This is a genomic window from Candidatus Thiodiazotropha sp. CDECU1, from assembly GCF_963455295.1.
Lineage (GTDB): Bacteria > Pseudomonadota > Gammaproteobacteria > Chromatiales > Chromatiaceae > Thiodiazotropha.
This window is the reverse complement of sequence record NZ_OY734020.1, coordinates 576351-807036: the sequence shown is the minus strand read 5'-3', so window position 1 is coordinate 807036 and position 230686 is coordinate 576351. Positions and strand designations below refer to the sequence as shown.

Here is a 230686-nt window from a genome sequence, read left to right as displayed (position 1 = left end):
GTCGGCAGCCAGCTGGAAGCAGCGTATCGCCTGGCCAGATAGATCAATATAGCCATCGAATCCCAGATGATCAGATCACCATCCATCAGTACCGGCACCTGTCCGCGGGGATTGATCTGCTTGAACTCATCAGTCAACGACTCACCCTTTATCAGATCGATATCGATGCGCTCATATTCGAGGCCAAGCATGGAGAGAAACAAGCGTACCTTGTAACAGTTACCTGATCTGGGGTAGTTGTAGAGTTTCAGAATAGCCATGGTCGAGAACCTGTTATTGATTAGCCACGAAGTTATAGTACAAACAAGAGAGAAGGATTAACGTATAAATATAGAGGTTCTCAATCGAACCACATAACCTCTAAACACCAGATCCAAGGTGCAAGGCGCAGTGCTAGCTACTTGATCAAACTCTGGCTACAACGATGAATCAACGGATCCACACCGAACATCACGAAGCCCTGGCCAAGCTGCTGTCAGCCGGGGAGAGGCGACTGATGTTGTTCGGACCACCAGGCATCGGCAAAACCACACTGGCGGCATCCCTGGCGGATCGACTGAGCAAGGTCGGCAGGGAGGTCCATTGTCTAGCAGCCGACCCGGGAATGCCGGCATTCGGCCCCCCCGGCGCTGTCAACCTTGGCGTGTGGCAGCAGGGTGAATGGAAGTTGGAGACCTATCAAGCCCTCTGCAGCCTTGATGCTGCCCGTTTCCGACTACCGCTGATTGAGGCGGTCGGCAGGTTGGCGAGGCAACCCGGTCAGAGCACCCTGCTGATTGATCCACCCGGGGTGGTACGGGGCGTTGCTGGGTCAGAGCTACTGACATCGATTGTCGCAGCAGCAGGCGTAGACCTGGTTGTGGTATTGGTTCGCGAGGGGCAGGCCCTGCCCCTCCAGCAGGAGCTGGAGGCACTGGGGGCCGATGTCGTCAGGATAGACGCCTCACCTTTGGCCAGGCGGCCGGGCAAAAACAGCCGCGACCGTGAGCGAACCCGCTTATGGGATAGCTATCTGGCCAACGCAACGGTGCGCGAGGTCGCATTGGCTCGTGTCAACAGGCTCGGCACACCACCCCGCAAGGCGCCTGAAGCCTGGACAGGAAAACAGGTCGCCTTTTTGATTGAGGGTACCAGTATCAGTATGGGCGAGATCATCGGCATGGAGGGGAATTCCCTACAGCTGCGGCTGCCAGCGGAGCAGAGGCTGTCGTCGCAGATGCTGGTACGCGATGCCGTCCGCGATGCATCCGGCCTGCTGGTAACCAGCAAACGCTTTGCCGAGAGCGTGGTGCGCTACCTGCCCCCTTCCGATCTGGTACCGGATTACCCGCAGCTACAGGAGGGTGGATTTCGTCCCATGGTACAGACCGGCAGCGCCTCTGCAGTGTTGATGAACGGTGTCTTCGGCGATCCCCAACTCCATCTCCGTCTGGCTCATCAGCGCCGCAGCCTGCTGTTCGATCTCGGCGACGGCGCACGGCTACCGGGGCGGGTGGCGCACCAGGTCAGCGACGTTTTCATCAGTCACTCCCATATGGACCACATCTGCGGCTTTCTCTGGCTGCTGCGTTCACGCATCGGAGAAAGGGAGAACTGTCGGCTCTACGGACCACCGGGGCTGGCTGAACAGATTGAACACCTTATCAACGGCATCCATTGGGACCGCATCGGGGATCGGGGACCCAGGTTCGAGGTTTCGGAACTGCATGCTAATCACCTAAGACGCTTTTTGTTACAGGCGGGTAAACCGGGCCTCAAAGCGCGTGGCATGATGCCGGTCGAGGAGGGAATTGTGCTGGATGAAGATGCGTTTCGCGTACGTGCCGTCGCCCTCGATCACGGCATCCCCGTTATCGCCTATGCCTTCGAGCCGGTGCTGCAGATCAACATTCGCAAGGAACGGCTGCATGCGCGTGGCCTGGAAGCCGGTCCCTGGCTTACCGAGTTGAAACAGCGGATTTTAACACGACAGATGGACAGCCACCTCTCCCTGCCGGACGGACAGTGTGAAACAGTTAGGCGGCTGGCCGAGGAGCTCACGCTGATCACGCCCGGCAGTAAAATCGTCTATGCAACCGACCTGGCAGACACAACCGGCAACCGCGATCGACTCGTTGCGCTTGCCAATGGCGCACATACTCTGTTCTGCGAATCGCCATTCATGCAAAAGGATGCCTCTCAGGCGCAACGCACCGGCCATCTGACTACCACTGCCTGCGCCGAAATCGCCACTCGGGCCTGTGTAAGCCACCTGATCCCTTTCCATTTCTCACGCAGATACGAGGATGCGCCATGGCAGGTGTATGACGAAATCGCGGCGGACTGTTCCCACTTGGTTATACCGAGTAGTCCGACAGGATCGAGGTAGTATCGTTAGCCGGTCAACCAGGAGTGTGCAGTATCTAGATCGGTAAATAAACGAACGTTGTAACCGGCATTTAAAAAAACAGTCTCCATGAAATCGTGAGACCTGTCACCAGGATCCGTCAATATTACCGATTTGGTATCTTTCGGGAAGCTAATATCCGCCATCTCCCGATAGGCGAATTCATAGTTGTAAATTACGGATTCGATATTCGGCGCACCCCGGAGATCGAACAAATAGTATTTAATATTGTTTCGCTCCCCCAATTTCACAGCATCTCTCCCACTCCGACACCCCAATTCATTGGTCATGGGTTTTTTAACGTCTACGATGATGTATTGACCGTTCGGTGAAACCGAAACTATGTACCCCGTTGCAGAATCTATTGAACTCGTCATACGATCTTGTTAAAAAAATTTTGGATGCGGAAAGCCCGTCCAATGATAGCTTAAATCGCTATTACATCACCACATTCCCATTAAGGTAATATTGTCGGCAATGTCAAGCTGATCCTTAGCTATCTACTCTTTGGCCTGGTTAAAATCCAGTACACGAAACTACCAGAACCAGCTTGAATGTGGGGGGTAATTACCAGTCTTTTTCACTTCTCAGCGGATTCAGGTTTAAGCATGAGTGCAAAGGGAATGGCGAAAGGCCCGAACGCCGCACCCAGAATCGCCCACAATACTGGATTGGCTCCGCGTGACTTGGCTATCTGGTGACATATGAATATGCTGGCGATGTTGAGTGCCAGCAAGAGGTAGATAATCACACTCATTCCCTGCTTTCAGCTCTAACAAAATGGTAGTAGGAAAACTGTTGTTCACTGCTGGTAGGTGTGATGTGCAACTCGTCTCTGTGTGCCACTAACTCATACCCTTCACCCAGTTCAGCCGCTATTTTCAATGCGTCATATTGCACGATATCCAAACCACTGCACTTCTCGGGACCACCGATCGCAAATGCCGCAATAATGAGATGGCCACCGGGGCGCAGCGACAGATTCAACGCCTTGATATATCTCACTCGATCCGATTTATCCGTTAAAAAATGAAAAACAGCGCGATCATGCCATAGAGAAAAAGTGTGCGGCGGAATGAATTCAGTGATATCAGCCTCATACCACTCAATACCTTCAGCCAAGCCACCCAATCTCTGTTTGGCAAAAGCAAGCGCATGCCCGGAGATATCCAACACCGCCAGATTGCTAAACCCCTCTCTGCAGAGGTAGTCCACAAGCAGAGATGCGCCACCGCCGACATCGATTAGCGCCTCTTCCCGTTCAATCCCGCTACGATGAATAAGCTGCAGTGAAAGTTTCGGCTCGGACTGATGCCAACTCACATCTGTTGGCGCTTTTTCCCGGTAGAGATTCTGCCAGTGCGCTTTTTTATCAACCACGCTAACGATACCCCCCCATGAAAGCTGTCAAGCCTGTCTTTTAACGCGAAATAGAGGATGTCACGCTGTAACTCACTGTTGCGAACAAACCCGTGACAGGAGAAACAACCCTAATGCAATATTAGGCTATTGTGTGGGATTGACCGATCCGTGCCTTGAGAACAATCAATATCGAAACGACTCCATCACTTTGTATCCCATCTCCAGCTTCCACCCCCAGGAGTAGTTTCGCAGATCATACACGGCCGCCTGCTCCGCTTCGGCGGCAGAGCGAGGACTGTAGCCGCAACCATAGCTGGTGCGGGAGCGTCCGGTGAGTGTGGTGTAGCTGGTCTTGACGATCACCATATGGGCGTGACGCATGCCACTACTCGCCTGAGCGTGTACGTCCTGGCCCTTCTTTCGGTAACCTTGTTCGAGCAGCTTCTGTTTTGCCTTGTAGATGGCGGATTCGACGCTCTCATTCGCAGAGGCCACCCATTCGATGGCGAGGGAGTCGCCGAGACGCTTGGCGATGACGCAACTGGCGCCTGCCGCGGCTTCACCACTCCATAGCAGCGTCATCACGGCAAGCAGGAGCAGCAGCCTGGCGCCCCGCTCAAACCCCGGTCTGCATCGATTCCAGTATTTCCCAACGCTCATAGGCCTGATCCAGTTCCTGTTGCACCTCGGACATCTGTAGCTGTAGTTCTCCAACCCGATCTCCCTGAGTGCGATAGAGGTCCGGGTCAGCCAACCGGGTCTGTAAATCATCCAGCTGCAGCTCAAGCGCCTCGATCCTCTGCGGCAGCGCATCCAGTTCCCGCTGGTCCTTGTAACTCAGCTTCTCACTCTTCTTTTTCGGCCTCTGGGGAGCAGACTTGACCGCCGGTTTGTCCTTCGCCCTCGACCCTGTTGATTGTCCGGCTCGGGCATAGGCCTCCCAGTCGCTGTAGCCACCGACAAATTCCGCCACCCTGCCATCACCCTCAAGCACCAGGCAACTGGTCACCGCATTGTCGAGAAATTCCCGATCGTGACTCACCAGCAGCAGGGTGCCCGGGTAGTCGGCAAGCAGCTCCTCAAGCAGCTCCAGTGTCTCCACATCAAGATCGTTGGTGGGCTCGTCGAGCACCAGGATATTGGCCGGCTTGGTGAACAGTTTTGCCAGCAACAGCCGATTGCGTTCACCACCGGAGAGCGCCTTCACCGGGCTCCTCGCTCTTTCCGGGGTGAACAGGAAGTCCTGCAGGTAGCCGATGATATGTTTGTTCTTCCCGCCCACCTCCACCTTGTCGCTGCCACCCCCCACATTGTCCTGTACCGAGCTCTCCTCATTGAGCTGACTGCGGAGCTGATCGAAATAGGCCACCTGCAGCTGGGTACCGAGCTTGACCCTGCCCGAGTCGGGTTGCAGATGCCCCAGCAGCAGATTCAACAAGGTGGTCTTGCCTGAGCCATTGGGACCAATGATGCCAACCCTGTCACCGCGTAGGATGGTGGTGGAAAAATCCTCTACTATGGATTGCCTCTCCCACGCATAGCTGATCCTCTCAACCTCCGCCACCAGCTTGCCTGAGCGCTCTCCCGCATCGAGCTGCATCGCTACTTTTCCAGTCTGATCCCTTCGCTTGCCGCGCTCTGCCCGCAACGCCTTGAGGGCACGCACCCGACCCTCATTCCGGGTCCTGCGCGCCTTGATACCCTTGCGGATCCATATCTCTTCCTCGGCAAGCTTTTTGTCAAAACGTTGATTGGCCTGTGCTTCCGCGTTGAGCATCTCCTGCTTTCGCCGCAGGTAGTTTGCATAATCACCTGGCCAGTCAGTCAACCTGCCCCGGTCCAGTTCCAGAATACGGGTCGCCACTCGCCGCAGGAATGCCCGGTCGTGGGTAACCAGGAGAATCGCACCGGGATAACCGAGCAGAAACTCCTCCATCCATTTTATGGCAGCTATATCCAGGTGATTGGTGGGTTCATCAAGCAGCAGCAACTCCGGTTCCGTCACCAGGGCCTGTGCCAGCAGGACACGACGCTTCATGCCACCCGATAGGGCGCTGAACTCCGCATCCACATCGAGACCGATCTTGGATATGATCGTTTCCACCCGCTGTTCCAGTTGCCAGCCGTCAGCGACTTCAAGCTCGTGCTGTGCCTGGGACAGTGATTGTAATAACCGCTCATCACCACTTAGCGCGAGCTGATGACTGATCTTGTGGTATGTCTTGAGCTTGTCCGACAGATGACCAACCCCATCCGCTACCACATCGAAGACACTGCCTTGGATAGCATCCGGGACCTCCTGAATCAGGTGCGCAATCCTTGTTCCATCACTCACCTGGCGCTCCCCGTCATCCGCAGCGACACTACCTAGAATCACCCTCATCAAGGTCGACTTCCCGGCCCCGTTGCGGCCGAGCAATGCAATCCTCTCCCCCTTCTCGATGTTCAGGTCGATGCCATCCAGTAACGGTAGGTCACCATAACTGAGCTGTAGCTTGCGCAGGGTTATCAATGGCATGGAAGTTGACGCTCGTCATTCATTTGAAATCACCAATCTTCTATTCTCGCGTCTCGGTTGCTATTTGATAAATCTATACAGAGGCAATTGGATTGATGTTAACAGGCCCTAGATGTTAAAACCTCTTGTTAGGGCCTGTTAACACTAATCCAACAGGCCCTAGCTGATCACCACCATGTTTTTCTATCGGAACGCTCATCGCGATCGCTAAATTGATGACAGGGTACCTAGATGAGCCATACCGATCCAGCAACAGCTGGATCATGGACCGGCGATCAAATCATTTTCACGATGCGGTCCAAGCAACGGGAGACACTGACCTATGAAGACGAAGATTCTGCTGAAAGAGGCAGATATGCCAACCCATTGGTATAACATCGTGGCCGACATGCCCAATCCACCGGCACCGATCCTTGCTCCCGATGGCTCCCCTGTGACTCCCGATGCCCTCAGCACTATTTTTCCAGATGCCATTATCGAGCAGGAGGTGAGTGCAGAACGCTGGATCCCGATACCGGAAGAGGTACGCGAGGTACTTCGTCTGTGGCGGCCATCACCCCTGTATCGCGCGGAACGCCTGGAGATGGCGCTCAAGACCCCTGCCAAGATCTATTTCAAGAATGAAGCGGTGAGCCCGGCGGGTTCACACAAGCCGAATACCGCGGTTGCCCAGGCCTATTACAACAAGCTACAGGGGATCAAACGACTCGCCACCGAAACAGGGGCGGGACAATGGGGTTGCTCCCTGGCCCTCGCCGGACAGCTCTTCGACCTGGAAGTACGGGTCTATATGGTGAATGTCAGTTATCAGCAGAAGCCCTATCGCCGCTCAATGATGCAAACATGGGGCGCGGAGGTCTTCCCAAGCCCCACCGACATGACCCAGTCGGGACGCCATATCCTGGAACAGGACCCCGACTCACCCGGTTCCCTGGGTATCGCCATCTCCGAAGCGGTAGAAGAAGCTGCCGGCAGACCGGACACCAACTATGCCCTGGGTTCGGTACTCAATCATGTACTGCTGCACCAGACCATTATCGGTGAGGAAGCGAAAAAACAGCTCGAGCTGGTGGGGGATTATCCCGATGCAATCTACGCCCCCTGCGGCGGCGGATCCAACTTCGGCGGCATCGCCTTCCCGTTCTTTGCCGACAAGGCTGCAGGCAAGGAGATCGATCTGGTTGCGGTGGAACCCACCTCCTGTCCGACCCTGACCAAAGGTATTTACGCCTATGATTTCGGTGATACGGAGGGCCTCACGCCACTGACCAAGATGTACACCCTTGGCCACGACTTCATGCCCCCGGGCATACATGCCGGCGGGCTGCGTTATCACGGCGATTCGGCACTCGTCAGTCAACTCTACTCTGAGGGTCTTTTAAGCGCCCTGGCCATACCCCAGCTGGAGACCTTTCAAGCCGGTGAACTGTTCGCAAAAACCCAAGGCATCATACCCGCACCCGAGTCTTGCCATGCGATTGCCGCAGTGGTCCGGGAGGCAAGACGTTGCACGGAATCAGGTGAAGCGAAAACCCTGCTCTTCAACCTGTCAGGGCATGGACATTTTGATATGAGTTCGTATGACCGCTACTTCAAAGGGGAATTGGAAGACTACGACTACCCGGATGAGGCGATTCAGGAATCACTCAAGCATCTACCGCAAGTGGGGTAAGCCGACTCTCTCTGGGCCGTCATACCTGTTGTGATTCCCAGGCCATACGCAATCGATTCAGATCGTGGCATGCCTGATCCCAGTTCAGGTCATCTCCGGAATGCTGCAGCTTCTCTATCAACTGATGAATACCGGTAATCAGGGGCTGCAGGCTTTCCCGTTCCAACTGCTTGTTGCTCTTTCGCTGTACATTCTCGATACGACTGTTGACAACCTCCACCAGCAGTTTGAGATTGTCCCGCCAACGCTGGTAGCGAGTATCGTCATGCACAGGCATATTGCGCACCAACACGGAGATGGCCTTGGCATTGAATAGGGTACGGTGGCCAAAATCGACAATTTTGTCGTTTTCGTAGAGGCTCTCCATCATCTCCTGGTCCAGCACGCCAACCTCACCCGCATGAGAAAAGTAGTGCCCACTCTCAACCAGCCTTACAATCACCCTTAATCCGAAGCGATCAAATGCATCCAGCAAACGCTCGCCCAGGGTGCGCAAATCATCGCAATCGAGGCTGTTATCAATAAACTCGGCAAGCAGATTCAGCTCGGTACAGGCTGCCAGGGAGACTTCCATCTCTTCCTGGGCCAATATGGCCCGCTCCCGAGCGGATTCAAGATCGTGACGGTTATTCAGGGCAATACGAATCTTTGCCAGCAGCTCATCCACATTATAGGGTTTGGCGACATAATCATCAGCGCCGGCACGATATCCGGCGAGGCGTTCGCTGAGACGGGACAGGGCAGAGACAAAGATAATAGGGATCATGGATGTGGCAGGATCAGCCTTCACCTTGCGACATACAGTGAGTCCATCCATCAATGGCATATCCACATCCAGCAGAATAAGATCCGGTGGATGCTGTGCTATCCGCTCAAGACAGGTCTGGCCGTCGGCCGCCAATGAGACCTGATAGTCATAACGCAGTATCTGTTCAAGACTTGTCAGGTTTTCCGGTTGGTCGTCGACCACCAGAATATGCTGTGCTGAAGCCATTTCCTGTTCGTCTGTCATCGCCCTCCTCCATGTACAAACTCCCGTTTTTATTGCAAGAATTTCAAGTTCAAACTGTATTGGTCACAAGTGTAATGAGAAACAGCGTGGCTGGAATCCATATCTTGTCATAAATGCACGCACAACCCCAGCACTATAGGAATCCTGGAGTACGCCCGGACCAGATAAACAGCGATAGATTACCGGGTATAATCAATACCCTGGATTTACTGTTTGGCTGGCAAACAGCCACCTGCCGTGAACAGCTATCCTCACCCCACCCGATCTGGTATTGTTGACTGAACTACCCTGTTAATCAACGATTGGATGGGGGATAATGGTTCATCCGGATTGGACACACACTGCAATGGTAAAAAATGTCTCTTTCAAGGAAGCCAGGGATGGTGTGGCTGACTGTTTGAAGTGCTCCCTGCGTGAGTCTGTCCTGTTTGCCAATCTAGAAGAGAAGGATTTTGAGAAGCTACACGATCCTATCGATCAGTACACGCTCCCGGTAGGCTCAACCCTCTACCACACAGGCGACAGGGGCGAGCGTATGTATACGGTACGTTCAGGCATCCTGAAGCTTGTCCAGTACCTGCCGGATGGCAGCCAGCGCATCGTCCGCCTGATCCGTTCCACCGACATTACCGGCCTGGAGTGTATCGTCGGTGAAACTTATCAGCATGACGCGGTTGTGCTTCAGGAAACAGAGGTCTGCGCCCTACCGGTTCGGGTGGTGGAAAGCCTCAGCAAGGAAAATCCAGCCCTGCATAAGGAGCTGCTCAATCGCTGGCAGCGCGCCCTGAAGGAGGCCGACGCCTGGTTGACCGAACTCTCCACAGGTTCCGCCAAACAGCGCGTGGCCCGTCTGCTGTTACGCCTGGTAAAGGATACTCAGATGAGTGAATGCAGCCTGTTTGCCCGGGAGGACATGGGTGCCATGCTGGGTATCACCACCGAGACCGCAAGCCGCACAATCGCCGAATTCAAACGCCAGAGCCTGCTGATCGAAACTAGCGTCAATCAATTTCTCCTGGATATCCCGAATCTGCAGCGAATCGCCGAAGATTGACCATTTTCAATGCCAACCGCCCGGCACTCGCCTATCCTCCTTCCTGATTTAGACGGCAACCTAATTCATCGAGCAGGGGAGAGGCATTTTGAAACAGGTGGTCAAGGAGATCGCAATTCCGATCTTCAGCATTGAGATGGAATTTTCGGAATGCATATACGATACAATCGAAGAGATTGTCGCCTATCTTATTGAGCAGGTGAAGGCACATAAGGCGGCGCAGTACATTGCCACATTCGATCACCTGAAACATACCAGCGAATTGCCGGAGGGCATCATCGCTGATGATATTATCGCCGCCTACAATGTGGTCTTCTGTTTTGGCTTCAGTCTGCAGGATGCAGAACAGCTGGCGACACGGCCCCGTTCACTCGGCGTCTGCCAAACAGACCAGGGTATCACAATCTCTTTCATGGAAGCCCCAATGCCGGTTGCGAATGCACTCATGGAGCAGTGGACCAGATCCCTGCTGCGGGATGAGCGCCAGCATTCACAACTCTCTAACTATCCAGGTCATCAGAAAGATGCACAGTTGCACTCTTGAGAACCGCTGACACCCACCATTGAGCTAGGGCCTGTTAACAGGCCCTAAGCCCCAAGCCTTGCAATTAGTTATCTTGGAGAGAGGCGGTTACATCTCCATCTCCAGATCGTCGATGATGCTGTCTATACCAGTCTGTGCACACTCTTCATCAGTCTCTCCCGACGGCGCACCACTGACTCCGACAGCCCCAAGCAGTTGCCCCCCTGCTTGAACAGGCAATCCACCGGCAGACATGACCAAACCGTCAATCCGGCCAATGGGGCTATCGGCGCGGCTCTTCAATGCGGATGTGGCCGCATTGAAATTAGCTGCCGTGAAGGCCTTCATGCGGCTTATCGGCACCGTGATCTGGGCAGCGATAGTGTCGCGCATGACAGCCTGCACTATACCGTCACGGTCGACCACGGTGACGCCGATCTGAATACCCTTTTTACGGCATGCCTCTATGGCACCCAAGGCGATTCTGTTTGCCGACTCCAGGGTAAGGCGCTTGACACTTACACTGGGTGCTGCCTCATCCGCCATCGCACCCATGGAGATGCTGAAAAACAGGCTTATGGCTATTGTCAGTTGCTTCATTTTATCCTCCGCTATGATTATTTTGTTATCGATCCTATCCCATGAATCTCGAGTTTAGCAATAGCCGCTGATTTGTCCTCTGGCAACTATTAAGTAGCTATGCCCCTCGGTCAGTAGTGGCGTTTGACATAGTTATCCACCAACTGCATGAACTGTCCGGCGATATCGTCGCCTTTCAGTGTCACCACCTTTTCACCATCCACGAATACAGGCGCCGACGGCGACTCGCCGGTTCCCGGCAGGCTGATGCCGATATTGGCCTGTTTACTTTCACCAGGCCCATTCACCACACACCCCATCACGGCCACGGACATTGCCTCTACCCCCGGATGCCCCTTACGCCATTCAGGCATCATCCTACGTAGATGGTTCTGCACATCCTTGGCAAGCTGCTGGAAATAGGAGCTGGTTGTGCGACCGCATCCCGGACAGGCGACTACCATTGGTGTGAATGCCCTGATACCCATCGATTGCAGCAGCTCCTGGGCGACAATCACCTCCTGGGTTCTGGCCCCACCGGGTTCGGGTGTCAGTGATATCCGAATAGTGTCGCCAATGCCCTCCTGCAGCAGCACTGCAAGGGCGGCAGTCGAGGCGACTATACCCTTGGAACCCATGCCCGCCTCGGTCAGGCCCAGGTGGAGTGCATAGTCACACTCAGATGCCAATGTTCGGTAGACTGCAATCAAGTCCTGAACACCGCTCATTTTACACGAGAGCACGATCCGATCCGCCGCAAGCCCCACCTCCTCGGCACGTTGAGCGCTCTCCAGGGCCGAGACCACCATCACTTTGTGGACCATCTCGACACTGTCGAGGGGCTGTTCCGCACGGGTGTTCTCGTCCATCAGGCGCGCCACCAAGCCCTTGTCCAGACTGCCCCAGTTGACACCGATGCGCACCGGTTTGCCGTGCTGACAGGCGGTTTCGATCATACTGGCGAACTGGCTGTCGCGTTTCTCGCCACTGCCCACATTACCTGGATTGATACGGTATTTGGCCAATGCCTCAGCGCATGCTGGATGATCCTTGAGCAGGCGATGACCGTTGAAGTGGAAATCACCGATCAGCGGCACCCCTATGCCCTGCTGCTCCAGGCGCTCACGAATCACCGGAACCGCCCTGGCCGAAGCCTCATTGTTGACTGTCAGGCGTACCAGTTCCGAACCCGCCTGGGCCAACGCCTTGATCTGCTCGACACTGGCATCGATGTCCGCCGTATCGGTATTGGTCATCGATTGCACCACCACCGGTTTGGCGGAGCCTATCATCACGTTACCCACCTGCACACCGCGGGTAACGCGTCTGTTGATTTGCACTTTTTTTGCCTCGCATCTTGCTGCCGAGTACGCAGCATATCAAAACTGCGCACCTCATATTAACCGATCCACTAGTCCATGATGCCTGAGACATCCCCCCGCATAACCCCAATATGACAACGGTTAGCAGCGACCTGTATAGATGTTGAGCACGGCTTATTGGCTATGTGAAAAATGCACAGCCCGGCAGTTCAGTCAGATGCCGCCAAACAGGCCCTGACAAAAAAGCCCGGTCTTGGACCGGGCTTTCTGGGTCAGCTTTCACATAGACCTATTTCAGTTTGCCTATACCCAGCATCTTGAGGATATATTTCTCATAGATCGGTTCTGAAGTCCCCTTCTTCATCTTGCGGATGAAATACTTTTCGAAGGCGATTTTGGCCATGTGCACCCACTTGCCCTTCTTGAACCAGGCCACGTTACGGGGCGGAATCTGCGGCAGTGCAACAAAGGCAGCACCGGTATCACCCATGTCTGCGAGACAGACCGCATTCCATGTGGCAAGGGTGGTCCCCTCTTTACCCGCCAGTTCGTCTGCGATGTTGTGCACGATAGCCGTGACCATCGATTCGATCATATAACCTGTTTTAGGCGCCCCTGTCGGCACCGCAGTCGCCTCTACAGGGGGGATGGCGATACACACACCGGCACCGAATATATTCGGATACTTCGGATTTCGCTGGTGATCGTCCACAAATACAAAGCCGCGTGGGTTACACAACCCTTCCACCTCGGCTACCGCATCGACGCCCTTGAATGCAGGCAGCATCATTGAAAAAGTGAAATCCAGTTCGTGCTCCTTTAATTTATGCCCTGAATCGTCATACTCTTCAACGAACATCTTGCCCTGCTCAATCTTGATCACTTTGGCGTTGGTGATCCAGTTGATATGGTGGTTGCGAAATTCGCTCTCGAGAAACCCTTTTGAATCCCCTACACCCCCCAGGCCCAGGTGCCCGATATAGGGTTCGGATGTAACAAAGGTCATCGGCACCCTGTCCCGCATCTTACGCTTGCGCATATCCGAATCCATGATGAATGCGAATTCATAGGCGGGACCGAAACAGCTGGCGAAGGGCATTGCGCCAATTATCACTTGGCCGGGATTGTCCAGCAGTGCCTGGTAGGCACCATAGGCCTTTTCTGCATGATCCACTGTGCAGATGGATTCAGTGAAACCCTCTGGGCCGGAACCCTCCACCTCCTCGAAAGCCAGCCTGGGGCCGGTTGCGATAACGAGGTAGTCGTAGTTGACGGTATCGCCCCCATCAAGGGTCACTTGATTCGCCTCAGGATCAATTTTATCGACCCGTTTGGCGATAAAGTTGATGCCCTTGCGCTCCAGGTGGGGGCGTATATCGAAGGTGATGTGGGATCGATCCCGCCAACCAACCGCCAGCCAGGGGTTGGATGGAACGAACTGGAAGTACTCCCGTTCGTTGATCATGGTGACCTCGTGTTCGCGCCCCAGCTCCATGCGTAATTCATAGGCACAAGGCATTCCTCCTGTGCCAGCACCCATAATGACGATATGCGCCATCTAACATTACCTCCATCCTCTCCGAAATTATTAAGTTGCGGTCGAGCCAAGAGAGGAAGCAGAACCGCCTTTTAAGAGGGCTAAGTCTATACCCAACCCACTGAAATTTAAAATTATTTAAGTATTTTATAATGAGCTAATGCAAACCGATTCTCTGACCGTCCATTAAACCGATAGTTGGAACCAGCCAGATATCTCATGCTGAGATGCGATAGAAATCCGACCGCTCAAGTCGGGCAGCTGCTGCTGAACCAGCTCGGTAACCAGCGCCGGGGAGTTATTTTTCTCACTCAAATGGGATGCCACCAGATGTTGCAAACGGGAGGTTTGCAGCCGCTTCAACAGCTCCACCGCCTGGTGATTGCTCAAATGCCCATGGGATCCCCCGACTCTTGCCCGCAGGCTGGGTGGATAGGGGCCATTCGCCAACATCTGCGGGTCGTGATTGAACTCGAGAACCAGGCTGTCGCAGGCCTGCAGAATAGCGGCGATATGGGGTGTGACATAGCCGGTATCGGTGAGCAGGCCCAGGGTGTTGTCGCCGGCACGAAACAGAAACTGGCAGGGCTCTCTGGAGTCATGGGGTACCGGATAGGGGGCCACGGCCAGGTCGCCAATGGTCCACCACCCGCCGTGGCAGTCTATCTGATGCAGGCTGGGTAACTTACCGTAATTGGCAGCATGAAAGGTTCCTGGTGTCATCCATACCTGAAGACCATAGCGTCTCGCCATGGCACCGAGCCCCCTGACATGGTCAGTATGCTCATGGGTGACGAGAATCCCGGTCAGGGTGTCCGCCCCAATACCCAGATCCCTCAGACGACGCTCGATTTCACGGGCAGGGAACCCGCAATCCACCAGTATTCTCACTGCTGCGGTCTCGATAATCAGGGCGTTGCCCTGACTACCACTGCCGAGGAGAGCAAAACGTAGCGACACGCGTCAGCGAATCTGCTCGTGTATCATAGTGAGGATTCGTCCAGCCGCATTGATCTCCGCTTCGCTACCATCCTGGTTTTTAATCAATACCTGGGTCCCCTGATCAAGTTCCAGGAGTTTGACCTGGTATTGACTCTCCTTGTCGATACTGTCTTCATCATCCCGCCAGAATGCGAATCTGGAAAAGAAGCCCTTCTCTTCCTGGCTTGCTCCCGATAACTCGCTGTAACGGACGAAATAGATACCGGAAGAGCGATCCCTGTCCTCCACAGCAAACCCGACCCGGTCGAGGGCAACCCCGGTCAATCGCCATGCCCGGGCAAAGCCTTCATTAATCCAGAGTTCTGAGCGTTCACCGGTTTTGATCAACTGGGAGCGTTGTTGCCTCGTCTCATCCTTGGCCAGGGCCACTTCCGCCTTTTCACTCGCCACCCCGAGATAGACCATGATACTGCGCAGCATGGCGGCCTCGATACCTGGATCGTTGGGTCGCGGGGTCCAATAGGTTGTATCGGCGTTACCACTCACATCCTCCTTCAGCTTCTCCTCCATGCCCCGGTGAGTCAGATAGAGTTCGGTGGTTCCGGACTCAAGCCCTTTTTCCAGACGTACCCGGAACTGATCACGGGTAGCTGAAGAGTAGATGCTGCCAAGGGTCTTGCGAAAAAACTCGGTGATTACACCCTGCTTGATATCGGCCCGGCTCTCCAGCCAGTCGGTTCTCATGATACCGATGGTTGGATCCTGCTCCACCAACAGGAGTCCGTTACTGCGCCAAAACTCAATGATCTTGGACCATACGGCCTGGGGTTGTGCATTGATCACAAGCCAGCGCTGATCACCGTCACGTTCAACCCGTATATTGTCGAATTCCGGCAACACCTTATCTGTCTCGGGCAGAGCTGGACGATTGTCGCTACCTCGCTTGTTGGCATACTCTTCATAGGAGGCGCTTCCGGCACCAGGAATCGCCATTGCATCCTGGATTGAGGAACGGGTGAGATCAGGTGGTATCTCGAGATCGTCAACCGTCTCCTTCTGGGAACGGTAAACCCTCTCAGAGTCCGAAAAGTAGCCGCCACCGGAGCTGCATCCTACAAGGGTTAAGGAAATATAAGTGATCAACAGTAAAGCGAAAGTTGATTGCATATCTAAGAATATCGCCAGCTAATTATGTGTTGCCTATGACAATGGAAAGCAGTGATAAGTTTGCTAAAACATCACTAAACATTGACAGAGATGTAACTAAGTCTTTCAGGATTGTGTAGCCGTAACTGAGTACCCACCTGGATAACGCTCACAGTATATCGGCCTGCCGCATCGCTTGCTCGACCTCATCCTCAGCCGCGGGGGTCAGCCAGGTCAATGGCAATCGGATTCCACGCTGTGCCAGACCCAGTTTCATCATTACCCACTTCACCGGGATGGGACTGGATTCCACGAATAGGGCGCTGTGCAGACCGGCCAGCCTGGCATCGATCGCCCGTGCCTCTTCGGTCCGTCCCGCCAGTGCGGCAACACTCATTTCGTGCATCAGACGCGGTGCCGCATTCGCGGTCACTGAGATGACTCCGTGACCACCCTGCAACAGGAATTCACAGCCTGTGGCATCATCGCCACTATAGAACTGAAATGAGTCATCACACAGCTCACGCAGCCGTTGCAGGCGGGATAGATCCCCTGTTGCTTCCTTGACGCCGATGATATTCGGCACCTGAGCCAATCTAGCGATAGTCTCAGGCAGCATGTCGCAGGCGGTACGCCCCGGTACATTGTAGAGGATCTGGGGAATATCCACCGCCTCGGCAATCGCCTTGTGATGCTGGAATAGTCCCTCTTGGGTGGGCTTGTTGTAATAGGGGGTCACCAGCAGGCAGGCATCCGCGCCACCCTGTTTGGCGCATTCGGTCAGAGAGACCGCTTCACGGGTCGAATTGGCACCAGTACCTGCAATCACAGGCAATCTGCCAGCCGCGTAGTCGACCACCCGCCGAATTACATCACAATGCTCCTCTTCGTCCAGAGTGGCTGACTCGCCGGTCGTGCCGACTGCGACAATCGCGTCACTACCTTGCTGGATATGAAACTCTACCAGCGCGCGTAAAGCGGCATCGTCCAGGCTGCCGTCCTCCACCATGGGAGTGATCATTGCTACCATACTGCCCTGAAACATCGCCCCACACCCCGATTCATTGGATAATCGGCAATGGTATCCTGTGGCTTGTGATAATGACAAGTAGCATGAATAAACAACCCCCAGATTGCCTGAAAAATATCGCTAGACGCGGATAACAGATGTTACACTCTACCTGAAATCCACATAATCACTCGACAACAAGCAATTTTTATGTCCACGCCAAAGAATTACCTGGTCATCTCAGCACTTGGAAAGGATCAGCCTGGGATTGTCAAAGCCCTATCGAGAAAGATACTTGATGAAGGGTGTAATATCACTGACAGTAGAATGACGGTATTGGGGGGTGAATTCGCAATCCTGCTGTTGATTGAAGGACCCTGGAACACCCTGGCCAAGCTTGAATCCGCCGTTCCTGAGCTCCAGGAGGATCTGGCGCTCACCATCATCTGTAAGCGTACGGAAGGCAAGGTTCGCAGCAACAACCTCCTGCCCTATATGGTCGAAGTCGTCTCTATGGACCATCCTGGCATCGTCAATCAGCTGGCTGAATTCTTCTCTGAACGGGATATCAATATCGAGGATATGGTGACAACCAGCTATTCAGCGGCCCATACCGGTACCCCTATGTTTTCTGTGCATATGAGCGTCGGCATACCCTCTGACATTCACATTGCGGCTCTGCGGGAAGAGTTCATGGACTATTGCGATGGTTTGAATCTGGATGCCGTCATCGAACCCATCAAAGGCTGAGGAGGAAACGACGAATCATGCCCGCCATCACCATCGGAAAGCCCGTACCCGATATTGAGCTAGCTGCCACCGGTGACAAGAAAATCAGCCTCACCGACCTTCATGGCAAACCCATAGTGCTCTATTTCTATCCTAAAGCAAGCACCCCAGGTTGTACCCAGGAGGGACTGGATTTCAAGGCGGCGATTGCAAAATTCAGACGTCAGTCCGCAATCATCCTAGGGGTCTCTAGGGACAGCCTTAAAGCCCAGGAAAATTTCAAGCAAAAACAGGGCTTTCCTTTTGATTTGCTCGCAGATAAAGAGGAGAAACTTTGTCATGCTTTCGACGTCATAAAAATGAAATCCATGTATGGGAAACAGGTACGTGGTATTGAACGCAGTACTTTTCTGATCGACGAAAGCGGGCATCTGCGCTGGGAGTGGCGCAAGGTAAAAGTCAAGGGACATGTAGAAGAAGTGCTGGAAACCCTGAAGGCGATGCGAGCCGGAAAACTTGTCTGAATTCATTCGCTCCTGTGCTCTATCAACGCTATCCCCCTTGTAAAATAAACAACTGAGTATGTCTGAAAAACGATCCAATAATACCCGTCTTTTTGTCCTCGATACCAATGTGCTGATGCACGATCCTTCAGCCCTATTCCGCTTCAAGGAGCACGATATCTACCTGCCGATGGTGGTATTGGAGGAGCTGGATAAGGGCAAAAAGGGCATGTCAGAGGTCGCCAGGAATGTGCGTCAAACCAGCCGCTTCCTCGACGAGCTGATGAGCAATGTCCCTCAATCCGCCATTTGCGATGGTATACCTCTCAACACACTGCAGTTGAATGGCGGTATCGAAGCCCTGAGTGGCCACCTGTTTTTCCAGACCAAGCCGCTCAGCGGCGACCTGCCATCGGCCCTGCCGGGCAATACCCCGGACAATACCATCCTCGCCACCGCTCTCAGCCTGCAGTCGGAATATCCCAACCGGCAGATCATTCTGGTATCGAAGGATATCAATCTGCGGATCAAGGCAGCCGTGGTGGGCATCCATGCAGAGGACTACTCCAATGACAAGGTCCTGGAGGACGTAAATCTCCTCTACAGCGGCATAGAGAGCCTGCCTGAGGCCTTCTGGGAGCAACATACCAAGGAGCTTGAATCCTGGCAGGAGGAGGGTCGCACCTTCTATCGTGTCGTCGGACCCGATACAGAGATCTGGCATCCAAGCCAATGCCTGCATCTGCCTGGCGATGATGGACTGCAGGCGATTGTCAGGAAGAAGGAGGAGAATAGTGCCACCATTGAGCTGGTGGAGGACTACACCAATCCCAAGCACGCCGTGTGGGGCATCACAGCACGCAACCAGGAGCAGAATTTTGCCCTGAATCTGTTGCTTGACCCTGATCTCGATTTCGTTTCGTTACTTGGCACGGCCGGCACCGGTAAGACCCTGCTCACCCTGGCCGCCGGCCTGGTGCAGACACTGGATCTCAACCTATACCGGGAAATCATCATGACCCGGGTCACGGTACCGGTTGGAGAGGATATCGGCTTTCTGCCTGGTACTGAAGAGGAGAAGATGACACCCTGGATGGGGGCGTTAATGGATAATCTTGAGGTACTCACCCAGACGGAGGGCGGCGAGTGGGGACGGGCCGCTACCGAAGACCTGCTGCGCAGCCGAATCCGCATCCATTCTCTCAACTTCATGCGGGGACGCACCTTTCTCAACAAGTACATCATTCTTGATGAGGCCCAGAACCTGACCCCAAAACAGATGAAAACACTGGTCACCCGAGCCGGACCCGGCACCAAGATCGTCTGTCTTGGGAATGTGGCGCAGATCGATACTCCCTATTTGACGGAGACCACCTCGGGCCTGACCTACGCCGTCGATCGCTTCAAGAACTGGCCACATAGCGGCCATATCACGCTACAGAGAGGCGAAAGGTCACGTCTTGCGGACTATGCATCAGAGAATCTCTAAGCCAGTAATGCTGTAGACATCACATCGATCCATGCCCAAATTTGCGGATTTCCAGCTTGACATGGTGGGGCAGGGCCCCACCCTACAGGATGATAAAGGCCGTAGGGTGGGGCCCTGCCCCACCAATCTGGTTTGAATTCAAGATCGACTATGCATGCCATACCCAGGCATTAGTGGATGCTGCCTCGATCGACGATGGTTTTCAGTTCTGTAACGGTTCGACGATATACATCTGCTGCTTGATTGTAGTTATCCACCAGACCGGAGGTATCATTTTGACGCCCCTTGAACTCCAGTTCCCGGGCCAGTATGGATAGTTCCATAGCACCAACATTGGCGCTGCTGGACTTGAGTGGGTGGGCTGATTTCACCAGGGCGTCCATGTCACGATCCTTGACCGCGTCGCGGATGCCGTGCATGAGTCCAGGAGCACTCTTCAGGTAGCTCTCGAGTACGGAAACAAATTCATCTTCCATAATCTCATACAGCTCTTCCAAAACGCTGCGATCTATCATGCCACTAGCTGGCATACCACTCTCTCCTGTACTCTGTAAATCTTCACTCGATGCATCGACTGAAGCAACCAAGACATCATCACCACCGCTGACCTGTTCCATCACCAAACTCTCTTCACCCTGGCTGATCATCTCCTCCATGGGCAGCCACTGACGCAACATATTCTCAAGCTGAGCCGGTTTCACTGGCTTGGAGAGATAGTCATCCATGCCCACCGCCAAACACCTTTCCCGGTCCCCAGCCATGGCATTCGCAGTCATGGCGATCACTGGGGTACGCATCAGTCCTTGGGTTGTCTCTCTGTCCCTGATCGCCTCAGTCGCCTCATAACCGTCCATGCGTGGCATCTGACAATCCATCAACACCACATCGAACTGCTCCTGATGCATGGCATCCATCGCTTCCACACCATCATTTGCCGTTATCGGCGAAAGCCCTGCCTTCTCCAGCATTTTCTTCACTACCGCCTGGTTGACCGGATTGTCCTCTACCACCAGCACCCGACCGGCCAGTCGAGTGTGCTGGATTGTCGCCTCTCGATCCTCTGCCCTTTCACTCCCCGTTGACTGACTCACCGATTTACCCTGTTTGTCGAGCCAATTTAAGTGATCGTCAGGCAACCTGGGAATCGGGATCTCTTCGGGTGTGGTTGATGCTGCAGAGATCTGCTCCACGTCAAATATTCTATATAGCCGCTGTTTGACCTCCTTGCTCATACCACCGCCACTTATGCACTCGATTTCCAGTCCCTCTAGGGTTTCGATACTCTCCTCCGGCACGTTGATTGCGAGCACATTGACATCTCTCATATGCGCAATCTCACGCGCGGAACTGACAACCTGAAGCAGATTGATACTGGAGAATCCAGCATCTATCACAATCAACTCATAGCGCCAGCTGGCACCGAGATTGGCTGATGTTTTCAGCTTGGAGAGTGCATCGTACTGGTCATCGGTCTGCTCCAGTAGCATCCCCAATTCCTTCAACGAGTTAGCCAGTACTGCGGTTTCCTGATTGGTCTTCGCTGCCAGCAACAGGGTGCGGATGTCATGCAGATTCCGCCGGCTGGATGGAATCTCCTGGAGTGATTTTCTCATCGGCAGAACAAACCAGAAATAGGATCCCTTTCCTATTTGCGACTTCACCCCAATCCGGCCACCCATGAGTTCGGTCAAACGCTTACAAATAACCAGACCCAATCCAGTGCCGCCATGCTTGCGTGTGGTTGATGCGTCGGCCTGAGAAAAGGGTTCGAAAAGTCGCTCTACCTGTTCATCCGACATGCCTATGCCGGTATCCCTGACGGCAAACAGCAATTCCACCTCTGTGCGCGTCGACTGACGGGTGGCAACCTCCACTGTGACATCGCCTCGCTCGGTAAATTTGACTGCATTACTGACCAGGTTGGTGAGAATCTGACGCAGGCGGATGGGATCTCCGCGTACCACCCTCGGGACATCCCTGGCAATATTATGGCTCAGTTTCAAACTACGGCGATCAGCGGCATTTTTCATCAACGAGGTCACCTGACTGACAACCTCATTCAATGTGATATCGATAAACTCCAGATCCAGCTTGCCCGCCTCTATCTTGGAGAAATCGAGAATATCGTTGATGATACTGAGCAATACCTGGGAAGAGTTGAGCGCAGTGGCGACAAACTGCTTCTGCTCAGTGTCCAGCCTTGTCTCCAAAAGCATATCAAGAATCGGCAGAATACCGTTCAGCGGGGTCCTGATTTCATGGCTCATGGTGGCCAAAAACTCTGACTTCGCCAGATTCGCACTCTCTGCAGCCTCTTTAGCCAAAAAGAGCTCCTGCTCTACCGACTGCCGCTGATCATTCTCAACAACCAGACGACTTCGCATTTCACTCAACTCGGTCTCGGACGCGACCATCCGTTCATGCAGCAATACACGGTTTGCGGCAAGCAGCAGGAAGCCCTGTTGGTAGACCATCATCCAGGCCGACAAAATCAACAACGCCAAGGCATAGGCAATCATGCCAATCAGAAACTCATTGGAGATAAGATCCTCATTCCCAGAAATACTCAGAACCACCAGCGCAGTGGCGGTCAAGACGAAAATGACGCTAAAAAAGGTATCGATTGTCAGGAGTAACGCAGTGAGGAGAAAAATTGTCCCTATCAACACCAGGTCAATGACCAGGTAGTCGGTATCCATGGGGTAGGTCAACAAATGGATAAGTGCGGCGGCCCACAACAGGCCGAGCATAAATATGCCTGGCAACAGTGCATAACGCCACATCTGGATTCGTTCCAGAGAACTTCGCCGGACAATGACAGTCAATACCGTTTGTGCTATCAGTACCGCAGCAAGCAGACCCGCCCAGATCACTCCCAGCTGGTTTTCCCAAGCCTTATTAAGATATAAAAAGATCAGTCCGGCAATAAGATTGGCAACAATAAGCGTGGTGCCGTTTGCATATAACAACCGCACTCGCTCTTTTTTTATCTTAATCGCTTCTTCGTTTGGATCTGTCATGCCCGATTGCCCGGGTTATTAAACCCCCACCGTTTGTACATAAATTAGCATATTAACCCTGGTCAAGTGTAGCAAAGTCCGGTATTTATTTTTCACCCAGTTGTTTCTGTTGTGACACCGATTGTAGTAGAGTCGAATCACTTCTCTGACAGTTTGAGCGGGAGCTCGCTCAGCGACCCAACCTATATTCGCCGTGATAACCGACCCAACAACCATTGCAGAACTAACCAAACAGTTTCACTTCTTACGCTGTGCCGAAGCCGATTTCGTCCAGCAGTTCTTTAACGCCACCAAAATCATCCATTTGGCAGCAGATCAACCAATATGCCAGCAAGGCATGCAGTGCAGCCACCTGGCACTGGTGATCGAAGGTAGCGCCAGGGTCTATAAAATTGGTGAGAATGGACGGGAAATCACGCTCTACCGGATAGGCCCGGGTGAGAGTTGCATCCTTACAGCGTCCTGTATCATGAGCCAAAAACCCTTCCCCGCCTTTGCCGTCAGCGAACAACCGATACAGGCACTGATGGTATCCACTGCCGATGTGGTGCGCTGGTCAAATCATGAGCCGGCATGGAGAGACTACCTTTTCAAGCTCATCAGTGACCGCCTCAGCGATGTGATCAGTGTCGTCGAGGAGGTTGCATTCCGACGGGTCGATCGCAGGCTTGCCGGGTATCTGCTGCAACATACCACTGATGACAGCGACCGCATACAGGTCACGCATCAATCGATCGCTTCAGATCTGGGCACTTCCCGTGAAGTGGTCAGTCGAATATTAAAGGACTTTGAGCAACAGGGTTTTATTTCCATCACCCGTGGCGCAATAACCCTGGAGGATCGACATGCTCTAAACAGTAAAAGCAGCGAGTGACGACACAAGTTGCATCCAGCTATGTGACTTAGTCACATACTATTCAGTTACCGCCAAGTATGCTCGATCCTCAATGGCGCCGGGATGCCTAGAGAACATCCAGCCAAGACAGGCGTATCTCTATTATCACTTTTCAATTAAGGAGCGGATCATGACAAAAAATGTCGGTAGTATCGAACGTATAATCCGGATTATCGCGGGCCTGGCGATTCTTGCCTGGGGATTTCTTTTGAGTGACCCGATCAACTGGTGGGGTGCCATCGGTGCCGTCCCCCTTGTCACCGGTCTGGTCTCTTTTTGCCCCCTGTGGACAGTGTTTGGTATCAACACCAACAAGAGTGCCTGATACAAGCGCAATCCAGCGCTCCGTCAATCTTGTAGCCTCAACACCAGGTTGACGGCGCGCTAACCCTCTTCAACACCCACATCCTCGATCCGCTTCGGCCAAGCCACCAGCACCGCCTGTACCAACGTGGCCAGGGGGATTGCGAAAAAGACACCCCAAAAGCCCCAGAAACCGCCAAATACCAGAATGGCCACGATGATAGCAACCGGGTGCAGGTTGACCACCTCGGAAAACAGCAGCGGTACCAGCACGTTGCCATCCAATGCCTGGATGATGAAATAGGCTACGGCCAGCCATGCGAAGTCACTACCCCACCCCCATTGAAACCAGGCGATGAAGAGCACGGGGATGGTAACCACAGCCGCCCCGATATAGGGAATGATAACCGACAGCCCAACCATCATCGAAAGCAGCAGAGCATAGTTCAATCCAAGCAATTTGAAGGTGACAAAACTGACCACCCATATAATGACAATCTCCCAAAACTTGCCTCTGACATAGTTGGCAATCTGCTTGTCCACATCCTTCCAGACCGTACCGGCAAAGCGTCGATGTCTGGGGAGATACCTGACAAACCAACCGACGATCAACTGCTTGTCCTTCAAGAAGAAGAACACCAGCAGCGGCATCAGAATCAGATACACAATCAAGGTGATCACACCAACGACTGAGGCGAGGGACCAGGTCACTGCCTGTTGTGCGAATGAGGCTATCTCGTTGCGGATCTGTTGGATCAGTTGGTCGACCTGCTCCTGTGGAATCAGGTCCGGATAACGTTCCGGCAGTTGCATCAACGCCTGTTGTCCCATGGATATCATGATCGGCAACTGTTGTAGAAAATCTGTGACCTGGTTGGATAACAGCGGCAACAGCCCAAACAGCACCAGGGTGACAAATAGCAGGAACAGGACAAAGACTATCAGTACCGATGGGAATCTCGGCCATGAGCGTCTCTCCAGTTGGGAAATAACACCTTCCAATAGATAGGCAATAACGATGCTCGCCAGCACCGGGGCGAGCATATCCCCCATGGTGATGACAATCCCAAAAAAAAGCAGCAGAAAAAGCGTCAGGAAGACGATTTGTGGATCGGAAAAGTAACGTTTGAACCAGTTTGTTACAACCTGCATAGGGCTACCTATTGGGGGGCACCGTGTTAGCGATCATCCAGATAGTTTTGGTAGTGCCGGGCAAACAGGGCCTCCAACTCATCAATGACCAGTTTGGCCTCTCGTCCCTGTAACATGTGGGCCATCATCAGTGACGAAGTTTCATCAAGCAGCAACTCTCTTTCGAGCATAAAATAACTCTCAGACAGACGCTTGATTGCCTTCACAACAGACTCCTCCTGAGGCCGTTCGATCTGCTTTGGCTCATGAGTCTTCTCGACTTCGGGGGCACTTTCCAGACCCACCTGGCTCGCTAAGAAAGCAGCAAAAGAGAGCAGCGTCTGTCGCTGTTGCGGGTCCAGCCGATCGAAGAGATTCAGTAACTGCTGCTGATCAGCTGCCAGTTTCTGTTGTTTTGGAACAAATTGCACAATGACTCCGCCATCTGCATCTTCACTGGGAAGAGCAAACTGTCAAGATAACAGGGCTACTACAGATTCTCCTCTGGGTGATCTTCACAATAACCCCTGGCAAAGTCGAGCAACTCCTCCATGGCACGCAGTCGGAATTTCTGCTTTTGATGGACAAATGAGAAGGGGCGTTCCAGCTTCGGCACCAGATTGATCGCACGCAAGGTATCCAGCTTCAGTTCTTTCTGGATGGTGGCGCGAGAGACCACAGAGACACCCATCCCCGCCTCGACTGCCCCCTTCACCGCTTCAGGGCTGCCAAGTTCCATGGAGATATTCAATGCAGCGTCGCAAGAGTTGTTGTCCAGATACTCGTTGATCACTTCGCGAGTACCAGATCCCTCTTCGCGGCAGATAAAGGGGTACTCGAGAAGGCGCCTGATCTCTACCGATTCCAGGTTGGCCAGGTCGTGATTAGGTGGCACGATCGCAACCAAATGATCCTCGCGGCACATCTCCACCACAAGATTCTTATTTCCAACCGGCGCCTCGACAACACCCAGATCGATGGTATTGTTCTCGACCATTGAAACTATGCCTTCCGAATTGGAGACCCGCAAATGGATGGTGACCTCCGGGTAGCGAGCACCAAAGTCACCCAGCAAGGCAGGCAGCATATATTCGGCGATTGTTGTACTGGCCCCAATCGTCAGCGCACCCCGGATCTCACCCGTCATCTCACGTACAGAGTTTTCCATGTCCGCATAGAGATCGAAAATCCGATCGGCATACTCATAAACCCGATCACCTGCCTCGGTCAGACTGATGCGGTTGTGGGTGCGGTCAAACAGACGGGTATTGAAATACTCCTCCAATTGACGCACCTGAAAGGTCACTGCCGGTTGTGTCATGTGCAATGTTTCAGCCGCCTTGGTGAAGCTTAAGAGTCGCGCAACCGTATGAAAAACTTGTAATCTTCGATCCGCCATTGTATTTATAGGTCCAATCAACCAGTCTTTGTTCTAGATAAACTCAATTTATACCATAACTCATGATGCTATGGGAGTTGTTAACGCAAACTGGTAGTCGAGGCGACATAGGATGCAGCAAGTCTGGAAAGGCGCTTGTGATGAAAATCATGGCTATAAATCATGGTAATTCGTTTAAAAATCCTCTAGCCTCACTAGGACGGACCCATTGTGACTTCAATGGGGGTTCAATATGACAATGAATAGAGCCTGGTCCTGGATATTATATTAGGCGTATGGGGACAGGCTCAGAATAAACGAGAACCACGGCGGAGGAAATATGCGGACACACGTCAACAAGACCTATCAACACACTCTACTGGCGCTGGCTTGCGGCGCTGCCATGTTGCCCCTTAGTCAGACAGTCCAGGCGTCGGGCTTTGCAGTCCCCGAGTTGAACATCACCGGCCTTGCCCTCTCCAATGCTCTGGTTGCAAATCCCGATTCTCTGTCAGCCATAGCCTACAATCCTGCCGCCATGGCATTTCATGAAGGCATGGCTATCGAACTTGGCCTGTTGTTGGTGGAGCCCGACCTAAGTGTCAATACAGGTTCCGGCACAGTGGACAGCGAGGCAAACGACCCTGTGGCAATCCCAGCGTTTACTGCCTTTACCCAGCTCAATGAAACCTGGTCACTGGGTCTATCCGTGAATGCCCCTTTTGGCTTGGAGACCGAATGGCCTGCTGGCACCTACGACAGCCAGTATCCACCGGCGGCAACCATCCCGACTCAAAGTAAACTTGAGATAGTCGCGTTTTCTCCAAGTGTTGCCTATAGAATAAATGAGAAAGCTAGTGTTTCGGGTGGTGTCGACTACTACTGGATGCGCGAAGTCATATTCAACGGCGACATCAATGCGGGCATGCCTGGTTCCAATCCGGGCGCCGATCTCGAGGGTGATGGTCGTGGTGTGGGCTTCAATCTGGGCTTCATGGTCGACCAAGGGGCATGGAGTTTTGGGGGCAGCTACCACTCTGAGGCGAATATTCCGGTCGAGGGAAGAGTCGATCTGCCCGCGGGCGCACTGCCCTCCTTCCTTTCCAACAGGGTCGATGCCGAACTGAGACTGCCCTGGCGTCTGCAGGTAGGGGTAAGACATCAAGCGATGAATAAGCTTGCCATCGAGTTCGACGTCACTCGAACAGGCTGGAGTTCATTCGATAAACTGGTTGTGGATCAGGACCAATTGGGTACCAATATCGTCACCAGTATCAACAATTGGGAAGACGCCAACGCCTATCGGGTAGGCATCAGCTACGACCTCACCCAGGCAACCCAGCTGCGCATCGGATATACCTTCGATGAAACACCTCAGGATGATCAGTATTTCAGCCCGCGCATACCTGATGCGGACCGCCAGCTCTTCAGCCTGGGAGTGGGTCACACCCTGAGCAACGGCTGGACCATTGATGCCGGCTACATGTATGTCAAGTTTGATGACAGAAGCTTGGATATCGATCCTTCATTCGTTCACGCAGCGCCCAACGAGAGTGAAACCAACGGCACCAGCGCCGTCAATGGCGACTATGAGTCGAGCGTTCACCTGTTAGGCATCGGCGTCAAGAAGCGCTTCATGTAAACAGACGCTATTTTAATCAACAACCGAGCCCCGAGTACCCACTCGGGGTTTTTTTTGCCCCTTTCCACAGATCGCAGCAAGATCAGAATATAGTCCGCGAATGAACACTAATAAACGCAAATATGGTGTTTCAGTATTTGAGTGAGAGGACATCACACTGCACGAATGTACCTCACCTCCCAATGGCACCCTGTGTAACACCATTGGTTAGGGTCCGTTTTACAACACACAGTCATGATCTAACAAAATTTGCGTTCATTTGCGGACTAAATAAATCATTAGCGGTTTGTTAACCTATTTTTTCCACCCGACTGGTTTTTTATCACCCCAAAAAAAAAACGCCGCCCTTGTGGGGCGGCGTCGTGACTGCGTTTTACAACGGGTTAGATGTAAAGGCAGATATCACTGGTACCGGCAAATTCAAAGAAGCGGGCGGCACCCGCATATTCGATACCGTCTATGAATTCACTGGTGTTCATTTCAAACAGATCCACCGTCATTTGACAGGCTATCAGTTTGACCTCGGCTTCCTGGCAAAGCTCGCGCAACTCGGCGAGATCAGCCACCCCTTTGGAGGCCATCTTTTTCTTCATCATGCCGGTCATCATGCCCTGCATGCCCGGTAGAGCCAGACCCAGAACCGGAAACCATTTGTCCATACCCATGGGCATTGGCATGCCGGGATTACCCAGCGGGGTCACTTCCAGATCAAGGTTCTTTTTCAGAAGCTGCAGACCGTAGAAGGTGAAAAATATCTCTGTATCATAGCCAAGGGCAGCCGCAGTCGAAGCAAGAATGAAGGGAGGATAGGCCCAATCAAGGGAGCCTTTAGTAGCAATTATGGCTAACTTTTTTTCGTCTGACATTGTGTTGTCTCCTGAAAAACTCCAATCAGGCCTTCTTGATCAGAAATTCAAATTTACCACCGACCTCTTTCGACTCCATCAGCTCATTGCCGGTCTGGTTGGCGAATGCCTCGAAGTCCTTTACTGAACCAGGATCGGTCGCAATGATGTGCAACACTTTGCCGGATTCCATACCATTCAGGGTTTTCTTAGCACGCAGGATAGGCAGTGGGCAATTGAGCCCGCTTGCATCCAGTTCTTGATCAAAATCTGCCATGGTATGACCTCCAGCTATTATCTATTTGGTTATGTTTGCCGTAAAAAACAGACGGACCTTTATATGTCATGCGTCTGACAAACGCAAGTCAATGGACGATCCGAATGCCGCTTAATAGAGGGCTATCGTTGATTGCCTCTGTCGTTAACTAACTGGCCAATCTGGCAGCCAGTTGAAAGCCTGAGCGTGCCCAGGCCAATATGCCACCACGCAGGTTGATTGCGTTGTCAAATCCCTGCTGCGCCAGATAGGCACATGCATGATAGGAACGCGCACCACTGTGGCAATAGAGAATGATCGCCTTATCCTTTGGCAACTCACTGATTTTCATGGGTATTAGATGCATGGGCAGATGTTCTGCGTCTGGCAGCCCCCCCTGAGCGACTTCACCCGCGCTACGAATGTCGAGCAGGAGGAAATCATCCCCCTCATTGATACGGGACTGAAGATCATGGGCATCTATTTCCTTTATCATCACTTACCATTTCGCCTTTATAAAACATACAACAGGGTTAATTAGTATATTAATGTGTTTAAATATTGCAAGCTATATTAGCCCAATCAAGCTTAAATTATTCAGGGAGGGTGAGTCATGATAGAGTCAAGCTCCATCCCACCCACATCGATTATAAATTTGTTACCTGGTTGATTTTATTATGGAATTTTTTCCTATCTTCCTCGACTTAAAGAACCGTCCATGCCTGGTAGTGGGTGGTGGTGCCATCGCTGAGAGAAAAACCGCGCTACTGCTGAAATCGGGGGCGGATGTCACCCTGGTATCCCCAGACCTGTGCCACAATCTCACCACTTGGCGCGATATGGGGCGCTATACACACCTGGAAAGACGCTTCCAGGATGAAGATTTGACCGGTCATCACCTGGCCATCGCAGCCACCAACGATCCCAGGGTAAATCGCCGCATAGCCGAGATTGCGGGAGATCTTCGCATACCGGTCAATGTGGTGGATCAGCCGGAACTCTGCAGTTTTATCGTACCCTCCATCATCGATCGTTCGCCGGTGGTCGCGGCAGTTTCCACAGGCGGTGCTTCGCCCGTACTGGCGCGCCTGATCCGCTCCCGTCTCGAGTCCTTGATACCCGCCGGTTATGGTCGCCTGGCAAAGCTCTGCAGCCGTTTTCGGCAACGGGTAAAAGGGCGTTTTACAGACCCCACTGAGAGACGCCTGTTCTGGGATCGGGTACTCGAAGGGGGGGTTGCTGAACGGGTTTTTTCCGGCCATGACGAGGAAGCGGATCAGTTGATGGAGAAGGTCCTGAATACCCCGGTTACGGGCGACAGGATGGGAGAGGTCTATCTGGTGGGCGCCGGCCCGGGCGATCCGGACTTGCTGACCTTCCGCGCCCTGCGGCTCATGCAGCAGGCCGATGTGGTCATCTATGATCGTCTGGTGGCCAAACCGATTCTGGATATGACCCGGCATGATGCAGAGCATATCTATGTGGGTAAAGAGCGGGATAAACACACCATGCGTCAGGAGGAGATCAATCAATTGCTGGCAAAACTTGCCAAGCAGGGAAAACGTGTCTTACGTTTGAAGGGGGGTGATCCCTTCATCTTCGGACGCGGCGGAGAAGAGATCGACACACTGGCTGCCGAGGGTGTCCCCTTTCAAGTGATACCGGGTATCACAGCCGCCGCCGGCTGCGCCTCCTACGCCGGCATACCCTTGACTCACAGAGACTATGCCCAGTCGGTAACCTTTGTCACAGGTCATCTCAAGGATGGCAGCATGAACTTGAACTGGAAGATGCTGGCGCAACCGAATCAGACCATTGTTTTCTATATGGGCCTGGTCGGTCTGCCTGTCATCTGCCGAGAACTGCAGCATCACGGCGTCGGCGGGGATATGCCGATTGCACTGATTCAACAGGGTACGACACATATGCAAAGGGTGTTCACGGGTACCCTGGAGACAATTCTGGATATTGTGGAACAGGAACGCCCGAAACCACCAACCCTGATCATCGTTGGCCATGTGGTGGAACTGCAGGAGAAACTGGCATGGTATGAAGCGCCACTCCACTCCGAACAGGGGGCCACTTCACCCATCGATTTCTAAAGAGTTTTGAGTTATGAGTTTTTAGTTCTTAGTTGAAGTGTTCGCTTCGCTCACTCAAAACTCCTAACCCTGCTGCTTTGGTCTGAGCTGGTCTTCCCGCAGCTTGGGGGTGAAATAGTCATCCGCTTCCTCGATTTCCACCACCTTCCCATCCTTGTCCACCAGGGGTTGCTCATAGTCGTTCCAGCCCCGAAGTCCGGTTTTCAGGGAGACAACATTGGTATAACCGATCACGTGCAGGGAAAAGGCGGCGAGGACACTACGATAGCCGGAGCGGCAGACAACCACAATTTCTCGCTGCCGGGCATTCACCAGTTGCGGAATGGTCTCCTCGTAGTCCCATTCACAGGCTGATTCGAGAATACCGCGAGGTACGGTAATAGAATCCTCGATATGCATCGCATCATATTCATAGGGTTCACGCACATCGACGATCATCAGCTCGGGGTTGGCTTGCCTCCGCTCTTCCAGATCCCAGGGCATTATCTCTTTGACATCAGTGAGACTGTCACTAATTAAATTTAAGAAGTTTTTCATCAATCTTGTACTGAGTTGCTGCTACTCGTGTAGACAACTGTTAGGTATTTCAGATCCGCTATCGATTGTTTCGCATCATTGAAATGCAGGGGACAGTTAAACCCATTTTCAGTTTTTTTGCCCTGACAAATGTCGTGGATGAAAGTTATCAAGTCATCATCAAAGTTGCCCCCGAGAGCAGAGATTCTGTTCTACCGCGATCACTGCGGCTTCAACCCTGGAATGAACCTCCAGCTTGCGCAGGATCGCCTTCACATGCAGTTTTACCGTACCATCTGAAATCCCCAGATTACGGGCGATCACCTTGTTGCTCTGGCCGTCGGCCAAATGACACAGAATCTCCCGTTCCCGCGGTGTCAGATCATCCAGTGAGGAGGTCGGAGGTGAGCTGCTTTGGCTTTCCCCTTGTACCGCCTTCGCCAGGATACCGGTCAACTCATTTGCCACCACTGTCTGTCCCTGTTTAATCTGCTGTAGCGCATCGATCAACTCGTTGGGCTCCATGTCCTTAAGCAGATAACCCTGGGCACCATTTTGCAGGGCTTCAATTACATCTGACTCTTCGCGACTGGTTGTCAGCATACTGATTGGCATCTCCGGGTAGTGCTTACGCAGCACACTCAATACCTCTGTGCCGGTCATGTCCGGCATACGCATATCGAGCAGCACCACGTCGGGACGCTCGGTCGCCACGGTCTCTATGCCCTTCAGGCAATCACCAATGGCGATTACATCGATGCCACGACGTTCCAACAGCTCCTGCAAGCCAATACGGAACAGGGCGTGGTCATCTATCAGTAATACCCGCATCTTGTTTCACCTCTGTAGACTTGCTTCACTTTTCTCATTGCGGATCACCAACTCCACCCGGGTACCCTCACCGGGTTCACTCTCTATGGATAACTCACCACCGACTCGCCTGGCTCGCTCCTCCATAATCGACAGTCCGATATGTTCTCCAGGATTACCCTGAGGCACCGCGCCCTCGAAACCCACACCGTCGTCCTCCACCAGGATTAAATAACTACCCGGACTGCGACAGCGTAACAAGACGCGGATTGTGTGGGCTTTGGCGTGTTTACGGATGTTAGCCAGTGCTTCCTGTACAATCCGTAACGCCTGCATCTCCTGGCTGGTATCCAAATCGGTTTTAATACAATCGGGTTGAAAAAAGGCGGGTATCCCGGTCTCCTGATTGAAGCGTTCAACCAATTTGCTCAGGGCCGGCACCAAACCCCGTTGATCGAAGGGTGCACGGAAGCTGTTAATCAACTCCCTCAGCTCATCATGCGCTTCATCCAAACCGTTGTGAATTCTTTTCGCTTCCTGGATTGCCTTCTCGGAGACCGGATCGCTTTGCATGGTCTCTTCCAGCATCCGCACTTGAAAGCGTAAGCTGGCGAGGGTTTGCGCCAACGAGTCATGCAGTTCATGGGCCAATGAGGTCCGTTCTTCCACGATCGACAAACGCCGTGCTTCGGAATCAGAGCGCTGCTTGGCGACCGCCATACCCAGATGGCTGCCAATGGTATTCAGGATATCGAGCACATCCTCCCGACCATCATAGATACCGGGTTTATCCACATACAGATGATAGAATCCAAGCACATCACCGTGGTACCACATGGGCACCGAAACCCGCTCCACCTGATCCGTACTGAACATGGGCCGCTTATTCCGTTGCGTACAGATGCCCGCATCCTGACTACAGAGAATATCACCAGGCGACAGGGCGATGCCGCACTGACAGAGTTTAATCGGCAACATCTCCTGTTCATTGTAGAGTCTACCCTGCAGATCGATACAACCTACCTGGCGCACCCTGTCATCCGGCAGTACCAGATGTACTGTCGCTGAACGGGCGCTTACCATGCGCTTGAACACTCCCATGTACTCCAGTAACAGCTCGTCCAGATTTTCCGATTGATTGATACCTGCCGCCACATCATAGAGTACCTGCAAGGAGGTGGTCTTCTGTGCCAGGCGCGAGGTTTGGCGGGCCACTCGAACCTCCATATCCTCGTAGATATCGGTAAGCTCCTCACTGAGACTATCGATGTCCCGGGCCATACCGCTGAGGACGCCTGTCTGTTCATGACCCTTGCTGGCAACCGGTTCCCCCTGACAGACCTGGTTCACGATCTGTTCCAATGACGCCAGTGGACGCAATAACTGACTGCGCAGACGTACCAGCACCAGACCCAGGGAAAAGAGCGTTGTCACAATGCTTATCAGCAACAATAGGTATAGGGATGAAGTTTCCTGCTGATAGATGGACAGCACCAATACCATCACCAGACTCACCACCACGCTGCCACCCAAGATCAATATGGGCAGGAGCAGATTTCCGGTAAACAGGATTCTCAGGCTTGGCCAGTGCTTCGAATCGATCCAGCCCTCGATCCAGGCCATTTGATCTTGCGAACGATCCCCCTCCCCGGCATGCGTAGGGGCTTTATTCATCGACAGTTGTTTCTCTTCCACTTGCATAGACAGACTCTATCACGAACCTGTAAATGGGGTCAGTTTGGACCACCGGATTAGTTCATCACCTCATTCAGTCGGACCACACGCCAGGCAAACAGTGCTTCACCCAATGCTTTTCCCTCCAATCCGGAGTTGAGCAGCTCCTCCGGCAAGGGCAATTCCAGGAGATCAGCTGAAAACTCCAAATGGGGCAAGAGAGCTTCTAAACGCCGCGGCCACAATCCCTGAGCGGCCGCCACAAAACGGCGAAAGCGCAGTGGCTGTTGCTTTGGCTTGAGTGTCATCACGAATTGCATGATCGATTCAGCCTGTGCACCATCAGTGGAGAATGGATGGAAATGCAACAGATCGAGCAACAGCTGTCGCCCCGCCTTGTCGATACGGTATCTTTGCATCCAATCGTCCGGCTTTGCCAGGTGAGCGACGCTCTCAAACAGAGCCACTCCAGATCGAACTACGGGATCTTCGCTCTGTTTTACAACCCGCCTCAGCGGCGCCATGTAATCGCTCCTGTCCTGTTCTCCATGGGATGAAGCAAGCGTCCCGTCCACCAACTCCGGGATTAACCGCTGCAGCGCTCCACATCGCTGCAGGACTTCAAAAAAACGCCAGGGTTGAGGCGTTGCGAAAGCGCGGCTCATCTCGCGCCAAATACGTTCCGCATTCAAGCTCATCAGCTCCTCGGCGCGCGCCATGGTTTTCATCAGGGCATGGGTCTCGTGTGCCACCCTGAATCCCCAACAACCCAGTTTGGCGGCGAATCGAGCAATCCGCAGCAGCCGCACCGGGTCCTCGGTAAACGCATTTGTGATATGCCGAAGCTTGCCATTGTCCAGGTCATCCCGCCCCCCGCAAACATCGATGAAATCACCACTCTCTGAGATTGCCATGGCATTGATGGTGAGATCCCTGCGCAACAGATCCTGTTCGAGAGTGATATGCGGCCCATACTCGACCTGAAATCCCTTATAACCGGAACCACTCTTCACCTCGGTACGCGCCAAGGCATACTCCTCGCCGGTTTCAGGGTGCAAAAATACCGGGAATTCACTATCGGCGCGTCGATAGCCAGCGGCCAGCATCTCTTCAGGACTCGAACCCACCACTACCCAGTCGCGTTCAGTGACAGGCAGATCCAGCAGTTGATCGCGTACCGCACCACCGACCAGGTAAGTCTTCATCTTCACGCTTCTGAATCCATGGCCGAGACTATTTCCAAGGCCTGTCGCTCTTTTTGCTGCAGTTGCCACATCTGATGATAGAGACCATCAATCTCAAGCAGCTCATGATGTGTGCCCTGCTCCATGATACGCCCCCCTTCCATCACCAGGATACGATCAGCATCCACTACCGTGGAGAGGCGGTGGGCAATCACCAGGGTTGTATGGTGTTTCGCCACTTCTCTCAATGTCTCCTGAATCGCCTGTTCGGTCTTGCTGTCGAGTGACGAGGTCGCTTCATCGAAAACCAGGATACGCGGTCGTTTCAGCATTGCACGCGCGATGGCGACCCGCTGCTTTTCACCACCCGACAGTTTCAATCCCCGCTCGCCTACAACCGTATGGTAGCCATCGGGCAACTGCCCGATGAATTGTGCGATATGCGCGATACGAGCTGCCTCTTCGATCTCCTCGCGGCTGGCATCCGGCCTGCCATAGGCCAGATTATAGAGAATCGTTTCATTGAACAGCACGGTATCCTGCGGCACTATGCCAATCGCCGATCGCAGGCTGTCACGGCTGATCTGACGAATATCCTGGCCATCGATCAGAATACGTCCGGCGGTGACGTCATAAAAACGGAATAGCAGACGTGACAGAGTGGATTTGCCGGCGCCACTGTGGCCAACCACAGCCAGCTTCTCACCGGCGGCTATGTTGAAATCGACTTTATGCAGAATCTCTCTTTCCGGTTGATAGGAGAAATCAACCTGCTCAAAGCGGACCTCCCCATCAACCAGGCGTAACGGCTTGGCATTCTCTACGTCCGTTATCTCAGGCTGCTCCTCCAGGAGCTTGAAGATCAGATCCATATCGGCTAGTGAGTATTTGATCTGGCGATAGACCATGCCAAGAAAATTAAGCGGGATAAAAAGCTGCAGCATAAACGCATTAACCAGCACCAGATCACCGATGGTCATACTCCCCTGCACAACACTGTTCGCCGCTAAAATCATGATCAATGTCACACCGACTGCGGTGATCCCGCCCTGACCGAAATTCAAGAGAGACATTGAGGTCTGACTTTTTACCGCGTTATCCTCCCAGCGCGAGAGTGTTTCATCGAAGCGCTGCAACTCCAGCGGTTCATTACCGAAATATTTCACTGTTTCGTAGTTGATAAGGCTATCGAAGGCCTGACTGTTGGCCTGGGAATCCAAGCGGTTCATGCGGTGCCGAAACTCCATGCGCCACTCGGTGATCGCCAGGGTAAAGGCAACGTAGATGGCAACCGTGCCAAAGGTGACCAGGGTGAAGATGATCTCGTACTGGGTGAGCATGATGATTGCCACCAGACTAAATTCGACCAGCATGGGGATTATGCTGAAAACCATATAATTGATTATCGTACTGACCGAGCGCGTACCCCTTTCCAGGTCCCGGCTGATCGCCCCCGTTTGACGCTGCAGGTGAAAGCGCAGCGAAAGATCATGCAGGTGGGTCAGCACACGGTTGGAAAGATTGCGCATCGCACGATAGCGAACACGCGCGAAGATGGCATCCCTTAACTCGTTGAACATGGAGCTGCTGAGACGCAGCACTCCATATCCAAGCAGCAGGAAAAGGGGTAACACCAGCAGGGTCCGATCACTCTTATCCAGGGTATCGACGATCTCTTTCAGCAGCAGTGGGATACCCACATTGGCGAATTTCGCCAGCACCAGGCAGCCCAGGGCCAACAGGGCCCGGCCACGATACTCCCACAAGAAGGGCAGCATATTGCGCAGATTGTGAATATCACGCCGGTCTTTGTGGACCTGGGGTTGGGTTCGGGTTGAGTGGACCATGCTAATATTGAAAAGAGAGTGGCTTGAATGCGGAATATTATAGGAATTAACGCCAGGATGCGCTTTCACTTGCGGTTTTTCAGGTTTTTAATCCTTACACGCGCTACAGAATCGATTAGAATCAATGCCAACAGGAGCGCCCACAAACACCAGGATCATAGCTCCTCCCGCAACAGATACAGATAGTGGTTATTGATGAGTCAAGATTGCAGTTACAACGAGCTTTACCCCCTGCAGGTGTTGGACGACAGCATGGAACCGGAGTTTCCCGAGAAGTGTATTATCGTCATCGAGCCTTCCGATGTTTGTGCTACAGGCGCCTTCGTAGTGGCCGAAGCCAATGGTGAACGTTGGTTCCGTCAATACCTATCCGAGGGGGAGTCAGGTAAGAGATTGGTCGCCTTGAAATCGGGGTATCCTGATATTGCCCTCAAGGAAGGTGAATTTAAGATTGTTGGTGTTATCGTGCAGCGAAATATCGGACGTAAGGTAAAACACTACCATCCCTATGTACCCAATTGCGTGCCTCCAAAGCCAATCGGCCCGGCCTGAGCTGTGAACAGCAACTCGCATATCAAGAACCCGCAGTACCGCTTGATCGCTACCGCCACAGCGCTCCTATTCCTCTCGCTGACAGGGTGTTCACAATCGTCAACGGAGACTGATCCAAATGACCGGGCTGAGGATGTTGACCAGGCTCACCTGGTAGCCATTGAGATCATCGAGCCACGTGCATTGGGCATAGTCCATGAGCGCACTGGTACCTTAAAACCACGTCAGACTGTGCGTATCTTCAATCAGGAAGAGGGCAGAATAACCCAATTGCCATACTTTGAAGGTGACAATGTGGACCAGGGGGATACCATTGTCACCCTGGACGAGGAGCTGCTGGGATCGGAATTCAAGAAAGCCATCGCCACCGCCAGGCAGATGGGTTTGAACCTCAAGCGTCAGGAAGAGCTGGCGAAACGGATGGCCGTTTCCCAGGAAGACCTCGCCCAAGCGCAAACAGATCTCAGTGTGGCCGAAGCGGAAAAGCGCGTGTTGCAGACCAGGTTGAGTTATACACGTATCCAGGCGCCATTCTCCGGTGTCGTGAGCGAGCGCCTAGTGGAGCCCGGAGACGTAGTTCCCCGCCACACTCATCTGATGACGATTATCAACCCAAAGAGCCTGGTAACCAGCATCCTGGTATCTGATCTGTTACTGCCCCAGTTGCAGCACAACGATCCCGTCACGGTTCGGATCGATGGACTGGGAGAGAAGCCCTTCAATGGCAGAATTCATCGGATCCACCCAGAACTCGACGAAAAAACCCGCATGGGAACAGTTGAAGTGATCCTGGATCCGATACCCGATGGCGCCCGCTCTGGTCAACTCTGCCGGGTCATGCTGCAGTCGGCGAAGCGGGAACGGATTACAATCCCTTTCAATGCACTGCAACGCGACACTCGGGGAGAGTTCGTCTTCAAGCTGGATGCGCAGCAACAAGCACAGCGACTCTCGATAAAGAGCGGCATGCGGATTATCGATAGAATCGAGATTCAGCAAGGTTTGGTGTCGGGTGATCGGATTGTCACCAAGGGCTTTCACGATCTCGAACCCGGCATGAAGGTCGAGCCGGTGAACTGATCCATTGCGCAGTTCCAGAGGGCCCTGCAACGCAACACTTCCAGGAAAACATCTCCTATACTTAATATATCATGTCGGCCTATCGCACAGATTTCACGAGCCATGCGGTCTTGAGCATAAAAGTATTGGAGGGAGGAACCATGAATATCGATCTCGCGGATGTCACCCTACACGTGGATGAAACCCTGGATAGTGATGGCCTGGCCCAGCTGGAAGAGGCATTTCGCGCCCGGGACGGTGTTGTTTCGGTACATATCGATCCCAAGCGGGCCCATCTGTTCTTGATCGAGTACAATCCCGAACTGGTCAACAGTCAGGACCTGTTGGCAATAACCCACTTTCAAGGACTGCATGCCGAACTGATCGGGCTCTGACTGGCTCGGCTGATCTCAGCGCAGGATGCTTCGCATGGCCCGATTACGGTGCTCACCGGAAACGGGCCTTTACAGGCTCTGCCACCTGTCGGCGGCATTTATTCAATACCCTTGGCTGCAGACATATAAGTGGAAGAATAGATTCCGGCTTAGTGCATAATAACGTATATTCTCACCCCAAGGGCCGTACCACTGAACAATCACCACGCTCCACCGATGCGCCAAATCAAAAAAACTATCGGAGTTTGAGGAATGCAAAGAGTTACCATCGTCGGCAGCGGTTTTGCCGCACTCACCGCCATCAAGACACTGAGATCCAGGGATAAATCGATTGACATTACTGTTGTCAGCCCCAAGCCGGAATTTCACTATCTGCCTGGTTCGATCTGGATCCCATCGGGATTGCGTAAACCTGAGGATCTCATAATCCAACTGGACTCGTTCTTTCAGCGCATGCGGGTCAACCATCACCCTGCAGAAGCCACCGGCCTCAGCGATGATGGGAGGATATTGAAAACCACCGAGGGCGAGATAGAAAACGATGGGCTTATCATCGCTTCAGGAGGCCGTTTCATTAAAAAACTGCCCGGCATCGAAAACGCCATAACCCCCTGTGAAGGCATTTCAGCCACAACCAGAATCCGCGACCGGCTCAGAGAGCTGGATAGTGGTGTCATCGCCATCGGATTTTCCGGCAATCCCAAAGAACCAAGCGCAATGCGCGGCGGACCGATGTTCGAATTTCTATTTGGTATCGATCGTCAATTGAGGCTCGAAGGACGGCGTGAAAATTTCAAGCTCATATTCTTCACCCCAGCGGAAAAACCTGGACAACGACTTGGACCCAAAGCGGTCAAGGGATTGATCCAAGAGATGGAAAAGCGCGATATCGAAACCCATCTCGGGCAAAAAATGGTGAAGTTCACGGCCACAAGCATTGTCATGGAGAATCACAGCTTCGCTGCTGATCTCATCCTCTTTATGCCCGGCATGACCGGCAATCAGTGGTTTGACAATACTAAACTGCCCCGTTCACCCGGCGGCCTGATCCAGGCCGATGACCACTGCCGGGTCGAAGGTATGACCAATGTCTATGTGGCCGGCGACTCGGGCAGCTTTCCAGGTCCTGACTGGATGCCCAAACAGGCCCATATGGCAGATCTCCAGGCGGCAGCAGCCACCAAAAACCTGCTCTCGGAACTCAAGGGGGAACCACCCAGTGAGACCTTTAAAGTGGAACTGGTATGTATTGTCGATAGCCAAACCAGCGGCATGCTTGTGGCGCGAACCGAAAAGAGAAACATCGTGATGCCGAACATGGCCATCTTTCACTGGCTGAAACGGTTGTTTGAATGGTGGTATATACGCCAATATCGATAACCCATTTGCTGCTGCTTGCGGTTGATATCCAGCCTACACAACAGGGTGCATGGATCAGCGCCCAATCAATCGATAAACTGATGGAATCAGAATCAGCGTGACTATAGTGGAAAAGGAGAGTCCGGAAATCATTGTCACAGCCAGCGGCTGAAGCATTTCCGAGCCCTCTCCGAGGGCTAATGCTAGTGGCATCATTCCAACAACAGTAGTCAGTGTCGTCATTAGAATCGGTCGCAACCTGATCTGTGCTGCCTGCGTAATAGCCGCACTCTTGTCATGTCCTGCATCTCTTTTCTGGGAGATATATTCAACCATCACGATAGCGTTATTCACCACAATACCTGCCAGCATGATCAGGCCCAGCCACACAGGCATAGAAATTGGCAGTTCCGTCCAGTACAAGCCCAATCCTACCCCGATCAATCCAAACGGCACACACAAGATGATAATTATCGGGTTTCTCAGCGACTCATACTGCACTGACATCACAACCAATACCAGAAAAAGCGCTAAACAGAGCAACAGTACTCCACTGTCTCGACCTTTCTTAATAACCTCCAAGCTGCCGCCATAACTTATGCTATAACCAGATGGCAGATCCATAACTGATACTATATCCCTTACTTCCGATATTGCATCCTGTAAAGACAGATCACCACCCAGCGAGGCGCTAACTTCAGCCATTCTCTGTTGCTGATCGCGTCTGATTATCACATAGGATGGTGACAACTCTATCTTTGCCAGTTCACCAAGGCGTATTGGCACTGAGGGTTCGGTTTGACTGAAAATAACAATTGATTCCAGATCGGCAGGCGTGGCGATATCCGACTCCAGCAAACCCACTCTGACATTTATACTTCGGTCATCTTCCAAATAGTCCGTCACCACGTTACCACTCAGCGCCAAATTGACGATTTCTCCCAAATCATCCACATCTATACCGAAATAGGCTGCCCGTTGACGATCCACCGACACCATGATTTCCTGAGTGATATCATCGCTACTGTTTTCAACACTACGCAGCCCGGCAACCTCTTCAAGCTTGTCTTTCAGCTCTTCAGCAATTTGATTCAAGACAGCCAGATCCGGTCCTTTTACCCTTACACTGAGGTCATCGTCACCCCAGTTGAGCCGGATACCCCGCACACCCTGCACCCGCATGCCCACCCATAAACCAGGAAGCTTGGCTTTTTTAATCTCCTGATTTACACGCTCGACCCAATCATGGCTACTGACTTTTCGACTCTGTGCGGGCTTCAAAATGACTTTGATACTGGCTCGATTGACTGATTCATAGCGAGAACGCCCAAATACAAAACCACCTACCTGAGAATATATGGATTCTGTTTCCGGTTGAGCCCTTATTATCTCTTCGAGTCGATGAACCAAGTCATCCATTCCCTGTAAATTGATACCTCTATCCGCAACCAATCGTATAGTGATGCGTCCCTCATCAATCTGAGGTAGGAAAATTTGTTTTTCAGGCACCAACTTGAGAAATGCAAACAGCAGCAGTAACAGAAAAGTTACGACGGGCAACACCGGCCTTCTCAACAGGGCGGTAACAAATCTTGAATAACCATTCTGCAATTGGCTCATCAGGTTATCGATTGCTTGCCTGAACCGATCTTTAAGGCCGATGCTCAATCTGCCCGCAAGCGCTGGCACCAGTGTTAGCGCAACAATCATTGAAGCCAGGATGGCAGCGGATATAGTAAATATCAATTCACGAAATAGCAGCCCGACAAGACCACCGATAAAGAGAAATGGCAGAACCGCAACCAGGTTGGTCGTTGTGGAAGCGACGATTGCACTATTTACTTCACTCGCCGCATAACTGGAAATTTGTGTAACCTTTTGACTTTCTGTTTTCTCCCGTTGGTGACGATATATGTTCTCCAACATAACAATAGTGCTGTCTACCAACATACCGACACCCAACGCCAATCCACCCAAACTCATAATATTCAAGGTCAAACCGGCGCTCGACATTAGAATGAAGGCAACCAGAATAGCGATCGGTATAGCACAACCAATAATCAACATCCGTCTAAAGCTGCCGAGAAACAGATACACAACAAGCATCGCTAAAATGGCGCCCAGAATTACTGAATCAATAGCATTGTTTAAAGCTCGACGGACAAAACGTGCCTGGTCATCAACAGGGTGAATTTGAATATCCTTAGGTACAAGTACCTGGCTTTCAAGCTCAGCCAGTCTCGCTAAAACATGATCAACCACATCAACACTATTTGCGGTGGGTTGTTTCTGAATCGATAATTTAATCCCCGGAAGCCCATTCAGGCGGATACGCATCCGTTCGTCTTCTGCACCATCTACAACCTGGGCAACTTCCGATAATCGAATCAGTGAAGTGGTATCGTTATCACCCACTCGTCTTAACGGTAGTTGTAAAATATCATCCACCGATTGAAAGCGACCCGCGGTTCTTCCTCCGATTTCACCTTGCTCTGTTCTCAGCATACCTCCCGCGGTTTCCACATTCGATGACTGGAGAGCATCTATGAGATCGGATAGTTGCATACCCAAGCCTGTCAGGCGCTGCTGGTCCGCATAAATATTAATCTCGCGCACCAAGCCGCCGCCCACTTCAACCGCCGCAACACCAGGCAGATTCAGAAATAACTTGCTGAACTCATAGTCCACCCAACTTCGTAGCGCCACTTGATCGCGAAGCGTGGAACTGATAACGAATTCCGCTACGGGCAGTTGTGAGGGATCGTGTTTATAGATAATTGGTGGATCTATCGTCTCAGGTAGAAAACGTTTTGCCCGATCCAGCCGGGTACTGGCATCCTGCAGCGCTTGATCTATATCAGCACCATACTTAAAGGCTAAATGGACCTGGCTACGTCCCTGCTGGGTTGTCGATCCCACATGGATCGCGTCTTCAGTTATCGACAGTTGTTCCTCCAGGTGACGCGTAACCTGATCCTCCATTATCTGAGCAGGCACACCAGAATCCAAGGCCATCACCGCAACAGACGGATAAACAACTTTTGGCAGTAGGTCTACGCTTAAACGAGTCAACGCCATGAGCCCCAACACCATGAATGCCAGGGTTATCATCACCACCCCGATAGGGTGGTGAATTGACCAACTCGCCAGACCTCCGCCAAGGACTTTTTTCATATAAGTATCTTGTCAATCAGCAGCACTTAAGAATAGGCCTTGAAAAACTGTAGCGCAGCACGCCCACTTTTAGTGCCACCTCGCGACATTGCAAATTGTTTTGCCGCCGCATGCAGTGCTTCACGATCTCCCTCATAATCCGGAAAATAGCTGTCCACTATATTTAAGTAACCCTGCCAATTCACCGGGTAGAAGGAGAGCCACAGACCGAACCGGTCCGACAGAGCCAGTTTCTCCTCAGTAGTATCGCCCAAATGAAGATCGTCACCCACCATCCTCGCCTCCTGGTTTTCACTCATGAACTCTGGCAGAAGATGGCGTCGATTGGATGTTGCGTAGATCAGGACATTTTCGGGAGGCGCCTCTATTGAGCCATCCAGGACACTCTTCAGTGCTCGATAGGATGCCTCGCCGATATCAAAGGTTAGATCATCGCAATATACGATAAAGCGGTGGGACGTTCCCCTGATCGAGTCGACGATCTCCGGCAATTCAATCAAATCGGTTCTGTCGATCTGTATCAATCGTAGCCCCTGCTCCCGGAAATGATCGAACACCGCCTTGACGAGTGAAGATTTACCGCTACCCTTGCTTCCCCATAACAATGTATTATTGGCGCCCTGGCCAGCAAGGAAGCGTTGTGTATTCTGCATAAGTTGCAGCTTCTGATCATCGATACCAATCAGCCGATCAAGCCCTACTTGGTCGATATGTTCAACCGCTCGCAAATAGCCTTTGCGCGGACGCCAGATTGCGGCAAATGTTGTGTTCCAATCTATCGTCATGGCTTCCCCCTGTAGCTAGCCACCTATCTCCCTCACTCTGGATCGGTAACCACTACGCAATTGCGACCTCGTGCCTTCGCAGCGTAGAGTGCATCATCGGTACGTCTCAGGCATGCCCCCAGGTTCTCACCATTGAGGTAGCGTGTCACACCGAGACTCGCTGTGACAGAAATTTCGTTTTGTTGATGAACGAAGGATGTGGCGGCCAACTCAACACACAACCGCTGTGCCAGTTTTTTTGCTTCGGCCAGCTCTGTCTCCGGGGTCAAGACCAAAAACTCCTCTCCACCCCAACGCCCAAGCTCATCGGATTCCCGGATACAGCTCTGTAGCTTTTCAACACAATGTTTCAAAACCTGATCACCAACATCATGACCATACTGATCATTGACCTGCTTGAAGTGGTCGATATCCAGTAAAATGGTACAAAAGCTCTTTGAACCCCTGGCCGTTTGCGCCATTACCTGATCCAATCGAATACTGATCGCCCGGCGATTCAAAATCCCGGTTAGGTAATCGGTACGCGAGGTCTGTTCCAACATCCGTTCCACATTTTTGCGCTCGGCAATCTCCTGCATCAGCTTTTGATTGGATTGCAATAATTCCGAGGTACGACTCTCCACCCGTTGTTCCATCTCACTGTGCGCGCTGCGCAGAGAAACCTGATTCTCATCGATCTGCTGCCGCTTGATCTGTAGACGCTTTGACATATGATCGAAGGAGAGTGACAGCTGATCAAGCTCATCACCCTGCGCTACATCGCCCAGGTCATCCTCAATAGGCGCTATAAGCGCAAAACGGGTTGTCAGATCGGTAATGCGTTTGGTGAAATTCATGGACAGCAGGCGGCTGAATATCATTGCCAGTATTACAGATAACGCAAACGAGAGCATACCGGCCAGGCGTATCCTTTCGAACTTGGCCTGCACTTCATCCGCCCGCATATCTATACCCACCAGATAATCATCCTCGCCGCCCTCCAGGGGGGAATAACCCGACAGAAAAAATCCCCATTTATCCTCCGTGATACTCTCATCCACCGAGGGACGCAGAAAACCCTCCATCAGGGCGGGAACATCATGTTCATACTCCTCCCCCGGCAGGGCAGGGTCCTGCAGATCGGAATCGATAACGAAAAAAGCCTTGTTTTCCTTTCTGCGCATTATATAGATAAACGCGAAATCGGGATTCGACTTAACGAACTCACGCAATGCAGCCAGATTTTTTTTAAACGCCGGGTTATTCATATCCGATTCTGAGCGGATCTGATCCAGGTTCTCGGTATCCAAACACTGACTGATCAGTGCAGCGCTGTTCATCAAGCGGGACTGAAGCGCGGTCTTCAGGTTTTCGGCGGCACTGGTATAGAAATAGGTACCCGCGCTACCGGAGACAAGAATGATTGCAGCAAAGTGGCTTAGGAATAGTTTTGTTTGTATGGTTATTCGCATGCCGGGAAACTATGCCGAATTGGCGCTGGTAATTGTTTGTGCATGGGTAGTACGAAAAGCCGTTACACCTCATTCTGAACTATTTTACCTGTGACAGTAAACCAGCAGAGTGTTAATAATTACTAATTTACCTGCAGATTCAATCAAGCTGGTAACCAGCAACTCACTTTATGGGTTTCACTAACCTTTACCTCCTCGGGATAGTTCTCGACGCAATCCACCACCGATTGCGGACAGCGCGGATGGAAATGGCATCCACTTGGTGTTGTCACCGATGAAGAAATCTCACCTGGCAAGCGGATCACATTTCGCTGCTTGTCGGGATCAGGAACAGGCACAGCCGAGAGAAGCGCCCGTGTATAGGGATGTAAAGGCCGCTTGATCACCTCATCGGTGCGGCCTCTTTCGACAATCCTGCCTAGATACATAACTGCTATTTCGTCGGCCATGTAACTCACAACTGAAATATCATGAGAGATAAAAAGATAGGAGAGCTGAAACTCGCCCTGCAATCCTTTCAGCAGATTGAGTATCTGGGCCTGTACAGAGAGGTCCAGGGCGCTGGTTGGCTCGTCGCAGACCAGCAATTTTGGCTTCACCGCCAATGCCCGGGCAACACAGATACGCTGCCGCTGACCCCCGGAAAATTCATGCGGATATCTGCTGGCGGCCGATACGGGTAACCCTACCTGAAGCAACAGTGATTCAACACCCTTGGCTATAGTATTTCTGCTGTAGATACGTTGCGCACGCATTCCCTCAGCGATGATATCTTCCACCCGCATCCTGGGATTCATAGCAGACATGGGATCCTGAAAGATAAGCTGGAGATCGCCGCGGACAGTTCGCAGCTCATGCTGACTCATCCCTGTCAGCTCCCTCTCTTCGAGCAAGACGTTTCCCCCGGTTATTTTAACCAGCTGCAGAATCGCCTTTCCCAACGTGGATTTACCGCAACCCGACTCCCCGACCAGTGCCAACACAGACCCTTTGGCGATATCCAGGTCCACACCGTCCACCGCCCTGAGATGGTCGACCACAGGCTGCAGCAGCCCTTTTCGAATGGGATAGTGCACCTGAAGATTCCGGATCGACAAGAGCGGTCCATTCCCACGCTCGGCTGTGGGGTGGGTCGACACCTGTTCTACCTCACTCACACCTGGTATCAATCCATTATCCCCATACAGATGGCAGCGCACACCCGATCGGTTGTCACCGAATGTCCAGTCAGGGGAGACCTCTTGGCAGATCTGCTGGCGTTGCACGCAACGTTGCTGGAAACGGCATCCAGCGACACTACTGCCCAGGGTCGGCACACTGCCTTCGATCACCGCCAACCTTTCACCAGGGCGCCTGCGCTCGGGCAGGGAAGCAAACAGCATGCGACTGTAGGGATGCATAGGGGCTTGAAAAAATGGACCAACCGCCGCGGTTTCCACCATCTCTCCGGCATACATCACAGCAACCCGATCCGCCATTTCCGCAACCACTCCCAGATCGTGGGTAATCAGCAGTATCGACATTCCCCTATCCTGTTGCAGCTGCTTCAGCAAACCCAGAATCTGCGCCTGCATGGTTACATCGAGGGCGGTGGTTGGCTCATCGGCAATCAGCAGCCTGGGATTTCCCGCCAGCGCCATGGCGATCATCACCCGCTGTTTCATACCGCCGGAGAGTTGATGGGGATAGCGATCCACACACTGCTCCGGCTCGGGAATCAGCACGGCCTGCAACAACTCGATGACACACCGCTTGACCCTATTACCCTTGTGATCACTATGCAGCTTCACTGCTTCCGCTATCTGTCCACCGATGGTCATCAACGGATTGAGAGAGGACATGGGCTCCTGGAATATCATCCCCATCTGACCGCCGCGCAGGCGGCGCATCGATGCTTGATCCTGCCCCACAATGTCGATACCGCTGAATTCGATCCCTCCCCCATCGATAAAAACAGCGGGCGGCAACAAGCGCATCAGGGACAGGGCGGTCATCGACTTACCGCAACCCGACTCACCCAGCAGGGCAAATGTCTCACCCTGCTGAATCTCAAGATCGAGATCCACCACAATGGGAAGCCTGCTGTTGCCACGCTTCAAGGCAAGCCGCAGCGCAGTGATCTTTAGCAACTGTTCAGCCATGGCTCGGCTGGGTAGTGCCCGAGAATATCAAACCGGCACCCGGGGTACCGCTGCTATCAACTGCTGTGTGTATCGATTGCTCGGGCGATTGACAATATCCTCGGTTCTTCCCTGTTCCACAATCTTGCCCTGATACATCACCGCGGTGCGGTCGCTGACATACTCCACCACACCGATATTGTGGGTAATGAACAGCAGGGTAAGCCCGCGCCTGGCGCGCAGCTCCAACAACATGCGCAAGATTTCTGCCTGCACGGAGACATCCAGGGCGCTGGTGATCTCATCACAAACGATGAAAGAGGGGTTGAGAGAGAGGGCCCTTGCAATCCCGATCCGCTGCCGCTGACCGCCGGAAAATTCATGCGGGTAACGCCACAGGGTATCCTCCTCCATCTGTACCTGATCCAACAGCTCTCTTGCTATCTCGATGCGCGCTTCCTGGTTTTCACCGATCCCGTGTACCTTCATCGGTTCGGTCAGGATCGCGGCGATACTGAGACGTGGATTGAGGGAGGATATGGGGTCCTGAAAGATGATCTGCATATGGCGGCGAAACCGCCGCAACTGGGATCGGTTCATCTCGGTAATATCGGTATCATCGAATGCCACCCGACCGGCGGTGGGCTCGGTGAGCCGCAGGATACCCCTGCCCAGTGTGGTCTTGCCACTGCCCGACTCCCCCACCAGTGCCAGGATCTCTCCCCGGGGTATCTGCAGATCGACACCATCCACCGCTCGCACCTGATCCACAACCCGTCGCAGCAGTCCCTTGCGGACCGGAAAATGGATCTCCAGTTGGGAAAGCTCTATCAAGGGAACCTGATCCTGGTGCTGCTCATGGGGCTGATTCCGTGCCAGGTTCTCCGGCAGGGCGGCGATCAGTGCCTGGGTATAGCTATGACCGGGCCGGTGTATGATCTGCTCGGTCACCCCGGTCTCCACCAGTTTGCCCCGTTGCATGACACCGACACGATCGGCGATCTGGGACACCACGCCGAAATCATGGGTGATAAAGAGGATCGCCATCTGGGTGCGTTCCTGCAGGGTCTTCATCAAGCGCAGGATCTCCCGCTGAACCGTGACATCCAATGCGGTGGTGGGTTCATCGGCGATCAACAGATCGGGCTCACAGGCCATGGCCATGGCGATCATCACCCGTTGACGCTGCCCACCGGAGAGCTGGTGGGGATAGCTGTGCACCCGGGTTTCAGGGTCGGGCAGCTGTACCGCTACCAGGGACTCCATAACCTGTTGCCAGGCCTCCCCCTCTGACAGTTCGGGAAAGTGGAGTCTTACCGCCTCGAGGATCTGCTCGCCAATGGTAAACACGGGATTCAGGGAACTCATGGGCTCCTGGAAGATCATGGCGATCTTCCCTCCCCGCACCTGCTGCATTTCGGTCTCGCCCAGACCGGCCAGATCCACCGCTGCTTCACCCTCAGTCTGGAAACGGATCTCCCCCGTATGGCGCTGTAGATTGGATTTTGGCAGCAGTTGCATAATCGAGAGTGCGGTGATCGATTTGCCACTGCCCGACTCCCCAACCAGGCAGAAGGTCTCACCTCTGGTAATTTCAAAGCTGACCTCGTCCACCGCCTTGATGGTTTGATCCTGATGCTTGAACCAGGTATGCAGCTGTTTCACTGAGAGCAACATCAGCCCGATTTACTCAGATAGGGATCGATGGCATCGCGCAGGGATTCACCGATCAGGTTATAGGCGAAAACAGTCAGAAAGATGGCACCCCCAGGAAAGGCCGCCATCCACCAGTTGAAACGGGATGACTGCACCGCCTGATTCAGCATCTCGCCCCAGGAGGGATCGTCCACCAGACCAAGGCCGAGGAAACTCAGGGTGGCCTCGGCGAGGATCGCCGACGCCACCCCAAAACTGGCCGCCACCAAGACCGGCCCCATACCATTGGGCAGCATATGACGAAACAGGATCGAGGGCAGAGGCAGGCCCGCCGCCTCTGCGGCCTGGACAAAGTCCTGCTTGCGCAGACGCAGAAACTCGGCACGCACATAACGGGCATAGCCGGGCCAGCTGGTGATACCGATGATCACCATCATGATATAGAGACTGCGCCCAAAGAAGGCGACAAAGGTCAGCAACAGGAACAGGGTAGGCACGGCCTCGAAAATCTCCACCAGGCGCATCCCGAGGATATCCACCACACCGGAAAAATAACCCATCAGACCACCGATGATGACCCCCAGCAACATGGCGATACCGGTGGCCACGAAGCCGATACCAAGGGCGATCCGGGAGGCATGGACCATGCGGCTGAGCACATCGGCGCCGTTCTGTTCGGTACCGAACCAATGGGCTCGCGACTGCTGCGACAGGGGTGCCTCCAGGCCGGTATCGCCGCGGTCCCTCTGATAGTCCTTCGGCGAGTAGGGGATCGGCGCAAAGACCACCCAATCATACTCCCCGGCGGCATCCGCAACCCGGTACTGTTCATAGATCACCAGTTGCTGGGGCTTGACCCAAAGGTAGGCAAGGAGTGCCGCCACTGCCAATACAGAGAGCATGATGAAAAATTTGCGCAGCACGGTGATGCGCCAGGGATAGAGCAGCAACAGGGTGATGAAAGCCACCAGAAAGAGCACATCCACCGGCTGCAGATAGTTCAGTACCGGACTGGAGATCTCACCCCCGCGACTGAGCAACAGGGGAAAACTGCTGGCCAGGAAGGGGGCGAAGACACCGATGAAGGCGAGAATACCCACCCACAGCAGTCCCAGCCGGGCACCCCAACGCACGAAGGTCTGGCCGAGAATCCTGCGCCAATAGCTCTGGCGCCTCTTCGCCGCCCTACTCATAGCTCACCCGCGGATCGGCCAGGGCATATAAAATATCCGCCAGCAGATAACCCAACAGGGTCAGGCAACCGCCAATCAAGGTGATCGACAACACCAGTTCCCGGTCCCTGGTCTGTACCGCCTCCACCGCCAGCTTGCCCATGCCCTCGATGCTGAAGATACTCTCCACGATAACCGATCCCGCCAGCAGACTCGGCAACAGACTCGCGGCCACGGTGATCAGGGGCAACAGGCTGTTACGGAAAACGTGGCGCCACAGCACCGCCGCTTCAGCGAGCCCCTTGGCCCGGGCGGTGCGTGCATAGTCGGAAAGCAGATTCTCCAGCACCGCGGTCCGGGTCAGTTTGGCAAGACCCGCGAAACCGCCGTAGGAGAGGCAGATCACCGGCAGCGCCAGATGCCACAGCCGATCCAGCAGGAACCCCCGCACCCATCCTCCCTGCATCCAGTAGACCGCCAGCAGAAGCCCCACCAGCAGACCTGTGGAGAGAAAGCCGAGCTGGCGCAACAATCGATAGTCACTGCTTGCCAACCAGGCGGCAAGCAGGGCGAAGACGGCGGGAAAACCTATCCAGAGCGATGGGGAGCGCTGCACCTCGGGTAACTGATAGACCATAGCCACGCCCAACAAACCCCAAATGAGGCCAAATGAAATCTCGCGAAAAGGTCTTGAGGCGATGCGACCCAATGCGAGAAAGAGTGAAATCGCTACGCTGACCACAATGAACAACAGCCCGATATCCCACAGACTCGACCAGTGGGGCATGAACACCTGATCCAGCACCAGTCGATCACTCAATCCGGCGGTCGGAAACCAACGCCAATACTGCTCATTGGCGAAAAAACCGATCATCAGCACACCGGCAAGCATGGTCGGCACCGACCAGAGGGCAAGCATGAACATGCCACTGCTGACATCGAAGGAGCGTCCCCGCTCAACCGCGGCGCGCACCCCCACCAGCAGGGCCAACAGATAGACGATGGGGATACTCAAGACATTCAACAGGATGGTAATCGGCACCCTTTCGGAGAGCAGTTCCGTGACCGGGCGTCCATAGCGAAAACTACGTCCAAGATCGGAACCCTTGGTGAAGGAGAAACCGCTCATCCGGTTCTCTTCGTCGAAGGTAAAACCGATGGGAGAGACGTTGTTCAACCAGCGCAGATATTGCAGATAGGGGGGATCGTCCAGCCCGTAAAGTCGGTTGTAGTAGGCCTCGATCTCCTTTTTCGCCTCCGGGTCCAGGTTCTGCCCCTCCACCAGACTCTGGGCGCTGATGCCGCCGGGTGATGCAGCCATGACCACGAACACCACCAGGGTGATGCCCAGCAGGGTGGGCAACATCAACAGCAGACGTCTTAGCAGGTAGGTCAGCATCTAGCTCATCCAATCGGCCCTAGTGGGTATAACGCTGCTCAACCGCAGGCACATAGTTCTCCAGGGGGACCTGTCCCAGATTGAGGCCGACCTTGGTATTCACCACATTGCGCAGACGCCGGTCGATAAACACCAGACTCTTGCTGCGTCTGAGGAAGGTGTATGGCTGGTCATTGAAGAGATGCTGCTCTGCCTCCCGCCACAGGGGCATGCGCGTCTCCTCATCCACCGTAGCCCTAGCCTCTTCAATAAGGCGATCCAGTTCCGGATTGCTGTAGTTGATGAAATTGTTACCTCCTCCAGGTATTTGACTGGTATGAAACATCTGATAGAGATCGGTCTCAAGGCCGCTGCTCCACCCCAGGGTGATGGCATCGAAATCCCGCTTTTTCATCAGGTCGAGCATCACCGACCATTCAGTGGGCTTGGGCTGCAGCAGAATCCCGGCGCGGGCCAGCATATCCTTCAGAAACAGCACCATCCGCCCCGTATCCTCATTACCCTGAAAATAGACCAGTTCGAATTCAAATGGCTTACCCGCGCTGTCCTCCAGGATGCCGTCTCCATCCCGGTCTGCATAACCGGCCTTGGTGAGCAACTCAACCCCCTTAGCCTGATCGTAGTTGCGCGCCTTAATGGCTTTACTGTGCTGTTTACTGCTGGTACTGAACGGACTCACGGCAACCTCCGCATAGCCGAGATAGATCTCATCGGCAATCCGCTGGCGATCGATCAGGAAGGTCATCGCCTGCCGTACCTCGGCCTGGGCGAAACGGGTCGGCTGGTCATTGCGCAGTTGATTCCAGCCGATATAGGAGTATCCCGCCACCGGGCTCATATACTCCCAATGCTGGGCCTTGCTGTTGATCTGCTTATCTTCGGTCAACTGTTTGTATTCACGTGGGCGTGAGGAGTAGGTATCGATCTCACCGTTGCGAAATGTGGTGAGGCGGGCACTGTCGTTTTCGATAACACGCCAGATGAGGCGGTCGAAGGCCGGATCCACCGGTCCCCAGTAACGGGGATTACGGCGCAACTCAACCCCTCCCTTGTCCGGCGCCCAACCCTTGGGATCTTCCAGACGATAGGGGCCCGAACCCAGCAGCAGCCCCTTTGATTGGTTGAAGCTGTTGGGATCATCGAGATAGGGTTGGTAGAAGTGTTTCGGCAGGATCTCCATACCCCCTGCCAATGAGAGGGCATTGAAGTAGGGTTCGGCAAATTGGAATTTGACCGTCAGCCTGTCTATTGCCTCCACTGATTCGATCTTGGCGTAATAGGCCCTTTCCCGCGGCGCCTGAATCGCCTCGGTCATGATGAACTCAAAGGTAAAGACCACATCCTCCGCCGTCAGGGGGACCCCGTCAGAAAACTGTAACCCTTCTCGAAGCTTGAAGATAAAGGTGAGACCATCCTCGCTGACGCTCCAATCATGTGCCAGCAAGCCCTGCCACTCCAGGGTATCGGGATTCCGGATCAGCAAGGTCTCCAGGATATAACTCTGCACCTGGGATGAGTAGACATCCTGAGAGATGAACGGGGTCAATGATTTCAGGTTGACACCAAAGGCCTGCACCAGCCAGTCACCCTGGCTGTAGTCAGATTGCTGGGTGACTGAATATGACCGTTGAAATGCAGCAGGCACCTGTTGCTGTTGAGACGATCCGGGGTTTTGCGCCAGACTCACACCCTGTTGGATACGTTGATCCAGGCCTCGTACCTGACCTGTTATCTCGCGGATATCACCAGCCTGTTCACGCATCAGCTGTTCCATGCGCGACATCTTCTCCCACTGCCGATCGATCATATACATGACCAGCAAGATGGTGATCAACACCAGCACCAGACCACCGAAATAGAGAATATCCCGACCGTTTAAGCGTCGCTGCATGAATTTACTCCTGTGATCCAGGACAAATGGTTTCAAAAAAAAGGTCTGTTAACCCTAATCCAATAGACCCACAAGAGTCTATTATGCTTTCCCGGGACTTGAAAGAGCATGTAATCCACATCTATTTAAACAATGGAAAAAACCAGATAGATACTCTCATTTAGCCTTCACACCTCACCCGCACTTTCCGCTGATGGTGATTTCCGGTAAGTTACACAGTTTAACTGCGCTGGCGCCGGTCTATTTGGCAGGCTCCGTTAGCATATATCGATGACTCCTGTAAGGAATTGTTCCATGGGCTTTTTACAAAACAAACGCATACTCATTGTCGGCATTGCCAGTAACCGCTCCATCGCCTGGGGTGTTGCCGAGGCCATGCACCGGGAAGGGGCTGAACTGGCGCTTACCTATCAGACGGACAAACTGAAAAAACGCGTCGATGATGCGGCCGAAAAGTTTGGCGCTGATATCGTTATGCCCCTGGATGTCACCAATGACCAACAGATTGCAGATCTATTCGCCACCCTGGAAAAGGAGTGGGGTCATTTGGACGCCATCGTGCATGCGGTCGGTTTCGCACCCCGCGACCATTTGGAAGGTGGTTATCTGGATAATTTGACCCGTGAGGGTTTTGCCCTGGCTCACGATATCAGCTCCTACAGTTTTGCCGCACTCGCCAAGGCGGGGCGTCCATTGATGCAGGGTCGAAACGCCTCCCTGGTCACCATGAGCTACCTGGGCGCGGTGCGCACTGTGCCGAATTACAATGTCATGGGGGTAGCCAAAGCCAGTCTGGAAGCGAGTGTCCGCTATATGGCCGAGTCACTTGGCCCGGAGGGGATCCGGGTAAATGCTGTTTCCGCCGGGCCGATCAGGACCCTGGCAGCATCAGGCATCAAAAACTTCAAGGGCATGCTCGACGAGGTGGAGAAAAGAAATCCATTGCGCCGCAATGTCACCATCGAAGAGGTGGGCAATACCACGGCATTCATCTGTTCCGATCTCGCCTCGGGCATTACCGGTGATGTCATCTATGTGGATTCGGGCTACCACATCCTCGGCATGGCCTGACTCGGAAAGAGACCGATTTTATTCACTCTCGGTGTTCAACAGAATTTCAACATCCGCACGGGACTCCAGATCGTTCAACACCATTTCGTAGTGATCCCTGGCAAGCATTCTGCGCAGGCTGTCCAGCTGTTGCTGGTTGGTCTCAGCGTCGACCACACCCTCTGTGACACCAGTCAGCAGATAGATGGCGAAGTCCCCGCCGGCAAGCTTGGCACTACCTGGAGTTGATCCACCGGCACCCGGCTTGGCAGTACGGAAGAGTGCGCTGGATAGTCCTGGTGGGATTTGCCTGTCATTACGATCGACACTCAATGGTCCGGTGACCGCATAGCTGCCCGCCACATCAGACAAGGCTGAGCCCGCAGTGATTTCAGCCAAACGTTTCTCAGCCTCGGCTTCGGTCTGTTGCTCAGCCTTTTGCTGCTGCAGGGTCTCACTGATCTGATCCTTCACCTCATCCAGAGGCTTTACTGAAGATTCTTGATGATCGAGCACCCGCAGTACCAGGGAGCTGGTTCCATCGATTTCGATCAACTCACTGTTGTTGTTTTCCTTCAGGACATCATCACTATAGGTGGCTGTCCTCACCTTAGGCTTTGCGAATACACCGCTACCCTGCTCACGGGTGATCCAGTCACTCTGCTGTATATCAAGCTCCAACGCGGATGCGGCAGGTTCCAGACTACCAGGATCCTCATAGCTCAGATCCGCAAGTTGTTCGGCCATCTCGAAATAGAGCCGCTCACCCTCGAATTTACGATAGGCCGCCTCCACTTGGGTACGGGCCTCATCGAAGGGTTTGACACTTCCATCCTTGATTCCCGTCAGCTTTATCAGATGAAAGCCGAAACTGGAACGTACAGGCTCGCTCACCTCACCCTCTTCGAGGGCAAAAACAGCAGCCTCGAAGGCGGGATCCATAACACCCTTGCCGAACAAGCCCAGATCACCACCTGTAGCGGCGGAACCCGGATCCTGGGAGTTCTGCTTGGCTAATTCAGCAAAGGATTCACCATTGCTCAGCCTTTCCGCCAAGGCATCGATCTTCGCCTGCGCTTCATCAACCGCATTTTGTTCGGCATCTGCCGCCGCCAGAATCAAGATATGACTGGCCTGACGCTGTTCCGGGAGACCGAACTCGTCCTCATTGTTCTCGTAGTAACCACGCAGAATCTCTTCATTGACGTCTATCGTGCCACCCGCCGTTGTGGCATCCAGCAGAATATACTCAACCTTTACTTTTTCAGGTGAAATGAATGCGCTTTCGTTGGCTTCATAGTAGCTCCTGATTTCATCATCCGAGAGTTCTTCAGTCAGTTTGAAATCACTGGCGGGTAGTACGAAGTAGGAGAATTCACGTTTCTGCTTTACCAACCTTTGACGCTCATCGAGCTCTTCCTGAGTGATAAAACTACCCACTTGAACCGCTTGTGAAAGCTGCTCGGAAACCAATGCACGACGCACACGATCTTCGAAACCGGCGGCAGAGATTCCCTGTAAGCGCAATGCACGCTCATAGGTCTGCTGGTCGTAGCGGCCATCCTTTTGAAAGGTGGGCATACTCAGAATCGTGGACTGAATCATGCTGCTACCGGCACGTAATCCCATCCTGTTGGAAGTCTGCTGTAACAGCTCATCCCTGATCAGACGATTGAGGACCTCTTTGCGAACCCTGGTGTCATCAAACATTTCCGGACGATATCCAGCACCAAGCTGCTCACGCAATTGCTGACGAAAACGCTGAAACTGATTATCCAAAGTCCGTTGTGTAATTTCAGTACCGTTTACCGTCGCTGCAACTGGTTCAGAACCAACTCCCAGATAAGATTGAATTCCCCAAAGCGCGAAAGGGATAGAGATCAATATAACGATCGCCCATGCGATCCAACCCTGTGCTTTATCTCTGATAACCTGAAGCATGACCAGTGACTCGCTTATTTCACCTGCAACAATTTGTTCAGGTGTTTAACATCATAAAAAACAAAAACGGGGTATCTGACAGATACCCCGTTGATGATCAAAATTGGCGGAGCGGACGGGACTCGAACCCGCGACCCCCGGCGTGACAGGCCGGTATTCTAACCAACTGAACTACCGCTCCAAGTTGGTGGGTGCTGCAGGGATCGAACCTGCGACCCTCGCCTTGTAAGGGCGATGCTCTCCCAGCTGAGCTAAGCACCCTGCTAGTGGGGTATGTCGTCAATTAGTTAGAGATACCACACCTGAAGGCGCGCTAGTTTATTGCATCCTTCAATGCTTTACCAGCCTTGAATGACGGGATTCTTGAGGCCTTGATGTTTATTGTCTCGCCGGTTTGCGGATTACGACCTTCACGAGCGGCTCGCTCTTTCACTGAGAAGGTTCCAAATCCTACCAATGAGAGCGTATCACCCGCTTTCATCGCTTTGGTCACTGCGTCAACCATGCCGTCAAGTGCACGCCCAGCGGCGGCTTTGGAAATATCTGCAGATTCCGCCATTGCCTCTATTAGTTCGGCCTTATTCATTAATAATTTTCCCCTGTGATGGTCTTAGCGGATCTACCGCATTTAGACGCGTTATGTAATGGCTCGCTTGGAGCCTGAAACGCCAGAATTTATACCGGCTGCCAGATACCCTGTCAAGCAACGAGGAAGAGGGATTCTTTACAATTGTTGCAGTTGTGACAGAGATAGAGCATCTTGGATCACACTAATGCTTGGTTGGTGCACCTGGTTTCTTGACCTTGTCTCCATCCTGTTTCTCAGCACTTTTAGCCGGCGATGCATCCGCTGACTTTTCCTCTTTCGGTTGCGGCATCTCCTTCAGTGCCACCTGTAACACCTCATCGATCCAGCGGACTGGTCTGATATCGAGATTCTGTTTAATATTCTTCGGTATATCAACAAGATCGCGTTCGTTTTCCTCAGGTATTATGACTGTTGCAATACCTCCTCGATGGGCGGCAAGCAACTTCTCCTTGAGTCCACCAATTGGCAGAACCTCACCCCTGAGAGTGATCTCACCTGTCATCGCCACATCAGCCCTGACAGGAATTTTTGTCAAAGCGGATACCAGACTGGTACACATACCGACACCCGCACTGGGGCCGTCTTTTGGTGTTGCTCCCTCCGGCACATGAATATGAACATCACATTTTTGATGGAAGTCCTCATCCAACGCAAGGGAATCGGCCCGGCTTCTGACCACTGTCATGGCCGCCTGAATAGACTCCTGCATCACCTCGCCCAGTTGGCCGGTGTGGCTGAGTCGCCCCTTACCAGGCATCAATGCCGCCTCTATGCGCAGCAGTTCTCCACCCACTTCCGTCCATGCCAGCCCGGTTACTTGACCAACCTGATCGTGCTCATCCGCCCGACCATAACGGAAACGCTTGACACCCAAGTAATCTTCGAGCTTTTTGGGGGTAACGGTGATCTTGCCTTTTGGTTTCTTCAACAGGATCTCTTTCACCACCTTACGACAGATCTTCGCAATCTCCCGCTCCAGATTTCTCACTCCCGCTTCACGGGTGAAGTAACGGACGATATCGCGTATTGCAGCCTCCCGAATGATCAGCTCATCAGGCTTGAGTCCATTGTTCTCCATCTGTTTGCGCACCAGATAGCGTTCGGCAATGCTCACCTTTTCATCTTCCGTATAACCGGAGAGCCTGATCACTTCCATACGATCGAGTAACGCCGGAGGAATATTCAGGGTATTCGCTGTCGCGACGAACATCACCTCGGAGAGATCGAAATCGACTTCAAGATAGTGGTCATTGAATGTATGGTTCTGTTCCGGATCGAGCACCTCCAACAGAGCCGATGCCGGATCACCCCGGAAATCCATCGCCATCTTGTCGATCTCGTCGAGAAGAAACAGGGGATTACGGGTTTTGACCTTGCTCAGGTTGTTGATGATCTTGCCGGGTAAGGCACCGATATAGGTGCGTCTGTGGCCACGAATCTCTGCCTCGTCCCGCACCCCACCCAAGGCCATACGGGTGAATTTACGATTCGTGGCGCGGGCTATCGATTGACCTAGAGAGGTCTTACCCACACCCGGGGGTCCTACCAGACAGAGGATAGGTCCTTTCAGTTTACGTACCCGTTGCTGTACCGCGAGATACTCAAGAATACGTTCCTTTACCTTTTCCAAACCGTAATGATCTTCGTTCAATACTGCATCAGCCGCACCGATATCATTACGTATCTTTGAGCGTTTCTTCCAGGGCAATCCGACCAGGGTATCTATATAGTTACGCACCACTGTGGCTTCGGCCGACATGGGAGACATCAGCTTGAGCTTGTTCAGCTCATTGGTTGCCTTGTCCTTGGCCTCCTTGGTCATACCTGCGGTGTCGATCTTTTTCGTCAGATCCTCAATCTCGTTAGGCGCATCCTCCATCTCTCCCAGTTCTTTCTGAATCGCCTTCATCTGTTCATTCAGATAGTACTCGCGCTGATTCTTCTCCATCTGCCGCTTCACCCGGCCACGGATGCGCTTTTCCATCTGCAGGATGTCATTTTCACCCTCCATCAGCCCCATCAGATGTTCCAGACGTTCACGTACGTTGGGAATCTCAAGCACATGTTGTTTCTCTTCCAGCTTCAATGACATATGTGCCGCGATGGTATCCGCAAGACGGCTCGGTTCATCAATGCTCGAAAGGGAGGTAAGTACCTCTGGAGGCACCTTCTTGTTGAGTTTGACATACTGATCAAACAGGTTGGTGGCCGAACGCATCAATACTTCACTCTCACGACCCGCCACATCGATGGTATCAGTCAGGGTCTCAAGCCTGGCGGTAAAGAACTCATCGGTATCTACGAATTCGGTGATGCGCGCCCTTTCTCCACCTTCAACGAGCACCTTCACGGTACCATCAGGTAATTTGAGCAGCTGGAGGATATTTGCCAGGGTGCCGATGGCATACATATCCACCACATCCGGATCATCCACATCAGCGCTCTTTTGCGCCGCCAGCAGAATCTGTTTATTACTCTGCATCGCAGAATCCAACGCCTGGATGGATTTTTCACGCCCCACAAACAGAGGGATAACCATATGAGGATAGACAACCACGTCGCGCAGCGGTAAAACCGGAACAACGTTGTTCTGACTGATCGTCTTGGTGGAATCTGTATACTCGTGGCCCATTAAATTATCCTCTATTTGGCATTCTCTCTGCCTAAAAAACCTTCAATCTTTGGTATAACAGTCAGTATTGGGATTTGATACTGGCGGGTAGTGATATGTTCAATCCGTTTCCATATATGCGGATTAACACTATATAAAGGACATATATAAGGGTGGAGGCTAGATGTTTCAAGCCTATTATGCAATGTATATTGCGGAGACAAACCCTTAGATGACGAATATGCCTGCCAGATAGTTTATGAATTCAAGAACATACCCACGTTTATCAGACAATCCAATGGGTTAAACTACTACTTGTGGGAGAGTCTGATAGACAGGCGATGTAGTACTAATCGGATGCGGCAATCTGCTTGTCGCTGTTCTCATAGATCATCAGCGGCTCAGACTCACCTGCGATCACCGCCTCATCCACTACCACCTTTGTCACCTCGTCCATGGAGGGAAGATCATACATGGTATCAAGCAGTACCTGCTCCAAGATGGTACGCAATCCACGGGCCCCGGTCTTGCGTAGCATGGCCTTGCGGGCGATGGCTCGCAGGCCGTCTTCACGGATCTCTAGCTCGCAGCCCTCCATCTCGAACAGACGGCTATATTGCTTGGTCAGGGCGTTCTTCGGCTCGGTGAGAATCTTCACCAGGGAGGCCTCATCCAGCTCTTGCAGGGTGGCCACGACGGGCAGACGACCGACAAACTCGGGAATCAGACCATATTTGATCAGATCCTCGGGTTCCACATCGACGATAATATCGCCGATGGAGCGTGAGTCATCCTTGCTCTTCACCTCTGCGGAAAAGCCGATACCGCCCTTTTCCGAGCGATCCTTGATGACCTTCTCAAGTCCGGCAAAGGCACCGCCTACGATAAACAGGATATTCGAGGTATTGACCTGCAGAAACTCCTGCTGGGGATGCTTACGTCCGCCCTGGGGGGGTACCGAGGCCACCGTACCCTCGATCAGTTTCAGCAGGGCCTGCTGAACACCTTCACCCGAGACATCCCGGGTAATGGAGGGGTTATCGGATTTGCGGGAGATCTTATCGATCTCATCGATGTAGACAATGCCTGTCTGGGCCTTTTCCACATCATAATCACACTTTTGTAACAGCTTTTGGATGATGTTTTCCACATCTTCGCCCACATAGCCCGCCTCGGTAAGCGTTGTCGCATCCGCGATTGTGAAAGGCACATTCAGCAGCCGGGCAAGGGTCTCAGCCAGCAGGGTTTTACCCGATCCGGTGGGGCCGATCAGCAGGATATTGGACTTGGCCAGTTCCACATCACTCTCTTTACCGATGGTATCGAGGCGTTTGTAGTGGTTGTAAACCGCGACCGAAAGCACCTTTTTCGCGCGGTGTTGGCCAATGACATACTGATCGAGGGTCTTTTTGATCTCATGGGGCCTGGGAAGCTTGTTAATACTCTCTTCCCCGGGATCCTGCATCTCTTCACGGATGATATCGTTACAGAGCTCAACACATTCGTCACAGATAAAGACAGAAGGACCGGCGATCAGCTTGCGCACCTCGTGCTGGCTCTTGCCGCAAAAGGAGCAATACAGCAGTTTGCCGTCATCGCCTTTTCCGCTCTTGTCACTGCCCATATCTAAACTCCTCGAACCGAAATCAACCCGCTTCTAACTCAATCATATCTAACTGCGCATAGATCGCAAGGTCAGCGTCACAAAACCCTGACCTGTGTATCAGGCCCAGCATGCCACCGGCAACCACCCTCGGAGACAGGTTATTTAGCCTGCAACACCTTCGCGATTACTCAGTACCGAATCGATCAGGCCATAGGCTACCGAGTCATCGCCACCCATGAAATTATCGCGTTCGGTGTCCTCTCCGATCTTTTCCAGGCTCTGCCCGGTATGTTGGGCCAGAATGGTATTCAAACGCTCCCGCAGCAGCAGAATCTCTTTCGCATGGATCTCTATATCAGTCGCCTGTCCCTGGAAACCACCTAGGGGTTGGTGAATCATCATACGGGAGTTCGGTAGACAATACCGCTTACCCTTGGCCCCTCCCGTCAACAGCAAAGCCCCCATGCTGGCCGCCTGACCAATACACATGGTACTGACATCGGGGCGCACGAACTGCATGGTATCGTAGATCGAGAGTCCTGCCGTAACCGACCCACCGGGTGAATTGATATAGAGGTGGATATCCTTGTCCGGATTCTCTGATTCAAGAAACAGCAGTTGGGCGACAACCAGGTTGGCCATATGGTCTTCCACTGGCCCGACCAGAAAGATAACCCGCTCCTTGAGCAGTCTTGAATAGATATCGAAGGAGCGCTCGCCTCTGGCGGTCTGCTCGATGACAATCGGTACCAGACCAAGACTTTGTGCATCCGGCATGCCTGATGAAAACTGTTCACTCATAGCTGTTTTTTCCTCAGGGTCAACCCTGCTCCGTCAATGCGGCGAATGTGGTCTTATCATCCACAACACCTACCTGATCAATAACCCAGTCGACAACCTGATCTTCCAACACAACATTCTGTACTGAAGCCAATTGCTGCTGATTGCCATAATAGAACTTAACTACCTCTTCCGGCTGCTCATAGCTGGCCGCGTACTCCTCAATTGTTTCGCGTACACGATCATTATCGACCTGAATCTCGTTTTGTTTAATGATCTCACCGATTAACAGGCCCAGGCTCACACGTCTCCTGGCCTGTTCCTCGAACATCTCGGCAGGCAGTTCGAAACTGCCGGCGCCCTGACCCATCTGCTCTCGGGTCTGCTTGCGCAGTGCCTCGACCTCCTCATCGATCAGCGCCTTGGGAATATCGATCTTATTCTGTTCGAAGATAAGATCCATTGCCTGATTCTTTATCCGAGCCTTGATGCGCTGGGAAAGTTCACGTTCCATGTTTTCCTGGATATCCTGTTTCAGCTTGTCCACGCCATCACTGGCGCCAAACTCCTTGGCAAACTCATCATCCAGCTGGGGCAGGACTTCTTCCGCCACCTCACTCACTTCCACCTCGAACGTTACCGGTTTTCCTGCCAGCTCTTCCACCCGGTAATCCTCAGGGAATTTCAGATCAATGGTACGTTTTTCCTCCTTGAGCATGCCCACCAGACCAGTTTCAAAGCCTTCGATCATGCGCTTTGAACCGAGCACCAGGTCCACATTCTCGGCACTGCCGCCTTCAAATGCCTCCCCATCGACCATGCCCTTGAAACTGATTTTCACCTGATCGCCTTCAGCAGCGGCACGATCGACACTGTTCCAGCTAGCCCGCTGCTTACGCAGCTTCTTAATCATATCCTCGATATCCTCTGCGGTAATCTCGGTAACCGGTCGCTTGATCTCTCCCTCGAGCTTGGCCAGTTCAATTTCGGGCATCACTTCCAGGGTGGCCACATAACTGAACAGCCCCTCCTCGGTGCTCTCCTTGGGCTCGATCTTCGGCATCCCTGCAGGATGCAGCTTCTCCTGCTGAATCGCCTCCTGGTAGCTGCTCTCGATCATTTGACCATACACCTCCTGCAGCACCTGCCCACCGTAGTTACGGCGTAATAAATTCATAGGCACCTTTCCAGGACGAAAGCCATCCAACTTGGCGGTCCGACCTATCTGCTTCAGACGCTTGGTGACCTCCACCTCGATCTGCTCTGCCGGCAATTCGACCGTTACGCGTCGCTCTAGCCCTTCACCCGATTCCACCGAAACTTGCATGGTTCTTCTCCTGGCAGCCATATCTGCCATTATCTCTTTGTAAAAAAAGGAAATATCCTGGGAATTGCGCTTGGCAATTAGCAGGAAAAATTGGTGCGAAAGGAGAGACTCGAACTCTCACGGGTTGCCCCACAGGAACCTAAATCCAGCGCGTCTACCAATTCCGCCACTTTCGCTCGCCAGCCTGGACAGGGTAAAAAAACCGCCATTGCCTTGCTGAGAACGGGCCATTATAACGATGAACAACGGAACTCTCCAAGCCAATTACTTGCAAATCCCTCTTCATCCATTTTTCCCAGCTGAAATCACGCCGCCCCGCTAAGGCAAGCTGAGCTCTCGAGCATTCGAGACCCGGAGCGACTAACTATTCACCTCAACCCGATCGACACGCTGAAAACCCCGGGGAAGTTTACCCCCCCGACGCCCACGCTCTCCTTGATAGCCATCCAGGTCTGACGGTTTGAGGACGATGTAACGCTTGCCTGCATGGGCAGTGAGGCTTGCCCCTTGGGGCACCACTGCCAGAGCGATCACAAACTCTTGCCTGGCAGCCACCCGCTTCGCCGCAATACCGATAATCTTGTTGCCTTTGCCCCGGGCCAGCTGGGGCAATTCCGCAACGGGGAACACCAGCATGCGGCCCTCATTGGATATGGCCACGACCCGATCATTGGTATGATCCATTATCAGGGCAGGATGCAGGACCCGAGCCCCCTTCGGCAGTGATAACAGGGCCTTACCCGATTTATTCTTCGCCAACATATCGGAAAGTCTGACACGGAAACCGTAACCCGCATCGGAGGCGAGCAGATACTCCCCATCCGGATCTCCTCCCACAACAGCCCTGAAGGTCGCACCGGTAGCAGGCGACAGACGCCCGGTCAGGGGTTCCCCCTGGCTGCGGGCGGAAGGCAGGGTATGGGCCAGCAGGGAATAGCTACGCCCATTCGAGTCGATAAATACCGCCTGTTGATTACTACGTAAGCGCGCTGCTGCGAGGAAGCTGTCACCTGCTCTATAGTTTAGCGTCGCCGGATCTATCTCATGCCCCTTGGCGGTACGCGCCCAACCCTTTTCGGAAAGCACCACCGTAACCGCCTCACTCGGGGTCAAGTCGGTCTCGGCCAGTGCCTCCGCCGGCTCACGTTCCACAATAGGCGACCGACGTTCATCCCCATACCGCTCCGCATCGGCCTGTAGCTCCTTACGTATCAGGGTACGTAACCGCTGTTTGGAACCAAGGGTCTTTTGCAGGGACTTTCTCTCCTTCTCCAACTCATCCTGCTCAGTACGAATCTTGATCTCTTCCAGTTTGGCCAGATGCCTCAGGCGCAGGTTGAGAATCGCTTCTGCCTGGGCCTCGGAGAGAGAGAATCTTTTGATCAACTCAGCCTTAGGCTCCTCTTCATAGCGAATAATGGCGATCACCTCATCGATATTGAGGTAGGCGATCATCAGGCCCTCGAGGATATGCAGACGTTCCAACACCTGGTCCAATCGGTACTGCAGGCGTCTGCGTACAGTCTCGGTGCGAAACTGCAACCACTCCTTGAGCAGGGTGCGCAGATCCTTGACCGATGGTCGGCCATCGATACCGATCAGGTTCATATTCACCCGGTAGGTGCGCTCCAGATCGGTGGAGGCGAACAGGTGCGACATCACCCGTTCAATGTCGACCCGGTTGGAGCGTGGCACAATCACCAGACGGGTCGGGTTTTCATGATCCGATTCATCCCGCAGATCCTCTACCAGAGGCAGTTTTTTCGCCTGCATCTGGGCGGCAATCTGCTCCAGTATCTTGGCTCCGGAGACCTGATGCGGCAGAGCGGTGATGAGAATGTCGCCATTCTCACGTTCGTAACGCCCTCGCATGCGTATCGAACCACTGCCGCTTTCGTAGATCTTAAGCAATTCATCCGCAGGGGTGATGATCTCCGCTTCGGTGGGATAGTCGGGCCCCTGGATGTGGGTCATCAATTCAGCAACACTGGCCTTTGGCGACTCCAGCAGATGGATGCAGGCACTCACCACCTCGCGCAGATTGTGGGGCGGAATATCGGTTGCCATGCCCACCGCAATACCCGATGTGCCATTAAGGAGTAGATTGGGCACCCTGGCGGGCAGGATCGAGGGCTCCTTGAGGGTGCCATCGAAATTCGCGGTCCAATCCACAGTCCCCTGACCAAGTTCCGAGAGCAACAGTTGGGCATAAGCGGTCAATCGCGATTCGGTATAGCGCATGGCGGCGAACGACTTGGGATCGTCCGAGGAACCCCAGTTGCCCTGGCCATCGATGAGGGGGTAGCGATAGGAGAAACCCTGGGCCATCAAGACCATCGCCTCGTAGCAGGCAGTGTCCCCATGGGGATGGAACTTACCCAGCACGTCACCCACGGTACGGGCCGATTTCTTGAATTTCGCCGTGGCGCTCAGCCCCAACTCCGACATGGCGTAGACGATGCGCCGCTGCACCGGTTTCAATCCATCACCGATGTTGGGCAGGGCGCGATCGAGGATCACGTACATGGCATAGTTGAGATAGGCCTGCTCGGTGAACTGGCTCAGCGGTTGCTGCTCTATCCCCTCAAGGCTTTGATCAATGCTGTCAGTCATAAATAGTCATGCTCTGTCTGGATCCGGATCACTGACCTGGAACGAGGCCAGATCATACGGAAAGCCGTGGTGTTAGGGAATAGCACGATAACGACTATTGGAAGTGGGATACAAAGATCTCAAACAGATATGACAATCAGTTGGAATAGCGCAGGACCAAATAGAACAGTGACGCCGGGAGAATATAGGAGGCACCGGCGAGCAACGACAGTGGAGCTGTCGTGATCGAGCCTGAAATAAGAAAGAGCCCTGCTAGACAGCCACTTGCAACGCCCCAAAGTAGTGATATGAGCAGGCCCCTATGCCACAACCGGCCCGCCATATAGCTTGACCTCAAGAAGTTAATGATTACCCTGAGGATAAACAGCCAGGCCATGAGAGTCAGCAACAGATAGGTCATGCCCGGCCTGTCGCCCAGGATGATCGACAGGTAAAATACCAGCTGGGCGGCCAACATCAGAAAAAACAGTGATCCATAGCCCACATAACGCAGGGGGGAGACCTTCAGTCGGCTCGGCAAATAGGCAAGCAACTGTGGGAAAAGAAAAAAGGGCAGAACACCATATAACAGATTGAAGCTCAGCCACCCATCCGCAACAGACATCCCGTACCGCCAATGCAACAATCCCAGGCATATAGAGATCCCCCCACCCGCCGAAAGCAACCTGATGGGAGAATCAATCAGCCATTGCCAGAGGGGCAACTGCCGGCTGCGATCTATATTGGCGGATGATGGAATAGTGATACACATGTCAGGCGCATCTGATCATCGCTCTGCTCACCCTGCCATGATTTCCATCAATGGGTTCCAGCCACCCAGTCAACACCGACAGGGTGATCAGATTTTAGCCTGGCACGAGAATCGCTTAGACTTCCACTATAAACACAACAAGGGATAAACCATGAGCAACCCATTTGCCACGCCACAAGATGCCGAAGACGCCTACTACGACGCCATAGAGGAGAAGGATCTGCAGGCATTGATGGCGGTCTGGGATGAGAGCGAGGATGTGCTCTGCCTACTGCCGATGATGGCGGCACAAAGAGGCAAGGAAGCGATCAGCAAGGTGTGGGACCCCCTGATGCAGGGCGATATCGGATTGGATATCCAGACCAAGCACCTGGCATGGATCGAAACCCCCGAGCTCGCCATCCACCTGGTTGAGGAGTTGGTGAAAGGACCAGGTCAAACCGAAGCGCAGCCTGTCTATGCCACCAATATCTTTCGTAAAAGCGGACTCGGCTGGAAACTGCTGATGCATCAGAACTCACCCACGCCACCACCTCCCGGGCTGCACATACCGGGCATGGAGATGTAATGGAAAATCACAAGCTGGTGATGCCCCAACATCTCAACCAGTACGGCTATCTGTTTGGCGGCAACCTGCTGCAATGGGTGGATGAAAACGCCTGGATAGCCGCGGTACACGACTATCCCGGACGACGCTTTGCCACCATCGGCATGGACCGGGTTGAGTTTCACCGCAGTGTACGCAAGGGAACCATTCTCCGCTTCGATATTCAGCAGAGCCACAAAGGCGTGACATCAGTGCAATACCTGGCAAATGTCTATGCAAAGGATCCGGATAGCGGCATGGAGGAGAGCGTCTTCAGTACCACAATCACCTATGTCTGCCTGGACGACGAGGGGAAAAAACAACCGATATGATACAAACTCACCGGATTGCGCTTCTTTCAAAAACACCCTTTGTGCTTTGAGTTTTGAGTGATTGTGCCCTAACCAACTCAAAACTAAAAACTCAAAACTCAAAACTCAAAACTCAAAACTCAAAACTCAAAACTCAAAACTCAAAACTCAAAACTCAAAACTCAAAACTCAAAACTTTTATTAAACAATTTGTGTCATTCATCCTCCGAGTCGGGTAGCGCCGCCTTGCGAAACACCGGCAGGTCCGGGCTCTGCTCCTCGTCCAGTTCCACCTTCTCGATCTTATCGAAGCGATTGGTGATCTTGCGCGCCGAGATATTCACATCGCTGACATCCTGGTGTGCCTGCCCGATATGTCGCGCCAGGTTGTCCATACGGTTTTGAAAGCGACCGAAGTCCTTCGACAAGGCACGCAGATGTTCCTGAATGATATGCACCTGTTCCCGGGTGGCCGCGTCCTTGAGCACAGCACGGGCAGTGGTGAGAATCGCCATCATGGTGGTTGGCGATACCAGCCATACCCGCTTACGGAAGGCCTCCTCCACGAGGTCGGGGAAGTGGGCATGGATCTCAGCGAACACCGCCTCCGCCGGAATGAACATCACTGCACCGTCCGAGGTTTCACCGGGGATGATATAGCGGCTGGCGATATCCTCCATATGTTTTTTGATATCGCTGCGGAACTGCCGCTGTGCCTGGCTACGCTCCGACTCGGCCAGCTGATCGTCGAGCATGCGCTGATAGGACTCCAGGGGAAACTTGGCATCGATCGCCACATTGCCGGTGGGATCGGGTAGAAACAGCACACAGTCCGCCCGGCGCCCGTTACTCAGGGTGTGTTGCAGGGCAAAACCCGATTCCGGCATCACATTGCGCACCAGCGCCGACAACTGTACTTCGCCGAAGGCACCCCGGGAACGCTTGTCCGCAAGCACCTCCTGCAGACTCACCACATTGCTGGAGAGTTCGGTGATCTTCTTCTGCGCCTCATCGATACGGGTCAGGTGAGTGAGCACCTGGTTGAAGGTCTCAGTGGTCTTCTCAAAACCCTCGTTGAGGCGCTTCTCCACCTGGCCGCTGATCTCCTTGAGGCGATGATCGGTGGTCTCGGTCAGGCCCTGCACCCTTTTACCCAGGTTGTCTGCATGCTGGGTCAATGCCTCAGCCACCTGTTTGCGTACCTCGCCCATACCGGACTGCAAGGCTTCTTGCTGTTTGCGCATGCTCTCCAGCTGACGTTCATCGAAGGCCTCTCGATGCCGTACCAGGGATTGGGCCAGGGACTCACGCAACTCCCCGAGCTTCTCCTGCTGCTGCAACCTGCCCTCTCCCAGGCCCTCGGTGACCGCTTTTTTCAACCCCTCAAACTGTTCCAGTAAATCAAGCCGCAGTCGCCCCGTACCATCGGAGAGATGCTGCTGCATCTCACCATAGCGTCGCTCCATGCCCTGGTAGATTTTGTCCGAGCGTTCCATCTGGGTCTGCTGCATTCCGTGCAGCAGGCGCTGCTGGGCCAGGGTGCCCCGGGCGATGCGCTCGGTCATCAGATCGCGCAGTTCGCTCTGTTCCCGGGTGTAGTGGCGCTCCTGCTCATGCAGGGAGTCCTGCAACGACTGCTGATGGTGGATGCGGGCCCGCTGTTCACGCTGCTGGGTATCGAGCAGCCGAGCCAACCAATAGAGCACCCAGCCAAGCAGTATCAGACAGACAAATCCAAGGATGAGCAACAACTGCAGCAGGGTTGAAGCTTGGGTAAACCATTCCATGCCAGGGCCTATTAGATCAATATTGACAAGTCCAACTATACCCCATCCAGTGACTCAAAACCTGAGTCCGTGCTTGCATCCAACCGATGCAGAGATTACCTTTGCCGACCTGTCATACGCCATACACCTACTTCAGGATTGATCGCAGATGCGCATACACCTCAAGACCTTGGGTTGTCGTCTCAACGAGGCGGAGATGGAGACCTGGAGCCGTGATTTTCAGGCCCGGGGTCATCGCATGACGCAACAGGTGGAAGAGGCTGATCTGCTGGTAGTCAACACCTGCGCCGTGACCGAAGAGGCAGTCCGAAAATCCCGTAAGCTGCTGAGCCGCAGCAACCGCCTGAATCCTCATGCCCGGTTAGTGGTCAGCGGTTGTTATGCCTCATTGAACCCTGACTCTACCGCTGAGATCGAGGGGGTGGACCTGGTAGTGAACAACCGGGACAAAGAGCGTCTGGTGGAGATCGTCAGCGAAAAACTCGATCTCAGCATTATGCCCCAGAGTGCCATCGAAGGGGATGCGACCGGCCTCCTCTCCCGCGGACGCCAGCGGGCATTCATCAAGGTCCAGGATGGTTGCCGCTATCGTTGCACCTTCTGCATCGTCACCCTGGCCCGGGGCGATGAGCAGAGTCGTCCCGCCGAGGAGATCATCGCCGAGATCAACCATCTGCAAACCCAGGGGATCCAGGAGGCAGTACTCACCGGGGTGCATATCGGGGGTTACGGATCCGACATCGACTCGTCGATAAGCGACTTGATCCGCCGGATTCTGCGGGAAACGGAAATCCCCCGACTGCGCATCGGATCCATCGAACCCTGGGACATACCTGGGGATTTCTGGTCACTGTTCGACAATCCCCGCTTCATGCCCCATCTGCACCTACCACTGCAGAGTGGGTCGGACAGCGTTCTGAGGCGTATGGCCAGGCGCTGTCGTAGCGATGAATATCGGCAACTGGTCAAGCGGGCCAGGGAGCAGGTCCCGGACATCAATATCACCACCGATATCATTGTCGGCTTCCCCGGCGAGAGCGAAGAGGAGTGGCAACAGACCCTCGAATTCGTCGAAGAGACAGGTTTCGGTGATCTGCATATCTTCGCCTATTCCCCTCGCCAGGGCACCAAGGCGGCGAGCCTGCCCGGGGCCCTCAGCCGGGAAGTCAAGCGGCAGCGCAGTCAGGCACTGCATCGATTGGCTGAACAGTTGAAACTGCAAACCTTGCGGCCCTATCTCGGCCGTACTTTGCCAGTATTGATTGAGGCTGGTGACGAGTCTGGCTGGGGAGGCTATACACCCAACTACCTGCGCATAATGGCCAAAGGACCCGCCGGGATCGATTTGAAGAACCGTATCGTCGATGTCTTGATATCTGAAATCGATGCGGAGCGGCAACTCCAGGGGAGGGTCCACAGCATAGAATCAACCCATCACCCTTGCAATCAAGTGACAGAGAAGCAAGTCTGAACGCACACGAAGATGCGTTCAGACTATTGACACAGACTCACCAGTTATAGGTTGTACCCACACCATCAACAGTGATTGTATACGCACTACAGCTGTCGAAACTGGCCGTGGCGAAGGTACCACTCCCTCCATACAGGGTAAGCATGCCGGTACCGGGGACTGCTTCCGTGCAATTGTAGGTGAGCGCCTGGCTGGTGGTCACATCCACCCGTCCATGATCCGGATCATAAAAGGTCATGTCGACATAGTAACCCGAGACATCGTTCCCGCTTACCGAAAGATCTTCAATACGATAGATCCTGTCGTCTATACCTGCGAAATCCGAGGTGATGCTGCAGGAGATGGAGGGGGTCGTTATATTGCTGCAGGCAAGGGTCATGTTGATCGCATGTGATTCACCGATATAGGAGACCGTCACCCGGAATACCATATGCAGACTATCGGCACTGCTACTGGCGTTGAATGTCACCGGACCATTGACCACCAGGGTGCCACCCTCCAAATCACTCATGCCACAGTTGGTGAAGGTTATGCTGCCTTCGGTCTCAGCGTCATTGGTATCCGCGATAGCACTGCCGCCGGCATCGCATATATCCCCTGACAAGTCGGTGGTTCGGGCGGCAGTGGAACTCTCCAGTTGACCTATCCACTGGGCTATCCTTGGGGCCATCTCCATAAGCTTGGAAGTGGCTGAGGCCTGTGGACGCATTGCAACGCCGGATAGGGCATCGGAAGCTACCGCCTGTTGGGTGCCCGAAGCCGCTCCTGTGGCAAGATCCTTGGCATTGGTTGCATCGATTGTGGCTTCTGCAGTGGAGCCCGTATAGGTAGTGGTGCTCGACGAACCGGATCCGTCACTACCGCCACCACCACCGCCGCATCCCTGTAGTAGCAGCACTGAAAAAAGCAGGCAAATCAAACGAATAGATAAGTTATTCATGAAAATAAACCCTTTATCATCTCTCCAAAATAATTCCCACTCATTATATATGGTATTAAGATGCAGTGCCCGAATATTGATCAAAGCGAATCGTCATTTTATGCATGACATCACAATTGGGTCAGGCTCAAAGACTGCTTTCGTCGGCCTCACGCTGCTGCTGGTCCAACCCATTTACGAGATAGGCGAGGGATATTCCCAGTTTGCGGGTCCAACCCAACTCGACCCGCCAGGGTGAACCGGGTAGCTGCCAACGATACCTCAGTTCGCCTTCACCCCTGCGCACGGCACCGATTTTTCCCGCCATGTTGCGCACATAATTCGGCAGATGGCTCATATCCTGAGGATTGCCGTACTTTTTACCCAGGGTGCGCTGAAGCCTTTGCAGGGTGACCTGACTCGAGGGTTCATAGGTCTGCAGTACCTTGTATATCCTGCCTTGATAGGCCATCACATAGATCCGCTCACGACCCTTGGTATAGATGATGCCGCTGCGATCACCGTTAACGATAGGGTCCATCTTGGCTGGACGCTGCTGTAACAGCTGGGCCATGCTCCCCCCCAGGCAGTAGTGCCCAAACACCCGTTTCAGGCAGCCATCGCTACTCTCCTCGGCAGCAAGAACCATGCTAGTGAGGCTGAGTAAGATCACTATCATCCATTGTGGCATCACCATCATCTCCCTACTGTTTTGTTTCAGACGGGACCAGGGAGTCGATGAAAGACCGCATTTCACGGTAGTGACTCCCCTTCCAGTAGATTCGTCCGCACGCATCACAACGCCAAAAGTCAGAATGGTGTTCACGGACTCGCGGTGGCAGCTGTTCCTCGATCCGTTTTTTTTCCACTGCCGCTAATTGACCATTGCACTCCATGCAGCGGCTAAAGGGATTGTACACCCCTTCCAGTTGCAGCCGCTTCACAATCTCCAGCAACTGCCGTTTGGGCTCGGTTGCATGCACAAAACAGCCATGGGTGATGACACGATGCATCAGCAGGCCTCGATCACGGGTCAACAGCACCCGCCTCTGCGCGACTGAATTACGCGCCAGTTCGCTGTCACCGGCGTCATTGAAAAACAGACAATCGAAACCCAAAAGACGTAGGTATCGTGCCAGTTTCCCCAGGTGAGCATCGGCAATGAAACGCAGTGCACGCAGGGGTTTGGGTCGCAGGCGCAGCAGTGGAGTGACATCCATCGACTCAAATACAGGATAGACGCTGATACGGTCACCCGGCTGCAGGAGATAATCAAAAGCCACGGATTCGCCATTCACGAGTATCACCTCAACTTCAGTATGGGGCACACCATGATTTTCGATTAGCTGCTTGATAGGTTGCTTCGGGGTATAACTGCAGGTAAAGCTGCGCTTGCGCAAAGCCTGTGGCAGGAAATCGTTCAGCTCTTCATAGAACCGCAGACTGACCTCTGGCATGGCTCTCACCTGAATCCGGGGACCCAGGAATCAATAATCGAAATCGGCCCAGATGGGGCAGTGATCGGAGGGTTTCTCCATCGACCTGATATCGTAGGCGATACCCACATCGGTACAGCATTCGATCAGCGGCGTCGTGGCCAACACCAGGTCGATGCGAAGCCCTCTTTTGGGTTCCCGCTCGAACCCCCGGCTGCGGTAATCAAACCAGCTGAAAAGGTCACTCACATCAGGCTTCAGGGTACGGAAGCTGTCATGCAGACCCCAAGAATGCAATGCCTTGAGCCATTCACGCTCCTCCGGGAGGAAACTGCACTTACCCGTCTTCAACCATCGCTTGGCATTATCCTCACCTATTCCGATGTCCCTATCCAGGGGCGCCACATTCATATCACCGATCAGCAATAGTGCCTCATTCGGATCATGTGCCTCATTCAGATAGTCGAGCAGATCGGCATAGAAGCGACGTTTGGCAGGAAACTTGACCTCGTGAGAACGGCTCTCCCCCTGGGGAAAGTAGCCATTGATGACAGTCACGGGTTGACCCTTGGGTGAGTCGTAACGGCCGACAATCAATCTGCGCTGGGCGTCCTCCCTATCATGGGGAAAGCCTTTGGCGATGTCGATCGGCTCCGCCTTGGATAGCAGGGCCACGCCATAGTGGGTCTTTTGACCATGGAATCCAGCCTTATAGCCAAGCTTGTCGATCATGGAAAGCGGAAAATCCGCATCCTGCACCTTGGACTCCTGGATACCGATGATATCCGGATCATAGACAGCCTTGAGCTGGCTCAGTTGATGCTCACGTGCACGAATCCCGTTGGTATTGAATGATACGACTTTCATAAGCTATAGGACCTCACCAGTCTCTTTTTCACCCATTTCAAATCCATGCCGATAGGCCTTTCCCCAAGGCAGAAACTCCTGACCGCTAATCAATGATTTATCAGTAGCCACACCAGCGGCAGCCAGCTGGGGCCCGAATCCCGCTGCGCGCATCGCCTCGACCATGCCATCCGCATAACCCCGGTTGTACCAGAGCTGCAGTTCACTATCATTTTCTGTTAATGATGCGGTTTCCGCATACAGATCCTGAATCACCTGCAACAGTCGTTGAAATATATCCTCACTCATCTGGCATGGCGTCTTGTTTGCAACAGGAGGCAAGCCTAACATGGGATCAATATCGTCTCTAGCCGGCTGGAGCGATAGGCCCATAGCCTGCCCGGGGTCCGATCAAGGCAGCGCTAGCCTAGCCTATTCGCGGCTTTTCCCCTGGGCACGTTACGGTTGTATTTGAACCTCACTCTGGCGATCATTGAGACATTGACCATGATCCAGGTAGTAGAGTTAGATGTTGATTACGATCTCCCCCGCCAAGACCCTCGATTACGAGACACCTCCGGTTACCACAACCCATAGCAAACCCGCCTTCCTGAAACAGTCGCGGCAATTGGTCAACAACCTGCGCGACTACTCGGCCTTGGATCTGGCAGAACTGATGAAGCTGAGCATGAAGCTGTCTGAACTCAATTTCGATCGTTTCCATAATTGGAAGACTCCTTTTACTCTGAAGAATGCGAAACAGGCCGCCCTGGCGATGAAAGGGGATGTCTATGCCGGGCTGGATGCGGAAACCCTGGACGAGGCGGGATTCAACTTTGCCCAGCAGCACTTGCGTATCCTCTCCGGATTATATGGTGTCTTAAGACCCCTCGATCTGATGCAGCCCTACCGCCTGGAGATGGGGACCAAGCTGGCCAATGAGCGAGGCAAGGATCTGTATGCCTTCTGGGGAGAACAGATTACCCAGGCACTCAATAAAGACCTCAAGGCCCAGGGCGATGAGGTCCTGGTAAATCTTGCCTCCAATGAGTATTTCAAAGCGATCAAGCCGAAATCTATCAAGGGCCGGATCATCACCCCGCAGTTTAAAGAGAAAAAGAACGGCAGCTATCGCATGATCGGTGTCTTTGCCAAGCGGGCCCGTGGTGAAATGAGCCGCTACATCATCGACAACCAACTGCAGGACCCTAAGGATATACAGGGCTTCAAGAAGGATGGCTACCGTTACAACAAGCGACTCTCGAAGGAAGATCAATGGGTATTCACCCGCGGCTGATCGATGCACACAGCCATTTTGATGATGTCAGCTTCGAGCCTGACCGCGAGCAGGCACTGCAACGGGCACATCAAGCGGGCGTGCTTGAACAGATCATCCCCGCAATCAAGACGGCCTGGTGGCCCAGGATAAAACAACTCTGCCAACAGACCAGCGGCCTCTATCCAAGTTATGGCCTGCATCCGATGTTTATCTCCGATCACCTCGAGGAACACCTGGCGGCGCTAAGGGAATGGTGCGAAAAAGAGCAGCCGGTAGCCATCGGCGAATGCGGCCTTGACTTTTTTATCGATGATCCGCAACCGGAACTGCAGCACTACTATTTTGAACAGCAGCTGAAGATCGCTGCAGAACAGGGATTACCGGTCATCATCCATGCACGAAGATCGGTGGAAGAGGTGATCAAGACCCTGCGCCGCTATCCTGGAATACAAGGTATGCTGCACAGCTTTTCCGGCAGTGAACAGCAGGCACAGCAGCTGATCGAGATGGGATTCTATCTGAGTTTCGGTGGCCCGATCACCTATGACCGGGCGAAACGTCTGCATCGCCTGATCAGATCGCTGCCACTGGACGCTATCCTGCTGGAAACGGATTCACCCGACCAACCCGGGAGCCAACATCGAGGCCAACGCAATGAGCCGGCCTATCTGCCTGAAGTGCTCGCTGCAGTTGCCCGGCTGCGACAGCAGCCACCGGAACAGATTGCAGAACAAACCGCAGACAATACTCGGCGGCTTTTTAGAATTGACTCTTAGGACCTGTTAACACTAATCCAGTGCACACTGTTGTGCCTGGTGCGGCTTGCCGCAACGTATAACTACCAGACAAAAAATGACTCCAGCCCAAACCCCCGCTATCATGTGCCTCAATCTATAGATGACCATATGATCGAAAGAAGGAGGGCAAGGTATGTCTCACAAAGGGATTCTCGTTACCGGCGGTGCTGGCTATATCGGCAGCCACACAGCCCGTCAGTTAGGCGAGGCCGGCGAGAAGCTGGTTACCCTGGACAATCTATCCACCGGGTTTCGTCAAGCCGTACTTCATGGCGAGCTTGTCGAAGGCAATACCGGCGACCCGGAGTTGGTGAGCCGTATATTGAAAGACTACGATATCGATACCGTACTCCATTTCGCTGCCCACACCATCGTACCGGAATCGGTGGAGAATCCTCTCAAGTACTACGCCAACAATACCTGTAATACCAGAAACCTCCTGGCCTGCTGTGCCGAGGCCGGGGTGAAAAATTTCGTTTTTTCATCCACTGCAGCCGTATATGGCACACCCGAGTCGGGTGTTGCCTATGAAGAGGCCCCCACCAATCCAATCAATCCCTACGGCACCTCCAAGCTGATGTCGGAAATGATGCTGCGAGATCTAGCGGCTGCCAGTGACATGCGCTATGTGGCATTACGCTATTTCAATGTTGCAGGTTGCGATCTTGAAAGCCGCATCGGCCAGTCGACACCTAAGGCGACACTATTGACCAAGGTGGCCTGCGAAGCCGCGGTGGGGAAACGTGAAGCGGTGTATATCTTCGGCACCGACTACCCCACCAAAGACGGCACCGGGGTACGCGATTACATTCATGTGGAAGACCTGGCCGACGCCCATGTAAAGGCCCTTGCCTACCTGCGCAAAGGGGGGGAATCGACCACCCTGAACTGCGGATACGGCCATGGTTACTCCGTGCGAGAGTTACTCAAGTCTGTAGAGGATGCCAACGGCGCAGCACTGAATATCATTGAGGCGGAACGACGTGCGGGTGATCCTCCGGAATTAGTCGCCGGTGCGGATAAGGTACGTGAAGTGCTGGGCTGGATGCCCCGCTACGATGACCTGTCGGTTATTGCCAGTTCATCCCTCGCCTGGGAGAAGAAGCAACTGGATTCACCCTGGTCCAATAGCTGACAACGCGCTATCACTGACCATGGAACTGCTGCAAATCCTTCTCCTTGCCACGCTGCAGGGATTGACCGAATTTCTGCCCATTTCAAGCTCAGCACACCTGATCCTGGCACCCGTGGTAACCGGTTACGAGGATCAGGGCCTGGCCTTCGATGTAGCCGTGCACCTGGGCACGCTGGCGGCGGTGGTCGGCTATTTCCGTCACGAGATTATCAGCATAAGCAGTGATTTCTTCCGTTCCTGGTTCAACCCCGCAGCCCGTTCCAGAGAATCGCACCTGGGCTGGATGATCATCATCGCCACCCTGCCAGTCGGCGTGTTCGGCATACTCATGAAATCCCTGGTGGAGACCGATTTGCGCTCCCCCCTGGTGATCGCCATCACCACCATCGGTTTCGGCTTACTGTTACTTCTCGCCGATCGCACCGGCAAGCGTCAGCGGGATGAATATGCAATCCGCTACAAAGATGCATTGGTGATCGGCCTGTTTCAGGCCCTGGCCATCATACCCGGCACCTCCCGCTCCGGCGCCACCATAACCGGCGGACTGTTTCTCGGGCTGACGCGCAAGGCCGCGTCCCGCTTCTCCTTTCTGATCTCGATACCAACCATTCTGATGTCCGGCGGACTGTTGACCCTGGATCTGATCAGCAGCGACACACCCACAGATTGGCTCTCCCTCAGCCTGGGGACAGGGCTCGCCTTCATCACTGCCTATCTCTGCATCCACTACTTCCTTCGCTTTATCGAAACAATGGGCATGTTACCCTTTGTTATCTACCGTTTGATCCTAGGTGGTCTGATCTTGCTGTTCCTGGTCTGATTCAGCACCAGGGTGATGGGCGCGACAGCTAGTGAACCCGGCAACCTTATTCTATAATCGACTATTCTTGATAGAGAGATTGTCACATCCTCAAACTCAATCTGGATAGCTAGTACAACACCACCTGAGCATGGAAGTAGGGTTCAATATGATTAAGAATTTTCTCCTGACAACCTTGTTAAGCCTGATTATCGTGAGCTGCGGTAGTGACAATGAGATCGACATCAATGAATTTGACGTTAGTGTCTCCGTGGACGACCTGGAGGACGGCCGCGCCCCTATCGATCCAGCCATCAACGACGGCAGATTCGACCTGATCTGGAAAGTGGACGATAACGGCGCTTTCGGCTATACAGCCAATTTTTTTCTCAGTGTTAACAGTAATCTCGACACATCCAATGACATTCTGTTCGGATTCGTCGATTGTGACGCCTTCGGATCATGCGATCACGATACCCGCAATGACGAGGAGTGCTATTTCACCAATGACCTGGTGATGTTCTGCGGTGACGAGGATGACACAACCCAATACGACGTTGATGAGATCGTCGACAGCTTACCCATGGATGCCTATATCATCATCGAGGCATGCACCACTTTTGATTGCACTACGGAGGCGCATCGGATACGCCTGCTGTAGCTGTCCTCAAATCCCAATATAACGTTTGCGTTTGGCGGGTTTCACCTTATCCACGGAGACCAGGATCATGCCATCCGTACAACCGGCGAAATCGGGATCCTTGCCGAAATCGAGAAAACAGACACCGCCTGATTCACACAGATCTGTGTACTGTTTGAACAGGGTTGGAATGGTGATGTTGTACAGGGCCAGTTGGTTTTTCAGCTCCTTCAGATCCCCTTCCAAATCATCTCCACTGAATTGTCTCGAGAACTCCTCCTGGCTTGCCCTATCCAGCTGATAGGGAATTTTGGACTCACCCAGGCGACGCTGGCAGCCATAGTAGTGTTTGTAGAATACCACCATCAGATCACGGGCAGCCTTGGGATAGCGTGCACTGATACTCACCGGCCCGAACATATAGTGTATCTCCGGGTGGTGACACAGATAGCTCCCCAGGCCTTGCCAAAGATAATCCAATGCCCGTGATCCCCAATAGCGGGGCTGAACAAAACTCCGCCCCAGCTCTATCGCCTGTTCTGCATAGGGACGGAAGGCCTCGTCAAAATCGAACAGTGATGTGGTGTAGAGCCCCTTCATTCCCTGCTCGTTGATGATTGGCCCCACCTCACCTATGCGGTATGACCCGACCACCTCCAGGTCATTGTCATCCCACAGCACCAGATGTCGATAGTAGGCATCATACTTGTCGATATCACGACGCCTGCCCGTGCCCTCGCCTACCTTGCGAAAACTCAACTCCCGCAGGCGACCTATTTCACGTATCAAGGCGGAGCCAAGTTCCCACTCCATGAGAATGATCTGTTTGCCATCCCGGGTCTCACCCAACAAGCGCCCTTTGGAGAGCTCCTTTTTCAAGGCCTGGCGCGATTCCGGATGGGCAATACTGCGCTCCGTGGTGAAGATACCCGGTTTGCGCTGGGCCACCCGATAGAAGTGTTTGCGCACCATGCGCACCCGCGCCTTGGGGCGGATACCATCCACATTGAGATGGTCTGCCGGCACCAGTTCACCGATGCGGAAACCAATGGTATTGGAACGCTGGCGGAACATCTCGCCCACCAACAGCAGGGCAGCGATCGGTTTGTAGAGCAGGGAGACGGCATAGAACAGGGGGGAGTTCTTGGCATCGATGAAAATCGGCAGCATGGGGGCTTCGCTGCGGCGGATAAACTGAATAAAACCGTTTTTCCAGCGTACGTCGCGCACCCCGTTGGGACGCAGCCTGGAGACCTCCCCGGCAGGAAAGATGATTACCAGCTCTTCCCGATCCAGGGCCTCATAGACCTGTTTGATTCCCTTGCGACTGGATCCGCCACCCATATTATCCACCGGCAGCAGCAGATCACCCAACGGCTCAAGGGCAGAGAGCAGATCGTTGGCCACCACCCGTATATCGGAACGCACCCGGCTGATCATCAGGATCAGGCTGAGGGCGTCGAGGGCTCCCAAGGGATGATTCGCCACCACCACCACGCGGCCGCTGGGGGGAATATTCTCCATGTCCCGGTTCGAGACCAGATAGTCGAGATCGAAGTACTCCAGCACTTTCTCGATAAAATCGAGTCCCCGTAAACCCTGATTCACTTCCAGAAAGCGGTTGATCTCCCGCTCATGGAACAACATCCGTAACAGGGTCAGCATCGGCTTGGCCAAGAGTTGTGGCTTGTTGTCGAAAAAGCCGGGGAAACGCTCGATTAATACCTGCTCGACATTCAGCACTGCTGCGCCTCCTAAACCTGAAAATGTCGGAAGCATAACCAACCGGGATGACGGTGGATTTGCAGCCAGATGAGCAATTGACTGCAGCCAAGTGATAATTCCATGACAAATGCTACCCAGCACACCAGCTCAATCAGGTAAGGTTTGATCGGAATATAGCCTTCCGCTAATTAATGCAAATATTGATCTCAGCGTAGGGTGCGGCTAGCCGCACCATCAGGTACTTTTCAGCATCGCAAAGGCCTATCTAGAATGTTCAACGGTGCGGCAAGCCGCACCCTACGCATTTAAATACCATTTGCGTTCATTTGCGGACTTCTCATTTTTTAATCTCCTTTTCCACCCGCGAACGTTTATTTACCGGGCTGTTGTGCGATAATTCTCGGTTTTCCGCTGACCAGCAGACAGGTTGGAACCTAAAGATGAGCCAGTCACCCCGCAAGATCCTGATCACCAGCGCCCTGCCCTACGCCAATGGGCCGATCCATATCGGCCACCTGGTGGAGTATATCCAGACCGATATCTGGTCACGCTTCCAGAAGATGCGTGGGCACCAATGCCTCTATGTCTGCGCCGACGACGCCCACGGCACGCCGATCATGCTGCGCGCCCGCCAGGAGGGGATCGAACCTGAAACCCTGATTGCCCGGGTGGCGCAAGAGCACCAGGCCGACTTCGCCGATTTCCGCGTCGGCTTCGACAACTACCACTCCACCCACTCACCGGAGAACCAGGTCTGCGCCAACACCATCTACGAACGCAATCGTGACGCCGGCCATATCGCCAAGCGCACCATCACCCAGGCTTACGATCCGGTAGAACACATGTTCCTGCCCGACCGCTTTATCAAGGGCACCTGTCCCAATCCCAAGTGCGGTGCCGACGATCAGTATGGCGATAACTGCGAGGTATGTGGCTCCAGCTACTCACCGGCAGAGCTGATCAACCCGGTCTCCGCCATCTCCGGTGCGGTACCCGAACAGCGTGAGTCAGACCACTACTTCTTCAAGCTGGCCGACTTCGAAACCATGCTCAAGGAGTGGACCGGCGGCGGCCATGTGCAGAACGAGGTCTCCAACAAACTGGACGAGTGGTTCGAGGCAGGCCTGCAGGAGTGGGACATCTCCCGGGATGCCCCCTACTTCGGGTTCGAGATCCCCGACCATCCGGGCAAGTACTTCTACGTCTGGCTCGACGCCCCCATCGGTTATATGGCCAGTTTCCGCAACCTCTGCGACAGGACCGAGGGACTCGACTTCGACGAGTACTGGGCAAAGGGGAGCGATACCGAGCTCTACCACTTCATCGGCAAGGACATCATCTACTTCCACACCCTGTTCTGGCCGGCGATGCTGCACGGTGCGGGCTTCCGCACCCCCAGCGCAGTCTATGCCCACGGCTTTCTCACCGTGGACGGGGCCAAGATGTCCAAGTCCCGGGGTACCTTCATCAAGGCGCGCACCTACCTGGATCATCTCAATCCGGAATACCTGCGCTACTACTTTGCCGCCAAGCTGGGATCAGGTGTGGATGACATCGACCTCAACCTGGAGGACTTCGCCCAGCGGGTCAACAGTGACCTGGTGGGCAAGGTGGTCAACATCGCCAGCCGCTGCGCCGGTTTCATCAGCAAACGCTTCGGCGGCAAGCTGGCAGACCAGGTCAGCGAGCAGACTCTGTTCAACGAGTTTGTCGCTACCGGCGAAACCATTGCCGTACACTACGAGAAGCGGGAGTTCAGCCGCGCCGTACGCGAGATCATGGCCTTGGCCGACCGCGCCAATCAGTACATCGATGAACAGAAACCCTGGGTGGTAGCCAAGGAAGAAGACAAGGAGGCCGAACTGCAGGCCATCTGCAGCGACGGCCTCAACCTCTTCCGCTTGCTGATCGGCTACCTGCGCCCGATCCTGCCAGGCACCGCCGAGATGGCGGAGGCCTTCTTGCAGATCGAACCCCTGTCCTGGGATCAACTGACCACCCCGCTGACCGGCCATACCATCAGCAAATTCAAACCGCTGATGACCCGGGTAGACCCCAAGCATATCGAGGCCATGCTGGAGCATTCCAAAGAGGATCTGGCGGCACAGGCACCGGACAAGCCGGCCAAACCGGCGGCCGATTCACCCTTGGCCAGGGATCCCATCGCCGACACCATCCAGTTCGACGACTTCGCCAAGCTCGACCTGCGCATAGCCCGTATCGCCAAGGCGGAGCATGTGGAAGGGGCGGATAAGCTGCTGCAGCTGACCCTGGATTTGGGTGGCGAGACCCGCAACGTCTTTGCCGGCATCAAGTCGGCCTATGCGCCTGAAGACCTGGAAGGCAAGCTCACCGTGATGGTGGCCAACCTGGCGCCGCGCAAGATGCGCTTTGGCATATCCGAAGGCATGGTGCTGGCGGCCGGACCCGGTGGCAAGGAGCTGTTCATCCTCAATCCCGACGAGGGTGCACAGCCCGGAATGCGAGTGAAGTAGGGATCGAGATTAGTCCTGAACTGATAGTACAATGCCAGTTAAGTTGATAACAAACAAACAGGAGTTGCCTTCCTATCGGGACGCCTGGAATCAACTTGCGGATAAGATGCAGAGCCCATTGCTGAGGTTTGAATGGTTCTACCACGCTGCAATGGAACTACATCCTGAAGAAGAGATAGCTGTTGCGATCTGTGAAGAAGACAATGCAGTAATTGCGATTGCACCGTTAGTGGTAAGTCGTCATAAGGCCGTACCGACCCTTGAGATAATTGGCGCCAAGAATCTCTATGAACCCACAAACTGGCTGTATGAGAGTGCAGATGCAGTAAGACAGGTTGTCGTCAAAGTCATTCAGTTGGGAATGCCAGTAAGTCTTATACGCATGCCTCAGGATTCAGCGGTAAGACAGGCCTTTGATAAAGTACCAGGATACAAAGGCCTGTTCTTTTATCGCCACTCCACCCCAGCAAATTATTTTGAACCTGATCTGACCGAAGAAACAGATGTTCGCGCTGAGTTATCGGCCCTGTTGTCTTCCAGCCGTCGCAACGATTTAAAGCGGACTCGAAAGCAACTGGAGAAAATCGGAACAGTAAACATTGAAGTGATCAATCCGGATACGTCCAATCTGGATCATCACTATCAAAGACTCATGAAAGTGGAACACGCAAGCTGGAAAGGCAAGGAAAACAGTTCACTGTTGGCGAATAAATCAATGCAACGTTTTTTCCAGGACTACTCTCGTGACATGTCAGCCATATCCAAGGTAAGGATTTTCTTCTTGACGGTGGGTGAAGATGATGCCGCCATGTATTTGACCATCCAGCATGCCTCAGCACTCTGGATACTAAAAATCGGGCATGACGAGCGTTTCCATAAAATGTCACCCGGTTTTCAAATGGCCATGGAAACCATCATCTATGCTGCTGAACAAAAGCTGGAACGATATGAATTTCTCGGCTGTGAGGAGAGTTGGCAGTCTATGGTGCCAATCAAACAACATCAACTGGGCACCTATCTGTTTATCCCGGTCAGCGTTAAGGGGTTTATCTATTTCACCAAACTGGTTACGCATCTGATTAAAGGCAAATTACATAGATAGGTCAGCTTAGGCGTTTTCCTTGCGCGCCCCATCTCCTGTTCCACCCATATTCCATATACCTTGCTGCATGTCACAACTAAACATATCACTCTATCAGCCCTTGCTGTAACAGAATGCAGCCAAGACGCACCGCGTTGTTCGACAAAAATCCATAATAGTGCGCCACAACAATTTTCAGTACGAGTTAAGCTATATCCAATGCTGGTTCAGACCAAGGTGAGATCGGGTTTATTCTTTCCCGACCCACATCTTCTGATGTTCAAAGACAATTCTTGTTGCAACGTATAGCCAGATAACCTGAGAAAGTGCTCACCCCTTCGCTGCTTCCAGCGCCTGGCTGATATCGGCAATGATGTCATCCACATGCTCAATCCCGATAGAGAGACGCACCATATCGGCACTCACACCCGCGGTCGCCAACTCCTCTTCGTTGAGCTGACGATGGGTGGTGGATGCAGGATGACAGGCCAGGGACTTGGCGTCGCCGATATTCACCAGACGCAGGATCATCTGCAAGGCGTCGATGAAACGTGCGCCCGCCTCTATGCCCCCCTCGATGCCGAAGCTGAGGATGCCCGAGGCCTGGCCCTTGGTGATCTTCCGGCAGCGCTCGTAGTGGGGGCTCTCCGGCAGGGCGGCATAGTTGACCCACTTCACCTGGGGCTGCTGTTTCAGATACTCCGCCACCTTAAGGCTGTTCTCGCAGTGGCGTTCCATGCGCAGACCGAGGGTCTCCAGGCCCTGCATGATGAGGAAGGCATTGTGAGGCGAGATTGCCGAGCCGGTATTGCGCAGGGGCACCACCCGACAGCGGGCGATATAGGCCGCCTCTCCCAGGGCCTCGGTGTAGACCACCCCGTGGTAGGAGGGATCGGGCTCGTTGAGCATGGGGAAGCGCTCCTTGTTGGCCACCCAGTCGAACTTGCCGGAGTCGACGATGATGCCGCCCACAGAGGTACCGTGGCCGCCGATATATTTGGTCAGGGAGTGGACGATGATGTCGGCCCCATGTTCGAAGGCACGGCAGAGATAGGGGGTCGCCACGGTATTGTCAACGATCAGGGGCACCCCATGGCGGTGGGCGATCTCGGCCAGCCTCTCCAGGTCCACCACGTTACCGGCCGGGTTGCCGATGGATTCACAGAACAGCGCCCGGGTTCTGTCATCGATCAGGCCCTCCAGTTTCTCGTATTCATCGAAGGAGGCCATGCGCACCTCGATGCCCTGCCGCGGGAAGGTGTGGGCAAAGAGGTTGTAGGTGCCACCGTAGAGTTGGCTGGTGCTGACGATATTGTCACCGCTCATGGCGATGCACTGGATGGCATAGGTGATGGCCGCCATCCCCGAGGCCACTGCCAAGGAGCCTATCCCCCCCTCCATCTCGGTCAGGCGTTGCTCCAGCACTGCCGTGGTAGGGTTCATGATCCGGGTGTAGATGTTGCCGGCCACTTTCAGATCGAACAGGTCAGCACCATGTTGCGTATCGTCAAAGGTATATGAGGTGGTCTGATAGATTGGAACCGCAGCTGCCTTGGTGGTGGGTTCCGATGCGTAGCCGGCATGTAGCGCCAATGATTCTAGTTTCATGATTACTCTTCATCCTCAATCTTTGGTAATGGCTTGTTTTTAATCACCCCGGTTGAGCATGGAATTATGCACCCCGGAGAGTGCTTTTTTTTTGAATTTTCTGCCCCTCGCGGGAGTGCTGGCCTGTAATTCGGGCCTGAAACACTAATTTTATTCACCACATTCCGCGCCATTTGCGGCATATCAATGCGGTATATGGCATAGATACGCATAGTAGCGTGAAATTACCCATTACACACGAGTTGTAACGATTCCAACAGCCGCTTATCCTTACGCCATAACGCATTTTTCGGTCTTTTTTATGCAAGAGTACGCCCTAATCCTGATCAGCACCGTGCTGGTGAATAACTTTGTCCTGGTGAAATTTCTGGGATTGTGTCCATTCATGGGCGTTTCGCGCAAGCTGGAAACGGCGACCGGTATGGGCCTGGCCACCACTTTTGTGCTCACGCTCTCCGCCATCTGCTCCTATCTGGTCAACGAGTATCTGCTGATTCCCCTGGGCTTGGAGTTCCTACGCACCATCGCCTTCATCCTGGTAATCGCAGTAGTGGTCCAGTTCACTGAGATGGCCATGCACAAAACCAGTCCCATGCTGTATCAGGTTCTGGGTATCTTCCTACCGCTGATAACCACCAATTGTGCCGTACTTGGAGTGGCCCTGCTCAATACCCAGGAACAACACGGTTTCATCGAATCAGCACTCTACGGATTTGGCGCTGCGGTGGGCTTCTCTCTGGTCCTGGTACTTTTTGCCGGTGTTCGCGAGCGGGTTACCGTCGCGGATGTCCCTGAACCCTTGCAAGGCAACGCAATCGCATTGATTACTGCCGGATTGATGTCCATGGCATTCATGGGCTTCGCGGGATTGGTCAGCGTGTAAGGAACACCAATCGATGTTAGTTGCCATCTTCACCATCTCAGCCCTTGCCGCCCTGTTCGGCCTGCTGCTGGGTTATGCCAGTATTCGTTTTCACGTGGAAGGGGACCCGATTACCGATCAGATCGAAAAGCTGTTACCCCAGACCCAGTGCGGTCAGTGTGGCTTTGCCGGCTGTCGACCCTATGCAGAGGCCATTGCCGGGGGTGAATCAGAGATCAATCTCTGTCCCCCAGGCGGTGAAGCGACCATGATTGCGCTGGCTGACCTTCTGGGGCGGGATCCCGTACCCCTGGATGCAGATACTACCCAAGAGAAAGCGAAAGCCATCGCCCTGATCAAGGAGCAGGAGTGTATCGGCTGCACTCTCTGCCTACAGGCTTGTCCGGTGGACGCTATTATTGGCGCCGCTAAACAGATGCATGTTGTCATAACCGATGAATGCACCGGTTGCGAGCTTTGCCTGCCCCCCTGCCCCGTCGACTGCATAGTGATGGAGCCGATCCCAGTAAGCACAGGCAACTGGCGCTGGCCCTTTCCATACAGCGGTGTGCAAGCGATCGCAACCTCCGAAGTGCTCGAGAAGGCGGGCTGAATCCCATGTATGTTGAATCGAAAAAAGGCAAGACCAGGGAGCTTTGGCGATTTCACGGCGGTCTGCACCTAGCGGAGAAAAAAGAGATCTCACTGCAAAAACCGTTGCAACGCGCCACCCTGCCGAACCGACTGGTACTGCCTCTGCAACAGCATATCGGTGTCCAGGCACAACCCCTGGTTGCTGTCGGAGACAAGGTGCTGAAGGGACAGGTCATTGCCAACTCAACAGCCCCTGTCTCCGCACCCCTACATGCATCCACCTCGGGTGTGGTGGTTGATATCGGCGAACATAGGGTTCCTCATCCTTCTGGATTGGTGGATCAATCCATCGTCATCGAACCGGATGGTAATGACACATGGGGGGAGCTACCCGACCCGATCACCGATTTTCGATCCGCCGACAGCCAGGTTTTGCGCCAACGTATACGCGAATCAGGCATCGTGGGCATGGGTGGCGCCACTTTCCCTTCCGCGATAAAACTCAATCCGGGCAAACCGATCAAGACCCTGATCATCAATGGCGCCGAGTGCGAACCCTATATCACCTGCGACGACAGATTGATGCAGGACTATGCACAACGGGTCATGGCAGGTGCACGCATACTACAGCATATGCTGCAGAGTGAAGAGTGTCTGATCGCCATCGAGGACAATAAACCCGAAGCGATCCTTGCCATGTTCCAGGAGTTGCGCGAAGAGGAGAATATAGAGGTTGTGCGGATACCGACCCTCTACCCGAGCGGTGGTGAAAAACAGTTGATCAGGATCCTTACCGGACGTGAGGTCCCCACATCCGGATTGCCCGCCCAGGTGGGTGTGATCTGCCACAATGTCGCCACAACCGCAGCTGTAGCGGATGCGGTACTCGAAGGTCGACCATTGGTATCCCGCATCGTGACAGTCACCGGGGAAGGGATCCGGGAACCGGGCAACTTTGAGGCCCCGCTGGGTATACTCGCCGGTGATCTGATCGCCCAGGCAGGCGGCTACATGGAAAAACAGCCGCAGCAATTGATCCTGGGTGGTCCCATGATGGGATTCGACTTGACCACTGATCAGGTACCGATAACCAAGGGAGCCAACTGTCTGCTCTGCCCGACCGCCCACGAGAGCCCTCCGCCGCAACCGGCCAGGGCATGCATCCGTTGTGGACGCTGTGCAGACGTCTGCCCGGCAAATCTGTTGCCACAGCAGATGTATTGGTACAGCCGTGCCAAGGATCTGGACAAGGTTCAGGATTACAACCTGTTCGACTGTATCGAATGCGGCTGTTGCTCCCATGTCTGCCCATCCCATATACCCCTGGTCCAGTACTATCGTTATGCCAAGGCAGAGAGTTGGGCACAGGAGAAGGAGCGGCGCAAATCCGAGCACGCCAAACAGCGGCACGACTTCCGGGTCTCACGTCTGGAGCGACTGGAAGCCGAACGCAAAGCAAGATTGCGTAAAAAGAAACAGGACCTTAAGAGTAAGCCTGCGGCCAAAAAGGGTGACAAACCCAAGCAGGAGACTAGTGCAGAGGATGCCAAACAAGCGGCCATCGAAGCAGCCATGAAAAGAGCGGCCGAGAAAAAGGCCAAGCAGCAACATACACCAAAAAACACCGATAACCTGACATCTGCCCAACAGGCGCAGATAGAGGCGGTCGATAATAGACGCAAGGTTGCCAACAAGGAGAGTGAGCAACAACAGGAGCATCCTGAATAATGGAATTCCATACCACCAGCTCACCCCACACCAAGCACATCAATCGGGTCGATAAGGTGATGCTGCAGGTCGTATTGGCACTTATCCCGGGGATCCTTGCCTTGATCTTCTATTTCGGCTGGGGGGTGCTGATCAATATTATATTGGCTGTCCTCGCCGCAACCGCCTTCGAGGCGCTGGTAATCAAGCTGCGAAAACGCCCCGTACTTCCGGTATTGTCAGATCTAAGCGCAATTGTCACCGCGCTGCTTTTCGCCATTGCAATCCCTCCCCTGCTACCCTGGTGGCTGGTAATTCTGGGCATGGCCTTCGCCATCATCATGGTCAAACAGATGTATGGTGGCCTGGGTTACAACCCCTTCAACCCCGCCATGGCTGCCTATGTCCTGTTGCTGATCTCCTATCCAGTGGAGATGACCAGTTGGCTGCCACCTTTCATTTTGGCTGAGCAACCGCTCAATCCATCACAAATCCTGGCTTACAAGTTTAGCGGTGTTCTCCCGCATCAGGTGACGCTGGATGCCATCACAATGGCCACACCACTGGATCAGATGCGCACCAATCTCGACCTCAACCATATGATCAGTGAAATCCGGAAAAGCCCGTTGTGGGGAGATTTTGGCGGACTGGGCTGGGAGTGGGTTGGTAACTGGTTCCTTATGGGGGGTATCTGGATGGTCTATAAACGTACCATCACTTGGCAGATCCCCCTGGCGTTTCTTTCCGGCCTGATCGGCATGGCCACACTCTTCTGGCTGTTCGATGCCGAGAGCTTTCCATTTCCACTGTTTCATCTGTTCAGTGGTGGAGCCATTCTCGGCGCCTTCTTTATCGCAACCGACCCGGTAACCGCCTGTACCACCCGTGCCGGTCAGTTGATCTATGGTGCCTCAATCGGGGTGCTTGTGTATATCATTCGTACCTGGGGTGGGTATCCGGACGCCGTGGCCTTTGCGGTTCTGCTGATGAATATGGCAGCACCGACAATCGATTACTATACCCGCCCACGAACCTATGGGCATGGCGAGGTGAAGCGTGAATAAACAACATGCCATATTTATCGCGGCCGCAATACTTGCATCCTTTGCCATATTAGGTACATCGCTGGTAACCCTGACCCATGCCTTCACCAAGGAACGTATCGCACTGAACGAGCGTGAAACCCTATTGCGTTCACTACACGCCCTTGTACCGCCGGAAAGCATCGACAACGACATGATCGCTGATGTGATCACGGTAAGTGCGCGTGATCTGCTCGGCTCAGATGCGACGACTGTCTATCGGGGCCGCAAGCTGGAACAGCCGGTCGCCACGGTATTGACCAGCATCGTACCCAACGGTTACAGCGGACCGATCAAACTGCTGGTGGCAGTCCGATACGATGGCACATTGGGTGGCGTAAGAGTGATCAGCCACAAGGAAACCCCTGGTCTGGGCGACAAGATAGAAGAGTCCCGTTCCGACTGGGTATATAGCTTCAACGGCAAATCACTAACAAATCCAGGATTGAAAAAATGGGGGGTCAAACGGGATGGCGGGGTATTCGATCAATTCACAGGCGCCACAGTGACGCCACGCGCCATTGTCAAAGCGGTAAAACAGACGCTGTTATATGTGAAAGACCACAAAGATGCGCTCTATGATCGTTCCGCAGCGATTCAGCAAGAGGGGTAAGCGATGGCCGAAATAAGATACCGTGACCTTATCAACGAAGGACTGTGGCACAACAACCAGGCACTTGTCGCCCTGCTTGGCCTGTGCCCACTCCTGGCCGTGAGCAATACAGCCATCAATGGCCTTGGCTTGGGGCTTGCGACCACAGCGGTCCTGGTTGCTTCAAATACCACTGTCTCTCTGATACGTAATTTCGTACGTCCGGAAGTGCGCCTACCTGTGTTTGTCCTGGTAATAGCCTCATTCGTCACCGCCATAGAATTGGCTATGAATGCCTATTTCCATGAGTTGCACAAGATACTCGGTATCTTCATCCCATTGATCGTCACCAACTGCATCATCATCGGCCGGGCCGAGGCCTTTGCATCCAAAAACAACCTCTCCCGCTCACTGGTGGACGGCATCAGTATCGGTATCGGTTTCACATTGGTACTGCTTACCCTAGGTGCGATGCGAGAACTGATTGGGCAGGGAACCCTATTCGATCAGGCACACCTGATGTTTGGTGAGGCTGCACATGGCCTCACCATCAGGATTGAAAATTTTCCAGGTATGCTGATAGCGATACTTCCCCCTGGCGCGTTTATCGGATTGGGACTGTTGATCATGTTCAAGAACCTGATCGACCAACGCCTCGCCGCCAGGGCGGTTGAGAAATCAGACTATCCCGAAGGCGCCGAAGGCATAGCAAATACATAGCACCTTTAAACTTTGTCAGGCCGCAACATGCGAGTGCATCGATTCTTCACTTCTCAAAATCTGCAGAGGGATTCGCAGATTACCCTTGAGGAGGACCCGTCACACCATATTCACCAGGTATTGAGACTTCGCTCTGGAGATGATGTTGTCCTGTTCAACGCGAATGGCGAAGAGCATGCCGCAACCCTTATTCAGGTCAGCAAACAACAGGTAGTGGCCAGCATCGGTGAAGCACTCCGGCATGAAGCGGAAAGCAGATTGGCGATTCACCTCCTGCTTGGCTTATCCCGCAGCGAGCGCATGGATTTCGCCATCCAGAAGGCAACCGAACTTGGGGTGAGTCGAATAACACCGCTCTTAACCGAGCGCTGCGTGGTCAAGCTGAATGAGAAAAAGAGCGCCAGTCGGCTGATTCATTGGCGCCGCATCATTATCAATGCCTGTGAGCAGTCGGGACGCTGCCGCATACCAGTCATCGATAAAGCGTTGGAGTATGGGGATGCATTGAGCCATACCGAGGCCGGAACCTCTATTTTGCTCGATCACCGCAGCCAATTGACTCTGCATCAGATAGAGCCTCCCCAAACCAATCTCTGCATACTCATTGGTCCCGAAGGAGGACTGACCAGTGGGGAGCGCCAATTCGCGGTGCAGAAGGGTTTTATCGGGATTCGCCTGGGCCCGCGGATCATGCGTACCGAAACAGCGCCACTGGCAAGCATAGCCGCCGCACAAACGCTTTGGGGTGATTTCTGCAACTGAAGTTCAACCGATATGCGGTGTCTCCAGGTAAGCGGCTGATTGCATCTCTTTCAAACGGCTCGCCGTACGCTTGAACTCAAATGTCAGGCGGGTACCTGTATAGAGTCTTTCCGGTTGATCCTCCGCACTCAGAACCAGATTGACCTTTTGGTCATAAAAAACATCCACCAGATTTATAAAACGTCGCGTGCGATCATCCCAGGTGCCATCGAGATAGGGAATATCCGAGATAAACACCGTATGGTGACAGCGCGCCAACTCAAGGTAGTCGTTCTGCCAGCGCGGGGGACCACACAAGGCATTGAAGTCACACCAGATAACACCGTTGGCACGCTTGACAAACCGGATCGGCCGACCCGGGACGGAAAAGCGCTCCCTGCTCACTATCTCACCACTTACCAGACGCCCGAACTCCCGACTCATCTTTTGCGCCGCGTTGTCGCCTAATGGCGTATGGTAGACGGTTGACTCCTCGAACAACTGCAGTCGGTAATCATCGTCTCCCATCAACTCAATCACATGATTGTTTCGTTTCAGGATATCGATGGCAGGCAGAAAGCTTTCACGCTGTATACCCCCAGGATAGAGTTCATCGGGATGACGATTGGAGGTTGTCACCAGAGTTATTCCCGATTTTTCCAATGCTGCCAGCAGGCCTCGCATCAACATTGCATCGCCGATATCGATAACGTTGAACTCATCGAAACACAACACCCGCATTCGGTGCGTCATTTCATCAGCGATCAATTCCAGTGGCGCACTTTCACCCTCGAGCTGCTGCAACTGTTTATGGATTTGCCGCATAAAACTGTGAAAGTGGTGGCGTTCGACACCGACTTCCTTGTAGTGTGTAAAGAACAGATCCATCAACCAGGTTTTACCCCGGCCCACTCCTCCCCAAAGATAGATACCCTCTACCGGTATCTCCCGCTTTTGCCAAAACCAACCACTGGATCTTTTTTTCCGCTGCAATTCCCTTGCGAGCCGATCGAAGGCGGTGACTACAGCCTCCTGATGGGAGTCAGGTTTAAAACCGTTTTTTTGCAGCTGCTCTGTGTAGCGTCGATGAAGAGACAAGGGGAATGAATAGGAGGCAGGTATCAGGTTGCGACATCTATAACTTGTCGCTCGATCTCATCCAGGTCAGGTATCATTGCCGGACTCAGGTCCAACTCAACCTGCTGTTTAATCAGCGGATCAAGATCATCTTCGGGATTGACCGGCGTGACGTTGTTGGCACCCACTCTGACAAGGCTTGGAATGGCCTGAACCAGTAGGCCTATATGGGTAATCCTTTCATGCTGGCCCAGCGTATTCATGACCATGATTCTGCCACGATTCCCGGGTATAACCACCCGGTCTCCAAGCATACCCTCGAAAGAGACGATTGGAATGACCACACCCCGCCAGACATAACTCCCCACGAACCAATCCGGCCTTCCCGCTTCTGGCGGTTCCGGTTGCTGAAATCCAATCACTTCGGCAATGACTGCATTGGGCAATAGGAGTTGTCGTTCATGGAGTGGAATGAGGACACTTCTGACCTCCTTGACAGCGGTTTCGCTCATGATCTGCTTTCCGCCAGGACTTCGTTGATATTATCCAGCAACTCGCTCTCTTGGTAGGGTTTTCCAAGGCAGCGCTTGACGCCCAGATCCACTGCGCGTTTACGGTGCTTATCACCCACTCGAGAGGAGATCATGATGATCGGTAAGCCATAGTAATCGACAGAGTTGTTAATATGGCGCGCCAACTCGAAGCCATCCATGCGCGGCATCTCGATATCCAGCAACATTATATCTGGCACCTGTTCCTGTAAAAGCGCAACGGCTTCCACACCATCCTTTGCGGTAACCACTTCCATATCATGCCGTTCAAGCAAGCGGCTGGTGACTTTACGCACGGTGATGGAGTCATCCACCACCATAACCCGCAATTGATCCTCAACCCGCTTCTCCGGTTTCTCGCTGACCAGGCTGAGCGGAGATGTTGCGTGGGTAGCATCCATACGCACCAGGGCAGCGAGATCAAGAATCAGGGCAACCCTGCCATCGGCAAGAATAGTGCCGCCGGTAATCCAGCGTACACTACCAACCTGTTTACCCAGCGACTTGACTACGACCTGTCTGCTTCCAAGCAGTTCGTCGACCTGTAATGCTGCCTGATGATCGCCTGTTTGCAATAACAATAGAGGCAGCCAGCGTGTCGTTTCAGGTATATCATGCTTGCCCATCCCCATCATACTGCCAAGGTAATTCACCTTGTAGTTCTTAGCGCCGTAATTAAAACCTTTACCCCCTCCCTCGTAACATGCCAGCAGCTCTTGACGGCGAATCCTCACCACACCCGAAATGCTGCCATGGGGAACTGCATAGATCTCTTCCCCGGCACGCACCAGCAGGGCATCTGAGATTGCCAGGGTTAGTGGCAACCTGATGATAAAACTGGTTCCGCGACCAGGTTGGGAATCGATCTCCAGAGATCCACCCAGCTGTTTAACCTCACTGGTCACCACATCAAGGCCGACGCCACGCCCCGAGATCTGAGTAACCTCTTTGGCGGTACTGAACCCTGGCAGCAATACACATTGAATCAGGTCATCGTCGCTAATCTCGGCGTTGGCATCGATCATGTTCTGTTCCAACGCACGCTTGCGGATCGCTTCGATATCCAATCCTCTTCCATCATCGGAAAGAGTGATCAGTACATCGGTCGCCTCGCGATCGAGATAGAGGGAAACTCTGCCTACCTCCTGTTTCCCGGCCTTCTGTCTATCTTCGGGAAATTCGACACCGTGCGAAACCGAATTACGCAACAGATGTTCAAGCACCGGCACCATTCGATTAAGGATGCTTCGATCCAATTCACCTTCAACGCCAAAACACTCAAGATTGGCCTTCTTGCCCAATTGACCCGCGGTCTGACGGACCAGGCGCTGCATCCTCGGTACCAATTGCGCGAACGGCACCATACGGGTACGCAGCAGACCATCCTGGAGATCGGTGGAGATGCGCGACTGTTGCAGCAGAAGTGTGTCTGTTTCACGCTGCAGGTCTCGCAGTGATTCATTGATGTTCCCTAGGTCATTGACCGTCTCCATCAAGGCCCTTGAGAGCTGCTGCATGGTAGAAAATCTATCCAGTTCGAGTGGGTCGAACTCGGTCTTTTCGCGATCATCTTCATGCTCGCGTTCCCAGCGGTAGATGATCTGTGCCTCGGTTTCTATTTCCAGGTTTCTCAATTGAGTATGCAATCGAGATACAGTCTGTTCCAACTCTGACAGGTTGAACCCAAGCACACTGTTCTGTTGTTCCAGTCTTGCCCTGTAGATACTCACTTCACCCGCATGATTAACCAGGCGATCCATGAGATCCGCATTGACACGCACCTGCTCCTTGGTAGGCTTAAAACTCTCCTCATCCTCTTTCTTGTCCGGTTCGAGCAGCTTTGCAATCTCTTCGTTGAACGGAAGCACTGTTGCCGATTCAACAGTCTCTACCTTTTCCAATTGCTCGCTGACTTCGCTTTCCTGCACTTCCTGGATCGCTTCAACCAAATCCGCATGAGAAGGTGTAGGCTCTCCACCAAGCAAGTTTTGCAATTGCTCTACCTCGGTGTCCGAGGCGGGAACTTTACCGGATTTTGCAATTGTATCGATCTGTTGAGCCAAGTGATCAATGGCATGCCTTAACGCATCTGTGACCATATCAATCGGATCGATCTCTTTTTCAACGATGGCTGTCATCACCGACTCGATGGAGTGACTGAGATCACCCACCGGCATGATACCGGCCAGTCGCGCACTACCTTTCAAGGTGTGAAGATTTCGTTGCACGCCTTCGATTGCAGCATGATCTTCGACATTTTCGAACCATTGCTGGTAACTGCTCTCGATATGTTCGATGAACTCCTTCGCCTCTTCGATGAAGATCTGTATCAGCTCTTCATCTTCTCCCACATCCAGTAGCACATCATCATGCGCGAGCATGAAAGAATCATCAGTTTGCTCGGCTGCCTGCTCATTTACACCATCAATATTGAAGCTCTCGAACGGAATTTCCAGGTCTTCCTCACTTGGAGCTGCTTCATCTACCTCATCAACACTCTCTTCAAACTCTTCCAGTTCATCCTGTACTTCCGGATCTAAGAGTTCTTCAATCGAATCCTCTTCCAATGATACGCTATCGATAATTTCCTGGATCCGCTCTATCAACAAATCAGCTCGATGAATCTTACCGGTGGTTGCGACATCATCTATTTGAGTGGCAATTAAATCGATTGCCTGTCGTGTGACTCCAAATACGCTATCTGTAGCTTCTATCTGCCCCCTGACCACTGCGTTCAGCAAAGACTCCATTGCATGACTAAGGTCACCCACAGGTTCGATCCCGGCCAGGCGTGAACTTCCCTTGATGGTGTGCAACGTCCGTTGCATCCCATCCAGACCTTTATGGTCAGCCCGATTCTCATTCCAGAGTTTATAATTCTCCTCCAGGGCTTCCAGCAATTCACGTGACTCCTCCAAGAAGATCTCAACCAGCTCCGGATCCTCACTCACTTCGAACAGATCTCCATCATGGAGAAAGCTCATCGGCTCATCATAGTATGAGGAGGTGTCTACCGCTTCCACCTGTTCAGCATCAAGACTCGATTCCTCATCCTGGAGAGACTCATCATCGAGGATTTCATCCTCTGCCTCGATAAGCTGCATCTCCTCCTCAAATGACTCATCCTCGCCTTCACTCTGCGCAGTCTCCTGCAGGCCCGTACTGGTGACAGGGGCCTCCAGATCGGATAGCAGTTGGGTTGAGTAGCGCAGCTTCCCTTCTCGTTCGGTGTCATCGACCTGGGTCGCCAGGATATCCAAGGTCTGACGCACCATGTTCTGTAGGGACGATTCCGGCTTGATCTCTTCGCGGGATATGCGTTCGAAAAAGTTTTCCAGACTATGGCTTAAATCTCCAATTGGATTGATGCCCGCTAATCTGGAACTCCCTTTAAGGGTGTGCAGTGAACGCTTGAATTCGTCCACGACACTGCCGTCCAGGGGTGATTCAATCCAATTGTTATAGCACTGCTCGAGATTCTCCAATATCTCCCGTCCCTCTTCGACGAAGATCTCAACTAGTTCCTCATCCCCATCAACCTCAAACAGGTCTTCGTCTAGCTGGTAACTTGGCAGGTTCACCAGGTTGGATTCATTCACCTCCTGAGCTGAATCCTCATGAGATTCGGACAGTTCAATCTCCACCTCGTCAGGCTGCGAATCTTCATCCAATTGAAATGGCACGATATTGTCGTCGACAACCGGCTCCTCGAGTTCCCCGGTCGCAGACTCGTTCATCAGCTCTACATCAGCAGCTTCCCCACCTTCCTCAACAGGCAGTTCAAGTTCAGCTTCTGACTCGGAGCCCAATTCATCTATCACCGGCGTCTCGGGCGCGACAGGTTCAGACTGCGCTTCGGTTATTGCCAGCTCCTCACCCTCCAGCTGTTCTCGCGCGCTCCGCAAGCCACTAATGTAGGTGTCTATATGGGGTTCTGGCAGGCTCTCTTCCGGCAACCAGCTGAGTAGCTTCCGAATGTACCCAACGCTACCGCCAATCAGTTCAAGAACGCTTTCATCGGCAACATGTCGACCCTCATGCAAGACTCTGGCATAGGCTTCCATTGCATCGCTGAGCATAGCGATTGGCGATATACCCGCCATATGCGCACTGCCATGCAGGGTATGGCAGGCACGCACTACTTCTTCCGGTATCAGTACCTCTGTTTTCCCGTCTCTTACCCCATTGATGAATTGCTCTATCTCAAGCAGATGCTCCTCAGACTCTTCAGCAAATACATCGAGCAGCTCTGAATCTATCTCGATCTCTAAATCAGAATCGGTGAAATCCTCGAGTAAATCCTCCTCGGTCATCTGTTCCGAAACTGGCTCTTCAACATCCGTGGCTGCTTCTATTACAGGGTTATCGGTATCACTATCCTGTTCAGAATCGAGACCTGAAAAATCAGACCTGTCGGTATCTATTTCCAGGCTGGAGAGGTCGTCGAGCAGGGTTTCAAATTCCTGTTCAGACTCAGTTCCGCTATCAGCCGCTTCCACCTCCGCTTGTTCATCCTGAGCAACCAGACTGGAAGCTTCACTCAAGGCATCTTCAACTATTTCTGACGGTTGTGTATCCGTATCAATTAGAGGTTCTGCATCGGCCGTTGGCATGGGTTTGCCCTCTGCCAACGCATAGGCCTGACGCTGTATAAACTCAACATCAATATCGGGATAAACCCCCCTCTCCTGACAGCTGATCAGCTCGGGTAGTGAATCGACCACTCGATTCAACAGATCCATCATGTCCGGGTTGACCTTGATGGTCTCATCGATCAAGCGGTTCAACATATTTTCAACCGCCCAAGCCAACTCACCGATCACCTTTGCACCAACCAGGCGTCCACTTCCCTTCAGTGTATGGAAGGAGCGTCGAAACGTATTCAGTGCTTCTCTGTTATTCTGATCCCGTTGCCACTGTGGCAGGTATTCCCGGATTGCCTCCAACTCTTCTTGGGCCTCTTCAGTGAAGATTTCAAGAATCTCAGGATCGATGTCCTCGAGCACCGGTTTATCCACCGAGGCAATTTCTGGTTCTGGTTCTGGTTCTGGCTCTGGCACACGAACTTCCGCCTCTTGCTCAGGCGCCGAACCCTCACCTTGCAGCGGAATGATTTCGACCTCTGGCTGTGGCTGTTCAATCTGCAGACTGCTTTCACCCAGCTCAAGATCAGAGACCTCTTCCTCATCCAGCTCAATGCCTTCTGTGTGATCGGCCGACTCTTCAAGTTGGATATTTTCCGCCGGCTGGGTATATGGCGTAACCTGGACACCACTCACTTTTTGCAGATCATTCAATGCAGCCTGAGCGATTGCCAGGATCTCCTGACGATTACCGGCGCCGTCAACCAGAGTCTCAAGATAGTACTCAATACTACTAACCACATCCGCCAGCGAATTTAGTTGCTGACGTTCCGGAATGTGTTCGCCTTCGATCAGATAGGATTGTACAAACACACCTGTATGAGACATCAAATCAGCAGCCTCACGCAGGTTGAGCATATTCAGTGCACCTTCCACCCGTCTGAAACACTCGTAGACGTTGTGTAAAACCGAAATGTTATCCGTGGCCTCAGTGAAGCTGATGATCGCCTCCTTGGCCTTGGCAATCTCTACCTTTGCTTCTCTGACTGTCTGCTTGATCAGGTTCTGATATTCGCCATCTGGGAGCGTCTGCCCCAACTCTTCTTCGCTTGGCGCTTCCTCCCTGGCTGGCTGGAATGTATGCAGGGTACTGAGGGATGACTCCACATACAGAATATCTCCCGCCATCTCCATGAGTTCAAACTCTTCGGGCGAGATTTCCTGTTCAACAAAATTCTTTACCTTATCTGCTTGCCGGATTAGCCGTGACCGCAATGCACCTTGACCGATCATGCCAAGGGTATCCGCCAGTTTCCTGATTGGGGCCTCCAGATGTCCCAGCATCTCCATGTCGGGCTTTTCATCCCGCATGAATAGATCGAGAATATCCTTGATACGGGTCAATTCATTACCAACCGCATCCTTGATCGATTCCGCCAATTCCGCATTGGAACCGGTCAAACCCAATCTGCCTTCTGTCAATTCAGCCTCACTGGGCATGACAGAATCCAAGTTATAGGCTTCTTTAATCTCTTTGATCAACGGGTCATCGGATTGCGCCCGTGCAATGTAATAGAGCAGATTCTTCAGCAGTGCCTCAGGTGGCTTCTCGACCAGCGCCTGCTCACCACCATCGATAATCGCTTTCACCTTACGATCGAGACGACTGAACAGCTGCTTGACGGCGATGCCGGGGGCGATTGTTCCATCGATCAGGCCATGCATCAGGCCTTCTGCCACCCAGAACAGATGGTGTGCCGATTCAGTCCCTGCATGCTGATGCAGGGTGGCAAAAACATCTCGCAACAGCGGCCAGCCATGAACGGTATCCCGTTTACGATACCAACTAAGCAAGCCTAAATGATATTTCTGCCTGATTTGTCTGGCGTATTTCGGTAACTCATCATTGACGTCACCAGTAGCCCTTGCCGTATCTATCTCAGGTTTGAACAGCGCCGCTTCCGACAGCAGCGGAGCATCCCGTACTGCGCGCAGATCATTCAGCAAAGGCAGAATAATCATTGGAATGTCCGCATCACCGCCCTGTAACTTCTCCAGGTAATCGGGTAGCTGAATAAGCGCCAACATCAAGGCCTCGGCTGCATCCTCCTCCTGCCTGACGACACCCTCCGCCATGTCTCGGACCACCAGCTCCATCTCTTCGGTGAGCATGCTGGGTCCATATACCTGAACCATTTGCAACACCCTGGCAATCTGATGCAGATGGTCACCACAGATAGCAAGTGAACTGCCGTCTCCCGGTGACTCTACGTGGGCTTCAAGGGCCTGTCGGGCATGCCGAATGGAGACATCCAACTCATCCTTGACCCAATTCAGAGCACCAAAATCTTGCGCATTACTCATACTTGGCGCACTCCAATCAGAATGGTGGATGGGATAATTATGGCCATTCGCAAATGCTCATGCATCGATCGAAGTTCTCCGCCTTTAGGACGGCAACCGGAAACCAGCAACAGACTTCTGCAACTGATCGGAGAGATCAGCCAACATACCGATCGAGTTAGCCGTTTGATGGGTGCCTTCAGATGTCTGGTTGGTGATCTCCTGAATAACACTCATGGTATCCTTGACAGTCACCGACTGAGATGACTGATCCTGTGCAGATGAGGAGATCTTACCTGTCAGGTCGGCGATATATTGGGATACACTTTCAATCTCTTTCAGCGCTTCACCAGCATCCTCTGCCAATGTTGCCCCCTTGACAACACCTGAGGTACTCGCCTCCATTGAGGTTACCGCCTCGTTGGTATCAGCCTGAATGGTTTTAACCAGGGCCTCAATCTGTTTGGTGGCGTTGATTGAACGTTCAGCAAGACGCTGTACCTCGTCCGCAACCACCGCGAAACCGCGACCCGCTTCACCGGCCATGGCCGCTTGCATGGCTGCATTCAAGGCCAGAATATTCGTCTGGTCAGCAATATCATCGATCAGTTCGACGATATCACCGATCTCTTGTGAACTCTCACCCAGACGCTTGATACGTTTTGAGGTTTCCTGGATCTGTTCACGAATATTGTCCATACCGGTGATGGTATTGCGCACGGTGTCCGCACCTGTACTGGCGATCTCCACCGAGCGTTTGGCAACTTCCGCTGACTCGGTAGCATCCTGGGACATCTGATCAATGGCCTGGGTCATCGTCTTGATCGACTCATTGGCCTGAGTGATCTGCTCCGCTTGATGCTCACTGGCCTCGGCGAGATGCATGGCAGTGGCGCGACTCTCTTGGGTAGCGCCGGATACCTGTTCAGAGGTGGTATTGATGGTGGTTACCAGTTCCCGCAAGGCTTCAATAGCGTAGTTGATGGAGTCGGCAATCGCACCGGTAATGTCTTCGGTAACACTTGCTGTAACGGTCAAGTCACCATCCGCCAGATCGCCCATCTCGTCGAGCAGCTGGAGGATAGCTTTCTGGTTTGCTTCGTTCTGTCTCTTACTTGCCTGCTCCCGACGTTGTGCATCCATAATCAATTGCACACCCAACACCACCAGAAACAGTACCGCCGCCGCACCGAACACAGCGATCATCCCGGGGCCTGCCTTTATTCCAAGGATTGAGAAACGTCCCGGAGACTCACCAAATGCCGCGATCAACTCTTCTGCTGCATTACTCACACTATCGGATGAACCGTTGACCACGGATGCCGCCTCAAGGGCGGGCAGTACATCAGGGATATTGCTGATAATCTCAGTCGAATTGTCGTTTATTGTCGCAAACAAGGTGGAGACATCCGCCAGTCTCTGCTTGGCGATTTTGTCAGTAACCTTAGCAATACCCAACTCTTTATCGCCATTGATCAATCCCTGCAGGATACGACCGAAATAATCGGCATCTCGGCTGAATTGGTCAATCGCAGCAGCGGTCTCCTGACCGCCTTCAAGCACCAGATTTACATTCGAGTTGATGCGTTGGATCAACATCTCCTGTTCAGTGGCGATATAGATTTGACGCCTTGGCGCATTACTGTTGATCAAAACCTCAGCCAATTCTTCTGACAACTCCTGCAACTGGGGAACGAACTCAGATATGATCGCCGAGAACTCATCGATCGCCAGAATATTCTCCTGGGCTTTTACAATTTCATCGATATTCCCCTTCAGTTCCAGCCAGCTGTTTTCCAGACTCCGCAATGCCGGCATAACCTCAATGGGTGAAGCCGGAAGCCCCTCGCTCTTGGCACCATTTTTCAGCTCCCACATGATATTGTCGAAGCGGTCTCGACTCTGCTTCAAAGGCACGAAGGATTGGAGCTCACCACGAGCAGCGGAAATCGCATACTTTGCAATTCGCTGAGCCAGTACCTGCTGCTCGGCAGCACGGATAAGGTACTGCTCGTCATAGGACTCACGCTGGGTGGTGTGCAAGAAAGTTACGAGTGCAAGGACTAGACTCACCAAAACCAGTACGGCAAATATGGTGATTACCTTGTTGGAGGGCAACGTACTACCCGCGCGTCTACCTTTCATTCTAAATTCTCCCGAAAGCTAAAGCCCATGTCCTCGATCCGATTTTCAGCTTGCATCAGGTCGCAGCAATCTGAAAGCCTGAATCTTCCGCCAATGCGGAGAGACTGAAAACCGGCCAAGTCATGCCATCCTGATCAAATTCGAATTGAACATATTTTAAAAATTTATCGTCTGTGAAATGCGTCTTTCTCGCAGTCTCCCTGGCAAAATGACGCATGCCGACCATCTCACCTACCAAAACCCCGGTGAATCCACTTCCCAGGGTGATCACAAGCACCCGGCTGCGTCTGCCATGCCGGGTTCTTTTACCGATGAGATAGAGCTGTAGGTCAACTACCGGAATAAGAGTCCCGCGTACATTCGCCACTCCCATCATCCAGGGCTTGGAACCTGGTACGGGCGTTAATGAAGAGGGATGGTTGAGAATCTCTTTCACACTACTCAATGGGGCGACGAATCGGTCATCCCCGACATAGAACATCACGCCTTCCCAATAGCTCTGTATCAGCTTCTGCTGTGGGAGACCATAGGCTCTATCCCTACAGCGCTGTTCCAGTTCCGCGAGAAGCTCCACTACAGCTTGTGGTGTCTCAAGCGAAGCGGCAGGCGCAAGGGTTGTATCAGGCATCGATCAACGCCTTGATCTTATTCAGCAATTCAGCAGGGGCCACAGGTTTTACCAAGTATTCCGTGGCACCTTGGCGCATACCCCAGTTTTTATCTGTCTGCTGACCCTTGGTGGTAACCATAATGACCGGTATATTTGCCGTGGAGTCATTATTTTTCAGCTGTCTGGTGGCCTGGAAGCCGTTCAGGACGGGCATCACCACATCCATGAGTATGATGTCAGGCAGTTCCTGCATGGCTATATCGACACCTTCTTGGCCATCCTTCGCTACAAGTATTTGATATCCTTGTTTTTCCAGGATTTTTTTGAAGATATGGATCTCAGTAGGCGAATCATCGACCACCAGAACCCTGGCCTTTGTGTGAGTCGACACCGGCACATCAGTTTCGACGGATTGTTCGCGACCCTTGCGAAATATATTTTTCATCATCGTCTTTCTCTATCCGGTGGTTTCCTGCCTTATCGGCTGATGTCAAGATGTCTTTAAAAAGTCATGCTGCATGATTGACATAGCGTTTGATTGCTCCGAGTAATTCATCCTTGGTAAACGGCTTGGTAAGGTACTGCTCCGATCCGACAATGCGTCCACGAGCCCTGTCGAACAGTCCATCCTTGCTCGAGAGCATGATCACAGGAATATTCTTGAAGACATCGTTATGTTTGATCAGGGCACATGTCTGGTAGCCATCGAGCCGCGGCATCATGATATCGACGAAAATCACATCCGGATGGTGATCGGCAATCTTCGCCAACGCTTCGAAACCATCTGTGGCAGTTGTGACTTCACACCCTGCCTTCTTCAAAAGGCTTTCGGCTGTCCTTCGGATAGTTTTACTATCATCGATGACCATGACCTTTACACCGGAGATGTCCATTGCATTCTCATCACCGCTCACATCAAAACCCTCATGTCACGGACCTAATAAAATCTGCATCAAAGCCGGGGTCGCAAGAGAACCCAGCAATCTGACGATGCACTAAAGCACAGAGGTTCATCCTTCCGGCACCACGGTTGTCAGTCCCCACAGCTGCCACAATTGCATACCACCTCTGTAGTAAAAAATTTTGTTGGCTGGGTAACCCACACTCAAGAGCCCTTTGATAGCCCTGGGAGATTGCCCGCATTCCGGACCATTACACCAGAGAACGAGCTCTTTGGCATTGCTGAAATCCCATTTATCCGTTTTTCCTTCGCTATTGATAATGCCCATTTTCTCAAGCTTGCGGGAGAAAGCACCAACCTCACCCCTGGACTTACCCCCGAAAAGCTTCAACGCATCATCATTCTCAGGCGTACCTACTTTGCTGAGTACAGTAAAAGGTATGTTGATCGATCCGGGGATGGTGCCACGTTCAAACCATTCAGGGGTACGGGCATCAATCAGGAATCCCCGGTCATCACGCAATGTCGTCTGCATAAAGTCGAACAGCTCAACCTCACCGACCGTAGCCACCCTGGGATCCACCTGCATGGGCTGAAGGCAGAACGGCGGGCATTTCCGGGCAGTCTTTGCATAGTAGCCCTTGAGCACATATTCAGGGTCCTGGACCCGTTGAACCCTCACCGACTGCCCCTTATGGATGACGTGAAGATAGGATTGATTACCAGTGAGCTTGATTTCCAGTTCCTTTCCAGCCTGCGGCTCATCCGCAAATGCCTGCAACGACAAGATCGATATCAAGACTGCCATGGTTCCAGATTGAAATCTTCTCATGTAGATGACCCTTCTTTGTTGCCCAACCGAGCCTTGAAATATAGTACTTATGGACATCTAAACCCTACATATCAATCTATTGGCTGAGGAAACGATCCATAATTTTCTTACGTATTTCATCGATTGACGCCCCACCTTTGTACTCTTCAAAAACCTCTTCGCGAGAACGCCGCGGTAATTTCTTGTAGAAAGTAAAGCTCCCCATGTAGCTTGCTCTAAGATCATCCTCAAATGCCTGTAAACTCGGCCCCTCAACCCCCCCAGGATCGTCAGCTTCACTTTTCAGGGTGGTTTCAGTTGATTCCACCTTTTCAGCCTCAATCGATATGGCTGATAGGTATGGATCCTCTTCAGCGATGCTGAACTGCATGAATAAGAGCATTGTGCACAGCGCAAAAATCTTGTTTTTCAACAAGATATAAAATTCGCATGTGATACGGGCGGACCGTGTCGCCATCGCAACACACCTCATAATGATTTAAGTTAATTCCGTGATACTACCCTCTCCGTATGCGGGGACACACCTACAAAAATGTCCTCTACACCGGGCCTTTTGCATTTACCACGCATATAACACTCTCAAAATAGCAAGACAGCCTGCATGCATCAAGAATATACTTCCCAATTCATAAACTTAAAGCTTGCATTAAGTTTTTATGTGCCATATGTAAGTCACCATATCGGCAATAAATTTAAAAACTTAACTACGTTTTTCCACAATAAGATACCTTTATGACTATTCAACTCGGCGTAGTAATGGACCCTATCGGTACCATCAAGATCCAAAAAGACAGCACCTTCGCAATGTTGCTGGCCGCCCAGGCCCGGAACTGGCCGATTCACTATATGGAACAGAAAAATCTCTCCATGCGGGACGGTGTCTGTTGGGCGACAACCAGGGAGTTACGCCTTTGGGACGACAGCTCCAAATGGTTCGAGTTTGGTGAAAGACACCAGCTCCCCCTACATCAGCTGGACTTGGTGCTGATGCGCAAAGATCCTCCATTCGATATGGAGTACATCTATTCGACCTATCTGTTGGAGCAGGCTGAAATGCAAGGCTGCCTGGTGGTCAACCGCCCCAACAGTCTGCGAGATGCCAATGAAAAGTTGTTCACCAGCCACTTTCCCCAGTGCACTCCACCCACCCTGGTCACCCGAAATGGCGATGAGATCCGTGATTTTCACCAGCAATACGGGGATGTGATACTGAAACCCCTGGGTGGCATGGGTGGCGAGTCAATTTTTCGGATTCCTCAGAACGACCCAAATCTGGGTGTAATCATTGAGACATTGACCCTGCACGGCGGCCGATACGCCATGGCTCAACGATTCATTCCGGAGATTTCAAATGGCGACAAGCGTATACTCATGATAGATGGAGAGCCCATACCCTATGCCCTGGCAAGAATCCCCGCAGAAGGTGAGACCAGGGGTAATTTGGCGGTTGGTGGCAGGGGTGAGGGCATGCCTCTCACAGACCGGGATCGATGGATTGCCGAACAGGTGGGGCCGGTACTCAAGTCAAGGGGCATACTGTTTGCCGGACTCGATGTTATCGGTGACTATCTCACTGAGATAAACGTCACCAGTCCCACCTGTATCAGAGAGCTGGATAGTCAGTATGGACTGGATATCGCATCTGATCTAATGGATGCGATTAGCAACAAGCTAGACAAATGATAATCATCGGAAAACAGACAGATCTTCTGGGAGTGAGCCTCTTCGTTGCTGCCTGCATCCATGCTTTCATTATTTTAGGTATCACCTTCAAACCGACCGATAAAGGCAAACCTGAATTTCGCCAGCAAAGCCTGGAGGTCATGGTGGTTCGTCATCCTACCGGAGAGAACAAGAGTGATGACAAACCCGATTTTCTCGCCCAAACCAGTCAGCAAGGCGGTGGTGAGGAGCTTGATAAAATAAAACCCCAGGTTTCAGAGGCGGCAACATCTTTACCTCTACCGATGCCGGAACTTCCCGCACCCGCAAAACTGGAGACCCAGCAACATCAACAGCCTCAGCTCACCACCGAACTCTCCATGGTGAAGCTGCCTGCTCCGCCACCTCAGGAGGCGCCTCCGCCAACGCCTACGACCAAACAGCTGCTAAGCAGCAAGGAACTGGAGATTGCCAGGGTAACTGCGGATTTGGAGCAGAAGACCCGGGCCTATGCAAAAATGCCCAAGCGCAAATCGATAAACGCCAGTACTAAGGAGTATAAATATGCCGCATATCTGGACGCCTGGCGGCGAAAAGTGGAACGCATAGGTAATCTCAACTACCCCGACCAGGCTAAAAGAAGCAAGCTGTATGGCAATCTGGTGTTACACGTGGCGGTTAAAGCCGATGGCAGCGTCGAGCATGTCAAGGTGCTCCACTCTTCCGGGCATAAGATCCTTGATGATGCCGCCGTGCGAATCGTACGCCTGGCAGCTCCCTTCTCTCCCTTTCCCAATGAGATCAGAAAAGAGACTGATATCCTTGATATTACCCGCACCTGGCAGTTTTTGCGCAGCGGCAAGCTCTACTCGCAATAGCTATTGCAGCCGGCCACCTGCAACTGGATACTATAGCCCATGGGTACACACACCAATTTAACCGATCATTTCCTCATTGCAATGCCACGTCTTGAGGACCCCAATTTTTTTCATACCGTCACCTATATCTGTGAGCACACCGCTGACGGCGCCATGGGTATAGTCGTAAATCGCCCTATGGATCTCTATCTGGCGGATATATTCGAGCAACTGGAAATAGCGATCAGCACAGACAAAATCGCCAAACAATCCGTCTATATAGGCGGCCCGGTACAGAGTGACCGGGGATTCGTACTGCACGACTCCAGCACCGAGTGGGCATCGACACTCAAGGTCACCGCCGAGATCAGTGTTACGACTTCACTGGACATTCTGGAAGCCATCGCCGCGGGAAAGGGTCCTCAACACAATCTCGTTGCCCTTGGGTATGCCGGCTGGGGTGCGGGTCAACTTGAGAGTGAACTGGCACAGAATGCCTGGCTGAGCGGACCGGCCGCAAGTGAGATTATCTTCAAGCGGGCCAGCAAGGAACGTTGGCAGGCAGCCGCCGACCTGCTCGGCGTGGACCTGAGCCTGTTAAGCGGCGATACTGGTCACGCTTAGGGCCTGATAACACTAATCCAATCGGCCCTGTTACCCCTGAAAAAGCGCCAATCAAGGCGCGAGGAGTGAGGTTTGGTGATTCCAAATGAACGACGAGCAACACAGAGTGGCGCTTTTTCAGGGGTAACCCGAAGGACTGGGGCTATTTTTCCGCCCAGCAGAGCTGATTGGATTAGTGTTAACAGGCCCTAGGGTAGAATATAGGCGATTGCGAGTGGGCACCTTGCTAGGGTTTGATTACGGTAGCCGTAAAATAGGCGTCGCGGTCGGGCAAACGGTGACAGGAACGGCAACCGCACTGGAGACCTTACACTTGGTCAATCATAGGCCCGACTGGGAACGCATTGAGTCTCTAATCAATGAGTGGAGACCCCAGGCCCTGGTCGTCGGACTGCCGCTCGATGTGGATGACAGTGAAACAGATGCCACACAACCAGCTTTACGCTTCTCACGACAGCTTGAGGGGAGATTTCATATCAAGGTCTATCTGGCTGATGAGCGATTCAGCTCCTTCGAGGCCAGGGATAGACTGGGCCATAAAGCCAAGCGATTGGAAGATTATGACGCTGTTGCAGCCAAGCTTATTTTGGAAACCTGGTTAAATGAACTATAGAAAAACATTTATGGATGCCAACGAAGTCCAACCCTTGGTGGGCCGCATGGCGGATAAGGTTGGTTCTCTGCTGAATACGAGGGGGATCAGCGATCCATTGATGATCGGCATCCGTACCGGTGGTGTCTGGTTAGCGGAAATTCTGCATGCCCAACTTGGGGTGAATGACCCTCTTGGTACACTGGACATCTCTTTCTACCGGGATGATTTCACCCGCATTGGCATGAATCCGGAGGTTCATCCCTCCAATCTCCCAATACCTGTGGATGATCGCCATATCGTCCTGATAGATGACGTACTGCATACAGGCAGGACCATCCGCGCCGCACTGAATGAGATTTTCGACTATGGACGCCCTGCTTCGATCATCCTGGCCACCCTGGTCGATCGCAGCGGCCGCGAGCTACCGATACAGCCAGACGTGGTTGGACTGCATCCAGAGTTGGAACAGAATCAGCACATCACCTTGATCGGGCCAGAACCACTCGGATTGGTGATCGGAACCAAGACAAATCGAAATTCCCGAATTGATGAACAAGGTTAGACGGTTATGAGTTCCAGTAACACAACCCTGCAACTGGACGAGGAACAAAGACTACTCCACTTCCTCACCATCGATGGACTGAATAGGGCGATACTGACTGAAATTCTAGATGCGGCGGAAGGATTTACCGGGGTCTCGGAAAGGACCATAAAAAAAGTCCCTTTATGTCGAGGCAAGGTAGTTGCCAATCTCTTCTTCGAGACCAGCACCCGCACACGAACCACTTTTGAATTGGCAGCCAAACGCCTCTCGGCGGACGTCATCAACCTCAACATCAGCGCATCCGCCACATCCAAAGGCGAAACCCTGCTCGATACCCTGCGCAACCTGGAAGCGATGCACGTGGATATGTTCGTGGTGCGCCACGCCAGCAGTGGCGCCGCCCATTTCATCGCCCATCACGCCGACCGGGGGGTCGGGGTGATCAATGCCGGCGACGGTCGCCATGCCCACCCCACCCAGGCAATGCTGGACATGTTCACCATCCGTCGCCACAAAGGTGAATTCGCCGGCCTTCGGGTAGCCATCGTCGGAGATGTGCTTCACTCCCGGGTGGCCCGTTCGCAAATTCTCGCCCTCAACACACTCGGGGTCTCGGAAGTCCGGGTGGTGGCCCCGCGCACACTGCTGCCGTCGGATACCCGCAGTCTCGGTGTGCATGTCTATCACAACATGGAGGAGGGAATCTGGGATGTGGACGTCATCATAATGCTGCGTCTGCAAAAGGAGCGTATGCAGGGGGCACTGCTTCCTTCCGAGCATGAGTACTTCAGTCTCTACGGCCTCACTGAAAGACGCCTGGCACTGGCAGACTCGGATGCCATCGTCATGCATCCCGGGCCTATCAACCGTGGTGTCGAAATGGACTCCCAGGTAGCTGACGGTTCCAAATCGGTAATCCTGCAACAGGTGAGTTACGGCATCGCCATACGCATGGCGGTGATCTCCAAGGTGATAGGCACCCAAAACCTGAGCATGCAGGAGGAGGTGGCGGGATGAAAAAGAAAAAAGACATCTCTATCCTCGGCGGTCGGATCATCGATCCGGCAAACGCCATTGACCGGGTCACCGACATCCATATCTCCGGTGGTAAGGTCCTCTGTCTCGATACCCCCCCGAGGGAGTTTCAACCGACAGTCACCATCGACGCCACCAACCAAGTAGTCTGTCCGGGCCTGATCGACCTCAGCGCAAATCTGCGCGAACCCGGGGCGGAGCACAAGGCCACCATCGCCAGCGAAACCCTGGCGGCAGCCAGCAGCGGGATCACTACAATTTGCTGCACCCCAGATACTTATCCTGTCATCGACACCCCTGCCGTGGTTGGACAGATCCGACATAAGGCGCGTAAAGCCGGGTATTGCCGCCTGTTACCCCAGGGCGCTCTGACCCAAGCACTGAAAGGTGAACGGCTGAGTGAGATGGCAGCGCTCAAGGCAGCAGGATGCATAGCTGTGACCAATGCCTATACCCCATTGGCCAACACCCTGGTTCAACGCCGTGCCATGGAGTACGCAGCGACCTTCAATCTCTTGATCATGCTACGACCTGAAGATCAACATCTCAGCAACAACGGATGCGCCCATGAAGGCAAGGTTGCAGATCGACTGGGGCTACCAGGTATACCTGAGGCGGCTGAAACCGTGGCGGTGGCTCGTGACCTGGCCTTGGCGGAGACAACAGATGCAGTGATCCACTTTCATACCCTATCCAGTGCCAGTGCGGCCCGAACCATGGCCTGGGCCAAGCGTGAAGGAAGACGGGTCAGTGCCGATGTCGCCATCCACCAACTACACTTGAGTGAAACCGATATCGAGGGCTTCGACAGCAATCATCACGTCAGGCCGCCGCTGCGCAATGACAGTGATCGCGACGGCCTGCGGGAGGCAGTCGCAAAGAATGTCATTCAGGCGATCTGCTCCGATCACCAACCCCATGAAGCCGACGCCAAGGCGTCACCCTTCCCGGATACCGAGCCTGGGATTTCGGGGCTCGAGACCCTGTTACCTCTTACCCTGAAACTCGTCGACCAGGGGGTACTTGGTCTGAGCGACGCTATCGCTCGTCTGACCTGTGGTCCGGCGGACATTCTCGGCTTGCGCATGGGACGATTGAACCCAGGCCACTCCGCGGACATCTGTATCTTCGATCCCCGCCAACACTGGATAGTAGACAGGGATAAAATGATAAGCGCCGGCAAGAACACACCCTTCACAGGCTGGGAGATGCCGGGACGGGTCACACACACTCTCTTAAAGGGCCGATTGGTCTACACAAGGGACTGATAGCACCCATGAATACAACGCAACGTGACACCATCTTTCTTGAAGATGCCGAAATCCTTTCCCACCAGGCCTTCGCCGGTGATCAATTCATCATGCGCCTGCTTGCCCCCCACTGTGCCCTTAAGGCATTGCCCGGCAGTTTCGTGCATATTACCTGTGATCCGCAACTGCCAATGCGCCGCCCGATATCTATCATGCGTTGCTCGGCCAAACACGGCTGGATCGAGTTGCTCTACAAACGTGTAGGCAAAGGCACCAGTTTGCTGGCACAGCGTACCACCGGGGAGAGGATCAGTCTTTTGGGTCCTATCGGAAACCCCTTTACACCCTCCCCGAAGCGCAACAAACCCCTATTGATCGGTGGCGGCGTGGGTATGCCGCCGATGGTTTTTCTGGCGGATAGCCTGCGCAGAGACCCGCACAAACAGCCGTTTGTGATTCTCGGCTCAGAGGTCCCGTTTCCTTTTCAGCCAACACCCTCGCAAATCATCATTCCCGGGCTCGCGGATGGGGTGATCGCCAGCATGCCACTCCTGGACGACTGGGGGATTGGTTGCAGGCTTGCCAGCCTGCAGGGCTTTGCCGGCTGCTTTCAAGGCTATGTCACTGAGCTGGCGGAGCAATGGATCCGGTCTCTCAACATGCAGGCATTGAGTGAGGTTGAGATTTTTGCCTGTGGCCCCCACCCAATGCTGGAAGCGGTTGCGCAACTGGCTGCCGCCCATGATATCCCCTGCCAGGTCTCGCTGGAGGAGTTCATGGCCTGTGGTGTTGGCGGTTGTGCAGGATGTGTCGTGGAAGTACAGACACCGCAGGGACCCGCGATGAAACGGGTCTGCGTCGATGGCCCGGTATTCAATGCAGAGACCGTGTTTGTCTGATACCGGTCAGGCCCTGCCGCAGTTGAAACCGATTGTCCTGGTTATATAAAACACACCTTCTCTCAAAAGCGATGGACAAAACCGAGGCTGGCAGATTCAAGTATATAGTCCACATTATGAATATCGCCAACTGCATAACGAAGCCACTCGAATGTCAGTGCATTCTGTTCATCAGCATACAACTCGAGCCCAACCCCATAGCCGATCGCTGTCTCATCCACACTGCTGAAGCCGGGTACATTTCCGGAGAATCGTGTCACGCCCCCTAGGGCATAGAGTCGGGTACGTTTATTGATGAGAGGGAGATTACCCCTGGCATAGATGCTCACCAGGTAGTCGATCTGATAGCTGTGACCATCGACAACATCCTCCCCAAACAGGCCTATCTGCCCCTCTACAGCGAGAAACGGATTGAACTCGAAGCCACCACGCGCGAGCAAGCCGGGGCTTCGAAAACCAGCACTGGAGTCATCCTCCTTGTATTGTGGAGAGGAGACCATAACACCGATATAGCGATTTCCATCGATACCAGCACCCTGAACAGACTCCTCAGCGTTGCCTGCAGACGACAAGAGTAGGCAACCGCTAACAAGAACAACATTTAGGAATTTCATTGATCCCCTCCCTGAACTATACAAACAACAGAAATTATCCATGCCCAAGTCTTACCATGACATAGGTGAAAAAACAGCAGCATCAGCTGCCCCAGCCCTTGTTTCGCGCCTTGTTTGTCCACACCCAGACATATGCGATACCACTGACCAAGGTTGTAAAACCGGTTGCCCAGGTGAGCCAGGAAAGCAGTTGCTCAGGCAGGGCGAGCGGTCCCGCATCTGTCACAATCAACAATACCAGTACAATCTGCAACAGGGTATTCAGTTTGCTGATCAGGCTCGGGTTGGCATCCAACTCTTCAATGCTGAAATTGTAATAGAGCGCCCCCCCCATGATGGTCAGATCCCGGAAAATAACCAGCATCACCAACCACACGGGTATCAGCCCCAATCCACCCAGCACCAGAAATGAACTCATCAGCAGGGCCTTGTCGGCTAATGGATCGAGCAAACCACCCAGGTGGCTCTGCCAACCAAGCCGCTTGGCGAGAAAACCGTCAAGACCGTCTGAAAAACCGGCCACAGCGAACAGAATCAGGGCATAGGAGAATTCATGCTCAAACAATAACCAGACAATAGGGATAGTCAATAATATACGCAGAACACTGATCAGGTTTGGGATATCCTTACTCTGCATCAGAATGGTTACTCCGTTTCACGCTAGCGTAAGCGATAAACCAGGCTTTCGCCAACTAATACCTCTGAATTTTTATTTTCAATAGATGCATCAAGCTCAATCGATTCCACCGGCTCGAGTACTGCTCCAAGCTGAATCCCTCGCTCCAACGCCTCCCTGCTGCCATGGATACGGACCTTGAAATTTACCTTTTCAGTATCGGCCGACAACAGATCGAGTTGTTCGATCATTGCCAGTGATTGCAGATACTCCTTGACCAAAACGTAATCCGCCAAACGTGTAAGTCCATGCACACGAATCCTGATTTCGGTTTCCCCCAGACTTGCCTGCTGTGGGGCGTAACGCAGCGCCAGCGCATCCACGGCTTGATTTAATCCACCGCTGGCAAGTGCCAGTTTACTATTCCCGTTGGCCTGCCACCGGTTGACCTTGTCTGGAAGATAGAGCAACCATTCACCCCGCCAACTGCGACCGCCCTGTTGGGTCATACGGCCAACAAGAATCACATCAGGCTGATAACGCGCAGAGGCACGACGGATGTTAGCTTCAAAACCACCCCACAGATCACTTACCCGGATTGCATTACGATCCTCAATATCCATGAGCGGCCAAAGGAAAGATATCCCCCTTGACCTGCCCAACTTGTCCAATCGCTGTCTCAGTTGCCGTTCCCGCTCCATTGACAATAGGTCGCGTCGTGGACCCTGCTCCTGTCCCAGCCAAACCAGAATGGATGGTCGTGTGCCACCCCACACCGGCACACCACTCTCACGCAGCAGACGATTCACCGCCCGTTCATCGAAGCGCACCCATAACAATCGATCCGGCGAATCCGACCCAGCATTCGAATTGGTGTTCTCGAGTGCCTGATAACGGTATTGCTGAACATAAGCAGACGCTTTTTTGAGGATCCCGGGAATCTGCGCATGGTTCAGCAGGCCGCGATCCCCACTCACCTTCACGATTACACTGGCGAACGCGTTGCGTATACCATCCGCCCTGGTTTGCGCGCTCTGTCCTTCAACCGGAACTGCCGCCTCATAGAGATTTCCCACCCGCTCGGCAGATGCCCATGGTGCGGATAAAAGAGCAGCCAAAACCAATATCCACCGGGAAGCCACCTTGAATCGAGTTTGAGTCATAAATTGCCACACATCACAAAAGTTCGCTGATTGTCACTATATTCGTTATCTGGTTATCCCGATGCAAGACCCTGGGCCGATCAGGGGGCCAACCTGGTGAAACAGCTGTTTCGGATAGTCGAATAACAGGAAATCTTAACGCGCCAGCAGAAAAGATGAAAATCAGGGTGCTCACAACTCTCACCGAGTCCCGTTTCTTCTGTTAAAATCCGGCTTTGAATCACCTCAGAAGCCGGAGTATCTTCCCGTGGCGTATGAATCCAAACCCAGCAGTCCCACATCACTCAGCTACCGGGACGCCGGTGTCGACATCGATGCAGGCAATACCCTAGTCGAACGTATCAAACCGATTGTTAAACAGACCTTCCGTTCAGGCGTACTCGCCGGACTCGGGGGTTTTGGCGCGCTCTTTGAACTGCCCCTGGATCGTTATCGGGAACCGGTGCTCGTCTCAGGCACGGACGGGGTGGGCACCAAACTGAAACTGGCACTGGAACTCGATCGCCATGACTCGATCGGTATCGATCTGGTGGCAATGTGCGTCAACGATATCGTGGTCGCAGGTGCCGAACCCCTGTTCTTTCTCGACTACTACGCCACGGGAAAACTGGATGTGGGGATCGCCGCCGACGTAGTGCAGGGAATCGCGGCCGGTTGTCAGCAGGCCGGCGCGGCCCTGACGGGCGGCGAAACAGCGGAAATGCCAGGCATGTACGCGGAAGGAGATTACGATCTGGCCGGTTTCTGCGTCGGCATTGCCGAAAAGAGCCGGCTGATACTTCCCGAGAATGTCCAGCAAGGTGATGTCCTGATTGGCTTGGCCTCATCAGGCCCCCACTCAAATGGCTACTCCCTGGTACGCAAGATTCTCCAGGTGAGTGACGCAAATCTGCACCAACCCTTCCAGGATGCCACCCTGGGTGAGGCGCTGCTCACACCGACCCGAATCTACGTCAAACCCCTGTTGGCATTGATGCAGGAGGTGGAGATTCATGCCCTGGCCCATATTACCGGGGGCGGCCTGCCCGAAAACCTACCCCGGGTGCTGCCGGAGGGCTGCAAAGCGGTAATCGATACTGGCAGCTGGCAGCTTCCGCCCATATTCGAATGGTTGCAAACCCAAGGCAAGCTGGCCAACAGTGAGCTGCTGCGTACCTTCAACAGCGGCGTCGGCATGGTTGTCTGTGTGGCCCAACAAGATGCAGAAACCGCCTTGAAACTGCTCAATGACTCGGGCGAAACCGCCTGGTTGCTGGGGGCAATTGAATCCACCGATAACACTGATATCAGAGTTGAAATCAACGGACCTCTTGCGTGAATTCAGCATCCAAACTCCCGGTGGTGGTACTGATATCCGGCAATGGGAGCAATCTACAGGCCATTATTGAAGCCACCGAGGAGAATCTCCCCATAGAGATACGCGCCGTGATCGGCAACCTGCCGGATATCATCGGTTTGCAACGGGCCAAGCTGGCCGGGATTGAAACAGCCATCCTCAGTCACAAAACCTTCCCCGACCGGGAAAGCTATGACCATGCACTGATGAAATTGATCGACAGCTACGCACCGGACCTCCTGGTACTGGCCGGTTTCATGCGCATTCTCACCCCGGGGTTCGTCCGCCACTATGCCGGACGGGTGTTGAATATTCATCCCTCACTACTGCCCAAATATACGGGATTGAACACACATCAACGGGTGCTGGATGCCCAGGATCGACTACACGGTGCCAGCATCCATTTCGTCACCGAGGATCTGGACGGCGGACCGGTGGTGGTACAGGCCCAGGTAAGAGTCGAGACCGACGACAACGCCGAAAGTCTGGCCGCCAGAGTGTTACAAAAGGAGCATTTGATCTATCCTCTGGCGATACGCTGGTTCGCTGAAAAAAGACTATCAATGGATGAGAAAGGCAAGGTGGTAATGGATGGCAAACGGCTTGAAAAGCCCGTGGTATTCGCCCCTCAGGATTCCATCGGGTAACTGCGCAATGACAAGGCTCCGATACTGCATCGGCTGGCTGTTGCTAATGACTGCACTTAGCTGTTGCATACCTCTGCATGCCGATGAAGGACAGTTGTTGAAACCCTTTTCTGCCACCTTCAGTGTTAAACGCAATATCATTCCTCTGGGTGAACTCGAGCTTGAGTTCAAAGTGAATGAACAAGGTGAATATCACTATCATGCCCATACCTTGCCTGGGATGTTTGTGGCTTGGTTCAGTGCCGACGAGATCATCGAAGAGAGTTATGGAACGATGCACAGCGGTTCTATCAAGCCAATCAGTTATACCTACAATGACCAGGGAGAAGAGGATGATCGGGCTGAACTGAAATTTGATTGGCAGGTGGGTGAGGTCCATACCACCAGTAGCGGTATCACCTGGTCACAATCCATCACGGCTGGCACCCAGGACAGGCTCAGTCAACAACTGCTCGTGCGTCTGCACCTGGCCGAGGGCAGGAAGGATATTTCCTACCAAGTGGCGGATGGTGGAAAGATAAAGAGTTATCGATTCCTGGTCGAGGGTGAGGAAAATATCGACACGCCCTATGGTCAGATGCGCTGTTTACGGGTGCGAAGAAGCAAGGAGTCACGCAAACCGGACTACACCATTTGGTTTGCCCCTGAGCTGGACTACCTACCGGTGCAAATCGAGCGTCAACAGTCCGGGCGTCTCTACCGGATGGTTCTGGATGAGATCACTCAAGAGACAAGTGAAGATTAGACCGGATCCCAGGGCAAGTTAACATAGATAACCGCAACAAAAGACAAGGAGGTCTTGCATGCCGATTACCGATTGGCCCATGGACGAGCGACCGAGAGAAAAACTGCTTCGGCGAGGTCCCGAGTCCCTCTCGGACGCGGAGCTGCTGGCAATCTTCCTACGTACCGGAGTAGCCGGCCAGACGGCAGTGGACCTGGCGCGTAGCCTGCTTGGTGAATTCGGCGGCCTGCGACATCTGTTGGGTGCCGATCAACAGCGATTCTGCCGGGCAAAAGGCCTGGGCAGCGCCAAATATGCCCAGTTGCAGGCGGTGCTGGAGATGGCCAGGCGATACTTGCATGAGCAGCTCGATGCAACCGAGGGATTGAGCAGTCCGCAGCAGACCCAGGACTACCTTCGAGCCAAGTTGCGTCACTATGCCTATGAGGTGTTCTCCTGCCTGTTTCTTGATAACCGCCACCGTGTAATTCGCTACGAGGAGCTGTTCAGAGGCACCATAGACGGCGCCAGCATCCACCCCAGGGAGGTTGTCAAACGAGCCCTGGAGCACAATGCAGCAGCCCTCATATTCGCCCACAATCACCCCTCAGGGGTCGCTGAACCGAGTAGGGCCGATCGACAGATCACCCAACGCCTCAAGGATGCCCTGGCCCTGGTGGATATCCGCGTCCTCGACCATATCGTGATCGGCGAGGGAGACGCGGTCTCTCTGGCGCAAAGGGGGATGATTTAACCTCTGATTCCATACCAGGTTTTGCCCGGGCAGAGGCGCTTGAGGGGACTCTTTCAGAGAAGCGGCATGGATGCCGCGCAAGCCCCAACAGCACAGGGTTTAATACTCGGGACCGCCCCCTTACCCATCAATCACCACTTGCCTCTCACCCCGTACTCTGCTATAAATACGCGCCTTTCGCCCAGGGGATTAAATTATGTTCCCCATCCAGGGATAACTATTTCGAGGTTTGGACCATGTCAAAAGTCTGCCAAGTCACCGGCAAGCGCCCGGTCTCGGGAAACAACGTTTCCCATGCGCACAACAAGACCAAGCGCCGTTTTCTTCCCAATCTGCATACCCACAGATTCTGGGTGGAGAGTGAAAAGCGCTGGGTTCGTCTGCGTCTTACCTCCAAAGGTATGCGCATCATCGATAAGAAGGGCATCGATTCGGTACTTGCCGAGATGCGCGCCCGTGGCGAAAAAGTCTAACCGAGGAGTAGAGAGTCATGCGTGATAAAATCAAACTCGTCTCCAGTGCCGGCACTGGACACTTCTACACCACGACCAAGAACAAACGCAACCAACCGGGAAAGATGGAGATCAAGAAGTTCGATCCCAAGGTGCGCAAACACGTGATGTACAAGGAATCGAAGATCAAATAGATCTATCCATTCCCTGGAAGAGACCCGCCCTGATGGCGGGTTTTTTTATCTCTGGCGAATAATTTTTCCTGATTCACCACCATGCTCAGCCTAAGCAATAAAATTTTGAGTTGTCTAGGTAAAACCTATTTTCTTGGTAATGGGTGTCCGTAACGAGTCGTGAGCGTAGCGAACCCATCCACTCAAAACTCAAAACTTTTCTGATCTAATACCCCCCTTCCCATGCCTGTACATGTTGGATAACCAGGTAATTGTTCAACCTGGCCTGACTATTCAGGTGTCAGCTTTTCCAAGAGTAGATTACCAGTGTCATCAGATGTACAACGCCAACCAGGTTCGAGCCAGGTTGTGGATGCCATTTCTGTGATCAGCGCCGGCCCGGTAAGCACCTGTCCAGCAGCCAGTTGCGCTCTCGCATAACAGGGCACAGGGGAATCCACCCCGCATAGGGTCAACAGCTCGCTAGCCTCGGCTGGCTGCGACCTGGTTGCACGATTCAATTCAATTGCCGTCTGCGGGCCATGCAGGGCCACACGAAGATTCACCAACTCGACAGATACCGCCATGCGATGGCCATAGCGGGACTCATGCAGCTGATGAAAGTCATTCTCCACCTGGGCCAGGCTGCGCCAGGGAATGGTGAGGGTATAGGATTGCCCCAGATAGCGTAGATCCAAGGCATATTCAGCCTCGATCAGGTCCCTCTCGATACCCTCCCGCACAAGATCTTTCACTCCCCCCTGGGCGAGCTGAGAAAACGCCTGCCTGAGTTCACTATCGCTCAGGGTCTCGATCAGCCCAAGACGTGTGTGCACCAACTGGCGTCCAGGTCGGGTTGCCAGCATTCCCAGGGCGGAAAGGACACCCGCATTGACCGGCACCAGGGCTGCACGCATACCCAGGGCATCGGCCAGGGCACAGACGTGCAAACCGCCTGCCCCGCCGAAAGAGACCAGGGTGAAACCTCGCGGATCAACTCCCCGCTCGACGGATATCACACGCAGGGCCCGGGCCATGTGTTCATTGGCAACCCTTATGACCCCCTCCGCCGCCCTCTCCGGTGAGAGCTCCAGCCGGGTCGCCAATCGATCCATCGCCTTCTCTGCCGCCTGCAGGTCGAGTTGCATACGTCCACCAAGAAAGGCGCTGCTTCGCAAGCGGCCGAGAATAAGGTTGGCATCGGTGACCGTCACCTCTTTGCCTCCACGCGCATAGCAAGCCGGTCCTGGATCGGCCCCGGCAGACTCCGGTCCCACCTGCAACATGCCACCTGTGTCCACCCATGCAAGTGAGCCGCCCCCCGCACCGATGGTATGCATATCCACCATCGGCACAGCCACGGGCCAGGGTCCGATATGGCCCTCCCGGGTCAAGCGGGGGCTGCCATCGATCAATGCCACATCGGTTGAAGTGCCACCCATATCGATTGTCAGGAGCTGCCTGCGGCCCGACGCCGCAGCCAGATATCCGGCACCCACCAAGCCCCCCGCCGGACCTGAGAGTAGCATCCGCACCGCCTGCCGGGCGGCCTGGTCTGCCGCAATCGCCTCACCGGAACTCTGCATGACCGACAGACGAACCCCGCCAAGTCGCGCCTGTAAGCGCTCGATATAGCCCGCCACCAAGGGTCCCACCCAGCTATTCAGCCAGGTGGCTATACCCCGCTCATACTCACCGCTTGCCGGTAACACATCAGAGGAGCGGGAACAGAAGATAGCTTCAGGAATCACTGCCTCAATCTCCTTTTCGAAGTGATCATCGAGATAGCTGAACAGCAGGTTGATCGCGATAGCCTGTGGATCTCGACGGACAATCTCATCCTTTAGTATCTCAAGATCCTTAGCGGTCAAGGGCTCGACCACCTCTCCCTGGCTGTCAAGACGGCCACCGGTTTGCAGGCAGTCATGCCCCGCAACTGGCGGTGCCATGGAGCGTGGCTGCAAATCATAGAGCTCACCACGGGCTTGGCGCCCGATGCTGAGAATATCCTGCAAGCCACGATTGCCGATATAGAGTGTATGCACACCTTTTCCCTCCAAGGCGGCATTGGTGGCGACAGTGGAGCCATGCACAATGCCCAGCCCGGCTCTCTCCAGGCCCAGCTCATCTATACCCTGCAATATCGCCTGTTCCGGGGCCTGGGGAGTGGACAGCACCTTGTGGATCTGTATCTCCCCCGCTCGATAATAGACGAAATCGGTAAAGGTACCTCCGGTATCGACACCCAGCAGGCAACACCTTCCATCCTGGCGATCAAAGCCGTTCATTCACCATCCACCTCAGTTGCATGCAAACAAGAAAAGATCTGCACCCTGTGCAGTATGGAGAATCCAAGCCTGAGGTCAATTCTTACATGTATGGCTCTGATTTGCGGTGATTGGCGTATATTTGCGGATTGGTTCAAGCACGGGGTCTTGCATAGCGTACAAAGGGTGATATGTTTGGCAAGTCTCTAACCTAGCGGCCATACAGCACTATGCCGATTGCCAACCAAACCACTTTGTAGGTGTCGATGCCTGAACTTTTAACAACCACCCAACTCAGTCGTCAGTTTGGCGGCACCCCTGTGGTTTCGCCTATTGATCTGCAGTTAAAGCCGGGAGATATCCTTGGATTATTGGGGCCCAATGGTGCGGGAAAATCGACCATCATGCGCATGCTCAGTGGTGACCTTGCACCCAGCGCAGGCACAATCAGCATCTGTGGGGAGGATCTTTTAATCCGTCCGATCCATGCCAAGCGATTTATCGGCTATCTTCCGGAGCGCCCACCCCTGCATCGTGACCAGACCGTGGATGAGTATCTGTGGGACTGTGCCCACTTGCACGGTCTGAAAAGGAGTCGATCGAGGGAGGCACGGGAACAGACTAAACAGCGCTGTGGCCTGGAACAGGCTGGGCGACGCTTGATCCGTAAGCTGTCCAAAGGTTATCAACAACGGGTCGGCCTGGCCCAGGCGATCATTCACAATCCCCGGGTTGTCATCCTGGATGAACCCAGCGATGGATTGGATCCGGTACAGATCCGCCAGGTGCGTGAACTGATCCAGGAACTTGCGCCACGAAAGGGGGTGATTCTATCCAGCCATATCTTGCCGGAGATAGAAGCCACCTGTAACCGGGTCACTATTCTGCAACAGGGCAAGAGTGTCTACAGCGGGGAGATTACCCCACCCACCCAAACCAGTTATCGAATCGGTCTTGAACAGAGTCCGGAGCTGGATGCCCTCACTGGATTGGCAGCGGTTGCCGGCGCGGAACAGCTACATTCCGACTACTATCGCATCAGTTTGAAGTCGGGATGCCAACCCAGCGAGCTGGCACAACAGATCCTGGCCCAGGGATGGGGATTGATTGAGCTGAAACCAGAGAGGATAAGCCTGGAGCAACTGTTTCTAGAGGCTACCACCGGAGGGGTTTCATGACCGCCTATCTGGCTTGGATGGAGTGGCGGCGTTTCATGCGCACCCCCCTGGCCTGGATTATCTTCAGCCTCGGCCTGTGCCTGTTGAGCTGGCAGTTTCTCGCCACCCTTGAGATCTTCAACGGCATGCAGCCATCCCAGCGCAGCCTGGGATTGAGCCATCACCTTGGTTTACAACTCTACGGCCTCGCCTCGGTGCTGATCCTGATTATCACACCAATTCTTACTATCCGCAGTTTCAGCGAGACCTTCCGCAACGGCAGCTACGCCCTCCTCAGCAGCGCACCGCTGTCAAACCTCAGCATATTGTTAGGAAAGTTTCTCGCTATCCTGATCTATCAATTGTTGTTCATTCTGATCCCGTTTCTGCTTTGCATCAGCCTCTCTGTCGGCACCCAACTCGACTACGGATTGCTGCTTGCCGCCACCCTTGGATTGCTACTCCTGAGCGGCGGCTTTACCGCCATCGGTCTCTACTTCTCGGTACTCAATGAAAATCCGGGAATCGCCATCGCTGGCAGTTATGGTCTGCTGCTGTTGATTTCACTGCTCGATCAAAACACAGAGGGCGGCAGTTTCATCCACTGGCTGGCCTGGCCCTCCCACTACCTGGACCTGCAACTGGGTCTCGTCAGCATCAGCGATCTGAGCTATTTTCTGCTCCTGATGGTCTTCTTTCTGGGGCTGGCTCTATACAGGCTGGACAAGAGGCGCCGCGGATGATGACCTGGATCGGTTCACGCCTCAACGATCTGCTGTTCCATCTGGTGATGGTCGTCTTGCTGGTGCTATTGGCTTGGCTTAGCAGTCGTTATGACAACCAGTGGGATTGGACCCACCAGGGCAGTAACAGCCTCAACCCGATCAGTATTGAAATTCTACAACGCACTCCGGGTGAACTGAGTGTCACGGCATATGTAGGAGAAACGGCCAAACTGCGTGATCGGATACAGCGTTTTGTGGCCCGTTATCAGCGCCATAAACCAAATATTGAATTGACCTTCATCGATCCCCTGCGCCACCCGGACGAAGCACGCCGCCAGGGCATCAGTCTATCCGGTGAGATTGTATTGCGGCATATGCAAAGGGAGGAGCGTATCCAGAAAGTGGACGAGGAGCAGTTCAGCAACGCTATCCTGCGCCTGAGTCGTGACAATGCCTTCTGGATTGCGGGGCTTAGTGGTCATGGGGAGCGGGACCTTACCGGCAGGGCCAATCATGACCTGGGTGAGTTCGGCAAATCCCTCAAGCAACAGGGCTACCAGATAGCAGGACTCGATCTCGCAACCACACCCAGCCCGCCCGACAACACTGCGCTGTTGCTCATCGCCTCACCCGTCCGACCCTTATTGTCAGGCGAGATTGAGCGAATTTCCGACTATATTTCAGGGGGTGGCAATCTGTTGATAATGAGCGACCCCGGTAACTGGATCATCGAGGATTTGATCCAGCAACTGTTCGCCATCGAGCAGTTGCCCGGCACTATCGTGGATGCCAGCGGCAAGGCATTGGGCATTGATAATCCGGCCGTCGCCGTGGTGCCCGAATATCCCGATCACGCCGCCACCCAGGGATTCAATCTGCTAACCCTGTTTCCCCAGTCTGCAGCCCTTTCCGCCACTGAGCAAATGGAGTGGAAAACCACCCCCCTGTTGCAGACCCTGGATAAGAGCTGGAACGAAACCGGCCCCCTGAGCGGTGAAATCGAACGCGACCCGCTGGCTGGCGAGGAGGCCGGGCCTCTCACCATCGGCATTGCCCTCAGTCGACAACATGCGGAGAAGCAGCAACGGATTCTGATAATCGGTGATGGTGACTTTCTTGCCAACAGCTATCTCAACAATGCGGGTAATCTCGATCTCGGCCTCTCCCTCTGCCGCTGGCTGGTGGGCGATGATCAACTGATCGGCATACCCGCGCCCCAGGCCAGCGACCAGGAACTGCACCTCTCAAGGCTGGCCATCGGCACGATCGGCCTCGGCTCACTGATTGTGCTCCCGCTGCTGCTGCTGCTGACCGGTAGTGTCATGGGTTGGCGGCGAAATCGTGCCTAGCGATGATGTCGAGAGTCAAAATCAATCTGCTGCTGCTAGTTGTCGCCGGCCTCTTGGGACTGCTGGTATGGTTATCCCAACCCTCCCCCCTTCCCCCACTCACCCGGCTCGATCCACAACAGATCGAACGGATCAGAATCAACGATCTTCAGGGGCGTGAGATCGAATTGATAATGTTTGAGGACCGATGGCTGAGCGGTAACCAACCCGCTGATCAAACCCGCGTCGGACAACTGCTGAAAATCTGTCAGACCCCAAGTCTGCGTCGATTCGCGGCGCCAGATGACCTGGCCCCCTACGGCCTGGCCCCTGCCCCCATCGTGATGAGACTGAATGACTCGACACTCAGCTTCGGCAACAACGACCCGGTGAATGGCTGGCGCTATGTGCATCATCAGGGGGAGGTGCACCTGATTGCGGATGGCTTCTATCACCACCTCGTCGCACCGGCCGGGGACTGGCTCGCGAAATCATCAGATTGATGTGAGAACGAAATAAGATGCCTGAACTGCCGGAGGTCGAAACCACTTGCCGGGGCATCGCCCCCCATATCACCGGGCAACGCATACGCCAGGTCATCATTCGTCAGACCAGATTGCGCTGGCCGATCCCCGAGGATCTGCCACGCCTGTTACAGGGACGGAAGCTGTTATCGGTGGCCAGGCGGGGAAAATACCTGTTGCTCTCCTTTCATCACGGCACCCTGATCATCCATCTGGGGATGTCCGGCAGCCTGCGCCTCGTCAAAGCAAACACAGCGGCACAAAAACATGACCACTTCGATCTTCAACTGGGGAATGGGCGACAACTAAGATTGCGGGACCCCAGGCGCTTCGGCGCAGTGCTCTGGACCGATCAACCGGTCATGAACCACCCCCTGCTCGTCGATCTCGGCCCGGAACCCCTTGGAGACCGGTTTGACGGTGAATATCTCCATGCCCGGGGTAAGAGCCGGCGTATCCCGATCAAACAACTGATTATGGACAGTAAGACCGTGGTCGGTGTGGGGAACATCTATGCCAACGAATCCCTGTTCCGCGCCGCCATCCATCCCACCCGGCCCAGCAATAGAATCTCATATCAACGCTACCTGAGATTGGCAGAGGAGATCCGCAATGTGCTCAGGGAGGCTATTACACAGGGTGGTACCACGCTGCGGGATTTCCTCAATGAGGATGGTAATCCCGGCTACTTCGCCCAATCGCTCCTGGTCTACGGTAAATCGGGAGAACCCTGCCCTAGATGTGGCAGGGCCATTCGCAGCAAAACCATCGGGCAACGCTCCAGCTTCTTCTGCCCCGGCTGTCAGCATTGAGTGATATTGACACTGTCGCGCCTGACGGTTGTCTTTCGCAGTAGCGGCATGGATGCCGCGTAAGCCCCGTCAGCATACCCCAAGGGCACTTCCTTCGGGCGCATGGTGGGCTGTCGGGGCGTCGGAGAAAGACAACCGTCAGGCGCCGAGGGCTAGAAAAAACGCGTTGTTTCCGGACAGGCATGACTTCAGATCCAACTTGACACTCTCTTCACCCCCTCCTAGCATGCGTGAACTTTGTGTGAGTCATGGCAGCCTATGGATATAACAACAATTCGCGATCTTATCAGTGACGACATGGATGCTGTCGATAAAATGATCATCCGGCAGTTGAAATCGGATGTGGTGCTGATCAATCAGATCGGCGCCTACATCGTCCACAGCGGCGGAAAACGCCTGCGCCCGATGATCGTGCTGTTGGCCGCCCGCGCCTGCGGTTACACAGCCAACAGGCATATCGACCTGGCTGCCATCATCGAGTTCATCCATACCGCCACCCTGCTCCATGATGACGTGGTGGACGGCTCGGATCTGCGGCGCAACCGGGAGACAGCGAATGCAGTGTGGGGTAACGAAGCAAGTGTCCTGGTGGGCGACTTTCTCTACTCCCGCTCCTTCGAGATGATGGTCGACGTGGGCCGGATGCCGGTGATGGATGTCCTATCCCACGCCACCAACCGCATCGCCGAGGGGGAGGTGCTGCAACTGCTGAATGTGCACAATCCCGACACCAGCGAGGCGGACTACATGGAGGTGGTCAAACGCAAGACCGCCACCCTGTTCGAGGCCGGTGCGCGCCTTGGGGGCATCATCACCGGGGTTGACGAGGATCAGCAACAGGCCCTGGCGGATTATGGGCTGCATCTGGGTATCGCCTTTCAGCTGGTGGACGATGCCCTTGACTACAACGCCAAGAATAGTGAAATCGGCAAAAATATCGGCGACGACCTGGCAGAGGGTAAACCGACCCTGCCCCTGATCCAGGCCATGAAGAGCGCCAACCAGGAACAGCGCCAACGCCTGGCCAAGATCGTTGAACAGGGCGGCCTGGAAGAGATCGATTTCGTCATGCAGGCGATCGCCGAGAGCGATGCCATTGCCTACACCCAACAGCTCGCTCAGCAGGAGGCTGAACAGGCGAAACACGCCCTCGAACGACTGCCCGATACTCCCTATCGCCAGGCACTCACCGGCCTGGCGGACTTCTCGGTCGCCAGAACCAATTGAATCCCCTAGTGTACCTCGTCATAGATTCTGTACCATTCAGAGCCACCCCAATACGCCAGATTAAGGCGTGGCTCGCAGTCAATGGCGCGCCCTTAACAAGGGCCACAACGCAGAGCTGGCGTATTGGGGTCGCTCCCTTCGGGCGAGCCAGCAAAGGGCCATCCGCGGCGTTATGCCTCTTGGAAAGGACCCGGCCATTCCCTGCGAGTCATGCCTTGCGGCTAGCCCTTTGCTGACTCGCTGAATGGTACAGAATCTATGACGAGGTACACTAGCTGTTACCCTTTTGATGCCTACAGTTTCTATCGTCGATATTGAAACTGATACACCCTTTTCCTCTCACTCTACATAGGTAGCAGAGTGGCTACCCTTGTAGTTTGAGCAAAGACTATCTGCTACCCGCTTCGGTTGAATCCTTGGCTGCGGGATTCACGGTCGGTTCGAACGCGATGGGGAAAAGGAGAATCTCTCCGGAGGGGGAGATCCTGTAAGTACCGGTGATGCCCCTCAATAGCGGCACGGCTGGCAAAGCTTGGGCTTCCTGCATTCCAGACATGCCCTGCATATCGCTCTTAGCCTGCGGGCCAGGCATGCCACCCATACCCGACTGCCCCTCCATGCCGCTCATACCCTGCATTCCAGACATGCCCTGCATATCACTTTTACCCCGCGGGCCAGGCGTGCCACCCATACCCGACTGCCCCTCCATGCCGCTCATACCCTGCATTCCAGACATGCCCTGCATATCACTTTTACCCCGCGGGCCAGGCGTGCCACCCATACCCGACTGCCCCTCCATGCCGCTCATACCCTGCATTCCAGACATGCCCTGCATATCACTTTTACCCTGTGGGCCAGGCGTGCCACTCATACCCTGCATTTCGGGTCTCACTTGCTTACCGGGTTCCGGCATGCTTCCGTATTTCGATGGTGGAGGATAGTAGCCGCCATACGGTTGCCAGTATGGTCCATATCCATATCCCGGCGCACCACCATATCCGCCGTAGGCGGGATGAGGTGGCATAGCCGGCATTTGATAGGGACCGCGCGGGGCATATCCCTGTCCATAGCCGTAAGGCATATGGCCATCCTGGGCCATGGTTCCAGCAATGGGAAGCGCCGTGCAAATGGTAATCAGGAGTCCTCCAGCCAGAAGAGTGTGTGTCGTTTTCATTCCGCAATCCTCTCTAATTGTTTTGTTGAACAGTAGCGAAGAGTCGAGCGCCACCATGATTGGTACTTCGAGCGGCCCATGAAATATCGGATTATGAATTTTTCGAGCGCGGGTATCGGTCGAACAGCTTCCGACAGCGCACGATCTGTTGGCGCTCCGATAATCTATTCGCGCCAACAAACCCCTCTCCCTGAAGGTTAACACGAAGCCGCTACAGGGTTTGTTAATCAATTTTATCGGTCAGAAAACCGTTAAAGAATGGATAAAAAATTAGGATTTCCTAATGTTGCTTGCTGAAGGGACCTACTGTAAACTCCTGGCTCCGCTGAGGTTCTTGTATTCGGGGTGTAGCTCAGCCTGGTAGAGCACTGTCTTCGGGAGGCAGGGGCCGGAGGTTCGAATCCTCTCACCCCGACCAACGATTCCACAAAATATAAATCAGAAAAAATCTGGCATCACTGGCCAGTGATAGTCTTGTACTCTCGATAGAGAGCAAAGTGGCTATTCATCCAGAACGGGGCCAAACGCAATAGCTGAGGAATAGACCTTCTCAGCAGCATTGATCAAATCGAATAGCAGCTGCTCATCCACCTCGAGATGGCCTTCATATTCTGCTATGTTGCGGTGCTCATGCGCTTTCGCCAGCACCCGCCAAGTAGATGCATTGAGATCAAGCGTATGGGGCAGGCTTTGGAATACTGTATAGCGATGATTAGAGCGATAGCCATGCCAGCGCAATACGGCCAGGCAGAAAGCATGTGCCGCGTTATATGCCAGATCAAAGCGACTCTCCAATGAATTGGTTTTATTTCGAGCATCGTCCAAGCGGTTGCGTCCAGAGGACAACAACCCATTAAACTCAGCCTGAGTTCCCGTCTCTTTATTGAGTTGGCCAATCCGCACCAGATTGTCGAGTTTGCTCGAGGTCATTTTCCGATCCATGGATAATAAGCTTGGGCTGTTCCATTACTTTCATAATAAATGGATTTTCATCGACTATTTTATTCCGCCAATCCTGCAGTGTAAGCAGATTCGGATTTACCTGCCTGTGAAGTAGAGTTTCAGCCTCATGAAGGGCGTCATATATCCCGGTATAATCGAGATCATCACCAATAATCATCAAATCGATGTCGCTCCTTGCTGTATCCGTACCTTTGGCAACCGAACCATAGACAAAGGCGATATCGATCCGGTCCCTATATGGCTGCAGTGATTTCAAAAGGGGTTCCCGTAAACCAACTGTCTTTCGAATCAAACCACACAATTCCTTGAACACAGGGGAGTCAGGATTGGCCTGATAGTGCTTCTGATTGCCAATCCGCGTCACATTGACCAGACCACAAGCGGCGAGATTTGTCAGTTGCCGATGTACGGCTCCGGTGCCCGATTGGGCCATGTGGATCAATTCAGCCCCCTGGAAGCGCCGGTCGGGTTGGCCAAACAGGATACCCAGCACGCGTTGTTGCACACTTGTAAATAGCGCATCCTGAATAGTTACGGATCCTGATTCATTTATTCCCATTTTGGGAATAATAATACCCAAAATGGGAATATTCAAGCTACGAGCTGGAGTCTCCAGTCCATTCAATCAGAGCAATCTAAAAAACAGTTAATCCCACAACACATTCTCTTCTCTTTCATCAACCTCAGTCTCAGACAGAGGATCAGGCCCATGGCTTCCAGTTCCTGGACGGCCTTGATCACGACACGCATGGGGAGACCTGTCTGCTGCTCGAGACGTTTCTCGGATGGCCAACGATCGACATCTTCACTTATATATTCTGCCAGTGCGAGCAGGACAAGCTTCAACGTCGGCGACAGCTTTTGATCCCAAGCCCAATCCCTGGCGCAACGGCTCATCAGGCGGCCCTGTCCTCTTCCTCCAGCAACGCCGATGGCGAAACACCAAGCGCCACAGCTAGCGCCTTCAGCATCACCGCCGTCAACGGCCGCTCTCCGCGTTCAAGGCGACTGATCCCGCTCTGGTGAAGACCCACGCGCCTGCCTAGCTCCGCCTGGCTGATACAGGCATTCTTTCTCACTTCCCTGATGATCATATGGCATCCTCCTGATGTCCTTGCGACATATTATAATGTCCTTTGGTCATTATTCAAGACTGGAATGGCCGGTAGACATAATTGGTTATATGCTTATGCCATCTCAGCGAAATAAAACCAGCATTGCAGAGCCAGGATACCGGTCAAAAATGGACGTATTTCCCGCCAGACTCAAAGCCGCCCGCAAGGCCAAGCGCTACACCCAACGTGAACTAGCCACCCTCGTCGAAATGGACCAGGGACATATCTCACGCCTGGAGAATGGCGGTAAGGGCGTTTCCATTGAACACATTCAGGCACTTGCAAGGGAACTTGACGTGACCGTCTCTCACCTGCTTGGTGAAGAAATTAGAGACGAGACTGGTACATATAAAGCAACCGGGGAAAGAGCCACTATCCTATCCAACTACAGTGCACCACAAGGGTTGCGTGAGCTTGCGAGCAATGAAGGTTTGATTGATACGTTGAAAATTACAGATGCTGATTGGATTGTATTAAAAAGCATTCAATTGCCAGATAACGTTAGTATGGATGGGTATGTGCAATTGCTAATTACCATTCGGGCAGTTACCTGAGTTCATATGACGTCACAAATACTACAACCTGTGATTTTTAACCTGCAATTGCGCTGCTTCCCGATAAGGAATTTTGATAACAGTGGATGAAATCATTCCGTACAGGTCCTCACCCAACAACCGCAAATTTGGAGACCTATAGCGTAGTGCCGACGAAGGGGGTGCATACTTTTTGGCTCTGTTGAGTTAGCCCTACTAGGGCCACTTTTCTTTAGGTGTAGAAATCTAGACTAGATCTGGTATCTATTAAGATCGGTTCCGATGCCATCTGACAGCGTAGAGAGGCTGCCCAGGTTTAACCACCTCAATGCAGACCGAATACAAAGCCTGCTGCATCGGCAGGGAACGGCCAATAGCGAACGTTTAGCGACTTTCCCCTCGATGACAGCTTCCGAGCTGAAGCGGTCGTTTGATATTGGCTGGCACTGTTGTCGCTTCCGACGAGGAGCGGAAGAAGCGGAATCGCAATCTTGTAGGAATTTTTACTCTAACCCTAAACTTTAGTGTTCACTGTCAGTGAAATATGTTGACAGTATAATTTTTCCTTGTATACTTCATCTTCAAGGCTGGGCGTTAGCGTCCAGACGCTCTTTAAATCAAAGGCACTCTCTTAGTCAGTGGGTAGGGCTCGCCAGTAGTCGAACGCCGTTCGACGTTGGGTGTGACCAGCATCCAACTTTCGTCCCGCAAACGTCGTAGGCCGTGGAGCCTTGCGTCGGGATCGTCGGTCGCAAGCAAATTATGACGGCTTGTGGTCGAAGAAAATGGTGATGGGCTTCCGGGGCATTAGCAACTCCTATCCGGCCTTGCTTTCTGACGGCTTGGGCAATGTCGCCCGGTTTAGGAGAATCAAAATGTCTTCCGATTTAAAGAAACTCGTTGATGAGCTTGAGTTTTTGCTCGTCAGCCGAGGTGGTTCGCTTGATGCCCCAGCGAAGCGTGAGTTTGAGGCTCAACTTGATCAGATACGTAAGTCGATCGAGAGCGGCGATGCCAAAAAGCTTTTGCAAGTCCGAAAGGATATTTTGCAAACGATGGCCTCCCTGCTCAGCGTTTTGACAAACGTGATGAACCTTTTGAGCTGAAAACGAAGCGCTGAGCAGGAAGCCCATCGTTTTTACATGCTAACTGTTATGAATATTGGACACGCACTCAAAATTTGTCGAACTGCGAAACGCTTGTCTCTCGATGCGGTATCAACGAAATCGGGGCTCTCAAGGTCTTATTTATCCATGATCGAGTCAGGGAAGCGTGAGCCCACATTATCTGCTGTGAAAAAAATCGTACGGGCTTTGCAGATCCCGTTGCCCATTGTCCTGTTTCTGGCTGCAGATAGCGAAGAACTCGAAGGGCTTGATTCAGAAACCACAAAGAGACTCTCTGCCGCAGCCCTTGAAGTGATGAAGGCATAGAGTTGGATCGCCCGAAATACAAAAACAGGCCAATAAAAAGTGTTGCTGCCTTGTGTAAGGCTTTGGGGAAGACAGAAGGGTTTCTCCGATCCATCGCTGATCGTGCCTCTAGGCTGTATAGGGGACCAACTCCTAAACTAAAGAAAAATGGTGTCGATACTCGCGACGTGTACGATACTAAATATCCACTGAAGTCCTTGCTGAGGCGGATTAATCATGTGTTGTTGAAACACGTCGATTATCCAGCATTTTTGCATGGCTCGTTATCTGGGCGAGATCCAGTTTCCAATGCTCAGTCACACGAAGGGTCAAGTATCCTCATTGCCGAAGATATCGCTGGCTTCTTCGATTATATTGATGCGGATCGAGTTTTTTCAGTTTGGGCTGGATGTTTGCGGTTTGATGAAGACTCAGCTGAGCTTTTGACGAAATTAACCACCAAGGATGGCTACGTATGCCAGGGGGCTCCCACTAGTTCGTATCTCGCGAACCTAGCCTTGTGGGATATTGAAGGGGAGGTTGTTAGGAAGCTTCGAGACCGTGGTTTTCGATATAGTCGATATGTGGATGACATTGCTGTCTCGTCCAAATCGCCCACTAGTCAAGAAGATGTAGAATGGGTGATAGCCCAGTTATACGCGATGATGGGCTCTCGCGGGTTTAAACCAAAACGTTCCAAGCACTCGATCCAGACCGGCTCAAACCGAATCGATCTCATGCGATTTGGCATTAATCGGACACTTACGTTATCCCCCCAAGAGAGGTCAAGCATTCGGGCGCATCTCCATGCTATTGAGGACATGGTTGATAGGGGAGAAGTCGGTGACACTGTTGCTTCGTCTATTCGAAGCGTCCAGGGACGGTTGGGGCGACTGAAGAAGTTGCACCCTATGGATGCAGAGGCACTAACTTTGCGGCTAGAAGCTTTGAAATCAAAGCTTTGTTAATAAGCTTGGGGCAGAGTAAAAACTCTTCCGGCCAACGACCGCTATTCGCCGGGAAATGTCGTTTACTAGGACAGACTGAATGTCGGCTTCGGTCGCGTAGCAGGCGTCTAAGCTGAAAGCTCGCTATGTCTGCTTTTACCCGGACGGAAGCTATGACTGCCAGATGACATCAAAACTAGACTTTCAATCTGTCAGATCAAGTTCACGGCATTGGGGTCGAAGCCCTTTAGAGTGGAACAGCGACTTTTCCTAGCCTATCCAACCCAAGTGAGACTATTCAAGGCCACCTTCGCGACCGTAGATGACATTAGTGTGTAACTTTCTACTTCCGGAAAGCGGACATTAACGACCCTGCTAAGCCGAGGGCCCGCCAGCGGCGGGGCCGTCGGCTTGAGCAGATTGTTGGTCTTGCTCGGTCGGAATACCAAACTTCTGCTTCATTTCGTCTCGCGACCTGACGAGCAGCGACACGACAAATGACAGGCAGAGCGATGTGTAATCCTCTTCAGTGTCGCTATGAACTCCACGACCACGCTCCTCCACCCCCATTCGGTAGAATGCCATTGGCAAACCGTGAACATGACTAGATAGAAACTTGTAAAGCCAACGAAACGTATGCAGGTCAACTCCTGCCCGATTTGCTATTTCTTCGAGCGGATGGAGATAGGCCCTATTTCCATTCAAGAACTGCTTCTGTTGGTTCGACGCTATCGTGGCAAAGAATACGTTGGCGGTTAGACGGCCTTGCAGTTCGTTCAGTTGCTCTTGAAAACCCGATACGTCCTCCGGTGGGTCCGGCAATTCAGAAAACAGACGAAGTCGACTCTGGCAGTCATGAATATTGAATATGTTCCATCTGCATTGCCATTCATCATCGGAACATGGCTCCGCGCACAAGTAGAAAAAGGCCAACCGTATTTCTAACAGTGCTCGTGTCAGGCTTGCAATTGATGCGTAATCCCAATGCTCGACTATCTTATTGGACCATGGACTGTACGGTGCCAGCACCGCGATGCTAACCGCACGTGTGCAGAGCGAAGTAAACAAAACCGAAGCAAAATAGTGAGATCCCGTTGCCGATCGAATCCCCGCGCAAGCTTGGGAAACCGAAATACAATCCCTGACGACGTTATCTAGCGCCGACACACGGTCCTTGTAATGGTCCGATGGTTCGCTGTTCATTTAAAAGCCCAACAGCTTTATTAACGAGACCCCGCGTCTCGTCATACATTTATAGCAAGACCTCTATATAACACTTTAATTGACAGAATATCAATGACTTATAATCATGGCGTTTCGTTATACATTCTCAGCAAGTCGTGACAGTGACAAACTGTGGACTTCGGAGGAAAATCATGGGGTCAGCCAACTGAATCCCGTACGCCACGCCTACTTGATCAGGCCCGAAACGCCTGTCGGCAGAAACATTTCAGTCACAGAACTGAAAAGTCCTATGTCTACTGGATACGCCAGTTCATCCTCTTCAGTGACAAGCGCCACCCCAACGAGATGGGCAAGCAGGAAATCGAAGGCTACCTCAACCACCTGGCCTCCCGTCGCAACGTCTCTGCCAGTACTCAATAAACAGCCTCCATCTTCAACGTGACCAAAACGTGACGGAATCTAGTCACATCAAAACTATTCAAGGCACTTTGAGTCACAAAAGCACAGGGCCAGCTTACGCAACTCATTGATTTAAAAAGAATCTAGAATAGATATCTGGATTCGGGAGGCAGGGGCCGGAGGTTCGAATCCTCTCACCCCGACCAATAATTTCCCCACTTACTGAATAGGACCGAGCAGATTTGTAGCGGAATAGACCTTTTCAGCAACTGCGACTGCGTCTATCAAACGGCCTGATTCATGGTTGGCTGTCCAGTTCCCGTGTCTCTTCTCTCTTATGTAACCAGCGATGCGATGCGCCCCGCGTGTTTCTGTTGCCCTGCATCGTGGCTTCTTCATAGATCGGCTGAATGGCACGCCGAACGATGCCTGGGAAACGGTCCTCCAACCCCGCCATATCGGCGACCAGTTGATCGGTCGCGAACTGGATCGAGATGTGCTTTTCCAGTTCGATGGTAACGAACGGCGGCGCGCTGCCCTGATCTATCGATGCATACAGGCGGTCAAGGTGGCCGCCGAGCGAGTCTTCAAGCGGGCGACCATCGATGGCGAGTACTCTGAGTTGCAGCAGGTCCAGGCCGTATTCTGAATAGCTCATCGCCTGGGTATCGGGTTCGATACTGCTGACCATGAAGATTTTTTTACCGGGCGCGGCGTCATTCACCAGATCCCAACGCCAGTTACCGGTACTTTCGACCTTCTCCAGCAGCTCACGGGTTACCTCGGTAATGACCAGACCGCCAAGGTAGCCCCACTCCAAGGGATAATCGGCACCCTCTGTCGGCAACCAGATTCGCGGTATCTCGGTTGGCTTCATCACCAGGTTGACCGTCGAGTCGACTCCCTGGCGTTTGATATCGAGCTTCAGTTCGGTACCAGGTGCGGCGGTGTTGACGACGAACCACCAGGGCACTTTGCCAATGACCGGATGATCAATCTCGCCATGCTCAATGGCATGTCCATCGACCGCGGTGACGATATCCCAGCGTTTGATGCCGGCGGTTGCGGCCGGGCTGTTCTCAAGCACATGCGAGACGACCAGCCCGGCTTGTTCCGCACTGACTTGTAACGCCTTGCGTGAGACCGGGTTCAGGTTGTAGCTAATAACGCCGGTGTTGGTCTTGATGAACTGGCCTTCCTCCGACATCACGGAGACAACCTGTTTTGCAGTACTGAACGGAATCAGCAGACCGATGTTCTCGCCAGCACCGTAGCGTGCGCTAATGCCTATCACCCGCCCCTCCGGGCTGATCGCCGGTCCACCGCTGTTACCTGGGTTTACAGCGGCATCGGTCCTGATCAGGGTGACATGATCGAGTCGCCGCTGATAGAGATCGTGGCGTGCTTCCCAGCTGGAAATAATCCCTTGGGTGGCAACGAGCTTCTCGCTGTTGCCGAAGCCAAGCACGGCAACCTCACCGCCGGGGCGTGCCTCGTCCCAGGTCGCCCAATCGAGTGGGCCGATGGGGCCGTTGATCCGTTGAAATCGTTCACGCTCGTTCTCATCCATGAACTCGAGCGTTGCCAAGTCGAACCGAATGCTGGGTTTGGATGCGAGACGCATCGCAAACTTCTCTTTGCTGCGCACGCCTTCGACTTTGATGGAACGTGCACCCTCGATAACGTGTTGGTTGGTGACCAGTGTGCGATCATCAATAAAGAATCCGGTGCCCATTCGCTGCGCCAGATCGCCTTGGCGGTAGGGCTTTAGATGCTCTCGGGTCTCGTGAATGACGTACACCCTGACGATGCCTGAAGATGCCTCATGTTTAGCGTCTTTCCAGTCAACGCCATGCGCATGGGAAGCCAGAAGAAAAAGAAATGAAAAAAACCAACTTGATATCCGCACGACCAATAACCTCAAAACTGCTATGACGACCGCATTTGCCCGGTCGACATCTCTTATCTACCTATAAGTAGGTACTATGCAGCATTCGGGCCATATATTTACGAACCGCATTCTCTACCTCATTATTTCGGCGTGAGCACCGTCTCAAGCTGTGCCGCCCGCGGCAAGCTATTCAGCCAGCCTAGCGCCATTCGGGAAGAAGATCAGCACATTCTATCGTCCATCAGAAAATGCAATGCACCAATGTGGTGCATATACCAATATCGTTAATCCGCCATTTTAACGATGACTCTCATCGACAAATCTGACCAATTTTTGACACAAAACAGTCATCAATAGTTCAGTAATATCACACTGAGTCACTCAGGTAATCGACCGGACTTGCCAACCAATCGAACCAATTCGGATTGGATTTCCTCATTGCCTTATACACCTTACCTTCCGACCAACGCCTAGGTCATGCAGACCGTAAATAGTGCACATCCATTCAGTGGACAAAGTTACAGCAACATATAGGCAACACCGGGATGATAAACAGCAGGAGCAGCGGTTTTGCCCTCATCAATGCAGTACATCGATTACCCTGCGATGGGAGAACGACCATGGAAAAGCGCTATCACTATCTAATCTGCAGTCTCGCAATACTGCTGTATGCATGCCAGATTCAAGCCGCCATCGGCGACAGTTACAGTGAGGATTGGCAACAACGACGCCTCATGCATCCCACTCCGAGCGATTTGAGCAGGGAGCAGGCAGGTCATATTATGATCTACGACGGCCTTACCGACCATCAGGTCGCGACGGCCATGGACCGATACTTCAACCGCATTCAGTCCATGATGTTCACCGGTATTGTGGTGACCGACCTGGACGGTGCGCCAAAGACCGATCCCGACACGGGAGACTTCATTACGGAGAATGACGGGTGCGATTAGTACTCCGCTAGCGCAGCCCCATGGTCAACAAGCAAAAACCTCTGCCGATATGTTTTTGCGCTGCAATTATCTTCACATCTGAGATATTTGCCATGTCCATGCTGCGCCCGCTGGGGGCATCCTCAATCTCATGCATTGGCAGGGTGAAGTGGTTGTAACCGGTATGTACCAATAAACGCCGATTATATCTGTCCTCATAACGTCTATTATGGCCTTGGTCGTGGATGCGTAAGGTCAGCGGCAGATCAGCCACTTGATCGGAATAGATCGCCAACTCGAAATATGCGTAGCCACGCCAATCCGGTTCCGGTTCCTGCATATCGACACCGGGCCAGGGGCCTTCAGCCAGAGTGACATAAACACAGGAGTTGATACCTGAATCTGCTGGTATCGAAGCATCCCTCGGCAGGTCGATATGGCGAATCTCACCACCTTCACTCCCCTCTATCAATGCCCTGGAAAAAAAACTATCCGGATTGATCAGGCGGGGAAACTGATCAACCCTGACCTGATAAGCAAAGGACCAATAGATGGGTTGGGAAAACGCCACCAGGGCAAGCAGCGTAACAATGAGAATGCTAAGGTGCGAAGAGAAGGACCGCTTTATAAAACCGCAATAGAGAACGCCGCCTGCGACAATACCCAACAGATCCATAAGAATATCATACAGGCTGGGGTCACGGCCTATGAGATACTGCACAGCCTCTATGCTGATACCAAACAGTAAAGCGAGTGACATTACCGGCCATATCGGCCTGGTCAGATTTTTTCCAAATAGCCAAAGTGCCAAAAGGGTCAGCAGGCTGAAGATCAGAAAATGACCGGAGTCCTGCAGCGCATACATCAGGCGGTATTCACCCGGCAGGTTGGTTCCCAGCAGTATTACCGTTGTTAATACAAGGACCAGTACAAACAGCCCTGTTTTTTTTAGAGACACGAGAGACACACGCTATCATTCCATAGTGTTGAGGTCAGAGTTAAGCATGCTTTTTAGTGGGAAACCAGCTACCTGCCGAGTCAGATGATCGTTTGCTGATTGAAGCAATGCCTGAGAGGCATCGAGCATGGCTCAGTGGGAGAGAAAACCGGCACTATACAAGGTCAAATCCACATGTCTCAGCCACTTTGTAAGGGGTGCCTGATCCTGGGCAGGGGTTTCATCATTTACCCATCTTCTCAGCGCCTCTCTGGCTGTACTCTGGACAAGATAGATCATCTCTCTGACCAGGGCATCCAGTTCCGAGAGCGCTCGCTCCTCATCACCGATGATGTTCAACAGCTTGACCGGGGCACGCAGATCGAATCCACAGCGTTGTGCCATGCCAGTCAAACGCTGTAGCTGTTTCACGATGAACAATGCCATTTCGTTATCGCCGCTGACATCGATCCCATCGGCACCCTGCAATATATCATTCAACAATTTCATACGCGCCTGCAGGATAGTTTTATTGACACTACCAGCCGGAGCGGCCTTATCCGCAGATCCATCCAACCGTTTTGCCGATTCGATCAGTGGCATAATGATATCCTTGCCAAAACGGTCAGCATTGAATTTCAACACCTCCGCGGTGGAGAAGAGTCTACCGCTGTTGTTCTTACGTTCCAGTCGGACCGCGGTCAGCAGCTCGGCTGCACCGAGCACACGCGCCGCAGGAATGATCTCCTCTCCAGACAGGCCATTGGGATAGCCGCTGCCGTCGAGTCTTTCATGATGCTGATGAACCGCCTCGCTGATGCGGGGATGGTAGTTAGGGAATGGTTTCAGAAACCGATAGGCGATGCTCGGATGAGAGTAGATTTGACGATGCTGCGCCATCGACAACGGCTGCCGGCTGGTAAACAGATCAGGCACCAGATGCATCTCGCCCAGATCCTGAAACAGGGCAGCTGTCGCCAGCTCCTGCCTGTCATCAGCAGGCCACCTCAAGCGGGATACGATATAGAGCGCAACCAGTGCTACCCGCAGCATGTGCTGATAACGTTCAACACAGCGTTCCCGGCATACCGTCAGCTTGAATGCCAACTGTGGCTCAAGGGGGATTGTTCCGATCGGGGTGAGTAGATCTCGCTGGATGAAACGCTTATCAATGGCCTGCTCCAGCTCAGGTTCACTGTGGAGTAAACCCTTCCCATCAAGCATAAGCCTGTCTGCCGTGACCCTATCCTCCACAGCCAGGGAATAGTCCAATGGTCGCAATAACTGATGGCCCGCCAACCGATCATATTTAGCACTGTCAACCGATTCCCCCCGTTGTATCAGAGTGGCACCCTGGTGATTACGGATATCATCAATGGCTACTACCTGACGCATATCGCCAAGTTCCGTGACCAGCTTGATATAGGGATCGGGATCTATCACTGAGTCCATATGCCTGGGGTGAGGTGTTCCTTATCAAGTAGCGACTGGCACGCCGCTTACTTTACCGATTATAGGTGACACCACCCCAGCTGGCGGAAGCCCAGTGGGAGGCCTGCCTTCGGTTCACAGAGGACGGTTGTACAACAGGACTCCGAACTCAGAAATCAGTCGCCTCGGCCGATGGCGTAGTAGCTGAAACCGGCCTCCTGCATACGCTTGGGATCATAGATGTTGCGACCATCAAATATGACCGGCTCGCTGAGTGCCAGCTTGATATGCTCGAAATCGGGACTACGAAAGACCTGCCACTCGGTTACCACCACCAGGGCATCGGCACCTTGCAGGGTACTTTCCTGATCCTTGCAGTAGACCAGATCTTCACGCTCGCCATAGATCCGATGGCACTCCTCCATGGCCTCCGGGTCGAACGCCTGCACCTTGGCACCGGCATCCCACAGCGCCTCCATCAGCACCCGGCTGGAAGCCTCCCGCATGTCATCGGTGTTGGGCTTGAATGAGAGCCCCCAAAGGGCAAAGGTCTTACCTTTCAGTTCACCCGAGAAGTGGCGGTTGATCTTTTCGAACAGCACCCGCTTCTGGCGATAGTTGACCGCCTCCACCGCTGTCAAGAGTTGGGCATCATAATCCACTTCCCGGGCGGTACGCTCCAACGCATTGACATCCTTGGGAAAACAGGAGCCACCATAGCCACACCCCGGATAGATGAAGTCATAACCGATACGGGTATCTGAACCGATGCCATGCCGCACCTGTTCGATATCGGCACCCAGCCGCTCCGCCAGGTTGGAGAGTTCATTCATAAAACTGATCTTGGTGGCGAGGATGGCGTTTGCCGCATACTTGGTCAGCTCGGCGGAACGGATATCCATGGCGATCAGACGATCGTGATTCCTGTTGAATGGGGTATACAGGGCACGTAGCAGCTCTGTGGTCCTTGGATTATCGGTGCCGATGATGATCCTGTCAGGTTTCATGAAATCGTCGAGGGCCGCACCCTCCTTGAGAAATTCCGGATTGGAGACCACATCGAACTCCACCTGCTTGCCTTGGGCCTGCATGGTCTCGTTGACTCGTTCCCTCACCCTGTCCGCTGTACCCACGGGAACGGTGGATTTATCCACGATGACTCGATAGTCATCCATGTGCTCCGCGATCGATTTGGCCACCGCCAGCACATACTGCAGATCCGCCGAGCCATCCTCGTCAGGGGGTGTGCCGACCGCGATGAACTGGAACAGCCCGTGTGCCACCGCCTCGGCGGCATCAGTGGTGAACTGCAACCGGCCTGCATTGGCATTGCGTTCCACCATGGCATCGAGACCCGGTTCATAGATAGGGATCTCACCCTGCTTGAGCATCGCTATTTTGTGCTCGTCCACATCCATGCAGACCACATCGTTTCCAACCTCGGCCAGGCAGGCGCCTGTAACCAAGCCGACATATCCAGAACCAAAAACTGTAACTTTCATTGTTAAACCTTAGGAGACCCTACTCAAAATTTCGCCCAATCATACTTGCTGTGTTATCAGGAGACCAGATGTTCATTGTTGAGGTATCTGATCTAGCGCATGTTGAATCGCATTATTCAGATTCTCCGGCGATTGATCACCCACCTCAATCACCGGCAGGAGTTGAATCTGTGCATGTCCACGCATAAAAACCGGAAGCATGACGCCACCCTGACCACTCACGCCACTGATACGCATCGGAATCAGGGGCAACCCGGTCAACGCTGCCAGGCGCGCCGCCCCGGCCTTGATCTTACGCGGAGGATCAGAGTCGAGATGGATCTTGCCATGGGGAAACAGGGCAACGATCTCACCGTCACGCAGCGCCTTGATCGCCAGGCGCATCGCCTTCTCAGGAGAATTTTGCCGATCCACCGGGATGCAACCCACCGCGCGGAACAGCCATTGCAAACCATACCGCTCATACTGCTCCCGGGCGATGAGAAACCGCAGTGGCCGGTTACTGGATGCCAACATCAACAGGGGATCGAGCCCCGAAACGTGATTCGATACAGCGATCGCCCCCCCTGATTCAGGCAACGGCATTTCAATTTGGGGCAGTCGATGATAGACCTGGCAGAAGAGCCGATTGAATCCATCCAGCCAATTCAGCCAGGCGGCACCCCACTCCGCTCGCTGTGCTTCCCGGCAGCGCCTGCTCAGCAATGCGATGGCCATAACCAGGAAGATCAGTAATACAATTAGTGTAAATGTATTCACTCGGGAGTCATCATAAAAACAAGCCGCAAATGAACGCCAATCACCGCAAATAAACGCGATTTATTAGCTGTGAGAATAAATACCAACCAATGGAATTCACTGTGGTTATACTCATTGTCATTCCGTTTGCGATAATTTGCGGTGATTGGCGTATATTTGCGGTCAAATCTTGTACAACTTGTTGATTGGCACACTATAAAATCACGCAGCACGCTTATTTTGCTGAAGCATCTCCTTTTTTACCGCCCTTCTGATAGACCTTGCGCTGAAACAGGTCAGTGCGTCGGCTCACCAGGCGATCTATGAAGAGGATGCCATCGAGATGATCCACCTCATGCTGCAATGCCCTGGCTTCGAATCCCTCCATCTCGAATTCATGCTCTTCACCCTGAGGGTCTTGTGAACGCACCTTGATTCGCTCTGCCCGAATCACATTACCGGTATAATCCGGTACCGACAGACAACCCTCGCGCCCCAGTTCGAAACCATCCCATTCGGTGATCTCCGGATTGACCAGGATCAGATGACCATGGTTCGGCACCGGCTTTCTGGTCGTGGAACAATCCAATATAACGATGCGTTGAGACCTCGCCACCTGCGGCGCTGCGATACCGACTGCGGCCGGTCCCGTCTGTCGTGTCTCTTCCAGATCGGTAATAAAAGCATGCAGTTCGTCATCGAAGCGGGTGACCTCGTCTGCCACCTGCTTGAGTCTCGGGTCCGGCAGCTTCAATATTTCCAGTATCGCCATGGTTTCAGCCGATCAGGGTCTCGATGGATGAGACATGCACATCGATGCCCTCCACCGCAAGCGGGCGTAAGGCGGATTCGAGGGCCTCGATTTCAGACTCCGCATATCCCTGTATGGTCATGATGTAGACAGGTTTTTCCGAATCGCCAACCACATCCGATGCCAGCTCGAGGATATTGAAACCGCATTCCGCAAGGGCACCGGTCACCTTTGCCACAATACCGGCACGATCCGCGCCATTCACCCTGACCTGGAAATTGGGTACCCGGTGCTGGTGCAGGCCGCCACCCATGGGATCGAGGTGAAATTTCAGCTGCAGCTGTTCGGCCACAGGTTCGATCAGGCTCGTCAGGGTTTGTTCACCGTGCCCCCCATCCACCATCATCATGATGGAGAAGTTGCCGCCCAAGCGAATCATCGAAGTCTCCCCCAGGATACAACCGCCACGATAGAGGGCATCGGTCACCTGGGCAACAATTCCCGGTTGGTCTTCACCCACCAGGGTCAGCATCAGCCAATTCATTTTCTCTCCTCAAAGACAATAGTGAGACACATTCTCACGCAGGATAAATGAGTGCCTGGTATTGGTCCAGAAACAAAATCCATTGATTCTCGACCAATCTATTCGCGCCAGATCAGCGCTGCCATTCGACCGGTCACGCCATCACGGCGGTAGGAGAAGAAGAGCCTGTCCTGGGTTAAGGTACAATAATCGCCACCCGTGATGAATCCCACACCTGCATCAGTCAGGCGCATCCGGGCAAGGGCATAGATATCGGCCAACCAGTGTCCCGGACGGTTGGCGGTGAACATCTGGCCTGCCTCCCGCCGATAGCCGAGGAAAACGTCACGAACCTCATCCCCAACCTCGAATACAGCCGGCCCGATGGCCGGGCCAAGCCACACCAACAGCTCCTTTGCAGGAGCCTGGAAACGTTGTATGGCGTTTTCTATCACACCTGCCGCCAACCCCCTCCACCCCGCGTGCACCGCACATACCTCCCTACCCAGTCGATCAGTGATCAGCAGCGGCAGGCAATCGGCGGTGAGTACGGCACACACCCTATCGGGTCTATCGCTGTAAACCGCGTCGGCCTCACAACCCGGATTGGCGCTCTCCGGGGAGACCACCTCACAGCCGTGCACCTGATTCAGCCAAAAGGGGCTATTGGGCAGCCGGCACTCACGTGCGAGTTGCTCTCTGTTGCGCGCCACACAGACCGGATCATCACCCACGTGGTCAGCCAGATTCAGGCTATGGAAGGGCGCAGCACTACTCCCCCCCTGGCGTGTTGTAATCAATGCCTTCACATGGGAAGGCGCAGGCCATACAGGGCGCAGCAGGTCGATCATCCCCCAGCGTCCTCGGCCAGGAGATCCATCATTTGTCGCATATCGGCAGGCACAGGCGTCTCCCAGGCGATGGGTCTGCCCAGCTCCGGGTGGAGTAGTTCAAGCCGGGTGGCGTGTAGCGCCTGACGCCTGAACTGCTTTAGCGCTGTCACCAACTCATCACTGATACCTGCCGGCAGCTTGAGCCGCCCACCATACAGGGGATCGCCCAGCAGCGGATGTCGAATGTGGTGCATATGGACACGAATCTGGTGGGTCCGACCTGTCTCCAGCCTGACCCGCAACAGGGTGTGAGCACGGTAACGCTGCTCGATTCGGTAGTGAGTGACCGCCTGTTTTCCCGTTTCGTTGACCGCCATCCGCAGCCGGTTGACCGGATGCCTGCCGATTGGCGCATCAACAGATCCGCCGGCAATCATCTCTCCCTGCACGATCGCCAGGTATTCCCTTTTTACACTCCGCGCCTGTAACTGCTCCACCAGCGCATGTTGTGATTGCAGGGTTTTTGCCACCACCAGCAGGCCACTGGTCTCTTTATCGAGGCGGTGGACAATACCGGCCCTTGGGACCTGCTGCAGTGGTGGGTGATGGTTCAACAGGCCATTCAACAGGGTCCCGTCCGGATTTCCCGCCGCAGGGTGCATCACCAATCCGGGCGGCTTATTGATTACCAGCAGTTGTGCATCCTCATAGACAATGTCCAGCTCCATGGCTTGCGCCTCGGCCTCCACCTCATCCTGCGGAATCGGTCGAAGCCGGATCAGTTCCCCCCCCCGGATCCGTTGCTTGGCCTTGCATGTTTGCCCGTCCAGTTCCACCAGACCCAATTTGATCCAGTGTTGCAGGCGACTGCGGGAAAACTCGGGAAATTGGTCGGACAGCACCTGATCGAGACGGCTGCCCGCATACTCATCCGGGATCACTAGGGTGCGGGGTGGAACTTTGTCAATGAATTTTGCGTCCGACATAGGTATTCCATATTGTCACATTGAGGTCGCGGTTTTACAAAATCCATCGCTTCACCCACACTATGTATCTCACTGAAGTCTTAGCCAACGGGTTATACCGAACCAGCGCCTTCCGTTATACTTCAGCGTCACTTTAACCGGCCCTAGGTATTGATTCGCCATGCTTTGGAAGTTCTCGACCATCATCATTGTCACACTGCTGCTGACTGGCTGTTCCATGCCGGATCAGATCGATGTCACAAAAAACTGGAGTGCCAGCCAATTCTATTCTGAAGCCAAGAGCGCCTTGATGGACGGGGATTATGAGGATGCCATCAAGCACTACAATGGACTGCAGGCCCGCTATCCCTTCGGTCGTTACGCCACCCAGTCACAGCTCGACCTCATCTATGCCCACTATAAATACTCAGAGCCCGACTCGGCGATCACCGCGGCGGACAGGTTTATCAAACTGAACCCGCAGAGCCCATATGTTGATTATGCCTACTATATGAAAGGCATCGCCAACTACAACCGGAACCAGAGCATCTTCAGTCGGATACTGCCATCTGATCCCTCTGAGAGGGATGCCGGCGCCGCTCTCGATGCCTTCAATGATTTTGAAGAACTGGTACGCCGCTATCCCGAGAGTAAATACTCTGCGGACGCCCGCCAGAGAATGCTCTATCTCAGAAACAATCTGGCCAAATACCAGATACACATCGCAAACTACTATATGCGGCGGGGCGCTTATCTGGCTGCCGCCAACCGAGCCAACAGGGTGGTTACCCAGTTTCAACGCACCGATGCGATGAAAGCGGCGCTGGAGATCATGGTCGATGCCTACACTCGACTAGGCATGACCGAACTTGCAGAAGATGCGAAGCGGGTATTAACCCTCAATTTGGCGAATGGTAACTTGAATAAACCAGCCGGGATCGAAACGGAGAAGGAGTTGACGTCCGCTGAATCGCTGTAGCCATGATTCGGACCGTATGACGATCAGATCGCGGCTTCATCCTCTTCGCCGGTGCGGATGCGAATGACCTGTTCCACCGGTGATACAAAGATCTTACCGTCGCCGATCTTACCGGTCCGTGCAGCACCGGTAATCGCCTCAATGCATGCGGCAACCTGGTCACTGGCCACCACCAGCTCCAACTTCACCTTAGGCAGAAAATCGACTACATACTCAGCGCCACGATAGAGTTCGGTATGCCCCTTTTGACGTCCAAACCCCTTAACCTCGGTGGCGGTCATACCGGTAATCCCCACCTCAGATAATGCCTCTCGAACATCCTCCAGTTTGAAAGGCTTAATGATTGCTTCGACTTTTTTCATTGTTTCTCCGCTCCCAGCTGAGGAATTTCATTCTAATTCAGTGATTGACACGCCGGGATTGTAACGCCCCCTTGAGTGGCTCGTCCATGCCTGTATCCGTTTCAGCAGGTCAACGGTTTCGCTTCGACCAAGTGAGTGGATAGCGCCGGTCGCGTCCATAGGCGCGCCTAGTGATCTTGATACCAGGTGGCGCTTGGCGCCGTTTATACTCATTTCGATCCACCAAGTCGATCACACGCATAACTGTCGCTTCATCAAACCCTGCCGCCGCGATTTCTGTAACCGACTGATCTTGCTCAACATATCGCTCCAATATCTCATCCAAAACCGCATATTCCGGGAGTGAATCGCTATCTTTCTGGTCCGGAGCCAACTCCGCAGACGGTGCCCTCTCCAATACCCGCTGAGGTATGACCTGGGATAGGGAGTTACGGTAGTGGCATAGACTATAGACCAGGGTCTTGGGCACATCCTTTATAGGGGCAAAACCACCCGCCATGTCCCCATACAGGGTTGCATAACCCACTGACATCTCACTCTTATTGCCTGTGGTAAGCAGGATACGGCCTTTTTTATTGCTGATTGCCATGAGAATGATACCGCGACAGCGTGCCTGAATATTCTCCTCAGTCACATCCACAGCCCTACCGGCGAATTCATCCGCCAGCATCTCCAGAAAGGCGTTGAAGGCAGGCTCGATTGATATGGTCCGATGTTCAACCCCCAGCAACTCGGCCTCGGCAATGGCGTCCTGGTTGCTCATATCAGCGGTGTATCGAGATGGCATCATGACCACTTCCACCTGGTCCGGGCCCAGGGCATCCGCGGCAATCGCCAGTGTCAGGGCAGAGTCGACCCCCCCCGAGAGACCAATAATGGCCCCGTTGAATCCGTTCTTCAGGACATAATCCCTCACCCCGGTGACGAGTGCCTGGTAGACCCTCTGCTCCTCGGGCATGAGTGGGGTGATCGAGTTGGATGGATTTCCTGTGCCATTTTCTATGCAGAGGTCGATACAAGCTGCGGTCTCTGCAAAAAAATCGAGGCGTTCTATGACCCGGCCCTGCCCATCCACCACAAATGAACCGCCATCGAATACCAGCTCATCCTGCCCGCCAACCAGGTTCACATAGATGATGGGAAGCATGTTCTCCCGGGCACGGTTCTGCACCAACTCTTCCCGTTCCGGCGCCTTACCGATATGAAAAGGGGAGGCATTGATATTCAGCAGCAGTTGCGCACCGGCGGCACGGCTCATGGCGGCGGGCTCCACCTCCCAAATATCTTCACACACGCTCAAGCCGATGCGCACACCTTGCAACTCGAAGGTTACCGCCTCCCTGCCCGGGGAAAAGTAGCGCTTTTCATCGAATACGCTGTAGTTGGGCAGCTTGTGCTTCTCATACTCCGCCAGGATATCGCCGTCATACCAGACACCCGCCACGTTGTAGAGCTTCCCCTCCCGGCGCCGTGGATATCCCACAACCAGGTGGATGCCCCGCACCCGGGAGATGATGTTGGCAACCGCCAGCTCCACCCGCTGGATAAAGTGATCCCGCAGTAAAAGGTCCTCAGGTGGATAACCGGTAATCGCCAATTCAGGGAACACGACCACATCCGCCTTACCGGCCTGTGACTTGGCCTCATCGATTATTCGTTGCGCATTACCCTCTATATCACCGACAAGGAAATTGAGCTGGGCGAGTACTATTTTTAACTTCAAGGACCCACTCCTAGGCTGGTTGCAGTCAAATCGAGATGGAATATTCGCAAAAGATCTCTACCTCCGCAAATAAACGCGAATAAAAGCAAATATTGTTTTCATGTGTAGGGTGCGGCTTGCCGCACCGGAACCATCTGCACTCAAAGGTCCATTCTGAATCATCGGTGCGGCAAGCCGCACCCTACGCTCTGTCAATATTCATCAGTTTATTTCAAGTCTCAGTATATTTGCGCTTATTCGCGTTCATTCGCGGACTGATCAAGATTGACTCCTATGCATACATAATAAAGAATCAACTGAATGGGACTCAGGTATATCTTTTTGGCGTTGGCATTGTGGGGAGTCTTCCTCATTGGCCGCCATTTGTGGCGGCAACACCAGCAAAAAGGCGATCCGTCACAACAGGTCAAATCGGTGGATAGTGTCCAATGCGCCTATTGCGGCCTCCATCTACCCAGAGATGAGGCGGTGAATGACGACGGTAAGTATTACTGCAGCAAGGCCCACCTGAAGGCTGCAGATGAACAAAAATCCTGATCATCATGCTGAATTGGTTCGATACGTCTGAAGAGACTCTGACAGATACCAGCCAAGTCAACAATGGGGCTGAGCATAGTCATTGGCGCTCCCTGAGCCTCTATCTGCTCTACCGGATCACCCTCTCCCTGACCTTGATGTTTTTTTTCTACTCGGGGGCCGGACCATCCTTTCTGGGATCAGTAGTACCGGAGCTATTTACCGTTACCGGTTCACTCTATACCGCATTGACCTTACTCTCTGTGCTATTTTTTCTCTGGCGCTCCCCGAACCCCGAACAGCAAACCTACCTGGCCCTGTTCGTGGATATAGTCGCCATTCTCCTGCTGACCCATGCCAGTGGGGGGGTAGAGACCGGTATGGGCATGTTAATCGCCGTCTCCATCATTGCCGGCGCGCTTATCATCGATGGCCGTGCAGCGCTGCTATTTGCCGCGTTGGCTGCCCTAGGGGTGATTACGGATCAGATATATATCTCCCTGAGTACCACCGTCATATCACCTCGGTTTGTTCAGGCGGGTTTTCTTGGTGCGGTTTTTTTTGCCACCGCCCTGCTTACCCTGGTACTGAGTAGTCGGGTGCGGGCCAGTGAGCAATTGGCCCAGGAGCGGGCCAATGAGTTGGACCATCTGGCCAAAATCAATGCCTACGTCATCCAGCACATGCGCACCGGGGTATTAGTGGTCGACGCCTCCGGCATGCTGGTAATGATGAATGATCCCGCCTGGCACCTGCTAGGCATGCCCACTATCACGACCGGGGAGCAATTGGTAAAGGCATCGCCGGAGCTGGCCCACATGCTCAGGAAGCACCATGCCGGATCGAAACGTCGTTACTTTAATTTTCGCACTCAACACCAAGGGCCTGAACTCAGGGCCCACTTCAACCCGCTTGGGGGTGGGGAACAGGGGGATATGCTGATCTTTCTGGAGGATACCTCCCAAATCACCCGTGAGGCACAACAGATGAAACTCGCTTCACTGGGCAGGCTCACGGCCAGTATCGCCCATGAGATCCGTAACCCGCTGGGGGCAATCAGCCATGCCAGTCAGCTGTTCGACGAATCCCCGGACCTGAACCCGGCAGACCAGAGACTAACGGAGATCATCAAGACCAATACCGCACGGGTGAATCAGGTCATCGAGAATGTGCTGCAACTCTCACGCCGGGACCCTGGCAGCCCGAAAAAGATAAAACTGAAACTATGGCTGAAAAAGGTGGTTGATGACCTGGTCAAGCATCAGGGATTCCATCGGGATGACATCCTGCTGCAGATCGAACCCTCGGACACCGGCGTCATCGCCGATCCTGAGCAGTTGAGACAAATCCTTACCAATCTCTGTAATAATGCCAGGGAACATGGCGCCAAGGATGATCCAAAGATACAGATCATCGGTGGCATCATTCAGGAATTCGATCATCCAGTCGTTGATGTAATAGACAACGGACCAGGTATTACACCCAAAGTGGCAAAACAGATATTTGAACCCTTTTTCACCACCCGTAACACGGGCACAGGGCTTGGCCTGTATATCGCCAAGGAGTTGAGCGAGACCAACCATATCCGCCTGGAATATATTCCGGGACCGACTGGGGGCAGCTGTTTTCGCCTCCATTTTGACCGGTGGAAGCCCGGGAGACGACCCGAATGACCCAGCCGACAGCCCTGATCGTTGACGATGAGCCGGATATCTGTGAATTGTTGGAAATCACCCTGATTCGCATGGGGATCGACGCTCACTCTGTGTTTGACCTGGCAAGCGCGCGAAAAATACTCACCGAGCAGGCATTCGATCTCTGCCTATCCGACATGCGACTGCCTGACGGCAACGGCATCGACCTGGTCAGGCATATCAACCAGACCTATCCGCAACTGCCCGTGGCCATGATAACCGCCCACGGGAACATGGAGTCCGCCATCGAGGCCCTGAAGGCAGGGGCATTCGACTTTGTATCCAAGCCTGTCGACCTGGAAATGCTGCGTAAGCTGGTGCAGCAGGCGATCAGTCTGGGCAAGCAGACGGCGCAGCCGGCATCGCCCGATAAAACACCTGGTGGCGAACACTCCCCGATGCTGGGCAATTCACCGCCCATGAAACGGGTTCGGGGGCTGATCAGCAAACTGGCCCGCAGCCAGGCCCCGGTCTACATCAGCGGTGAATCGGGTACCGGAAAGGAGTTGGCTGCACGACAGATTCACCAACTGGGTCCCCGAGCCGAGCACCCCTTCGTGGCGGTCAACTGTGGCGCCATTCCCCATGAACTCATGGAGAGTGAGCTCTTCGGGCACAAAAAGGGGAGCTTCACCGGTGCCAGCAGTGATCACCAGGGACTGTTTCTCAGCGCGGATGGGGGCACCCTGTTCCTGGATGAGATCGCCGATCTGCCCCTGCACATGCAGGTCAAGCTGTTGCGCGCGATCCAGGAAAAACAGGTTCGATCCGTGGGCAGCCAGGAGGAGATCCCCATGGATGTGCGTATCATCAGCGCCACCCACAGGGACCTTGCCGAACTGGTGGAAAACGGCGAATTCAGGCAGGACCTCTTCTACCGTATCAACGTAATTGAATTGCCCCTGCCGCCGTTGAGGGAGAGAAGTGAAGACATCCCCCTGCTGGCCCAGCACTTCCTCACCCGCATGGCCCGGGATAGCGGGAACAAAAAGTCAAAGCTCTCCTCATCCGCCTTGAAGAAACTCAAGGCCTACAGCTTCCCGGGCAATATCCGCGAGCTGGAAAACATACTCGAACGCTCCGTCACCCTGCTCGAGGGATCGGAACTTCTCGCCGAAGATCTGCATCTGCCCGAAAACCACCAGGCAAAGGCCAGCCAAGCCAGCGTATCCTCCGACCGACCCTTGGGTGACAAGATGGAGCAGGTGGAACGGGATGCCATCGTAAAGGCCCTTGAAGAGACCCGCTGGAACCGCACAGCGGCGGCAAAAAAGCTCGGCATGACCCTCCGATCCCTTCGCTACCGACTGGAAAAATTCGGTATCGAATAGGAACAGCATTGACTCCCTATCCGATTGGCCATGTAACAAAGTTTCACCTTTAGCTCAGGCAACTTCATCACACTTGGCCATCACTTTATCGCTATTTGCGTGAGGCAGATCACAAAAGAGAGGTGATATCCAAGCTTAAAGTGACGAGGATTGTCACTTTTTGACAATAACCACCAGGCCCCCCACGGCCCTATCAATCCTTCCATTCCCAAAGAAATAACAAGACAGGATCACATGCACGCTTGAAGCAAACAGATGGGTAGCAGAAAGATAGGAACCAAGGCAATTGAACTTTATCCAAATCTCACCCTTAATGATCATGACAACATAATGATTTAAAAGGTTTTTTATTGGTTTTACATCTATCCCACACCCACCTGTAACCGGATATGAAATAGCTCTCATCTGCAACAGATCAGGCCATGAGCAAGCTCTGTTCCACGCCTCAATCCACAAAGTTGGCACTATGCTTGCATGAGGTAAGACAACCCGGTTCCGTTTTTCCTAAAGATGTCGGAAACACGGCCGAAAGACCCAAGTACAACCTGCAACAACTTAATTTGCGCTGGCCAAGTCAGCAAACAATCAGGAGTATTAAAATGCGTAAACAGTCTGGTTTCACCCTTATCGAACTCATGATCGTGGTCGCCATCATCGGCATCCTGGCCGCCATCGTTATTCCACAGTATCGTGACTATTCCTCACGTACCAAGTGGGCCAACAATGTGGCAGCAGTACGAGCAGTACAGGTAGCCATTGGCGAATGTGCCAACGATCAAAGAGGCTTAGCTAACTGCGGTACCGTAGCTGACCTTATCAATGGCGGCTATGTCTCCCCTGATTTCGATATCACTAACACTACAACAAGTTACATGGATGCCGATCCAGTTGTCGCAGGTGGCGTAATTACACTTTCTGGCACACCAGAGGTTGGCGAATGTGATATTACAATGACACCTGTTCCGAACGTCGAAGCTGTACTTTGGAATATTAATGTTACTGCAGCTAGCGCCGCTGATACTTGCTATAAAGCAAGCACTGGCTTTGAGCGGTAGCATTTGTTTAGAATCGCAAGCCTTAACAGAGTCTGCGATATATATGAGGGGCCATCGAGAGGTGGCCCCTTTCTATTTTGGCATTTAATTTCCGGAATCTTTTCGGGATACCAAATCAACCATCATGATATCTCTTGATAGATCAATGCCTCAGTTTGACTTAACCTGCAAACCGACGATATCAGTGTTTTCAATGAACCAAGATCCTGCACAATCCCCAGTTCATCCCTCAGTCACAAACTCTAACAGGGTTTCCTATGAAGCCTTCCTAATACATTGATTCCATACCCATTCAAAGCTATATTACTTAGCTATCAATAACTTGTTTAATACAACATATCATTACGAATCCAATAAATATGCATATAGCTCAATATTGTTCGGGTTTTTCTTATATGTTCACAGGTGACCAACGAAAGAGTATTAATATTCAGGCAAGCCTGCCGACATAACAGAACATGTTGCTGATAGTCGATAAACCATAGAATGGCCACAACGAATCCCAAAGTAAATCTAAGCGGTCTTGCACGCTGTCTCATACAGGATAGGCTGATCAGCGAAGAGCAGGCGGAATCGGCTTTTGCTGAGGCATTGAAGAAAAAGGTGCCTTTTGTCTCCTACCTGGTGGAGAACGCCCTTCTGCAAAGCATCGATATAGCAATATCCGCTTCGCGAGGGTTCGGCGTACCCATTTTCGATCTGGATGTGATCGATCCCGGCGTCATACCGACAGATGCGGTGGGAGAAAAACTGGTTCGCGCCCACCATGCCCTGCCGATCTTCAGACGGGGCAACCGGCTTTTCCTAGCAGTCTCCGATCCCACCAATCACCAGGGCCTGGATGAGATACGTTTTAATACCGGCCTCGCCTCCGAAGCGATCCTGGTGGAAGAGGACAAGCTCAACAGTATTATCAACAAGGTCATGGAGGCCCAGGAAACCAGCATGGATGACCTGCTGGACGCGGACCTGGACAACCTGGATATTAGCGGCGGTGAGGAGGAGCTCGAAAGCGATGAATCCAAACTGGACGTGGACGAGGCGCCGGTCGTCCGTTATATCAACAAGTTGCTGCTGGATGCGATAAAACAGGGTGTCTCGGATATCCACTTCGAACCCTATGAATACACCTATCGGGTGCGCTATCGCCAGGACGGCATGTTGCGCGAGGTGGCTACACCTCCTTCCAATCTGGCAAACCGCCTGTCCAGTCGTATCAAGGTCATGTCGCGGATGAACATTGCGGAGAAACGGGTGCCCCAGGACGGCCGCATCAAGATGCAGCTCTCCAAGTCCCGTGCCATCGATTTCCGTGTGAATACCTGCCCCACCCTATACGGTGAAAAAATCGTTTTGCGTATTCTCGATCCCACCAGTGCGCAACTGGGTATCGAGGCCCTTGGATTCGAGGAGGAGCAGCAAAAGACGTTCCTCGCTGCCATCAATAAACCCTACGGCATGATCCTGGTGACCGGGCCCACCGGTAGCGGTAAGACGGTGAGTCTCTATACCGCACTGAACATGCTGAATAAACCTGAGGTCAACATCTCCACCGCCGAAGATCCCGTGGAGATTCAGGTCCCGGGCATCAACCAGGTCAATACCAACGTCAAGACCGGCCTGACATTCGCCGAGGCATTGCGGGCCTTCCTGCGCCAGGACCCGGATATCGTCATGGTGGGTGAGATTCGCGACCTGGAGACGGCGGAAATCGCAGTCAAAGCGGCACAGACCGGCCACCTGGTGCTCTCCACCCTGCATACCAACGATGCTCCCCAGACCCTGACCCGTCTGGCCAACATGGGAGTACCGCCCTTTAACATAGCCTCGTCGGTTCTCCTGATCATGGCCCAGCGTCTTGCCAGGCGTCTGTGCGAACACTGTAAGGCACCTGAGGACCTCCCCAGGGAGGCCCTGCTCGAGGAGGGTTTCACGGAAGCTGACATAAAAACCGATTTCACCATCTACAAACCCGTAGGATGTGACATGTGTACCGGCGGGTACAAGGGACGTGTTGGTATATTTCAGGTGATGCCCGTCTCCGAAACCATGGGCAAGCTCATTATGGAGGGTGGCACTTCGATACAACTTGAAGATCAGGCTAAAAAGGAGAGGGTCGACAACCTCCGCCGATCCGGACTACGCAAGGTCATGCAGGGGATCACCAGCCTCCAAGAACTCAACCGGGTAACCAAGGACTAACCCATGGCACCTCCAAGAAAGAAAGCAAAGGTAAAATCCCACCTCTACAAATGGGAAGGCACGGACAAGAAGGGCGCTCGCCTGAGTGGCGAGAGTCGAGGCACGGATGTCAATATGGTCAAGGCCGATCTGCGGCGTCAAGGGGTAACCCCCCTCAAGGTAAGAAAAAAGCCTACCAATTTAGTACTCACAAAACAGAAGATCACCAGTGCTGATGTCACTGTGTTCAGCCGCCAGCTGGCCACCATGATGGCGGCAGGCGTACCCATGGTACAGGCCTTCGACATTGTCGGACGGGGACACGACAACCCCTCGATGCAGGAACTGATCCTCACCATCAAGGCCGATGTGGAAGGAGGTACGGCCCTGGCCGATGCTTTGAAGAAACATCCACTCCATTTCGAGGATCTTTTTGTCAACCTGGTCCGTGCCGGTGAACATGCTGGTGTCCTTGAGTCCCTGCTACATAAGATCGCCACCTATAAAGAGAAGACGGAGTCGATCAAAGGCAAGATCAAGAAGGCCATGTTCTACCCGGCTGCCGTGATCATCGCCGCCATATTGGTCACTGCTATCCTGCTGATTTTTGTCATACCCCAATTTGAATCACTTTTCTCAAGTTTTGGCGCCGATCTTCCCGCCTTGACCCGTTTTGTCGTCAACCTTTCAGAACTGGTACGTGATTGGTGGTGGGCTATGCTGGGTGGAATAATCGCCTTTATCTACACGTTCATATATATATGGAAAAGATCACGAAAATTCAGGCATAATGTCGATCGGATCCTGCTGAAAGTACCTGTTGTCGGCATGGTGCTGGATAAATCCGCCATTGCCCGCTTCTCCCGGACCCTCTCTACCATGTCAGCCGCGGGTGTGCCCCTGGTGGAAGCCCTCGATTCCGTTGCTGGTGCGACAGGCAACGTAGTCTATAGTGATGCCGTACTGCGCATGCGTGAGGATGTCGCAACCGGTCAATCCCTGCAACTCGCTATGAAACAACGCAACCTGTTTCCCAACATGGTTGTACAGATGGTCGCCATCGGCGAAGAATCTGGCGCCCTCGATGATATGCTGAACAAGGTTGCGGATTTCTATGAAGAGCAGGTGGATAATGCCGTTGATGCCATGAGTAGTTTGATGGAGCCCATCATTATGGTCATATTAGGTGTTCTGATCGGCACATTGGTGGTCGCCATGTATCTGCCCATATTCAAGATGGCCTCTGTCGTCTGACGAATGCGCACAAAATAAACCAACAATAAAAATCAGCCCGTGTTAATAGTCGACTTCCTACAGCAAAACCATTGGGCGTTCCTGCTCACTGTCATCCTGATCGGTTTGGTGGTGGGAAGCTTTCTCAATGTGGTGATCCATCGTCTACCAAAGATGATGGAGCAACAGTGGCGCAGGGATTGCCAGGAGCTGGAAGGTGCCCTCAGCGAAGAGGAGACCGCCCCCTACAACCTCAACCGACCGGCATCCCACTGCCCGAAATGCGGCCATAAGATACGCCCCTGGGAGAATATCCCCATTATCAGTTGGCTGATGCTTAAAGGCCGCTGCTCCCAGTGCAATACCTTGATCAGCCCCAGATACCCGATTATTGAAGCCGTCACCGCAATCCTTTCGTTGGCGGTGGCAATCCATTTCGGTTTCACCTGGGCAACCCTGGCAGCGCTGTTGCTGACCTGGGCCCTGATCGCCCTCAGCGTGATCGATTTCGATGTCCAGTTGCTCCCCGACAATATCACCCTCCCCTTTCTTTGGTTGGGACTGCTGTTGAGTCTTGCGGGTGTGTTTACCGATACCAGCACCGCTATCATCGGCGCCGCGGCCGGTTACCTCTCCCTATGGAGTGTCTACCAGCTCTTCAAACGACTCACCGGCAAGGAGGGCATGGGGTATGGTGATTTCAAACTGTTGGCAATGCTCGGAGCCTGGCTTGGTTGGCAATACCTGCCGCAGATCATTCTACTCTCTGCCCTCGTCGGTGCAGTAGTCGGTATCCTGTTGATCGTCGTGCGCGGACGGGATCGCAATATCCCCATCCCCTTCGGCCCCTATCTGGCGGCAGCCGGTTGGATCAGTCTGATGTGGGGCGAACAGATCAACAACGCCTATCTGCGCTGGTCCGGTATGTACTGATGCTGGTGATCGCCCTCACAGGGGGCATCGGCTGCGGTAAGAGCGCTGTCTCCTCCCATCTGGAGTCCTTGGGCATCCCGGTTATCGATGCCGACCTGCTCGCCCATCAGCTGGTAAAGCCCGGTTCTCCCGCACTCTTTGAGATTCAAAGTACCTTTGGCGATGAACTGATAGATGCCAACGGGGCATTGGACCGATCAGCCCTACGCAGGATCGTTTTCGATGATCCACGGCAGCGCGAACGCCTGGAAGGGATCCTGCATCCCCGCATCAGGGAGGCGATGGAAACGTGGATCGCCAAACAGTCAGCACCCTATGCCGTGCTGGTCATTCCGTTACTGTTTGAAACCGATCAAATGTCCCTTGCGGATAGGATCTTGGTAGTAGATTGTGACGAATCGCTACAGATCGAACGAGTACTCGATCGAGATCAACTCTCCAGGGAGCAGATTGAGCAGATCATGGCCAGCCAGGTCGACCGCCAGACCCGCCTGCGGGGAGCGGACGATGTCATCGAAAACAACGGCGGCCTGGAGGTCCTGATCGAAGCCACCGAGAAACTCCACAAGGTCTACCTTAAGCTGGCTGGTCGTTAAGAATACTATCTGCAAATGAAAGCAATACTTTTCTCTATTAATTTGCCATCGTTCACACGCTCCTGCATAGGAATGCAGAAGTGTAGGGTGGGGCCCTGCCCCACCTAAATGCGAGTCATAAGAGATATATCGGTGGGGCAGGGCCCCACCCTACCTGTTTATTCTGGTTATTGGTTCCAAAGATCATCCCTCGGAACCAGTTGAGGTTTAAGTAAGCATTTGCGGACTGTTAAATCAAGCCGCAGTGACCTGCTTACGTTTAGTGAAGGACAAACCCTCGTCGGTACTATCCACCTCGATGGTATCCCCAGGTCCAAATCGGCCCGCCAGGATCTCCTGGGCCAGAGGGTTTTCCAGCTGCTGACGAATCGCCCGTTTCAGGGGCCGTGCGCCATACACCGGATCGAATCCCGCCTCGCCCAGGCGGTCGAGGGCCGTATCGGTGATCACCAGCCCCATATCGTGTTCCGAGAGCCGCTTGTGCAGGTAGTCGATCTGGATCCTTGCAATGGCGCGGATCTGCTCGCTGGCCAGAGGGTGGAAGACCACGATCTCATCCAGCCGGTTGATGAATTCGGGACGGAAGTTCTGCCGCACCGTCTCCATCACCGCCGCCTTCATCTCCTGATAGTGCTCCTCACCGGTCATATCCTGGATCACCTGGGAGCCCAGGTTGGAGGTCATCACGATCACCGTGTTACGGAAATCGACCGTTCGTCCCTGGCCGTCGGTGAGACGTCCGTCATCGAGCACCTGTAACAATACGTTGAAGACATCGGGATGGGCCTTCTCCACCTCATCCAGCAGCAGTACCGAGTAGGGTCTTCGGCGGACCGCTTCGGTCAGATAGCCGCCCTCTTCATAACCGACATAGCCGGGGGGCGCACCTATCAGCCGCGCTACCGAGTGCTTCTCCATGAACTCCGACATATCGATGCGCACCATCGCCTCCTCGGTATCGAAGAGGAACTCCGCCAATGCCTTGCACAGCTCGGTCTTGCCCACACCGGTGGGACCGAGAAAGAGAAACGAGCCGTTGGGTTGATTGGGATCGGAGAGCCCGGCCCGGGAGCGGCGGATGGCATCGCTCACCGCGCGCACCCCCTCCTCCTGGCCGATCACCCGTCTGCCCAGCTCCTCTTCCATGCGCAGCAGCTTGTCCCGCTCCCCCTCCAGCATCTTGGAGACGGGAATGCCGGTCCACTTGGAGACCACATCGGCGATTTCCTCTTCCGAGACCTTGTTGCGCAGCAGCTTCATCTCCTGCATCTCGGCCTGGGTCGCCATGTCGAGCTGTCGCTCCAGCTCGGGAATACGGCCATATTGCAGCTCTGACATGCGCGCCAGATCGCCGGCTCTGCGAGCCGTCTCGAGCTCGAGCCTGGCCTCTTCCAGGGACTCTTTGATGTGGGTGGTGCCCTGCAGCGCCGCCTTTTCCGATTTCCAGATCTCTTCCAGGTCGGAGAACTCCCGTTCCAGGCGATCGATCTGCGCCTCGAGTTCAGCCAGACGCTTTTTCGAGGCCTCATCGGACTCCTTGTTGAGGGCCTCACGCTCTATCTTGAACTGAATCAGGCGCCGTTCGAGCCGATCCATCTCCTCCGGCTTGGAGTCGATCTCCATGCGGATCTGAGAGGCCGCCTCATCCACCAGGTCGATGGCCTTGTCCGGCAGTTGGCGGTCGCTGATATAGCGATGGGAGAGGGTTGCCGCAGCCACGATCGCGGGATCGGTGACATCCACGCCATGGTGGACCTCGTAGCGTTCTTTGAGGCCGCGCAGGATGGCAATGGTATCTTCCACGCTGGGCTCTTCCACCAGTACCTTCTGGAAACGGCGCTCCAGGGCCGCATCCTTCTCCAGATATTTGCGATATTCATCCAGGGTGGTGGCCCCGACACAGTGGAGTTCACCCCGGGCCAGGGCGGGTTTCAGCATATTCCCCGCATCCATGGAGCCCTCCGCCTTGCCGGCGCCGACCATGGTATGCAGCTCATCGATGAAGAGAATGATCTGCCCCTCCTGTTTGGCCAGATCGTTGAGTACCGCCTTCAGGCGCTCCTCGAACTCACCACGAAACTTGGCCCCGGCGATCAGGGCGCCCATGTCGAGGGAGAGCAGCCGTTTGCTCTTCAGTCCCTCCGGCACCTCGCCATTGATAATGCGCTGCGCCAGCCCTTCCACGATGGCGGTCTTGCCCACCCCGGGTTCGCCGATCAGTACCGGGTTGTTCTTGGTACGGCGCTGCAGCACCTGAATGGTGCGACGTATCTCATCGTCACGCCCGATCACAGGGTCCAGTTTGCCCTGCTCCGCGCGCTCGGTGAGATCGATAGTGTACTTCTCCAATGCCTGGCGTTGATCCTCCGCGTTCGGATCATCCACGCTCTGTCCGCCACGCAGCTTTTCGATGCTCTGCTCCAGGGCCTCCCTGGATCCTCCCGCATTGCGCAACACCTCGCCCAGTTCGCCCTTGTCCTCGACTGCCGCGAGGACGAAAAGTTCGCTGGAGATATATTGGTCCTTGCGCTGTTGCGCCAGCTTGTCGGTCTGGTTCAGCAGCCGTCCCAGATCATTGGAGATATGCAGATCACCCGCCGCACCCTGGACGCTGGGCAGCCTTTCCATGGCGGCGCTCAAGCTGGTTCGCAACTGGTTGACGTTGACATCGGACTGGGTAAGCAGATGGCGAATCGTGCCCCCATCCTGATCCAGTAGGGCGATCATCAGATGCACCGGCTCGATGAACTGGTGATCACGTCCAACAGCCAGGCTCTGGGCATCCGCCAGCGCCATCTGGAATTTACTGGTCAAACGGTCCATTCGCATGGGAAATACTCCGAAAACTGATTCAATACCCTTCAGATGGGGGAGGAATCCCCCTATTTCAACCTGAATAGGGGGCTATGGAAGAGGATAGTCCGCAAATGAACGCGAATAAACGCAAATGTTCAAGATAAATGTAGGGTGCGGCTTGCCGCACCAATGAGGCACCAGTGTGCCTAAAGGAAATAACGGTGCGGCAAGCCGCACCCTACACGATAGAGGTACCGAGCTGAATCAACAAAACACCTTTCGCATCATTTGCGGTTTTTTTAACCTTCTTGACTCGATTCCATCGCCTCGACCTTGGACATAACCATCGCTTCCAGGGCCTGCTTGAAGTCGATGATACGTTGGCGCAGCTCGGGCTGGGCGGTGCTGAGGATCTGCACCGCCAGAATACCCGCATTTCGGGCGCCATTGATGGCGACGGTGGCCACCGGTACGCCTGGCGGCATCTGCACGATGGAGAGCAGAGAATCCTCGCCACTCAGGGCGGAGGTCTTCACTGGCACGCCGACTACCGGTAGGGGCGAAAGCGAAGCGACCATACCGGGGAGATGGGCGGCACCCCCCGCACCGGCAATGATCACCTGGAGCCCCCTGTCTGCGGCCTGTTGGGCATATTCATAGAGCCGGCTGGGGGTACGATGGGCCGAAACGATGGTCATCTCGTAGGGAACCTGCAGTTCCTGCAGCACCTTTGCCGCCTCCTGCATGACGGGAAGATCGGAATCACTTCCCATGATAATGCCCACAACTGGTTGGTTCATGGCTGCTGTTCTCCAGTTATTTTAATCAGATCCCGCACCTGTTCCGCTTTACGCCTGGCCGCATCCAGATCCGGATCGAGTACGGTGACATGCCCCATCTTGCGGTAGGGGGTCACTTCCGCCTTGCCATACAGATGCAGACAGACCCCCTCTATCCCGAGGGCGGCGGCCATACCCTCTATAACCGGCCTGCCACGAGCTGCTGAATCACCGAGCAGATTGATCATCGCCGCAGGCGATAAAAGGTCGGTGGCCCCCAGGGGCAATCCCAAAATGGCCCGCAGATGCTGTTCAAACTGATCGGTGATGCAGGCCTCGATAGTATGGTGGCCTGAGTTGTGGGTACGTGGTGCGATTTCATTCACCAGCAACTGGTCATCCTGGGTGAGAAACATCTCCACACCAAATACGCCCACACCCCGCAGTGCATCGATGGTGCGCATCGCCAGCGCCTCTGCCGCCGCGGCAACCTCCGCGCTCACTGCGGCGGGGCATAGCAGCAGATCGAGAACATTTTCCCCGGGGCGGAAACACATCTCAACTGTTGGATAGGCGATACACCCCCCTTCCTGATTGCGGGCGACCATTACCGCCAACTCCTTCTTGGCCTGCACGAATCGCTCCACTAATGAGGCCACAGGGAGATGCTTGGCAAAATCCTCTGCATTCGGCATCACCGCCACACCACGCCCGTCATAACCACCGCGACGCGCCTTTTGTACCAGCGGAAAACCAAAAGATTCAAAGGCTTGCAGTTCAGGTTCCGGCATCTCCACAAACTCTGCCGTGGGGATACCATGCTGCTCCAGAAACTGCTTTTGGGTCAGCTTATCCTGCAACACCGAGAGCAGGGCCGGGGCTGGATGGATAACATGCCCCTCACGCTGCAGCTGAGCCAGGGTTTCGGTATCGATATTCTCCAACTCGAAGGTCACCACATCACAGGATTCCGCCAACTCACGAAGTTTTGCTGGATCGTGATATCCGCCGATTATCTGATGCCCGGCAACCTGTCCGGCAGGTGAGCGGGGATAGGGGTCGAGGACCACACAAGTACAGCCCAGACGTTTTGCCGCCTTGACCATCATACGCCCTAACTGGCCACCACCAATGAGGCCGATTCGGGCTACCGGAAATGGGAAACTATCCTTCATCACTATCTATAAAAAGGGTTGATTATTCGCCAAGGGGGGAGAGTATACCCGGCAAACAGCAGGAATACCTCAATCTGAGTAAAATTCGAGGGGACTCATGGGCCTATCGGGCTCAAGTGGAGGAGATTTCCCGGTTGATCCTGCCCGTGATATCGGCAAAGTCGAGTAATCCACCCTCGTCCAGCACCTCCACCCGGCCGCCATCGACACGAATCAGCCCCTGATCGGTGAAATTGTGCAGAATGCGGGAGAAGGTCTCCGGTGTAACCGAAAGCCTGGAAGCGATCACCCCCTTCGGTGCCTGAAGTTCAAAACCGATGTCACCATCCGCGCTGGCCTGCCATCTCTTCCATAAGAAACTGGCGACCCGACAACTGGCACTCTGCAGGGTCAACTCATCGATCTCACGAATCAGATTTTTCAGCCGGTGGCTCATATCCCCCATCAATCTGAAACAGGTATCGATGGATCCCCGCAGAATTTCCAGAAATTGAGCGGCCTCAAAACTCAACAGGTAGGTATCGCCAATGGCAACAGCATTCACCGGGTATTCCGGGTGCTCACCAAACATCAATGCCTCAGCAAAGGTCTGTCCCGGTGAGATTATCTCGATAACCTTCTCCTGTCCCTGCATGGAGAGTCGGGTCAGTTTTATCTGTCCCTGAATGACGAGAAAAAAATGGGTAGCTGGATCGCCGGACTGGAAAAAGAGCTGACCATCCCTAAGCCTTAGTTCATGGGCCATCTTTTCAATCTGTTCGAACTGACTATCGTCCAAGTGAGTAAACAGATAACACCGTTTGAGATCAAAATACACCATTCGTCTCCGGAAGTTCGTCCCCTTATGCGGGATCTTAGTCTGGCACCGCAGGGAGCAACCAACTGATTGTAATAATTAAAATTATAGTAATAATTGATTAATAGTTATGCTTCCAGATTCGATAATAGTAAGAACCTTCGCTTCGGTCCGCTAACAGCCAACGACCATTTTCAAACTTGAATCTGGGTTCCTCGTATACCTGGCAGGTCAGCCCGCTATGCATTGTTATAAGATTGTCATCACCGGTAACAGCGTGAAACCAGGCCACCATTTCTGCACAATCATGGTATGCATAATCAGACAGATTGCGAGGTCGCAGAGTCGTTAGCTTGGGTGATATCTTCAACCAGGCATCGAATCCGCGAACCATGGTACCCCCTTCCGCAAGGATATCCACCTCATCCACTGAATTCTCGAATCCATCTTCGAAAATCAATCCTGGATCAGTAGCAGTCGGGTCGCCCCCGCTACACCCTGCAACAAACAGCAACAGAAACAGCGATCGCATCAGGCTTAGTCAAGTTGACTGAGATCCCTGACCGCCCCACGGGCAGCCGAGGTTGCCAAGGCGGCGTATGCCTTCAAGGCCTGAGATACGACCCTCTCCCTACCCATGGGTTGCCAGGCCTGATTGCCTCTTGCAGTCATTGCGTCACGCCTCTGTTGCAATATCTCATCAGCGATGGCGATCTGTATGGTTCGCCCGGGAATATCGATCTCTATTGAGTCACCCTCCTCCACCAAACCGATATTCCCCCCTTCGGCCGCCTCGGGGGAACAATGGCCTATGGATAGTCCTGATGTGCCGCCGGAAAAACGGCCATCAGTGACCAATGCACATGCCTTACCCAACCCCTTTGATTTGAGATAACTGGTGGGGTAGAGCATCTCCTGCATGCCCGGCCCCCCTTTCGGCCCCTCATAACGGATGATCAGCACATCGCCTGCCTGGATATCATCATTCAGAATCGCTTCAACCGCACTATCTTGACTCTCGAAGATGCGTGCCGGCCCGGTAAATTTAAGGATGGATTCATCCACCCCCGCGGTCTTGACGATACATCCCTGCTCAGCCAGGTTGCCATACAGGACGGCCAATCCACCATCCCGGGAGTAGGCATGTTCCAGATCCCGGATACAGCCCTGCTCTCTGTCGAGATCCAGATCAGGCCAGCGGGATGCCTGGCTGAAGGCCACTTGAGTGGGCACCCCGCCAGGGGCGGCCAGATAGCGGTTACGCGCCTCCTCCTCATTGCTGCGCACGATATCCCAGCGATCGATAGCTTCTCCGATAGTCGCCGCATAGACCGTCGGCACATGGCGATGTATCAGCCCGGCCCGGTCTAGCTCGCCCAGGATACCGATCACCCCGCCTGCCCGATGCACATCCTCCATATGATACTGCTGCGTGGCCGGGGCTACCTTGCACAGGTTCGGCACCTTGCGGCTCAAACGGTCGATATCGACCATGGAGAAATCCACCTCCCCTTCATAAGCGGCGGCGAGCAGATGGAGTACGGTATTGGTGGAGCCACCCATGGCGATATCCAGACTCATGGCATTTTCAAAGGCCTCGAAGGTCGCAACATTGCGCGGCAGGACACTGGCGTCATCCTGCTCATACCAACGCTGTGCCAGCTCGACGACACGACGCCCCGCCTCCAAAAAGAGCTGTTCCCGATCGGCATGGGTGGCCAGCAAGGACCCGTTGCCCGGCAAGGAGAGGCCCAGGGCCTCGGTCAGGCAGTTCATGGAGTTGGCGGTAAACATGCCTGAACATGAGCCACAGGTGGGGCAGGCGGAGCGCTCGATCTTCTCAACGTCTGCATCACTCTCATCCGGGTTGGCTGCTGAAACCATGGCATCCACAAGATCCAGATGGTGCTCTTTGCCATGCAACTGAACCTTACCCGCTTCCATTGGCCCACCGGAGACAAACAGGGTCGGAATATTCAAGCGCATTGCAGCCATCAGCATGCCGGGGGTTATCTTGTCGCAATTGGAGATGCAGACCAGTGCGTCGGCACAGTGCGCGTTGACCATATACTCCACTGAATCGGCAATGATGTCCCGTGACGGCAGGGAGTAGAGCATTCCCCCATGCCCCATGGCGATACCGTCATCCACGGCAATGGTATTGAACTCTTTAGCCACCCCGCCGGCCGCCTCGATCTCCCTGGCAACCAGTTGTCCCAGATCTTTCAGATGCACATGACCGGGTACGAACTGGGTAAACGAGTTGGAGATGGCAATAATCGGTTTATCGAAGTCGCCGTCCTTCATGCCTGTGGCCCGCCAAAGGGCGCGGGCGCCAGCCATATTGCGCCCATGGGTGGTCGTACGGGAACGGTATTGCGGCATCACTCACTCCGGATAATCTGTCGAAAACGCCCATTATGCACGCTTTTACTTAGCGCAAACAAACGTCCTCTGCACGGTTAAGCCGGGTCATGTGGCAGGATTCTCCTCGCATGGAAGATTCAGGGTAAAGACCGCACCACCTTTCCCGATGTTGTCAGCCGTTACCGAGCCATGATGCTTCTCTGCCACTACCTTGACAAAACTCAGACCCAAGCCAACCCCCTTTTTACGCATTATTTGATTCGAATCAGCCTGCATAAAGGGCATGAATATGTCATTTAACTGGTGTTCCGGAATGCCTGGGCCCTGATCCTCGATTTCACATATAAGTCGGGAATGTTTGATAGAGAGGGTCATAGTGACCTGGCTCTCAGACGGGGAGAATTTAATCGCATTTTCCAGCAAGTTAACCAATGCCCGCTCCAGTAAGCCCAAGTCTCCCCGCAACCATATTTCATCCTCATTGAACTGACGCAGCAGTTTTACCTGTTTCGCCTTGGCCTGAACATAGACCTCGTCCGCTGCGTTATGTGCCACCTCAACGAAATTGGTATCGGTAAATGAAGCGGTCTCTACAACCTCGGCCCGCGCCAGGCGTAAAAAATTGTCCGCCAGTTTGAGGGATCGGCGGGCCAATGGCTGAATCTGTTCAGCCATCTCTTTTCCATTCCCATCCAACAGCTGTTTGGACTGGGTCAATGAGAGCAGAGAGGTGATTGGAGAGCGTATATCGTGGGACAGGAAATTCAGCATCTTGGCACGAGTGCGTTCAGATCGTTTCAAGGTCCCGATGTAGGAGAGATTGACTATCAAACCGGGAAACTCCGCATCCACTTCCTGTAGGGTTTTCAACTGCACAAACAGTTCGGTATCGGGGGAACGTACGGCCTCAAAACGCACCGGCTCCTTATGCAGCAAAACCTTGGTGAATACCTCTTGCCATGTCTCAGCACCCTGAATTTCCAAGACACTCAGCAGATGATAGGCATCCTCGCCCAGCAGTTCCTGGTCAGATGGGTGACCAAGATAGAAGGAGGCTCGAGGATTGGACATCACTACCTGCCCCAGGCCATTGATGACCATCAGCCCGTCATCCATCTGTCCCACCGCATTACTGATCAGATGACGGAAGCGCTGCAGGCGGGCATTGGTCTCCTTCATCTGCTGCATGCGCAATTCCACTCGCTCCAGCACACCATCCTGATTGGCTTCAGGTTCAAGGGAAAATTGCAGAGCGAACTCATCCACCAGCTTCATCGAGTGGCCCACAGGCACCTCATTTCTCGGCCACACCAACCCCAACTGCCAGGCTGACTCGGGTCGCTGAATCTCAGTCCACAGCTCCGCTCCAGATCGCTGCCATCTCCCTTTTGTCAGGGATTCCAATGGCGGTCCCAGCGCTGAGCCAGACTGCAGCATTTGTTTGCCACTATCGACGTCATAGAGTACCCAACCCTGAAGCGGCATCAGCCTGGCAAGGAATTCCATGGCGGTGGTGATATCACTGGGTGGTTGTTCCACCGGCAACAAACGCTGCTCACTCTGCATGCGTTCAAGCTGTTCGTTCAAGTAACGTACTGCCTGATCCAGGCGTCGCCAACTCCACAAGGGATAGCTCAACAATAGTCCCAACAAGGCGGCAGAGGGTGGAAACCAAAACTCGGCCCAGCGCAGCAGCGCTATGGTAAATAGAAAAAATACAACCACCAGTATCAGCGACACGAGGGGTGCTGCGCGGGTAGGAAAATAGGGATAGAGCACAAAGGGAAGGACCACGATCAGGGCACTACCCAGTAAATGAGGCAGATAGGCAATGGGTGTAATTGCCTGATCCTGCCTCAGGCTCTGCAGAATATTGGCATTAATCTCCACGCCGGGCATCGGCACCCCATAGCCGGATACCGGGGTGGGCAAGGCGTCGCCAATCCCGGTTGCCGTGACACCAACCACTACAATCTTGTCACGGAAAAGATTGGGTAGAAAATCACCCTCCAGTACCTGGCTGTAGCTGTAGCGATGATAGTGACCCGCGGGGCCATAGAAAGGGATAAGACGATGGGTATGACGATTGATTGTATGGATATTCGGTGCCTGCCGACTGGTGGGCGCGGAGCGCATTCCCACCTCACCAGGTTCGAGCCAGCTCAGCACCGCCAGCATCAGGTGCGGCCAATAGGCCTGCCCCAACCCCTCATAGAGAAATACACCACGGGCGATCCCGTCGGCATCCAGGTCCATATGCACATGCCCTAAACCTGCCGCCACATTCGACAGCGCGGGTATAGGCATAGACTCCACCAGCATCCCACCCTGTCGATGCTCCTCAAGGATAACCGGCATAAACACCCGTTCACTGGCGGCGATAGACTGGATCAATTGATTATCCGATTCAGGATCATTTCGATCGGGTTCAGCGAACAAGATATCCAGGATAATGGCCTTAGCCCCCGCCTGGGTGAGTCTATCCACAAGTTTCGCATGGACCTCGCGCGACCAGGGCCATCGTCCCAAGGCTTCCAGGCTCTTCTCATCCACAGCAACAATGATGATATCCTCTGCAGCTGGCCTGGAAATGAATCCCAACTGTAGATCATAGAGCAGCAGATCCCAGCGCCACAGCCAATTGCTGGCCGCCAATAAACCGGTCAACAGCAACATTATCAAGGCACTGCGCGTACGCTCTGAGAATCTTTTGGATCGCGTCACGATACTATTACGATTTATGACATCCCTCATCTTTTACCTATCATGGAAGCCCTGCCTTCTCTCTGCCCTATCGCCAAGCAGGCATACCGATTTGGTAGATATTGGATCGGGAACGCTCATCATTAATCGCAGATAGTGCCTCAACACCGATAAAGTAGCGCCCAGGGGGCAGGGGTTGCAAAACAAATCCGGTATCTTCGGATAACCTTGTGAATATCACATCCTTAAGCTCGGCATCCCTGGCAAGATACAATCTATACGCCCAAGCGCCAACCACCTGGGTCCAGTGTAGATGAATACCATACCCACTGAACTGCGGTTGAGCGAGTGTCGGCTTTTCCAGTCCAGAAGGTTCCGCCTGTTTTGGAATTGGCGTTACCGGCTGCAGGGTAAAATCATGCTGGGCATCGAAACCCTCAAACCCTAGATCATCAATCCCTCTGACAGTGATTTGATAATCACCCGCAGCCAGTGACGGCAACCTCACCCGATTGCTACCGGTGGTTCCAACCGCGACCACTCGCCGTTCAGTGTTTATGAGCTGATAGCGATACGCTGTCGCCCCGGCAAGTTGCGGCCATTCGGTATCCACACCATCTGCTGTGGCGTTGAGGGTCATTCCAGTCAAATCAGGTTTTGCCAACAGTTTACGCGGCGCAGAAGGGGTTTTGCCCTTTTCAATCAGGCTCCCCTCGCCTTGTTCAACCTTCACTGTTTCACCAGCGGCGGTAATGTTCACCCCCCCCTCCGTCACTTCGCTTCGGGTCAGTTCATCCTCAGCGTCGGAAAAGACACGAAAATCCGTACCCCTTACCACCGTGACTGCGGCCGGGGTGTGGATTTCATATCGAAATTCCGGTTTTCTAAGGGGTTTAATGCGATTTTCAATGCGCCCCCTTTGCAGGCGAATCCGCGTATCCAACATACCCATACCATGGAAAGATGAGAGGGCATCGAATACCACCTCACTCTCTTCATCGATCAGCAGGGTGGAATTATCTGCGAATTTCAATGACACCGATGAACCGGCACCGGTGATAATCCTATCACCCGCATTCAGCATGGTGTCCGCAACAAGCCTGGTTGTATTACTCTCTCCCATCCGCTGTAGCGAGGCATCCCCCAGGACATAGTTGACCTTTACACCTGCAAGCACCTCTTTCAACCAGTCGATGGGCACACGGATCTCAGTGCCAATGGGGATCTCCCTGTCATTGGCAATGCCGTTGTAGATTTGCAATTGATCGGGGGTGAATTCCGATTTGAGGAAACGTTCCGCGACCAGGGTCAGATTCTCTCCCTCGTGGATTCGATAGGCCCAATCCTCTGCCCAGGTTTGGCTGGTTAGCGCAATCAAAAGGAAGAGCAAAAGGGGTATGTTGAATTTAGTCATCTCGCCAATTACTCATCAGCTAGCACACGGATTTCCCAAGCCATCGGCCGCAATGCGGACTGGAAAGTCATATAACCGGTTGTCTTCAGACCTTAATCTCAGACCTTCCAAATGGCTATGCTATACACAAACAGGTGTTATAGGGCAATCCATGCCGGATGATAGGCACATATAGAATATACCCGCCAGACCTCCGATTCTAGCCAGCTATTGGTGCTCTTCCAGATTCTCGAGACGATAACCTTGGTGATAGACTGCCTTCAAACGCCAACCGTTTTCAGGTGTCAGCCCCAGTTTGCGCCGCAGGCGGCTGATATGAGTATCCACAGTACGGGTCATGAGACCCGGACCAAACCCCCAAATACTTTCCAACAGATGGTCGCGGGAAAGCAGGCGGCCAATATTGGTAAACAGCATCCACGCCAGTTGAAATTCCTTCTCTGTCATTTCCACAGGCTCGCCGTTCAAGGTGAGGGTCTTGTTCTCCTTTTGCAGAGTAAAACCACTGACCTCTATGTGATCACGCCGACCGCTGTGACGCCTGACCAAGGCCCTGATCCGCGCCAACATGATTTCGCGATTGACCGGCTTCGCCAAGTAGTCATCGGCACCTTTTTCAAGCGCTTCGATAATATCCGACTCGCCATCCCTATGGGTGATAAAAAACACCGGAAGATCCCACTCCCGATCACCGCGCAACCAGGAGAGCACCTCTACACCGCTTTTTTCCGGCAACTCCCAATCCATGATTAACAGATCATAGGTCTCATGGCGCAACTCACGCATAAAGGCATCTGCATTGTCAAAAGCCCTGCAGACGTAACCTTCAGCCTCCAGCCACTCCTTCATCACTGCAGATTGCACTTTATCATCTTCCAAATAGGCTATTCGCATCGATGACTCCATGGTACTGTCCTGTTACAGCCTCGCCCCAATGACAAGGCCTCAACCACACCTGAACCGATTACTGCAGGCTGTTTAATATATAGCTGTTTCATACCTACTAACTGACCACTGCTCGGTGAAGGTGTCAATGAAGGTGTTCTCATAATAGGCAGTAAACAGAGGCAACAACATGACGACTGCCAAGCTGTTGCCTCATTGAACATTGTTTACTAATTCGCTCTAGTCTAACTTCAACTCTACGCGCCTATTCTGCGCACGACCTGCAGCGGTTGTATTATCAGCAATGGGAGAGGACTCACCCATTCCCTTTGTGCTTAAGAGCGCCCCACTCACTCCCTGGGTGACCAGATAGTCCGCCACAGCTTTCGCGCGTCGCTCGGAGAGCGTCTGGTTATAGGCTGCGGCACCTGTGGAGTCGGTGTGACCAATAACCTCAATCGATTTAACGTCGGCACGCGCCTTGAGGGAATCCGCAATACGATTCAATGTAGGCGTGTACTGGTTACTGATTCTGTCGCTATTGAGCTCAAAAAGGACATTCTGCAACACGATCTGCACCGCACACCCGGAATCAGTCACTGTGGCACCAGCGGGGGTATTCGGGCAATCATCCTTACTATCTGCGACACCATCACCATCGCTATCCAGCTCACAACCACTGGCATCAACCTTCACACCGGCAGGGGTATCCGGACACTTGTCACTGCTGTCAGCCACACCGTCACCATCACTGTCGAGGGCGCATCCTTTGGCGTCGACCTTTACACCGGCAGCCGTACCTGGGCACTGATCCTTGCTATCGACTACCCCATCATTGTCGGCATCGCCTTCAGCCTGCGCCATTTCAGCCATCGGCGCACCGAAACAACCGGTTTCAGCCGGTGACTTGTCGCGATAGGAGGTGGTCCAGCACTCACCATAGCCGGTACGCCAAACCGAATTGATACTATCGTAGGCAAGCCCCTTCTCAGCCAATGCATTGCTGCTGATGAGTACTGGCGTCAAAGCCAGGGCCATGGTTATACATTTCATGTGCATGATTACACCTCTATATATTGTTGGACTGATGTGGCGACTCCAACCACTAGGCAGCCGCCTCTTGAATCATATGAATATCCCTTTGCGGGTAGGGAATACTGATACCCTGCTTGTCGAACGTTGTCTTGATTGTTTCAAGTAGCGCCGCGCGTGTTGTCCAGTAGTCCCCGGATTTAACCCAGGGGCGAACCGCAAAATCGACACTGCTCTCACCCAATTCCAGCAACATAATCGTAGCCGCGGGATCCTTTAGCACTGTGGTATCGGCATCGAGGATCTGTTGCAGCAGATCACGTGCCTGTTTGATGTCATCGTCGTAACCTATGCCGATTACCAGATCGATTCGCCTGGTCTCCCTGGCTGAGAAGTTGACGATTGTGCCGCTGTAGATTTGCGCATTTGGCATGGTGATCTCGCGATTATCACCGCTCTTGAGAACCGTATGGAATATACGGATCTCCTCTACCACACCGGTCGTACCACCTGCCTCGACAAAATCACCTAATTTAAACGGGCGAAAGATAATCAGCATCACCCCTGCCGCAAAGCTTGCCAGAGAGTCTTTCAGTGCCAAGCCAACAGCCAAACCTGCGGCACCCAAGATGGCCAATGCGGATGTCGTATTGACACCAAGCTGTTCCAGTGCGGCCAGTACGACAACCGCCAACAGTGCTGCATAAGCGATATTGCCGAGGAAGCTGATCAGCATCTGGTCAACATCCCCTTTCTGCATGATCCCCTTCAGCGCACGGGTCAACATCTTTGCAATCCAGCGACCGATAATGAACACCAACAGCGCCATTATGATCTTGGTTCCCCAGGGAATTACGTAGGTGTTAACAATAGTCTCTAGCGTGAGGTCCATAAATCATCTCCTAATCATTGTTTTGATACTCTGTTTCTGCATAGCCAACACGGTCTTCAGTGACTGTTGATCAGCCCGGCGATGGCCAGGACCAGTATCGCGCCTGCCGTTGCAGTGATCAATGACCCAATCACCCCACTGTTGTCGATGGTAAAAAATTCAAAAAGATAACCCCCGATTAACGCCCCCAGAACCCCGAACGTCAGGTTAGCCAGCAAGCCAAAGCTACGGCCTTTCATGATCAGTCCGGCCAACCAGCCGGCAACAAGACCAAGTAAAAGAAAAATCAGCGCACTCACGATCGCCAAAGCCCCTTGACTTCACTGAGTGCAGCTTAGGGCAATCCCTGCACAGGAATAAACCCAACACCTGTGAAGAATTGTTAAATCAAGATTTCAAACACCGGCCGTCTACAGATCATCCATGCCCAATCCAGGGTAAAATATCTCTGATGTATACTAAGGTTATGATGTGAGATCAGAGAACAAGCCATGTCTGTAGTATTGGAATTCAGTGTATTCCCGCTTGATAGGGGAGTCAGCGTCAGCGAGGAAGTGAGCCAGGTAATCGAGATGATCCACAATAGCGGCGTCGAATACCAACTGACAGCGATGGGCACATTGATCGAAACCGCAAATCTCGACGATGCCCTCGCGATTGTTGAAAAGGCAACACAGCTCATTCACAGCACTGGATGCAAACGCGTCTATGCCGCGGTAAAAATCGACAGCTACCCCACCAGAGAACATGGCTTGCGGGGAAAAATACGATCGATTCAGGATCGGTTAGGGGATATCAATCTCAATCCAGGTATTGAATCTGAACAGTAGTGTTTCAAACCTTGAACTGAACAACCGCGAGAAGAATAAAATGAATACCGAATCGTCAACGGAAGAGTTGTTGCAGGACATTGGGAGAATCTGGTCGGAAAGCTATCACGGCATACTGTCCACTCATTCACTAAAATATCAAGGTTACCCTTTCGGTTCTCTGTTACCCATTTGTCGTGATACAAAGGGCAACCTGATGTTGCTGATTTCTCACCTCGCACAACATACTAGAAACCTCGAGAATGACCCTCGCTGTTCTCTGACAATAATTGAACAGGGTGGTGGTGACGTACAGCAACTGACCCGCCTCACCTGTCTGGCACAGGCGGAAGCGGTTAACTCAACCGCAGCAGCAGAACGTTATTTTCGCTTCTACCCGGATACACGCCGCTATCAGAAAGAGCTCAATTTCCAATTTTACCGATTAGCCATAAAACACTTCTACTATATCGGCGGTTTCGGATCCGCCCGTTGGTTCGATCCGAGTCGAATACAGCTTCCGATCCCCTTTTCCACTGCGGATGAAGCGGAACTACTCTACCAGTTGAATTCCCACAACCACGATCTGCTAAGACAGCTGCTCGATAGCAATGGCATGCCAACCGGTACCGCCATTGAGGCGGTTGGTTGTGATCCTTCCGGTTTGGATGTTCGCTTCGCTCAAGAGTTGAAACGCCTCCAATTTAAAACCAGTTTTGGTGATAAATCGGCATACCTGCAGCATATCGATACAACAAACAGGGATTCCGCATTTCCCAGCACCTAGTTTTGCCAGCCTATAACCCGATTTTTCCTAGGGTGGAAATAGGTCGGCATTTCACATTAAACTGCCCCTCAATAATAACCAACCTTTTTACTTGGTAGTAGGAGCAGGCAAAATGAGTACAGCTATTCCTGATCGTGACGGAGATGGTTATCTCACCGATATGAACGCATGGACCCCGGACGTGGCCAGAGCCATGGCGGAAGCCGACGAATATGATCTCACCGATGAGAAATGGGATCATATCCTGAAAGCCAGGGAGTATTATGATGAGTTCAATGTGGTGCCACCAATCCGCAAGTTCTCCAAATATCTTGGCGCCGACAAAAAGGCCATGTTCGAACTCTGGCTGACGGGACCGATGAAGCCGATTACAAAATATGGTGGATTGCCTAAACCCACCGGTTGCGTCTAATCAAATAATCAACCGGTGCGGCCTGCCGCACCGGACCCCGGGAAATACAGCTCCACAGCCATCCCTCCGGGCTTCCCCCTATATCATCCCTCCGTTAACATAGCCGGCTTTGCCGACCGGAAAAGGGTGATATGACCTCAACCACACTGCTTGGCCAACTCGACGACCTGCATGCAATGCAGATCGATCTGCTGACATCCATACCCGCTGAGGATTGCGCCAGACGCTTTCACCCCCAACTCGCCTCCCTGAACTGGTATTTCGGTCGCGGTGTCTACCTGGAACTCCTATGGCTCAGAGAGCACCTGGAAAACGATCACGACCTGTCCATGAGAGTAGAGCCACTCTTTGCCTCAAACGAGTTGTCCCTGGATCAACAATGTAACCAGTTGCCACCGGTTGAACACCTCATCAACTGGGCTTCAGAGATTCATAGTGAACATCTGCGCCGACTCGCCACGCCATCAGCCCTGCCTGACCATCCCTGGCTCCAACATGATCGACTCGCCTGGTACCTGCTGCAAGAGCAGGCAAAACTCTACGAGGCCATGTTGACAGTCTTAAACCAGCGATCACTGCAAGCACAGGATCAAAATTATCTTTGCAGGGAAGCGCTCGAGCCCGCGGCACCCCACTGGGAAACCAGAGAGATCTCCCAAGGCCACTATCGCATTGGCGCACGCAACGACCCGCGTGCGTACGATAACGAACTGCCGCCACAAGCCGTTGAACTGAGTAGTTTCCGCATCGCATTAACACCGGTCTCGAATGCACAATACCTCAGTTTCATGCAGGCAGCCGGTTACAGCACCAAATCTCTTTGGAGCGACGAAGGCTGGCAATGGCTGAATCTAAATGGACAGCAACACCCGGAGTATTGGCGGCAGGATCAAACCGGGGGCTGGTATGAAGTGGCCATAAATGGAAATGCCCATCTTCCTCCCGATGATCCGGTCAGCGGCATCTCCCTCTATGAGGCTCAAGCCTTCTGCAACTGGATAGACCGGGCTGGTGGTGAATTTTCAGGTGCCGTGATACAGCATGAGTATCAATGGGAGTTAGCAGTCCGCACAGGTGTGGTGAGTCAGACAGGACGCGCTTGGGAGTGGTGCAGTAACGGATTCCACCACTATCCCTCATTCCAACCCTTTCCGGACGCCATTGACTCACCCCACAACGGGAATGAAAATCACTATTCCCTGCGCGGTGCCAGTCTGCACACACAACCCATACTGCGACGCGCCAGTTTCCGCCATTGGGCCCTGCCGTCTGACCACCATCAGTTCACCGGGGTACGGCTGGTCTTTCCAGCACGCCATCAATGGAGTTCCTAGGGCCTGTTAATACTAATCCAATAGGCCCTAGGGAACTGAATTCACCAATTCAGGCACACACCCCACATATAAGAACAAATCAATTAAAGAATCAGGTAAAACTGCCACCAAACCGGTTAGAGAGGTTGTATTTAGAGGTAGTTGCGTTACTCATGGGTATTAATTCGATTACAGGACCGGCACTTCAGGGGATTCAAAAGGGATTCCAGGGGATGCGTCGCGTGGCTTCGGAGATCGCCAGCACCCAGCAGACCACTCAAGCCAAGCCGACAGATCTCTCCCGTGCGATGGTTGAACTACAGCAACATGCCAACCAGACCAAGGCACAGGTAAAGACCCTGAAAACCGCCAATGAGCTGATCGGTACACTGATTGATGAACGTGTATAGGGGTGTTGTCAGTCTATAAACAACATCGAGAGATCGACCGCCCTGAGATCCTTGGTCAAGGCCCCAATAGAGATATAGTCCACCCCAGTTTCGGCTATCGGGCGTATCGTCTTGAGAGTCACCCCTCCAGAGGCCTCAAGCCTCGCCCGTCCAGCATTCAACTTCACCGCTTCGTATAGCCGTTTTACCTCGAAGTTATCCAACAGGACCCTTTTCGCTCCAGCCTCCAACGCCTCTTCGAGCTGAGCCACTGATTCCACTTCGATCTCGATCTCCACCCCATCCGGGGCGATCTGGTCTGCCCGTGTAAGTGCTGCCCCTATCGACCCGGCAATCTGCACATGGTTCTCTTTGAGGAGGATGGCATCATAGAGTCCCATCCGGTGGTTCTGCCCACCACCGCAGACCACGGCATATTTCTGCTGCATTCTGAGCCCGGGGATGGTCTTGCGTGTATCAAGAATAGTGACACTCGTCCCCTTCACCGCCTCCACGTAGCGACGGGTCAGGGTTGCAGTCGCCGAAAGGGTCTGGAGATAATTGAGTGCCGTCCGCTCACCACTCAACAGGGAACGATTGTTACCATGTAACTCGCACAACACGGTTCCAGGAGCGACCAACTCCCCATCCTCGACCTGCCATTCTATCTCAATCCTTTCATCCATCCGATGAAACACTTCATCGACCCAGGCGATGCCGCATACCACGGCATTATCACGACAGACTATATGGGCTCGTGCTATGACATGTTCATCCAGTAACTCTGCAGTCAGGTCGCCACTGCCAAGATCCTCTGCCAACGCCAGGCTGACCTGTTCGCGTATAAGACTGATGTGAGGCAGGGTGCTCATCCCTCGACAGATAGCAATTCCACATCGAAAACCAATGTGGCGTTTGGTGGAATCACACCGCCGGCGCCCTGAGAACCGTATCCCAATTGGGGCGGAATTGTCAGCCGCCGTTTACCGCCCTCTTTCATACCGGCAACACCCTCATCCCATCCGGCAATCACCATACCCTTACCCAGGGTGAAAGCAAAAGGCTGGTTGCGATCCAGTGAGGAATCGAACTTGTCACCCTCGAGCAGCCAGCCTGTGTAGTGTACTGAAACACGGCTACCGGCCATCGCAAGATCCCCTGTCCCCACATTCAGGTCCTCAAACTTCAGTCCCGAATCTGTAATTTTTTCACTCATGATCGTACCTATCCTCATTCTCTGGATCGAAACCATTACATGACCGATTGGTGGTCAAAAGGTGATTGTTAACAGCTGTATAAGCATGGCGTCAAGCCATTGCCTTGCAAGGCATGTTGCATTGCTGGTGGGAATAAAACACTTAGACCAAATCAGGCCCTATGCGGATGCGGAGGTAGAAGTGGTTTTCTTCAAAGCACTGAGCATCGCATCCAGAGCCCGATCCATAATCGGCTTGGGCGATGTTTCGACCTTCTTCGCTGTACCCTCACGCAGGCGCTTGGCGAGTCCGAAGGTGGTGAGTTCCATGGCCTTCATACCTTTGCGATTGACGAAGATATAGGTGTCGGTGACCTTGCTCTTCCAGGACAATTTGACTCGAACCTTACTGCTTCCATCGATGATCTCGAGCCACTCACCTGTTTCTAGATCAACCGCTTGCTGGGTAAACTCATCATGCTCACTCAGGATCTCGGTTTCATCCGCTATTTCGTCCATTTGAGGGCTGTGGTCTGCGACAACCTGGCTATCAGGAAAATGGATTTCGTAACGTCTGACCGGCATGGTTCCCGCAGTATGCATCTGGCTGCTGTCCCCGCCTCGCAGCACACCGATATGGCAGTTTTGCAGCTCTTTAAACAACTTGGCCATTTTATGCTGATCAAAGGAGATGCTATTCAGTCGCTCGCGTATATTTCTCAATAGTTCCGGGATACCACGCAGCAACTGTTGCCTTTCTCCATATTCGGACTTGGGTTGCACACTCCACAACAGCTTGTCTACGATCTCCAGTGACTCACTCCAGCCTTTACTCTCCGACCCCTCTCGCAGATAGACGAGCAACAGCACATCTTTCCAACCATCCTCAAGGATAGACATGACCGCCTGGGGCAGGACATCTTGGGTGAGCAATCGTTTATTGAGCTCTTCAGAAACAGTCTGCTTAGCTGATTTGAGTTGCTCCTTACCCTTGGTTATCTGGTTGGTGCGCTGCTCCGCAATCTGAGCACCCCGCTGTTCCTTTTCCCACCAGCTAGAGAAGTCTTCTTCCAGTTCCGCAAACAGTCCGGGATCATCGTGAAATTCGTTCAGGACCCGTTTCACCACCTGCTCGATCTTGTTATACAGGGTATCGTTGGCACGATCGCCAGTATCGTTCCAGCCAACTGCCGCTTGCGCCAGGCTGTTCAATAAACGCCTGGCGGGATGGATCTTCTGACTGAAAAAGGTCTTATCGATAATAGCAACCTTCAGCATAGGGATCTGCAGGCGACTGATCAGGGCCTTCATGGCATCGGGCAGGCTGTAATCATCGAGGATAAACTCGAAGATCATGGAGATGACATCGATAGTATCGTTATCGGCATCGCCCAGGGAACGGATGACCTGTCCATCCCTGGCAATTTGCAGATCGCTGACCAGGCGGGCCCGCATCTCTTCGGGTGTCAGGGGCTGATTGACACGATGCCCTTGGGGCAGCATCACCACATTGGATTGTTGGATGGCATTTAACGCACCCAGGAGTTCACCGGTATCTACCAGTGGCACATTACCAGCCGGAGGTGTGAGCATCAGGCTGGAGGTCAACAGGCTGCTGCCGCCAGCACTTGAACGCCTGAGATTAAGCAACTGTTGCAGGTTGGAAAACAGTTCTGCCTGGATCGCCTCTTCCGCTGCAGCCGATGCGGGGGATGAGGATGCGGTTGAACTCATATACGATGAATCGCTTGCCAAGTAGCTTTCGCCGCCGCCATCACCACGCAGAGTAGGTGCAACTGGATTGCGACGCACCTTTGGTGTCAGCTTGGGGATTACACCGGCCCGACCCAGCAGAAGATTGATCTCATCATAGAGGCCGCCGATATAGTGCATCACATGGCGATCGAACAACTTGTAGACAACCAGCTTGACCGGCAGCTCCACGGGGACGCCTGCCATTGCGGTCTGAAAAGCGTTGCAGACTACGCTCGGAGCCAATGGGGTGTGTTGGGCGATGGACTCATCAACCGAACCTCCGCCGATCACATAGGCGAAACGTTGACTCATTGCATAGATTTCCCGGGTGAAACGACTTTCGGACTTGCTCACCATATTGGTGACAGCTAATGAATCCTCCAGATCTTCATCATCAACCAGAGACATTTCCGATTCCAGACTCAAGTCATCTAGGGTCGGCTGTTGTATCGTGACCTCACCCGTCTCCCAGTAACGATCGTAGGCGCGTAATACCTCCTGGCTAAACCTGCGATCGATACCGGACCTCTGCTTGCGCAGCTCCCGCATGGAATCGAAATAGATATTCTGAAGCGCGTTGCTCTCTGATTTGTTGGCCATCTCGTAGAGGGCATCATCGAGATTCTCGAATAGGCCACTCATCAGTTTTGGCAACGTTTTGACAATGAGATTGCGACACTCAGCCGCAATCCTCCGTCCATTCACGTCAAGAGAGATGTTTTTTCGACGAGGCACAGCAGAGCCGAATGTAATAATGTTGTCTTGTCTTCCCATCTATTGCCACTTGAAGGTGTTCCACCAATATCCAAAAAGATGCCGAGCGATCCCCGTTACCCACATCTAGTATAAGGCTATGTTACTACAGGGATATCGTCTGAGAATAACCTCACACTAAGCATCTGATCGCAGCAAAGAGTCGATCTGCGCCACCCGGCGCATAAGAGGAAAACTAGCACCAAACGCTTGTATAATCAATGAGTTCTATAAAATTTTGATAATATAGTTACTACTCCAACCGAGGCAATGCCAGTAGGTTGCCCCGGATTTTTACGAAATTAATTCCGATTCGTCATCCGTCCACCCACTCCCTGGGCGTGAATCCCGCCCACTCAGGCCATTGACAGCTTGACCCGGTCGTCAAAATTCATAGCCAGAGTGAACTAGATTCGCCTTTTCACCGATTTGAAGATTAGCGGCGGAGCAGAATCTAAGGTATCGTTTCAATGATTATGGAGCAGTTCCAAAAAGGCTTCACAGAAGAACAACAGACGACCTGAAACAGCTCGAACCCAACCGATGCGCCTAGTCAAACGTCTCATATCATCGCTCGCGGACAGCACCCGGGACCTGCTGCCGATTGTCCTGGTTATCGCTTTCTTTCAATTGGCGGTACTGCAACAACCTATTCCTAATCTCGGCACCATACTGATAGGGTCTGTATTGGTCCTGCTGGGCTTGACCCTCTTTATCGAAGGCCTGAATCTGGGCCTGTTCCCCATTGGTGAAGGCATGGCATGGGACTTTGCCCGCAAGGGCAGCCTGACTTGGTTGTTGATTTTCGCTTTCGCCCTCGGATTCGGCACCACAGTGGCAGAACCCGCATTGATAAAAATTGCCCAGGAGGCCGCCAATGTGGCGGCTGTCGGCGGCATGATAGAGAATACCCAGACCGCCCAGGAGGGGTACGCCCAGGGGTTACGCTATACCGTGGCAATATCAGTCGGATTCGCCATCCTGATCGGTGTATTGAGAATCGTTAAGGGTTGGCCGGTTGAATACCTCATCATAGGCGGCTATCTGGGTGTTGTATTAATGACCGCAATAGCACCTAAAGAAATTATCGGCATAGCCTATGATTCAGGTGGCGTCACCACCTCTACGGTAACCGTCCCCCTGGTGACGGCGCTCGGGGTCGGCCTGGCCTCAAGCATCAAGGGTCGTAATCCCATGACCGACGGATTTGGCCTGATAGCCTTCGCATCTCTCACACCGATGATCTTCGTCATGGGATATGGGCTGCTGTTATGAATGAAGCCCTTCAGCACTTCTTCTCTGTAATGGTTGGCACCGTACTCGATGTTCTACCCATCGCCGGCATCCTGATTGGCTTTCAATTCCTGGTGCTGCGCCGCCCCATAAAGAATCCCAAAGAGGTGCTGTTTGGCTTTCTTCTGGTTCTGCTTGGCCTGGTTCTGTTCCTGCAAGGGTTGGATCTCGCCCTCTTCCCACTCGGGGAGTTGATGGCAAATCAGCTCACCTCGCCTGAGATACTGAATATTCCCGATACCGGTGATGGGGTTAAATGGCACCACTACTTTTGGGTCTATCTGTTCGCGGCCTGCATCGGCTTTTCCACCACCATCGCAGAACCCTCATTGATCGCCGTGGCAATCAAGGCGAATCAGGTCTCCGCCGGCGCCATCAGTAAATGGGGGTTACGCATTGCCGTCGCCATCGGTGTGGCTGTGGGCATCTCCTTGGGTTGCTACCGGATTATTTCCGGAACACCTCTGCACTGGTACATCATGACGGGTTATGTAGTGGTAATCGTGCAGACAGTCTATGCCCCCCGGACGATCATTGCCCTGGCATATGATTCAGGGGGGGTAACCACATCCACCGTCACGGTACCGCTGGTAGCGGCCCTGGGACTGGGTTTATCCAGCAATATTCCTGGCCGCAATCCTGTAATGGACGGTTTTGGCCTCATCGCCTTCGCCAGCCTGTTCCCGATCATGTCGGTCATGGCCTACGCTCAACTGAGTGAATGGCGATCCAAAAGACAATCTGATGATACAACGAGGTAATTCCCATGCACTTCAAACTCATCATCGCCCTGGTAGAGGACAGCACCACAGAAAAGGTTCTCGAGGCTGCCCGATCTGCCGGCGCTACAGGCTCCACGGTCATCAATCATGCCCGTGGAGAGGGTATCAATCAGTCAAAGACCTTTCTCGGTCTGACCCTTGATACGCAACGGGATGTAGTGCTCCTGCTGGTGGAAGAGCATCTCAGCCGAACCATTCTGGAAAAAATCTCCGAAGCCGGCCAATTCGATGAAGAATCAGGTAGCGGGATCGCCTTTCAGATAGATATCGAAGACGCGGTCGGCGTCAGTCACCAGATCCAGACACTCTCACACGTTATCGAGGAGGAGTTATGAACGATCGGCAACTAATCCGGGTAAAGGATGTCATGAAAACCGACTTTGACATGGTGGACGGTTTGGATACCGTACAAATGGCCCTTGAGCGTATGATCCATATAGAGACCAAATCGTTGATTGTTAAGAAACGGCATGATGACGACGAGTACGGCCTGGTCACACTGTCAGATATCGCACGCCTGGTACTGGCAAATGACCGGGCACCGGAGCGGGTCAATATCTATGAAATCATGACCAAACCGGCATTGACCATATCTTCCAGCATGGATATCCGCTATGCCGCGAGAATCTTCAGCCGCTTTGACCTGACCAGGGCACCGGTCCTGGACAACCGTGAAATCGTCGGTATCGTCAGCCTTACAGATATGGTGCTGAAAGGGCTGAAAACAAACTTGGAATCAAGTTGATCCTATCTGCAGAGACACTCTTACGTAGTGCGGAGTACCGTCCATCGAAAAACATGGATGACAGACCGCCTGAGTCAGAGGTCGATCTGCTTGTGATTCACAGTATCAGCCTGCCACCCGGGGAGTTTGGCGGAAACTGGATCGACGATCTGTTCATGAACAACCTGGATGCAACGGCACACCCCTATTTCGCAGAGATAGAGGCACTCAGGGTTTCATGCCACATACTCATCCAACGCACGGGTAAAATAACCCAATACGTACCCCTGAACCGACGTGCCTGGCATGCAGGGGATTCCAACTACTGTGGTCGACCCTGCTGCAATGATTTCTCCATCGGAATCGAATTGGAGGGGGCGGATGACATGCCATTCACCGATGCTCAATACTTGGCCCTGGAGCGTGTTACCAAGGAGATCATGCACTTCTATCCAAGCATTACCCGGGAGCGTATTACCAGCCACGCCGCCATCGCACCAGGACGGAAAACAGATCCAGGACCTATGTTCGACTGGGACCGTTATTTGAGTCTGATAGAGGTACTTGATTAAGTCTAAACCTTAGGATATGTGTTGAAACTTTGCATCGATTGTTTGACACTTGCCCAATGACCCTGACGATTATACTAATCAGCCTGATAGCAGAGCGTTTTTTACTCGATTATCGCTATTTGCGTGATAACGGTTGGTTCAATTCCTATAACCAGTGGTTTGAACGACATCAGCTACCGCAGCGGATGCGGCAGGGTGTCATCGGGATCATGCTACTGATACTTCCCCCCCTGCTTGCACTATGGGCAGTACAACACCTGTTTGAGAATGCCCTGTTCGGACTGTTATGGTTTGTAACCTCTGTCGCGATTCTGCTCTACTGTTTGGGCCCCAATGACCTGGACGCCTCGGTCAACCGCTACGTGGAAGCCGTGGATAGTGACGAGGATGAGGAGATCAGGGCATCAGCAACCACCCTGATCATGGATGAGCCACCCACCAGTGAGCCCGCTCGTTCCCAAGCCGCGGCCGAAGGGGTATTGCTCCAAGCGAACCAAAACCTGTTTTGTGTGCTGTTTTGGTTCATTCTGCTGGGTCCGGTCGGGGCGATGGCCTACCGCATCGCCACTTGGCTACCGAGCATGGAACAGGCCAAAAACGATCCCGATTTCCTCCTCAACAGTAAACAGCTTGTGGTGATTCTGGAGTGGATACCCGCACGCATAGCCGCCTTCTGTTATGCCATAGCAGGCAGCTTCGAGGACGCACTCTATGGCTGGCGTAGCTATCACGAAAGCCGTTTCAGCGAATTCGACGACAGCAACAGCGGAACCTTGATCTGTACCGGTAGCGGTGCCATGCGGCTCTCGACGCTCATCAACGAAGCCCATGAGGGGGTACAGTCCTTCAGCTTTCTTGCAAAGTCAGCCATGGCTCTCGTCTGGCGATCCCTTGTCGTCTACCTGGTGATAGTCGCGCTGATTACACTGAGCGGATTGCTTTAATTGGCAGGCAAAGTCACGACCATCGATCTATTGAGGCATGGAGAGCCGGTAGGCGGCAGGCGCTACCGGGGCCAGATAGATGACCCCCTGAGTGAGCAGGGATGGGAACAGATGTGGCAAGCCGTCTCCGGCGATCGCCCCTGGCAGGCCATCATCAGTTCACCACTGCGACGCTGCAGCGAATTTGCAGCACGCCTGGGAGAAGAGCTTGAGCTTGGGGTGGAGTTGGATGACCGGCTCAAAGAGGTTGGTTTCGGTGATTGGGAAGGTCAAACCGGCGATCAGCTGCGTCGACATGACAAATCGATCCTGTCACGCTTCTACCAGGATCCGATTCAGAATCGGCCACAGGACGCTGAGGATCTGAATGACTTCAAGGTACGGGTCCTGGCTGCCTACAGCAACGCCTGCGAGCGTTTCCGCGGCCAACACCTTTTACTCGTCGCCCATGCAGGGGTAATTCGAACCATTATCAATCACACCCTGCAAGCCCCTCTCAGTTCCATGTACCGGCTCTCCATTGCCACTGCCAGCCTCACCCGTATTCGGATCGATGGCGAGCACCCGGCCACACTGATTTTCATGGGTAAGTCGCAACTGTAAAGGAGACTCTGATGTGATAGCGATCACACTTTATTTAAGCTTTGTTTAAGATTTATAGGTTATAAGTCACATAAAAATGACTGTAACTTAGCTATGGTTGGCATATCTGAAGTAGATCAGTCACTTAGAATATGAGGAGAAATCAAATGACTTGGCTGCTACTCGCATCACTCGCGATTATTGTTGTCTCCGTGTTAACAACAAAATCTGTTGAATTTCCAGATAGTTAGACTTAACCACTAACGCCCTTCAACGCCTGACCTATTCAGGGCGGACCGGGTCACTGCTGAGACCCCCTACCTGGCGCACATATTCATACATGACTATGGACGCCGCCACCGATACATTAAGACTCTCCACCTGCCCAAATTGGGGAATGGACACCGATAAGATGTCCGGATACTCCTCCCGGCTGAAACTGTGTCCCCACTCCTCATGGCCCAGGACGAAGGCAATCTTCCTTGCCATACTGAAATCAGTTAGTAGGCGCTTACTTCCACCCTCCAGTCGCATAATCTGGTAACCACGCTCGGTGAGTTCCCGATAACTCTGCTCGAAGCTGTCGAAAAATCGTGCCGGCACCTTCTTGAAAGCACCCTTCCCCGGCGCTGGATCAAAGGGCCCTATATTCACCAGATGGACCTCGTGGGCGCCAAACGCCTCGGCACTGCGGAATATCTTGGCCACATTGAATCCAGCCTTCATCTGGTCCAGCACGACGATAAAGTCGTGTACACCGGGTTTGGCGAGGAGGTTTCTCTGGCGCTGCTTGGTATAGCGCAGCAGCGCCTGATCCCGGCCTTCTCTGCGCTCTTTTTTACTCTTTCTCTGTCTGATCATGCTTAAACCGCTGGCTGAATGAAACGACTGGTTCTAGGGCCCCTAGGGGACAGCCCCTAAGACCATGATAATTCTCCAGGCTATTCCCTTCCCGTTGTTGGATCATGCATGCTGTAATACAGCCCCTGAATTGTGCAACAGATCCCGCCCTACAGGGTGAAACGACAGGTAACTGAATATGCAGGCAACAAGCGTCACCCGGGTCCTGGTATGGAGCAATAGACTCAGGCTCGCCCACTGGATTCTCGGGCTCTCCTGTGTCGGACTGCTGATCACCGGGTGGCTCATGAACAATACCCCCCTGCTGGCGCAGAGTGCGGCCGAGATCCATTTCATGCTCAGTGGCCTGTTTCTACCCGCCCTGCTACTGCGTCTCTATCTTCTCCTATTCGGCAAAGGCAGTGAACAGATCAGCTCCTGTGAACCGAACCTGCATCGCCTATCCCAGACCTGGTTGGTGTTGAAGTTCTATCTTACCCTTGGCAAGGCACCTCTACCCAAGTGGTATAGTCACAACCCGCTGTGGGGACCTGTCTATCTGGTACTTTTTTTCTTTTTGCTATTGAGCGCCATCAGCGGTCTGATGCTGCTCAAGGATATCACCATGGTCGGCACGCTGAGCCTCAACGATGTGCATCATCTGAGCTACCAGGTGATCCTGGTTTTCACCCTACTGCATATTCCAGCCGTCTTCAGTCATGATCTGGCCGGCAAAGGAGCTGATATCTCCGGGATGATCAATGGACAACGGATTTTTGAAGTTGAAAATCCTCAGCAGAGCAAGGAGAGCGGAACCCAGGCAGTAGCACTGCAGGATCTGTTGAAAAGTCTAAAGCGTTGATTTTGACCTGAGTGGAAAGGACAGACAGGCATCCTGCCCCAGTGAATGACACGCATAAAAAAACCCACATCCAAGATGTGGGTCTTTTTCAGCCGGATCTTCAGTCTGGTCTGGCTTAGGATTCTTCCGCCTCAGACTCGTTCACGGCCTCTTCAGTCTCTTCAGGTATCGGCCGGTCCACCAACTCCACATAGGCCATGGGCGCCTGGTCTCCGGGACGATAGCCGCATTTCATGATGCGCAGATAGCCACCTGGACGCTCCTGGTAGCGTGGACCCAGCTCGGCAAACAGTTTTCCCACTGCCGCCTTGTCCCGCAGACGGTCGAAGGCTAGGCGGCGTTTTGCCACACTGTCGCTCTTGGAGAGTGTGATCAGAGGTTCGGCAACACGTCGCAACTCTTTTGCCTTGGGCAAGGTTGTCTTGATCATTTCGTGATTGATCAGAGAGACGGTCATGTTTCTGAACATGGCATTGCGGTGGCTACTGTTACGATTCAGTTGGCGACCTGATTTGCGATGGCGCATGGTTCTAGTTCCACAAATTCAATAGTTAAATAGGTCTGCAACAGCCCTCAGTGGGTCAGCTGCTCCTCGATGTTCTCTGGCGGCCAATGCTCGAGGCGCATACCGAGCGAGAGACCACGACGGGCAAGTACGTCCTTTATCTCTGTCAACGATTTCTTGCCCAGATTCGGTGTCTTCAGCAGTTCCACCTCGGTGCGCTGAATCAGGTCACCGATAAGGAAGATATTTTCCGCCTTCAAGCAGTTCGCTGAGCGTACGGTGAGTTCAAGATCATCCACTGGGCGCAACAGTATTGGATCGATCGCCGGCTCTTCAGGCTCGGAAACCGACTCCGCAGCTTCTGCTTCCAGGTCGACGAAGACAGAGAGTTGATCCCGCAGGATACTCGCAGAACGTCTGATCGCCTCTTCCGGATCGATGGTACCGTTTGTCTCCAGTTCGATGACCAGGCGGTCAAGGCCGGTGTTTTGTTCCACACGGGCAGCTTCCACACTGTAGGCCACTTCCCTGATCGGACTGAACGATGCATCAACCTGCAACATGCCGATCGGACGCTCGTCCCCGGCACTACCCTGTCGTGCAGCCGCCGGATGGTATCCCCGGCCTCTGCGTACATTCAAGGTCATATTGATTTCGCCGGACTTGGTCAGGGTCGCCAAAACCAGATCAGGATTGGCGATCTCCACATCGTGGTCCAGGGTTATGTCACTGGCAAGTACTTGTCCCGGTCCCTTCTTTTGCAGCTTCAGGGTCGCCTCATCACGTGAGTGCATGATGATTGCAACCAACTTGAGATTAAGCAGTACATCAAGTACATCTTCCTGAACGCCTTCCATCGTGGTGTACTCGTGCAGTACATCGGCGATCTCCACTTCAGTGATCGCACTGCCGGGCATCGATGAGAGCAGGATGCGCCTTAACGCATTCCCCAAAGTATGGCCAAACCCTCGCTCCAACGGCTCAAGGGTCACTTTCGCACGTGTTGCAGTGATGGGTTGAACGTTTACTATCCGGGGCTTGAGAAATTCCGTAACGCTATCGATCATGTATTTTCCCTCGTCAAGGCTTACTTGGAGTAGAGCTCGACGACCAGTTGCTCGTTAATCTCGGCAGACAAATCTGATCGATCCGGTACACGCTTCAGCTTGCCTTTCATTGCTTTTGGATCAACCTCAACCCAATCGACAAATCCAAACTGCCCTTGCAGTTCGAGTGCACCCTGTATTCTGAGCTGTTTTTTTGCCTTCTCTCGTATCGAGACTTCATCTTCCGCTGAGACTTTGAACGAAGGTACGTTAACTACCTTTCCATTGACTTCTATGGCCTTATGGCTCACAAGTTGACGTGCTTCAGCTCGCGTGGAGCCAAAACCCATGCGATAGACAATATTGTCCAACCGGGTCTCCAGGAGTTGCAGCAGGTTTTCACCGGTCGCACCCTTACTCTGGGCTGCAGCTTTGTAGTAGTTACGGAATTGCTTTTCCATGATCCCGTAGATACGGCGAACTTTTTGCTTCTCGCGCAGCTGTAGACCGTAATCGGATACCCGACGACGGCGATCTCCCATCTGCCCGGGTACCTTCTCCATATTGCATTTGGAATCGAGTGAGCGCACGCGGCTTTTCAGGAAAAGGTCAGTACCTTCCCTACGGCTTAGCTTACACTTGGGTCCGATGTACCTTGCCATGTTTCAGTAACTCCAGTAATTAGACGCGGCGCTTCTTGGGAGGACGGCAGCCATTGTGTGGTATAGGGGTAACATCAGAGATGCTTGTGATCTTGAATCCTGCATTGTTCAGGGAACGAACAGCGGATTCGCGGCCAGGTCCAGGACCTTTTACATTCACATCAAGATTCTTGACGCCATACTCCTTGACCATCTGACCCACGCGATCAGCAGCAACCTGGGCTGCAAACGGGGTGCTCTTTCTAGAACCGCGGAATCCCGATCCACCAGCAGTGGCCCAAGCCAGTGCGTTGCCTTGGCGGTCACTAATAGTAATGATTGTATTGTTGAAAGAGGCGTGAATATGAGCGACCCCATCGGTCACACTCTTCTTTACCTTTTTCTTACCACGTGTACTAGGTTTAGCCATCTTCTGTACCTAAAGATTCATATATAGATTTAATTAACGCTTGATCGGGCGACGTGGGCCTTTGCGCGTCCTGGCATTCGTACGTGTACGCTGCCCGCGCAATGGAAGTCCGCGACGATGCCGGATGCCACGATTGCACCCAAGGTCCATCAGGCGTTTAATATTCATCGAGATTTCACGACGGAGGTCACCTTCGACGGTGAAGCGGGCAATGATAGAGCGTATGCTTTCTACCTGATCCTCGCTGAGCTCCTGTATCTTCACATTGGGTTCAATGCCGGCTTCTTTACAGATATCGCCCGCACGGGAACGCCCGATACCGTATATCGATGTCAGCGCTATGACCGCATGTTTTCGGTCTGGTATGTTGACCCCTGCAATTCGAGCCATCTCAAAATCTCCTGAACAAACCCTTGGCACATTGCCGAAGGGAAACGCGCAATATTACTCTACACAACCACCTGCATCAAGCGGATGTGGCACTAATTTTGCCCTGATTAACCCTGACGCTGTTTATGACGCCCTTCTTTACAGATTACTCTGACGACGCCATTCCGGCGCACAATTTTGCAATTTCGGCAGATCTTCTTAACCGATGCACGCACTTTCATGATTCAGACTCCAAATAATAAATTCAGTAGCGTTCGACGCTAGCGTAACAACCCGCCACCACCACCTTTCAGATTGGCCTTTTTCATCAGGCCATCGTATTGATGGGACATCATGTGCGCCTGTATCTGGGCCATGAAATCCATGACCACCACGACAATAATCAACAGCGATGTACCACCAAAATAGAAGGGTACATTCCAACCCACGATCAGGAACTCAGGCAGCAAACAGACCAGGGTTATGTAGATCGCACCCCAAAAGGTCAGTTTACTCATCACGCCATCGATATACTTAGCCGTTTGGTCGCCTGGCCGAATACCAGGGATAAACGCACCTGAACGCTTCAGATTGTCCGCAGTCTCCCGGGAATTGAACACCAGCGCAGTGTAGAAAAAACAGAAAAAGATTATCGCCGCCGCGTAGGCCATCACATATACAGGTTCACCCGGTGATAGTTTTGCGAATATATCCTGTATCCAACGGGTGCCTTCCGTATTCCCGAACCACTGCCCGAGGGTTGCCGGGAAGAGGATAATACTGGAGGCGAAAATCGGCGGTATAACACCTGCCATGTTCAGCTTCAGGGGCAGATGGGTGCTCTGGGCGGCCAGCATTCTTCTGCCTTGCTGACGTTTGGCGTAATTGATGGTAATCCGGCGCTGTCCCCGTTCGACAAAAACCACAAACGCGGTAACCGCGATAGCCAGGACAAAAAGGAACAGAATCGTCAGTGCGTTCAACTCCCCGGTGCGGGCAAGCTCCAGGGTACCACCAATGGCAGAAGGCAGACCCGCAACGATGCCGGCAAAGATGATCAGGGATATGCCGTTGCCGATGCCTCGCTCGGTGATCTGCTCACCCAGCCACATCAGGAACATGGTGCCTGTCACCAGTGATACAGCGGCTGTAACTACAAAGCCAACACCTTGATGGATAACGATGGTTTCTCCACCCACGGTTTGACTTTGAAGCGCGATCGAAATACCTACCGCTTGGAATGTCGCCAGCACGACAGTGCCATAACGGGTATATTGGGTAATCTTTCTACGCCCGGACTCACCCTCTTTCTTCAACTGCTCCAATGAAGGAATAACAGCTGACATCAACTGCATGATAATCGAGGCAGAGATGTAGGGCATGATACCCAGGGCAAACAGGCTCGCACGCTCCAGGGCACCCCCGGAAAACATATTGAACATATCCAGGATCGAACCCTGAGCCTGTTCAAACAGTGCTGCCAAGGCTACCGGGTTCACCCCCGGCACAGGTATGAAGGTACCGATACGGAACACCAGCAGGGCGCCTGCAACAAACAACAGACGTTGACGGAGTTCCGTCAATCGGCCCATGCTGCCAAGCGCTCCCATCATCGGTGATCCCTGGTTAGCCATGATTTACTCGACCTTGCCACCAGCCGCTTCGATTGCAGCCTTAGCACCTTTGGATACGCGAATGCCTTTTACGGTCACGGCACGATCGATCTCTCCAGAAGCGAAGATCTTCGCATTTTTTACGGATCGAGTGACGATATTTGCCTTTTTCAGCGCTTCCAGGTCGACCACGTCGCCATCCACTTTCGCCAACTCACCAAGCCGTACCTCAGCCGTTACCAAAGAGACACGCGAGGTGAAACCAACCTTCGGCAGGCGCCTTTGCAGGGGCATCTGGCCACCCTCAAAACCGACCTTGTGATATCCGCCGGAACGGGATTTCTGCCCTTTGTGGCCGCGCCCACAAGTCTTTCCAAGACCGCTGCCGATACCACGACCGACGCGTTTTCGGTCAGTCTTACTGCCAGCAGCAGGTTGTAGTGTATTCAAGCGCATGATTAAGCCTCCACAACCTTGACCATATAGTTGACCTTATTCACCATACCTCTCGTCGCGGGAGTATCCTCCACCTCGACGACCTGGTGCATACGTCGTAATCCCAACCCGGCAACGCACGCTTTATGGCTTGCCAGTCTGCCATTCGTGCTGCGTACCAGAGTCACATGCATCATCTTCTTCTTAGCCATGACCTACCCCAGGATATCCTCGACACTTTTACCGCGCTTCAGAGCCACGGACTCAGCATCTGTCATCTCATGCAAGCCGTTTATGGTGGCCCGAACGACATTCATGGGATTGTTAGTCCCGATGCACTTTGCCAGTACATTCTGCACACCCAGCACTTCAAAAACGGCGCGCATCGCACCACCAGCGATGATGCCAGTACCATCAGAGGCAGGCTGCATATGCACCTTGGCAGCACCATGTCTACCGATAACCGGATACTGCAGGGTTGTGCCGCTGAGGCGAACCGATACCATGTTTTTTCGCGCTGTTTCCATGGCCTTTTGAATCGCCACAGGAACCTCACGCGCCTTGCCGGTACCGAAACCAACCCGACCCTTTCCATCACCGACCACAGTCAGTGCAGAAAATCCGAACTGGCGGCCACCTTTAACAACCTTTGCCACCCGGTTTACATTGACCAGCTTTTCAAGAAGCTCGTCGCCCTCAGGCTTTGCATTGAAATTAGCCATATTCCAGAACCTTTAAAATTGGAGACCGGCTTCACGTGCCGCATCAGCAAGCGCTTTGACCCGCCCATGGTATCGAAAACCCGAACGGTCGAAGGCCACATTCTCTATACCGGCGGATTTCGCCCGCTCGGCGATATATTTACCGACAATCTTCGCCGCATCGACGTTGCCACAGGCGCCTTTAATCTCACCCCGAACCGATTTATCCAGGGTAGAGGCACTCGCCAGCACACTGCCGCCATCCGGACTGATCACCTGAGCGTAGATATGTCGAGGCGTACGATGAATAGAGAGACGATGAGCACCAAGCTCCTGAATCTTTGCTCGAGTACGACGCCCACGACGTATGCGTGATATTTTCTTTTCCATCGTTCTACCCTATTTCTTCTTAGCTTCTTTACGTGCAACATATTCGTCGACATAACGCACGCCCTTGCCTTTATAGGGCTCCGGCGGGCGAAAGGCGCGGATTTCCGCAGCCACTTGGCCGACACGCTGCTTGTTACTTCCACTGACAACTATCTCAGTCGCCGATGGGGTCGCAATACTGATACCCTCAGGAACCGGATAGTCGATCGGATGGGAAAAACCCAGGTTGAGGTTGAGGGACTTGCCGCCAGCCTGGGCGCGATAACCAACCCCAACCAATTGCAATTTCTTCTCAAATCCCTGTGTGACACCAGTCACCATATTGTTGACCAGAGCCCGCATGGTCCCGGCCATGGCCCAGGACGCCTTGTCCTCACCCTTCGGCACGATCTTGAGTGAGTTATCCTCTTCAGCGATATCAACAGAAGGGTGCACATCCATTGCCATTTCACCCTTGGGGCCTTTGACACTCAGGGACTGATCACCCTTTTTGACCGTTACGCCGGAGGGTAGTGAGATCGGGCTTTTAGCTACACGCGACATCTCATCACCCCCTTATGCGACGTAGGCGATGACTTCACCGCCCTGACCCGTCTCGCGGGCAGCACGGTCTGACATCACACCTTTGGAGGTGGAGATAATCGCCACACCCAGACCACCACGCACCTTGGGCAACTCATTTTTACCCTTGTAGACACGCAATCCGGGACGGCTGATACGCTTGATCAAATCGATAACAGGACGGCCCTGGTAGTAGCGCAACTCCAAAACCAGGGTCGGTTTCGCGGCTTCGCTATTGATTGAGACTTCCTGAAGAAAACCTTCGTTTTTCAAAAGGTTAGCAATTGAGAGCTTAAGCTTTGAGGAGGGCAGCTCTACTGTCGTCTTGTTGGCTGCCTGGCCATTGCGGATGCGTGTAAGCATATCCGCGATGGGATCTGACATACTCATAATGAGCTCCTGTGGTCAGTCCGCCTTTGTGGCGCGATACCCGAAATTTAAAAAAACAAAACGGGCCAACAGTTGACCCGAGTAAAAGCGCGAAATTATACGCTTACCAGCTGGCTTTAACAAGCCCTGGAACATCGCCCCGCATAGCGGCCTCGCGCAGCTTATTCCTGCACAGCCCGAACTTGCGATAGACGCCGTGGGGACGGCCTGTCACCCGACAACGATTCTGCTTGCGCGACGGACTGGCATCACGTGGCAGTTTCTGCAGTTTCAGAGTCGCTTCTTCGATCTGCTCGAATGTGCTGCTGGGATTCTTGATTATCGCCTTCAGCGCACTACGCTTGGCAGCATATTGGGAGGCGATACGGGCACGCTTGTTTTCGCGTGCGATCATGCTCTTTTTTGCCATATTTGGACTCAGTTCTTAAAAGGAAATTTAAAGGCTTCCAGCAACGCTCGACCCTCTTCATCGGTCTGAGCCGTGGTGGTAATGGTAATATCCAAGCCACGGATTGCGTCGATCTTGTCATAATCGATCTCTGGAAACATGATTTGCTCTTTAACGCCCATGGAGTAGTTGCCACGGCCATCGAAAGACTTGCCATTTAGACCGCGAAAATCCCGGATACGGGGTATCGCGATATTGATCAGACGGTCTAGGAACTCATACATCCGCTCACGCCGCAGGGTCACCTTGCAACCGATCGGCCATCCTTCACGCACCTTGAAACCTGCAATTGACTTACGGGCATAGGTGATGATTGCCTTTTGACCGGCAATCTTTTCCATATCACCGACGGCATTTTCAAGAATTTTTTTGTCACCAATCGCCTCACCGACACCCATATTCAGAGTGATTTTGGTGATCTTGGGGACCTGCATGATGCTGCCGAACTGAAACTTGTCCATAAGCTCCTGGACAATGGTTTCCTTATATTGTTGCTGTAATCTTGCCATGTCTGATCACGCCTCAGATGTCGACGACTTCTTGATTCGATTTAAAGACTCGAACCTTCTTGCCATCTTCAAGAATTTTAAATCCAACCCGATCACCCTTGTCGGATACCGGATTGTAGAGAGCCACATTTGAAATATGCAACGGCATCTCTTTATCAAGAATGCCACCAGGTTCACCGCGATTCGGATTGGGCTTGGTATGTTTCTTTGCCATATTGACATTTTCAACAACCAAACGGTCATCCTGCAGCATTCTGACTACAGTACCGCGTTTACCTTTATCCTTTCCGCTGATGACGATGACTTCGTCACCTTTTTTAATCTTGCTTGCCATTGATGCCGCCTCACAAAACTTCTGGTGCGAGCGAAATTATTTTCATAAATCGCTCACTCCTTAATTCACGGGTCACCGGACCAAAGATACGCGTACCTATTGGCTGCAATGCACTGTTCAAAAGCACTGCAGCGTTCGTGTCGAAGCGGATCACTGATCCATCCGGACGACGAACGCCCTTTTTGGTTCTGACTACAACAGCATTGTAGACATCACCTTTTTTCACCTTGCCTCTAGGTATGGCATCTTTGACACTGACTTTTACGATGTCTCCGATCCCTGCATAGCGGCGATGAGAACCACCCAGCACCTTTATGCACTGAACCTGCTTGGCGCCGCTGTTATCAGCCACACTGAGGTTGGTCTGCATCTGAATCATGGTATTGCCCTAATTCCAAATAATTTCGATTGGACGCTCACTGAGAACAGGGTCTCAGCTGGCACGCTCCAGTACTTTAACCAAACGCCAGGTTTTGGTCTTCGACAGTGGACGACACTGCTCCACCATCACGGTATCACCTTTCTGACACTCATTTGTTTCATCATGCGCGTGTACCTTGGTCGTACGACGCATGTATTTTCCATACACCGGATGCTTCACAGTACGCTCAACGGATACGGTAATCGATTTTTCCATTGCGCTGCTCACAACCTGCCCCACCAGGGTCCGGTTCGTTGCCTGCTGTTCATTCATGATGCATCACCCGACTTCTGTTCGTTCATTAGAGTTTTTACACGTGCAATATCCTTGCGAACTTCCCGCATGCGTGATGGCTTGGCCAATTGACCGGTGCCCCGCTGCATACGCAGATTAAACTGCTCTTTGAGAAGTTCTTCGAGGGTAGACGTCAGCTCTTGTTGAGACTTTTCTCTTAACTCTGATGCTTTCATTACATTACCGTCCGCTTCACGAATGTGGTCGATACAGGCAATTTGGCAGCAGCCAGTGCAAATGCCTCTCGGGCCAACTCCTCAGAGATGCCTTCGATCTCATACAGCATACGACCAGGCTGAACCTGGGCGACCCAGTATTCAACATTACCCTTACCTTTACCTTGGCGAACTTCCAAAGGCTTCTTAGTGATCGGCTTGTCCGGAAAGATTCGGATCCAGATTTTACCGCCACGTTTCACGTGCCTGGTGATGGCACGCCGGGCAGCCTCAATCTGTCTAGCCGTAATCCGACCCCGACCGGTGGATTTAAGGCCATATTCACCAAAAGAGACATCGCTGCCCTTGATGGCCAGGCCGCGATTGCGCCCCTTGTGCTGTTTGCGAAATTTTGTCCGTTTAGGTTGCAACATGGCTTACGACCTCTTACCCGACGAGGTAGTTTTGGTTTCCACTTCAACTTCCTCATTATCAGCGTAGACTTCACCCTTGAAGACCCATACCTTGACACCGATGATCCCGTAGGTTGTATTCGCTTCAGCAAAGCCATAATCAATATCTGCACGCAGGGTGTGCAATGGCACACGCCCTTCCCGATACCATTCGGAACGCGCTATTTCAGCACCGTTGAGTCGTCCGCTGATATGTACCTTGATGCCCTCGGCACCGAGGCGCATGGCATTCTGTACAGCCCGCTTCATGGCACGCCTGAACATGACACGTCTTTCCAACTGCTGGGCAATGCTCTCACCCACCAACTGGGCATCGAGCTCCGGCTTGCGGATCTCTTCGATGCTCATATGGACAGGAATCCCCATCATGGCGGAGACTTCGGCCCTCAATGCATCGATATCCTCACCCTTTTTGCCGATCACCAGTCCAGGACGCGCGGTGTGGACAGTAATGTGGGCATTGTTTGCAGGACGATCGATCTGAATACGACTCACAGACGCCTGGTGCAACTTCTTTTTCAAGAATTCCCGGACTTCGAGATCATTGTTCAAAAGATCTGCATAGTGCTTGGAATCCGCATACCACTTGGAAGTCCAGTCTTTTACTATGCCAAGACGTATCCCGGTTGGATGTACTTTTTGACCCATTTCGGCCTCTCTTGCCTGTTACTTTTCCGCTACAGTCACGTTGATGTGACTGGTGCGTTTGAGAATCCTGGTTGCACGACCTTTGGCACGTGCTCGAATACGCTTCATGGTCGGACCATCATCGACACTGACGGCTGAAACCTTCAATTCATCGATATCCGCACCATCGTTATGCTCGGCATTGGCAATCGCCGATTCGAGCACCTTTTTTACCAGCCCAGCACCCTTCTTCTTACTGAAAGAGAGAAGATCCAGGGCCTGCTCAACAGGAAGTCCACGAATCTGATCTGCGATCAGTCGCCCCTTCTGAGCAGAAATCCGGGCATGACGCAATTTTGCTGTAGTCTGCATCGTCACTTCCTCTACTTGGACTTCTTATCAGCGGCATGACCACGATAAGTGCGGGTCAGCGCAAACTCACCCAACTTGTGTCCGACCATGTTCTCCGATACCAACACCGGGACATGCTGCTTGCCGTTGTATACAGCGATCGTCAGTCCCACCATCTCTGGCGCCACGAGAGATCTGCGCGACCAGGTCTTGATAGGACGTTTGTTGTTCTGGGCTACCGCCTCATCCACCTTCTTCATTAAATGGTGGTCAATGAATGGGCCTTTTCTGATTGAACGTGGCACGACTCTAACCCCTAATCAATTATTTACGGTTTCTACGGCGCACAATCATCTTATTTGTGCGTTTGTTGGTACGGGTTTTATACCCTTTGGTTGGCACACCCCAAGGCGATACCGGATGACGACCGCCCGAGGTACGGCCTTCACCACCACCATGCGGATGATCAACAGGGTTCATGACAACACCACGCACAGTCGGGCGTATACCCTTCCAACGTGTGGCTCCCGCTTTGCCTAATGAGCGCAGCGTATGCTCGGAGTTTGAAACTTCACCGATAACTGCGCGGCAGTCAGCGGGGACCTTGCGCATTTCACCAGAGCGGAGACGCAGGGTGGCATACTCGCCTTCCCGTGCCACCAACTGCACCGATGCGCCAGCGGAACGTGCAAGCTGTGCACCCTTGCCCGGTTTCATCTCGATACAATGCACCACGGAACCCAGCGGCATGTTCCTCAATGGCAGGCAGTTACCCACCTTGATCGCCACACCAGATCCTGATTCGACCTGGTCACCCACATGCAGGTTGCCGGGGGCAATGATGTAGGCGCGCTCACCGTCTGCATAACGGATCAATGCAATATGTGCAGTCCGATTCGGATCATATTCAAGGCGTTCAACTGTTGCCGGAATACCTTCCTTGTTGCGCTTGAAATCGATGATGCGGTAGCGCTGCTTGTGTCCGCCGCCACGATGACGCGTAGTTATACGACCGTTATTGTTGCGCCCGCCAGTTTTACTCTTTTTTGCCACCAATGGACCATAGGGCGCACCCTTATGGAGCTCATCATTGACAACCTTGACCACAAATCTGCGGCCTGCGGAGGTCGGTTTTGATTTAACGACTGCCATAATCCAAATCCTGTCTTATTTGCTCAAGCACCGGCCGCGAAATCGATATCGTTACCAGGCTTGAGACGAACATATGCCTTCTTCCAGTCAGAACGTTTACCGTTGACCTGACCAAAGCGTTTCGTTTTGCCCTTGCAATTGACAACCTGCACCCGTTCGACCTCTACCTCGAACAGCTTTTCGACCGCCTTTGCGATCTCCCGCTTGGTCGCATCGGTTGCAACACGAAAGGTGTATTGCTGGTTGGCATCGGCAACCACGCTACTCTTCTCAGATACCACAGGACTGAGAAGAACCTTCATGAGACGCTCGCTGTTCATGCCAGTCGCTCCTCGAGTTTCTTAACTGCGCTTTCAGTGACCAAAACCTTCTCATAAGCCACCAGACTGACAGGATCGATCTCATTGATATCCCGTACATCGACACCGTAGAGGTTTCTTGAAGCCAGGTAGAGATTCTCATCCGGATCCAGGGTCACAACCAATACATCACTCAATTCCATACCCTTCAGCTTCTCAACCAACTGCTTGGTTTTTGGCTCGGCAATGGTGATTTCGTCCACCACTACCAGTCTCTCCTGCCGATTCAGTTCAGAAAGAATTGAACGAATCGCGCCACGGTACATTTTGCGGTTGATCTTCTGGGCATAGCTGCGCGGTGTTGCCGCGAAGTTAACACCACCACTGCGCCAGATAGGGCTGCGACTGGTACCGGCGCGCGCACGACCTGTTCCCTTTTGACGAAAAGGCTTGGCGCCACCACCTGCAACTGCAGAGCGGTTTTTCTGTGCCTTGGTGCCGGCACGTGCACCTGCCATATAGGCTGATACCACCTGATGCACCAGAGATTGCTTAAACTCTGCACCGAAGATCTCATCGGAGACCTTCAGAGTTTGTGCACCTACTGCTGTTTGTACATTGAGTTCCATCAGACTCACCCTTTATTAATCATCTTCACAGCGGGGGTGATAACCAGATCACCACCTTTGGAGCCTGGCACAGAGCCCTTCACCAACAACAGGTTACGCTCCGCATCGACGCGTACGACTTCCAGATTCTGCTGGCAGCGTTGTACTGCACCCATCTGACCTGCCATCTTCTTGCCTTTGAATACACGCCCCGGTGTCTGACACTGCCCGATCGATCCGGGTGCACGATGTGACAACGAGTTGCCGTGAGTGGCATCCTGCATGCGGAAGTTGTGGCGCTTGACGCCACCTTGGTACCCCTTACCCTGGGAGCGTCCGCGTACATCGACTATCTGTCCAGCCTCGAACTGATCAGCCTTGATTTCACTGCCCACTTCAATACCTTCGATATCGGATTCCTCGGCGCGGAACTCCCAAGTACCACGTCCGGCCTCGATACCTGCTTTCGCATAATGGCCTGAAGCGGGTTTACTCACGCGCGAGCTCTTACGTGCACCGGTGGTGACCTGAATAGCCAAGTAACCATCAGTCTCGTCACTTTTCATTTGCGTGACTCGGTTGGGTTCAACCTCGATCACCGTAACCGGGATGGATTCTCCCTGCTCGGTAAATATCCGGGTCATTCCTGCCTTCCGGCCGACTACTCCAATCGCCATCGTTCTAACCTCAGTTCAGTTTGATCTGCACATCGACGCCGGCAGCCAAATCGAGCTTCATCAGCGCATCCACGGTCTTGTCGGTCGGCTCAACGATATCGAGCAGACGTTTGTGAGTGCGGATCTCATATTGATCACGCGCATCCTTGTTGACATGCGGTGAAATCAAAATGGTGTATCGCTCATTCTTTGTCGGCAGTGGAATTGGACCACGCACATGCGCACCAGTGCGCTTGGCGGTCTCCACTATCTCACGGGCAGATTGATCAATCAGTCGATGATCAAATGCCTTCAGACGAATTCGTATTCTCTGGTTTGCCATTATCACTTACTCGATAATTTTGGATACCACACCGGCACCCACGGTCCGGCCGCCTTCGCGGATCGCAAAGCGCAGACCCTCTTCCATCGCGATCGGCGCAATCAGTTTCACTACCATCTTCACGTTGTCACCGGGCATCACCATCTCCACTCCCTCCGGCAGGTCGCAGGCACCCGTCACGTCGGTAGTACGGAAATAGAACTGCGGGCGGTAGTTGCTGAAGAACGGCGTATGACGGCCGCCCTCGTCCTTGCTCAATACATACACCTCACACTCAAAATGGGTGTGCGGCGTGATCGAACCAGGATGCGCCAGTACCTGGCCTCGCTCCACCTCGTCTCGCTTGGTGCCACGCAGCAGCACCCCAACGTTGTCTCCCGCCTCGCCCTGATCCAGCAGCTTGCGGAACATCTCAACACCGGTACAGGTGGTCTTGGTCGTCTCTTTGATGCCGACGATCTCGATCTCTTCGCCCACCTTCACCACGCCACGCTCCACACGACCGGTCACCACCGTGCCCCGGCCCGAGATCGAGAACACGTCCTCGATCGGCATCAGGAACGCACCGTCTACCGCGCGCTCCGGCTCCGGTATATAGGTGTCCAGCGCCTCTACCAGCTTGTCGATCGACTGACTGCCAATCTCCGAGGTGTCACCTTCCAGCGCCTTCAGCGCCGAACCCACCACGATCGGGGTATCGTCACCGGGAAATTCGTAGCTGTCGAGCAGCTCGCGCACTTCCATCTCCACCAGCTCCAGCAGCTCCTCGTCGTCCACCATGTCCGCCTTGTTCAGGTAGACCACGATGTAGGGAACGCCGACCTGGCGCGACAGCAGGATGTGCTCACGCGTCTGGGGCATCGGGCCGTCAGCCGCCGAAACCACCAGAATCGCGCCGTCCATCTGCGCCGCACCCGTGATCATGTTCTTCACGTAGTCAGCATGGCCCGGGCAGTCCACGTGCGCATAGTGACGCGTCTCCGACTCGTACTCCACGTGTGAGGTCGCGATGGTGATACCACGCTCCTTCTCTTCCGGTGCATTGTCGATCTGGTCAAATGCACGTTGCTCGCCGCCAAACTTGGCAGCTTGGACTACTGTGATGGCCGCCGTCAGCGTGGTCTTGCCGTGGTCTACATGACCAATCGTGCCCACATTGACATGCGGCTTTGTGCGTTCGAATTTTTCCTTGGACACAGTGCTACCCCTATACCCGTTACTGTTTCTTGATGATGGCGTCGGCGATGTTTGCCGGCACCTCTGAATATTTGGCGAACTCCATGCTGTAGTTGGCACGGCCCTGCGTGGCCGAGCGTAGATCGGTGGCATAGCCGAACATCTCTGAGAGCGGTACTTCAGCCTTGATCTGCCTTCCAGCAGGGGTGTCATCCATACCCTGCACGATGCCACGGCGACTGTTGAGATCACCCATCACGTCGCCCATGTACTCTTCAGGGGTGATGACCTCGACCTTCATCATCGGCTCCAGAAGAACCGGTCTGGCCCTCTGCGCACCCTCTTTGAAACACATGGAGCCGGCGATCTTGAAGGCCATCTCGCTGGAGTCCACATCATGGTAGGATCCATCGTAGAGGGTCACCTTGATATCCACCATGGGATAGCCGGCCATGACGCCGTTGCCCATCGCCTCCTGCACCCCCTTATCAACCGCGGGGATATACTCGCGGGGCACCGCGCCACCCACGATCTCATTCGCGAATTCGTAACCATCACCCGCCTGCTGCGGCTCGATGCGCAGGTAGACATGACCGAACTGACCGCGTCCACCCGACTGACGTACGAACTTGCCTTCCTGCTCAATGGAGGATCGAATGGTCTCGCGGTAGGCCACCTGGGGCGCACCTACGTTGGCTTCGACCTTGAACTCACGCTTCATGCGATCGACGATGATATCGAGATGCAGTTCACCCATGCCGGAGATGATGGTCTGGCCAGACTCCTCGTCGGAGCTGACACGGAATGAGGGATCCTCTTGCGCCAACTTTGACAGCGCAATACCCATCTTCTCCTGGTCGCTCTTGGTCTTTGGCTCCACCGCCACCGAGATAACCGGTTCGGGGAACTCCATGCGCTCCAGGGTAATCGGCTTGTCGAGGGCACACAGGGTATCACCGGTGGTGACATCCTTCAGCCCCACTGCGGCCGCGATATCACCCGCCAGCACTTCCTTGATCTCCTCACGGGAGTTGGAGTGCATCTGCAGGATACGACCGATACGTTCTTTCTTGCTCTTCACCGGATTGAATACCGAGTCACCCGACTTGAGCACACCCGAATAGACTCTGAAGAAGGTCAAGGTACCGACAAACGGATCCGTTGCCACCTTGAAGGCCAGAGCAGCAAAGGGTGCATCGTCATCGGAGGGCCGTGTCTCTTCAGTGCCATCCGCGTCATCCAGGATGCCGGTAATCGACGGTACATCCACAGGCGAAGGCATGACTTCAATGATCTTGTCCAGCACAGCCTGGACGCCTTTGTTCTTGAAGGCCGAGCCACAGGTAACCGGCACGATCTCGAGTCGCAGGGTACGCTCTCGCAGACCGGTAAGAATCTCTTCTTCTGAAAGATCACCCTCTTCCAGATATTTCTCCATCAATTCGTCATTTCCCTCTGCCGCGGCCTCGACCATGTGCTCGCGCCACTCATCGCAGGTATCCTGCAAGTCTGCGGGAATATCGGCGTACTCGAACTGAGCACCCATATTCTCTTCGCTCCAGACGATCGACTTCATCTTGATGAGATCGATGACCCCCTTGAAGCCCTCTTCGGCACCCACCGGCACCTGAATCGGAACGGCGTTTGCGCCAAGGCGGTCCTTGAGGTGGCCGACGACACGAAAGAAATCGGCACCCATACGGTCCATCTTATTGACGAACGCCATACGGGGAACATTGTACTTATTGGCCTGACGCCAAACCGTTTCAGATTGGGGCTCGACGCCACCTACGGCACACAGCACAAAAACTGCGCCGTCGAGCACGCGCAAAGAGCGCTCTACCTCAATGGTGAAGTCCACATGTCCGGGAGTATCGATGATATTGAAGCGGTGTTCTGGGAACTGTTGCCCCATACCACTCCAGAAACAGGTCGTGGCCGCAGAGGTAATGGTGATACCGCGCTCTTGCTCCTGCTCCATCCAATCCATGGTTGCAGCGCCGTCATGCACCTCACCTATTTTGTGAGACACACCAGTATAGTAGAGCACACGCTCAGTCGTTGTCGTTTTACCAGCATCGATGTGCGCCATGATACCGATATTGCGATAGCGCTCGATAGGAGTTTTCCGTGCCACGTTACAAACCTGTTTTTAAAGAGCTAATAAGTTAGGGTTAATTAAATTTCGCTTACCAGCGATAGTGAGAAAATGCCTTGTTCGCCTCTGCCATTCGGTGGGTGTCATCTTTCTTTTTGACCGCCGCACCCTTGTTCTCCGAGGCATCCATCAATTCGCCCGCCAGGCGATACGCCATGGATTTCTCGCTACGCTTGCGTGATGCATCGATCAACCAGCGCATCGCCAGCGAGTTGCGACGATTGGGACGCACCTCTACCGGCACCTGATAGGTAGCACCACCGACACGGCGGGACTTAACCTCCACCAGCGGCCGCACATTCTCAAGCGCTGTCTCAAGCAGTTCAAGCGGCTCACCGCCGCGCTTATCGACTACTGTATCCAAGGCGCCGTAAAGGATCTTCTCCGCAACCGATTTCTTGCCATCCTGCATCACCATATTGATGAATTTGGCCAACAGTTCGCTTCCGTACTTGGGATCGGGCAGTGTTTCACGCCGCGCTGCAACTCGTCTTCTTGGCATTGCTCTATCTCAAACTCGTTGAATAGTGTCTGTCTAACAGACGATTAACTTTTCGGACGCTTCGCGCCGTACTTGGATCGACCTTGACGCCGCTTTTCGACACCCGAGGTATCGAGGCTACCGCGCACCACATGATAGCGAACACCAGGTAAGTCCTTTACACGGCCGCCACGAATCAGTACCACCGAGTGCTCCTGAAGGTTGTGACCCTCACCACCGATGTAACTTGAAACTTCATAGCCGTTGGTCAATCTGACACGAGCAACCTTACGCAATGCGGAGTTGGGCTTTTTCGGTGTCGTGGTATAGACACGCGTACACACGCCGCGCCGCTGCGGACAGGCATCCAATGCCGGTACATTGCTCTTTTGGACTCTACGTTTCCTGGGCTTGCGCACCAGTTGGTTAATTGTCGCCATCTATTCCGTCTCCAGGGACGTGATGTTTGTACTTTGCATAAAAAAAACCGGAGAAGTCGAACCCTTTCTGCTGCGACATTTACAACAGAAAGCGTATGCAATTTCTCTGGTCAGAATAAACCTTACTCAACAACGTCTTAGACGAATAATTGAGAGGCAGAAACGAGAGGCCGGCATAGGCCGGCCTGTCTAAGGAGCGCGCATTCTATGCCCGCACCACCCTCTTGTCAAGAGAGTGTAACCAAAATAGCCCGCAACCCAGCTACTCCGATTCAGGGGTGTTGAGTGCCTCCTTGAACGCCTGCTCCACCTCTTCCACCACCAGCTCGGGTTTCGCCTCGGAAGCCAGCTGCTCCTCATGGCGTTTACGGTAGCGTTCAGTATGGTAGGAGAGCCCGGTACCAGAGGGTATCAGGCGACCCACGATGACATTCTCTTTCAATCCATGCAGACGATCCGACAGGCCACGCACCGCCGCCTCTGTCAGTACCCGGGTCGTCTCCTGGAAGGATGCGGCCGAGATAAACGATTCGGTGGCCAGGGATGCCTTGGTAATACCGAGCAGCAAGGGCTCGAAGAGAGCGGGATATTTGTCTTCCCCACGCAATTTATCCGCCTCTTCCAACAACGCGGATTTCTCCACCTGTTCACCCTTCAGGAAGCGGCCATCGCCTGAAGCCGTGACTTCAACCTTACGCAGCATCTGGCGAATAATCACCTCGATATGCTTATCGTTGATCTTCACGCCCTGCAAGCGGTAGACGTCCTGGATCTCCTTGACCAGGTACTCGGCAAGATCTGTCACCCCTTTCAGGCGCAGGATGTCATGCGGATTGAGCTCACCATCCGAGATCATTTCGCCCTTCTCCACATGCTCACCTTCGAACACGTTCACATGCCGCCACTTGGGGATCAGCTCTTCATGCTGCTCACCATCTGAATCGGTGATGATAAGCCGCTGCTTGCCTTTGGTATCCTTACCGAAGCTGACGGTTCCAGTGGCCTCTGCCAAAATTGCCGGATCCTTGGGTTTGCGTGCCTCGAACAAATCGGCAACACGGGGCAGACCACCTGTGATATCACGGGTCTTGGAAGATTCTTGAGGAATACGCGCCAGCACGTCACCGACGCCCACGTCGGCCCCATCCTGCACATTCACCACCGCATTCGCGGGTAGGTAGTAGTGGGCTGGAATGTCGGTACCGGCGATATTCAGATCCTTACCCTTGGCATCCACCAGCTTCACCATCGGGCGGATATCCTTGCCTGCAGCAGGACGCTGCTTGGGATCGATGACCTCCAGGGAACTCAGACCGGTGACCTCATCGGTCTTCTTCTGCACCGTGACCCCATCGACAAAATCCTCGAAACGCAGCACACCCGCCACTTCGGTAATAACCGGGTGGGTGTGTGGATCCCAGTTGGCGACGATTTGTCCGCCATCGACACCACTCCCGTCATCGACCTGCAGCGTCGCGCCATAGGGCACCTTATACCGCTCCTTCTCGCGACCGACCTCGTCCACAACCGTCAGCTCACCGGAACGTGAGGTGGCAACCAAGTGTCCACTCGAGTGCTTTACGGTCTTGATATTGTGCAGTCTGACCGTTCCCGCAGCCTTGACCTGGATATTATTCACAGAAGCTGCCCGCGAGGCCGCACCACCGATGTGGAAGGTCCGCATGGTCAGCTGGGTACCCGGTTCACCAATCGACTGGGCCGCGATGACACCCACCGACTCACCTCGATTCACCAGATGCCCACGCGCCAGGTCTCGACCATAACAATTGGCGCAGACACCTACTTTCGCATTACAGGTGATGGCGGAACGTACTATGACCTGGTCGACCCCCGCCATTTCAAGTCTTTCGACCCCTTCTTCGTCCAACATGACTCCGGCTTCACATACAACCTCATCCGATCCGGGACGATACACAGGTACCGCGGTAACCCGTCCGAGAATTCGTTCACGCAACGCCTCTACCACATCACCGCCCTCGATGATGGGCTGCATCAGCAGACCCTCTTCGGTACCGCACTCCTCTTCAAGCACTACCATATCCTGGGCCACATCAACCAAACGCCGGGTGAGATAACCCGAGTTGGCGGTCTTCAACGCTGTATCAGCCAGACCTTTGCGGGCGCCATGGGTAGAGATAAAGTACTGCAATACATCGAGACCTTCTCTGAAATTCGCAGTGATCGGGGTTTCGATGATAGAGCCATCAGGTTTTGCCATCAGACCGCGCATACCCGCCAACTGACGTATCTGGGCAGCTGAGCCACGGGCTCCGGAGTCAGCCATCATATAGACTGAGTTGAAGGAGTCCTGTTCGACCTTCTTGCCCTCGCGATCAAGCACCTGCTCCTTGCCCAGCTTGGACATCATCGCCTTCGCCACCTGGTCATTGGTGTGGGACCAGATATCGACCACCTTGTTGTAGCGCTCGCCATTGGTCACCAAACCGGAGGTATACTGATTCTCGATCTCTTTCACCTCTGCTTCGGCTTGACCGAGAATCTTGGTCTTCTCTTCCGGCACTACCATATCGTTGGAACAGAAAGAGACGGCGGCACGGGTGGCAAAACGGAATCCCATGTACATCAGCTGATCGGCAAAGATCACCGTATCCTTCAAACCCAACCTGCGATAACAGGCATTGATCAGGTTCGAGATCACCTTCTTACCCATCGGTTGGTCGACCAGCGCAAAGGGCAGACCTTGGGGAACCACATCGAATACCAGGGTCCGACCGATAGTGGTATCAACTATGCGGATGCTCTCGTCTCTGTTTCCATCTTCATCGACAATCACCTCTTCCAGGCGGACTTTTACCCGCGCCTGCAGATCGACAGCGCCCGATTCATAGGCACGTTTGGCTTCCTTGATATCACTGAAGACAGATCCCTCACCCTTGGCATTGACCCGCTCACGGGTCATGAAATAGAGGCCCAATACAACATCCTGCGAGGGCACGATGATCGGGTCCCCATTGGCGGGGGAGAGAATATTATTGGTCGACATCATCAAGCTGCGCGCTTCCAGCTGGGCCTCCAGCGAGAGGGGCACGTGGACAGCCATCTGATCACCGTCAAAGTCGGCGTTGAATGCGGTACAGACCAACGGGTGCAACTGGATCGCTTTGCCTTCGATCAGTACAGGCTCGAAGGCCTGGATACCGAGTCTATGCAGGGTCGGCGCCCGGTTAAGCATTACCGGATGTTCGCGAATCACCTCTTCCAGGATATCCCAGACATCGCCGGTGCCTCGCTCCACCAGTTTCTTGGCCGCCTTGATGGTCGTAGCCAGGCCACGCAGCTGCAGCTTACTGAAGATAAAGGGTTTGAACAGTTCCAGCGCCATACGCTTAGGCAGACCGCACTGATGCAGTTTCAGGGTCGGACCCACCACGATCACCGAACGCCCGGAATAGTCGACACGCTTGCCGAGCAGATTCTGACGGAAACGCCCCTGCTTGCCCTTGATCATATCGGCCAGGGACTTCAACGGGCGCCTGTTGGTGCCGGTTATGGCCCGTCCACGCCGTCCGTTATCGAGCAGCGCATCCACCGACTCCTGCAACATGCGCTTTTCGTTACGTACGATGATATCCGGCGCATTCAGATCAAGCAGCCGTTTCAGGCGGTTATTCCGGTTGATCACCCGACGATAGAGGTCATTCAGATCCGAGGTGGCGAAGCGGCCGCCATCCAGGGGAACCAGGGGGCGCAATTCCGGTGGCAATACCGGGAGTACCGTCATTACCATCCACTCCGGTCGGTTGCCCGATTCGTTCAACGACTCCAGCAATTTTAACCGCTTGGTGAATTTCTTGATCTTGGTCTCGGAGTTGGTGCCGTCGATATCCTCACGCAGACGTTTGATCTCTTCCGGGATATCGATGGTCTTCAGCAATTCGTAGACCGCTTCCGCACCCATCCGGGCATCGAATTCATCACCATTCTCTTCGATGGCATCCAGATACTGCTCGTCGGTCAACAGCTGGCCACGCTCCAGCGGGGTCATGCCGGGATCGACCACCACGAAGGATTCGAAATAGAGTACCCGTTCGATATCGCGCAGGGTCATATCCATCAACAGACCGATGCGTGACGGCAATGACTTGAGGAACCAGATATGGGCCACCGGACTGGCAAGTTCGATATGCCCCATGCGCTCACGCCGTACCTTGGCCAGGGTTACCTCCACACCGCACTTCTCGCACACCACACCGCGATGCTTGAGTCGTTTATACTTGCCGCACAGGCACTCATAATCGCTGACCGGGCCAAAGATCTTGGCACAGAACAGGCCATCCCGTTCCGGTTTGAAGGTACGGTAGTTGATGGTCTCCGGCTTTTTCACTTCGCCATAGGACCAGGAACGGATCATGTCCGGTGATGCCAGTCCGATTCGGATGGCGTCGAAGTCTTCGGTCTGACCCTGCTGCTTTAGAATATTCAGTAGATCTTTCAAGATCGTCTCTCCTGCATTCGGTTACTGACCAGGGTCAGTCCTCAGTCCTGTTCCAGTTCGATGTTGATGCCCAGCGAACGGATCTCTTTGACCAGTACGTTGAACGACTCGGGCATACCGGCTTCCATCTGATGATTACCATCGACGATGTTTTTGTACATGCGTGTACGACCGTTGACATCGTCCGACTTGACAGTAAGCATCTCCTGCAAGGTGTAGGCGGCACCGTAGGCCTCCAGCGCCCATACCTCCATTTCACCGAAACGCTGACCGCCAAACTGCGCCTTGCCGCCCAAGGGTTGCTGGGTCACCAGGCTGTACGGCCCGGTGGAACGGGCATGCATCTTGTCATCCACCAGGTGGTTCAGCTTGAGCATGTACATATAACCGACCGTGACCTCACGTTCGAACGAGTCACCGGTCCGGCCGTCGTATAACCTGCATTGACCACTCTCCGGCAATCCCGCCAGCTCCAACATATGCTTTACTTCGGATTCGTGTGCACCATCGAACACCGGGGTCGCCATCGGCACACCTTGTCTGAGGTTGTCACACATCGCCAACACCTCTGCATCGGTCAACGACTTTATATCCTCGGATTTACCGCTGCTGTTATAGACCTTATCGAGGAACTTACGCAGTTCCACAATCTTGCCCTGGGCATCCAACAGCGCGCCGATCTTGCGCCCCACACCCTTGGCCGCGAAGCCGAGATGGGTCTCGAGCACCTGTCCCACATTCATCCGCGAGGGTACGCCGAGGGGGTTGAGCACGATATCCACCGGTTCGCCATGCTCATCGAAAGGCATATCTTCAACCGGTACGATGGTGGAGATAACGCCCTTGTTACCATGGCGTCCAGCCATCTTATCTCCGGGCTGCACACGCCGCTTCAAGGCCACATAAACCTTGACCATCTTCAATACCCCAGGGGCGAGGTCATCCCCGGCGGTCAACTTACGTTTCTTCTCTTCATACTTGTCGCGGAACAGCTCGCGCTGCACCTTGATCTGCTCGGCGATAGCCTCCAGCTGGGCAGCCGATTCATCATTGCGCAGGCGAATCTCCAACCATTTGTCATGCTCCATCTCGGCCAGATAGCCCTTGGTGACCTTGGCGCCCGCCTTGATCTGGTTAGGGCCGCCGTCAACCACTTTGCCCATCAGCATCTTTTCCACACGCTGAAAGGTGTCATCTTCCATGATGCGCAACTGGTCATCCAGATCCTTGCGTACCCGGTCCAACTCGACCTGCTCAATCTGTAACGCCCGGGCATCCTTTTCAACGCCGTCGCGGGTAAACACCTGGACATCGATAACGGTTCCGACCATGCCGGAAGAAACACGCAACGAGGTGTCTTTTACGTCCGACGCCTTTTCACCGAATATGGCCCGCAGCAGCTTCTCTTCCGGGGTCAATTGGGACTCGCCTTTAGGGGTTACCTTACCGACCAGGATATCCCCTTCACGCACCTCGGCCCCGATGTAGACAATACCGGACTCATCCAGTTTGGAGAGCGCCGCTTCACCCACATTCGGGATATCACCAGTGATCTCTTCAGGACCAAGCTTGGTATCACGGGCCATACAGGTCATCTCTTCGATATGAATCGAAGTAAAACGATCCTCCTGCACGACACGCTCGGAGATAAGAATCGAATCCTCGAAGTTGTAGCCGTTCCAGGGCATGAAGGCGACGCGGAGATTCTGACCCAGTGCCAGCTCACCCATATCGGTAGAAGGACCATCGGCCAACACATCGCCCCGCGCGATTACATCCCTAACGTTCACCAGGGGTCGCTGGTTGATGCAGGTATTCTGATTTGAACGGGTATATTTGGTCAGGTTGTAGATATCCACACCCGGCTCACCCGCCTCGGTCTCATCGTCGTTGACCCGCACCACGATACGCGCCGCATCCACGGATTCGATCTCACCGCCGCGCTTGGCGACCACGGTAACACCCGAGTCGACCGCCACCACGCGCTCGATACCGGTTCCTACCAGGGGCTTTTCAGCCCTCAGTACGGGAACGGCCTGGCGTTGCATGTTGGAACCCATCAGCGCCCGGTTGGCATCATCATGCTCCAGGAATGGGATCAATGAAGCCGCTACAGAGACGATCTGCTTTGGCGAGACGTCAATGTATTGCACCTTATCCGGGCCGGAGAGGGTGAACTCATTCTGGAAACGGGATGAGACCAGCTCGTCCGTCAACTTACCCTTGCCGTCAAGCGATGCATTGGCCTGGGCGATAACGAAACGTCCCTCCTCGATTGCGGAGAGGTAGTCTATCTGATTGGTCACCTTGCCATCCACCACCTTACGGTAAGGGGTCTCCAGGAAACCGAACTTGTTGGTGCGCGCATACACCGCCAGCGAGTTGATCAGACCGATGTTCGGGCCCTCAGGCGTCTCGATGGGGCAGACACGACCGTAGTGGGTCGGATGTACATCACGCACCTCGAAGCCTGCTCGTTCGCGGGCGAGTCCACCTGGGCCGAGGGCTGAAACACGCCGCTTGTGGGTCACCTCGGAAAGCGGGTTGTTCTGATCCATGAACTGGGACAGCTGGCTGGAACCGAAAAACTCCTTGATTGCCGCGGAGACCGGTTTGGCGTTGATCATCTCCTGGGGCATCAAACCTTCAGATTCGGCCTGGGTCAAACGCTCTTTCACCGCTCGCTCGACACGCACCAGCCCGACACGGAACTGATTCTCGGCCATCTCACCAACACAGCGTATACGACGGTTACCCAGGTGATCGATATCATCCACAACACCGTTACCGTCACGGATATTGATCAACTCCTTCAGCACATCGATGATGTCATCTTTCGATAGCACACCTTCGCCAATCTCATCCTCTCGACTCAGACGGCGGTTGAATTTCATGCGGCCGACGGCTGAGAGATCGTAGCGATCCGAAGTGAAAAACAGGTTGTTGAACAGATTCTGCGCCGCTTCCTTAGTCGGCGGCTCACCAGGACGCATCATGCGGTAGATCTCGACCTGGGCCTCCAGCTCATTGGTGGTAGGATCGATGCGCAGAGTATCGGACAGGAATGATCCGTGATCCAGGTCATTGGTGAAGAGCGTATTCAGCTTCTTCACACCGTTCTCGACCAGGGACTCAAACAACTCATCGGTGATCTCGGTATTCGCCTCAGCGATCAGCTCACCTGTCTCCTTATCAACGATATTGTGTGCCAGGACCTTGCCGTAGACGAAATCCCGAGGCACATCCAGCTTCTTCACACCTGCCTTTTCAAGATCGCGGATGTGGCGCGCAGTAATGCGCCTTCCGGCTTCGACGATGACCTTGCTGCTTACCTTGATGTCAAAACTGACGGTTTCACCACGCAAACGCTCTGGTACCAGATCGACTTTCAGGGTTTTTTTGGTGATGCTGAAGGTGTCTGTCTCGAAAAACATTTCGAGAATCTGTTCGGCATCGAAACCCAGCGCACGCAACAGAATGGTCGCGGGCAGTTTGCGCCGGCGATCGATGCGCACAAAGACGTTGTCCTTTGGATCGAATTCGAAGTCGAGCCATGAGCCACGATAAGGTATGACCCGGGCAGAAAAGAGTAGCTTGCCCGAGGAGTGGGTCTTGCCGCGATCATGATCGAAGAAGACACCTGGAGAGCGGTGCAACTGTGACACGATGACCCGTTCGGTGCCATTGATCACGAAGGTGCCGGTGTCGGTCATCAGGGGAAGCTCTCCCATATAGACCTCTTGTTCACGGATATCCTTAACCACCTTGGAACCGGCAGGGGCCTCCTTATCATAGATAACGAGACGCACCAGCACACGCAGAGGTGCCGCGTAGGTTGTACCTCGCAGTTGGCACTCCCGAACATCGAATACGGGCTCACCAAGCTTGTAGTTAACATACTCGAGAACTGCATTGCCCGAATAACTGGTAATCGGCATCACAGACTTGAACGCCGCATGCAACCCGATGTCCTGTCGCTCTTCAGGTGGTACCCCATCCTGTAAAAACCCGCGATAGGAATCAATCTGGGTGGCTAACAGAAACGGTACATCCAGGATGCTGGGTCGTTTACCGAAGTCTTTGCGGATACGCTTTTTTTCGGTGAAAGAATAGGCCATGCTGCCGTCCCTCTGTGTCAAAGGCTTGGTGATTGCGAAGTCAAAATCCGACATCCAGCCGGTTGATGAGCAACGCCTATATATTCTAAATCCTGAATCATTTTCAGTTCAGGTGAGCGAGGGTTCAGTGATTCCCGAGTATCGGGACCGCCAAACACCCGCGTGACAAGCGGGAAAAGGCCGGTGGCTCGCGCCACCAGCCCCAACCGCACCTGTATGCAGACGATCGAGACGAGAATCTTATTTGATCTCGGCTTTGGCGCCCGCCTCTTCCAACTGCTTTTTGGCCTCTTCAGCCTCTTCCTTGCTGACACCTTCCTTCAGCGTGGACGGTGCACCTTCGACCGCCTCCTTCGCCTCTTTGAGGCCCAGACCGGTCATGCCGCGAACAGCCTTGATGACAGCGATCTTGTTACCGCCGATCTCAGCCAATACCACGTCGAACTCAGTCTTCTCTTCCGCAGCGGCTTCACCGCCACCAGCTGCCGCAACCGGTGCAGCAGCCACGGCCGCAGCCGCGGAAACACCAAATTTCTCTTCCATCGCCTCGATCAGCGCGACCACGTCCATGACGGACATCTCGGCGATTGCGTCGAGGATCTCTTCTTTAGAAACAGCCATTATTGAACTCCTGAAAAAATTGTTTGCACGTTTAGGTGTATAAAGTTAAAGCCGATCAAGCCGCCTCTTTGGCATCCTTGATCGCAGCCACAGTCCGGACCAGCTTGCCAGGCACTTCGTTCATAGTGCGAGCCAGCTTCTCAACCGGTGCCTTCATGACGGCCATCAGCATGCTGATTGCCTGATCATAGGTCGGCATCGTGGCCAGGGCATCGATGTCACCGGGGGCAAGTAACTTGCCGCCGATAGATACCATTTTGACCTCGAGAAGTTTGTGCTCTTTGGCAAAGTCCTTAATGACGCGCGCTGCTGAACCCGGATCCTCCTGGGAGAAGGCGAGGACCAAAGGCCCTGTCATACCCTCCTGCATACAGGCAAAATCCGTATCATCGAGAGCGCGTTTGGCGAGGGTATTTCTTACTACCCGCAGATAGACACCACCGTTGCGCGCATCACGCCGCAACTGGGTCATCTGTTCAACCGTCAGCCCACGATATTCAGCGGCTATTGCTGACAGCGCACTGCTCGCTACGTCATTGACTTCGGCAACGATGGCTTTCTTTTGCTCAAGATTTAGTGGCAAAGTCGTTACCTCCTGAAAAAGGGAAATATTTCATTCCCAACACACATGACACCTTGGGTGTCATAAACACACGCACACCATCACCAGGAAATTCCTGATTGGGGGCGCTCCGTCTGCGCAGGCGGTGATTAAGCATATCCAAGCATGCACCTGCGGTCTTTGACAGCACCGGCCAGGCCGGCACCCCAAAGTTCTAGTTCGCTGCAAGGCACCCCAAGCGAGATACCTGGCAGCATAAAATTGCTATCAAATGGCAAGGGACGCCTGATCGAGGGTCAATCCAGGTCCCATGGTCGAAGAGACAGTCACCTTTTTCAGATAGACACCCTTTGCCGAGCTCGGTTTCGCCTTAACCAGCGCAACCAACAGGGACTCCAGGTTCTCTTTCAATTTCTGCGGTTCGAAATCGGCCTTGCCGATGGAACAGTGAATAATCCCCGCCTTGTCGGTGCGGTAACGCACCTGGCCGGCCTTCGCATTCTTCACCGCTTCAGCCACATTCGGCGTAACAGTGCCGACCTTGGGGTTAGGCATCAGGCCACGCGGACCCAGAATCTGTCCCAACTTCCCAACCACGCGCATCGCATCCGGAGAAGCGATCACTACGTCGAAATCCATATTGCCGCCCTTGATCTCCTCAGCCAGATCCTCAAACCCGATCTTGTCGGCACCGGCCTCTTTGGCGGCATCAGCATTCGCACCCTGGGCAAACACAGCCACCCTCACTGTCTTCCCCGTACCGTGAGGCAGCACCGAGGCGCCGCGCACCACCTGATCCGATTTTCGCGCATCGATACCCAGGTTGACGCTGACATCAACGGACTCGCTGAACTTAACCGTCGACAGTTCTTTGATAAGACCGAAAGCCTCATCTGCTGGATAGAGCTTACCGGCTTCGAGCTTTTCCTGGATTACCTTGGCCCTTTTCGTCATCTTAGCCATGATCAATCTACCCCCTCGACATTGAGACCCATTTGCATGGCGCTGCCAGCGATGGTGCGTACCGCCGCATCCATATCCGCAGCTGTCAGGTCCGGCATCTTGGTGGTGGCGATCTCTTCCAGCTGCTGACGGGTTACCGTGCCAACCTTGGTTGTATTGGGCGTAGAGCTGCCTTTCTGCAGTCCCGCAGCCTTTTTCAACAGCACCGCAGCGGGTGGAGTCTTGGTAATGAAGGTGAAAGAGCGATCGTTGTAGACGGTGATGACCACCGGAATCGGCAACCCCTTCTCCACACTCTGGGTCTTTGCATTGAAGGCCTTACAGAACTCCATGATATTGACGCCATGCTGACCCAGGGCAGGACCGACAGGCGGACTCGGATTTGCTTCACCAGCCTTCACTTGAAGCTTGATGTAAGCCATTATCTTCTTAGCCATGTTTACCTCTATCTTGGGTACAAACGCATGGGACTCTCACCCAGGCTCCCCATAGTTTCACTATCAAAAAAACTGTTTGGGCGCTTAGCCCTTCTCAACCTGACCGAATTCCAGGTCCACCGGGGTTGAGCGGCCGAATATAAGGACTGACACCTTCAGACGGCTCTTGTCGTAATCGACCTCTTCGACCACACCGGTGAAATCGTTGAAAGGCCCATCGATGACACGTACCACTTCGCCGGGTTCGAACAAAACCTTCGGCCGGGGTTTTTCGACCCCCTCCTGTACCCGCTGCAGTATGGAATTGGCCTCCTTCTCGGAGATCGGCGCAGGACGATCGCCCGTACCACCGATGAATCCCATCACTTTCGGCACATCCTTGACCAGATGCCAGGTATCGTCGGTCATCTCCATCTGCACCAGCACATAACCAGGGAAGAACTTACGTTCACTTTTACGCTGCTGGCCGGCGCGCATCTCCACCACCTCTTCGGTAGGGACCAGGATGTCGCCGAATTTATCCTCCATGCCATAACGCTCGATGCGCTCCTTGAGTGAACGCTGGACCTGGGATTCAAAGCCGGAGTAGGCATGGACCACGTACCAATGCATTGCCATAACGTCTCCTTATCCAGTTCCGGTCAGCGCCTTGAGGATTGCGCCCAACATCATATCGAACAGCCAGAGCACGATACCCATGATCAGCACCATGACAAACACAATCAAGGTGGTCTGCATCGTCTCTTGCCGGCTAGGCCATACAACCTTTCGCACCTCGACCTTGGAGGAGGTGGCAAAATCCCATACGGTCCTACCTACCGCCGTCTGATAGGCGATAAACGAGGATACGCCCACCAGGGCCAACAGACCCAGGACACGCAAGAGTTGTGAGTAGTCATCCAGGTAATAGAACCCGTATATTCCACCCACAATGATCCCCACTGCCAGCAGCAGCTTGACAGTATCGAGACTCGATGCCTCTACCTGGGACTTAGAATTCATAGTTCCGTATGCCGATTTGTATGGCAGGCCAAGAGGGAATCGAACCCCCAACCTGCGGTTTTGGAGACCGCTGCTCTACCAATTGAGCTATTGGCCTTAAAATAGTAAAAGCGGGACGGGCCTTCGACCCGCCCCGCAGACTTCAATACCGATCTTACTCGATAATTTTGGATACCACACCGGCACCCACGGTCCGGCCGCCTTCGCGGATCGCAAAGCGCAGACCCTCTTCCATCGCGATCGGCGCAATCAGTTTCACTACCATCTTCACGTTGTCACCGGGCATCACCATCTCCACTCCCTCCGGCAGGTCGCAGGCACCCGTCACGTCGGTGGTTCGGAAATAGAACTGCGGACGGTAGTTGCTGAAGAACGGCGTATGACGGCCGCCCTCGTCCTTGCTCAATACATACACCTCACACTCAAAATGGGTGTGCGGCGTGATCGAACCAGGATGCGCCAGTACCTGGCCTCGCTCCACCTCGTCTCGCTTGGTGCCACGCAGCAGCACCCCAACGTTATCTCCCGCCTCGCCCTGATCCAGCAGCTTGCGGAACATCTCAACACCGGTACAGGTGGTCTTGGTCGTCTCTTTGATGCCGACGATCTCGATCTCTTCACCCACCTTCACCACGCCACGCTCCACACGACCGGTCACCACCGTGCCCCGGCCCGAGATCGAGAACACGTCCTCGATCGGCATCAGGAACGCACCGTCTACCGCTCGCTCCGGCTCCGGTATATAGGTGTCCAGCGCCTCTACCAGCTTGTCGATCGACTGGCTGCCAATCTCCGAGGTGTCACCTTCCAGCGCCTTCAGCGCCGAACCCACCACGATCGGGGTATCGTCACCGGGAAATTCGTAGCTGTCGAGCAGCTCGCGCACTTCCATCTCCACCAGCTCCAGCAGCTCCTCGTCGTCCACCATGTCCGCCTTGTTCAGGTAGACCACGATGTAGGGAACGCCGACCTGGCGCGACAGCAGGATGTGCTCACGCGTCTGGGGCATCGGGCCGTCAGCCGCCGAAACCACCAGAATCGCGCCGTCCATCTGCGCCGCACCCGTGATCATGTTCTTCACGTAGTCAGCATGGCCCGGGCAGTCCACGTGCGCATAGTGACGCGTCTCCGACTCGTACTCCACGTGTGAGGTCGCGATGGTAATACCACGCTCCTTCTCCTCCGGTGCATTGTCGATCTGGTCAAATGCACGTTGCTCGCCGCCAAACTTGGCAGCTTGGACTACTGTGATGGCCGCCGTCAGCGTGGTCTTGCCGTGGTCTACATGACCAATCGTGCCCACATTGACATGCGGCTTTGTGCGTTCGAATTTTTCCTTGGACATGAGTGCTCTCCAGGTTCTCTATTGTATAAAGATAAATTCACGCGCTTCCGCACGCCGTCGTCAAATGGAGCCCAGAAGCAGATTTGAACTGCCGACCTCACCCTTACCAAGGGTGTGCTCTACCAACTGAGCTATCTGGGCAAAATTCACCGATCAATCCCTTGCCACCCTCAGGGGCAAGCCCGCCGGGATCACAACGAACGGTAGCGCTGCAACCACAGCACTACCGCCACCTGTACAATCAAGTACAGAATCATTTTTGGAGCGGGTGATGGGAATCGAACCCACGTATTCAGCTTGGAAGGCTGAAGTTCTACCATTGAACTACACCCGCGCAGCCAAGCGACGCTTCGCTCACCACAACCGCTAACCTAAAATTACCTAACCTTCGTCGAACCTCTTATCGGTTCGCATCCTCCCCCTATAATTAGACTGGAGAATGTTTCGAGATGTCCGGCTTTCACCACCACTTTCCCGATTTCACCTGGTGGAGGGGGGGAGGATTACTCCAAGCCTCTGGCTTTCCGCCCTCCGGGCCAACGCGCCTTGCGCGTTGTTCGAAGTCGCTTTCAGCGCCTTCGTCGAACCTCTTATCGGTTCGCATCCTCCCCCTATGACTAGACTGGAGAATGCTTCGAGATGTCCGGCTTTCACCACCACTTTCCCGATTTCACCTGGTGGAGGGGGGAGGATTCGAACCTCCGAAGGCTGAGCCGTCAGATTTACAGTCTGATCCCTTTGGCCACTCGGGAACCCCTCCAAGCGAGAGCCGGGCATTCTGACGCCTAGACCGTGCAAAGTCAATACAACATTCCAAACATTTTTTTGTCTATTGCATATGCCCGAAATCGCCTCACCATGACACTGGCGAAAGATAGTTGGAACCAGATCGCGCATGAGTATCCGGCTTGGCAACCTAGCCCTGTCGGCTGATGCGCATCATACTAGGCTTTGCCGGCTCAGATTTACGGCGCCCCAGGTGTGAGAGAACACTTGCAGTAAGCGCTAATTACCTTTATTACTACTAGACATATGCATATCAACCAGCAAATTAAGCATCTTCTAATTTTACCGAGCCTCCTGCTCTCCGCTTGCGCCAACAATCCGACAAGCACATCGGGGCTCCCGGTCACGCCAGAAGGTGGGAAGCAACAGACACTACAGACCCAAAGTTCAGATGGACTCAGCGGGGATCTGATCTACAACACCCTTACCGGCGAGATCGCCGCCCAGCGAGGCCATAGCAAACTTGCCTTTGAACATGCACTCCAGGCTGCCAAAGAGTCTCGAGACGAGAGTGCGGCCGAGCGCGCAACCGGCCTGGGTCTGCAGGCAAATATGCCGGAGGCAGCACTCGCTGCAGCTACCCTATGGGTTGAAATTTCACCAGACTCGCTTAAGGCACACCAAATCGCCTCTGTCCTGTATATCCGCAAAAGCGACCTGGGTCAGGCTGTTAAGCAGCTGCAGCAAGTGGTGAAGATTGCAAACAGCCAGGGGCTGTCAGGCTATCTCCAGGCAGCAGCCATTGCTGAAAAATCCGGCGCGCCCGATCAGGCGCTGCTGATTATGCAGCAATTAGTCGAAGAAGAGAGTCAAGACCCGAAGGCACTCTATGCACTCGCCTTGACTGCCAATCGCGCCAAACAACACAATCTCGCCCTCGATTACGTCAACCGCTCCCTGGCACTCAACCCGGCATCCACCCAAAGTCTGGTCCTGAAAACGCAAACCATCATCGCAATGCAACAAAAGGAGCAGGGACTGGAATTTATCCAGCAGGCCTATCTCAATGCCCCGGAAAACACCCAACTCGGAAAGGCGTACGCCAGAATCTTGCTTGAGATGGATAAGACGGAAGAGGCACTCGACGTTTATCAGTCTCTCTACGAACAGGACCCCGATGACATCGATATCGCATTCTCACTTGGCATCATCAACCTGCAGCTGGAGCGCTTAGACGACGCTAAAGTCTACCTGAAGAGACTTGTCGAGAAGCGGCAGAAGCGCAATCAAGCCAGTTTTTACCTGGGTATGATTGCCGAGGAGGAGAAGAAACCTGAGCAGGCATTGGGCTGGTACAGCCGGGTGGAGGGGAAGAATCTTGTCGATGCACAGATACGCATCGCAAAAATCCTGGCTGACCAGGGAAACCTTGATCAGGCCCGTGAAACGCTACAACGTCTGCGTATCACCCAGAGCGCGCATGAGGTTAAATTCTATATCATTGAAGCCGAACTGCTGCGCGGAGCGAATGATTTCGAATCCGCCCACCAGGTCTATACCAAGGCCCTGGATATTTTTGAGGACAATAACGATCTACTCTATGCCCGGGGATTGAATGCAGCCGATCTGAAACGGATCGATCTACTGGAGAATGATCTGCGAAAAATCCTCGCCTCCCAGCCCGACCACGCCGATGCACTGAATGCTCTGGGTTATACCCTGGCCGACCAAACCAACCGACTGGACGAGGCTAAGGGCTATATTCAACAAGCCCTGGCATTGAAACCGGAAAGCCCCGCCATTCTTGATAGTATGGGCTGGGTGGAGTACCGGATGGGCAACCTGGAAGCGGCCTTGGAGTTTCTCAATAAGGCCGCCGAAATCAGCCCCGATGCTGAAATCGCCTCCCATTTGGGTGAGGTGCTATGGCAATTGGGCCAAAAAGAGCGCGCTATCCAGGTATGGAATGAAGCCAATGAGCGCGATCCCGACAACCGGTTTATCAACCCGGTCATGAACCGTTTGGGCGCCGCCAACTGATTCCATGTCGGGATGCAGTATGGCTGACGAAAATCTGGCCTTCCCCGCTCCCGCGAAGCTGAACCTGATGTTACGCATCACCGGCAGGCGCAGTGACGGCTACCACCAATTGCAAACCGTGTTCCAGTTTCTCGATCTTCATGACCGGATCCGCTTCAAACGGCGCAATGACAACCAAATCATCCTGCATGACGATTTAAGCGGTGTCTCACCGGCGGACAACCTCTGCTATCGCGCAGCCCGGCAACTGCAATCCGCAGGCGGCTCAGATCAAGGCGTTGAAATCAAACTCGAAAAGCGCCTCCCCATGGGAGGCGGGCTTGGCGGGGGCAGCTCGGATGCGGCGACCACATTGCTGGTTCTCAATCAACTTTGGGGCCTTGCTCTCAAACAGCCTGAATTAAAACAGATCGCCCTGACCCTCGGCGCCGATGTGCCGATTTTCATCCATGGTCATGCAGCATGGGCTGAAGGGGTAGGTGAGGAGTTGACCGATATCGATCTCCCGGAGAAGTGGTACCTGGTGTTACAGCCTGCATGCCACGTCTCCACTGCAGAGATCTTCAACCAGCCTGATTTGACACGCCACTCCCCCCGGATCAAAATACGCGCCTTTCTGCAGGGCGATTGTCAGAATGACTGTCTGCCCGTTGTACGCAGACGCCACCCAGAAGTGGCGCAAGCACTGGATTGGCTGAACCAGTTCGCAGATGCCCGACTTACCGGCACCGGCGCCTGTGTGTTCGCCGCCTTTGCTGATCAGCAGTCGGCTCGCGCCCTGCTTCAGAAAAAGCCCGCGAGCCTTAATGGTTTTGTTGCGCGCGGAATTAACCATTCCCCGCTATTGGGGTTACTCCAACCCGAACTGAGTTAATTGGGGCGTCGCCAAGCGGTAAGGCACTGGGTTTTGATCCCAGCATTCGTAGGTTCGAATCCTGCCGCCCCAGCCAATTCATTGCTAAACACTGTTTGACAAAGGGGATCAAAACCATGTCCGCCACCGCCATGATGGTCTTCTCCGGGAATGCCAATCCTGAACTGAGCGATGAAATCGTAGATCACCTCAGCCTGCCGCTCGGAAAAATGCAGGTTGGTCGCTTCAGCGACGGTGAAGTCATGGCTGAGATCCATGAAAATGTCCGTGGCCGTGATGTGTTTATCGTTCAGCCCACCTCTGCGCCCACCAATGAGAATCTGATGGAGCTGCTGGTCATGATCGATGCCATGCGCTGGTCATCGGCCAAGCGCATCACCGCGGTGATCCCCTACTTCGGTTATGCACGACAGGATCGGCGCCCCCGCTCCGCGCGAGTGCCGATCACTGCCCGACTGGCAGCCAAAATGATAGGCGCCGCAGGCGCTGACCGGGTCTTGACCGTGGACCTGCATGCCGATCAGATCCAGGGCTTCTTCGATATACCGGTTGACAATGTCTATGCATCGCCGATTTTACTTGGTGACGTATGGCGTCAGAAACATCCGGATATTGTGGTCGTCTCCCCCGATGTGGGGGGTGTGGTGAGAGCACGCGCATTGGCGAAACGACTCGACGATGCGGAACTGGCCATCATCGACAAACGTCGTCCCAGACCCAATGAAGCCAAGGTGATGAATATCATCGGCAATGTGGAAGGACGCAGTTGTATTCTTATCGATGACCTGGTCGATACCGCGGGCACCCTCTGTCAGGCTGCCACTGCCCTGAAAGAGCATGGTGCTGCCAAGGTTGTAGCCTACTGCACGCACCCTGTACTCTCCGGACCTGCCGTTGCCAATCTCAGCAATTCCCAACTCGATGAGCTGGTGGTAACCAATACCATCCCCCTCTCCGATGCGGCTAAGCTGTGCACGCCAATACGTCAGGTAAGTATTGCTGAACTGCTTGCGGAGACCATGCGGCGCATCTCCAACGAGGAGTCCGTCAGCTCGCTCTTCATCGACTGATCTGCTCCGCTCACCTGGCCAGGCTTGAGTCTATGACCCACACCGGGCGAGCCCGCTATCCGGCCCTGGAATCTCAGCAGTCGCAAACCGGATAGCAATTGACAGGTTTCAGCATTGGGGCTGGAAAAATTAACCAATCCTGGTAGAATCGCGCGTCCGCTGTGATTCAGCGAGTGTGTGCCTATTTGGTCGCGAAACGGCGCATCCATGTTCAAGTAACCTAACAGATACGGAGACTGCCATGTCTGCCAATTTTGAAATTAATGCTCAACCACGGAACGACTCAGGGAAAGGTGCGAGCCGCCGCCTGCGTCGTACCGGCCTGGTACCAGGAATCGTTTATGGCGCCCATAAGGAGCCGACAATGATCAGTGTACCGCATAACGAACTGGTTCATTCGCTGGAGAATGAGGGGTTCTATGCCAACCTTTTAAGCTTGAAACTGGGCAAAAAGAAGGAGACCGTGGTGCTCAAGGATCTGCAGCGCCACCCTGCCAAACCTTTTCTGCTGCATGTTGACTTTCAACGTGTACAAGCTGATGAAAAGATCCGCCTGCATATCCCGCTCCACTTTATCAACGAATCGATCTCCCCCGGCATCAAATCTGGCGGCCAGGCTAGTCACGTCATGAGTGACATGGAGATCACCTGTCTGCCGAAGGATCTGCCCGAGTTCATCGAGATCGATATGGCAAACCTGGAGATGGGCGCTATCCTGCATGCCTCGGAAGTGACCCTTCCCGACGGTGTCACTTTGATCACCCACGAAGGTAACGAGGATCCGATCGTTGTCACCATTCACACTGCCCACACCACCGAAGTCGAACCGACTGAAGAGGAAGAAGGGCCCGAGGAACCTGGCGAGGAACCCGAGGAGTAGTTTGAATCCCAGGGGGGTTGGTTTTAGCCCCCTTGCCCTTCACTGCTGGCAGCCTATCCTGCCGGGTTTGAGCAAAGGACCGGGCAAGCGAGTCTATAGTGGTACACCACCCCATCAAACTCATCGTCGGCCTGGGGAATCCCAGGCCGGAGCATGAAGAGACCCGCCACAACGCAGGATTCTGGTTTGTGGACAGACTGGCTCAACAGCTGCACCAACCCTTTCGCAACGAGTCTCGCCACCATGGGCTGGTATGTAAATCGATTATCGCCGGCGAAGAGATACGCCTCTTAAAGCCGAAAACCTATATGAACAGAAGTGGTCAGGCGGTATCCAGTCTGGCCAACTATTTCCGCATTGCTCCGGACGAAATCCTGGTGGTACATGATGAACTTGACCTGGAACCGGGTCAGGTACGCCTCAAAACCGGCGGCGGTCATGCTGGTCACAACGGCTTGAGGGACATCATGAGCGCCCTGGGCAGCAGGGACTTCCATCGCCTGCGCATCGGTATAGACCACCCAAATGACCGCAATCTGGTTGTGAATTATGTCTTGGGACGCCCCTCAAAAAGTGATCGCGAGGCGATCGACAGCGCCATCGAGGAGGCCATTGACTGTCTCGACGAGATCGTAAAAGGGGAGTTGCAGAAGGTGATGAATCGATTGCACGGCAGTCGTTAAATCCCCGTTCATCTGCCACCAGTCGATACTCCAAACACCTGCCACCCTATCCATGGTTCGTTGAAACAGGATTTTACAAATCCGATGGATCCACGCGGAGCATGGATGACTCATGTAATATTCTTTCTTTACAAAGAGTTAAGACACCCATTCAGCAGTTGAGGGATTCGGTATGGTTAAAGCTTGCTGGGGTTTGACTGGCAATATATTAACAAGTGCTTATAATCTAACTATCTAAATATCCGACTTCGGGAGTGCGTTTTTTTCATGAAAGGATTAATTCAGGCTTTCTGGATCTTGATCATCTGCAGCAGCGGGAGCATGGCGGATGAAACCGAGCAGGAAGCTGTCGATCTGCTGAGAAAGACCGAAGCGCTGATGCGCTCCAGCGGTACCGTCGCTGAGTATCAGGTTGATATCATTCGACCTGACTGGCAGCGTAATATGTCATTTCGCAGTCACGATGATATAAAAAATAACCGCTTTCGCATGGAAATACTCTCGCCCCGCAAGACCAAGGGCACCATCTACCTGAAGGTCAACAATATCCTCTCCATGTATCTGCCCAAGCTTCGCAGACAGATCAATATCTCACCGGCAATGATGCAGGATCCCTGGATGGGTTCTGACTTCAATAACCAAGACCTGTTGGAGACAGATTCGCTCATCAATCAGTACAGTCACCGTATCGTTCAGCGTGAAGAAGTTGATGGACAAGCGGTTATGACCATCGAATCAACACCCTCTGCAACAGCCAAGGTAACCTGGAAACGATTGCTGCAGCGCATTCGTGCCGATGGAATCCCACTGGTAATGGAATATCAATGTGAAAAAAGGGCAAACCGACGCATGACCTTTGATCAGATCAAGGAGATGGGAGGACGTCTCATTCCAACCCGTTGGACCATGACCCCCCTTGACCAATCGGGTAAAAGCACTGTCATCAGCTTGAGGTCAATCCAATTCAATGTCCCACTGGCAGACGATATATTTGATCCTGCCAAGGGAAAATAACCCTAAATTGCAGTTACTGTATAAAAGGAAAATGTTTTATCCTTGAGTATACGGTTTACTTTTGTAACTTCCCGGGAAGCAGATGAACCAACCGAGCTCAACAGTCATTCATACTATCCTGACTGTGGCATTGAGAAATCTGCTCGTACATCGACGCCGTACCTTCTTGACCGTCGGAGCCATTGCGGTAGGCCTGGCCTCACTGATCTTTCTATGGGGATTCAATGATGGGCTGCATCGCAATATGCTCGGTAACTTTCAAAAAGCCATTGTTGGCTCCATCCAGATCCACCATGAGGGGTTTTTTCAACATCCTGAACTGTCAAAGGCAATCACCAATCCGCAAAGAGTCATCGATGCTTTGCAACAGGCAGGTGTATCTCAATACAGCATGCGTCTTGAGAGCTTCGGTCTTGCCGCATCGGACGCCACTACCCAGGGCGTGATGTTGATCGGCATGGATCCTTTGCATGAGGGACGGGTTACCGAAATCTCAAAACGGATTGGCATCGGCCGTTTCCTGGCACCCGAAGATGAGTATGTGCTGATTCTGGGCGCCACCACCGCCACCAACCTGCAAGTCAAGCTTGGCGATGAGGTGATCATCATCGGTTACGACCGCTATGGCGCCATGGTTGCAGAGTCTCTTACCTTGATAGGCATCATCACTAGCGGGGAAATGGGATTGGACAAGGGCATGGCGATCACCAGCCTTGCAACGCTGCAGGAGATGGTGGATTTAACCGACAGGATAACTACCGTTGTCATAAACAGTGATGAAAAACGGATTCCCTCACTGGTATCCGAACTGGAACAGGCCCTCCAGGACGACACCCTTGAAGTTATGCCTTGGTATACCATGTTTCCTGTTATGAAGGAGTGGGTGACGCTGCATAATGGCTTTCTATACCTTTTTCTCGGGGTGGTGCTATTTATCGTTCTCGCCGGGGAGCTCAACACCATGCTAATTTCAATGCTGGAGAGGACCAGGGAGTTCGGCGTGTTAATGGCGATCGGAACCACCGGCTATCAAATAGCCGGTATACTCCTGATTGAGGCCATAGTGATAGGTTTAGTCGGTATAATATTCGGCATTCTTCTGGGGTATGCCGTCGTATTGTTCACTGGACTCTATGGTATCGATCTTTCGATTCTGCTCGGATCCACTTCTCGATTCTACGTCGACCCGTTGATCTATCCCCAGCTCAAACTCGATCACCTGGGCATCACCAGTGGCGTGATTCTTCTCGCCTCGATGCTGGCTGGAATCTACCCTGCCTGGCGCGCCAGTCTGCTGCAACCTGTCGAAGCGATAAGAAATGGCTGAATCCCATCACCTCGGTCTACTCACCTATCTGCAGTTGGCGATGCGCAATCTTGTACGCAATCGACGTCGCACCCTGATCACTTTGCTTACCATGAGCTTCGGTATAGCCACACTGACCCTGCTTAGTGCCTTGAACGATGGCTGGCTGAGTCAAATGAAGACTAATTTCATTCTCAGCTATACCGGACATCTACAGATCCACGCCAGGGGTTTTGAAGCATCGCAAAACCTCAATGACAGGATTAAGGAACCGGAACAGATTTCCAGACTGATGCAGAGTTATGCGGAAGTTGTGGGCTGGACCCAGCGCATTCGCACCTCGGGTCTGGCTTCTGTGGGTGGCAGCAGCGCGGGTGTACAGATCATGGCAGCCGATCCCGAACAGGAGACATGGGTCACTTCCATGGATCAGCGTGTAGCGGAAGGTATATGGCTGAGACCAGGTATGAGCCACGATCTGATACTTGGTCGTACTATCGCGCAAAATTTGGGCGCGGACCTCGGTGACAGGGTCATCCTGATGGTACAGCGCCTGAACGGTGAGATGGTATCAGAGGTCTTTTATCTGCGTGGAATCCTCGAGACAGGCGCACCACAGATTGATAGAAGCCTGGCCCTGATTACCCTCAACAGTGCGCAACACTGGCTACAGATGGGTGACTCTATCACTGATATCGTCATTCGCGCCGATAGGCATGAGCATACCGACAACCTGTATCGGCTGTTTGCACAACAGCTTTCCGGGCGTAAATATGAAATCATGCAGTGGCAGGAACTGGACCCCATGGTAAAGCAGTGGCTTGAATTTAGTGATGCCTATGGTTTTATTGTCTTGCTGGTTGTTATCATCCTGGTACTGATTGAGATTCTGAACACCATGCTTATATCGCTGCATGAGCGACAAAAGGAACTGGGAGTCATCGTTGCGATCGGCACCATGAGATCACAAGTATTCTTCATGCTGTTGCTGGAAGCCGTCATGCTGATATTTTTTGGTGCGATATTAGGTTATATCGCGGGTAGTGCCTTCGTCTACTCGCTAGCCGACACCGGGATAAACCTGACACGTTTCACGAATGCGTTTGAGTTTTTCTATATGGATCCAGTCATACATCCAAAGTTGACCCAGGAGTCTGCAGTAAAAATACTGGGCGCCACACTTATTGCAGCACTGTTTGCAGGCCTCTATCCGGCATGGAGAGCCACACGTTTATCACTCAGTAATGCATTACGCATACAATAAACTGTGATACCGTGATTTCGATGCACATGCAGCCAAAGAACACTACAAATCTAAAAACAAGATTACCTTGTTTTTTATGAACCGATTGGTGTGAATTACCTTGTCATTTCCTTAACTTTTTATCCACAAAACACTCAGTTAACTCATGTCAAACGAACAGGACGCATTAATAATCAGCACCCATAACCTGCATAAATGCTACTGGGTAGGAACAATGCCATTTCCAGCGCTCCATGGCATCAATCTCGATATCAAATCCGGTGAGTTTGCTGTTGTTGCAGGGCGGTCCGGTTCAGGCAAGAGTACACTACTGAATATCATAGGCGCATTGGAAACTGCTGATAGTGGAAGTGTTACTGTTCTAGGGCAGGATATTCTCAACATGAACAGAGATCAACGCACACAATTTCGCTTGCGCAATATTGGCTTTGTATTTCAGGCCTATAATCTCATTCGCGTGCTTACCGCTCGAGAAAACGTCGCTTATGTCTGTCAATTACAGGGTAAGAGCCGCAGTGAAAGCTTGGATATTGCTAATCACTGGTTACATAAAGTTGAAATTGGCCATCTTGGGTATCGCCGGCCGGATCAACTATCCGGCGGCCAACAACAACGTGTTGCTGTTGCCCGTGCGCTTGCCTCAAGTCCCAAGCTGATACTTGCCGATGAACCTACGGCAAATCTTGACAGCATCACCGGCAGACACTTAATTCACTTGATGCATGAATTAAACCAACGACTTGGTACAACATTTCTAATTTCTTCACACGACCCAGACGTCAAACGGGCCGCTGGTCGTCTGATTAAATTGACTGATGGACAGATAGTTGATTCCTGGGACGAGGTACCAAAGCCTCCTCAAGCATTGGCATCAAGTTGCCCGGCCAGTCATCTACCGCTAATGGCTCGCCTGAAAAAGTTACTGCATGAAAGAAGTAAGGCCCGCGCCAGGAAAAGAAATATTTAAAACCAGTACCTGGTATAATTCATGAACCAAGCAAAATGTAAGCTGGTTTAATACGTTTATTAATATATATATCGTACAGAGCCTATGCTCATGCTGTGCCTCTATCAGTCCTTACTCTTCATGATATTGTCTACAAATCGCCGTGAACAACCAGTGGTCCGCTATCTGTTTCGCACCTATGCAGATCTCGATTTTAATGGGTATTCCATCTTTCATTATACCGGTGACGCGGCCCGGTTTTCCAACGAACCTGCCAACACCTGATTCGATAAAGTTCAGGATATGAAGATCATGGTATTCGCGATCCGGTGACGTCATCAACATGTTTACCTTTTGCCCGATTATCTCATCCCCGTGGTAACCAAACATTTTGCAGGCAGCAGGATTGAAGGTTTCTATAATACCACGTTCATTAATTGTAATAATCGCATCAAATGCACTGTTTACGATTTCACTGATCCTCTCCTCTTTTTCATGTAATTGCCGTTGAGCATCAATCCTGTACATCCTAGCGCGACTCAATAACAGCGCCACAATACCCCAGATTAGTATCAAAACAGCATTCACGGTAAAATATTGTTTGGCTAATTTATTGGCAGGTACTTCGAGTACACTATTTGGTATAAAACTTACAAGTTTCCATTGAACTCCCTGTTCTACGATTTTATCGTTATTCGCTATTTTTTCATGGACTATCCCCCCTGACAGTCTTTCTGGTGATACGGTAGAAAAACTGAAC

The 230686-nt window shown here is 53.4% G+C and carries 227 protein-coding genes, 9 tRNA genes, 1 other RNA gene and 1 pseudogene (2 of these 238 only partly in view); 93 read left to right on the top strand and 145 right to left on the bottom strand.

Going from position 1 to position 230686, the window contains the following annotated elements; translation table 11 throughout:
- Window positions 1-260, bottom strand: partial view of a glutathione S-transferase family protein gene (locus R2K28_RS03705; protein WP_316368055.1) — the 5' end (the start) only. 343 nt of this gene lie to the left of the window's left edge; only the first 260 of its 603 coding nucleotides appear in the window; the start codon lies at window positions 258-260; its stop codon lies beyond the left edge, outside the window.
- A gap of 164 nt (window positions 261-424) precedes the next feature.
- On the opposite strand from R2K28_RS03705, the gene R2K28_RS03700 reads away from it, so the two are divergent.
- Window positions 425-2368, top strand: a complete 1944-nt coding sequence (locus tag R2K28_RS03700; RefSeq protein WP_316368054.1) for a Clp1/GlmU family protein — start codon at window positions 425-427, stop codon at window positions 2366-2368.
- A gap of 5 nt (window positions 2369-2373) precedes the next feature.
- On the opposite strand, the gene R2K28_RS03695 is transcribed toward R2K28_RS03700, so the two are convergent.
- The 5 genes from R2K28_RS03695 to R2K28_RS03675 form a co-directional block, all read right to left on the bottom strand.
- Window positions 2374-2637 (bottom strand): hypothetical protein, encoded by a 264-nt coding sequence (locus R2K28_RS03695; protein ID WP_316368053.1) that lies wholly within the window; start codon window positions 2635-2637, stop codon window positions 2374-2376.
- A gap of 329 nt (window positions 2638-2966) precedes the next feature.
- A complete protein-coding gene (locus R2K28_RS03690) occupies window positions 2967-3137 on the bottom strand; it encodes a hypothetical protein (RefSeq protein ID WP_316368052.1) in 171 nt (56 codons plus the stop codon).
- Window positions 3138-3139: 2 nt separating this feature from the next.
- On the bottom strand, window positions 3140-3766 hold the full coding sequence (locus R2K28_RS03685) for a class I SAM-dependent methyltransferase (protein ID WP_316368050.1): 627 nt from the start codon (window positions 3764-3766) through the stop codon (window positions 3140-3142).
- A 165-nt stretch (window positions 3767-3931) separates the two neighbouring features.
- Complete coding sequence (locus R2K28_RS03680; RefSeq protein ID WP_316368049.1) at window positions 3932-4408, bottom strand: hypothetical protein; 477 nt, start codon at window positions 4406-4408, stop codon at window positions 3932-3934.
- Complete coding sequence (locus tag R2K28_RS03675) at window positions 4365-6266, bottom strand: ATP-binding cassette domain-containing protein (protein ID WP_316368048.1); 1902 nt, start codon at window positions 6264-6266, stop codon at window positions 4365-4367. The genes R2K28_RS03680 and R2K28_RS03675 overlap by 44 nt, the downstream gene beginning before the upstream one ends.
- 322 nt (window positions 6267-6588) lie before the next feature.
- Between R2K28_RS03675 and R2K28_RS03670 the strand changes: the two genes are divergently transcribed.
- On the top strand, window positions 6589-7938 hold the full coding sequence (locus tag R2K28_RS03670; RefSeq protein ID WP_316368047.1) for a TrpB-like pyridoxal phosphate-dependent enzyme: 1350 nt from the start codon (window positions 6589-6591) through the stop codon (window positions 7936-7938).
- A 19-nt stretch (window positions 7939-7957) separates the two neighbouring features.
- On the opposite strand, the gene R2K28_RS03665 is transcribed toward R2K28_RS03670, so the two are convergent.
- Window positions 7958-8950 (bottom strand): response regulator, encoded by a 993-nt coding sequence (locus R2K28_RS03665; RefSeq protein ID WP_316368046.1) that lies wholly within the window; start codon window positions 8948-8950, stop codon window positions 7958-7960.
- A 346-nt stretch (window positions 8951-9296) separates the two neighbouring features.
- On the opposite strand from R2K28_RS03665, the gene R2K28_RS03660 reads away from it, so the two are divergent.
- Together R2K28_RS03660 and R2K28_RS03655 are read left to right on the top strand one after the other, a co-directional pair.
- A complete protein-coding gene (locus R2K28_RS03660) occupies window positions 9297-10004 on the top strand; it encodes a Crp/Fnr family transcriptional regulator (protein ID WP_316368044.1) in 708 nt (235 codons plus the stop codon).
- 97 nt (window positions 10005-10101) lie between these two features.
- Entirely contained in the window at window positions 10102-10548 is a 447-nt protein-coding gene (locus R2K28_RS03655; protein WP_316369680.1) for a DUF6858 family protein, read from the top strand.
- 87 nt (window positions 10549-10635) lie between these two features.
- Here the strand turns inward: R2K28_RS03655 and R2K28_RS03650 are convergent, their stop codons facing one another.
- The 6 genes from R2K28_RS03650 to dapA all read right to left on the bottom strand — a co-directional run bounded on the left by R2K28_RS03650 (window position 10636) and on the right by dapA (window position 17098).
- Window positions 10636-11127 (bottom strand): GlcG/HbpS family heme-binding protein, encoded by a 492-nt coding sequence (locus tag R2K28_RS03650; protein ID WP_316368042.1) that lies wholly within the window; start codon window positions 11125-11127, stop codon window positions 10636-10638.
- Window positions 11128-11237: 110 nt separating this feature from the next.
- Window positions 11238-12398, bottom strand: coding sequence for a flavodoxin-dependent (E)-4-hydroxy-3-methylbut-2-enyl-diphosphate synthase (gene ispG, locus R2K28_RS03645; RefSeq protein ID WP_316369679.1), 1161 nt, complete (start codon window positions 12396-12398; stop codon window positions 11238-11240).
- A 319-nt stretch (window positions 12399-12717) separates the two neighbouring features.
- Complete coding sequence (locus R2K28_RS03640; protein WP_316368041.1) at window positions 12718-13986, bottom strand: NAD(P)/FAD-dependent oxidoreductase; 1269 nt, start codon at window positions 13984-13986, stop codon at window positions 12718-12720.
- 165 nt (window positions 13987-14151) lie between these two features.
- Window positions 14152-14925, bottom strand: a complete 774-nt coding sequence (locus tag R2K28_RS03635; RefSeq protein WP_316368040.1) for an MBL fold metallo-hydrolase — start codon at window positions 14923-14925, stop codon at window positions 14152-14154.
- Between the two features lie 3 nt (window positions 14926-14928).
- Window positions 14929-16074, bottom strand: coding sequence for an outer membrane protein assembly factor BamC (gene bamC / locus R2K28_RS03630; protein WP_316368039.1), 1146 nt, complete (start codon window positions 16072-16074; stop codon window positions 14929-14931).
- Between the two features lie 148 nt (window positions 16075-16222).
- Window positions 16223-17098, bottom strand: a complete 876-nt coding sequence (gene dapA / locus R2K28_RS03625) for a 4-hydroxy-tetrahydrodipicolinate synthase (RefSeq protein ID WP_316368038.1) — start codon at window positions 17096-17098, stop codon at window positions 16223-16225.
- A 174-nt stretch (window positions 17099-17272) separates the two neighbouring features.
- On the opposite strand from dapA, the gene R2K28_RS03620 reads away from it, so the two are divergent.
- Genes R2K28_RS03620 through R2K28_RS03610 form a run of 3 tightly spaced genes read left to right on the top strand, consistent with a single transcriptional unit; the run spans window position 17273 to window position 19783 of the window.
- Complete coding sequence (locus R2K28_RS03620; protein WP_316368037.1) at window positions 17273-17812, top strand: glycine cleavage system protein R; 540 nt, start codon at window positions 17273-17275, stop codon at window positions 17810-17812.
- 17 nt (window positions 17813-17829) lie between these two features.
- Window positions 17830-18315: a peroxiredoxin gene (locus R2K28_RS03615; protein ID WP_316368035.1), complete on the top strand. Its 486-nt coding sequence runs from the start codon at window positions 17830-17832 to the stop codon at window positions 18313-18315.
- A gap of 58 nt (window positions 18316-18373) precedes the next feature.
- Complete coding sequence (locus tag R2K28_RS03610; RefSeq protein ID WP_316368034.1) at window positions 18374-19783, top strand: PhoH family protein; 1410 nt, start codon at window positions 18374-18376, stop codon at window positions 19781-19783.
- 170 nt (window positions 19784-19953) lie between these two features.
- On the opposite strand, the gene R2K28_RS03605 is transcribed toward R2K28_RS03610, so the two are convergent.
- Complete coding sequence (locus R2K28_RS03605) at window positions 19954-22803, bottom strand: ATP-binding protein (RefSeq protein ID WP_316368033.1); 2850 nt, start codon at window positions 22801-22803, stop codon at window positions 19954-19956.
- Window positions 22804-23140: 337 nt separating this feature from the next.
- On the opposite strand from R2K28_RS03605, the gene R2K28_RS03600 reads away from it, so the two are divergent.
- Together R2K28_RS03600 and R2K28_RS03595 are read left to right on the top strand one after the other, a co-directional pair.
- Window positions 23141-23677, top strand: a complete 537-nt coding sequence (locus R2K28_RS03600; protein ID WP_316369677.1) for a Crp/Fnr family transcriptional regulator — start codon at window positions 23141-23143, stop codon at window positions 23675-23677.
- 151 nt (window positions 23678-23828) lie between these two features.
- Window positions 23829-24023, top strand: a complete 195-nt coding sequence (locus R2K28_RS03595; protein WP_116444360.1) for a YgaP family membrane protein — start codon at window positions 23829-23831, stop codon at window positions 24021-24023.
- A 59-nt stretch (window positions 24024-24082) separates the two neighbouring features.
- On the opposite strand, the gene R2K28_RS03590 is transcribed toward R2K28_RS03595, so the two are convergent.
- Genes R2K28_RS03590 through R2K28_RS03580 form a run of 3 tightly spaced genes read right to left on the bottom strand, consistent with a single transcriptional unit; the run spans window position 24083 to window position 26531 of the window.
- A complete protein-coding gene (locus R2K28_RS03590) occupies window positions 24083-25153 on the bottom strand; it encodes an AI-2E family transporter (RefSeq protein ID WP_316368032.1) in 1071 nt (356 codons plus the stop codon).
- 26 nt (window positions 25154-25179) lie between these two features.
- Window positions 25180-25563 (bottom strand): hypothetical protein, encoded by a 384-nt coding sequence (locus R2K28_RS03585; RefSeq protein ID WP_316368031.1) that lies wholly within the window; start codon window positions 25561-25563, stop codon window positions 25180-25182.
- A 59-nt stretch (window positions 25564-25622) separates the two neighbouring features.
- The gene (locus R2K28_RS03580) at window positions 25623-26531 is read right to left on the bottom strand and encodes a selenium metabolism-associated LysR family transcriptional regulator (RefSeq protein ID WP_116448806.1); all 909 of its coding nucleotides are present in this window, start codon (window positions 26529-26531) and stop codon (window positions 25623-25625) included.
- Window positions 26532-26850: 319 nt separating this feature from the next.
- Between R2K28_RS03580 and R2K28_RS03575 the strand changes: the two genes are divergently transcribed.
- Window positions 26851-28152, top strand: coding sequence for an OmpP1/FadL family transporter (locus tag R2K28_RS03575; RefSeq protein WP_316368029.1), 1302 nt, complete (start codon window positions 26851-26853; stop codon window positions 28150-28152).
- A 383-nt stretch (window positions 28153-28535) separates the two neighbouring features.
- Here the strand turns inward: R2K28_RS03575 and dsrE2 are convergent, their stop codons facing one another.
- The 3 genes from dsrE2 to R2K28_RS03560 all read right to left on the bottom strand — a co-directional run bounded on the left by dsrE2 (window position 28536) and on the right by R2K28_RS03560 (window position 29749).
- Window positions 28536-29018, bottom strand: coding sequence for a sulfur carrier protein DsrE2 (dsrE2, locus tag R2K28_RS03570; protein WP_316368027.1), 483 nt, complete (start codon window positions 29016-29018; stop codon window positions 28536-28538).
- Between the two features lie 25 nt (window positions 29019-29043).
- Window positions 29044-29274: a sulfurtransferase TusA family protein gene (locus R2K28_RS03565; protein ID WP_068987885.1), complete on the bottom strand. Its 231-nt coding sequence runs from the start codon at window positions 29272-29274 to the stop codon at window positions 29044-29046.
- Between the two features lie 148 nt (window positions 29275-29422).
- Entirely contained in the window at window positions 29423-29749 is a 327-nt protein-coding gene (locus tag R2K28_RS03560; RefSeq protein WP_316368024.1) for a rhodanese-like domain-containing protein, read from the bottom strand.
- A gap of 181 nt (window positions 29750-29930) precedes the next feature.
- Here R2K28_RS03560 and cysG point away from each other — a divergent pair, with 181 nt between their 5' ends.
- Window positions 29931-31355 carry a siroheme synthase CysG gene (cysG, locus tag R2K28_RS03555; protein WP_316368023.1) on the top strand — a complete coding sequence of 475 codons (1425 nt, stop codon included), beginning with the start codon at window positions 29931-29933 and terminating at the stop codon, window positions 31353-31355.
- A 63-nt stretch (window positions 31356-31418) separates the two neighbouring features.
- On the opposite strand, the gene R2K28_RS03550 is transcribed toward cysG, so the two are convergent.
- The 5 genes from R2K28_RS03550 to R2K28_RS03530 form a co-directional block, all read right to left on the bottom strand.
- A complete protein-coding gene (locus R2K28_RS03550) occupies window positions 31419-31892 on the bottom strand; it encodes a rhodanese-like domain-containing protein (protein ID WP_316368022.1) in 474 nt (157 codons plus the stop codon).
- A 159-nt stretch (window positions 31893-32051) separates the two neighbouring features.
- Complete coding sequence (locus tag R2K28_RS03545; protein ID WP_116476122.1) at window positions 32052-32702, bottom strand: response regulator; 651 nt, start codon at window positions 32700-32702, stop codon at window positions 32052-32054.
- Window positions 32703-32708: 6 nt separating this feature from the next.
- The gene (locus R2K28_RS03540; RefSeq protein ID WP_316368021.1) at window positions 32709-34355 is read right to left on the bottom strand and encodes a histidine kinase; all 1647 of its coding nucleotides are present in this window, start codon (window positions 34353-34355) and stop codon (window positions 32709-32711) included.
- A 77-nt stretch (window positions 34356-34432) separates the two neighbouring features.
- Window positions 34433-35560 carry a multifunctional CCA tRNA nucleotidyl transferase/2'3'-cyclic phosphodiesterase/2'nucleotidase/phosphatase gene (cca, locus tag R2K28_RS03535; RefSeq protein WP_316369675.1) on the bottom strand — a complete coding sequence of 376 codons (1128 nt, stop codon included), beginning with the start codon at window positions 35558-35560 and terminating at the stop codon, window positions 34433-34435.
- 2 nt (window positions 35561-35562) lie between these two features.
- On the bottom strand, window positions 35563-37386 hold the full coding sequence (locus tag R2K28_RS03530) for an ABCB family ABC transporter ATP-binding protein/permease (RefSeq protein WP_316368020.1): 1824 nt from the start codon (window positions 37384-37386) through the stop codon (window positions 35563-35565).
- A gap of 195 nt (window positions 37387-37581) precedes the next feature.
- On the opposite strand from R2K28_RS03530, the gene R2K28_RS03525 reads away from it, so the two are divergent.
- The 4 genes from R2K28_RS03525 to R2K28_RS03510 all read left to right on the top strand — a co-directional run bounded on the left by R2K28_RS03525 (window position 37582) and on the right by R2K28_RS03510 (window position 40772).
- Complete coding sequence (locus R2K28_RS03525; protein ID WP_316368019.1) at window positions 37582-37938, top strand: S24 family peptidase; 357 nt, start codon at window positions 37582-37584, stop codon at window positions 37936-37938.
- Between the two features lie 3 nt (window positions 37939-37941).
- The gene (locus R2K28_RS03520) at window positions 37942-39018 is read left to right on the top strand and encodes an efflux RND transporter periplasmic adaptor subunit (RefSeq protein WP_316368018.1); all 1077 of its coding nucleotides are present in this window, start codon (window positions 37942-37944) and stop codon (window positions 39016-39018) included.
- Between the two features lie 140 nt (window positions 39019-39158).
- Window positions 39159-39392, top strand: coding sequence for an ATP-binding protein (locus R2K28_RS03515; RefSeq protein WP_316368017.1), 234 nt, complete (start codon window positions 39159-39161; stop codon window positions 39390-39392).
- Window positions 39393-39644: 252 nt separating this feature from the next.
- Window positions 39645-40772 (top strand): NAD(P)/FAD-dependent oxidoreductase, encoded by a 1128-nt coding sequence (locus R2K28_RS03510; RefSeq protein WP_316368016.1) that lies wholly within the window; start codon window positions 39645-39647, stop codon window positions 40770-40772.
- A 54-nt stretch (window positions 40773-40826) separates the two neighbouring features.
- On the opposite strand, the gene R2K28_RS03505 is transcribed toward R2K28_RS03510, so the two are convergent.
- The 8 genes from R2K28_RS03505 to R2K28_RS03470 all read right to left on the bottom strand — a co-directional run bounded on the left by R2K28_RS03505 (window position 40827) and on the right by R2K28_RS03470 (window position 54399).
- Window positions 40827-43925: an efflux RND transporter permease subunit gene (locus R2K28_RS03505; protein ID WP_316368015.1), complete on the bottom strand. Its 3099-nt coding sequence runs from the start codon at window positions 43923-43925 to the stop codon at window positions 40827-40829.
- Window positions 43926-43951: 26 nt separating this feature from the next.
- On the bottom strand, window positions 43952-44710 hold the full coding sequence (locus R2K28_RS03500) for an ATP-binding protein (protein ID WP_316368014.1): 759 nt from the start codon (window positions 44708-44710) through the stop codon (window positions 43952-43954).
- Between the two features lie 32 nt (window positions 44711-44742).
- On the bottom strand, window positions 44743-46161 hold the full coding sequence (locus R2K28_RS03495; protein WP_316368013.1) for a diguanylate cyclase: 1419 nt from the start codon (window positions 46159-46161) through the stop codon (window positions 44743-44745).
- Between the two features lie 143 nt (window positions 46162-46304).
- Window positions 46305-48302: an ABC transporter ATP-binding protein gene (locus R2K28_RS03490; RefSeq protein ID WP_316368012.1), complete on the bottom strand. Its 1998-nt coding sequence runs from the start codon at window positions 48300-48302 to the stop codon at window positions 46305-46307.
- A gap of 27 nt (window positions 48303-48329) precedes the next feature.
- Window positions 48330-49958: an ABC transporter ATP-binding protein gene (locus tag R2K28_RS03485; RefSeq protein WP_316368011.1), complete on the bottom strand. Its 1629-nt coding sequence runs from the start codon at window positions 49956-49958 to the stop codon at window positions 48330-48332.
- Window positions 49958-51130: an ABC transporter permease gene (locus R2K28_RS03480; protein WP_316368010.1), complete on the bottom strand. Its 1173-nt coding sequence runs from the start codon at window positions 51128-51130 to the stop codon at window positions 49958-49960. The genes R2K28_RS03485 and R2K28_RS03480 overlap by 1 nt, the downstream gene beginning before the upstream one ends.
- Window positions 51123-52508 carry an ABC transporter permease gene (locus tag R2K28_RS03475; protein ID WP_316368009.1) on the bottom strand — a complete coding sequence of 462 codons (1386 nt, stop codon included), beginning with the start codon at window positions 52506-52508 and terminating at the stop codon, window positions 51123-51125. Before R2K28_RS03475 ends, R2K28_RS03480 begins: the two co-directional genes overlap by 8 nt.
- A gap of 19 nt (window positions 52509-52527) precedes the next feature.
- Entirely contained in the window at window positions 52528-54399 is a 1872-nt protein-coding gene (locus R2K28_RS03470; RefSeq protein ID WP_316368008.1) for a peptide-binding protein, read from the bottom strand.
- A 294-nt stretch (window positions 54400-54693) separates the two neighbouring features.
- On the opposite strand from R2K28_RS03470, the gene R2K28_RS03465 reads away from it, so the two are divergent.
- Window positions 54694-55470 carry an enoyl-ACP reductase FabI gene (locus tag R2K28_RS03465; protein WP_316368007.1) on the top strand — a complete coding sequence of 259 codons (777 nt, stop codon included), beginning with the start codon at window positions 54694-54696 and terminating at the stop codon, window positions 55468-55470.
- 18 nt (window positions 55471-55488) lie between these two features.
- On the opposite strand, the gene R2K28_RS03460 is transcribed toward R2K28_RS03465, so the two are convergent.
- From R2K28_RS03460 to R2K28_RS03410, 11 genes are all read right to left on the bottom strand, one after another.
- A complete protein-coding gene (locus R2K28_RS03460; RefSeq protein WP_316368006.1) occupies window positions 55489-57390 on the bottom strand; it encodes a SurA N-terminal domain-containing protein in 1902 nt (633 codons plus the stop codon).
- Window positions 57391-57494: 104 nt separating this feature from the next.
- Window positions 57495-57571: transfer RNA gene (locus R2K28_RS03455), tRNA-Asp, on the bottom strand.
- Between the two features lie 4 nt (window positions 57572-57575).
- A tRNA-Val gene (locus R2K28_RS03450) sits at window positions 57576-57651 on the bottom strand.
- A 52-nt stretch (window positions 57652-57703) separates the two neighbouring features.
- The gene (locus tag R2K28_RS03445; RefSeq protein ID WP_116447747.1) at window positions 57704-57976 is read right to left on the bottom strand and encodes an HU family DNA-binding protein; all 273 of its coding nucleotides are present in this window, start codon (window positions 57974-57976) and stop codon (window positions 57704-57706) included.
- Between the two features lie 184 nt (window positions 57977-58160).
- Window positions 58161-60611, bottom strand: coding sequence for an endopeptidase La (gene lon, locus R2K28_RS03440; RefSeq protein ID WP_316368005.1), 2451 nt, complete (start codon window positions 60609-60611; stop codon window positions 58161-58163).
- Window positions 60612-60939: 328 nt separating this feature from the next.
- A complete protein-coding gene (gene clpX / locus R2K28_RS03435; RefSeq protein ID WP_116447997.1) occupies window positions 60940-62214 on the bottom strand; it encodes an ATP-dependent Clp protease ATP-binding subunit ClpX in 1275 nt (424 codons plus the stop codon).
- A gap of 144 nt (window positions 62215-62358) precedes the next feature.
- Window positions 62359-62997, bottom strand: coding sequence for an ATP-dependent Clp endopeptidase proteolytic subunit ClpP (gene clpP, locus R2K28_RS03430; protein ID WP_316368004.1), 639 nt, complete (start codon window positions 62995-62997; stop codon window positions 62359-62361).
- Window positions 62998-63016: 19 nt separating this feature from the next.
- Entirely contained in the window at window positions 63017-64303 is a 1287-nt protein-coding gene (gene tig, locus R2K28_RS03425; RefSeq protein ID WP_316368003.1) for a trigger factor, read from the bottom strand.
- A gap of 91 nt (window positions 64304-64394) precedes the next feature.
- Window positions 64395-64479: transfer RNA gene (locus R2K28_RS03420), tRNA-Leu, on the bottom strand.
- 184 nt (window positions 64480-64663) lie between these two features.
- Window positions 64664-66916: a DNA topoisomerase IV subunit A gene (parC, locus tag R2K28_RS03415; RefSeq protein WP_316368001.1), complete on the bottom strand. Its 2253-nt coding sequence runs from the start codon at window positions 66914-66916 to the stop codon at window positions 64664-64666.
- Between the two features lie 136 nt (window positions 66917-67052).
- Window positions 67053-67520: a hypothetical protein gene (locus R2K28_RS03410; RefSeq protein WP_316368000.1), complete on the bottom strand. Its 468-nt coding sequence runs from the start codon at window positions 67518-67520 to the stop codon at window positions 67053-67055.
- 298 nt (window positions 67521-67818) lie between these two features.
- Between R2K28_RS03410 and R2K28_RS03405 the strand changes: the two genes are divergently transcribed.
- Together R2K28_RS03405 and R2K28_RS03400 are read left to right on the top strand one after the other, a co-directional pair.
- On the top strand, window positions 67819-68235 hold the full coding sequence (locus tag R2K28_RS03405; RefSeq protein ID WP_316367999.1) for a YybH family protein: 417 nt from the start codon (window positions 67819-67821) through the stop codon (window positions 68233-68235).
- Window positions 68235-68585: an acyl-CoA thioesterase gene (locus R2K28_RS03400; RefSeq protein WP_316367998.1), complete on the top strand. Its 351-nt coding sequence runs from the start codon at window positions 68235-68237 to the stop codon at window positions 68583-68585. Before R2K28_RS03405 ends, R2K28_RS03400 begins: the two co-directional genes overlap by 1 nt.
- 194 nt (window positions 68586-68779) lie before the next feature.
- Here R2K28_RS03400 and rmuC read toward each other — a convergent pair whose 3' ends face one another.
- On the bottom strand, window positions 68780-70351 hold the full coding sequence (gene rmuC, locus R2K28_RS03395; protein WP_316367997.1) for a DNA recombination protein RmuC: 1572 nt from the start codon (window positions 70349-70351) through the stop codon (window positions 68780-68782).
- Between the two features lie 148 nt (window positions 70352-70499).
- Here rmuC and mtaB point away from each other — a divergent pair, with 148 nt between their 5' ends.
- Window positions 70500-71822, top strand: coding sequence for a tRNA (N(6)-L-threonylcarbamoyladenosine(37)-C(2))-methylthiotransferase MtaB (gene mtaB, locus R2K28_RS03390; RefSeq protein WP_316367996.1), 1323 nt, complete (start codon window positions 70500-70502; stop codon window positions 71820-71822).
- Window positions 71823-71859: 37 nt separating this feature from the next.
- Here the strand turns inward: mtaB and R2K28_RS03385 are convergent, their stop codons facing one another.
- From R2K28_RS03385 to R2K28_RS03365, 5 genes are all read right to left on the bottom strand, one after another.
- Window positions 71860-72762: a hypothetical protein gene (locus R2K28_RS03385; RefSeq protein WP_316367994.1), complete on the bottom strand. Its 903-nt coding sequence runs from the start codon at window positions 72760-72762 to the stop codon at window positions 71860-71862.
- A 127-nt stretch (window positions 72763-72889) separates the two neighbouring features.
- Window positions 72890-73432 carry a hypothetical protein gene (locus tag R2K28_RS03380; protein ID WP_316367992.1) on the bottom strand — a complete coding sequence of 181 codons (543 nt, stop codon included), beginning with the start codon at window positions 73430-73432 and terminating at the stop codon, window positions 72890-72892.
- A 13-nt stretch (window positions 73433-73445) separates the two neighbouring features.
- On the bottom strand, window positions 73446-74198 hold the full coding sequence (locus R2K28_RS03375) for a Mut7-C RNAse domain-containing protein (RefSeq protein ID WP_316367991.1): 753 nt from the start codon (window positions 74196-74198) through the stop codon (window positions 73446-73448).
- Window positions 74199-74228: 30 nt separating this feature from the next.
- Window positions 74229-75044, bottom strand: a complete 816-nt coding sequence (xthA, locus tag R2K28_RS03370; protein WP_316367990.1) for an exodeoxyribonuclease III — start codon at window positions 75042-75044, stop codon at window positions 74229-74231.
- 3 nt (window positions 75045-75047) lie between these two features.
- Window positions 75048-75332 (bottom strand): hypothetical protein, encoded by a 285-nt coding sequence (locus R2K28_RS03365; RefSeq protein WP_316367989.1) that lies wholly within the window; start codon window positions 75330-75332, stop codon window positions 75048-75050.
- A 220-nt stretch (window positions 75333-75552) separates the two neighbouring features.
- On the opposite strand from R2K28_RS03365, the gene yaaA reads away from it, so the two are divergent.
- From yaaA to R2K28_RS03340, 5 genes are all read left to right on the top strand, one after another.
- On the top strand, window positions 75553-76320 hold the full coding sequence (gene yaaA / locus R2K28_RS03360) for a peroxide stress protein YaaA (protein WP_316367988.1): 768 nt from the start codon (window positions 75553-75555) through the stop codon (window positions 76318-76320).
- Complete coding sequence (locus tag R2K28_RS03355; protein WP_316367987.1) at window positions 76299-77078, top strand: TatD family hydrolase; 780 nt, start codon at window positions 76299-76301, stop codon at window positions 77076-77078. Before yaaA ends, R2K28_RS03355 begins: the two co-directional genes overlap by 22 nt.
- 154 nt (window positions 77079-77232) lie before the next feature.
- Window positions 77233-78234, top strand: coding sequence for a UDP-glucose 4-epimerase GalE (gene galE, locus R2K28_RS03350; protein WP_316367986.1), 1002 nt, complete (start codon window positions 77233-77235; stop codon window positions 78232-78234).
- Window positions 78235-78253: 19 nt separating this feature from the next.
- Entirely contained in the window at window positions 78254-79054 is an 801-nt protein-coding gene (locus R2K28_RS03345; RefSeq protein WP_316367985.1) for an undecaprenyl-diphosphate phosphatase, read from the top strand.
- A gap of 148 nt (window positions 79055-79202) precedes the next feature.
- Window positions 79203-79694 carry a hypothetical protein gene (locus R2K28_RS03340; protein ID WP_316367984.1) on the top strand — a complete coding sequence of 164 codons (492 nt, stop codon included), beginning with the start codon at window positions 79203-79205 and terminating at the stop codon, window positions 79692-79694.
- A gap of 6 nt (window positions 79695-79700) precedes the next feature.
- Here R2K28_RS03340 and R2K28_RS03335 read toward each other — a convergent pair whose 3' ends face one another.
- Window positions 79701-81416, bottom strand: coding sequence for a lysophospholipid acyltransferase family protein (locus R2K28_RS03335; RefSeq protein ID WP_316367983.1), 1716 nt, complete (start codon window positions 81414-81416; stop codon window positions 79701-79703).
- A 422-nt stretch (window positions 81417-81838) separates the two neighbouring features.
- Here R2K28_RS03335 and metG point away from each other — a divergent pair, with 422 nt between their 5' ends.
- The gene (gene metG, locus R2K28_RS03330) at window positions 81839-83893 is read left to right on the top strand and encodes a methionine--tRNA ligase (protein WP_316367982.1); all 2055 of its coding nucleotides are present in this window, start codon (window positions 81839-81841) and stop codon (window positions 83891-83893) included.
- Window positions 83894-83924: 31 nt separating this feature from the next.
- Window positions 83925-84995, top strand: a complete 1071-nt coding sequence (locus R2K28_RS03325) for a GNAT family N-acetyltransferase (protein ID WP_316367981.1) — start codon at window positions 83925-83927, stop codon at window positions 84993-84995.
- 309 nt (window positions 84996-85304) lie between these two features.
- Here R2K28_RS03325 and R2K28_RS03320 read toward each other — a convergent pair whose 3' ends face one another.
- Entirely contained in the window at window positions 85305-86582 is a 1278-nt protein-coding gene (locus tag R2K28_RS03320; RefSeq protein WP_316367980.1) for a bifunctional O-acetylhomoserine aminocarboxypropyltransferase/cysteine synthase, read from the bottom strand.
- A 301-nt stretch (window positions 86583-86883) separates the two neighbouring features.
- Between R2K28_RS03320 and rsxA the strand changes: the two genes are divergently transcribed.
- Genes rsxA through R2K28_RS03285 form a run of 7 tightly spaced genes read left to right on the top strand, consistent with a single transcriptional unit; the run spans window position 86884 to window position 92901 of the window.
- Window positions 86884-87465, top strand: coding sequence for an electron transport complex subunit RsxA (gene rsxA, locus R2K28_RS03315; protein ID WP_116446371.1), 582 nt, complete (start codon window positions 86884-86886; stop codon window positions 87463-87465).
- Window positions 87466-87478: 13 nt separating this feature from the next.
- Window positions 87479-88057, top strand: coding sequence for an electron transport complex subunit RsxB (gene rsxB, locus R2K28_RS03310; protein ID WP_316367977.1), 579 nt, complete (start codon window positions 87479-87481; stop codon window positions 88055-88057).
- Between the two features lie 5 nt (window positions 88058-88062).
- Entirely contained in the window at window positions 88063-89766 is a 1704-nt protein-coding gene (rsxC, locus tag R2K28_RS03305; RefSeq protein ID WP_316367975.1) for an electron transport complex subunit RsxC, read from the top strand.
- Window positions 89766-90809: an electron transport complex subunit RsxD gene (rsxD, locus tag R2K28_RS03300; RefSeq protein ID WP_316367974.1), complete on the top strand. Its 1044-nt coding sequence runs from the start codon at window positions 89766-89768 to the stop codon at window positions 90807-90809. The genes rsxC and rsxD overlap by 1 nt, the downstream gene beginning before the upstream one ends.
- Window positions 90802-91440, top strand: a complete 639-nt coding sequence (rsxG, locus tag R2K28_RS03295; RefSeq protein WP_316367972.1) for an electron transport complex subunit RsxG — start codon at window positions 90802-90804, stop codon at window positions 91438-91440. The genes rsxD and rsxG overlap by 8 nt, the downstream gene beginning before the upstream one ends.
- A gap of 3 nt (window positions 91441-91443) precedes the next feature.
- Entirely contained in the window at window positions 91444-92139 is a 696-nt protein-coding gene (locus R2K28_RS03290; protein ID WP_316367971.1) for an electron transport complex subunit E, read from the top strand.
- A 27-nt stretch (window positions 92140-92166) separates the two neighbouring features.
- Complete coding sequence (locus tag R2K28_RS03285) at window positions 92167-92901, top strand: 16S rRNA (uracil(1498)-N(3))-methyltransferase (protein ID WP_316367970.1); 735 nt, start codon at window positions 92167-92169, stop codon at window positions 92899-92901.
- Between the two features lie 3 nt (window positions 92902-92904).
- Here the strand turns inward: R2K28_RS03285 and zapE are convergent, their stop codons facing one another.
- The 9 genes from zapE to R2K28_RS03240 all read right to left on the bottom strand — a co-directional run bounded on the left by zapE (window position 92905) and on the right by R2K28_RS03240 (window position 106379).
- Complete coding sequence (zapE, locus tag R2K28_RS03280; protein ID WP_316367969.1) at window positions 92905-93978, bottom strand: cell division protein ZapE; 1074 nt, start codon at window positions 93976-93978, stop codon at window positions 92905-92907.
- 23 nt (window positions 93979-94001) lie between these two features.
- Window positions 94002-94469, bottom strand: a complete 468-nt coding sequence (locus R2K28_RS03275) for a chemotaxis protein CheW (protein WP_316367968.1) — start codon at window positions 94467-94469, stop codon at window positions 94002-94004.
- Window positions 94466-101455, bottom strand: coding sequence for a hybrid sensor histidine kinase/response regulator (locus R2K28_RS03270; RefSeq protein ID WP_316367967.1), 6990 nt, complete (start codon window positions 101453-101455; stop codon window positions 94466-94468). Before R2K28_RS03270 ends, R2K28_RS03275 begins: the two co-directional genes overlap by 4 nt.
- Before the next feature lie 84 nt (window positions 101456-101539).
- On the bottom strand, window positions 101540-103579 hold the full coding sequence (locus tag R2K28_RS03265; protein WP_316367966.1) for a methyl-accepting chemotaxis protein: 2040 nt from the start codon (window positions 103577-103579) through the stop codon (window positions 101540-101542).
- A 55-nt stretch (window positions 103580-103634) separates the two neighbouring features.
- The gene (locus tag R2K28_RS03260) at window positions 103635-104207 is read right to left on the bottom strand and encodes a chemotaxis protein CheW (protein ID WP_316367965.1); all 573 of its coding nucleotides are present in this window, start codon (window positions 104205-104207) and stop codon (window positions 103635-103637) included.
- On the bottom strand, window positions 104200-104634 hold the full coding sequence (locus R2K28_RS03255; protein ID WP_316369673.1) for a response regulator: 435 nt from the start codon (window positions 104632-104634) through the stop codon (window positions 104200-104202). Before R2K28_RS03255 ends, R2K28_RS03260 begins: the two co-directional genes overlap by 8 nt.
- A gap of 64 nt (window positions 104635-104698) precedes the next feature.
- A complete protein-coding gene (pilG, locus tag R2K28_RS03250) occupies window positions 104699-105082 on the bottom strand; it encodes a twitching motility response regulator PilG (RefSeq protein WP_116444474.1) in 384 nt (127 codons plus the stop codon).
- A gap of 117 nt (window positions 105083-105199) precedes the next feature.
- A complete protein-coding gene (locus R2K28_RS03245; RefSeq protein ID WP_316367964.1) occupies window positions 105200-105898 on the bottom strand; it encodes a rhodanese-like domain-containing protein in 699 nt (232 codons plus the stop codon).
- Window positions 105899-105998: 100 nt separating this feature from the next.
- Window positions 105999-106379 carry a hypothetical protein gene (locus R2K28_RS03240; RefSeq protein WP_316367963.1) on the bottom strand — a complete coding sequence of 127 codons (381 nt, stop codon included), beginning with the start codon at window positions 106377-106379 and terminating at the stop codon, window positions 105999-106001.
- A 275-nt stretch (window positions 106380-106654) separates the two neighbouring features.
- Here R2K28_RS03240 and gshB point away from each other — a divergent pair, with 275 nt between their 5' ends.
- The 8 genes from gshB (at window position 106655) to R2K28_RS03200 (ending at window position 113388) form a co-directional block, all read left to right on the top strand.
- Window positions 106655-107605, top strand: coding sequence for a glutathione synthase (gene gshB / locus R2K28_RS03235; RefSeq protein WP_316367962.1), 951 nt, complete (start codon window positions 106655-106657; stop codon window positions 107603-107605).
- Entirely contained in the window at window positions 107602-108462 is an 861-nt protein-coding gene (locus R2K28_RS03230; protein WP_316367960.1) for an energy transducer TonB, read from the top strand. Before gshB ends, R2K28_RS03230 begins: the two co-directional genes overlap by 4 nt.
- 39 nt (window positions 108463-108501) lie before the next feature.
- Entirely contained in the window at window positions 108502-109065 is a 564-nt protein-coding gene (locus R2K28_RS03225) for a YqgE/AlgH family protein (RefSeq protein WP_316367959.1), read from the top strand.
- A 214-nt stretch (window positions 109066-109279) separates the two neighbouring features.
- Window positions 109280-109678 (top strand): Holliday junction resolvase RuvX, encoded by a 399-nt coding sequence (gene ruvX, locus R2K28_RS03220; protein ID WP_316367958.1) that lies wholly within the window; start codon window positions 109280-109282, stop codon window positions 109676-109678.
- Window positions 109668-110222 carry a bifunctional pyr operon transcriptional regulator/uracil phosphoribosyltransferase PyrR gene (gene pyrR, locus R2K28_RS03215; RefSeq protein WP_316367957.1) on the top strand — a complete coding sequence of 185 codons (555 nt, stop codon included), beginning with the start codon at window positions 109668-109670 and terminating at the stop codon, window positions 110220-110222. Before ruvX ends, pyrR begins: the two co-directional genes overlap by 11 nt.
- Window positions 110223-110228: 6 nt before the next feature.
- Entirely contained in the window at window positions 110229-111221 is a 993-nt protein-coding gene (locus tag R2K28_RS03210) for an aspartate carbamoyltransferase catalytic subunit (protein WP_316367956.1), read from the top strand.
- Window positions 111218-112507 carry a dihydroorotase gene (locus R2K28_RS03205; RefSeq protein WP_316367955.1) on the top strand — a complete coding sequence of 430 codons (1290 nt, stop codon included), beginning with the start codon at window positions 111218-111220 and terminating at the stop codon, window positions 112505-112507. The genes R2K28_RS03210 and R2K28_RS03205 overlap by 4 nt, the downstream gene beginning before the upstream one ends.
- An 8-nt stretch (window positions 112508-112515) precedes the next feature.
- Complete coding sequence (locus R2K28_RS03200) at window positions 112516-113388, top strand: dihydroorotate dehydrogenase electron transfer subunit (protein WP_316367954.1); 873 nt, start codon at window positions 112516-112518, stop codon at window positions 113386-113388.
- A 62-nt stretch (window positions 113389-113450) separates the two neighbouring features.
- Here R2K28_RS03200 and R2K28_RS03195 read toward each other — a convergent pair whose 3' ends face one another.
- From R2K28_RS03195 to R2K28_RS03185, 3 genes are all read right to left on the bottom strand, one after another.
- A complete protein-coding gene (locus R2K28_RS03195; RefSeq protein WP_316367953.1) occupies window positions 113451-114002 on the bottom strand; it encodes an outer membrane beta-barrel protein in 552 nt (183 codons plus the stop codon).
- Between the two features lie 82 nt (window positions 114003-114084).
- Complete coding sequence (locus R2K28_RS03190) at window positions 114085-114639, bottom strand: CDP-alcohol phosphatidyltransferase family protein (RefSeq protein WP_316367952.1); 555 nt, start codon at window positions 114637-114639, stop codon at window positions 114085-114087.
- Between the two features lie 23 nt (window positions 114640-114662).
- Window positions 114663-115736: a DUF2066 domain-containing protein gene (locus R2K28_RS03185; protein ID WP_316367951.1), complete on the bottom strand. Its 1074-nt coding sequence runs from the start codon at window positions 115734-115736 to the stop codon at window positions 114663-114665.
- A 292-nt stretch (window positions 115737-116028) separates the two neighbouring features.
- Here R2K28_RS03185 and purM point away from each other — a divergent pair, with 292 nt between their 5' ends.
- The 6 genes from purM (at window position 116029) to rpmG (ending at window position 119888) form a co-directional block, all read left to right on the top strand.
- Window positions 116029-117099: a phosphoribosylformylglycinamidine cyclo-ligase gene (gene purM / locus R2K28_RS03180; RefSeq protein WP_316367950.1), complete on the top strand. Its 1071-nt coding sequence runs from the start codon at window positions 116029-116031 to the stop codon at window positions 117097-117099.
- On the top strand, window positions 117096-117764 hold the full coding sequence (gene purN, locus R2K28_RS03175; protein WP_316367949.1) for a phosphoribosylglycinamide formyltransferase: 669 nt from the start codon (window positions 117096-117098) through the stop codon (window positions 117762-117764). The genes purM and purN overlap by 4 nt, the downstream gene beginning before the upstream one ends.
- A gap of 46 nt (window positions 117765-117810) precedes the next feature.
- On the top strand, window positions 117811-118509 hold the full coding sequence (locus tag R2K28_RS03170) for a DUF3108 domain-containing protein (protein ID WP_316367948.1): 699 nt from the start codon (window positions 117811-117813) through the stop codon (window positions 118507-118509).
- 58 nt (window positions 118510-118567) lie between these two features.
- A complete protein-coding gene (radC, locus tag R2K28_RS03165; protein ID WP_316367947.1) occupies window positions 118568-119242 on the top strand; it encodes a RadC family protein in 675 nt (224 codons plus the stop codon).
- 236 nt (window positions 119243-119478) lie between these two features.
- A complete protein-coding gene (gene rpmB, locus R2K28_RS03160) occupies window positions 119479-119715 on the top strand; it encodes a 50S ribosomal protein L28 (RefSeq protein WP_316367946.1) in 237 nt (78 codons plus the stop codon).
- Between the two features lie 17 nt (window positions 119716-119732).
- Window positions 119733-119888, top strand: coding sequence for a 50S ribosomal protein L33 (gene rpmG, locus R2K28_RS03155; RefSeq protein ID WP_068990016.1), 156 nt, complete (start codon window positions 119733-119735; stop codon window positions 119886-119888).
- Between the two features lie 269 nt (window positions 119889-120157).
- On the opposite strand, the gene R2K28_RS03150 is transcribed toward rpmG, so the two are convergent.
- Complete coding sequence (locus R2K28_RS03150; protein WP_316367944.1) at window positions 120158-122155, bottom strand: hydantoinase/oxoprolinase family protein; 1998 nt, start codon at window positions 122153-122155, stop codon at window positions 120158-120160.
- A gap of 245 nt (window positions 122156-122400) precedes the next feature.
- Here R2K28_RS03150 and R2K28_RS03145 point away from each other — a divergent pair, with 245 nt between their 5' ends.
- The 6 genes from R2K28_RS03145 (at window position 122401) to ispB (ending at window position 127907) form a co-directional block, all read left to right on the top strand.
- Window positions 122401-123312 (top strand): ABC transporter ATP-binding protein, encoded by a 912-nt coding sequence (locus R2K28_RS03145; protein WP_316367943.1) that lies wholly within the window; start codon window positions 122401-122403, stop codon window positions 123310-123312.
- Entirely contained in the window at window positions 123309-124034 is a 726-nt protein-coding gene (locus R2K28_RS03140) for an ABC transporter permease subunit (protein WP_316367942.1), read from the top strand. Before R2K28_RS03145 ends, R2K28_RS03140 begins: the two co-directional genes overlap by 4 nt.
- Window positions 124031-125365 carry a GldG family protein gene (locus tag R2K28_RS03135; protein ID WP_316367941.1) on the top strand — a complete coding sequence of 445 codons (1335 nt, stop codon included), beginning with the start codon at window positions 124031-124033 and terminating at the stop codon, window positions 125363-125365. Before R2K28_RS03140 ends, R2K28_RS03135 begins: the two co-directional genes overlap by 4 nt.
- Window positions 125366-125367: 2 nt before the next feature.
- On the top strand, window positions 125368-125847 hold the full coding sequence (locus R2K28_RS03130; RefSeq protein ID WP_316367940.1) for a hypothetical protein: 480 nt from the start codon (window positions 125368-125370) through the stop codon (window positions 125845-125847).
- A gap of 17 nt (window positions 125848-125864) precedes the next feature.
- Window positions 125865-126680 (top strand): bifunctional DNA-formamidopyrimidine glycosylase/DNA-(apurinic or apyrimidinic site) lyase, encoded by an 816-nt coding sequence (gene mutM / locus R2K28_RS03125; RefSeq protein WP_316367939.1) that lies wholly within the window; start codon window positions 125865-125867, stop codon window positions 126678-126680.
- A 258-nt stretch (window positions 126681-126938) separates the two neighbouring features.
- Complete coding sequence (ispB, locus tag R2K28_RS03120) at window positions 126939-127907, top strand: octaprenyl diphosphate synthase (RefSeq protein ID WP_316367938.1); 969 nt, start codon at window positions 126939-126941, stop codon at window positions 127905-127907.
- Window positions 127908-128295: 388 nt separating this feature from the next.
- Here ispB and R2K28_RS03115 read toward each other — a convergent pair whose 3' ends face one another.
- Window positions 128296-129081 carry a hypothetical protein gene (locus R2K28_RS03115; RefSeq protein ID WP_316367937.1) on the bottom strand — a complete coding sequence of 262 codons (786 nt, stop codon included), beginning with the start codon at window positions 129079-129081 and terminating at the stop codon, window positions 128296-128298.
- Between the two features lie 341 nt (window positions 129082-129422).
- On the opposite strand from R2K28_RS03115, the gene R2K28_RS03110 reads away from it, so the two are divergent.
- Window positions 129423-129499 (top strand) — tRNA-Pro (locus R2K28_RS03110).
- Between the two features lie 83 nt (window positions 129500-129582).
- Here the strand turns inward: R2K28_RS03110 and R2K28_RS03105 are convergent.
- The 4 genes from R2K28_RS03105 to R2K28_RS03090 are packed head-to-tail and all read right to left on the bottom strand — an operon-like array spanning window position 129583 to window position 131138.
- The gene (locus tag R2K28_RS03105) at window positions 129583-130011 is read right to left on the bottom strand and encodes a hypothetical protein (RefSeq protein WP_316367936.1); all 429 of its coding nucleotides are present in this window, start codon (window positions 130009-130011) and stop codon (window positions 129583-129585) included.
- Window positions 129962-130639 (bottom strand): nucleotidyltransferase domain-containing protein, encoded by a 678-nt coding sequence (locus R2K28_RS03100; RefSeq protein ID WP_316367935.1) that lies wholly within the window; start codon window positions 130637-130639, stop codon window positions 129962-129964. The genes R2K28_RS03105 and R2K28_RS03100 overlap by 50 nt, the downstream gene beginning before the upstream one ends.
- Window positions 130640-130665: 26 nt before the next feature.
- Window positions 130666-130941 carry a helix-turn-helix domain-containing protein gene (locus R2K28_RS03095; protein ID WP_316367934.1) on the bottom strand — a complete coding sequence of 92 codons (276 nt, stop codon included), beginning with the start codon at window positions 130939-130941 and terminating at the stop codon, window positions 130666-130668.
- Window positions 130941-131138, bottom strand: coding sequence for a helix-turn-helix domain-containing protein (locus R2K28_RS03090; RefSeq protein WP_316367933.1), 198 nt, complete (start codon window positions 131136-131138; stop codon window positions 130941-130943). The genes R2K28_RS03095 and R2K28_RS03090 overlap by 1 nt, the downstream gene beginning before the upstream one ends.
- Window positions 131139-131287: 149 nt before the next feature.
- On the opposite strand from R2K28_RS03090, the gene R2K28_RS03085 reads away from it, so the two are divergent.
- From R2K28_RS03085 to R2K28_RS03070, 5 genes and pseudogenes are all read left to right on the top strand, one after another.
- Window positions 131288-131713, top strand: coding sequence for a helix-turn-helix domain-containing protein (locus tag R2K28_RS03085; RefSeq protein WP_316367932.1), 426 nt, complete (start codon window positions 131288-131290; stop codon window positions 131711-131713).
- A 749-nt stretch (window positions 131714-132462) separates the two neighbouring features.
- Window positions 132463-132798 carry a hypothetical protein gene (locus R2K28_RS03080; RefSeq protein WP_316367931.1) on the top strand — a complete coding sequence of 112 codons (336 nt, stop codon included), beginning with the start codon at window positions 132463-132465 and terminating at the stop codon, window positions 132796-132798.
- 36 nt (window positions 132799-132834) lie between these two features.
- Window positions 132835-132963, top strand: a pseudogene (locus R2K28_RS20405) (helix-turn-helix domain-containing protein); the annotation flags it as partial.
- Window positions 132964-132984: 21 nt separating this feature from the next.
- Complete coding sequence (locus tag R2K28_RS03075; protein WP_316367930.1) at window positions 132985-133125, top strand: hypothetical protein; 141 nt, start codon at window positions 132985-132987, stop codon at window positions 133123-133125.
- Window positions 133126-133292: 167 nt separating this feature from the next.
- A complete protein-coding gene (locus R2K28_RS03070; RefSeq protein ID WP_316367929.1) occupies window positions 133293-134072 on the top strand; it encodes a reverse transcriptase family protein in 780 nt (259 codons plus the stop codon).
- Between the two features lie 354 nt (window positions 134073-134426).
- On the opposite strand, the gene R2K28_RS03065 is transcribed toward R2K28_RS03070, so the two are convergent.
- A complete protein-coding gene (locus R2K28_RS03065; RefSeq protein WP_316367928.1) occupies window positions 134427-135254 on the bottom strand; it encodes a DUF5677 domain-containing protein in 828 nt (275 codons plus the stop codon).
- A 153-nt stretch (window positions 135255-135407) separates the two neighbouring features.
- Between R2K28_RS03065 and R2K28_RS03060 the strand changes: the two genes are divergently transcribed.
- A complete protein-coding gene (locus tag R2K28_RS03060; RefSeq protein ID WP_316367927.1) occupies window positions 135408-135656 on the top strand; it encodes a site-specific integrase in 249 nt (82 codons plus the stop codon).
- Between the two features lie 277 nt (window positions 135657-135933).
- Here the strand turns inward: R2K28_RS03060 and R2K28_RS03055 are convergent, their stop codons facing one another.
- Window positions 135934-137544 carry a S1C family serine protease gene (locus R2K28_RS03055; protein ID WP_316367925.1) on the bottom strand — a complete coding sequence of 537 codons (1611 nt, stop codon included), beginning with the start codon at window positions 137542-137544 and terminating at the stop codon, window positions 135934-135936.
- Between the two features lie 602 nt (window positions 137545-138146).
- Here R2K28_RS03055 and R2K28_RS03050 point away from each other — a divergent pair.
- Window positions 138147-138479: a hypothetical protein gene (locus tag R2K28_RS03050; RefSeq protein ID WP_316367924.1), complete on the top strand. Its 333-nt coding sequence runs from the start codon at window positions 138147-138149 to the stop codon at window positions 138477-138479.
- A gap of 7 nt (window positions 138480-138486) precedes the next feature.
- Here R2K28_RS03050 and R2K28_RS03045 read toward each other — a convergent pair whose 3' ends face one another.
- From R2K28_RS03045 to rluD, 8 genes are all read right to left on the bottom strand, one after another.
- A complete protein-coding gene (locus tag R2K28_RS03045) occupies window positions 138487-139416 on the bottom strand; it encodes a VanZ family protein (RefSeq protein ID WP_316367923.1) in 930 nt (309 codons plus the stop codon).
- Window positions 139417-139548: 132 nt separating this feature from the next.
- Window positions 139549-140847 carry an HD-GYP domain-containing protein gene (locus R2K28_RS03040; RefSeq protein ID WP_316367921.1) on the bottom strand — a complete coding sequence of 433 codons (1299 nt, stop codon included), beginning with the start codon at window positions 140845-140847 and terminating at the stop codon, window positions 139549-139551.
- 155 nt (window positions 140848-141002) lie between these two features.
- Window positions 141003-142328: a UDP-glucose dehydrogenase family protein gene (locus tag R2K28_RS03035; protein ID WP_316367920.1), complete on the bottom strand. Its 1326-nt coding sequence runs from the start codon at window positions 142326-142328 to the stop codon at window positions 141003-141005.
- Between the two features lie 72 nt (window positions 142329-142400).
- A complete protein-coding gene (locus R2K28_RS03030; protein ID WP_316367919.1) occupies window positions 142401-143087 on the bottom strand; it encodes a lysophospholipid acyltransferase family protein in 687 nt (228 codons plus the stop codon).
- Between the two features lie 214 nt (window positions 143088-143301).
- Window positions 143302-143838, bottom strand: a complete 537-nt coding sequence (gene def / locus R2K28_RS03025; protein WP_316367918.1) for a peptide deformylase — start codon at window positions 143836-143838, stop codon at window positions 143302-143304.
- Window positions 143839-143842: 4 nt separating this feature from the next.
- Window positions 143843-144361, bottom strand: a complete 519-nt coding sequence (locus R2K28_RS03020) for a glycine cleavage system protein R (RefSeq protein ID WP_116445756.1) — start codon at window positions 144359-144361, stop codon at window positions 143843-143845.
- 98 nt (window positions 144362-144459) lie between these two features.
- Entirely contained in the window at window positions 144460-145191 is a 732-nt protein-coding gene (gene pgeF, locus R2K28_RS03015) for a peptidoglycan editing factor PgeF (protein WP_316367915.1), read from the bottom strand.
- Window positions 145188-146159 carry a 23S rRNA pseudouridine(1911/1915/1917) synthase RluD gene (gene rluD, locus R2K28_RS03010; protein WP_316367914.1) on the bottom strand — a complete coding sequence of 324 codons (972 nt, stop codon included), beginning with the start codon at window positions 146157-146159 and terminating at the stop codon, window positions 145188-145190. The genes pgeF and rluD overlap by 4 nt, the downstream gene beginning before the upstream one ends.
- 160 nt (window positions 146160-146319) lie before the next feature.
- Between rluD and R2K28_RS03005 the strand changes: the two genes are divergently transcribed.
- Window positions 146320-147117, top strand: a complete 798-nt coding sequence (locus R2K28_RS03005) for an outer membrane protein assembly factor BamD (RefSeq protein ID WP_316367913.1) — start codon at window positions 146320-146322, stop codon at window positions 147115-147117.
- A gap of 23 nt (window positions 147118-147140) precedes the next feature.
- Here R2K28_RS03005 and R2K28_RS03000 read toward each other — a convergent pair whose 3' ends face one another.
- Together R2K28_RS03000 and R2K28_RS02995 are read right to left on the bottom strand one after the other, a co-directional pair.
- Window positions 147141-147479: a P-II family nitrogen regulator gene (locus R2K28_RS03000; RefSeq protein WP_116445752.1), complete on the bottom strand. Its 339-nt coding sequence runs from the start codon at window positions 147477-147479 to the stop codon at window positions 147141-147143.
- A 109-nt stretch (window positions 147480-147588) separates the two neighbouring features.
- Window positions 147589-149202, bottom strand: a complete 1614-nt coding sequence (locus tag R2K28_RS02995) for an NAD+ synthase (protein WP_316367912.1) — start codon at window positions 149200-149202, stop codon at window positions 147589-147591.
- A gap of 300 nt (window positions 149203-149502) precedes the next feature.
- Between R2K28_RS02995 and R2K28_RS02990 the strand changes: the two genes are divergently transcribed.
- The 8 genes from R2K28_RS02990 (at window position 149503) to coaE (ending at window position 158741) form a co-directional block, all read left to right on the top strand.
- A complete protein-coding gene (locus R2K28_RS02990; protein ID WP_116445750.1) occupies window positions 149503-149739 on the top strand; it encodes a PP0621 family protein in 237 nt (78 codons plus the stop codon).
- Between the two features lie 5 nt (window positions 149740-149744).
- Complete coding sequence (locus tag R2K28_RS02985) at window positions 149745-151391, top strand: sensor histidine kinase (RefSeq protein ID WP_316367911.1); 1647 nt, start codon at window positions 149745-149747, stop codon at window positions 151389-151391.
- Window positions 151388-152743, top strand: a complete 1356-nt coding sequence (locus R2K28_RS02980; protein WP_316367910.1) for a sigma-54-dependent transcriptional regulator — start codon at window positions 151388-151390, stop codon at window positions 152741-152743. The genes R2K28_RS02985 and R2K28_RS02980 overlap by 4 nt, the downstream gene beginning before the upstream one ends.
- A 599-nt stretch (window positions 152744-153342) precedes the next feature.
- Entirely contained in the window at window positions 153343-153798 is a 456-nt protein-coding gene (locus tag R2K28_RS02975) for a pilin (RefSeq protein ID WP_316367909.1), read from the top strand.
- A gap of 486 nt (window positions 153799-154284) precedes the next feature.
- Complete coding sequence (gene pilB / locus R2K28_RS02970) at window positions 154285-156000, top strand: type IV-A pilus assembly ATPase PilB (protein ID WP_316367908.1); 1716 nt, start codon at window positions 154285-154287, stop codon at window positions 155998-156000.
- A 3-nt stretch (window positions 156001-156003) separates the two neighbouring features.
- Complete coding sequence (locus tag R2K28_RS02965) at window positions 156004-157233, top strand: type II secretion system F family protein (RefSeq protein ID WP_316367907.1); 1230 nt, start codon at window positions 156004-156006, stop codon at window positions 157231-157233.
- Window positions 157234-157278: 45 nt separating this feature from the next.
- A complete protein-coding gene (locus R2K28_RS02960) occupies window positions 157279-158145 on the top strand; it encodes a prepilin peptidase (protein ID WP_316369671.1) in 867 nt (288 codons plus the stop codon).
- The gene (gene coaE, locus R2K28_RS02955; RefSeq protein WP_316367906.1) at window positions 158145-158741 is read left to right on the top strand and encodes a dephospho-CoA kinase; all 597 of its coding nucleotides are present in this window, start codon (window positions 158145-158147) and stop codon (window positions 158739-158741) included. Before R2K28_RS02960 ends, coaE begins: the two co-directional genes overlap by 1 nt.
- A gap of 234 nt (window positions 158742-158975) precedes the next feature.
- Here the strand turns inward: coaE and clpB are convergent, their stop codons facing one another.
- The 12 genes from clpB to R2K28_RS02895 form a co-directional block, all read right to left on the bottom strand.
- Entirely contained in the window at window positions 158976-161570 is a 2595-nt protein-coding gene (gene clpB / locus R2K28_RS02950) for an ATP-dependent chaperone ClpB (RefSeq protein WP_316367905.1), read from the bottom strand.
- 266 nt (window positions 161571-161836) lie between these two features.
- A complete protein-coding gene (gene purE / locus R2K28_RS02945; protein WP_316367904.1) occupies window positions 161837-162337 on the bottom strand; it encodes a 5-(carboxyamino)imidazole ribonucleotide mutase in 501 nt (166 codons plus the stop codon).
- Complete coding sequence (gene purK, locus R2K28_RS02940) at window positions 162334-163491, bottom strand: 5-(carboxyamino)imidazole ribonucleotide synthase (protein ID WP_316367903.1); 1158 nt, start codon at window positions 163489-163491, stop codon at window positions 162334-162336. The genes purE and purK overlap by 4 nt, the downstream gene beginning before the upstream one ends.
- Window positions 163492-163603: 112 nt before the next feature.
- Window positions 163604-164311, bottom strand: a complete 708-nt coding sequence (locus tag R2K28_RS02935) for a Crp/Fnr family transcriptional regulator (RefSeq protein WP_316367902.1) — start codon at window positions 164309-164311, stop codon at window positions 163604-163606.
- A 97-nt stretch (window positions 164312-164408) separates the two neighbouring features.
- The gene (locus tag R2K28_RS02930; protein ID WP_316367901.1) at window positions 164409-164819 is read right to left on the bottom strand and encodes a hypothetical protein; all 411 of its coding nucleotides are present in this window, start codon (window positions 164817-164819) and stop codon (window positions 164409-164411) included.
- Between the two features lie 5 nt (window positions 164820-164824).
- Window positions 164825-166672, bottom strand: coding sequence for a dihydroxy-acid dehydratase (gene ilvD / locus R2K28_RS02925; protein WP_316367899.1), 1848 nt, complete (start codon window positions 166670-166672; stop codon window positions 164825-164827).
- An 87-nt stretch (window positions 166673-166759) separates the two neighbouring features.
- On the bottom strand, window positions 166760-169378 hold the full coding sequence (locus R2K28_RS02920) for a CHASE2 domain-containing protein (RefSeq protein WP_316367898.1): 2619 nt from the start codon (window positions 169376-169378) through the stop codon (window positions 166760-166762).
- A 67-nt stretch (window positions 169379-169445) separates the two neighbouring features.
- Window positions 169446-170771: a FecR family protein gene (locus R2K28_RS02915; RefSeq protein WP_316367897.1), complete on the bottom strand. Its 1326-nt coding sequence runs from the start codon at window positions 170769-170771 to the stop codon at window positions 169446-169448.
- A gap of 207 nt (window positions 170772-170978) precedes the next feature.
- Window positions 170979-171665 carry a response regulator transcription factor gene (locus R2K28_RS02910; RefSeq protein WP_316367896.1) on the bottom strand — a complete coding sequence of 229 codons (687 nt, stop codon included), beginning with the start codon at window positions 171663-171665 and terminating at the stop codon, window positions 170979-170981.
- A gap of 231 nt (window positions 171666-171896) precedes the next feature.
- Complete coding sequence (locus R2K28_RS02905; protein WP_316367895.1) at window positions 171897-172709, bottom strand: OmpA family protein; 813 nt, start codon at window positions 172707-172709, stop codon at window positions 171897-171899.
- Between the two features lie 52 nt (window positions 172710-172761).
- On the bottom strand, window positions 172762-173580 hold the full coding sequence (locus R2K28_RS02900; RefSeq protein WP_316367894.1) for a mechanosensitive ion channel family protein: 819 nt from the start codon (window positions 173578-173580) through the stop codon (window positions 172762-172764).
- A gap of 56 nt (window positions 173581-173636) precedes the next feature.
- On the bottom strand, window positions 173637-173879 hold the full coding sequence (locus R2K28_RS02895) for a GlsB/YeaQ/YmgE family stress response membrane protein (RefSeq protein WP_316367893.1): 243 nt from the start codon (window positions 173877-173879) through the stop codon (window positions 173637-173639).
- A 192-nt stretch (window positions 173880-174071) separates the two neighbouring features.
- On the opposite strand from R2K28_RS02895, the gene R2K28_RS02890 reads away from it, so the two are divergent.
- From R2K28_RS02890 to R2K28_RS02870, 5 genes are all read left to right on the top strand, one after another.
- Window positions 174072-174410: an MTH1187 family thiamine-binding protein gene (locus R2K28_RS02890; protein ID WP_316367892.1), complete on the top strand. Its 339-nt coding sequence runs from the start codon at window positions 174072-174074 to the stop codon at window positions 174408-174410.
- 40 nt (window positions 174411-174450) lie between these two features.
- Window positions 174451-175176, top strand: coding sequence for a HugZ family pyridoxamine 5'-phosphate oxidase (locus R2K28_RS02885; protein ID WP_316367891.1), 726 nt, complete (start codon window positions 174451-174453; stop codon window positions 175174-175176).
- Window positions 175177-175288: 112 nt separating this feature from the next.
- Window positions 175289-175588, top strand: coding sequence for a TusE/DsrC/DsvC family sulfur relay protein (locus R2K28_RS02880; RefSeq protein WP_116447709.1), 300 nt, complete (start codon window positions 175289-175291; stop codon window positions 175586-175588).
- 131 nt (window positions 175589-175719) lie between these two features.
- Window positions 175720-176922, top strand: a complete 1203-nt coding sequence (locus tag R2K28_RS02875) for an SUMF1/EgtB/PvdO family nonheme iron enzyme (RefSeq protein ID WP_316367890.1) — start codon at window positions 175720-175722, stop codon at window positions 176920-176922.
- 152 nt (window positions 176923-177074) lie between these two features.
- Window positions 177075-177311: a hydrolase gene (locus tag R2K28_RS02870; protein WP_116476106.1), complete on the top strand. Its 237-nt coding sequence runs from the start codon at window positions 177075-177077 to the stop codon at window positions 177309-177311.
- A gap of 8 nt (window positions 177312-177319) precedes the next feature.
- On the opposite strand, the gene nadC is transcribed toward R2K28_RS02870, so the two are convergent.
- The 3 genes from nadC to R2K28_RS02855 all read right to left on the bottom strand — a co-directional run bounded on the left by nadC (window position 177320) and on the right by R2K28_RS02855 (window position 180882).
- Window positions 177320-178162 (bottom strand): carboxylating nicotinate-nucleotide diphosphorylase, encoded by an 843-nt coding sequence (gene nadC, locus R2K28_RS02865; protein ID WP_316367888.1) that lies wholly within the window; start codon window positions 178160-178162, stop codon window positions 177320-177322.
- The gene (locus R2K28_RS02860; RefSeq protein WP_116444916.1) at window positions 178159-178506 is read right to left on the bottom strand and encodes an FKBP-type peptidyl-prolyl cis-trans isomerase; all 348 of its coding nucleotides are present in this window, start codon (window positions 178504-178506) and stop codon (window positions 178159-178161) included. The genes nadC and R2K28_RS02860 overlap by 4 nt, the downstream gene beginning before the upstream one ends.
- Window positions 178507-178665: 159 nt before the next feature.
- Complete coding sequence (locus R2K28_RS02855) at window positions 178666-180882, bottom strand: DUF1631 domain-containing protein (protein ID WP_316367887.1); 2217 nt, start codon at window positions 180880-180882, stop codon at window positions 178666-178668.
- Between the two features lie 654 nt (window positions 180883-181536).
- Here R2K28_RS02855 and R2K28_RS02850 point away from each other — a divergent pair.
- From R2K28_RS02850 to R2K28_RS02820, 7 genes are read left to right on the top strand one after another with little or no spacing between them, the layout of a single operon-like run.
- Window positions 181537-182268 carry a DUF1538 domain-containing protein gene (locus R2K28_RS02850; protein WP_316367886.1) on the top strand — a complete coding sequence of 244 codons (732 nt, stop codon included), beginning with the start codon at window positions 181537-181539 and terminating at the stop codon, window positions 182266-182268.
- Window positions 182265-183047: a DUF1538 domain-containing protein gene (locus tag R2K28_RS02845; protein ID WP_316367885.1), complete on the top strand. Its 783-nt coding sequence runs from the start codon at window positions 182265-182267 to the stop codon at window positions 183045-183047. The genes R2K28_RS02850 and R2K28_RS02845 overlap by 4 nt, the downstream gene beginning before the upstream one ends.
- Before the next feature lie 5 nt (window positions 183048-183052).
- Window positions 183053-183403 (top strand): P-II family nitrogen regulator, encoded by a 351-nt coding sequence (locus R2K28_RS02840; RefSeq protein ID WP_116444912.1) that lies wholly within the window; start codon window positions 183053-183055, stop codon window positions 183401-183403.
- Complete coding sequence (locus R2K28_RS02835; RefSeq protein ID WP_116444911.1) at window positions 183400-183813, top strand: CBS domain-containing protein; 414 nt, start codon at window positions 183400-183402, stop codon at window positions 183811-183813. The genes R2K28_RS02840 and R2K28_RS02835 overlap by 4 nt, the downstream gene beginning before the upstream one ends.
- Before the next feature lie 53 nt (window positions 183814-183866).
- The gene (gene ampD, locus R2K28_RS02830) at window positions 183867-184364 is read left to right on the top strand and encodes a 1,6-anhydro-N-acetylmuramyl-L-alanine amidase AmpD (protein ID WP_116444910.1); all 498 of its coding nucleotides are present in this window, start codon (window positions 183867-183869) and stop codon (window positions 184362-184364) included.
- A 56-nt stretch (window positions 184365-184420) separates the two neighbouring features.
- The gene (ampE, locus tag R2K28_RS02825) at window positions 184421-185308 is read left to right on the top strand and encodes a regulatory signaling modulator protein AmpE (RefSeq protein WP_316367884.1); all 888 of its coding nucleotides are present in this window, start codon (window positions 184421-184423) and stop codon (window positions 185306-185308) included.
- On the top strand, window positions 185309-185911 hold the full coding sequence (locus R2K28_RS02820) for a histidine phosphatase family protein (RefSeq protein ID WP_316367883.1): 603 nt from the start codon (window positions 185309-185311) through the stop codon (window positions 185909-185911).
- A 261-nt stretch (window positions 185912-186172) separates the two neighbouring features.
- Here R2K28_RS02820 and R2K28_RS02815 read toward each other — a convergent pair whose 3' ends face one another.
- Entirely contained in the window at window positions 186173-186751 is a 579-nt protein-coding gene (locus tag R2K28_RS02815) for a TrmH family RNA methyltransferase (protein ID WP_316367882.1), read from the bottom strand.
- A gap of 178 nt (window positions 186752-186929) precedes the next feature.
- Here R2K28_RS02815 and R2K28_RS02810 point away from each other — a divergent pair, with 178 nt between their 5' ends.
- A complete protein-coding gene (locus R2K28_RS02810; RefSeq protein WP_316367881.1) occupies window positions 186930-187592 on the top strand; it encodes a cytochrome b/b6 domain-containing protein in 663 nt (220 codons plus the stop codon).
- Between the two features lie 115 nt (window positions 187593-187707).
- Here R2K28_RS02810 and rplQ read toward each other — a convergent pair whose 3' ends face one another.
- The 46 genes from rplQ to R2K28_RS02580 form a co-directional block, all read right to left on the bottom strand.
- On the bottom strand, window positions 187708-188118 hold the full coding sequence (gene rplQ / locus R2K28_RS02805; protein ID WP_316367880.1) for a 50S ribosomal protein L17: 411 nt from the start codon (window positions 188116-188118) through the stop codon (window positions 187708-187710).
- 47 nt (window positions 188119-188165) lie between these two features.
- Window positions 188166-189164 (bottom strand): DNA-directed RNA polymerase subunit alpha, encoded by a 999-nt coding sequence (locus R2K28_RS02800; protein WP_116444904.1) that lies wholly within the window; start codon window positions 189162-189164, stop codon window positions 188166-188168.
- 20 nt (window positions 189165-189184) lie between these two features.
- Window positions 189185-189805 carry a 30S ribosomal protein S4 gene (rpsD, locus tag R2K28_RS02795; RefSeq protein WP_116444903.1) on the bottom strand — a complete coding sequence of 207 codons (621 nt, stop codon included), beginning with the start codon at window positions 189803-189805 and terminating at the stop codon, window positions 189185-189187.
- A gap of 19 nt (window positions 189806-189824) precedes the next feature.
- Window positions 189825-190214: a 30S ribosomal protein S11 gene (gene rpsK / locus R2K28_RS02790; RefSeq protein ID WP_116444902.1), complete on the bottom strand. Its 390-nt coding sequence runs from the start codon at window positions 190212-190214 to the stop codon at window positions 189825-189827.
- Between the two features lie 33 nt (window positions 190215-190247).
- Entirely contained in the window at window positions 190248-190604 is a 357-nt protein-coding gene (gene rpsM, locus R2K28_RS02785; protein ID WP_316367879.1) for a 30S ribosomal protein S13, read from the bottom strand.
- A 107-nt stretch (window positions 190605-190711) separates the two neighbouring features.
- Window positions 190712-190825 carry a 50S ribosomal protein L36 gene (gene rpmJ / locus R2K28_RS02780; RefSeq protein WP_071891793.1) on the bottom strand — a complete coding sequence of 38 codons (114 nt, stop codon included), beginning with the start codon at window positions 190823-190825 and terminating at the stop codon, window positions 190712-190714.
- Window positions 190826-190864: 39 nt separating this feature from the next.
- Complete coding sequence (gene secY / locus R2K28_RS02775; RefSeq protein ID WP_116444900.1) at window positions 190865-192217, bottom strand: preprotein translocase subunit SecY; 1353 nt, start codon at window positions 192215-192217, stop codon at window positions 190865-190867.
- 3 nt (window positions 192218-192220) lie between these two features.
- A complete protein-coding gene (rplO, locus tag R2K28_RS02770; protein ID WP_316367878.1) occupies window positions 192221-192652 on the bottom strand; it encodes a 50S ribosomal protein L15 in 432 nt (143 codons plus the stop codon).
- A gap of 2 nt (window positions 192653-192654) precedes the next feature.
- Window positions 192655-192843: a 50S ribosomal protein L30 gene (gene rpmD / locus R2K28_RS02765; RefSeq protein WP_116444898.1), complete on the bottom strand. Its 189-nt coding sequence runs from the start codon at window positions 192841-192843 to the stop codon at window positions 192655-192657.
- 3 nt (window positions 192844-192846) lie between these two features.
- Window positions 192847-193353 carry a 30S ribosomal protein S5 gene (rpsE, locus tag R2K28_RS02760; RefSeq protein WP_116444897.1) on the bottom strand — a complete coding sequence of 169 codons (507 nt, stop codon included), beginning with the start codon at window positions 193351-193353 and terminating at the stop codon, window positions 192847-192849.
- A gap of 12 nt (window positions 193354-193365) precedes the next feature.
- On the bottom strand, window positions 193366-193722 hold the full coding sequence (rplR, locus tag R2K28_RS02755) for a 50S ribosomal protein L18 (protein ID WP_116448400.1): 357 nt from the start codon (window positions 193720-193722) through the stop codon (window positions 193366-193368).
- Window positions 193723-193731: 9 nt separating this feature from the next.
- Window positions 193732-194265, bottom strand: coding sequence for a 50S ribosomal protein L6 (rplF, locus tag R2K28_RS02750; protein WP_316367877.1), 534 nt, complete (start codon window positions 194263-194265; stop codon window positions 193732-193734).
- A 12-nt stretch (window positions 194266-194277) separates the two neighbouring features.
- Window positions 194278-194673, bottom strand: a complete 396-nt coding sequence (gene rpsH, locus R2K28_RS02745; RefSeq protein WP_116476322.1) for a 30S ribosomal protein S8 — start codon at window positions 194671-194673, stop codon at window positions 194278-194280.
- Between the two features lie 103 nt (window positions 194674-194776).
- A complete protein-coding gene (gene rpsN / locus R2K28_RS02740) occupies window positions 194777-195082 on the bottom strand; it encodes a 30S ribosomal protein S14 (protein WP_316367876.1) in 306 nt (101 codons plus the stop codon).
- A gap of 8 nt (window positions 195083-195090) precedes the next feature.
- Complete coding sequence (rplE, locus tag R2K28_RS02735; protein ID WP_316367875.1) at window positions 195091-195630, bottom strand: 50S ribosomal protein L5; 540 nt, start codon at window positions 195628-195630, stop codon at window positions 195091-195093.
- 13 nt (window positions 195631-195643) lie between these two features.
- Window positions 195644-195964, bottom strand: a complete 321-nt coding sequence (gene rplX / locus R2K28_RS02730) for a 50S ribosomal protein L24 (RefSeq protein WP_316367874.1) — start codon at window positions 195962-195964, stop codon at window positions 195644-195646.
- Between the two features lie 10 nt (window positions 195965-195974).
- Window positions 195975-196343, bottom strand: a complete 369-nt coding sequence (gene rplN / locus R2K28_RS02725) for a 50S ribosomal protein L14 (protein WP_116476326.1) — start codon at window positions 196341-196343, stop codon at window positions 195975-195977.
- A gap of 54 nt (window positions 196344-196397) precedes the next feature.
- Window positions 196398-196658 carry a 30S ribosomal protein S17 gene (gene rpsQ, locus R2K28_RS02720; protein WP_316367872.1) on the bottom strand — a complete coding sequence of 87 codons (261 nt, stop codon included), beginning with the start codon at window positions 196656-196658 and terminating at the stop codon, window positions 196398-196400.
- Window positions 196655-196855: a 50S ribosomal protein L29 gene (rpmC, locus tag R2K28_RS02715; RefSeq protein WP_116476328.1), complete on the bottom strand. Its 201-nt coding sequence runs from the start codon at window positions 196853-196855 to the stop codon at window positions 196655-196657. The genes rpsQ and rpmC overlap by 4 nt, the downstream gene beginning before the upstream one ends.
- Window positions 196855-197268, bottom strand: coding sequence for a 50S ribosomal protein L16 (rplP, locus tag R2K28_RS02710; RefSeq protein WP_316367871.1), 414 nt, complete (start codon window positions 197266-197268; stop codon window positions 196855-196857). Before rplP ends, rpmC begins: the two co-directional genes overlap by 1 nt.
- Before the next feature lie 3 nt (window positions 197269-197271).
- Window positions 197272-197955 carry a 30S ribosomal protein S3 gene (gene rpsC, locus R2K28_RS02705; RefSeq protein ID WP_316367870.1) on the bottom strand — a complete coding sequence of 228 codons (684 nt, stop codon included), beginning with the start codon at window positions 197953-197955 and terminating at the stop codon, window positions 197272-197274.
- Window positions 197956-197973: 18 nt separating this feature from the next.
- Window positions 197974-198306, bottom strand: coding sequence for a 50S ribosomal protein L22 (gene rplV, locus R2K28_RS02700; RefSeq protein WP_442871417.1), 333 nt, complete (start codon window positions 198304-198306; stop codon window positions 197974-197976).
- A gap of 11 nt (window positions 198307-198317) precedes the next feature.
- Window positions 198318-198590, bottom strand: a complete 273-nt coding sequence (rpsS, locus tag R2K28_RS02695) for a 30S ribosomal protein S19 (RefSeq protein ID WP_116476332.1) — start codon at window positions 198588-198590, stop codon at window positions 198318-198320.
- A 19-nt stretch (window positions 198591-198609) separates the two neighbouring features.
- A complete protein-coding gene (gene rplB, locus R2K28_RS02690; protein WP_316367868.1) occupies window positions 198610-199437 on the bottom strand; it encodes a 50S ribosomal protein L2 in 828 nt (275 codons plus the stop codon).
- A 23-nt stretch (window positions 199438-199460) separates the two neighbouring features.
- Window positions 199461-199757, bottom strand: a complete 297-nt coding sequence (gene rplW, locus R2K28_RS02685; RefSeq protein WP_116476334.1) for a 50S ribosomal protein L23 — start codon at window positions 199755-199757, stop codon at window positions 199461-199463.
- Window positions 199754-200365 (bottom strand): 50S ribosomal protein L4, encoded by a 612-nt coding sequence (rplD, locus tag R2K28_RS02680; RefSeq protein ID WP_116476336.1) that lies wholly within the window; start codon window positions 200363-200365, stop codon window positions 199754-199756. Before rplD ends, rplW begins: the two co-directional genes overlap by 4 nt.
- Window positions 200366-200370: 5 nt before the next feature.
- The gene (rplC, locus tag R2K28_RS02675; protein WP_116476335.1) at window positions 200371-201021 is read right to left on the bottom strand and encodes a 50S ribosomal protein L3; all 651 of its coding nucleotides are present in this window, start codon (window positions 201019-201021) and stop codon (window positions 200371-200373) included.
- A gap of 10 nt (window positions 201022-201031) precedes the next feature.
- Complete coding sequence (gene rpsJ, locus R2K28_RS02670) at window positions 201032-201343, bottom strand: 30S ribosomal protein S10 (RefSeq protein WP_069122444.1); 312 nt, start codon at window positions 201341-201343, stop codon at window positions 201032-201034.
- Window positions 201344-201349: 6 nt separating this feature from the next.
- Window positions 201350-202540 (bottom strand): elongation factor Tu, encoded by a 1191-nt coding sequence (gene tuf / locus R2K28_RS02665; protein ID WP_316367861.1) that lies wholly within the window; start codon window positions 202538-202540, stop codon window positions 201350-201352.
- A gap of 19 nt (window positions 202541-202559) precedes the next feature.
- Complete coding sequence (gene fusA, locus R2K28_RS02660) at window positions 202560-204656, bottom strand: elongation factor G (RefSeq protein WP_316367866.1); 2097 nt, start codon at window positions 204654-204656, stop codon at window positions 202560-202562.
- Window positions 204657-204708: 52 nt separating this feature from the next.
- Complete coding sequence (rpsG, locus tag R2K28_RS02655; RefSeq protein WP_116444824.1) at window positions 204709-205179, bottom strand: 30S ribosomal protein S7; 471 nt, start codon at window positions 205177-205179, stop codon at window positions 204709-204711.
- A gap of 44 nt (window positions 205180-205223) precedes the next feature.
- Window positions 205224-205598: a 30S ribosomal protein S12 gene (rpsL, locus tag R2K28_RS02650; RefSeq protein ID WP_116444825.1), complete on the bottom strand. Its 375-nt coding sequence runs from the start codon at window positions 205596-205598 to the stop codon at window positions 205224-205226.
- 262 nt (window positions 205599-205860) lie between these two features.
- Window positions 205861-210075, bottom strand: coding sequence for a DNA-directed RNA polymerase subunit beta' (rpoC, locus tag R2K28_RS02645; RefSeq protein ID WP_316367865.1), 4215 nt, complete (start codon window positions 210073-210075; stop codon window positions 205861-205863).
- Window positions 210076-210116: 41 nt separating this feature from the next.
- Window positions 210117-214193: a DNA-directed RNA polymerase subunit beta gene (gene rpoB, locus R2K28_RS02640; RefSeq protein ID WP_316367864.1), complete on the bottom strand. Its 4077-nt coding sequence runs from the start codon at window positions 214191-214193 to the stop codon at window positions 210117-210119.
- Between the two features lie 240 nt (window positions 214194-214433).
- The gene (gene rplL, locus R2K28_RS02635) at window positions 214434-214814 is read right to left on the bottom strand and encodes a 50S ribosomal protein L7/L12 (RefSeq protein ID WP_116444827.1); all 381 of its coding nucleotides are present in this window, start codon (window positions 214812-214814) and stop codon (window positions 214434-214436) included.
- A gap of 55 nt (window positions 214815-214869) precedes the next feature.
- Entirely contained in the window at window positions 214870-215397 is a 528-nt protein-coding gene (rplJ, locus tag R2K28_RS02630) for a 50S ribosomal protein L10 (protein WP_116444828.1), read from the bottom strand.
- A 246-nt stretch (window positions 215398-215643) separates the two neighbouring features.
- Window positions 215644-216339: a 50S ribosomal protein L1 gene (gene rplA, locus R2K28_RS02625; RefSeq protein WP_316367863.1), complete on the bottom strand. Its 696-nt coding sequence runs from the start codon at window positions 216337-216339 to the stop codon at window positions 215644-215646.
- A 2-nt stretch (window positions 216340-216341) separates the two neighbouring features.
- Entirely contained in the window at window positions 216342-216776 is a 435-nt protein-coding gene (rplK, locus tag R2K28_RS02620; RefSeq protein ID WP_116444830.1) for a 50S ribosomal protein L11, read from the bottom strand.
- 84 nt (window positions 216777-216860) lie between these two features.
- Entirely contained in the window at window positions 216861-217394 is a 534-nt protein-coding gene (gene nusG, locus R2K28_RS02615; RefSeq protein WP_116444831.1) for a transcription termination/antitermination protein NusG, read from the bottom strand.
- A 9-nt stretch (window positions 217395-217403) separates the two neighbouring features.
- The gene (secE, locus tag R2K28_RS02610) at window positions 217404-217778 is read right to left on the bottom strand and encodes a preprotein translocase subunit SecE (RefSeq protein WP_316367862.1); all 375 of its coding nucleotides are present in this window, start codon (window positions 217776-217778) and stop codon (window positions 217404-217406) included.
- A 21-nt stretch (window positions 217779-217799) separates the two neighbouring features.
- Window positions 217800-217875, bottom strand: a tRNA-Trp gene (locus R2K28_RS02605).
- 57 nt (window positions 217876-217932) lie between these two features.
- Window positions 217933-219123: an elongation factor Tu gene (gene tuf / locus R2K28_RS02600; RefSeq protein ID WP_316367861.1), complete on the bottom strand. Its 1191-nt coding sequence runs from the start codon at window positions 219121-219123 to the stop codon at window positions 217933-217935.
- A gap of 65 nt (window positions 219124-219188) precedes the next feature.
- A tRNA-Thr gene (locus tag R2K28_RS02595) sits at window positions 219189-219264 on the bottom strand.
- A gap of 119 nt (window positions 219265-219383) precedes the next feature.
- A tRNA-Gly gene (locus R2K28_RS02590) sits at window positions 219384-219457 on the bottom strand.
- Window positions 219458-219608: 151 nt separating this feature from the next.
- Window positions 219609-219748: non-coding RNA, RtT sRNA (locus R2K28_RS02585), on the bottom strand.
- A 50-nt stretch (window positions 219749-219798) separates the two neighbouring features.
- A tRNA-Tyr gene (locus tag R2K28_RS02580) sits at window positions 219799-219883 on the bottom strand.
- 272 nt (window positions 219884-220155) lie between these two features.
- Here R2K28_RS02580 and R2K28_RS02575 point away from each other — a divergent pair.
- The 10 genes from R2K28_RS02575 to R2K28_RS02530 all read left to right on the top strand — a co-directional run bounded on the left by R2K28_RS02575 (window position 220156) and on the right by R2K28_RS02530 (window position 229947).
- Window positions 220156-221889: a tetratricopeptide repeat protein gene (locus R2K28_RS02575; RefSeq protein ID WP_316367860.1), complete on the top strand. Its 1734-nt coding sequence runs from the start codon at window positions 220156-220158 to the stop codon at window positions 221887-221889.
- Window positions 221890-221908: 19 nt separating this feature from the next.
- A complete protein-coding gene (gene ispE, locus R2K28_RS02570; RefSeq protein WP_316367859.1) occupies window positions 221909-222763 on the top strand; it encodes a 4-(cytidine 5'-diphospho)-2-C-methyl-D-erythritol kinase in 855 nt (284 codons plus the stop codon).
- A gap of 1 nt (window position 222764) precedes the next feature.
- Window positions 222765-222839 (top strand) — tRNA-Gln (locus R2K28_RS02565).
- Window positions 222840-222879: 40 nt separating this feature from the next.
- Entirely contained in the window at window positions 222880-223833 is a 954-nt protein-coding gene (locus tag R2K28_RS02560; RefSeq protein ID WP_116444745.1) for a ribose-phosphate diphosphokinase, read from the top strand.
- A gap of 241 nt (window positions 223834-224074) precedes the next feature.
- A complete protein-coding gene (locus R2K28_RS02555) occupies window positions 224075-224713 on the top strand; it encodes a 50S ribosomal protein L25/general stress protein Ctc (protein ID WP_316367858.1) in 639 nt (212 codons plus the stop codon).
- Window positions 224714-224811: 98 nt separating this feature from the next.
- Window positions 224812-225396 carry an aminoacyl-tRNA hydrolase gene (pth, locus tag R2K28_RS02550; protein WP_316367857.1) on the top strand — a complete coding sequence of 195 codons (585 nt, stop codon included), beginning with the start codon at window positions 224812-224814 and terminating at the stop codon, window positions 225394-225396.
- A gap of 267 nt (window positions 225397-225663) precedes the next feature.
- Complete coding sequence (locus R2K28_RS02545; protein WP_116448798.1) at window positions 225664-226410, top strand: outer membrane lipoprotein-sorting protein; 747 nt, start codon at window positions 225664-225666, stop codon at window positions 226408-226410.
- An 82-nt stretch (window positions 226411-226492) separates the two neighbouring features.
- Complete coding sequence (locus R2K28_RS02540) at window positions 226493-227737, top strand: ABC transporter permease (protein WP_316367856.1); 1245 nt, start codon at window positions 226493-226495, stop codon at window positions 227735-227737.
- Window positions 227730-228980, top strand: coding sequence for an FtsX-like permease family protein (locus R2K28_RS02535; protein WP_316367855.1), 1251 nt, complete (start codon window positions 227730-227732; stop codon window positions 228978-228980). Before R2K28_RS02540 ends, R2K28_RS02535 begins: the two co-directional genes overlap by 8 nt.
- A gap of 145 nt (window positions 228981-229125) precedes the next feature.
- The gene (locus R2K28_RS02530; protein ID WP_316367854.1) at window positions 229126-229947 is read left to right on the top strand and encodes an ABC transporter ATP-binding protein; all 822 of its coding nucleotides are present in this window, start codon (window positions 229126-229128) and stop codon (window positions 229945-229947) included.
- Window positions 229948-230058: 111 nt separating this feature from the next.
- On the opposite strand, the gene R2K28_RS02525 is transcribed toward R2K28_RS02530, so the two are convergent.
- Window positions 230059-230686 carry the 3' end of a PAS domain S-box protein gene (locus R2K28_RS02525; protein ID WP_316367853.1) on the bottom strand. Its footprint extends 743 nt past the window's final position, so the window shows 628 of its 1371 coding nt (coding positions 744-1371); its start codon lies off the right edge, out of view — the gene reads right to left on this strand; its stop codon occupies window positions 230059-230061.

Excerpts from the sequence above, each read along its gene's own strand:
- R2K28_RS03290 (WP_316367971.1), top strand. The coding sequence starts at position 91,444 with ATGGCCGAAATAAGATACCGTGACCTTATCAACGAAGGACTGTGGCAC.
- pgeF (WP_316367915.1), bottom strand. The coding sequence starts at position 145,191 with ATGATCGACCTGCTGCGCCCTGTATGGCCTGCGCCTTCCCATGTGAAG.
- rpsM (WP_316367879.1), bottom strand. The coding sequence starts at position 190,604 with ATGGCTCGAATTGCAGGGGTCAACATACCAGACCGAAAACATGCGGTC.
- pyrR (WP_316367957.1), top strand. The coding sequence starts at position 109,668 with ATGAACTATAGAAAAACATTTATGGATGCCAACGAAGTCCAACCCTTG.
- R2K28_RS03445 (WP_116447747.1), bottom strand. The coding sequence starts at position 57,976 with ATGAATAAGGCCGAACTAATAGAGGCAATGGCGGAATCTGCAGATATT.
- R2K28_RS03575 (WP_316368029.1), top strand. The coding sequence starts at position 26,851 with ATGCGGACACACGTCAACAAGACCTATCAACACACTCTACTGGCGCTG.
- R2K28_RS02860 (WP_116444916.1), bottom strand. The coding sequence starts at position 178,506 with ATGAGTGAAAAAATTACAGATTCGGGACTGAAGTTTGAGGACCTGAAT.
- ampE (WP_316367884.1), top strand. The coding sequence starts at position 184,421 with ATGACCCTGACGATTATACTAATCAGCCTGATAGCAGAGCGTTTTTTA.
- rsxA (WP_116446371.1), top strand. The coding sequence starts at position 86,884 with ATGCAAGAGTACGCCCTAATCCTGATCAGCACCGTGCTGGTGAATAAC.
- R2K28_RS02555 (WP_316367858.1), top strand. The coding sequence starts at position 224,075 with ATGTCTGCCAATTTTGAAATTAATGCTCAACCACGGAACGACTCAGGG.
- rplB (WP_316367868.1), bottom strand. The coding sequence starts at position 199,437 with ATGGCAGTCGTTAAATCAAAACCGACCTCCGCAGGCCGCAGATTTGTG.
- bamC (WP_316368039.1), bottom strand. The coding sequence starts at position 16,074 with ATGCAATCAACTTTCGCTTTACTGTTGATCACTTATATTTCCTTAACC.
- R2K28_RS03385 (WP_316367994.1), bottom strand. The coding sequence starts at position 72,762 with ATGAATAACTTATCTATTCGTTTGATTTGCCTGCTTTTTTCAGTGCTG.
- R2K28_RS02835 (WP_116444911.1), top strand. The coding sequence starts at position 183,400 with ATGAACGATCGGCAACTAATCCGGGTAAAGGATGTCATGAAAACCGAC.
- rmuC (WP_316367997.1), bottom strand. The coding sequence starts at position 70,351 with ATGGAATGGTTTACCCAAGCTTCAACCCTGCTGCAGTTGTTGCTCATC.
- R2K28_RS03375 (WP_316367991.1), bottom strand. The coding sequence starts at position 74,198 with ATGCCAGAGGTCAGTCTGCGGTTCTATGAAGAGCTGAACGATTTCCTG.
- R2K28_RS02800 (WP_116444904.1), bottom strand. The coding sequence starts at position 189,164 with ATGATCGATAGCGTTACGGAATTTCTCAAGCCCCGGATAGTAAACGTT.
- rplR (WP_116448400.1), bottom strand. The coding sequence starts at position 193,722 with ATGGAAAAGAAAATATCACGCATACGTCGTGGGCGTCGTACTCGAGCA.
- R2K28_RS03700 (WP_316368054.1), top strand. The coding sequence starts at position 425 with ATGAATCAACGGATCCACACCGAACATCACGAAGCCCTGGCCAAGCTG.
- radC (WP_316367947.1), top strand. The coding sequence starts at position 118,568 with ATGCCGATTACCGATTGGCCCATGGACGAGCGACCGAGAGAAAAACTG.
- R2K28_RS02535 (WP_316367855.1), top strand. The coding sequence starts at position 227,730 with ATGGCTGAATCCCATCACCTCGGTCTACTCACCTATCTGCAGTTGGCG.
- rplD (WP_116476336.1), bottom strand. The coding sequence starts at position 200,365 with ATGGAACTCAATGTACAAACAGCAGTAGGTGCACAAACTCTGAAGGTC.
- R2K28_RS03040 (WP_316367921.1), bottom strand. The coding sequence starts at position 140,847 with ATGGACTCAGTGATAGATCCCGATCCCTATATCAAGCTGGTCACGGAA.
- R2K28_RS02875 (WP_316367890.1), top strand. The coding sequence starts at position 175,720 with ATGACCTCAACCACACTGCTTGGCCAACTCGACGACCTGCATGCAATG.
- rplK (WP_116444830.1), bottom strand. The coding sequence starts at position 216,776 with ATGGCTAAGAAGATAATGGCTTACATCAAGCTTCAAGTGAAGGCTGGT.
- R2K28_RS03050 (WP_316367924.1), top strand. The coding sequence starts at position 138,147 with ATGGAAAAGCGCTATCACTATCTAATCTGCAGTCTCGCAATACTGCTG.
- R2K28_RS02540 (WP_316367856.1), top strand. The coding sequence starts at position 226,493 with ATGAACCAACCGAGCTCAACAGTCATTCATACTATCCTGACTGTGGCA.
- galE (WP_316367986.1), top strand. The coding sequence starts at position 77,233 with ATGTCTCACAAAGGGATTCTCGTTACCGGCGGTGCTGGCTATATCGGC.
- R2K28_RS03515 (WP_316368017.1), top strand. The coding sequence starts at position 39,159 with ATGAATATCGATCTCGCGGATGTCACCCTACACGTGGATGAAACCCTG.
- gshB (WP_316367962.1), top strand. The coding sequence starts at position 106,655 with ATGACTATTCAACTCGGCGTAGTAATGGACCCTATCGGTACCATCAAG.
- rplW (WP_116476334.1), bottom strand. The coding sequence starts at position 199,757 with ATGAACAGCGAGCGTCTCATGAAGGTTCTTCTCAGTCCTGTGGTATCT.
- R2K28_RS02885 (WP_316367891.1), top strand. The coding sequence starts at position 174,451 with ATGAATACCGAATCGTCAACGGAAGAGTTGTTGCAGGACATTGGGAGA.
- rplX (WP_316367874.1), bottom strand. The coding sequence starts at position 195,964 with ATGGCAAGCAAGATTAAAAAAGGTGACGAAGTCATCGTCATCAGCGGA.
- ilvD (WP_316367899.1), bottom strand. The coding sequence starts at position 166,672 with ATGCCGCAATACCGTTCCCGTACGACCACCCATGGGCGCAATATGGCT.
- R2K28_RS03095 (WP_316367934.1), bottom strand. The coding sequence starts at position 130,941 with ATGAGCCGTTGCGCCAGGGATTGGGCTTGGGATCAAAAGCTGTCGCCG.
- R2K28_RS03615 (WP_316368035.1), top strand. The coding sequence starts at position 17,830 with ATGCCCGCCATCACCATCGGAAAGCCCGTACCCGATATTGAGCTAGCT.
- R2K28_RS03090 (WP_316367933.1), bottom strand. The coding sequence starts at position 131,138 with ATGATCATCAGGGAAGTGAGAAAGAATGCCTGTATCAGCCAGGCGGAG.
- ispG (WP_316369679.1), bottom strand. The coding sequence starts at position 12,398 with ATGATAGGCTCCGCCAAACCGGTGGTGGTGCAATCGATGACCAATACC.
- R2K28_RS02545 (WP_116448798.1), top strand. The coding sequence starts at position 225,664 with ATGAAAGGATTAATTCAGGCTTTCTGGATCTTGATCATCTGCAGCAGC.
- R2K28_RS03640 (WP_316368041.1), bottom strand. The coding sequence starts at position 13,986 with ATGGCGCATATCGTCATTATGGGTGCTGGCACAGGAGGAATGCCTTGT.
- R2K28_RS02980 (WP_316367910.1), top strand. The coding sequence starts at position 151,388 with ATGACCCAGCCGACAGCCCTGATCGTTGACGATGAGCCGGATATCTGT.
- R2K28_RS03240 (WP_316367963.1), bottom strand. The coding sequence starts at position 106,379 with ATGGCGACACGGTCCGCCCGTATCACATGCGAATTTTATATCTTGTTG.
- R2K28_RS03200 (WP_316367954.1), top strand. The coding sequence starts at position 112,516 with ATGAATACAACGCAACGTGACACCATCTTTCTTGAAGATGCCGAAATC.
- R2K28_RS02575 (WP_316367860.1), top strand. The coding sequence starts at position 220,156 with ATGCATATCAACCAGCAAATTAAGCATCTTCTAATTTTACCGAGCCTC.
- R2K28_RS03260 (WP_316367965.1), bottom strand. The coding sequence starts at position 104,207 with ATGCCTGATACAACCCTTGCGCCTGCCGCTTCGCTTGAGACACCACAA.
- R2K28_RS03270 (WP_316367967.1), bottom strand. The coding sequence starts at position 101,455 with ATGAGTAATGCGCAAGATTTTGGTGCTCTGAATTGGGTCAAGGATGAG.
- pilB (WP_316367908.1), top strand. The coding sequence starts at position 154,285 with ATGGCCACAACGAATCCCAAAGTAAATCTAAGCGGTCTTGCACGCTGT.
- R2K28_RS03550 (WP_316368022.1), bottom strand. The coding sequence starts at position 31,892 with ATGAAAAACTTCTTAAATTTAATTAGTGACAGTCTCACTGATGTCAAA.
- R2K28_RS03035 (WP_316367920.1), bottom strand. The coding sequence starts at position 142,328 with ATGAAAGTTACAGTTTTTGGTTCTGGATATGTCGGCTTGGTTACAGGC.
- R2K28_RS03600 (WP_316369677.1), top strand. The coding sequence starts at position 23,141 with ATGCAGTGCAGCCACCTGGCACTGGTGATCGAAGGTAGCGCCAGGGTC.
- R2K28_RS03130 (WP_316367940.1), top strand. The coding sequence starts at position 125,368 with ATGATGTCGAGAGTCAAAATCAATCTGCTGCTGCTAGTTGTCGCCGGC.
- R2K28_RS03405 (WP_316367999.1), top strand. The coding sequence starts at position 67,819 with ATGAGCAACCCATTTGCCACGCCACAAGATGCCGAAGACGCCTACTAC.
- parC (WP_316368001.1), bottom strand. The coding sequence starts at position 66,916 with ATGACTGACAGCATTGATCAAAGCCTTGAGGGGATAGAGCAGCAACCG.
- R2K28_RS02815 (WP_316367882.1), bottom strand. The coding sequence starts at position 186,751 with ATGATCAGACAGAGAAAGAGTAAAAAAGAGCGCAGAGAAGGCCGGGAT.
- rpsL (WP_116444825.1), bottom strand. The coding sequence starts at position 205,598 with ATGGCGACAATTAACCAACTGGTGCGCAAGCCCAGGAAACGTAGAGTC.
- R2K28_RS03195 (WP_316367953.1), bottom strand. The coding sequence starts at position 114,002 with ATGAAATTCCTAAATGTTGTTCTTGTTAGCGGTTGCCTACTCTTGTCG.
- coaE (WP_316367906.1), top strand. The coding sequence starts at position 158,145 with ATGCTGGTGATCGCCCTCACAGGGGGCATCGGCTGCGGTAAGAGCGCT.
- R2K28_RS03285 (WP_316367970.1), top strand. The coding sequence starts at position 92,167 with ATGCGAGTGCATCGATTCTTCACTTCTCAAAATCTGCAGAGGGATTCG.
- rpoB (WP_316367864.1), bottom strand. The coding sequence starts at position 214,193 with ATGGCCTATTCTTTCACCGAAAAAAAGCGTATCCGCAAAGACTTCGGT.
- rpsD (WP_116444903.1), bottom strand. The coding sequence starts at position 189,805 with ATGGCAAGGTACATCGGACCCAAGTGTAAGCTAAGCCGTAGGGAAGGT.
- rplN (WP_116476326.1), bottom strand. The coding sequence starts at position 196,343 with ATGATTCAGATGCAGACCAACCTCAGTGTGGCTGATAACAGCGGCGCC.
- R2K28_RS02990 (WP_116445750.1), top strand. The coding sequence starts at position 149,503 with ATGGGACTCAGGTATATCTTTTTGGCGTTGGCATTGTGGGGAGTCTTC.
- R2K28_RS02845 (WP_316367885.1), top strand. The coding sequence starts at position 182,265 with ATGAATGAAGCCCTTCAGCACTTCTTCTCTGTAATGGTTGGCACCGTA.
- R2K28_RS03595 (WP_116444360.1), top strand. The coding sequence starts at position 23,829 with ATGACAAAAAATGTCGGTAGTATCGAACGTATAATCCGGATTATCGCG.
- R2K28_RS03325 (WP_316367981.1), top strand. The coding sequence starts at position 83,925 with ATGCCAGTTAAGTTGATAACAAACAAACAGGAGTTGCCTTCCTATCGG.
- def (WP_316367918.1), bottom strand. The coding sequence starts at position 143,838 with ATGGCGATACTGGAAATATTGAAGCTGCCGGACCCGAGACTCAAGCAG.
- R2K28_RS03475 (WP_316368009.1), bottom strand. The coding sequence starts at position 52,508 with ATGCTGACCTACCTGCTAAGACGTCTGCTGTTGATGTTGCCCACCCTG.
- R2K28_RS03150 (WP_316367944.1), bottom strand. The coding sequence starts at position 122,155 with ATGAACGGCTTTGATCGCCAGGATGGAAGGTGTTGCCTGCTGGGTGTC.
- lon (WP_316368005.1), bottom strand. The coding sequence starts at position 60,611 with ATGGGCCACGAGTATACAGATTCCACCAAGACGATCAGTCAGAACAAC.
- rplE (WP_316367875.1), bottom strand. The coding sequence starts at position 195,630 with ATGGCAAGATTACAGCAACAATATAAGGAAACCATTGTCCAGGAGCTT.
- R2K28_RS03400 (WP_316367998.1), top strand. The coding sequence starts at position 68,235 with ATGGAAAATCACAAGCTGGTGATGCCCCAACATCTCAACCAGTACGGC.
- R2K28_RS03495 (WP_316368013.1), bottom strand. The coding sequence starts at position 46,161 with ATGCGAATAACCATACAAACAAAACTATTCCTAAGCCACTTTGCTGCA.
- R2K28_RS03605 (WP_316368033.1), bottom strand. The coding sequence starts at position 22,803 with ATGACAGATCCAAACGAAGAAGCGATTAAGATAAAAAAAGAGCGAGTG.
- R2K28_RS03580 (WP_116448806.1), bottom strand. The coding sequence starts at position 26,531 with ATGGCGGATCGAAGATTACAAGTTTTTCATACGGTTGCGCGACTCTTA.
- R2K28_RS02965 (WP_316367907.1), top strand. The coding sequence starts at position 156,004 with ATGGCACCTCCAAGAAAGAAAGCAAAGGTAAAATCCCACCTCTACAAA.
- R2K28_RS03340 (WP_316367984.1), top strand. The coding sequence starts at position 79,203 with ATGATTAAGAATTTTCTCCTGACAACCTTGTTAAGCCTGATTATCGTG.
- rpsC (WP_316367870.1), bottom strand. The coding sequence starts at position 197,955 with ATGGGTCAAAAAGTACATCCAACCGGGATACGTCTTGGCATAGTAAAA.
- R2K28_RS03255 (WP_316369673.1), bottom strand. The coding sequence starts at position 104,634 with ATGAAAAATATATTTCGCAAGGGTCGCGAACAATCCGTCGAAACTGAT.
- rpsE (WP_116444897.1), bottom strand. The coding sequence starts at position 193,353 with ATGGCTAATTTCAATGCAAAGCCTGAGGGCGACGAGCTTCTTGAAAAG.
- secE (WP_316367862.1), bottom strand. The coding sequence starts at position 217,778 with ATGAATTCTAAGTCCCAGGTAGAGGCATCGAGTCTCGATACTGTCAAG.
- R2K28_RS02890 (WP_316367892.1), top strand. The coding sequence starts at position 174,072 with ATGTCTGTAGTATTGGAATTCAGTGTATTCCCGCTTGATAGGGGAGTC.
- rpsK (WP_116444902.1), bottom strand. The coding sequence starts at position 190,214 with ATGGCTAAACCTAGTACACGTGGTAAGAAAAAGGTAAAGAAGAGTGTG.
- R2K28_RS03470 (WP_316368008.1), bottom strand. The coding sequence starts at position 54,399 with ATGCAGCGACGCTTAAACGGTCGGGATATTCTCTATTTCGGTGGTCTG.
- rsxB (WP_316367977.1), top strand. The coding sequence starts at position 87,479 with ATGTTAGTTGCCATCTTCACCATCTCAGCCCTTGCCGCCCTGTTCGGC.
- metG (WP_316367982.1), top strand. The coding sequence starts at position 81,839 with ATGAGCCAGTCACCCCGCAAGATCCTGATCACCAGCGCCCTGCCCTAC.
- R2K28_RS03410 (WP_316368000.1), bottom strand. The coding sequence starts at position 67,520 with ATGTCTGTTGCGGATGGGTGGCTGAGCTTCAATCTGTTATATGGTGTT.
- R2K28_RS02975 (WP_316367909.1), top strand. The coding sequence starts at position 153,343 with ATGCGTAAACAGTCTGGTTTCACCCTTATCGAACTCATGATCGTGGTC.
- R2K28_RS03225 (WP_316367959.1), top strand. The coding sequence starts at position 108,502 with ATGGGTACACACACCAATTTAACCGATCATTTCCTCATTGCAATGCCA.
- rplF (WP_316367877.1), bottom strand. The coding sequence starts at position 194,265 with ATGTCGCGTGTAGCTAAAAGCCCGATCTCACTACCCTCCGGCGTAACG.
- R2K28_RS03210 (WP_316367956.1), top strand. The coding sequence starts at position 110,229 with ATGAGTTCCAGTAACACAACCCTGCAACTGGACGAGGAACAAAGACTA.
- R2K28_RS03205 (WP_316367955.1), top strand. The coding sequence starts at position 111,218 with ATGAAAAAGAAAAAAGACATCTCTATCCTCGGCGGTCGGATCATCGAT.
- R2K28_RS03320 (WP_316367980.1), bottom strand. The coding sequence starts at position 86,582 with ATGAAACTAGAATCATTGGCGCTACATGCCGGCTACGCATCGGAACCC.
- R2K28_RS03510 (WP_316368016.1), top strand. The coding sequence starts at position 39,645 with ATGCAAAGAGTTACCATCGTCGGCAGCGGTTTTGCCGCACTCACCGCC.
- R2K28_RS02560 (WP_116444745.1), top strand. The coding sequence starts at position 222,880 with ATGTCCGCCACCGCCATGATGGTCTTCTCCGGGAATGCCAATCCTGAA.
- purK (WP_316367903.1), bottom strand. The coding sequence starts at position 163,491 with ATGAAGGATAGTTTCCCATTTCCGGTAGCCCGAATCGGCCTCATTGGT.
- R2K28_RS02985 (WP_316367911.1), top strand. The coding sequence starts at position 149,745 with ATGCTGAATTGGTTCGATACGTCTGAAGAGACTCTGACAGATACCAGC.
- rplP (WP_316367871.1), bottom strand. The coding sequence starts at position 197,268 with ATGTTGCAACCTAAACGGACAAAATTTCGCAAACAGCACAAGGGGCGC.
- nusG (WP_116444831.1), bottom strand. The coding sequence starts at position 217,394 with ATGGCAATGCATTGGTACGTGGTCCATGCCTACTCCGGCTTTGAATCC.
- rpmG (WP_068990016.1), top strand. The coding sequence starts at position 119,733 with ATGCGTGATAAAATCAAACTCGTCTCCAGTGCCGGCACTGGACACTTC.
- mutM (WP_316367939.1), top strand. The coding sequence starts at position 125,865 with ATGCCTGAACTGCCGGAGGTCGAAACCACTTGCCGGGGCATCGCCCCC.
- R2K28_RS03065 (WP_316367928.1), bottom strand. The coding sequence starts at position 135,254 with ATGAACAGCGAACCATCGGACCATTACAAGGACCGTGTGTCGGCGCTA.
- rpmB (WP_316367946.1), top strand. The coding sequence starts at position 119,479 with ATGTCAAAAGTCTGCCAAGTCACCGGCAAGCGCCCGGTCTCGGGAAAC.
- rplL (WP_116444827.1), bottom strand. The coding sequence starts at position 214,814 with ATGGCTGTTTCTAAAGAAGAGATCCTCGACGCAATCGCCGAGATGTCC.
- clpX (WP_116447997.1), bottom strand. The coding sequence starts at position 62,214 with ATGGGCAGTGACAAGAGCGGAAAAGGCGATGACGGCAAACTGCTGTAT.
- R2K28_RS03670 (WP_316368047.1), top strand. The coding sequence starts at position 6,589 with ATGAAGACGAAGATTCTGCTGAAAGAGGCAGATATGCCAACCCATTGG.
- xthA (WP_316367990.1), bottom strand. The coding sequence starts at position 75,044 with ATGAAAGTCGTATCATTCAATACCAACGGGATTCGTGCACGTGAGCAT.
- R2K28_RS03365 (WP_316367989.1), bottom strand. The coding sequence starts at position 75,332 with ATGAGTGAGGATATATTTCAACGACTGTTGCAGGTGATTCAGGATCTG.
- rpsQ (WP_316367872.1), bottom strand. The coding sequence starts at position 196,658 with ATGAATGAACAGCAGGCAACGAACCGGACCCTGGTGGGGCAGGTTGTG.
- R2K28_RS03115 (WP_316367937.1), bottom strand. The coding sequence starts at position 129,081 with ATGAAAACGACACACACTCTTCTGGCTGGAGGACTCCTGATTACCATT.
- R2K28_RS03665 (WP_316368046.1), bottom strand. The coding sequence starts at position 8,950 with ATGACAGACGAACAGGAAATGGCTTCAGCACAGCATATTCTGGTGGTC.
- ispE (WP_316367859.1), top strand. The coding sequence starts at position 221,909 with ATGGCTGACGAAAATCTGGCCTTCCCCGCTCCCGCGAAGCTGAACCTG.
- R2K28_RS02530 (WP_316367854.1), top strand. The coding sequence starts at position 229,126 with ATGTCAAACGAACAGGACGCATTAATAATCAGCACCCATAACCTGCAT.
- rpmJ (WP_071891793.1), bottom strand. The coding sequence starts at position 190,825 with ATGAAAGTGCGTGCATCGGTTAAGAAGATCTGCCGAAATTGCAAAATT.
- clpP (WP_316368004.1), bottom strand. The coding sequence starts at position 62,997 with ATGAGTGAACAGTTTTCATCAGGCATGCCGGATGCACAAAGTCTTGGT.
- R2K28_RS03505 (WP_316368015.1), bottom strand. The coding sequence starts at position 43,925 with ATGAAAAAAGTCCTTGGCGGAGGTCTGGCGAGTTGGTCAATTCACCAC.
- R2K28_RS02870 (WP_116476106.1), top strand. The coding sequence starts at position 177,075 with ATGGGTATTAATTCGATTACAGGACCGGCACTTCAGGGGATTCAAAAG.
- R2K28_RS03000 (WP_116445752.1), bottom strand. The coding sequence starts at position 147,479 with ATGAAAAAAGTCGAAGCAATCATTAAGCCTTTCAAACTGGAGGATGTT.
- R2K28_RS03465 (WP_316368007.1), top strand. The coding sequence starts at position 54,694 with ATGGGCTTTTTACAAAACAAACGCATACTCATTGTCGGCATTGCCAGT.
- R2K28_RS03590 (WP_316368032.1), bottom strand. The coding sequence starts at position 25,153 with ATGCAGGTTGTAACAAACTGGTTCAAACGTTACTTTTCCGATCCACAA.
- R2K28_RS02855 (WP_316367887.1), bottom strand. The coding sequence starts at position 180,882 with ATGAGTGGCCTATTCGAGAATCTCGATGATGCCCTCTACGAGATGGCC.
- R2K28_RS03480 (WP_316368010.1), bottom strand. The coding sequence starts at position 51,130 with ATGAGTAGGGCGGCGAAGAGGCGCCAGAGCTATTGGCGCAGGATTCTC.
- rluD (WP_316367914.1), bottom strand. The coding sequence starts at position 146,159 with ATGTCGGACGCAAAATTCATTGACAAAGTTCCACCCCGCACCCTAGTG.
- R2K28_RS03245 (WP_316367964.1), bottom strand. The coding sequence starts at position 105,898 with ATGGCAGTCTTGATATCGATCTTGTCGTTGCAGGCATTTGCGGATGAG.
- secY (WP_116444900.1), bottom strand. The coding sequence starts at position 192,217 with ATGGCTAACCAGGGATCACCGATGATGGGAGCGCTTGGCAGCATGGGC.
- ampD (WP_116444910.1), top strand. The coding sequence starts at position 183,867 with ATGGATGACAGACCGCCTGAGTCAGAGGTCGATCTGCTTGTGATTCAC.
- mtaB (WP_316367996.1), top strand. The coding sequence starts at position 70,500 with ATGCGCATACACCTCAAGACCTTGGGTTGTCGTCTCAACGAGGCGGAG.
- R2K28_RS03530 (WP_316368020.1), bottom strand. The coding sequence starts at position 37,386 with ATGGTCCACTCAACCCGAACCCAACCCCAGGTCCACAAAGACCGGCGT.
- R2K28_RS03525 (WP_316368019.1), top strand. The coding sequence starts at position 37,582 with ATGAGTCAAGATTGCAGTTACAACGAGCTTTACCCCCTGCAGGTGTTG.
- R2K28_RS03275 (WP_316367968.1), bottom strand. The coding sequence starts at position 94,469 with ATGAGCGAAACCGCTGTCAAGGAGGTCAGAAGTGTCCTCATTCCACTC.
- rsxD (WP_316367974.1), top strand. The coding sequence starts at position 89,766 with ATGGAATTCCATACCACCAGCTCACCCCACACCAAGCACATCAATCGG.
- rplO (WP_316367878.1), bottom strand. The coding sequence starts at position 192,652 with ATGCGCTTGAATACACTACAACCTGCTGCTGGCAGTAAGACTGACCGA.
- R2K28_RS03620 (WP_316368037.1), top strand. The coding sequence starts at position 17,273 with ATGTCCACGCCAAAGAATTACCTGGTCATCTCAGCACTTGGAAAGGAT.
- R2K28_RS03560 (WP_316368024.1), bottom strand. The coding sequence starts at position 29,749 with ATGATAAAGGAAATAGATGCCCATGATCTTCAGTCCCGTATCAATGAG.
- R2K28_RS03020 (WP_116445756.1), bottom strand. The coding sequence starts at position 144,361 with ATGAATTGGCTGATGCTGACCCTGGTGGGTGAAGACCAACCGGGAATT.
- dapA (WP_316368038.1), bottom strand. The coding sequence starts at position 17,098 with ATGTTTCAGGGCAGTATGGTAGCAATGATCACTCCCATGGTGGAGGAC.
- R2K28_RS03085 (WP_316367932.1), top strand. The coding sequence starts at position 131,288 with ATGGACGTATTTCCCGCCAGACTCAAAGCCGCCCGCAAGGCCAAGCGC.
- R2K28_RS02935 (WP_316367902.1), bottom strand. The coding sequence starts at position 164,311 with ATGGTGTATTTTGATCTCAAACGGTGTTATCTGTTTACTCACTTGGAC.
- R2K28_RS02915 (WP_316367897.1), bottom strand. The coding sequence starts at position 170,771 with ATGACTAAATTCAACATACCCCTTTTGCTCTTCCTTTTGATTGCGCTA.
- rpsH (WP_116476322.1), bottom strand. The coding sequence starts at position 194,673 with ATGAGTATGTCAGATCCCATCGCGGATATGCTTACACGCATCCGCAAT.
- R2K28_RS02930 (WP_316367901.1), bottom strand. The coding sequence starts at position 164,819 with ATGCGATCGCTGTTTCTGTTGCTGTTTGTTGCAGGGTGTAGCGGGGGC.
- R2K28_RS03545 (WP_116476122.1), bottom strand. The coding sequence starts at position 32,702 with ATGCGGGTATTACTGATAGATGACCACGCCCTGTTCCGTATTGGCTTG.
- dsrE2 (WP_316368027.1), bottom strand. The coding sequence starts at position 29,018 with ATGTCAGACGAAAAAAAGTTAGCCATAATTGCTACTAAAGGCTCCCTT.
- rpsN (WP_316367876.1), bottom strand. The coding sequence starts at position 195,082 with ATGGCAAAAAAGAGCATGATCGCACGCGAAAACAAGCGTGCCCGTATC.
- R2K28_RS03230 (WP_316367960.1), top strand. The coding sequence starts at position 107,602 with ATGATAATCATCGGAAAACAGACAGATCTTCTGGGAGTGAGCCTCTTC.
- R2K28_RS02900 (WP_316367894.1), bottom strand. The coding sequence starts at position 173,580 with ATGGACCTCACGCTAGAGACTATTGTTAACACCTACGTAATTCCCTGG.
- R2K28_RS02910 (WP_316367896.1), bottom strand. The coding sequence starts at position 171,665 with ATGCGAATAGCCTATTTGGAAGATGATAAAGTGCAATCTGCAGTGATG.
- rplA (WP_316367863.1), bottom strand. The coding sequence starts at position 216,339 with ATGGCTAAGATGACGAAAAGGGCCAAGGTAATCCAGGAAAAGCTCGAA.
- R2K28_RS03610 (WP_316368034.1), top strand. The coding sequence starts at position 18,374 with ATGTCTGAAAAACGATCCAATAATACCCGTCTTTTTGTCCTCGATACC.
- R2K28_RS03675 (WP_316368048.1), bottom strand. The coding sequence starts at position 6,266 with ATGCCATTGATAACCCTGCGCAAGCTACAGCTCAGTTATGGTGACCTA.
- R2K28_RS02810 (WP_316367881.1), top strand. The coding sequence starts at position 186,930 with ATGCAGGCAACAAGCGTCACCCGGGTCCTGGTATGGAGCAATAGACTC.
- R2K28_RS03005 (WP_316367913.1), top strand. The coding sequence starts at position 146,320 with ATGCTTTGGAAGTTCTCGACCATCATCATTGTCACACTGCTGCTGACT.
- R2K28_RS03135 (WP_316367941.1), top strand. The coding sequence starts at position 124,031 with ATGATGACCTGGATCGGTTCACGCCTCAACGATCTGCTGTTCCATCTG.
- rsxC (WP_316367975.1), top strand. The coding sequence starts at position 88,063 with ATGTATGTTGAATCGAAAAAAGGCAAGACCAGGGAGCTTTGGCGATTT.
- R2K28_RS02880 (WP_116447709.1), top strand. The coding sequence starts at position 175,289 with ATGAGTACAGCTATTCCTGATCGTGACGGAGATGGTTATCTCACCGAT.
- pilG (WP_116444474.1), bottom strand. The coding sequence starts at position 105,082 with ATGGACATCTCCGGTGTAAAGGTCATGGTCATCGATGATAGTAAAACT.
- R2K28_RS03380 (WP_316367992.1), bottom strand. The coding sequence starts at position 73,432 with ATGCCACAATGGATGATAGTGATCTTACTCAGCCTCACTAGCATGGTT.
- rplQ (WP_316367880.1), bottom strand. The coding sequence starts at position 188,118 with ATGCGCCATCGCAAATCAGGTCGCCAACTGAATCGTAACAGTAGCCAC.
- cysG (WP_316368023.1), top strand. The coding sequence starts at position 29,931 with ATGGAATTTTTTCCTATCTTCCTCGACTTAAAGAACCGTCCATGCCTG.
- R2K28_RS03680 (WP_316368049.1), bottom strand. The coding sequence starts at position 4,408 with ATGAGCGTTGGGAAATACTGGAATCGATGCAGACCGGGGTTTGAGCGG.
- clpB (WP_316367905.1), bottom strand. The coding sequence starts at position 161,570 with ATGCGAATGGACCGTTTGACCAGTAAATTCCAGATGGCGCTGGCGGAT.
- tig (WP_316368003.1), bottom strand. The coding sequence starts at position 64,303 with ATGCAAGTTTCGGTGGAATCGGGTGAAGGGCTAGAGCGACGCGTAACG.
- purE (WP_316367904.1), bottom strand. The coding sequence starts at position 162,337 with ATGAACCAACCAGTTGTGGGCATTATCATGGGAAGTGATTCCGATCTT.
- R2K28_RS03170 (WP_316367948.1), top strand. The coding sequence starts at position 117,811 with ATGACTGCACTTAGCTGTTGCATACCTCTGCATGCCGATGAAGGACAG.
- R2K28_RS03490 (WP_316368012.1), bottom strand. The coding sequence starts at position 48,302 with ATGGCTGAACAGTTGCTAAAGATCACTGCGCTGCGGCTTGCCTTGAAG.
- rplC (WP_116476335.1), bottom strand. The coding sequence starts at position 201,021 with ATGGCGATTGGAGTAGTCGGCCGGAAGGCAGGAATGACCCGGATATTT.
- rpsJ (WP_069122444.1), bottom strand. The coding sequence starts at position 201,343 with ATGGCAAACCAGAGAATACGAATTCGTCTGAAGGCATTTGATCATCGA.
- rplV (WP_442871417.1), bottom strand. The coding sequence starts at position 198,306 with ATGCAGACTACAGCAAAATTGCGTCATGCCCGGATTTCTGCTCAGAAG.
- nadC (WP_316367888.1), bottom strand. The coding sequence starts at position 178,162 with ATGAGCACCCTGCCTCACATCAGTCTTATACGCGAACAGGTCAGCCTG.
- R2K28_RS02905 (WP_316367895.1), bottom strand. The coding sequence starts at position 172,709 with ATGAAATGTATAACCATGGCCCTGGCTTTGACGCCAGTACTCATCAGC.
- R2K28_RS03500 (WP_316368014.1), bottom strand. The coding sequence starts at position 44,710 with ATGACGATAGATTGGAACACAACATTTGCCGCAATCTGGCGTCCGCGC.
- R2K28_RS03190 (WP_316367952.1), bottom strand. The coding sequence starts at position 114,639 with ATGCAGAGTAAGGATATCCCAAACCTGATCAGTGTTCTGCGTATATTA.
- R2K28_RS03265 (WP_316367966.1), bottom strand. The coding sequence starts at position 103,579 with ATGAAAGGTAGACGCGCGGGTAGTACGTTGCCCTCCAACAAGGTAATC.
- rpsG (WP_116444824.1), bottom strand. The coding sequence starts at position 205,179 with ATGCCAAGAAGACGAGTTGCAGCGCGGCGTGAAACACTGCCCGATCCC.
- rpmC (WP_116476328.1), bottom strand. The coding sequence starts at position 196,855 with ATGAAAGCATCAGAGTTAAGAGAAAAGTCTCAACAAGAGCTGACGTCT.
- R2K28_RS03345 (WP_316367985.1), top strand. The coding sequence starts at position 78,254 with ATGGAACTGCTGCAAATCCTTCTCCTTGCCACGCTGCAGGGATTGACC.
- R2K28_RS03485 (WP_316368011.1), bottom strand. The coding sequence starts at position 49,958 with ATGTTGCTCTCAGTGAAACAGCTGCATACCTGGTTCAAGCATCAGGAT.
- R2K28_RS03355 (WP_316367987.1), top strand. The coding sequence starts at position 76,299 with ATGGGTATTCACCCGCGGCTGATCGATGCACACAGCCATTTTGATGAT.
- rpmD (WP_116444898.1), bottom strand. The coding sequence starts at position 192,843 with ATGGCTAAGAAGAAGATGATGCATGTGACTCTGGTACGCAGCACGAAT.
- R2K28_RS03140 (WP_316367942.1), top strand. The coding sequence starts at position 123,309 with ATGACCGCCTATCTGGCTTGGATGGAGTGGCGGCGTTTCATGCGCACC.
- R2K28_RS03105 (WP_316367936.1), bottom strand. The coding sequence starts at position 130,011 with ATGACCTCGAGCAAACTCGACAATCTGGTGCGGATTGGCCAACTCAAT.
- R2K28_RS02850 (WP_316367886.1), top strand. The coding sequence starts at position 181,537 with ATGCGCCTAGTCAAACGTCTCATATCATCGCTCGCGGACAGCACCCGG.
- R2K28_RS03660 (WP_316368044.1), top strand. The coding sequence starts at position 9,297 with ATGGTAAAAAATGTCTCTTTCAAGGAAGCCAGGGATGGTGTGGCTGAC.
- yaaA (WP_316367988.1), top strand. The coding sequence starts at position 75,553 with ATGTTGATTACGATCTCCCCCGCCAAGACCCTCGATTACGAGACACCT.
- cca (WP_316369675.1), bottom strand. The coding sequence starts at position 35,560 with ATGAAGACTTACCTGGTCGGTGGTGCGGTACGCGATCAACTGCTGGAT.
- ispB (WP_316367938.1), top strand. The coding sequence starts at position 126,939 with ATGGATATAACAACAATTCGCGATCTTATCAGTGACGACATGGATGCT.
- R2K28_RS03565 (WP_068987885.1), bottom strand. The coding sequence starts at position 29,274 with ATGGCAGATTTTGATCAAGAACTGGATGCAAGCGGGCTCAATTGCCCA.
- R2K28_RS03145 (WP_316367943.1), top strand. The coding sequence starts at position 122,401 with ATGCCTGAACTTTTAACAACCACCCAACTCAGTCGTCAGTTTGGCGGC.
- R2K28_RS03540 (WP_316368021.1), bottom strand. The coding sequence starts at position 34,355 with ATGAATAAAGCCCCTACGCATGCCGGGGAGGGGGATCGTTCGCAAGAT.
- R2K28_RS03460 (WP_316368006.1), bottom strand. The coding sequence starts at position 57,390 with ATGCTTCAGGTTATCAGAGATAAAGCACAGGGTTGGATCGCATGGGCG.
- tuf (WP_316367861.1), bottom strand. The coding sequence starts at position 219,123 with ATGTCCAAGGAAAAATTCGAACGCACAAAGCCGCATGTCAATGTGGGC.
- R2K28_RS02840 (WP_116444912.1), top strand. The coding sequence starts at position 183,053 with ATGCACTTCAAACTCATCATCGCCCTGGTAGAGGACAGCACCACAGAA.
- R2K28_RS03650 (WP_316368042.1), bottom strand. The coding sequence starts at position 11,127 with ATGAAGCAACTGACAATAGCCATAAGCCTGTTTTTCAGCATCTCCATG.